Annotated in this window: 229 protein-coding genes, 4 tRNA genes and 2 pseudogenes (2 of these 235 only partly in view); 108 read left to right on the top strand and 127 right to left on the bottom strand. The window is 51.0% G+C overall.

All coding sequences use genetic code 11. The features are described from left to right. From D5398_RS02240 to rutA, 15 genes are all read right to left on the bottom strand, one after another. Positions 1-246 carry the start of an ABC transporter permease gene (locus tag D5398_RS02240; protein ID WP_415838527.1) on the bottom strand. Its footprint begins 753 nt before the window's first position, so 246 of the gene's 999 nt are visible here — the first part of the coding sequence; the start codon lies at positions 244-246; its stop codon lies beyond the left edge, outside the window. Between the two features lie 8 nt (positions 247-254). Further along, a complete protein-coding gene (locus tag D5398_RS02235; protein ID WP_120506151.1) occupies positions 255-1,736 on the bottom strand; it encodes a sugar ABC transporter ATP-binding protein in 1,482 nt (493 codons plus the stop codon). Positions 1,737-2,055: 319 nt separating this feature from the next. Further along, positions 2,056-2,916: a VOC family protein gene (locus tag D5398_RS02230; protein ID WP_120506150.1), complete on the bottom strand. Its 861-nt coding sequence runs from the start codon at positions 2,914-2,916 to the stop codon at positions 2,056-2,058. Further along, a complete protein-coding gene (locus tag D5398_RS02225; RefSeq protein ID WP_120506149.1) occupies positions 2,909-4,018 on the bottom strand; it encodes an alkylhydroperoxidase domain protein in 1,110 nt (369 codons plus the stop codon). Before D5398_RS02225 ends, D5398_RS02230 begins: the two co-directional genes overlap by 8 nt. Continuing rightward, a complete protein-coding gene (locus tag D5398_RS02220; protein ID WP_120506148.1) occupies positions 4,015-5,076 on the bottom strand; it encodes a putative FMN-dependent luciferase-like monooxygenase in 1,062 nt (353 codons plus the stop codon). The genes D5398_RS02225 and D5398_RS02220 overlap by 4 nt, the downstream gene beginning before the upstream one ends. 32 nt (positions 5,077-5,108) lie before the next feature. Then, positions 5,109-6,728: a dipeptide ABC transporter ATP-binding protein gene (locus D5398_RS02215; RefSeq protein WP_120506147.1), complete on the bottom strand. Its 1,620-nt coding sequence runs from the start codon at positions 6,726-6,728 to the stop codon at positions 5,109-5,111. Next, positions 6,725-7,588 (bottom strand): ABC transporter permease, encoded by an 864-nt coding sequence (locus tag D5398_RS02210; protein WP_120506146.1) that lies wholly within the window; start codon positions 7,586-7,588, stop codon positions 6,725-6,727. The genes D5398_RS02215 and D5398_RS02210 overlap by 4 nt, the downstream gene beginning before the upstream one ends. Beyond that, positions 7,585-8,544 (bottom strand): ABC transporter permease, encoded by a 960-nt coding sequence (locus tag D5398_RS02205; RefSeq protein WP_120506145.1) that lies wholly within the window; start codon positions 8,542-8,544, stop codon positions 7,585-7,587. Before D5398_RS02205 ends, D5398_RS02210 begins: the two co-directional genes overlap by 4 nt. An 18-nt stretch (positions 8,545-8,562) precedes the next feature. After that, positions 8,563-10,203: a TIGR04028 family ABC transporter substrate-binding protein gene (locus tag D5398_RS02200; RefSeq protein WP_120506144.1), complete on the bottom strand. Its 1,641-nt coding sequence runs from the start codon at positions 10,201-10,203 to the stop codon at positions 8,563-8,565. A 255-nt stretch (positions 10,204-10,458) separates the two neighbouring features. After that, positions 10,459-11,808, bottom strand: coding sequence for a pyrimidine utilization transport protein G (gene rutG, locus D5398_RS02195; RefSeq protein WP_120133623.1), 1,350 nt, complete (start codon positions 11,806-11,808; stop codon positions 10,459-10,461). A 25-nt stretch (positions 11,809-11,833) separates the two neighbouring features. Next, on the bottom strand, positions 11,834-12,388 hold the full coding sequence (rutF, locus tag D5398_RS02190; RefSeq protein WP_120506143.1) for an NADH-dependent FMN reductase RutF: 555 nt from the start codon (positions 12,386-12,388) through the stop codon (positions 11,834-11,836). A 22-nt stretch (positions 12,389-12,410) separates the two neighbouring features. Next, entirely contained in the window at positions 12,411-13,223 is an 813-nt protein-coding gene (rutD, locus tag D5398_RS02185) for a pyrimidine utilization protein D (protein WP_120506142.1), read from the bottom strand. A gap of 38 nt (positions 13,224-13,261) precedes the next feature. Next, the gene (gene rutC, locus D5398_RS02180) at positions 13,262-13,648 is read right to left on the bottom strand and encodes a pyrimidine utilization protein C (RefSeq protein WP_120506141.1); all 387 of its coding nucleotides are present in this window, start codon (positions 13,646-13,648) and stop codon (positions 13,262-13,264) included. A 26-nt stretch (positions 13,649-13,674) separates the two neighbouring features. Then, on the bottom strand, positions 13,675-14,427 hold the full coding sequence (rutB, locus tag D5398_RS02175) for a pyrimidine utilization protein B (protein WP_208645858.1): 753 nt from the start codon (positions 14,425-14,427) through the stop codon (positions 13,675-13,677). Then, complete coding sequence (gene rutA / locus D5398_RS02170; protein ID WP_120133621.1) at positions 14,424-15,515, bottom strand: pyrimidine utilization protein A; 1,092 nt, start codon at positions 15,513-15,515, stop codon at positions 14,424-14,426. Before rutA ends, rutB begins: the two co-directional genes overlap by 4 nt. Before the next feature lie 335 nt (positions 15,516-15,850). Here rutA and rutR point away from each other — a divergent pair, with 335 nt between their 5' ends. Together rutR and D5398_RS02160 are read left to right on the top strand one after the other, a co-directional pair. Beyond that, on the top strand, positions 15,851-16,540 hold the full coding sequence (gene rutR, locus D5398_RS02165) for an HTH-type transcriptional regulator RutR (RefSeq protein WP_120506140.1): 690 nt from the start codon (positions 15,851-15,853) through the stop codon (positions 16,538-16,540). A gap of 10 nt (positions 16,541-16,550) precedes the next feature. Then, positions 16,551-17,540 carry a metal-dependent hydrolase gene (locus D5398_RS02160; protein ID WP_120506139.1) on the top strand — a complete coding sequence of 330 codons (990 nt, stop codon included), beginning with the start codon at positions 16,551-16,553 and terminating at the stop codon, positions 17,538-17,540. Between the two features lie 59 nt (positions 17,541-17,599). Here D5398_RS02160 and cycA read toward each other — a convergent pair whose 3' ends face one another. Continuing rightward, positions 17,600-19,000: a D-serine/D-alanine/glycine transporter gene (gene cycA / locus D5398_RS02155; protein WP_120133618.1), complete on the bottom strand. Its 1,401-nt coding sequence runs from the start codon at positions 18,998-19,000 to the stop codon at positions 17,600-17,602. Between the two features lie 370 nt (positions 19,001-19,370). Here cycA and D5398_RS02150 point away from each other — a divergent pair. Beyond that, positions 19,371-19,446, top strand: a tRNA-Lys gene (locus D5398_RS02150). A 308-nt stretch (positions 19,447-19,754) separates the two neighbouring features. Then, a complete protein-coding gene (locus tag D5398_RS02145; RefSeq protein ID WP_162940703.1) occupies positions 19,755-20,126 on the top strand; it encodes a hypothetical protein in 372 nt (123 codons plus the stop codon). Between the two features lie 186 nt (positions 20,127-20,312). Here the strand turns inward: D5398_RS02145 and D5398_RS02140 are convergent, their stop codons facing one another. After that, complete coding sequence (locus D5398_RS02140) at positions 20,313-20,561, bottom strand: hypothetical protein (protein ID WP_120506137.1); 249 nt, start codon at positions 20,559-20,561, stop codon at positions 20,313-20,315. A gap of 227 nt (positions 20,562-20,788) precedes the next feature. Between D5398_RS02140 and D5398_RS02135 the strand changes: the two genes are divergently transcribed. After that, positions 20,789-21,208: a hypothetical protein gene (locus D5398_RS02135; RefSeq protein WP_120506136.1), complete on the top strand. Its 420-nt coding sequence runs from the start codon at positions 20,789-20,791 to the stop codon at positions 21,206-21,208. 57 nt (positions 21,209-21,265) lie between these two features. Here D5398_RS02135 and D5398_RS02130 read toward each other — a convergent pair whose 3' ends face one another. Continuing rightward, positions 21,266-23,032: a sensor domain-containing phosphodiesterase gene (locus tag D5398_RS02130; RefSeq protein ID WP_120506135.1), complete on the bottom strand. Its 1,767-nt coding sequence runs from the start codon at positions 23,030-23,032 to the stop codon at positions 21,266-21,268. Between the two features lie 192 nt (positions 23,033-23,224). Between D5398_RS02130 and leuA the strand changes: the two genes are divergently transcribed. Next, complete coding sequence (gene leuA, locus D5398_RS02125; protein WP_120506134.1) at positions 23,225-24,895, top strand: 2-isopropylmalate synthase; 1,671 nt, start codon at positions 23,225-23,227, stop codon at positions 24,893-24,895. 22 nt (positions 24,896-24,917) lie between these two features. Here the strand turns inward: leuA and D5398_RS02120 are convergent, their stop codons facing one another. The 3 genes from D5398_RS02120 to D5398_RS02115 all read right to left on the bottom strand — a co-directional run bounded on the left by D5398_RS02120 (position 24,918) and on the right by D5398_RS02115 (position 26,209). After that, positions 24,918-25,679 (bottom strand): AraC family transcriptional regulator, encoded by a 762-nt coding sequence (locus D5398_RS02120; protein ID WP_120506133.1) that lies wholly within the window; start codon positions 25,677-25,679, stop codon positions 24,918-24,920. Between the two features lie 3 nt (positions 25,680-25,682). Continuing rightward, on the bottom strand, positions 25,683-25,856 hold the full coding sequence (locus D5398_RS25400; RefSeq protein ID WP_162940702.1) for a hypothetical protein: 174 nt from the start codon (positions 25,854-25,856) through the stop codon (positions 25,683-25,685). A gap of 128 nt (positions 25,857-25,984) precedes the next feature. Next, on the bottom strand, positions 25,985-26,209 hold the full coding sequence (locus D5398_RS02115; protein ID WP_120134606.1) for a DUF2594 family protein: 225 nt from the start codon (positions 26,207-26,209) through the stop codon (positions 25,985-25,987). 778 nt (positions 26,210-26,987) lie between these two features. Here D5398_RS02115 and uvrY point away from each other — a divergent pair. From uvrY to D5398_RS02080, 6 genes are all read left to right on the top strand, one after another. Then, positions 26,988-27,644, top strand: a complete 657-nt coding sequence (gene uvrY / locus D5398_RS02105) for a UvrY/SirA/GacA family response regulator transcription factor (RefSeq protein WP_013576296.1) — start codon at positions 26,988-26,990, stop codon at positions 27,642-27,644. After that, positions 27,637-29,472: an excinuclease ABC subunit UvrC gene (uvrC, locus tag D5398_RS02100; RefSeq protein WP_162940701.1), complete on the top strand. Its 1,836-nt coding sequence runs from the start codon at positions 27,637-27,639 to the stop codon at positions 29,470-29,472. Before uvrY ends, uvrC begins: the two co-directional genes overlap by 8 nt. A 56-nt stretch (positions 29,473-29,528) precedes the next feature. Continuing rightward, positions 29,529-30,077, top strand: coding sequence for a CDP-diacylglycerol--glycerol-3-phosphate 3-phosphatidyltransferase (gene pgsA / locus D5398_RS02095; RefSeq protein ID WP_120134608.1), 549 nt, complete (start codon positions 29,529-29,531; stop codon positions 30,075-30,077). A 148-nt stretch (positions 30,078-30,225) separates the two neighbouring features. Further along, positions 30,226-30,301 (top strand) — tRNA-Gly (locus tag D5398_RS02090). Positions 30,302-30,359: 58 nt separating this feature from the next. Then, positions 30,360-30,433, top strand: a tRNA-Cys gene (locus D5398_RS02085). An 11-nt stretch (positions 30,434-30,444) separates the two neighbouring features. Next, positions 30,445-30,530, top strand: a tRNA-Leu gene (locus D5398_RS02080). A gap of 310 nt (positions 30,531-30,840) precedes the next feature. On the opposite strand, the gene D5398_RS02075 is transcribed toward D5398_RS02080, so the two are convergent. Beyond that, positions 30,841-31,107 (bottom strand): hypothetical protein, encoded by a 267-nt coding sequence (locus tag D5398_RS02075; RefSeq protein WP_120134609.1) that lies wholly within the window; start codon positions 31,105-31,107, stop codon positions 30,841-30,843. Positions 31,108-31,353: 246 nt separating this feature from the next. Between D5398_RS02075 and D5398_RS02070 the strand changes: the two genes are divergently transcribed. Both D5398_RS02070 and deoR read left to right on the top strand, forming a co-directional pair. Continuing rightward, a complete protein-coding gene (locus D5398_RS02070; protein ID WP_120506130.1) occupies positions 31,354-32,013 on the top strand; it encodes a metallophosphoesterase in 660 nt (219 codons plus the stop codon). Between the two features lie 85 nt (positions 32,014-32,098). Continuing rightward, entirely contained in the window at positions 32,099-32,863 is a 765-nt protein-coding gene (gene deoR, locus D5398_RS02065) for a DNA-binding transcriptional repressor DeoR (RefSeq protein ID WP_120506129.1), read from the top strand. A 4-nt stretch (positions 32,864-32,867) separates the two neighbouring features. Here deoR and D5398_RS02060 read toward each other — a convergent pair whose 3' ends face one another. Further along, positions 32,868-33,344 carry a GyrI-like domain-containing protein gene (locus tag D5398_RS02060; protein WP_120506128.1) on the bottom strand — a complete coding sequence of 159 codons (477 nt, stop codon included), beginning with the start codon at positions 33,342-33,344 and terminating at the stop codon, positions 32,868-32,870. A 177-nt stretch (positions 33,345-33,521) separates the two neighbouring features. Here D5398_RS02060 and D5398_RS02055 point away from each other — a divergent pair, with 177 nt between their 5' ends. From D5398_RS02055 to D5398_RS02045, 3 genes are all read left to right on the top strand, one after another. After that, a complete protein-coding gene (locus D5398_RS02055) occupies positions 33,522-34,031 on the top strand; it encodes a YlaC family protein (RefSeq protein WP_120506127.1) in 510 nt (169 codons plus the stop codon). 128 nt (positions 34,032-34,159) lie between these two features. Further along, positions 34,160-34,435 (top strand): hypothetical protein, encoded by a 276-nt coding sequence (locus D5398_RS02050; RefSeq protein WP_120506126.1) that lies wholly within the window; start codon positions 34,160-34,162, stop codon positions 34,433-34,435. 51 nt (positions 34,436-34,486) lie between these two features. Further along, positions 34,487-34,747, top strand: coding sequence for a hypothetical protein (locus tag D5398_RS02045; RefSeq protein ID WP_120506125.1), 261 nt, complete (start codon positions 34,487-34,489; stop codon positions 34,745-34,747). A gap of 88 nt (positions 34,748-34,835) precedes the next feature. Here the strand turns inward: D5398_RS02045 and D5398_RS02040 are convergent, their stop codons facing one another. Further along, entirely contained in the window at positions 34,836-35,048 is a 213-nt protein-coding gene (locus D5398_RS02040) for a YccJ family protein (RefSeq protein WP_095921306.1), read from the bottom strand. A gap of 210 nt (positions 35,049-35,258) precedes the next feature. Between D5398_RS02040 and D5398_RS25755 the strand changes: the two genes are divergently transcribed. From D5398_RS25755 to D5398_RS02030, 3 genes are all read left to right on the top strand, one after another. Beyond that, positions 35,259-35,390: a hypothetical protein gene (locus tag D5398_RS25755; protein WP_279634995.1), complete on the top strand. Its 132-nt coding sequence runs from the start codon at positions 35,259-35,261 to the stop codon at positions 35,388-35,390. Positions 35,391-35,641: 251 nt separating this feature from the next. Further along, positions 35,642-36,004 (top strand): DUF2502 domain-containing protein, encoded by a 363-nt coding sequence (locus D5398_RS02035; protein ID WP_120506124.1) that lies wholly within the window; start codon positions 35,642-35,644, stop codon positions 36,002-36,004. A 366-nt stretch (positions 36,005-36,370) separates the two neighbouring features. Further along, positions 36,371-36,655, top strand: a complete 285-nt coding sequence (locus D5398_RS02030; protein ID WP_244216700.1) for a hypothetical protein — start codon at positions 36,371-36,373, stop codon at positions 36,653-36,655. Positions 36,656-36,699: 44 nt separating this feature from the next. Here D5398_RS02030 and D5398_RS02025 read toward each other — a convergent pair. Further along, positions 36,700-37,332, bottom strand: a pseudogene (locus D5398_RS02025) (IS3 family transposase); the annotation flags it as partial. Positions 37,333-37,352: 20 nt separating this feature from the next. Between D5398_RS02025 and D5398_RS25575 the strand changes: the two are divergent. Beyond that, positions 37,353-37,472: pseudogene (locus D5398_RS25575) on the top strand (HlyD family secretion protein); the annotation flags it as partial. Between the two features lie 88 nt (positions 37,473-37,560). Here the strand turns inward: D5398_RS25575 and mdoC are convergent. Then, positions 37,561-38,745: a glucans biosynthesis protein MdoC gene (gene mdoC, locus D5398_RS02015; RefSeq protein WP_120506123.1), complete on the bottom strand. Its 1,185-nt coding sequence runs from the start codon at positions 38,743-38,745 to the stop codon at positions 37,561-37,563. Between the two features lie 332 nt (positions 38,746-39,077). Between mdoC and D5398_RS02010 the strand changes: the two genes are divergently transcribed. The 3 genes from D5398_RS02010 (at position 39,078) to D5398_RS02000 (ending at position 43,637) form a co-directional block, all read left to right on the top strand. Continuing rightward, entirely contained in the window at positions 39,078-40,613 is a 1,536-nt protein-coding gene (locus D5398_RS02010) for a glucan biosynthesis protein G (protein ID WP_120134653.1), read from the top strand. Continuing rightward, the gene (mdoH, locus tag D5398_RS02005) at positions 40,606-43,188 is read left to right on the top strand and encodes a glucans biosynthesis glucosyltransferase MdoH (protein WP_120506122.1); all 2,583 of its coding nucleotides are present in this window, start codon (positions 40,606-40,608) and stop codon (positions 43,186-43,188) included. The genes D5398_RS02010 and mdoH overlap by 8 nt, the downstream gene beginning before the upstream one ends. A gap of 203 nt (positions 43,189-43,391) precedes the next feature. Then, a complete protein-coding gene (locus tag D5398_RS02000) occupies positions 43,392-43,637 on the top strand; it encodes a YceK/YidQ family lipoprotein (protein WP_120134622.1) in 246 nt (81 codons plus the stop codon). A gap of 9 nt (positions 43,638-43,646) precedes the next feature. On the opposite strand, the gene D5398_RS01995 is transcribed toward D5398_RS02000, so the two are convergent. After that, positions 43,647-44,054, bottom strand: a complete 408-nt coding sequence (locus tag D5398_RS01995) for a MysB family protein (RefSeq protein ID WP_120506121.1) — start codon at positions 44,052-44,054, stop codon at positions 43,647-43,649. A gap of 213 nt (positions 44,055-44,267) precedes the next feature. Between D5398_RS01995 and D5398_RS01990 the strand changes: the two genes are divergently transcribed. Continuing rightward, positions 44,268-44,666 (top strand): VOC family protein, encoded by a 399-nt coding sequence (locus D5398_RS01990; protein ID WP_120506120.1) that lies wholly within the window; start codon positions 44,268-44,270, stop codon positions 44,664-44,666. A gap of 42 nt (positions 44,667-44,708) precedes the next feature. Here D5398_RS01990 and mdtG read toward each other — a convergent pair whose 3' ends face one another. The 4 genes from mdtG to D5398_RS01970 all read right to left on the bottom strand — a co-directional run bounded on the left by mdtG (position 44,709) and on the right by D5398_RS01970 (position 49,254). Next, the gene (gene mdtG, locus D5398_RS01985; RefSeq protein ID WP_120506119.1) at positions 44,709-45,947 is read right to left on the bottom strand and encodes a multidrug efflux MFS transporter MdtG; all 1,239 of its coding nucleotides are present in this window, start codon (positions 45,945-45,947) and stop codon (positions 44,709-44,711) included. Between the two features lie 284 nt (positions 45,948-46,231). Then, entirely contained in the window at positions 46,232-46,666 is a 435-nt protein-coding gene (locus D5398_RS01980; RefSeq protein WP_120506118.1) for a DoxX family protein, read from the bottom strand. A 210-nt stretch (positions 46,667-46,876) separates the two neighbouring features. Beyond that, positions 46,877-47,812, bottom strand: coding sequence for a Kdo(2)-lipid IV(A) acyltransferase (locus D5398_RS01975; protein WP_120506117.1), 936 nt, complete (start codon positions 47,810-47,812; stop codon positions 46,877-46,879). Between the two features lie 344 nt (positions 47,813-48,156). Next, a complete protein-coding gene (locus tag D5398_RS01970) occupies positions 48,157-49,254 on the bottom strand; it encodes an NADH:flavin oxidoreductase/NADH oxidase (RefSeq protein ID WP_120506116.1) in 1,098 nt (365 codons plus the stop codon). Between the two features lie 230 nt (positions 49,255-49,484). Between D5398_RS01970 and trhO the strand changes: the two genes are divergently transcribed. Next, a complete protein-coding gene (trhO, locus tag D5398_RS01965) occupies positions 49,485-50,540 on the top strand; it encodes an oxygen-dependent tRNA uridine(34) hydroxylase TrhO (RefSeq protein ID WP_120506115.1) in 1,056 nt (351 codons plus the stop codon). 70 nt (positions 50,541-50,610) lie between these two features. On the opposite strand, the gene D5398_RS01960 is transcribed toward trhO, so the two are convergent. Together D5398_RS01960 and D5398_RS01955 are read right to left on the bottom strand one after the other, a co-directional pair. After that, entirely contained in the window at positions 50,611-51,186 is a 576-nt protein-coding gene (locus D5398_RS01960; protein WP_120506659.1) for a YceI family protein, read from the bottom strand. A 74-nt stretch (positions 51,187-51,260) separates the two neighbouring features. After that, positions 51,261-51,806 carry a cytochrome b gene (locus tag D5398_RS01955; RefSeq protein WP_120506114.1) on the bottom strand — a complete coding sequence of 182 codons (546 nt, stop codon included), beginning with the start codon at positions 51,804-51,806 and terminating at the stop codon, positions 51,261-51,263. A gap of 557 nt (positions 51,807-52,363) precedes the next feature. Between D5398_RS01955 and D5398_RS01950 the strand changes: the two genes are divergently transcribed. The 3 genes from D5398_RS01950 to D5398_RS01940 are packed head-to-tail and all read left to right on the top strand — an operon-like array spanning position 52,364 to position 57,685. Then, positions 52,364-53,524 (top strand): efflux RND transporter periplasmic adaptor subunit, encoded by a 1,161-nt coding sequence (locus D5398_RS01950; RefSeq protein ID WP_120506113.1) that lies wholly within the window; start codon positions 52,364-52,366, stop codon positions 53,522-53,524. 9 nt (positions 53,525-53,533) lie between these two features. Continuing rightward, positions 53,534-56,629 (top strand): efflux RND transporter permease subunit, encoded by a 3,096-nt coding sequence (locus D5398_RS01945; RefSeq protein ID WP_120506112.1) that lies wholly within the window; start codon positions 53,534-53,536, stop codon positions 56,627-56,629. Positions 56,630-56,647: 18 nt separating this feature from the next. Beyond that, entirely contained in the window at positions 56,648-57,685 is a 1,038-nt protein-coding gene (locus tag D5398_RS01940; RefSeq protein ID WP_120506111.1) for an AI-2E family transporter, read from the top strand. A 1-nt stretch (position 57,686) separates the two neighbouring features. Here D5398_RS01940 and D5398_RS01935 read toward each other — a convergent pair whose 3' ends face one another. From D5398_RS01935 to pyrC, 6 genes are all read right to left on the bottom strand, one after another. After that, on the bottom strand, positions 57,687-58,145 hold the full coding sequence (locus D5398_RS01935; protein ID WP_120506110.1) for a MarR family winged helix-turn-helix transcriptional regulator: 459 nt from the start codon (positions 58,143-58,145) through the stop codon (positions 57,687-57,689). A gap of 176 nt (positions 58,146-58,321) precedes the next feature. Then, a complete protein-coding gene (locus D5398_RS01930) occupies positions 58,322-58,990 on the bottom strand; it encodes a LuxR C-terminal-related transcriptional regulator (protein WP_120506109.1) in 669 nt (222 codons plus the stop codon). Positions 58,991-59,192: 202 nt separating this feature from the next. Next, positions 59,193-60,308, bottom strand: a complete 1,116-nt coding sequence (solA, locus tag D5398_RS01925; RefSeq protein ID WP_120506108.1) for an N-methyl-L-tryptophan oxidase — start codon at positions 60,306-60,308, stop codon at positions 59,193-59,195. A gap of 142 nt (positions 60,309-60,450) precedes the next feature. After that, positions 60,451-60,705, bottom strand: coding sequence for a biofilm formation regulator BssS (gene bssS, locus D5398_RS01920; RefSeq protein ID WP_013576258.1), 255 nt, complete (start codon positions 60,703-60,705; stop codon positions 60,451-60,453). Between the two features lie 346 nt (positions 60,706-61,051). Beyond that, complete coding sequence (gene dinI / locus D5398_RS01915; protein WP_120134634.1) at positions 61,052-61,306, bottom strand: DNA damage-inducible protein I; 255 nt, start codon at positions 61,304-61,306, stop codon at positions 61,052-61,054. An 81-nt stretch (positions 61,307-61,387) separates the two neighbouring features. Continuing rightward, complete coding sequence (gene pyrC / locus D5398_RS01910) at positions 61,388-62,437, bottom strand: dihydroorotase (RefSeq protein ID WP_120506107.1); 1,050 nt, start codon at positions 62,435-62,437, stop codon at positions 61,388-61,390. Positions 62,438-62,660: 223 nt separating this feature from the next. Here pyrC and D5398_RS01905 point away from each other — a divergent pair, with 223 nt between their 5' ends. Further along, the gene (locus D5398_RS01905; protein WP_120506106.1) at positions 62,661-62,948 is read left to right on the top strand and encodes a putative quinol monooxygenase; all 288 of its coding nucleotides are present in this window, start codon (positions 62,661-62,663) and stop codon (positions 62,946-62,948) included. Between the two features lie 83 nt (positions 62,949-63,031). Here D5398_RS01905 and rne read toward each other — a convergent pair whose 3' ends face one another. Further along, positions 63,032-66,316, bottom strand: coding sequence for a ribonuclease E (gene rne / locus D5398_RS01900; RefSeq protein WP_120506105.1), 3,285 nt, complete (start codon positions 66,314-66,316; stop codon positions 63,032-63,034). A gap of 600 nt (positions 66,317-66,916) precedes the next feature. Here rne and rluC point away from each other — a divergent pair. Continuing rightward, the gene (rluC, locus tag D5398_RS01890) at positions 66,917-67,879 is read left to right on the top strand and encodes a 23S rRNA pseudouridine(955/2504/2580) synthase RluC (RefSeq protein ID WP_120506104.1); all 963 of its coding nucleotides are present in this window, start codon (positions 66,917-66,919) and stop codon (positions 67,877-67,879) included. 83 nt (positions 67,880-67,962) lie between these two features. Here the strand turns inward: rluC and D5398_RS01885 are convergent, their stop codons facing one another. After that, complete coding sequence (locus D5398_RS01885; protein WP_120506103.1) at positions 67,963-68,556, bottom strand: Maf family protein; 594 nt, start codon at positions 68,554-68,556, stop codon at positions 67,963-67,965. Between the two features lie 142 nt (positions 68,557-68,698). On the opposite strand from D5398_RS01885, the gene yceD reads away from it, so the two are divergent. The 22 genes from yceD (at position 68,699) to D5398_RS01775 (ending at position 87,763) form a co-directional block, all read left to right on the top strand. Beyond that, entirely contained in the window at positions 68,699-69,223 is a 525-nt protein-coding gene (yceD, locus tag D5398_RS01880) for a 23S rRNA accumulation protein YceD (RefSeq protein WP_120506102.1), read from the top strand. Positions 69,224-69,235: 12 nt separating this feature from the next. Then, on the top strand, positions 69,236-69,403 hold the full coding sequence (rpmF, locus tag D5398_RS01875) for a 50S ribosomal protein L32 (protein ID WP_013576249.1): 168 nt from the start codon (positions 69,236-69,238) through the stop codon (positions 69,401-69,403). Between the two features lie 48 nt (positions 69,404-69,451). Then, positions 69,452-70,486, top strand: coding sequence for a phosphate acyltransferase PlsX (plsX, locus tag D5398_RS01870; RefSeq protein WP_120506101.1), 1,035 nt, complete (start codon positions 69,452-69,454; stop codon positions 70,484-70,486). A 6-nt stretch (positions 70,487-70,492) separates the two neighbouring features. Continuing rightward, complete coding sequence (locus D5398_RS01865) at positions 70,493-71,446, top strand: beta-ketoacyl-ACP synthase III (RefSeq protein WP_120134642.1); 954 nt, start codon at positions 70,493-70,495, stop codon at positions 71,444-71,446. 18 nt (positions 71,447-71,464) lie between these two features. After that, positions 71,465-72,394, top strand: coding sequence for an ACP S-malonyltransferase (fabD, locus tag D5398_RS01860; RefSeq protein WP_120506100.1), 930 nt, complete (start codon positions 71,465-71,467; stop codon positions 72,392-72,394). A 13-nt stretch (positions 72,395-72,407) separates the two neighbouring features. Then, positions 72,408-73,142, top strand: coding sequence for a 3-oxoacyl-ACP reductase FabG (fabG, locus tag D5398_RS01855; RefSeq protein ID WP_112291135.1), 735 nt, complete (start codon positions 72,408-72,410; stop codon positions 73,140-73,142). A 153-nt stretch (positions 73,143-73,295) separates the two neighbouring features. Continuing rightward, positions 73,296-73,532 carry an acyl carrier protein gene (acpP, locus tag D5398_RS01850; RefSeq protein ID WP_015690190.1) on the top strand — a complete coding sequence of 79 codons (237 nt, stop codon included), beginning with the start codon at positions 73,296-73,298 and terminating at the stop codon, positions 73,530-73,532. A gap of 101 nt (positions 73,533-73,633) precedes the next feature. Next, entirely contained in the window at positions 73,634-74,875 is a 1,242-nt protein-coding gene (gene fabF / locus D5398_RS01845; RefSeq protein ID WP_120506099.1) for a beta-ketoacyl-ACP synthase II, read from the top strand. Positions 74,876-75,105: 230 nt separating this feature from the next. Beyond that, positions 75,106-75,903, top strand: coding sequence for an aminodeoxychorismate lyase (pabC, locus tag D5398_RS01840; protein ID WP_120506098.1), 798 nt, complete (start codon positions 75,106-75,108; stop codon positions 75,901-75,903). A 14-nt stretch (positions 75,904-75,917) separates the two neighbouring features. Next, entirely contained in the window at positions 75,918-76,943 is a 1,026-nt protein-coding gene (gene mltG, locus D5398_RS01835; RefSeq protein WP_120506097.1) for an endolytic transglycosylase MltG, read from the top strand. Then, positions 76,933-77,580, top strand: a complete 648-nt coding sequence (gene tmk / locus D5398_RS01830) for a dTMP kinase (RefSeq protein WP_120506096.1) — start codon at positions 76,933-76,935, stop codon at positions 77,578-77,580. The genes mltG and tmk overlap by 11 nt, the downstream gene beginning before the upstream one ends. Further along, positions 77,577-78,596, top strand: coding sequence for a DNA polymerase III subunit delta' (gene holB / locus D5398_RS01825; protein ID WP_120506095.1), 1,020 nt, complete (start codon positions 77,577-77,579; stop codon positions 78,594-78,596). The genes tmk and holB overlap by 4 nt, the downstream gene beginning before the upstream one ends. 28 nt (positions 78,597-78,624) lie before the next feature. Next, positions 78,625-79,419 carry a metal-dependent hydrolase gene (locus D5398_RS01820; RefSeq protein ID WP_120506094.1) on the top strand — a complete coding sequence of 265 codons (795 nt, stop codon included), beginning with the start codon at positions 78,625-78,627 and terminating at the stop codon, positions 79,417-79,419. Between the two features lie 337 nt (positions 79,420-79,756). Beyond that, positions 79,757-81,190: a PTS glucose transporter subunit IIBC gene (ptsG, locus tag D5398_RS01815; RefSeq protein WP_120506093.1), complete on the top strand. Its 1,434-nt coding sequence runs from the start codon at positions 79,757-79,759 to the stop codon at positions 81,188-81,190. A 199-nt stretch (positions 81,191-81,389) separates the two neighbouring features. Further along, positions 81,390-81,743: a purine nucleoside phosphoramidase gene (hinT, locus tag D5398_RS01810; protein ID WP_120135087.1), complete on the top strand. Its 354-nt coding sequence runs from the start codon at positions 81,390-81,392 to the stop codon at positions 81,741-81,743. Positions 81,744-81,751: 8 nt separating this feature from the next. Further along, positions 81,752-82,120 (top strand): YcfL family putative periplasmic lipoprotein, encoded by a 369-nt coding sequence (locus D5398_RS01805; protein WP_120506092.1) that lies wholly within the window; start codon positions 81,752-81,754, stop codon positions 82,118-82,120. Positions 82,121-82,141: 21 nt separating this feature from the next. After that, a complete protein-coding gene (gene lpoB / locus D5398_RS01800; protein WP_120506091.1) occupies positions 82,142-82,744 on the top strand; it encodes a penicillin-binding protein activator LpoB in 603 nt (200 codons plus the stop codon). Further along, complete coding sequence (locus D5398_RS01795) at positions 82,728-83,585, top strand: phosphotransferase (RefSeq protein ID WP_120506658.1); 858 nt, start codon at positions 82,728-82,730, stop codon at positions 83,583-83,585. Before lpoB ends, D5398_RS01795 begins: the two co-directional genes overlap by 17 nt. A gap of 46 nt (positions 83,586-83,631) precedes the next feature. Continuing rightward, on the top strand, positions 83,632-84,660 hold the full coding sequence (nagZ, locus tag D5398_RS01790) for a beta-N-acetylhexosaminidase (RefSeq protein WP_120506090.1): 1,029 nt from the start codon (positions 83,632-83,634) through the stop codon (positions 84,658-84,660). Between the two features lie 52 nt (positions 84,661-84,712). Continuing rightward, positions 84,713-85,255, top strand: coding sequence for an alpha/beta hydrolase YcfP (ycfP, locus tag D5398_RS01785; RefSeq protein WP_120506089.1), 543 nt, complete (start codon positions 84,713-84,715; stop codon positions 85,253-85,255). A gap of 323 nt (positions 85,256-85,578) precedes the next feature. Further along, positions 85,579-86,883, top strand: a complete 1,305-nt coding sequence (locus D5398_RS01780) for an NAD(P)/FAD-dependent oxidoreductase (RefSeq protein WP_120506088.1) — start codon at positions 85,579-85,581, stop codon at positions 86,881-86,883. A gap of 343 nt (positions 86,884-87,226) precedes the next feature. Next, entirely contained in the window at positions 87,227-87,763 is a 537-nt protein-coding gene (locus D5398_RS01775) for a glycine zipper 2TM domain-containing protein (protein ID WP_120506087.1), read from the top strand. A gap of 70 nt (positions 87,764-87,833) precedes the next feature. Here the strand turns inward: D5398_RS01775 and D5398_RS01770 are convergent, their stop codons facing one another. After that, a complete protein-coding gene (locus D5398_RS01770; RefSeq protein ID WP_120506086.1) occupies positions 87,834-88,817 on the bottom strand; it encodes an XdhC family protein in 984 nt (327 codons plus the stop codon). Positions 88,818-88,830: 13 nt separating this feature from the next. After that, positions 88,831-89,418: a nucleotidyltransferase family protein gene (locus D5398_RS01765; protein ID WP_120506085.1), complete on the bottom strand. Its 588-nt coding sequence runs from the start codon at positions 89,416-89,418 to the stop codon at positions 88,831-88,833. 209 nt (positions 89,419-89,627) lie between these two features. On the opposite strand from D5398_RS01765, the gene D5398_RS01760 reads away from it, so the two are divergent. From D5398_RS01760 to D5398_RS01750, 3 genes are read left to right on the top strand one after another with little or no spacing between them, the layout of a single operon-like run. Continuing rightward, positions 89,628-92,417 (top strand): xanthine dehydrogenase family protein molybdopterin-binding subunit, encoded by a 2,790-nt coding sequence (locus D5398_RS01760; protein ID WP_120506084.1) that lies wholly within the window; start codon positions 89,628-89,630, stop codon positions 92,415-92,417. After that, entirely contained in the window at positions 92,414-92,962 is a 549-nt protein-coding gene (locus tag D5398_RS01755) for a (2Fe-2S)-binding protein (RefSeq protein ID WP_120506083.1), read from the top strand. Before D5398_RS01760 ends, D5398_RS01755 begins: the two co-directional genes overlap by 4 nt. Then, the gene (locus D5398_RS01750) at positions 92,962-94,203 is read left to right on the top strand and encodes a cytochrome c (protein ID WP_120506082.1); all 1,242 of its coding nucleotides are present in this window, start codon (positions 92,962-92,964) and stop codon (positions 94,201-94,203) included. The genes D5398_RS01755 and D5398_RS01750 overlap by 1 nt, the downstream gene beginning before the upstream one ends. 72 nt (positions 94,204-94,275) lie before the next feature. On the opposite strand, the gene mfd is transcribed toward D5398_RS01750, so the two are convergent. Further along, entirely contained in the window at positions 94,276-97,719 is a 3,444-nt protein-coding gene (mfd, locus tag D5398_RS01745) for a transcription-repair coupling factor (protein WP_120506657.1), read from the bottom strand. Between the two features lie 238 nt (positions 97,720-97,957). Between mfd and lolC the strand changes: the two genes are divergently transcribed. The 5 genes from lolC (at position 97,958) to pepT (ending at position 103,377) form a co-directional block, all read left to right on the top strand. Next, positions 97,958-99,160 (top strand): lipoprotein-releasing ABC transporter permease subunit LolC, encoded by a 1,203-nt coding sequence (lolC, locus tag D5398_RS01740; RefSeq protein WP_120506081.1) that lies wholly within the window; start codon positions 97,958-97,960, stop codon positions 99,158-99,160. Further along, on the top strand, positions 99,153-99,857 hold the full coding sequence (gene lolD, locus D5398_RS01735; protein ID WP_120506080.1) for a lipoprotein-releasing ABC transporter ATP-binding protein LolD: 705 nt from the start codon (positions 99,153-99,155) through the stop codon (positions 99,855-99,857). The genes lolC and lolD overlap by 8 nt, the downstream gene beginning before the upstream one ends. Continuing rightward, on the top strand, positions 99,857-101,107 hold the full coding sequence (gene lolE / locus D5398_RS01730; RefSeq protein ID WP_112291102.1) for a lipoprotein-releasing ABC transporter permease subunit LolE: 1,251 nt from the start codon (positions 99,857-99,859) through the stop codon (positions 101,105-101,107). The genes lolD and lolE overlap by 1 nt, the downstream gene beginning before the upstream one ends. A gap of 50 nt (positions 101,108-101,157) precedes the next feature. Continuing rightward, the gene (gene cobB, locus D5398_RS01725; RefSeq protein ID WP_120506079.1) at positions 101,158-101,988 is read left to right on the top strand and encodes a Sir2 family NAD+-dependent deacetylase; all 831 of its coding nucleotides are present in this window, start codon (positions 101,158-101,160) and stop codon (positions 101,986-101,988) included. 153 nt (positions 101,989-102,141) lie between these two features. After that, entirely contained in the window at positions 102,142-103,377 is a 1,236-nt protein-coding gene (gene pepT, locus D5398_RS01720) for a peptidase T (RefSeq protein ID WP_120506078.1), read from the top strand. Positions 103,378-103,453: 76 nt separating this feature from the next. On the opposite strand, the gene D5398_RS01715 is transcribed toward pepT, so the two are convergent. The 3 genes from D5398_RS01715 to phoP all read right to left on the bottom strand — a co-directional run bounded on the left by D5398_RS01715 (position 103,454) and on the right by phoP (position 106,896). Continuing rightward, the gene (locus D5398_RS01715; RefSeq protein WP_120506077.1) at positions 103,454-104,575 is read right to left on the bottom strand and encodes a ribosomal protein uL16 3-hydroxylase; all 1,122 of its coding nucleotides are present in this window, start codon (positions 104,573-104,575) and stop codon (positions 103,454-103,456) included. A 160-nt stretch (positions 104,576-104,735) separates the two neighbouring features. After that, positions 104,736-106,190: a two-component system sensor histidine kinase PhoQ gene (phoQ, locus tag D5398_RS01710; protein ID WP_120506076.1), complete on the bottom strand. Its 1,455-nt coding sequence runs from the start codon at positions 106,188-106,190 to the stop codon at positions 104,736-104,738. Positions 106,191-106,221: 31 nt separating this feature from the next. Continuing rightward, entirely contained in the window at positions 106,222-106,896 is a 675-nt protein-coding gene (gene phoP, locus D5398_RS01705) for a two-component system response regulator PhoP (protein WP_120506075.1), read from the bottom strand. 294 nt (positions 106,897-107,190) lie between these two features. On the opposite strand from phoP, the gene D5398_RS01700 reads away from it, so the two are divergent. From D5398_RS01700 to D5398_RS01690, 3 genes are all read left to right on the top strand, one after another. Beyond that, complete coding sequence (locus D5398_RS01700) at positions 107,191-108,444, top strand: nucleoside permease (RefSeq protein ID WP_120506074.1); 1,254 nt, start codon at positions 107,191-107,193, stop codon at positions 108,442-108,444. Positions 108,445-108,506: 62 nt separating this feature from the next. Beyond that, entirely contained in the window at positions 108,507-109,526 is a 1,020-nt protein-coding gene (locus D5398_RS01695; protein ID WP_120506073.1) for an ADP-ribosylglycohydrolase family protein, read from the top strand. Beyond that, positions 109,523-110,494 carry a PfkB family carbohydrate kinase gene (locus D5398_RS01690; protein ID WP_120506072.1) on the top strand — a complete coding sequence of 324 codons (972 nt, stop codon included), beginning with the start codon at positions 109,523-109,525 and terminating at the stop codon, positions 110,492-110,494. The genes D5398_RS01695 and D5398_RS01690 overlap by 4 nt, the downstream gene beginning before the upstream one ends. A 7-nt stretch (positions 110,495-110,501) precedes the next feature. Here the strand turns inward: D5398_RS01690 and D5398_RS01685 are convergent, their stop codons facing one another. The 6 genes from D5398_RS01685 to rluE form a co-directional block, all read right to left on the bottom strand. After that, a complete protein-coding gene (locus D5398_RS01685; RefSeq protein WP_120506071.1) occupies positions 110,502-111,263 on the bottom strand; it encodes a GntR family transcriptional regulator in 762 nt (253 codons plus the stop codon). Between the two features lie 124 nt (positions 111,264-111,387). Then, complete coding sequence (gene purB / locus D5398_RS01680) at positions 111,388-112,758, bottom strand: adenylosuccinate lyase (protein ID WP_120506070.1); 1,371 nt, start codon at positions 112,756-112,758, stop codon at positions 111,388-111,390. Positions 112,759-112,781: 23 nt separating this feature from the next. Then, positions 112,782-113,408, bottom strand: coding sequence for a high frequency lysogenization protein HflD (hflD, locus tag D5398_RS01675; protein ID WP_120506069.1), 627 nt, complete (start codon positions 113,406-113,408; stop codon positions 112,782-112,784). A 190-nt stretch (positions 113,409-113,598) separates the two neighbouring features. Then, positions 113,599-114,708 carry a tRNA 2-thiouridine(34) synthase MnmA gene (gene mnmA / locus D5398_RS01670; protein ID WP_120506656.1) on the bottom strand — a complete coding sequence of 370 codons (1,110 nt, stop codon included), beginning with the start codon at positions 114,706-114,708 and terminating at the stop codon, positions 113,599-113,601. Positions 114,709-114,955: 247 nt separating this feature from the next. Continuing rightward, a complete protein-coding gene (locus D5398_RS01665) occupies positions 114,956-115,402 on the bottom strand; it encodes an NUDIX hydrolase (protein WP_120506068.1) in 447 nt (148 codons plus the stop codon). After that, positions 115,395-116,021: a 23S rRNA pseudouridine(2457) synthase RluE gene (gene rluE / locus D5398_RS01660; protein WP_120506067.1), complete on the bottom strand. Its 627-nt coding sequence runs from the start codon at positions 116,019-116,021 to the stop codon at positions 115,395-115,397. Before rluE ends, D5398_RS01665 begins: the two co-directional genes overlap by 8 nt. A 132-nt stretch (positions 116,022-116,153) precedes the next feature. On the opposite strand from rluE, the gene icd reads away from it, so the two are divergent. Then, the gene (gene icd, locus D5398_RS01655) at positions 116,154-117,407 is read left to right on the top strand and encodes an NADP-dependent isocitrate dehydrogenase (RefSeq protein ID WP_112291085.1); all 1,254 of its coding nucleotides are present in this window, start codon (positions 116,154-116,156) and stop codon (positions 117,405-117,407) included. Positions 117,408-117,465: 58 nt separating this feature from the next. Here the strand turns inward: icd and D5398_RS01650 are convergent, their stop codons facing one another. After that, positions 117,466-117,792 carry a DUF2623 family protein gene (locus D5398_RS01650; protein WP_120506066.1) on the bottom strand — a complete coding sequence of 109 codons (327 nt, stop codon included), beginning with the start codon at positions 117,790-117,792 and terminating at the stop codon, positions 117,466-117,468. Positions 117,793-118,165: 373 nt separating this feature from the next. On the opposite strand from D5398_RS01650, the gene D5398_RS01645 reads away from it, so the two are divergent. Further along, entirely contained in the window at positions 118,166-119,674 is a 1,509-nt protein-coding gene (locus D5398_RS01645) for a sensor domain-containing diguanylate cyclase (protein WP_120506655.1), read from the top strand. 38 nt (positions 119,675-119,712) lie between these two features. Here D5398_RS01645 and D5398_RS01640 read toward each other — a convergent pair whose 3' ends face one another. Beyond that, positions 119,713-119,901, bottom strand: coding sequence for a hypothetical protein (locus D5398_RS01640; RefSeq protein ID WP_120506654.1), 189 nt, complete (start codon positions 119,899-119,901; stop codon positions 119,713-119,715). A 358-nt stretch (positions 119,902-120,259) separates the two neighbouring features. Between D5398_RS01640 and D5398_RS01635 the strand changes: the two genes are divergently transcribed. After that, positions 120,260-120,547: a hypothetical protein gene (locus D5398_RS01635; protein WP_120506065.1), complete on the top strand. Its 288-nt coding sequence runs from the start codon at positions 120,260-120,262 to the stop codon at positions 120,545-120,547. A 94-nt stretch (positions 120,548-120,641) separates the two neighbouring features. Here the strand turns inward: D5398_RS01635 and D5398_RS01630 are convergent, their stop codons facing one another. The 3 genes from D5398_RS01630 to D5398_RS01620 form a co-directional block, all read right to left on the bottom strand. Then, positions 120,642-120,857: a hypothetical protein gene (locus tag D5398_RS01630; protein ID WP_120506064.1), complete on the bottom strand. Its 216-nt coding sequence runs from the start codon at positions 120,855-120,857 to the stop codon at positions 120,642-120,644. 150 nt (positions 120,858-121,007) lie between these two features. Beyond that, on the bottom strand, positions 121,008-122,648 hold the full coding sequence (locus tag D5398_RS01625) for an ABC transporter substrate-binding protein (protein WP_120506063.1): 1,641 nt from the start codon (positions 122,646-122,648) through the stop codon (positions 121,008-121,010). Between the two features lie 127 nt (positions 122,649-122,775). After that, on the bottom strand, positions 122,776-122,967 hold the full coding sequence (locus D5398_RS01620) for a YdfD/YebW family protein (protein WP_095921376.1): 192 nt from the start codon (positions 122,965-122,967) through the stop codon (positions 122,776-122,778). 201 nt (positions 122,968-123,168) lie between these two features. Between D5398_RS01620 and D5398_RS01615 the strand changes: the two genes are divergently transcribed. Next, positions 123,169-123,414, top strand: coding sequence for a DUF2766 family protein (locus tag D5398_RS01615; RefSeq protein WP_015697897.1), 246 nt, complete (start codon positions 123,169-123,171; stop codon positions 123,412-123,414). Positions 123,415-123,465: 51 nt separating this feature from the next. Here D5398_RS01615 and D5398_RS01610 read toward each other — a convergent pair whose 3' ends face one another. Then, positions 123,466-123,702: a YobH family protein gene (locus tag D5398_RS01610; protein ID WP_120506062.1), complete on the bottom strand. Its 237-nt coding sequence runs from the start codon at positions 123,700-123,702 to the stop codon at positions 123,466-123,468. A gap of 160 nt (positions 123,703-123,862) precedes the next feature. Continuing rightward, entirely contained in the window at positions 123,863-126,556 is a 2,694-nt protein-coding gene (locus D5398_RS01605) for an autotransporter outer membrane beta-barrel domain-containing protein (RefSeq protein ID WP_120506061.1), read from the bottom strand. A 767-nt stretch (positions 126,557-127,323) separates the two neighbouring features. Here D5398_RS01605 and mgrB point away from each other — a divergent pair. From mgrB to D5398_RS01585, 4 genes are all read left to right on the top strand, one after another. Then, complete coding sequence (gene mgrB / locus D5398_RS25880) at positions 127,324-127,446, top strand: PhoP/PhoQ regulatory lipoprotein MgrB (protein ID WP_162940700.1); 123 nt, start codon at positions 127,324-127,326, stop codon at positions 127,444-127,446. Positions 127,447-127,590: 144 nt separating this feature from the next. Then, positions 127,591-127,863: a YebO family protein gene (locus D5398_RS01595; RefSeq protein WP_120506059.1), complete on the top strand. Its 273-nt coding sequence runs from the start codon at positions 127,591-127,593 to the stop codon at positions 127,861-127,863. 113 nt (positions 127,864-127,976) lie between these two features. Next, positions 127,977-128,279, top strand: a complete 303-nt coding sequence (locus D5398_RS01590) for a phage protein NinX family protein (RefSeq protein WP_120506058.1) — start codon at positions 127,977-127,979, stop codon at positions 128,277-128,279. A 135-nt stretch (positions 128,280-128,414) separates the two neighbouring features. After that, positions 128,415-128,651: a DUF4060 family protein gene (locus tag D5398_RS01585; protein ID WP_013576199.1), complete on the top strand. Its 237-nt coding sequence runs from the start codon at positions 128,415-128,417 to the stop codon at positions 128,649-128,651. Between the two features lie 58 nt (positions 128,652-128,709). Here D5398_RS01585 and D5398_RS01580 read toward each other — a convergent pair whose 3' ends face one another. Beyond that, positions 128,710-129,000, bottom strand: coding sequence for a hypothetical protein (locus tag D5398_RS01580; RefSeq protein ID WP_120506057.1), 291 nt, complete (start codon positions 128,998-129,000; stop codon positions 128,710-128,712). A 185-nt stretch (positions 129,001-129,185) separates the two neighbouring features. Between D5398_RS01580 and D5398_RS01575 the strand changes: the two genes are divergently transcribed. The 3 genes from D5398_RS01575 (at position 129,186) to cspE (ending at position 131,655) form a co-directional block, all read left to right on the top strand. Then, positions 129,186-130,175, top strand: a complete 990-nt coding sequence (locus D5398_RS01575) for an MBL fold metallo-hydrolase (protein ID WP_120506056.1) — start codon at positions 129,186-129,188, stop codon at positions 130,173-130,175. A gap of 1,112 nt (positions 130,176-131,287) precedes the next feature. Next, positions 131,288-131,404 (top strand): DUF2627 domain-containing protein, encoded by a 117-nt coding sequence (locus D5398_RS01570; protein WP_072010221.1) that lies wholly within the window; start codon positions 131,288-131,290, stop codon positions 131,402-131,404. A gap of 41 nt (positions 131,405-131,445) precedes the next feature. Next, positions 131,446-131,655 carry a transcription antiterminator/RNA stability regulator CspE gene (gene cspE, locus D5398_RS01565; protein ID WP_002221949.1) on the top strand — a complete coding sequence of 70 codons (210 nt, stop codon included), beginning with the start codon at positions 131,446-131,448 and terminating at the stop codon, positions 131,653-131,655. Between the two features lie 79 nt (positions 131,656-131,734). Here cspE and pgeF read toward each other — a convergent pair whose 3' ends face one another. Further along, positions 131,735-132,433 (bottom strand): peptidoglycan editing factor PgeF, encoded by a 699-nt coding sequence (gene pgeF, locus D5398_RS01560; RefSeq protein ID WP_120506055.1) that lies wholly within the window; start codon positions 132,431-132,433, stop codon positions 131,735-131,737. A 148-nt stretch (positions 132,434-132,581) separates the two neighbouring features. Here pgeF and rlmA point away from each other — a divergent pair, with 148 nt between their 5' ends. Continuing rightward, positions 132,582-133,403, top strand: a complete 822-nt coding sequence (rlmA, locus tag D5398_RS01555; RefSeq protein WP_120506054.1) for a 23S rRNA (guanine(745)-N(1))-methyltransferase — start codon at positions 132,582-132,584, stop codon at positions 133,401-133,403. On the opposite strand, the gene mntP is transcribed toward rlmA, so the two are convergent. From mntP to manX, 5 genes are all read right to left on the bottom strand, one after another. Further along, entirely contained in the window at positions 133,404-133,976 is a 573-nt protein-coding gene (mntP, locus tag D5398_RS01550; RefSeq protein WP_120506053.1) for a manganese efflux pump MntP, read from the bottom strand. It abuts the gene before it with no gap. Positions 133,977-134,213: 237 nt separating this feature from the next. Continuing rightward, positions 134,214-134,672, bottom strand: coding sequence for a DUF986 family protein (locus D5398_RS01545; protein WP_120506052.1), 459 nt, complete (start codon positions 134,670-134,672; stop codon positions 134,214-134,216). Between the two features lie 95 nt (positions 134,673-134,767). After that, the gene (locus D5398_RS01540; protein ID WP_120506051.1) at positions 134,768-135,610 is read right to left on the bottom strand and encodes a PTS mannose transporter subunit IID; all 843 of its coding nucleotides are present in this window, start codon (positions 135,608-135,610) and stop codon (positions 134,768-134,770) included. Between the two features lie 11 nt (positions 135,611-135,621). Next, a complete protein-coding gene (locus D5398_RS01535) occupies positions 135,622-136,419 on the bottom strand; it encodes a PTS mannose/fructose/sorbose transporter subunit IIC (RefSeq protein ID WP_112291058.1) in 798 nt (265 codons plus the stop codon). A gap of 91 nt (positions 136,420-136,510) precedes the next feature. Beyond that, a complete protein-coding gene (gene manX / locus D5398_RS01530; RefSeq protein ID WP_120506050.1) occupies positions 136,511-137,485 on the bottom strand; it encodes a PTS mannose transporter subunit IIAB in 975 nt (324 codons plus the stop codon). A 592-nt stretch (positions 137,486-138,077) separates the two neighbouring features. Between manX and D5398_RS01525 the strand changes: the two genes are divergently transcribed. Next, complete coding sequence (locus tag D5398_RS01525; RefSeq protein ID WP_120506049.1) at positions 138,078-139,637, top strand: TerC family protein; 1,560 nt, start codon at positions 138,078-138,080, stop codon at positions 139,635-139,637. Between the two features lie 77 nt (positions 139,638-139,714). On the opposite strand, the gene D5398_RS01520 is transcribed toward D5398_RS01525, so the two are convergent. Continuing rightward, positions 139,715-141,307 carry an EAL domain-containing protein gene (locus D5398_RS01520; protein WP_120506048.1) on the bottom strand — a complete coding sequence of 531 codons (1,593 nt, stop codon included), beginning with the start codon at positions 141,305-141,307 and terminating at the stop codon, positions 139,715-139,717. Between the two features lie 63 nt (positions 141,308-141,370). On the opposite strand from D5398_RS01520, the gene D5398_RS25395 reads away from it, so the two are divergent. Continuing rightward, entirely contained in the window at positions 141,371-141,601 is a 231-nt protein-coding gene (locus tag D5398_RS25395) for a hypothetical protein (RefSeq protein ID WP_162940699.1), read from the top strand. A 161-nt stretch (positions 141,602-141,762) separates the two neighbouring features. Here the strand turns inward: D5398_RS25395 and D5398_RS01515 are convergent, their stop codons facing one another. The 3 genes from D5398_RS01515 to pabB form a co-directional block, all read right to left on the bottom strand. After that, complete coding sequence (locus tag D5398_RS01515) at positions 141,763-143,127, bottom strand: L-serine ammonia-lyase (RefSeq protein WP_120506047.1); 1,365 nt, start codon at positions 143,125-143,127, stop codon at positions 141,763-141,765. Between the two features lie 207 nt (positions 143,128-143,334). Then, positions 143,335-143,937 carry a CoA pyrophosphatase gene (locus D5398_RS01510; RefSeq protein WP_120506046.1) on the bottom strand — a complete coding sequence of 201 codons (603 nt, stop codon included), beginning with the start codon at positions 143,935-143,937 and terminating at the stop codon, positions 143,335-143,337. 2 nt (positions 143,938-143,939) lie between these two features. Continuing rightward, entirely contained in the window at positions 143,940-145,313 is a 1,374-nt protein-coding gene (gene pabB / locus D5398_RS01505; RefSeq protein WP_120506045.1) for an aminodeoxychorismate synthase component 1, read from the bottom strand. Between the two features lie 190 nt (positions 145,314-145,503). Here pabB and D5398_RS01500 point away from each other — a divergent pair, with 190 nt between their 5' ends. Continuing rightward, positions 145,504-145,683, top strand: coding sequence for a YoaH family protein (locus D5398_RS01500; RefSeq protein WP_120506044.1), 180 nt, complete (start codon positions 145,504-145,506; stop codon positions 145,681-145,683). Positions 145,684-145,767: 84 nt separating this feature from the next. Here D5398_RS01500 and purT read toward each other — a convergent pair whose 3' ends face one another. Then, positions 145,768-146,946: a formate-dependent phosphoribosylglycinamide formyltransferase gene (purT, locus tag D5398_RS01495; protein WP_120506043.1), complete on the bottom strand. Its 1,179-nt coding sequence runs from the start codon at positions 146,944-146,946 to the stop codon at positions 145,768-145,770. 260 nt (positions 146,947-147,206) lie between these two features. Here purT and dbpA point away from each other — a divergent pair, with 260 nt between their 5' ends. The 4 genes from dbpA to pip all read left to right on the top strand — a co-directional run bounded on the left by dbpA (position 147,207) and on the right by pip (position 152,748). Beyond that, positions 147,207-148,589, top strand: a complete 1,383-nt coding sequence (gene dbpA / locus D5398_RS01490) for an ATP-dependent RNA helicase DbpA (RefSeq protein WP_120506042.1) — start codon at positions 147,207-147,209, stop codon at positions 148,587-148,589. Between the two features lie 179 nt (positions 148,590-148,768). Next, positions 148,769-149,134, top strand: coding sequence for a protein YebF (gene yebF, locus D5398_RS01485; RefSeq protein WP_120506041.1), 366 nt, complete (start codon positions 148,769-148,771; stop codon positions 149,132-149,134). Positions 149,135-149,255: 121 nt separating this feature from the next. Continuing rightward, positions 149,256-151,292: a S9 family peptidase gene (locus D5398_RS01480; RefSeq protein WP_120506040.1), complete on the top strand. Its 2,037-nt coding sequence runs from the start codon at positions 149,256-149,258 to the stop codon at positions 151,290-151,292. Between the two features lie 499 nt (positions 151,293-151,791). Further along, entirely contained in the window at positions 151,792-152,748 is a 957-nt protein-coding gene (gene pip, locus D5398_RS01475; protein WP_120506039.1) for a prolyl aminopeptidase, read from the top strand. A gap of 20 nt (positions 152,749-152,768) precedes the next feature. Here pip and D5398_RS01470 read toward each other — a convergent pair whose 3' ends face one another. Further along, positions 152,769-152,999, bottom strand: a complete 231-nt coding sequence (locus D5398_RS01470) for a DNA polymerase III subunit theta (RefSeq protein ID WP_120506038.1) — start codon at positions 152,997-152,999, stop codon at positions 152,769-152,771. Positions 153,000-153,405: 406 nt separating this feature from the next. Between D5398_RS01470 and ftnA the strand changes: the two genes are divergently transcribed. The 4 genes from ftnA (at position 153,406) to D5398_RS01450 (ending at position 155,725) form a co-directional block, all read left to right on the top strand. Then, the gene (gene ftnA / locus D5398_RS01465; protein ID WP_120132033.1) at positions 153,406-153,912 is read left to right on the top strand and encodes a non-heme ferritin; all 507 of its coding nucleotides are present in this window, start codon (positions 153,406-153,408) and stop codon (positions 153,910-153,912) included. A 152-nt stretch (positions 153,913-154,064) separates the two neighbouring features. Further along, positions 154,065-154,451, top strand: coding sequence for a copper homeostasis periplasmic binding protein CopC (gene copC, locus D5398_RS01460; protein ID WP_415838539.1), 387 nt, complete (start codon positions 154,065-154,067; stop codon positions 154,449-154,451). A 3-nt stretch (positions 154,452-154,454) separates the two neighbouring features. Further along, the gene (copD, locus tag D5398_RS01455) at positions 154,455-155,339 is read left to right on the top strand and encodes a copper homeostasis membrane protein CopD (protein WP_120506037.1); all 885 of its coding nucleotides are present in this window, start codon (positions 154,455-154,457) and stop codon (positions 155,337-155,339) included. A gap of 50 nt (positions 155,340-155,389) precedes the next feature. Further along, positions 155,390-155,725, top strand: a complete 336-nt coding sequence (locus D5398_RS01450; protein ID WP_120506036.1) for a YebY family protein — start codon at positions 155,390-155,392, stop codon at positions 155,723-155,725. Positions 155,726-156,039: 314 nt separating this feature from the next. Here D5398_RS01450 and D5398_RS01445 read toward each other — a convergent pair whose 3' ends face one another. Both D5398_RS01445 and D5398_RS01440 read right to left on the bottom strand, forming a co-directional pair. Next, positions 156,040-157,095 (bottom strand): phage integrase, encoded by a 1,056-nt coding sequence (locus tag D5398_RS01445; protein WP_120506035.1) that lies wholly within the window; start codon positions 157,093-157,095, stop codon positions 156,040-156,042. Positions 157,096-157,233: 138 nt separating this feature from the next. Further along, positions 157,234-157,455, bottom strand: a complete 222-nt coding sequence (locus D5398_RS01440) for a DNA-binding transcriptional regulator (protein ID WP_112168840.1) — start codon at positions 157,453-157,455, stop codon at positions 157,234-157,236. A gap of 104 nt (positions 157,456-157,559) precedes the next feature. Between D5398_RS01440 and D5398_RS01435 the strand changes: the two genes are divergently transcribed. After that, positions 157,560-157,895, top strand: a complete 336-nt coding sequence (locus D5398_RS01435) for a hypothetical protein (protein WP_120506034.1) — start codon at positions 157,560-157,562, stop codon at positions 157,893-157,895. Between the two features lie 15 nt (positions 157,896-157,910). Here the strand turns inward: D5398_RS01435 and D5398_RS01430 are convergent, their stop codons facing one another. The 14 genes from D5398_RS01430 to D5398_RS01365 form a co-directional block, all read right to left on the bottom strand. Next, positions 157,911-159,074, bottom strand: a complete 1,164-nt coding sequence (locus D5398_RS01430; RefSeq protein ID WP_120506033.1) for a phage late control D family protein — start codon at positions 159,072-159,074, stop codon at positions 157,911-157,913. After that, complete coding sequence (locus D5398_RS01425) at positions 159,071-159,556, bottom strand: phage tail protein (protein ID WP_120506032.1); 486 nt, start codon at positions 159,554-159,556, stop codon at positions 159,071-159,073. Before D5398_RS01425 ends, D5398_RS01430 begins: the two co-directional genes overlap by 4 nt. Before the next feature lie 10 nt (positions 159,557-159,566). Continuing rightward, positions 159,567-162,209, bottom strand: a complete 2,643-nt coding sequence (locus D5398_RS01420) for a phage tail tape measure protein (protein ID WP_120506031.1) — start codon at positions 162,207-162,209, stop codon at positions 159,567-159,569. Next, entirely contained in the window at positions 162,202-162,321 is a 120-nt protein-coding gene (locus D5398_RS01415; RefSeq protein WP_120506653.1) for a GpE family phage tail protein, read from the bottom strand. The genes D5398_RS01420 and D5398_RS01415 overlap by 8 nt, the downstream gene beginning before the upstream one ends. A gap of 32 nt (positions 162,322-162,353) precedes the next feature. After that, positions 162,354-162,653 (bottom strand): phage tail assembly protein, encoded by a 300-nt coding sequence (locus D5398_RS01410; protein ID WP_120506030.1) that lies wholly within the window; start codon positions 162,651-162,653, stop codon positions 162,354-162,356. 58 nt (positions 162,654-162,711) lie between these two features. Continuing rightward, complete coding sequence (locus D5398_RS01405) at positions 162,712-163,221, bottom strand: phage major tail tube protein (protein WP_112168785.1); 510 nt, start codon at positions 163,219-163,221, stop codon at positions 162,712-162,714. Between the two features lie 13 nt (positions 163,222-163,234). Then, a complete protein-coding gene (locus D5398_RS01400) occupies positions 163,235-164,404 on the bottom strand; it encodes a phage tail sheath protein (protein ID WP_120506029.1) in 1,170 nt (389 codons plus the stop codon). A gap of 159 nt (positions 164,405-164,563) precedes the next feature. After that, positions 164,564-164,704, bottom strand: a complete 141-nt coding sequence (locus tag D5398_RS25390) for a hypothetical protein (protein WP_162940698.1) — start codon at positions 164,702-164,704, stop codon at positions 164,564-164,566. A 105-nt stretch (positions 164,705-164,809) separates the two neighbouring features. After that, positions 164,810-165,328: a tail fiber assembly protein gene (locus D5398_RS01395; RefSeq protein WP_120506028.1), complete on the bottom strand. Its 519-nt coding sequence runs from the start codon at positions 165,326-165,328 to the stop codon at positions 164,810-164,812. Between the two features lies 1 nt (position 165,329). Further along, a complete protein-coding gene (locus tag D5398_RS25565; RefSeq protein WP_244216697.1) occupies positions 165,330-168,074 on the bottom strand; it encodes a phage tail protein in 2,745 nt (914 codons plus the stop codon). Between the two features lie 9 nt (positions 168,075-168,083). Further along, positions 168,084-168,611 carry a phage tail protein I gene (locus D5398_RS01380; RefSeq protein ID WP_120506027.1) on the bottom strand — a complete coding sequence of 176 codons (528 nt, stop codon included), beginning with the start codon at positions 168,609-168,611 and terminating at the stop codon, positions 168,084-168,086. Next, positions 168,604-169,512, bottom strand: coding sequence for a baseplate assembly protein (locus D5398_RS01375; protein ID WP_120506026.1), 909 nt, complete (start codon positions 169,510-169,512; stop codon positions 168,604-168,606). Before D5398_RS01375 ends, D5398_RS01380 begins: the two co-directional genes overlap by 8 nt. A gap of 3 nt (positions 169,513-169,515) precedes the next feature. Then, the gene (locus D5398_RS01370) at positions 169,516-169,866 is read right to left on the bottom strand and encodes a GPW/gp25 family protein (RefSeq protein WP_120506025.1); all 351 of its coding nucleotides are present in this window, start codon (positions 169,864-169,866) and stop codon (positions 169,516-169,518) included. Beyond that, entirely contained in the window at positions 169,863-170,504 is a 642-nt protein-coding gene (locus D5398_RS01365; protein ID WP_120506024.1) for a phage baseplate assembly protein V, read from the bottom strand. The genes D5398_RS01370 and D5398_RS01365 overlap by 4 nt, the downstream gene beginning before the upstream one ends. Before the next feature lie 279 nt (positions 170,505-170,783). Here D5398_RS01365 and D5398_RS01360 point away from each other — a divergent pair, with 279 nt between their 5' ends. After that, positions 170,784-171,536, top strand: a complete 753-nt coding sequence (locus D5398_RS01360) for a hypothetical protein (protein ID WP_120506023.1) — start codon at positions 170,784-170,786, stop codon at positions 171,534-171,536. A 22-nt stretch (positions 171,537-171,558) separates the two neighbouring features. Here D5398_RS01360 and D5398_RS01355 read toward each other — a convergent pair whose 3' ends face one another. The 11 genes from D5398_RS01355 to D5398_RS01305 all read right to left on the bottom strand — a co-directional run bounded on the left by D5398_RS01355 (position 171,559) and on the right by D5398_RS01305 (position 177,146). Then, positions 171,559-172,008 (bottom strand): phage virion morphogenesis protein, encoded by a 450-nt coding sequence (locus D5398_RS01355; RefSeq protein WP_120506022.1) that lies wholly within the window; start codon positions 172,006-172,008, stop codon positions 171,559-171,561. After that, entirely contained in the window at positions 172,001-172,468 is a 468-nt protein-coding gene (locus tag D5398_RS01350; RefSeq protein ID WP_120506021.1) for a phage tail protein, read from the bottom strand. Before D5398_RS01350 ends, D5398_RS01355 begins: the two co-directional genes overlap by 8 nt. Next, positions 172,431-172,670 (bottom strand): Rz1-like lysis system protein LysC, encoded by a 240-nt coding sequence (gene lysC, locus D5398_RS25560; RefSeq protein ID WP_244216696.1) that lies wholly within the window; start codon positions 172,668-172,670, stop codon positions 172,431-172,433. Before lysC ends, D5398_RS01350 begins: the two co-directional genes overlap by 38 nt. Continuing rightward, positions 172,564-172,989 carry an Rz-like lysis system protein LysB gene (lysB, locus tag D5398_RS01340; RefSeq protein WP_120506019.1) on the bottom strand — a complete coding sequence of 142 codons (426 nt, stop codon included), beginning with the start codon at positions 172,987-172,989 and terminating at the stop codon, positions 172,564-172,566. Before lysB ends, lysC begins: the two co-directional genes overlap by 107 nt. Continuing rightward, a complete protein-coding gene (locus D5398_RS01335) occupies positions 172,989-173,498 on the bottom strand; it encodes a lysozyme (RefSeq protein WP_120506018.1) in 510 nt (169 codons plus the stop codon). The genes lysB and D5398_RS01335 overlap by 1 nt, the downstream gene beginning before the upstream one ends. Further along, complete coding sequence (locus tag D5398_RS01330; RefSeq protein WP_112287005.1) at positions 173,479-173,688, bottom strand: phage holin; 210 nt, start codon at positions 173,686-173,688, stop codon at positions 173,479-173,481. Before D5398_RS01330 ends, D5398_RS01335 begins: the two co-directional genes overlap by 20 nt. Positions 173,689-173,693: 5 nt before the next feature. Beyond that, entirely contained in the window at positions 173,694-173,897 is a 204-nt protein-coding gene (locus D5398_RS01325) for a tail protein X (protein ID WP_120506017.1), read from the bottom strand. Then, positions 173,897-174,367 carry a head completion/stabilization protein gene (locus D5398_RS01320; RefSeq protein ID WP_112168801.1) on the bottom strand — a complete coding sequence of 157 codons (471 nt, stop codon included), beginning with the start codon at positions 174,365-174,367 and terminating at the stop codon, positions 173,897-173,899. Before D5398_RS01320 ends, D5398_RS01325 begins: the two co-directional genes overlap by 1 nt. Before the next feature lie 95 nt (positions 174,368-174,462). Further along, complete coding sequence (locus D5398_RS01315) at positions 174,463-175,119, bottom strand: phage terminase small subunit (protein WP_120506016.1); 657 nt, start codon at positions 175,117-175,119, stop codon at positions 174,463-174,465. A gap of 3 nt (positions 175,120-175,122) precedes the next feature. Further along, complete coding sequence (locus D5398_RS01310) at positions 175,123-176,262, bottom strand: phage major capsid protein, P2 family (RefSeq protein WP_120506015.1); 1,140 nt, start codon at positions 176,260-176,262, stop codon at positions 175,123-175,125. A 35-nt stretch (positions 176,263-176,297) separates the two neighbouring features. Then, positions 176,298-177,146: a GPO family capsid scaffolding protein gene (locus D5398_RS01305; protein WP_120506014.1), complete on the bottom strand. Its 849-nt coding sequence runs from the start codon at positions 177,144-177,146 to the stop codon at positions 176,298-176,300. A 142-nt stretch (positions 177,147-177,288) separates the two neighbouring features. On the opposite strand from D5398_RS01305, the gene D5398_RS01300 reads away from it, so the two are divergent. Both D5398_RS01300 and D5398_RS01295 read left to right on the top strand, forming a co-directional pair. Then, positions 177,289-179,052: a terminase ATPase subunit family protein gene (locus tag D5398_RS01300; protein WP_120506013.1), complete on the top strand. Its 1,764-nt coding sequence runs from the start codon at positions 177,289-177,291 to the stop codon at positions 179,050-179,052. Further along, the gene (locus D5398_RS01295) at positions 179,053-180,066 is read left to right on the top strand and encodes a phage portal protein (protein WP_120506012.1); all 1,014 of its coding nucleotides are present in this window, start codon (positions 179,053-179,055) and stop codon (positions 180,064-180,066) included. Positions 180,067-180,107: 41 nt separating this feature from the next. On the opposite strand, the gene D5398_RS01290 is transcribed toward D5398_RS01295, so the two are convergent. The 12 genes from D5398_RS01290 to D5398_RS01240 form a co-directional block, all read right to left on the bottom strand. Continuing rightward, on the bottom strand, positions 180,108-180,866 hold the full coding sequence (locus tag D5398_RS01290) for a hypothetical protein (protein WP_120506011.1): 759 nt from the start codon (positions 180,864-180,866) through the stop codon (positions 180,108-180,110). Next, positions 180,859-181,989 carry a protein-PII uridylyltransferase gene (locus D5398_RS01285; RefSeq protein ID WP_120506010.1) on the bottom strand — a complete coding sequence of 377 codons (1,131 nt, stop codon included), beginning with the start codon at positions 181,987-181,989 and terminating at the stop codon, positions 180,859-180,861. Before D5398_RS01285 ends, D5398_RS01290 begins: the two co-directional genes overlap by 8 nt. Beyond that, positions 181,976-184,312, bottom strand: coding sequence for a sensor histidine kinase (locus tag D5398_RS01280; RefSeq protein ID WP_120506009.1), 2,337 nt, complete (start codon positions 184,310-184,312; stop codon positions 181,976-181,978). Before D5398_RS01280 ends, D5398_RS01285 begins: the two co-directional genes overlap by 14 nt. Then, a complete protein-coding gene (locus D5398_RS01275) occupies positions 184,296-185,978 on the bottom strand; it encodes an N-6 DNA methylase (protein WP_120506008.1) in 1,683 nt (560 codons plus the stop codon). Before D5398_RS01275 ends, D5398_RS01280 begins: the two co-directional genes overlap by 17 nt. Before the next feature lie 414 nt (positions 185,979-186,392). Beyond that, a complete protein-coding gene (locus tag D5398_RS25385; RefSeq protein WP_162940697.1) occupies positions 186,393-186,560 on the bottom strand; it encodes a hypothetical protein in 168 nt (55 codons plus the stop codon). A 141-nt stretch (positions 186,561-186,701) separates the two neighbouring features. Continuing rightward, positions 186,702-188,951 (bottom strand): replication endonuclease, encoded by a 2,250-nt coding sequence (locus tag D5398_RS01270; protein ID WP_120506007.1) that lies wholly within the window; start codon positions 188,949-188,951, stop codon positions 186,702-186,704. Between the two features lie 79 nt (positions 188,952-189,030). Continuing rightward, positions 189,031-189,255 carry a TraR/DksA family transcriptional regulator gene (locus D5398_RS01265; RefSeq protein ID WP_120506006.1) on the bottom strand — a complete coding sequence of 75 codons (225 nt, stop codon included), beginning with the start codon at positions 189,253-189,255 and terminating at the stop codon, positions 189,031-189,033. 2 nt (positions 189,256-189,257) lie between these two features. After that, a complete protein-coding gene (locus tag D5398_RS01260) occupies positions 189,258-189,536 on the bottom strand; it encodes a DUF2732 family protein (RefSeq protein WP_244216695.1) in 279 nt (92 codons plus the stop codon). 65 nt (positions 189,537-189,601) lie between these two features. Then, positions 189,602-189,904, bottom strand: a complete 303-nt coding sequence (locus D5398_RS01255) for a hypothetical protein (RefSeq protein WP_120506005.1) — start codon at positions 189,902-189,904, stop codon at positions 189,602-189,604. A gap of 7 nt (positions 189,905-189,911) precedes the next feature. Beyond that, a complete protein-coding gene (locus tag D5398_RS01250) occupies positions 189,912-190,082 on the bottom strand; it encodes a phage filamentation protein Fil family protein (protein WP_120506004.1) in 171 nt (56 codons plus the stop codon). Positions 190,083-190,084: 2 nt separating this feature from the next. Beyond that, positions 190,085-190,591, bottom strand: coding sequence for a phage regulatory CII family protein (locus D5398_RS01245; protein WP_120506003.1), 507 nt, complete (start codon positions 190,589-190,591; stop codon positions 190,085-190,087). A 31-nt stretch (positions 190,592-190,622) separates the two neighbouring features. Beyond that, positions 190,623-191,039, bottom strand: coding sequence for a hypothetical protein (locus tag D5398_RS01240; protein WP_119826349.1), 417 nt, complete (start codon positions 191,037-191,039; stop codon positions 190,623-190,625). A gap of 114 nt (positions 191,040-191,153) precedes the next feature. Here D5398_RS01240 and D5398_RS01235 point away from each other — a divergent pair, with 114 nt between their 5' ends. From D5398_RS01235 to D5398_RS01220, 4 genes are all read left to right on the top strand, one after another. After that, a complete protein-coding gene (locus D5398_RS01235; RefSeq protein ID WP_244216694.1) occupies positions 191,154-192,023 on the top strand; it encodes a helix-turn-helix domain-containing protein in 870 nt (289 codons plus the stop codon). Positions 192,024-192,130: 107 nt separating this feature from the next. Next, positions 192,131-193,570: a DUF2971 domain-containing protein gene (locus D5398_RS01230; protein ID WP_120506002.1), complete on the top strand. Its 1,440-nt coding sequence runs from the start codon at positions 192,131-192,133 to the stop codon at positions 193,568-193,570. Positions 193,571-194,160: 590 nt separating this feature from the next. Beyond that, on the top strand, positions 194,161-194,379 hold the full coding sequence (locus D5398_RS01225) for a DUF7661 family protein (RefSeq protein ID WP_120506001.1): 219 nt from the start codon (positions 194,161-194,163) through the stop codon (positions 194,377-194,379). A 305-nt stretch (positions 194,380-194,684) separates the two neighbouring features. Then, positions 194,685-195,383: an extensin-like domain-containing protein gene (locus tag D5398_RS01220; RefSeq protein WP_120506000.1), complete on the top strand. Its 699-nt coding sequence runs from the start codon at positions 194,685-194,687 to the stop codon at positions 195,381-195,383. Positions 195,384-195,395: 12 nt separating this feature from the next. On the opposite strand, the gene D5398_RS01215 is transcribed toward D5398_RS01220, so the two are convergent. Together D5398_RS01215 and D5398_RS01210 are read right to left on the bottom strand one after the other, a co-directional pair. Next, positions 195,396-196,574, bottom strand: a complete 1,179-nt coding sequence (locus tag D5398_RS01215) for a M20 aminoacylase family protein (RefSeq protein WP_120505999.1) — start codon at positions 196,572-196,574, stop codon at positions 195,396-195,398. 370 nt (positions 196,575-196,944) lie between these two features. Next, on the bottom strand, positions 196,945-197,202 hold the full coding sequence (locus D5398_RS01210; RefSeq protein WP_120505998.1) for a DUF1883 domain-containing protein: 258 nt from the start codon (positions 197,200-197,202) through the stop codon (positions 196,945-196,947). A 517-nt stretch (positions 197,203-197,719) separates the two neighbouring features. Here D5398_RS01210 and D5398_RS01205 point away from each other — a divergent pair. The 4 genes from D5398_RS01205 to D5398_RS01190 all read left to right on the top strand — a co-directional run bounded on the left by D5398_RS01205 (position 197,720) and on the right by D5398_RS01190 (position 204,565). Beyond that, on the top strand, positions 197,720-200,479 hold the full coding sequence (locus D5398_RS01205) for a WG repeat-containing protein (protein ID WP_120505997.1): 2,760 nt from the start codon (positions 197,720-197,722) through the stop codon (positions 200,477-200,479). Beyond that, positions 200,479-203,340, top strand: a complete 2,862-nt coding sequence (locus D5398_RS01200; protein ID WP_120505996.1) for a WG repeat-containing protein — start codon at positions 200,479-200,481, stop codon at positions 203,338-203,340. Before D5398_RS01205 ends, D5398_RS01200 begins: the two co-directional genes overlap by 1 nt. 97 nt (positions 203,341-203,437) lie before the next feature. Continuing rightward, the gene (locus D5398_RS01195; protein WP_120132023.1) at positions 203,438-203,830 is read left to right on the top strand and encodes an ASCH domain-containing protein; all 393 of its coding nucleotides are present in this window, start codon (positions 203,438-203,440) and stop codon (positions 203,828-203,830) included. A 93-nt stretch (positions 203,831-203,923) separates the two neighbouring features. Further along, the gene (locus D5398_RS01190) at positions 203,924-204,565 is read left to right on the top strand and encodes a C39 family peptidase (protein WP_120505995.1); all 642 of its coding nucleotides are present in this window, start codon (positions 203,924-203,926) and stop codon (positions 204,563-204,565) included. A 60-nt stretch (positions 204,566-204,625) separates the two neighbouring features. Here the strand turns inward: D5398_RS01190 and D5398_RS01185 are convergent, their stop codons facing one another. The 5 genes from D5398_RS01185 to yebS form a co-directional block, all read right to left on the bottom strand. After that, complete coding sequence (locus D5398_RS01185; RefSeq protein WP_120505994.1) at positions 204,626-204,868, bottom strand: YebV family protein; 243 nt, start codon at positions 204,866-204,868, stop codon at positions 204,626-204,628. A 217-nt stretch (positions 204,869-205,085) separates the two neighbouring features. Next, the gene (locus tag D5398_RS01180; protein WP_120505993.1) at positions 205,086-206,807 is read right to left on the bottom strand and encodes a sensor domain-containing diguanylate cyclase; all 1,722 of its coding nucleotides are present in this window, start codon (positions 206,805-206,807) and stop codon (positions 205,086-205,088) included. A 370-nt stretch (positions 206,808-207,177) separates the two neighbouring features. Then, positions 207,178-208,572 carry a 16S rRNA (cytosine(1407)-C(5))-methyltransferase RsmF gene (gene rsmF / locus D5398_RS01175; RefSeq protein WP_162940717.1) on the bottom strand — a complete coding sequence of 465 codons (1,395 nt, stop codon included), beginning with the start codon at positions 208,570-208,572 and terminating at the stop codon, positions 207,178-207,180. A 207-nt stretch (positions 208,573-208,779) separates the two neighbouring features. Next, positions 208,780-211,410, bottom strand: a complete 2,631-nt coding sequence (locus D5398_RS01170) for a PqiB family protein (protein ID WP_120505992.1) — start codon at positions 211,408-211,410, stop codon at positions 208,780-208,782. Continuing rightward, on the bottom strand, positions 211,379-212,626 hold the full coding sequence (yebS, locus tag D5398_RS01165) for a membrane integrity lipid transport subunit YebS (RefSeq protein WP_120505991.1): 1,248 nt from the start codon (positions 212,624-212,626) through the stop codon (positions 211,379-211,381). The genes D5398_RS01170 and yebS overlap by 32 nt, the downstream gene beginning before the upstream one ends. 258 nt (positions 212,627-212,884) lie before the next feature. On the opposite strand from yebS, the gene D5398_RS01160 reads away from it, so the two are divergent. The 4 genes from D5398_RS01160 to htpX all read left to right on the top strand — a co-directional run bounded on the left by D5398_RS01160 (position 212,885) and on the right by htpX (position 217,401). Continuing rightward, positions 212,885-213,382, top strand: coding sequence for a GAF domain-containing protein (locus D5398_RS01160; protein WP_120132017.1), 498 nt, complete (start codon positions 212,885-212,887; stop codon positions 213,380-213,382). A 95-nt stretch (positions 213,383-213,477) separates the two neighbouring features. Further along, positions 213,478-214,167 (top strand): RNA chaperone ProQ, encoded by a 690-nt coding sequence (proQ, locus tag D5398_RS01155; protein ID WP_112287990.1) that lies wholly within the window; start codon positions 213,478-213,480, stop codon positions 214,165-214,167. Between the two features lie 19 nt (positions 214,168-214,186). Then, positions 214,187-216,259, top strand: a complete 2,073-nt coding sequence (gene prc / locus D5398_RS01150; protein ID WP_120505990.1) for a carboxy terminal-processing peptidase — start codon at positions 214,187-214,189, stop codon at positions 216,257-216,259. 260 nt (positions 216,260-216,519) lie between these two features. Next, on the top strand, positions 216,520-217,401 hold the full coding sequence (gene htpX / locus D5398_RS01145; RefSeq protein WP_120505989.1) for a protease HtpX: 882 nt from the start codon (positions 216,520-216,522) through the stop codon (positions 217,399-217,401). Positions 217,402-217,479: 78 nt separating this feature from the next. Here the strand turns inward: htpX and D5398_RS01140 are convergent, their stop codons facing one another. Beyond that, positions 217,480-218,877 carry an MFS transporter gene (locus tag D5398_RS01140; RefSeq protein WP_120505988.1) on the bottom strand — a complete coding sequence of 466 codons (1,398 nt, stop codon included), beginning with the start codon at positions 218,875-218,877 and terminating at the stop codon, positions 217,480-217,482. Positions 218,878-219,116: 239 nt separating this feature from the next. Here D5398_RS01140 and kdgR point away from each other — a divergent pair, with 239 nt between their 5' ends. After that, complete coding sequence (gene kdgR / locus D5398_RS01135) at positions 219,117-219,908, top strand: DNA-binding transcriptional regulator KdgR (protein WP_120505987.1); 792 nt, start codon at positions 219,117-219,119, stop codon at positions 219,906-219,908. A 72-nt stretch (positions 219,909-219,980) separates the two neighbouring features. Here the strand turns inward: kdgR and D5398_RS01130 are convergent, their stop codons facing one another. The 5 genes from D5398_RS01130 to hxpB all read right to left on the bottom strand — a co-directional run bounded on the left by D5398_RS01130 (position 219,981) and on the right by hxpB (position 224,920). Further along, positions 219,981-221,372, bottom strand: coding sequence for an L-cystine transporter (locus tag D5398_RS01130; RefSeq protein WP_120505986.1), 1,392 nt, complete (start codon positions 221,370-221,372; stop codon positions 219,981-219,983). 188 nt (positions 221,373-221,560) lie between these two features. After that, positions 221,561-222,118 (bottom strand): metal-dependent hydrolase, encoded by a 558-nt coding sequence (locus D5398_RS01125; protein ID WP_120505985.1) that lies wholly within the window; start codon positions 222,116-222,118, stop codon positions 221,561-221,563. Between the two features lie 152 nt (positions 222,119-222,270). Beyond that, entirely contained in the window at positions 222,271-223,032 is a 762-nt protein-coding gene (gene kduD / locus D5398_RS01120) for a 2-dehydro-3-deoxy-D-gluconate 5-dehydrogenase KduD (protein WP_120505984.1), read from the bottom strand. A 76-nt stretch (positions 223,033-223,108) separates the two neighbouring features. Beyond that, the gene (kduI, locus tag D5398_RS01115) at positions 223,109-223,945 is read right to left on the bottom strand and encodes a 5-dehydro-4-deoxy-D-glucuronate isomerase (RefSeq protein ID WP_120505983.1); all 837 of its coding nucleotides are present in this window, start codon (positions 223,943-223,945) and stop codon (positions 223,109-223,111) included. A gap of 309 nt (positions 223,946-224,254) precedes the next feature. Beyond that, positions 224,255-224,920 carry a hexitol phosphatase HxpB gene (gene hxpB, locus D5398_RS01110; RefSeq protein ID WP_120505982.1) on the bottom strand — a complete coding sequence of 222 codons (666 nt, stop codon included), beginning with the start codon at positions 224,918-224,920 and terminating at the stop codon, positions 224,255-224,257. Between the two features lie 191 nt (positions 224,921-225,111). On the opposite strand from hxpB, the gene D5398_RS01105 reads away from it, so the two are divergent. After that, positions 225,112-225,663 (top strand): YniB family protein, encoded by a 552-nt coding sequence (locus D5398_RS01105; protein WP_120505981.1) that lies wholly within the window; start codon positions 225,112-225,114, stop codon positions 225,661-225,663. Positions 225,664-225,792: 129 nt separating this feature from the next. Here the strand turns inward: D5398_RS01105 and D5398_RS01100 are convergent, their stop codons facing one another. Further along, positions 225,793-226,662 carry a fructosamine kinase family protein gene (locus tag D5398_RS01100; RefSeq protein WP_120505980.1) on the bottom strand — a complete coding sequence of 290 codons (870 nt, stop codon included), beginning with the start codon at positions 226,660-226,662 and terminating at the stop codon, positions 225,793-225,795. Positions 226,663-226,984: 322 nt separating this feature from the next. Between D5398_RS01100 and D5398_RS01095 the strand changes: the two genes are divergently transcribed. Beyond that, positions 226,985-227,620 carry a transglycosylase SLT domain-containing protein gene (locus D5398_RS01095; protein ID WP_120505979.1) on the top strand — a complete coding sequence of 212 codons (636 nt, stop codon included), beginning with the start codon at positions 226,985-226,987 and terminating at the stop codon, positions 227,618-227,620. A 23-nt stretch (positions 227,621-227,643) separates the two neighbouring features. Here the strand turns inward: D5398_RS01095 and D5398_RS01090 are convergent, their stop codons facing one another. Beyond that, positions 227,644-228,324 (bottom strand): MarC family NAAT transporter, encoded by a 681-nt coding sequence (locus D5398_RS01090; RefSeq protein WP_120132005.1) that lies wholly within the window; start codon positions 228,322-228,324, stop codon positions 227,644-227,646. A gap of 290 nt (positions 228,325-228,614) precedes the next feature. Here D5398_RS01090 and thrS point away from each other — a divergent pair, with 290 nt between their 5' ends. After that, complete coding sequence (gene thrS, locus D5398_RS01085) at positions 228,615-230,543, top strand: threonine--tRNA ligase (RefSeq protein WP_120132004.1); 1,929 nt, start codon at positions 228,615-228,617, stop codon at positions 230,541-230,543. Positions 230,544-230,546: 3 nt separating this feature from the next. Further along, on the top strand, positions 230,547-230,686 hold the start of the coding sequence (gene infC, locus D5398_RS01080) for a translation initiation factor IF-3 (RefSeq protein WP_013576136.1). It continues 412 nt past the right edge of the window; 140 of the gene's 552 nt are visible here — the first part of the coding sequence; its start codon is at positions 230,547-230,549; the stop codon falls past the right edge of the window.

The raw sequence follows: 230,686 nt of genomic DNA, 5'->3' as shown, positions 1-230,686 counted from the left end.
GCCGACCGATAGATCAAAGCCGCCGACTGCCAGAGAAATCGAAACGCCGATGGCAATCACCGTCACGATGGCAATCGAACGCAGAATATTGATGATGTTTGACGGTTCGAGGAAGTTATCGGATGCCACGCCAAAACCGGCGATCAGCAATACCACGGTCAGTAACATGCCCCATTTATACAAAAACTCGAACAGCTGATGACGCCACGGCTGACTCGCTGCGGGCACGCTTTCTTTACTCACCACGGCTTTGTTCACGCGGGTGTTCCTCCGGTTGAATAGACTAATAAGGTTTCTTCGTCGACGTTGGCGGCGTCGAGTTCAGCCACAATGCGGCCATCCCACAACACCAGAATGCGGTCGCATAAACCGACCAGTTCGGCGAACTCACCGGAAGCATAAATAATGCCTTTTCCATGTTGCGCCAGGCCGTCGATCAGCCTGAATACGTCCGTTTTGGCCTTGATGTCTACGCCTTTGGTCGGTTCGTCAAAAATCAACACCTGACTCTCACTGCGCAGCCATTTCCCGATAGCGACCTTCTGCTGGTTACCACCGGAAAGCCGTGCCAGCTTCTGCATCGGCCCGGAGGCGCGAATGCCTAAGCGGCTGATAATGTCTTTTGCCCACGACAGCGACTGGCGCGTATTGAAAATACTCCAACGCGAAAAGGTGTCATCTGCGGTCACGCTCAGGTTCATCGGGATATTTTCATCAATGAAAATCCCTTCCTTACGTCGTTCTTCCGGCACCAACGCCAGCCCCTGTTCGACAGAAAGGTGCGGCTCTTTCGGTTTCCACGGTTTACCATTCAGCTCGCCGCTTTCCACCTGACTCGGCGTCGCGCCAAACAGCGCTTTGCACAGTTCGGTTTTTCCGGCACCTGCCAGCCCGGCAATGCCGAGAATTTCACCGCGATGCAGACGTAGCGAGATATCGCGTAGTTTGTCTTTATCGTGCATGCCGTGAATGCTCAGCAGCGTTTCACCGCTGTGTGGCGGGCGGCGCGGCGGATAAATATCATCAAGCTGATGGCCAATCATCTTCTCGATAATGTGCTCGTTGCTCAGGCCGTCCATACTGTCATCGCTGACCAGACGTCCGTCGCGCAGCACCGTCATGCGGTCACAGATATCGCGAAGTTCATGAATACGGTGCGAGATAAACACAATCGCCATTCCGGCGGCTTTCAGCTTGCGTACCAGTGCGAAAAGACGCGCGCTTTCCGCCTGATCGAGCGGGGCGGTCGGTTCATCAAGGATCAGGAACCGACATTTGTGCGATAACGCACGTGCCAGTAAAATCAGCTGCTTCTCGGCCAGCGTGCAGCTTTCGATTCGCGCCCGCAGGTTGATGTTCAGCCCGAGCTGTTCAGTCAGCAGTTGCGCCTGACGGTACAGCTGCGGCCAGTTATGCAGATGGCCCGGCTCCGAAAGGCGGTCGAGCATGATGTTTTCGGCAACGTTGAGCGTCGGCACCAGTGCGACGTCCACCTCCTGCTGCACCAGGTGAATACCGTGCTCGCGGGCATGATGCGGCAGGCGGATATTCACCGCTTCACCGTCGATATGTATCTGGCCGGTGTAATGATCATGCGTGCCCGAAAGCACCGCCATCAGCGTCGATTTCCCCGCACCGTTCGCCCCGACTAACGCGTGAACGGATCCGCCTTGCAGCGTGAAATCCACCTGGCGCAGGGCAGGGAAACCGGCAAATGAAATCGAGATATCGCGCATCTCAAGGAGGGAGGTGGTCACTGGACGTTGGCCTTATTAAATAGACGGATGGGGATTTAGACGTTTAGCCGTCTACGACTTGCGGTAGCAGAGTTTTAACATATCAGGGAATTTAAGCAACAAAATAAAAGTGATAACTAAGAGCGAAAAGATCTAAAGTCTCAAGCGAAAACTCGATCCGCGCCCACCCCTGCGCAGGGGAGGGCTGGGGTGGGCTATTAAAGATAAATCAGTTGGTTAAGTTAACGCGCAGGCATTTGCGTTAATACTTAAAACCCCCTCCCGGCTATCCCTTCGCAGGGGAGGAGAAAACGAGATCTTATTCTTCAATAAACCTTATCGCCACTCCCAGCGCATCGGCCGCCCGAACTAAAACCGGACCGTCAGAGTCATTAAACGTGATCTCCCCCACCCGCAAGCTATTACGCACTGCCTCCAGCGACCGGGTCGCAAATTCCAACCCGATCATGCGGGCGCTGCCGTTTTCACCTTCCGGTACGGTGTCGAATTCCGCTGTTGCCTGCTCAGGCGTCACGAACCGCACTGTGGCGCGGCCTGCGCGCAATGTCACTTCCTGAGGGGATATGGCTAATGCGCTGGCACCGAATAATTCGGCATACACCTGAGCGGCGTCCTGCGGATTTACGGCTGAAATCACAAAACCGGTGATATCGGCGACGGCGTTCGGGTGGCGCTGCCATTCGTTGCGCCACACCAGTTCCGGCGTCAGGTGATGACAGAAGAAACTGCGGCCATTCGGCACGCGGCTGGCGGCCAGCGGTACGGTACGAAAACGGGCATTCGGCGATGTGCCGTCGTTCAGCTCTACCGGTCGGAAGAATTCTGCCGGTGCGGAACCTGCAATATTTTGCTGTTGCAAATGCTCGTAAACCGCCGATGAATTCTGCGTTTTCCACACCAGACCGGTCAGGCCGAGCGGTGCCTGCCAGAGGTCTTTTCGGGTGTGGGCGTTGCCCGGTTCATAGCCAAGCAGCTCCAGATAATTTTCACCAAAAATCGCCAGATGATTACTGGACCCCAGCGAATGATGCCCGCGAGGCGTGAGATGAAAACCCAGGCGGCGGAATTGCTGTTCGGCATGATTCAGCTGTTCGGCGACGTTAATCACCACATGATCAAGCTGCGGAACCGGTTTTTGCGAACTCTGTACATCAGTCATTAAACGGTTCTCCCAGCGTTAACATCAGACGGTTAGCCCAGGCGAAAAAGGCCGCGGACTGCGCCAGATCGACAATCTCAAGCTCGTCTAAACCCTGCTCGCGAAGCGTCGCAATGTGCTGCTGCGTGGCCACCGGCGGGGTGGCAGAAAGCGCGGCGGCGAAATCAATTTCGGCCTGCCAGCGCGGGGACTGTTCTTTGCTCAGAATGCCGCCCGGCGGGGTGTCGATCAGGCGCTGAACATCCTCTGTTTGTTTCGACAGCTGGCTGGCTTTGCGCGAATGCACCGACGCGCAGTAAATACAGCCGTTAATTTTGCTGGCAACGGTCGCGGCCAGTTCGCGCTCTTTGCGCGGCAGACCGCCGGAGGTGTAGAAAATCCCTTTATCGGTTAGCGTACGCTGTTCGAGAACCGGCAGATTACGGCCTAACAGGCGGAAATAATCAGAATCCGTATGGCCGAATTTCGCCAGAATTGCCTGCTGCGCTTCATCAAATTCTTCCAGTTTTTTCGCCGGGATCCAAGGCTCCCAGCCGAGTTCCTCCTGAGTGAACGCCTGCGGCGCATCGCGGCCACTGTGGGTGTTCGGTTCGGTGCGCCAGAAAGCGGCACCCACCGGTTTATTGCTGCCATTCTCCACCGGTTTGCCGCCAATCAGCCGGTAACTGCGCAGCACGCGGCTCTGGAAGCTGACGAATGCGATCAGTTGCGACAGCGTGACAATCGCGTCCGCCGACCAGCCGGCTTTTTTCAGCGCCTGCAAGTGCGCAGGCGTCGCGCTGGCGGGTTTGAAACTCAGACGCTCACCGTGCGTCAGCGCCGCGTCGAGACGGGCTGTTTCGTCGATATCCGGTAAATCCTGCAATCGTTCGGAATAGTGATTGGTCAGCTGCGAATCACCGTGCCAGCGCGCGACGTTTTGCGCCAGCCGCAGGCGTTCAGCCAGAGAAAAATCCACGCCATCCTGTTCGGTAAACAGCGCGTCGTAGCTGCCCTGCGCGTGACGGGTCGCGGCGTCGCGGGTTTCGCGTGCCTGTTTCAGTGCCGAGTCTGGGGCAATGTCAGCCAGTTTTTCCAGCAGGTCGGTCGAGTAGGTAGTCATAGGGCTTCCCTTGAAAATGAGGAATCAGCGGAGGAGGAAGAAACATGGCGTTGCGGCGTGCGGCGAACCCAGCCGAGCGCGGGGGCAACGTGACGGGCGATCAGTTCGATGGAGCGTAAAATATACGGGTGCGGCGGATCGATGGAATGCACCTGAAACGCCAGATCGGTGACGCGGGCTAATGCGGTATCGGCCCGCAAGGTTGCAGTCACCTGCGCTGGCGTACCGAGATGCACGTCGAAGGCGCAGATGTAATCGTCCAGCGTATCGCCTTTCACAATCTGCCCGCTGGCACGGTGGTTTTCAGCCTGACGGCGTAAGCCTTTTTGCGCCAGTTCACGCGCTTCATCGCCGTTTTCGGTCACAAATGCGGTGCGCGACCCCATGATGCGTGGCGCAACGCCTTCCGGCAGGGCATCCAGATAAGCATCAATAATCGGATTTTGCAGTTCATCAAGACGCAAATCAGGCGCATCTGCCGGACGTGGCTGGGTGCGCGAAAGCATCAGGCCGTCGCCGGATTTACCCGCACGCGCGCCGCCGTCTACCGAGAAAGTCGCCTGCCACACACGGTTCGCCAGCTGCGGTGCCGCCGGATATAACCGGTTGTCGGTGCCTGCCAGCGGTTCGCCGCGCCAGGCGGTGAGCAGGGTTTGCAGATTGTTGCCAAAGGCTTTGCCGCGATCCTGACTTTCCAGCCCGAACGGCGGGAATGATGTCGGCGTACCACCAGAACCTAAACCGATTTCAAGACGCCCGCCGGAAAGCAAATCCAGCACGGCGGTATCTTCGGCGACGCGTAATGCATTTTCCATCGGCAGCGTGATAACGCCGGTGCCGAGGCGGATAAAGCGCGTATGCGCCGCCACCTGAGCGAGGAAAACCAGCGGTGCAGGCAGGCCGCCTTCGGCTTCGTGAAAATGGTGCTGCGCGACCCAGGCGGAATCAAAACCTAACTGTTCGGCGTGAATGATTTGCTCGGTCGCCAGCCGGTAACGTTCCTGCGCGCTGGTGTTGTCCAGCAGGCGGGTGAAAAATCCAAGACGTTTACTGCTCATAATGTCCCTCTTTTCTTTTTTCATGTGCTGAGTCAGGCAGCGCGGTGGCGGCCTGGGATCGCATCGATAAGCTGACGGGTGTAATCGCTGGAAGGCAGAGCGAAAACGTCTTCCACATTGCCGGAATCCACCTGCTGTCCACGATTTAACACCGAGACGCTGTGCGATATTTGCCGGACGGTCGCCAGATCGTGCGAGATAAACAAATAAGTCAGGCCTAGCGAATCCTGTAACTGCGCAAGCAGCGTCAGGATTTGCGCCTGCACGGTGACGTCGAGCGCCGACGTCGCTTCATCAAGGATCAGCACTTTCGGCTCTAAAATCAGCGCACGCGCAATCGCCACACGCTGGCGTTGTCCGCCGGACAGTTCGCGCGGTTTGCGGCTGAGTAATTCTTCCGGCAGCGCCACGCGGCGGGCGATATCCAGCACGCGTTCACGGCGCACGTCAGGCGGGATTTTTTCGAAATTAAGCAGCGGTTCTTCAATCACTTTGAACAGCGTTTGCGACGGATCCAGCGAGGCGAAAGGATTCTGATACACCAGCTGGATTTTCTTGCGCAGCTGGCGCAGCGGCTCGCCTTTGAGGCGCGTAATGTCTTCGCCGTCGATCAGCACGCGTCCGCTGTCTGGTTTCTGAAAACCGAGCAGAATGCGCGCCAGCGTGGTTTTACCGGAGCCGGATTCGCCGACCAGAGAATGCGTGGTGCCGCGCAAAATGCTGAAAGAGACATTATCGACCGCCCGGAACGCGGCCTGATTTTTGCCGCCCAGTGTAAAATCATGCGTGATGTTTTCGACCACCAGCACCGGATCCTGTGCCGCACGAAGCTGCGCGCGGTGGCGGCCAGAAAGGGCAGGGACATCGGCGAACAGCTGGCGGGTGTAATCACTTTTCGGCGCACTCAGTACTTCGGCTGTCACGCCTTGCTCCTGCACCTTGCCGTGACGGAACACCAGCAGCCGGTCGGCGCGTTCGGCGGCAATCGCCAGGTCATGCGTGACCAGCAAAACCGCGGTGCCAAACTCCCGGCGCAGTTCGTCGATCAAATCCAGAATGCGTTTTTGCACCGTGACATCCAGCGCACTGGTCGGTTCATCAGCGATGATCAACGCCGGTTGCAGGGCAATCGCAATGGCGATTAATACACGCTGTTTCATGCCGCCGGAAAGCTCGTGCGGATACTGTTTCGCCCGCTGTTCCGGATGCGAAAGCCCGACGCGGGAAAGCAATTCCACCACGCGGGCATCGCGCTGCGCACGCGGCAGACGCTGATGGATATCCAGAATTTCTGCAACCTGCGAACCGATGGTTTTGACCGGATCCAGAGAACTGGTCGGATCCTGCGGTATCAGGCTGATGCGTGCGCCGCGCAGGGCATCGAGACGGCGCTGCGACCACTGGCTGATGTCGGTACCATTCAGGCGAATTTCGCCCTGTTCGATATGGCCGTTCTCCGCCAGTAAACCGATGATCGCCTGCGCGGTGGTGGTTTTCCCCGAGCCGGATTCACCGACAAGCGCCAGCACTTCACCGGAGTTAATCGAAAACGATACGTTATGCACTACCGGCTTACCGTCGTAGGCGATCGACACGTTTTCCAGTTCGAGAACCGGCGGAGCGTCATGCGTAAAAGTGGCCTGTGCGTTCATCGCGTTCTCCTGCGTAATGACTGGCTGATGCGGTTGGCGGAAAGCACCACTAAAACCACGACCACGCCGGGGAAAGTGGTCAGCCACCAGGCGGTCGAAATGTAATTACGGCCTTCGGCGATCAGCAGACCCCATTCCGGCGTCGGCGGCGGTGTGCCGTAACCGAGAAAACTCAGGGTGGAAATGGCGAGAATGGCGCTGCCGAACTGCAATGCCGAGAAGGCGATCACCGACGTCAGCGAGTTGGGCAAAATATGCCGCCACAAAATCGACAGAAAAGATCCGCCGCTGCCGTACGCCGCTTCGACGTAATCGCTGTGACGCACCAGCACCACTTCGGCGCGCGCCAGACGGGCGAAGTTGGCGACGGAAGTGACACCGACGGCAATCGCGGCGTGAACCGTGCCGAAACCGAGTAAAATAATCACGCTCAGCGACAGCAGCAGACCGGGAATTGACAGCAATACGTCGTTGATGCGCATGACGACGGCATCCACCAGACCGCCGCTGGCACCGGCCGCCAGGCCTAACGCAGTGCCAAAGATCAGACCAAGCGCTACGGCGACCAGCGCGCCGGAAAGGGAATGCGACGCGCCGTAGACAATGCGCGCGTACACATCGCGGCCAAGCTGATCCGTACCCAGCCAGTGTCCGGCCTGCGGAGCCAGACGCTGTGCACCGGCAATCCCTTCAGTGCCGCTGTAATCAGTGAATAAACCGGGGGCAATCGCCCACAAAATAACGGTTGTCATCACCAGCCACGCGAGGATCAATCCCGGTTGCAACCGGGCGGGTTTCCAGCGGCGACGCTGTGTGAGCGGTAATGAAAGCGTGCTTTTGCCAAGCGGTAAGCTGCTCATGCGGTGGCTCCCCGTGAGTTTTTAGAAGCAGATGCTTTAAGACGCGGATCGAGCAGCGGATAAAGCAAATCGACCAGTAAGTTGATGGCGACAAACGCGGCGGCGGAAATCACCACAATCGCCTGAAGCACCGCGACATCCTGATTATTTACCGCCTGCTGGGTCAGTTGTCCGAGGCCGTTAAGACCGAACACCGTTTCGGTGATAAGCGCCCCGGCAATCAGTTCGCCAAACAGCAAACCGGCAATGGTCAGCGCCGGAAGCAGGGCGTTACGCGCCACATGACGCCACAATACGCCGCTGCGGCTGGCACCTTTCGCACGGGCGACGGCGACGAACGGCTGGGTTTGCACCTGATCAATGCTGCGGATAAGGATCTGCGCCAGTGGGGCGGAAATCGGTACCGCCAGCGTAATAATCGGCAAAATCAGCCCGACCCATTCACCCGGATTAATCACCGGGATCCAGCGAAGATGGAACGAAAAGAACTGAATCAGTGCGATACCCAGCCAGAATGTCGGAATAGAAATAAACAGCGACGGCACCGCCTGTAAGGTGTTCTTCAGCCAACCGAAATGCAGCAGGCTGGAGAGAAACGCCAGCGCAAAGGCCACCACGGCGGCCAGTGCAAAACCGAACAGCGCCAGACGCAGCGTCGGCGGGAAGTTGCTGCTGAGTAATTCAGTCACCGGTACGCCAGCCTGAATCGAATAGCCCAGATCCCCGCGCAGGAAATTGCCCAGCGTGTGCAGATATTGTTGCCAGACCGGCACATCCGCGCCGTACGCGGCACGCATATCGGCGATTTGCGCCGGGCTTAATCCCATATCCGGGTTCTGGAATTTAATCAGAATCGCGTCGCCGGGCAGCACCTGCAGCAGGATGAAAGAGACGGTAAACGCCGCCCACAACACCAGCACAGCCTGCCCGAATCGACCGCTAACGTATCGGCTCATGATTTACTCCCCCGTCTGTTAATGCTTTTCCAGCCATGCGCCGTAGAAGCTTGGACGCCCGACCGCTTCAAAGCTCACGCCTTTGAAATACGGCGCACCGGCAAATACCTGCGGTTCTTCGAAAATAGGAATGACATACGCCTGATCGAGCAGGTAGTTCTGCACGTCGCCGGTCAGTGCCAGACGTTTTTTCGGATCCACTTCGGCAGAAATCGCGGTCAGCAGGTCGTTAAGTTTGTCGTCACGGAAGCTTTTCACCTTGCTGCTCAGTCCGCCTTTTTGCAGAAGCGCATCGCGGTTGGTCGGGTAGAAGGAGCTTTTGATGACGTCCGGATCGGCGCGTCCGACTTCCACTACGTTTGCCGGGGTTTTCTGCGGATCAAGGTTATCCGCCACACGGCTGCCCGCATCGCCCGCCAGAATATTCAGCTTCGCGCCGACCTGACTCCATTGCTGGGAAACCAGCTGCAACACTTCTTTGTTCTGCGGCTGTGGCAGGGATTCATAGATGGTCAGCGACAGCGTTTTGCCGTCTTTTTGCCGGATGCCGTTCGGACCTGGTTTCCAGCCCGCTTCATCGAGCAGCTTTTTGGAAAGCGTCGGGTCGTAAGTCAATTTGTTGCTCAGGTCGACATAACCGGCGGCAGTTTTGGCAATCACCGACGTGGCCTGCGGATAGTTGGGTGAGAACAGCGTATCCACCACCTGTTTACTGTTGGTGGCGTGCAGCAGCGCCTGACGGACTTTTAAATCTGACACCAGCGCGTTGTCCGGGCGGAACGAAATGCTGTCGTTGACGCCTTTGGTCGGTGCGGCATAAATCGGGAAGTTCTGGTCTTTGGCCTGTTTCTCGTCATAGGCCTGAACCTGACGGATGAAATCTGCCTGACCCGCCAGCAGCGCGCCGATACGCACGCTGTCTTCGCCGGTCACGATCACCTTGATGCCGTCGAGATTGGCGCGACCCTGCTGTTTGAGGTTTTTCGGCCCCCAGTTGTAATCCTTACGCGCGGTCAGGTCGACTTCGCGGCCAAGCGTTTCCTTGCTGACCACAAAGGGGCCGGAACCGATGATGTGCGTGGCGTCGCCCAGCGCATCAAAATTGCGCGCCAGCGTACTCAGCGACACCAGTCCGGAACCAATAGTAGCGGTGCCTTGCAGGAAGCCCGGCGAGGATTTTTTGAAATAAAACTTCACGGTCAGCGGATCAACCACTTCGCTGTGGTCGTAATTGTTGATGACTTCGGATACCGGCAGATGGTGCTCTTTGTTGCCCAGGCCGTAGGTATCAAAGTTTTTGGCCACCGCGTTGGCATCCAGCGGCGTGCCGTCGGAGAAAGTCACGCCCGGTCGCAGTTTGAATGTGTACTCGGTTTTGTCGGCGTTGAACGACCAGGATTGGGCGATCCAGGGTTCGACTTCCAGCGTCTTCGGATTCTGGTAAGTCAGTTTGTCGGTGATCTGATTGAGAATGCCGCCGTTCGGGTAGAAGCCACCCGCAGGCGGATACAGGTTGGTGTGTGCCTGTTGCTCAAGGTATATCAGGGTGCCGCCCTGAACCGGTGTGCCATCGGCGGCGATAGCGCAAAACGTGCTGGTGAGAAGTGCCCCTAAAGCCAGTGCGCGGGTAACCGCGTTAATCCGGCGAATGTTCTTCATCGTTAAACCCTTTTTCTTATCTGGCATGGTTGCAGGTGAATGACTCTGGCGTTCTTAGAACCAAAGTGCTGAGCCCATAACAAACCAATTTAAGGGGGAGGTGAACGAAGGAATTTTGCAATCGTTAGCTGGAAACGGCATTAGGGAAAATGTGCGGGAGACAGAAAGAAAAAAACCAGCGGCTAATCCGGACGGGTGGACCGGATAACCGCTGGCGATCATCAAAAATGATGAGCTAAGGAGAAACTGAGGTCGTCAGTGATCTTTTAATGCAGCTTCTGTGCCAGTTTTTATTTCAGGCTGCGTTTTTGCCTGTTTGCTGCGGCTGAGGAAAGCATTCAGTAAAATTGCGCCGAAGGTCGCCGTGCCGATACCGCCCATGCTGAAGCCGCCCAGACTCAGGGTAAAGTTGCCTGCGCCCAGTACCAGCGTGACTGCCACCATAATGAGATTGCCGTTAAGTCCCAGATCCACCTGATTTTGTACCCAGATGCGGGCACCGGCCACGGCAATGAGGCCGAACACCACAATTGACGCGCCACCGAGTACCGGCCCCGGAATGGTGTGGATCAGTGCACCAAATTTGGGCGAGAAGCCCAACACAATGGCAACAATCGCCGCCGCGACAAAAATCAGTGTGGAGTAAATTTTGGTTACCGCCATCACGCCGATGTTTTCAGCATAAGTGGTGACGCCGGTACCGCCCGCCGAGGCGGAAAGTAAGGTCGCCAGACCGTCACCGACAAATGCACGCCCCATGTAAGGGTCGAGATTTTTGCCGGTCATACCCGCGACCGCTTTAATGTGGCCGAGGTTTTCTGCCACCAGGATCACTGCCACTGGTGCAATCATCAGCATGGCGTGAGAGCTGAATACCGGCGTGGTAATGGTCGGTACGCCAAACCACGGTGCCTGCGCCACAGCGGAGAAATCCACCGGCGCACCCAGCCCGAGGCCGTTGGTGATCACCATATATATCAGATATGCCGCCACCAGCCCGAGCAACAGCAACAGGCGTTGCACCAGACCGCGGGTGAATACCGCCACCGAGCCGATGCACAGCACGGTCATCACCGCCATCCAGCTGTCGAATGAAGACGCCGACACGCTGTTAATCGCAATCGGTGCCAGATTGAGGCCGATTGCCATCACCACCGCACCCGTCACTACCGGCGGCATCAGGCGTTCAATCCAGCGCGTACCGACCGCCATCACCACAAAACCAATCAGCGTATAAATCACGCCACAGGCAATAATCCCGCCCAGCGCCACGCCGATATTCGGATTCGCCCCGTGGCCGCTGTAACCGGTCACCGCGATCACCAGCCCGACAAACGCGGCGCTGGAACCGAGATAACTCGGCACGCGTCCGCCGACCACCAGGAAGAACAGAAGGGTGCCGATGCCTGACATCAGGATTGCCATGTTGGCGTCAAAACCCATCAGCAATGGCATTAAAACGGTGGCACCAAACATTGCCACCGTATGTTGCAGCCCCATGATCACCGTCGAACCTAACGGCAGCCGTTCATCCGGCGCGATCACCGCGCCATCCAGATTGCCTTCTCTTTTACGCCATTGTGGAAACCAGGAGGTATTTGCCATGCTGTAAGTCCCTAATCAGGTTGAATTAACAGGCTGTCTGACGCATCAATGGGTGATAGCGCCGCTCGAAATACACCAGTCCGTGGCGGTCGTCGTTGCGTTGTAACGCGACGGCTTCACAAAACAATATGTCGTGGGTGCCGACGCTGGTGATCTGCGTGATTTTGCAGTCAAACGACACCAGTGCATTAGTGAGGATCGGCGAGCCGGTGGCGAGGCGCGCCCACTCAGCGGCTTCAAAGCGTTGTTCCATCGGCGTTTTTCCGCCGAATAAATTGGACAGCGACTCATGACAATCGGCCAGCGTGTTAACGCACAGTACCTGATTCTGCGTAAAGGCCGCATGCACCGATGCCGAGCGGTTCAGACATACCAGCAGCGTTGGCGGAGTATCGGTGACGCTGCACACCGCCGAGGCAGTGAAACCCGCGCGTCCGCCGGGACCGTCGGTGGTGATGATGTTGACAGCGGAACCGAGGTGCGCCATCGCATCGCGATACTCTTGTTTTTCAACGGCAACCTGTTTTTCAACAACGGGCACGTCGGTCGCGGGCAGTGTGGCATTCAGGGTTGTTTGCATGGTCGGGTCCTCAGCGGTGTTATCAGTACTGACTGGCTGCTGCGGCAGAAGGTTGCGATGAATGCCGCAGCAGCCAGTCCAGTAAAATCGGGTTAAAGGTTTCCGGGTCAGTCACGCTCATGGCATGACCGCCGTACAGCATTTGGGCGTGCTCGCCGTGAGGCAGGCGGGACGCGAGATCGACTGAACGCGGCCACGGCACCAGCAAATCATCCTTACAGCTGAACGCCAGCGTCGGTGCAATGACCTGCACGAGGCTGGCGGTCAGATCAGAATCCATCAGCGCCTGTAAGCGGTGCAGCAGGTTTTCCATCCCCTGAAAATGCGCCACCTGATGCTGGCGCTCTTCCTGCAATAAGGCGTCGTTTTCGGAAAGCCAGTCAGCCGGATACAGAAACAATGGCTGCGCCTGAACGTAGGCATCGACGCCGCTGTTGAGCAGCAGATTTTGCCGCACTTCAAAGCAGCGGCGCGTCTGGCTGTCGAGCTTCGACCAGCCGTTAATGACCACCAGACTTTGCAACAACGCCGGATAACGCAGGGCCAGATGCAGGCCGATAATGCCCCCGAGTGCGTGGCCGACCAGATGACAGCGGCTGATATCCAGTTCGTTGAGCATGCCCGCCAGTTCGTCGGCCATGTCTTCCATCCGGTAACCGGCGGGCACCGTGCCCTGACTGACGCCGGTGCCGTGCTGGTCGTAAACGACTACGCGAAAATGTTCTGCGAGCATCGCCAGTTGCGGCTGCCAGAAGCCGCCGGAACCACCGAGCCCGGATGAGAGCACCACGGTTTGTGCATCAGCATTTTGCTTCCCCAATACTTTGTAATACATGCTGCCCCCTCAGGGCGTTCAGACAGGGTATAAAGGCTTTATTTGCCGATGTGGGCAATGGAGGCGATTTCGATCAGCGCATCCGGTTTCACCAGACCGCACTGAATACAGAATCGCGCGGGTTTTTCGCCCGGAAAGTATTCGGCATAAACCTGATTCACTGCGCTGTAGTTCGCCCAGTCAGTGATGAAAATCGAGTTCATGGTGACGTCATCCATTGTGCCGCCCGCGGTTTCTATCACGTTTTTGATGATCTCCAGCACATGACGGGTTTGTGCGGCGGCATCGCCGACATGCACGACGTTATTGTCTTTATCAAACGGCAGGGTACCGGAAACGTACACCACGCCATCGGCGAGAGTACCCGGAACAAAAGGTGCCAGCGGAACGCCGCTGCCAGCCGGAATAATGGCACTTTTAGGCATAGTTTATTTCCCTTTTCAGAAAGCCGTTACGCGGCGTTTTGCTCAGTGTTATACCCCACGGCGTCACAGAAATTACGCACGCTGGAGACCCAGCCAAAGAAGGTTTCGATGTTATAAATCGCGGCTTTCTGCGCGAATTCCGGCCCGGCCTGATGGGTGGCGTCTTCCAGCACGACACCGAAATATTCCAGGAAGAAACCGTCGCGCAGCGTGGATTCGACACACACGTTAGTGGCGATACCGGTGAACACCAGATGATGAATGCCGTAGCTGCGCAGCAGGCTGTCGAGCTGGGTATTAAAGAAGCCGCTGTAGCGTGGTTTCGGCAATACGATGTCGCCCGGCTGCGGCTGAAGTTCATCGACCAGGTCATAATCCCAGTCGCCTTTCGCCAGCAGTTTGCCCATCAGCTCAGGGCGTTTGCGCATGGTTTTCAGTGCATTAGATTTATGGAAATTAGGCGAACCGGCACCGCCGGCTTCGACGTACTGATTGTCCCAGCCGTTCTGGAAGAAAATCACTTTGATGCCTGCGGCGCGGGCGGCGGCAATCGCCACTTTGATATTGGCAATCACCGGCGCGGTGGCGGAAACGTCAAAACCGGCCAGATCCAGATAACCGCCCTGTGAGGCGTAGGCGTTTTGCATATCCACCACAATCAGCGCCGTTTGCTGCGGCGTAAAAGCGATGGCTTCGGGACGTGCTGTGAGGATCGTTTCCTCGCCGGTATTTTTGGGTTCGCGGCGGACCACAGTTTGATTCTCAACAATGTTCATCATGCGACCTCTTTCTGCTCAGTGCCGATATGCTGGCGGGTTTTCATTAAGGGCTGGATGTAACGGCCAAAGTTTTCGATGCCTTGCACAAAATCGTCGAAGGTCAGCAGTACGCCGCCTGCGCCGGGAACAGTGTCGATTTCGTCGAGCATTCTGGCGACACTGGCGTAAGAACCGACCAGCGTGCCCATGTTGATATTGACGGCTGACGTCGGGTCGGCCATCTGGCGGACATTTGTATCGCTGCCGGATTTGGTGTCTTTACTGCTCTGGTCGGTGAGCCAGGCCAGCGCATCAGCGTCGGCACCGGATTTATACAAATCCCATTTGGCGCGGGCGGCGGCATCGGTTTCGTCGGCAATCACCATGAACAGCACGTAGGAGGAGACGTCGCGGTTTTCCGCTTCTGCCGCCGTTTTCATGCGGGCTGCGGTCGGCGCAAAGGCCGTTGGCGTGTTGACGCCTTTACCGAAACAGAAGTTGAAGTCAGCGTGTTTCGCCGAGAAGGCCATACCGGCATCGCTTTGGCCGGCGCAGATCACTTTCATTTCGCTCTGCGGACGCGGGCTGACGCGGCAGTCGTCCATTTTGAAGAATTCGCCGTCGAGCGTGCAGTGACCGGTGCCCCACAGATCGCGCAGCACGCTGACGTATTCAGTCAGGTAATCGTAGCGGCGGGTAAAATAGTCATCCCCCGGCCACATACCCATTTGCTCGTATTCCGGTTTCTGCCATCCCGTGACAACGTTGACGCCGAAACGGCCATTGGAAATTGAGTCGATGGTGGCGGCCATGCGCGCAACGATTGCCGGAGGCATCACCAGCGTGGCGGCAGTAGCGTAGAGCTGGATGCGCGACGTCACGGCGGCAAGACCGGCCATCAGCGTGAACGACTCCATGTTGTGTTCCCAGAATTCGGTTTTGCCACCGAAGCCGCGCAGTTTGATCATCGAAAGGGCGAAATCGAAATGGTAGTGCTCCGCTTTCTGCACAATGGTTTTATTCAGTTCGAAGGTCGGCTTGTACTGCGGCGCAGTTTCAGAAATTAACCAGCCGTTGTTGCCGATAGGAATAAAGACACCGATTTTCATAGCTCACCTCATGATGCAATGCGAATGAAGGAATTCAGATTTGCTATTGCAAGGCGGATGCCAGTTTTTAAATCACTATAATTATCAGTTGTTTAAAAATAACGTCGCATTACTGATGGAGCAGATGGTCTGTTTCAGACCATCTGGTCAAAAATAACTGCACATTTATCAGGCAGGATTGAGCAGAAATGGTGCATATTTGTTAAATTAATAATCCTTTTTGGTTATGCGGTGTCGCCCCAAGTGTTACTTTCATCATCCATATGCATAGCGATAGTCGCCTGTAACGCCATTTGTTATGATTTCCGCCTTGCTGTTTGTCTCAGGGAGACGTTGTGAAGCCATTGGTTGAACCTCCGCAGCCTGACGCCGGAGAGAAAAAATCCCGCCAGACGGCGGCGAAAGCCCCGACGCGACGTTCGCGCGCCGTCGCTGCTAAACGCGGCAATATCATGGCGGCGGCGCTGGAATTCTTTTCGCTTTACGGTATTCATGGCACCAGCCTGGATCAGGTCGCCGAGCGTGCTGACGTGTCCAAAACCAATCTGCTGTATTACTTCCCCTCGAAAGAAGATTTGTATATCGCGGTGCTGAAAGGGCTGCTGGATATCTGGCTGGCGCCGCTGAAAGCGTTGCAGTCAGATCAGCATCCGCTCGAAGCCATCAGGGAATATATCCGTCTGAAGCTTTGTGTCTCACGCGATAATCCGCAGGCGTCAAGGCTGTTTTGTCTGGAGATGGTACAGGGCGCGCCGCTGCTGAAACAGGAGCTGGGCGGCAGCCTGAAAACGCTGGTGGAAGATAAATCGGATGTGATCCGCGGCTGGATCAAAGACGGGCTGATCGCCCCGGTGGACCCGATGCAGCTGATTTTTATGCTGTGGGCAACCACGCAGCATTACGCAGATTTCAGCGTGCAGGTTGAAGCTATCACCGGAAAAACGCTCAGCGATCCTGAGTTTTTTGAGCAGACGGTGAAAAACGTGCAGCACATTATCACCGAAGGCATTCAGCTTCGGGCTTAAAGAGGTCAGGATGGATTCGGTTTCTCAGTTCGTATTGGGCGCGGCGGTCGGCATCGCGGTGATGGGAAAACGTGCGCCGGTGTGGAAATCCGCACTGGCTGGTGCGGTATGCGGCACGTTGCCCGATCTGGATGTGTTTTATGATCACGGCGATGCCATCAGCAACATGACGATGCACCGCACTGAAAGTCACGCGCTGTTTTATCTGACCCTGATTTCGCCGCTGCTGGCGTGGCTGATGGCAAAATTGCTCAGCGGCGCAAAGCATTTCAAACACTGGTGGGGTGCGGTCTGGCTGGCTCTGATCACCCATCCGCTGCTGGATTTAATGACCGTTTACGGTACGCAGCTCGGTCTGCCGTTCACAAACTACCCTTTTGCCGTGGGCAGTGTTTTCATCATTGATCCGCTCTATACCTTGCCACTGATTATCGGCGTCGGGCTGGCGCTGTACCGTGAGCAACAGCGCGGTATCATGTGGAATAATGTGCTGCTGGGCGTGAGTTGTTTGTATCTGGCTTGTACCGCTTTCGAGCAACATCAGGTGACGCGGCATGTGGGCGAGGAACTGCAACGCCAAAACATCGAAAGCACGCAGGTGCTGGTCACGCCGACCCCGCTGAATTCGCTGGTGTGGCGGGTGGTCGTGATGAATAAAGACAGTTATGGCGAAGGATTTACCTCGCTGTTACATCCTGATTCGCCGATCCGCTTCCGCTTTTATCCGCGCGGTGAAGCACTCTATGAAGCGCACAAAGACAATGCGTTTCTGGCGCGCGTCGCCTGGTTCAGTCACGGTTTCTTCAGCGTTAAAGAACAGGGCGGTCATATTCTGGTCAGCGATTTACGCATGGGACAGGAACCGGATTACACATTTGTGTTTGATCTCGGCGAAATGAAAGCCAGTGAGCCACCTGAACTGCCGGTGAAAGTGGCCTCCGCCCGCCCGTCAGCGAGAAAAATGCTGGATCAGTTCTGGCAGGCGCTGGAAGTGGAGTAGTCCGCAGATTACAGGAATGAAAAAGGAGCCAGCAGGCTCCTTTTGCATCAATGGTCTGTTCAGGCTTTACGGCTTCTTGTCCGCAACCAGTAACCTATCCCCAGTACCACAAACCAAAGCGGCGTGACGAGCAACGCCTGACGGGTGTCATCCTGCAGGGTCAGCAAGACCAGCACGAAGGCGAAGAATGCCATGCACACCCAGCACATCAGTTTGCCGAGGGGCATTTTGTAGATGGATGCTTCGTGCAACTGCGGGCGCTTACGGCGGTAGACCAGATAAGAGCAGAGGATGATGGTCCAGACGAACATAAACAGGATCGCGGAAACGGTGGTGACCAGCGTAAAGACCGTGACCACGTTCGGGATCAGGTAAATTAGCACCACACCGCCAAGCAGGCAGATGCAGGAGAAGGTCAGGCCGTTTGACGGCACGGCGCGGGAAGAGAGCTTACCGAACGCTTTCGGCGCGTTGCCTTCCTGTGCCAGACCGAACAACATGCGGCTGGTAGAGAACACGCCGCTGTTGGCGGAAGAGGCCGCTGAGGTCAGCACCACAAAGTTGATGATGCTCGCCGCCGCCGGAAGACCGGCCAGAACAAACAGTTCAACGAATGGGCTTTTATCCGCCACCACGTGACTCCACGGTGTCACCGACATAATCATGATCAGTGAGAAAACGTAGAACATGATGATGCGCAGCGGGATGGCGTTGATGGCGCGCGGCAGAGATTTTTGTGGATCCTTGGTTTCGGCTGCGGTCGTGCCAACCAGTTCGATACCGACAAACGCAAACACAGCTATCTGGAAACCGGCAAAGAATCCGCTGACGCCTTTCGGAAAGAATCCGCCGTCATTCCACAGATTACTGAAGGAGGCGACGGTGCCGGTTGGCGTCTGGAAGTGCGTCAGCACCATCACCAGCCCGGCGATAATCAGCCCCACGATGGCGACGATTTTAATCATCGCAAACCAGAATTCCATCTCCCCAAACATTTTCACGGTGGCGAGATTTAGACTGAGTAACACCAGTACGCAGAGCAGGGAGGCAACCCATTGCGAGAGTCCGGGGAACCAAAACTGGCCGTAGGCGGTAATTGCCACGACATCTGCGATTCCGGTGACCACCCAGCAGAACCAGTAGGTCCAGCCAGTGAAATATCCCGCCCAGGGGCCCAGCAGATCGGCAGCAAAATCGCTGAAAGATTTGTATTCGAGGTTGGATAATAACAGTTCGCCCATTGCACGCATGACGAAAAACAGCATAAAGCCGATGATCATGTAGACGAAAATGATGGACGGACCGGCGAGGCTGATGGTTTTGCCCGAGCCCATAAACAGGCCGGTACCGATAGCGCCACCGATGGCAATAAGCTGGATATGGCGGTTGGAGAGATTGCGCCGCAGACCTTCCGCGCTCTCTTCCTCCGGCCGGGCGAGGATTTTTGACTCTTCTTGCATGTTGTATAGATTCCTGTTTTTTGCTTTCTGCGTATGAACTCCGCCATATCGCATTCATTTACGTCAGTATTTGAGCGCTGAGGCTCTTTAATCATCTCCGCTGGAACGACAGCGGGAGTGGGTGATTGTAATACTAATGTTAATTCTAAAGATGTTATAACCGACATAAAAAATGCCAGAGGTGAAAAATGTATCGTATTTTTTACATAGTGGATAATTGCGTGTTAATTAATCTGGTGTGAACAGAAGGGTGAGAATACTACCCGTTTTCTATGTGATGGGCTTCACAAATATTTGCCGGAAAGACAGCAAAATAAGTAAGGATAAGGGTTTGACATCATCTGAATAGAGGGGAATAATTCGTGCTGTTGGGTTGTTAGCTCAGTCGGTAGAGCAGTTGACTCTTAATCAATTGGTCGGCGGTTCGAACCCGCCACGACCCACCAACGAAAACAAGATATTAGCTTAGATCCTCACTTTTGAAATATCCTAGTGTGATACTTTTGCGCCATTTTCTTCTCAAAAGCCGTTTATTGGGAAAGTATGCGACATTAAAATGGTTTGAGATAAGAGAATATAATTGAAATAACTTCAGGACATCCTGTTTAGTTATGCTGAATAATGTGTGTTGTAATCATTCGCTTATTCGTAACTATTTATCTAATGGAAAGTATCCATTTGGGATTTCATGCTTATTGTACAGGGCAATAAAGAGGAATCTACTGGGTGAAATCATATTAAAGGAGTAATTTAATTGAAAATGAGGGTCGTTTTTTTATATACGCTGCCACTTTTATTAGTCGCGGGTATAGCTTACGGGAGTTATAGTGGCGGGAATCCCCCTGATTTTGTGAATGAGGCTGTCGCTACTGTAAGCAACAAAATGTCTTACAGCTTTGGTGCAAGTAATTGTAAAGTAATAAAAAATGAAAATACTCAATGGGATATGGCTTGCAGTTCACCTCTGACTTCTGAGCCATTGATTTTTACAGTTCAGGCAGCAGAAAAATCCCCTTATGATGTCTCCACTTCATTTTACCTGACTGCGAAAAACACCGCCGCTAAGAAGGCTTCTGATGAAGGGCTGATGAGATATTTGATGATTAATAAGAATTCGGTAATCTAAATAATAAAATTCGCCGACCCTTTTCTAACGCTGTTACGCTTTGAAAACAGGCAACGTGAATTTTTATTTTCGGAAGGTGGCCCTGGTTTCTTTTTTTTAGAAGAAAAGGCCAGTTTTGGAAAGGAATCCGTCAGGAAAAGTCTGGCCTCTTACTGAGGCCTGAACATCAATTATTTCGTGAGGACTTTAATACATAATCGTCGTATTGGGCGTCTTACCATTCTTGAGCTGTTTTTGCACACGCATACATAAGCTGAAAATCAGCAAATGAACGTGAGTAATAAACGTACGCTCTTCAGCAAACTGACTGCTGCGTAATACGACCGTTTCTGAACGGTTCTGTTTGGCAACCAGCAGCTCTATCCCTTTTTCACGAAATTCGTCTTCGTAGGCTTTAACGATCCCTGCGGGAGCGATGAGTGTGTAACTGTACATAATCATTCCTGATACTGAGTTGAACATCTGATCGGATAAATCCTATTAATAATATCAAATACGACCTGCTCAAAATTAGCAATTCGGGTGGTTGTTTTTTAAACGGATATCACAGAATAGGATGACTTTTCAGAGGCGCGGTCACTCCTGCGTTGGCTGGCATCGGTTTTTAGTTGCCCGTAGCGCGCACGCTGCTATCATTCGTTCATAAACTCAGGGAGATAACGATGAAAAAAACACTGGTGGCCTTGGCTGCTTTATTTTTAGCCGGGTGTGCGAGTAATCCTTATGAACCGACGCCTCAGGTTAAGTCAGCCTACGCAAATGCCAGCGCCGTTGCGCCAGAAGGGCAGACACACATCCGTTTGCACCGCTTAGAACAATCTACAATCGTGCCGTTTGAGAAGACCTGCCCGTTGCTGGTTATTCTGGACGGAAAGACCATTGCAACCCTGCATTTCAACCAGTATGTGGATTTGAATGTGCCGAACGGTATGCGCAAGATTGAAGTACGTATCGCCTGCGCGCTGACGAAAACCACCGGTGAGATCACGGTCGATGCCAACGGCAAAAACATCAGTCTGGAAACCGACCGTAGCTTCTTCGGAACCTACAACATCCGGCCAGAAGGCAGCAATAGTAAGTGATGAAATGAAAAAACCCGCGAAGGCGGGTTTTTTATTGTCAGCCAGTCATCGATTTATTCAGATGTAAGGTTTGGACCATTCGAGGATTTGATCGTGTTGCAGCGGGCGTGAGAAATAAAAACCCTGCACCGAATCGCACTGAAGTTCCTCCAGACACAGCAGGGTGTCGTTGTCTTCCACCCCTTCAGCCACTACCTGATAACTGAGCGCATGTGCCATTTCAATCATCGATTTCACAATGACTTTGCTTTTGCTGTCATTGCTGATGCCCTGAATGAGGGATTGATCCAGTTTCAGCGTATCCGCCGGGATCTTTTGCAGGTAATTAAGATTGCTGTAACCCGATCCGAAATCATCCAGCGCGATGCTGATCCCCATATTACGCAATGCATCCAGTGAGGCCACGGCATGAGGATTATTTGCCAGCGTCTGAGTTTCCAGGCATTCGATTTCCAGCATGGATGGAGATACCTGATGCAGGATAAGCGCGGTATGAATGCGCTGAACCAGATCCTGTTCTACCAGATTATTGGCCGTCAGATTTATCGATACCTGAATTTGCGCGCCACGTTTTTGCCATTCGGCGATTTGCATCACCGCCTGGGTGATGACCCAGTTGGTCAGCGGTGTAATTAAAGGCGTTTTTTCAGCCAGAGGAATAAATTCTGAAGGTGAAATCACTCCGAGAGTCGGATGCTGCCAGCGGATCAGCGCTTCAACACCCTGAAATTTTTTGTCAGCCAGGCGAATCTTAGGCTGATACACCAGATGGAAGTCTTTGCAGGAAGCTACCGTTGCCATCAGGTCATTCAGCAGGTTAAACGCGCGACGCTGAATAACGTCCGATTCCTGATGATACGGCATCACCAGCTGGTTATTACTGATCGCTTCATGCAATGAAGACATGCCCTGACGCATGATGTTTTCAGCGCAATCAGAGGTGGGTGAAAATACCGTATAACCGGCATGCAGGCGCACATTGATCGGAATGTCGCTGGTAATACTTTGCTGGATTCTTGTCGCCGCATTTTCGAGCTGAGTGAAGATTTCTTCCTGCTCATCAAGGCGCTTGATGAGGGCAAAACGGCCCAGCATCAGGCTGTAAACTTTATCGTTTTCGTTGAGTTCACTGCGCAGGAATGAGCCGACATCCTTGAGGATATTTTCGACTTTCGGAATGCCAATTGCACGGCCAATATCATAGGCATAGAGCGTATCCAGGGTATCGATCAGGATCAGCAGGTACGCGGTGTTGTCTGGCGCCTTAATCAGTTGCGCGATGTCTTCCATCAGACGCTGACGGTTAGGTAAGCGCGTGACGATATCGACAAAACTCATGCTGCTGCGGGATTCAATAATATCGATGACAATGGCCGCCAGATCCGACAGCATTTCTATTTCCTGAACGGAAAAGTCGCGCGGATTTTTATCTGCAAGACATAAACTGCCAACGGCAAAACCATCGCGGGTAATCAGCGGCGCACCGGCATAAAAACGCATCCCTTCTTCAGCCGTCACCAGCGGGTTATCGTTAAAACGGGGATCAAGAGTGGCGTCATTTACCACCATCACTGACGAAGAGCGAATGGTGTGATCGCAAAAGGCAATATCCCGGGCGGTGTAACGAAGCGCGGTGTTGGTTTTAGATTTAAACCACTGACGATGCTGGTCTACCAGAGTAATGATGCAAATAGGAATATCAAAAATCTGCTGAGTAAGACGGGTAATCAGGTCGAGGACTTCATCCGGGTTGCCGTCCGCAATCTTCAATTTTTGCAGCGCCGCAAGCCGTTTCTTTTCGTTTGGATTCAGAACCCTTTTCATTCTGTACGACCTCTGATCGCCGAGCTGGACGCGTTTAGTTATGCACTATAGCGTGACTTTGATTCGTTTATCATTTTCTTTTGTCCGTTTTGCGAGGGTTGCTGTCAGTTAGTCAGGCGCAGGAAGTTATCGTTTGCGTACTATGGGTTTAACGGCGCATTGCAGCTGCCTCTAAACCCCAAGGAGAATCGTATGTTAAACGACCCGTCGCAAAAATATCGCCCCTTCCCGCAGGTCAATTTGCCTGATCGTCAGTGGCCGGGAAATGTGCTCAGCGCCGCGCCGCAGTGGTGCTCAAGTGATTTGCGCGACGGTAATCAGGCGCTGGCTGAACCCATGGACAATGCGCGGAAACGTCAGTTTTTCGATTTGTTGATTAAGTGTGGTTTTAAGCAGATTGAGGTCGCATTCCCGTCGGCATCGCAAACCGATTTTGATTTCGTCCGCGGGCTGATTGAAGACAAGCTGATCCCTGATGATGTGGTGATCCAGGTTCTGACGCCATCGCGCCCTGATCTGATTGCGCGCACCTTCGAAGCCCTGAAAGACGTACCGCGCGCCATCGTGCATTTATACAATGCCACCGCGCCTGTTTTCCGTGAAGTGGTCTTCAATCAGGATCAGGCGGCAACCCGCGAACTGGCCGTGCGTGGCGCGCAACAGATCCGTCAACTTTGTGAACAATATTCGCAAACCGACTGGACGTTCGAATATTCGCCGGAAACGTTTTGCTTTACCGAACTGGAGTTTGCGCTGGAAGTGTGTGAAGCCGTAGCGGATGTCTGGGAACCGGGCGCGCAAAGACCGATGATCATTAATTTACCGGCGACTGTGGAAGTCAGCACACCGAATATTTATGCCGATCAGATTGAATGGTTCTGCCGTCATTTCAGCCGTCGCCAGCAGGTTTCAATCAGCGTGCATCCGCATAATGATCGTGGAACGGGCGTGGCGTGTGCAGAGCTGGCCATGCTGGCGGGTGCCGATCGCGTGGAAGGGTGTTTGTTCGGCAACGGTGAACGCACCGGTAACGTGGATATCGTGACGCTGGCCCTGAACCTCTATACCCAAGGTGTCGCGCCGGGACTTGATTTCAGTAATTTACAGGCCATCGTGGAAGCGGTAGAAGAGTGCAATCAGTTGCCAGTGCATCCGCGCCATCCGTATGCGGGGGAACTGGTCTTTACGGCATTTTCCGGCTCGCATCAGGACGCTATCAAGAAAGGTTTTGCGGCGCAAAAAACCTCTGAGAGCCCGTACTGGCGCGTGCCTTACCTGCCGCTGGACCCGGCGGATGTCGGATGTAGCTATGAAGCGGTGATCCGCGTCAACAGTCAGTCCGGTAAAAGCGGAGCGGCGTGGCTGCTTGAGCAAAATCATGGCCTGAAATTGCCGCGTGGCTTGCAGATTGATTTCAGCAAGGCCGTGCAGCGCGAGACAGATGCGCATGGCAAGGAAATGAGCACCAGTGATATCTGGCGTCTTTTCCGTCAGCGATACGGTTTAACCGAGCAGCCGGTGATCAAACTGCTGGGGTATGACATCCGCAGTGACGAACAAAATGTGTGTCATTTCAGCGCGCGGATCCGTTATCGCAATGAAGAGCAGCACATTTCTGGCAGTGGCAATGGTTTGCTTTCCGGCGCGGCGGATGCCCTGCGCCGCAGTTTCGATGTACAGCTGGAGATCGGCGATTATCATGAGCACACGCTGGGACATCAAAGCCACAGCCGTGCAGTGGCGTATCTGAGTTGTCAGGGGCGTCCGGGAGAAACCTGTTACGGCGTGGGGATCGACAGCGATGTTTCCAGCGCGTCTTTGCAGGCGCTGTTTAATGCTGCCAGTGCCATTATGGCTGACTGATGTGGCTGACTGATTAGTCTGTTCAGGATGTCTGATTAAAGTATTCGCTGGGGGATACGCCCAGTAATCGGCGAAACATCGCACTAAAGGCGCTCGGACTGTCGTAACCGAGCGCCAGCGCCACATCAATCACCGACACACCTGCCGCCAGCTGGTTCAGAGCTTCCAGTAATTTCGCCTGACGTACCCAGTCACTAAACCGCAGACCCGTTTCACGCTGAAAACGACGCGAGAGGGTACGGCTGCTGATTTCCATACGCTGCGCGACGTCTTCCAGTTCCCACGATGAGCACAAATCTGCCCGTATTTGCTGAGTCAGTAGCAAAAGTTCCGGCTCTTTCGGTTCCGGCAGATGCAGCGGCAAGCTGGGTAAAAGGCGTAGTTCGTCGAGCAACAGCTCCATGATACGTTCATCGCGACCACCGGGCAGATAATCCACCGGAATGGTCAGCGAGGTCAGGATCAGTTCGCGCAGAAGAGGAGAAATTTGCACGACCTGACATTGTGCGGGCAAATCGGCACGGGCGAGGGGCTCAACAAACAGGGTGCGGGCTTTGACGCCACCGATAAAACGCAGGCTGTGCACAACGTGAGCGGGTAACCACACGCCACGTCCGGGGGGCACCATCCAGGTGCCCAGTGCGGTATGAACTTCTACCACGCCCGATAAAGTATGAATCAGTTGCGAACAGCTGTGGCTGTGCGCGGGCTCACTGTCGCCGTGCTGGTAATCGATAGCCAGAGGCGCAATCGCCTGATGCGGGGCAAGGAAATTGTGTTGCATGAATCAATGATGTTTTTGGTTCTTGGCATCTTCAACGGCTTGTTTTGCTTCTTCTGCCGCTTTCCGGAGTTCTTCTTCAGTCAGTTGTTCTGAAGCCTCAAGCAGTTCTCCTAACCCGTCGCTGACGTGGACGTCATCGGCTTTGCTTTTGTTTTCTTTATTCTTTTCGTCGCTCATGCTCTGGTCCCCGTGAAATGAATTCAGGGCCTGATTATAGCAGAAAATTGCAGCTGAAAGTCTGAGCAGAAAGTGCAGGCGAAAACAGGGAAGGGCAGAGCCTGTCGGTCGACAGACTCCTGAATACTTTACTGGCGGTATGCGAACTTGATTTGTTGCAGGGCGTTTTTGAAGACTTCAGCCTGTTGCTCGTCTTCCATCTGCGCAACAAAACGCTCCATGTTCAGCATCACTTTACCCGCATCAGCCTGACCGATGGCTTTGAGGATCAGGGTCAGTGTCGCTTTAAGGCAGGCAACTTCGGTCGCCAGTGTTTCAACGTTCGCTTCAGTCGTAAAATCGCAATTACTCATTATTTATATCTCCTCAGGCTCACTGCCAGGCAGCACGCCGAATTCTAAACGGTTGAAAAATGGGGCTAAAAATGAACTCACCCGTTCGCGCCGGGTGGAAAGTGGCGGCATTTTAGCATAGTTAGTCGGTTTTAGTGCATCGCCCGTTGGGGTGACGCAAATGTGTTAATCCGATATAAGCATCGAGCGTTTTTGCCAACAAAGTACAGAATACTAAACATTATTGCCGGTTGAGAAAAATTCATCTCCACGTGCAGATTTATTCATATAAACCATCAGCAATTCGTGCGATCGTAAATAATCATCGGTCATATCATATATATATCTTTGACGATTACTGTCGGTTAAATAGTCAGGCCAGTTAACCATGGATTTTAAGCAACAAAAAACGGTTGGCATTATTTTTTTGCGGAAAATAAGACAGGCCAAGGGCTGGCGCTTGACCATTGATTAAAAAAGCCTTTTTTTAAATTATTAATACAGGTGATGGCACTTCTCATTTACATTCAGCAAAGTAGTTTTTTGCAGACACTCCTTGGTCAGGAAGAGATGTTAGAGTAAAATACGCGGGCTATAATAAATAACTGTGTCTTCCTGATTTAAAAACACTGCCATTGACCGGCAGTGGAAAGAGTTAGTTGATGCTGGTCTCTAATTGCCACCTTCTCTTCATTTATAAGCTGTCTTAGAACAATATTAATGTTCGCCACGTTTGAATACGTAAGACTGGCCTGAAGATCCTGACGGTGTGTTGCCCTTATTTTTTGGAGAATTCTCTTTGATTAGCGTTCTTCTTGTTGATGACCACGAACTGGTGCGCGCAGGGATCCGACGCATTCTTGAAGATATCAAAGGCATCAAAGTCGTTGGTGAGGCGCAATGCGGTGAAGATGCCGTCAAATGGTGTCGTACCAATGATGTTGATATTGTCCTGATGGATATGAACATGCCAGGCATTGGCGGGCTTGAAGCGACGAAAAAAATCGTTCGTTTCTCCCCGGATATCAAGATCATCATGTTAACGATTTATACTGAAAACCCGTTGCCGGCGAAAGTGATGCAGGCGGGGGCGTCAGGTTACCTGAGCAAAGGTGCGGCTCCACAGGAAGTGGTGAATGCAATTCGTCTGGTCGACTCCGGCCAGCGATATATTGCGTCAGATATTGCACAACAAATGGCGCTTAGCCAGATTGAACCTCAGTCTGAGACACCGTTTGATTCCTTGTCTGAGCGTGAATTACAAATCATGCTGATGATTACCAAGGGACAAAAAGTGAATGAAATTTCAGAACAACTGAACTTGAGTCCGAAGACAGTTAACAGTTATCGTTATAGGATGTTTAGTAAATTAAATATCAGCGGCGATGTTGAGTTAACCCATTTGGCGATTCGACACGGTTTGTTCAATACGGAGACTTTATCCGGCAGTGAGTGATGAGCGCTTCGACCCCAAGGCCTTTCTGAAAACGGTCACCAGCCAGCCCGGCGTCTACAGGATGTATGACGCCAGCGGCACCGTAATCTACGTAGGTAAAGCCAAAGACCTTAAAAAACGTCTTTCGAGCTATTTTCGTGTCCAGGTTTCCAGCCGCAAGACCGAAACTCTGGTTAAAAACATCGCACAAATTGATGTCACTGTTACGCACACCGAAACGGAAGCGCTGCTCCTCGAACATAACTACATCAAACTGTATCAGCCGCGTTATAACGTGTTATTGCGTGATGATAAGTCGTATCCGCTGATCTTCCTCAGTGCGGATAATCATCCGAGAATTACTGTCCATCGTGGCGCCAAACATGCCAAAGGCGAATATTTTGGGCCTTTCCCGAACTCTTATGCCGTGCGTGAAACACTGGCGTTGCTGCAAAAACTTTTCCCTATCCGCCAGTGCGAAAACAGCGTTTACAGCAACCGTTCACGCCCTTGTTTGCAATATCAGATTGGCCGCTGTCTTGGCCCCTGCGTGAAGGGACTGGTCAGCGACGAAGATTATAATGATCAGGTGGAATACGTCCGGTTGTTCTTATCAGGTAAAGATCAGCAGGTGGTTACCCAACTGGTAAACCGCATGGAAGAAGCCAGCAAGACGCTGCGATTCGAAGATGCCGGGCGGATAAGAGATCAGATCCAGGCCGTGCGTCGCGTAACGGAACGTCAGTTTGTTTCCGGAAACAGCGAGGATCTGGATGTCATCGGCGTGGCCTTTGAATCCGGTATGGCCTGTCTGCACGTGTTGTTTATCCGCCAGGGTAAAGTGCTCGGCAGCCGCAGCTATTATCCGAAAGTGCCAGGCGGTACTGATCTTGGCGAAGTCGTGCAGACCTTTGTCGGGCAATTTTATCTGCAAGGCAGTCAGCAGCGGACACTTCCGGGCGAAATTTTGCTGGACTTTAGTCTGGCAGAAAAAGACCTGCTCGCGGAATCGCTGAGTGAGCTGGCCGGACGCAAAGTGCAAATCCAGAGCAAACCGCGCGGCGACCGTGCCCGTTATCTGAAACTGGCGCGTACCAATGCTTCAACAGCCCTGACGACCAAACTGGCGCAACAGTCGACTATCCATCAGCGGCTGGCAGAGCTTGCAAAAACCCTGCATCTTGCTGAAATTAACCGCATGGAATGCTTCGACATCAGCCATACTATGGGCGAGCAAACTGTCGCTTCTTGTGTGGTATTCGACGGCAACGGTCCGCTACGGTCGGAATACCGGCGTTATAACATTACCGGTATTACGCCAGGTGATGACTATGCGGCAATGGCACAGGTATTGCAGCGCCGTTATGGCAAAGCGCTCGATGATAATAAAATCCCTGATGTCATCTTTATCGATGGTGGTAAAGGGCAACTGGGTATGGCGCTGGATGTGTTTCAGTCACTGAATGTGGAGTGGGATAAATCCAAACCGCTGCTGATTGGTATCGCCAAGGGTGCGGATCGTAAAGCCGGGCTGGAAACGTTGTTTTTTGTACCGGAAGGTGAGGGGATTGCGTTACCGGCAGATTCTCCGGCCCTGCACGTTATCCAGCATATTCGGGATGATTCACATAATCACGCTATTACCGGTCACCGGCAGAGACGCGCTAAGGTCCGCACCACCAGTGCGCTGGAAGAAATCGAGGGCGTCGGGCCTAAACGGCGTCAGGTTTTACTGAAATACATGGGAGGCATTCAGCCATTACTGAATGCCAGCGTAGAGGAAATTGCACAGGTACCGGGTATTTCAATCGCATTGGCAGAAAAGATTCATAATGCGTTGAAACACTGAGGGCGTTGTAGCAACATACTCATAATATCCACACCGGACATACAGTTACCTTCGCTATGCAATTTAATATACCTACGTGCCTTACCCTGTTTCGCGTTGTACTGATACCGTTCTTCGTACTGGCCTTCTACCTGCCTTATCCGTGGGCACCGCTGGCTTGTGCGCTGATCTTCGTTTTCGCCGCCGCGACTGACTGGTTTGATGGCTATCTTGCCCGTCGTCTGAAGCAGACGACCCGCTTTGGTGCGTTTCTCGACCCTGTCGCTGACAAAGTGATGGTGGCTATTGCGCTGGTGCTGGTGGCTGAGTATTTCCACTCCTGGTGGATTACATTGCCTGCTGCAACCATGATTGCCCGTGAAATCATCATTTCAGCGTTGCGTGAATGGATGGCTGAAATTGGTAAACGCAGCAGCGTGGCGGTGTCGTGGATTGGCAAAGTGAAAACCACGGCGCAAATGCTGTCACTGGTCGCGTTGTTGTGGCGTCCGGATTCGATTGTAGTAGGGGTGGGTGTCGTCGCGTTGTACATTGCTGCGGTGCTGACTTTCTGGTCAATGTTCCAATATCTGAACGCTGCGCGCCACGATTTGCTGGAACCCTGATCAAACTGACGTAAAAAACGTCAAACGATCGCATGAAGCTGATAATTTTATTGACTCAATCCGTCAGGTCAGTAGAATGCAACGCATCGGAAGGCAGACAGTGTTAGGCCAGAAGATTAGTTAAAAAAATCAGTACGTTCTGATTAAAGCGGGAATAGCTCAGTTGGTAGAGCACGACCTTGCCAAGGTCGGGGTCGCGAGTTCGAGTCTCGTTTCCCGCTCCAAATTTTCTTAAACTGGTTATTGAATTGGTTTAAGTGCAAGACAAGTAGTGAGATTTAAGGCGCGTTAACAAAGCGGTTATGTAGCGGATTGCAAATCCGCCTAGTCCGGTTCGACTCCGGAACGCGCCTCCAATTTTCCCGGAGCCCGGGTGGTGGAATCGGTAGACACAAGGGATTTAAAATCCCTCGGCCTTAGGCTGTACGAGTTCAAGTCTCGTCCCGGGTACCATGGGAAAATGCAAAGAATAATCAAAAGCAATATAGTAGTAATGTCGTTATAGCCACCTTCGGGTGGTTTTTTTATGCCTGAAATTCAGGCCATTTCTGCTGCTATAACTCTGATGGAATGCACGCTGTCCCTAAACATGATGAAATAAAAAAGGCCACCTTCAAGAGGGGGCCTTAAGTGTTTCTTCACAAACATCCTTCGCGCATGTTGCCGCAGTCAGAATTTTATTTTCTGAACAGAATGTCGGTTTATGGATATAAAGAATGAAGAAAATCAGAAATTAAAACAGCCCCGAGGGGCGTTTTTAGGGTCAGAATTCACCCGGTGCTTCAGTGTTGCTCAGTGCCCTGATAGATAAAGGCAGGTGGTAGTTAGGCTGGCTGGTGAAAAACGCCTGCAGGGCAACGCGTTTCTTACGGTCAATTGAGATCTCTTCCATTGTTTTACGGAAGATACTGTACCGGCCACAGGATGTGCAGGTCACAGTAACAATTTTTGCCGACATATTGACCGACGTCTTATTCGTGCTTTGGCACAACGGACACTCGTCTTGAGCGCTTACAACTGTGGAACTCATAAAACCTCCGGTTTTACTTAGAGCGGGCAGTAGTCTAGCACAAAAAGGCGTCAGTTACTTAACGATAATTTAATTATCAGTGGATTTCAGCGCCAACTCAGTGTAGAGAGGCCACAAACCGCTGATGCCTCGGGAAAAGTGTCCCCTTCGTTTTCATCATCGTATTCCCTTCACTTCTGCTCTTTCCACTTCACTTCCATGCGTTACACTTAAAAGATCCACTCCTTAAAGGGATCCTTATTTCGTATGACTTCAGCTTTATACCAGCGTATTGAAGGTTCAGTTTACCGACATATTTATATCGTCGGTGATTTGCACGGCTGTCTGAGCTTGCTTGAAGAGCAGCTGGCGAAAGTGGCTTTCGACCCGCATCGCGATTTGTTGCTTTCGGTCGGTGATCTCGCCGACCGCGGAACCGACAGCGTGGGGTGCCTGAGATTGATGAATGAAACCTGGTTTTCCTGCGTCAGGGGCAATCATGAGCAGATGGCCATTGATGCGGTAAATGAAGAAAATGTTCCCCGCTGGCTGCGCAATGGTGGCGACTGGTTTTACGCACTCGAGAGCGACAAGCGGGAAGAAGCCAAATCACTGATTCTCCAGGCTGATAATTTGCCACATGTGCTGGAACTGACTACCCGTGAGGGGAAACATATTGTGGTCGCTCACGCTGATTATATTTCTGATGATTATGTCTTCGGCAAACCGCTGGACGGGTATGAAATTATCTGGAACCGGGATCGCGTTAACTTTGCGCTGGCCGGGCGTTACAACACCATTTCCGGTGCTGACGAATTCTATTTCGGCCACACTCCGGTGGAACCTGCGATGCAGTTTGCTAATCAGTTCTATATTGATACCGGTGCGGTTTTTGGTGGCTATCTGACGTTGCGTCAGTTGCAATAAATTCAGGCGTTGCACGGGTTTGCGGTGAGTGACCTGCAACGGTATAGTGAGCGGCTGCGAAACGGTAAGGGCGTGAGATAACATCATGGAAAGTAAGCGTGAAGACAGGATCCAGCGTCTGTTACTGGCTTTAAAAAAAACCGACAAAATTCACCTGAAAGAAGCCTCTTTGCTGCTCGAAGTTTCCGAGATGACGATCCGCCGTGATCTGAATTCCGCGCCCGCCCCGGTGATTCTTTTGGGCGGATACATTGTTATGGATCCCAAAAATAGCCCGGCGACGCATTATTTTGTCAGTGAGCAGAAAATGCGTCAGATAGAGGAAAAGCGGCGACTGGCGTCCCGTGCTGCCAGCCTCATTCAGAATAACGATACCGTATTTTTCGATTGCGGCACGACCATGCCTTATGTGATTGAAAAGATTGCAGAGGATTGTGTATTTACGGCGATTTGCTATTCGCTGAATACGTTTCTGGCCCTCCAGGAAAAACCGAATTGTGAGGTTATTTTGTGCGGAGGTGCGTTCAAATCCAGCAACAGCATTTTCACGCCCATCGGGCGCAGCAGTGAACTCGATTTTATCCGTCCGTCGAAAGCGTTCATCTCCGCGGCCGGTGTGAGTATTGAACATGGAGTGACATGTTTCAATTTTGATGAGTTGCTCATGAAACATCAGGCCATTGAACGTTCTGCACAAAGCATTCTGGTTGCTGACAGCAGTAAGTTCGATCAGGTGCGACCGGCTGCGATCGCACCTCTTGCCCGTTTTAATGTGGTGGTCAGCGACGCTGAGCCACCACAGGCTTTTATCGATTTTTGCGACCAGTCTGACATCCCGCTGCTGGTTTAAGTTTCTAGCGGATCGGCGGAATTTTCTCCACCGACTGATACAGCACTACTTCCCAGATGCCATTTTTCGAACCATCACTGAGATAGTGCTCAAAACAGGCTTTACCGTCAGGCCGGTAATGACTGCTGGCGAGCAGCTGGCCGTAAAAATCACGCCAGGCTTTCTCAAAATTCTCATCTGTTATCGTGGTGTGATACGCCGCATAAGTGCCTCCGGGAAGCGTTTGCAGCGTCAGCCCTTCGGCATCATCAAGGATAAAGTTATCCGCGACGCACACCGAAGGATCGGCCCGCAAAGCCTCAGCAGGTGTGGTGTCCGGGTTATCGTGAAACCACGTCAGCCATTCATTTTGCGGCTGATGATGCCGCGCGACCCATTTTGTCAGGTGCTGAAAGCCGTTATGGATTGACTCTTTATAAGGGCCAACAACCCGGTAGCTCACCAGCTTTTTCGCCGGTCTTTCTACGATTAATAATGCCACGATGATCTCCTTTTATCTGACATGCAGTGAGTGGGTTCCTTATTGGGATGACGCAAATGCCAAACTATAACAGTTCGCCGTTTAACTCCCGGTAACTGCTCTACGCGCTATAACAGTTGTCATGATAAAATTTACCTATCAGATTGCATTATAGTCGTGACGCAATGAGGAAATGAGATGGACGTAATCAAAAATGTATTAAACAGTGAAATTGATCGTATCAACCATCAGGAAGGGCGCGACGGGAAACCACGGATCAACGCAGAATTCTTTGTGAATCACCCTTGGTTGTGTCTGGCGATGCTGGTGGGGTATATCGCTGTGGGCATCGTGATGTATGTTTCGCCTTATATGGGTATCGGCTGGTTTATCGGATTTACTGCGTTTCTGGTGTTTATGTCGGCGATGTTGCTGCTGGAAATCAAACCAGTGTATCGCTATGAAGATATCGGCGTGCTGGATTTACGTGTCTGCTACAACGGTGAATGGTATTTCAGCCGCGAATTATCTGCGGATGCCGTGCAACAAATCCTCAGCGCTGGCAGCGTAAGCGCCCGTATAAAAAATCGTATTGAGTCGATTGTCATTCATAAAGGTTTTGTCGATTTTTACGATGTGTACGATCTGGCGCGTCTTGAACAACAACATTTGCCAGATCCCACCGGTACCGCACAGTTAGCTCATTAATTCCGCATGTAAACATGGCCACAGGCCATGACGTTACCCTGCCTGCTCTGATAAAATAGCGGCTGGATATCATTTTCGTGAATCAATATCACAAGCGAAAGTGATGTTGAGCCGTGACAGGAGCGACCGTGGAACGAATCAAACTCACTATTCATCATCTGCACAAAATCATTTCGGGTGAAAAACAAGATGCTCAGGCCACCGCACGCATTTATGCTGGCGATGAATTGTTGCTGACTGAAACAATGACCGGGCAGGCGACGCATTTTGATCGCTTCATTAACGCTGAACGCGATAACGGTAAACCTTTGAGAGTGGAATGGGACAGCGACGGCAGCGCTGAGATGTCCGTTTCCCGCGCCGAAGTGTGCCCCTGCTGTGGCGGTGACGCCTTACACGGTTGATTTATTCTGGCACTGACCGCATGTAGAGTAAAAGCCGAACAGAGGTGAATGATGAAATTTATCAACAATGAATTTGAATACCGTAAATGGATTATGGATGAGATATTCCAGGCGAGTGCGGTAGGCGAAACCTCTGAGTTTGCCGATCAGGAAGTGGATGACTTTATCTTTGATGCCCGCCCGGTGGCTTATCCGTGTGTGGCTGTCATGATCCAGACACCGGGAGAGCCGGGCGTGTGTGAACCGCGCTTTTTCTACAAAGAACAGGTCTTTGAGTGGGCGCATAAAATGGGATTCGGATTCGACAGCTGAACGCTGTGGGATGAACATGCGAAAACCCTGAGCGGCACTCAGGGCTTCTTGTTACCGGTTAATATCTTACCGGTTTAGAACGGCGTAATCAGACGTTTTTCCGGTCGATTTTCTCTTCGCCCCAGAACAGATAGTCGTCTTTGGTTTTTGCGAAGGCGATGGGCAGAACCTCATCGTTTCCTTCTTCCCAAATTTTCTGCGCCAGTTTCTCATCGTTTTTAGCCAGTTCGAAAATAGCCTCAGCGATTTCGTGAGAAGTTTCACGGGTATTTGCCCAGGCTTTGATATTTGACGTCGTCATCCGGTTCTCCTCGTATTTTCAGCAAAAAGTGTCTCCGTGACACCGTGATATTCACTATAACTATGGTTTCCGAAAGTACTTTATGCAAATCCTGCGGGTTTTTGCGACGTTTCCGTGTCCGTCAAAGCCACTTCAGGGCACAAAAAAACCGGCATCTCCTGAGGCGGATCGTTATACTTAGGCTGATTTCGAATAATTAAGGTGAAGAGAATGAGCGACGATATTTTTGATTTTGACATTGATGCTGCACTGGAAACCGCTGAAGTTAAAGCGGCTGAAAAAGCAGCGGAAGTGCCTGAAGCCGTTCAGGACGAAAATGACTGTGAAGGCTGCAAAATCTGATTTTGTACAACTTTGCAGCAAACAAAGAACCGCTTCGGCGGTTTTTTTGTATCTGTCATTTATTTCTCTTTCGCGATTTTTCGCTGAATTTCCTTTGCTGACATAGCGTTGCAGCAGGTTGTCCGCAAGGGGGCTCTGACGCAAATGTAAGGGTAGCGTTAAGGCATTTTTTTTGGGATAAATTCCTATAGAACAGGAAGATAGCTGGCGGTACTTTGTCACCACCTGATACGCAGGTCGTGAGGTTCACAATGAAAAAATTGATTTTAGTTCTCGCCGTTTTGCTAACTTTGCCAGCTATCGCACAGGCAAACGTCGAGCTCGGAGTTAATATGCCTGGCCTGTCATTGCATATCGGCGATCGTGACAACCGCGGGTACTACTGGGATGGTGGTGACTGGCGTCCGCCAGGTTGGTGGGATAATCACTATCGTGATGAAGGCCGTGGTCACTGGGTGTATTACGAGCCAGCGCCGCCGCCGCCGCGTTACTGGCATCACGAGCACTGGCGCGAAGGTCCGCCTCCAGGTTACTGGCATGATGGCCCTCCGGGGCACTGGCGTGACGGGCCTCCGGGACACTGGCGTGAAGGTCCTCCGCCAGGTCGCTGGTAGCAGAGAGCAGGTTAAAAGCAGTAAAACAGATTTTGGGAACAGGGTTGGCGGTGGCGATGCGAAGGCATCCCCAATGTCAGTTCTGTTCCTCTCAATTCTTCTTTTTTTTTGAAATACCTTTCCCTGAATTAATCACGTTACAAATAACAAAAGCGAAATGTATCTGCTTAAATTATATTTAATTCAAACACCCCCCCTGCCAATGACTGAACGTACATAAGATGAAATTTTCAGAGTAATTGCTGCTTGCTAAAGATCATTGGTATGTTAATTTCTTGTTATATGAAATCAGCAATGGATGGCTCGAACGCGACGCGTACCTGATGTCATAGCTGTACTTAGGGAGAAATTTTTCAGGTACGTAACATGTCTTTTACCGAGATTATCCCTATGCACTTGATTAAAAACGATTATGAGTACCGGGTCTGGATGCTGAACGCCTATTTTTTTCAGGATAATATCGAGGGCGATCAACTGCTGACCGATGAGGAAATGGATGATTTTCTCTTTGAATACCGACCACAGGAATATCCATGTTTAGGCACAGTAACGCCGTCGAAAGAAAGCTCTCTGGAACTGGATATCACATTCTTTTATCGGAATCATATCAGTGAGTGGGCACAGTCGATGGGTGTGATAAATACGAAGTAATGTTTTCTCTGACTAGTCCTGATATAGGTTGACTCTTTTCAGCCTTAAAACGCCTGATGAACTTCATTGGGCGTTTTATATTTTAATGATAGATGGGGTCGCTGGGTGTTGTAGATTTCCACCGACTCCCTGACCATCTTTCTTGCCTGCTTGATATTTTCTGGCCTGGTGAGCAGATACTCCATTTTCAATATCCCGTTTACCCGCTCCGCCAGCGCATTCTGATAGCAGTCATATCCGTCCGTCATCGAGCAGATAACGCCGTGTCGTTCATGCAGCGCCTGATATTCAGTTGAGCAGTACTGTATGCCCCGGTCTGAGTGATGTATCAGGACAGATGCTGTGCGTCTGCTCATCAGAGCCATTTTGAGCGCGGCGGCCACATTCCGGGTATGCAGTCTTTCATGCACATGATATCCCACTATTTTTCTCGGCCAGGCGTCAGTGACCAGACTCACATACACCGTTCCCTGACGCAGCGGAAGATAAGTGATATCCGTGACCCATACCTGTTCCGGATGGCAGGCAATAATCTGATTTACTCCTGACTTCAATAAATTAGGGTGACGGTAAAAGCGATGATGGCTGTTTGTCGTTTTATGATAGGCACGTTTAGGCATTACCAGTAACCGTGAGCAACGCAGTATCTCGAACAGGCGATCCCGGCCAACATGCAACGCCTGTTCTGGTGACGTGAAATTACACCAAAGTTGTACAGCGCCTGGCAGTGAAAATTGTGCTGGATGCCCATCAGCCGGATGCAAATCGTCTGAAAGTCGGGATATCAGTGATCCCGTCGATTCAGACATCTCGCTGATATAGGTCTGCTTCAGAGACTAAAAAGGCGACCTTGCATCAGCAGGGCCGCCTTTTCTATCTGTCCTCACATCAGTCCGCTAAAGGGATCAGGATGCCTGATTTTGAGGTGGAGTCGGCTCAGAAGAGCTTTTTTTTGCCGGATGCTGCGGTTTACCCGAGAACAGGAAACGCAGGATGGGAATGCGTTTGTGGATCTCATAGAGGAAGAACGCGATACCGAAAACAAACACCAGTCCCAGGAAGAAGCCCAGCCAGTCACTTTGAATTTTAGGTGTAATGAAAGCACCGTAAATCAGCGTTAACGGGTGGTGGATCAGATAGATAAACAGTGATGAATTCACCAGATAGGTTATCCACGGCGCCTGGAAATTCAGCAGGTAGTGGCTGAACGAGAACACCACGTTAACCATCAGAATGCCCAGCAGGGTCGTGATGATGGCATCGATTTCCATCGAATACAGTTGCGGGGTATTAACATGCTGATTGAACATGTAAGCCACGAACAGGAAGATGCTGACCACCCCGGCCGTTGCTGATGGTTTCAGGAACAACTCTTTCAACCAGGAGAATTTATAAGCAAACGCGCCGATGATGAAAAATGGCAGATAAAACAACGTCTGCATAACGATGAAATTAAAAGCACCGTTGGAAAGTAAATCAGGCGCAAAAAGATACAGGCTTCTATTAAATGCCGCGTAAATTAATCCGATGAATAAAAATATAATTGAGAGTTTTCCTAAGCTGTTTGTCCGTCTTTTAATAATTTGAATGCGACTAGTCTTAATTTCTTTAATAAATTTGAAGAGGTAGAAACAAATACTGGTAAGAATAACCAACGTTAAAAGGAACCATAAATGGGAGACCAGTTCCCAGACGGTGGTATTAATCTTTTGATAAAAGCCCATGCTGTCCCAGCCGGAGAATTTATCGGTAAATTTCATCAGGAAATACAACTGCGGAATGGTGATGAGCGGGAAGGCCGCGGCCAGTGGGATGGCGACGCGCTCCAGGCGCACCTTCAGCCATTGCTGAGGATTGTAGCGCTCATACAGCATATAAGAAAAATATCCGGAGATGACAAAGAACACCTGCATCCGGAATGCGTGAATGACATCATTGAATATTGTCAGGCCGTGAGAGGGTATTGCACTGTTTACCGCCCAGATATGACTGGAGTAAATCAATGATATATGGAAAGGAATACCCAGCAGCATCAAATATGCGCGGATGGAGTCTAAGAAGAACTCACGTTGTGGTTTCTGTTCTTTCATTACGTATCCGTTGTAGAGAGCTCATCCTAATTTTAGAGCGTAATTTGTGTTTGGGTTAATTCTTCGGGTAACCAAAAATGACGGTTGTTGACACAAGTTTAGTTTCTGACCTTAAAACATGCCTTGTTATAAGACAAGTTTCCATAGCCGGAGTTTCAACGAATTGATATCCTTGTACCCTGTTGCGCTTAAACGGTTCATCAATGGCTGAACCATCGACTGCTCAAGTTGTCGGAAACCTGACACTTCCCTTAAAATAGTTACAGTAAACGAGTTAAGCGCGCGTAAAAGGAGACAAGGTGTCGGATAAAAATTTTTCCATAGGGTCACGTATGATCAAAGTCCGTTTGCTAAGTGCCGCAGTGTTGATGACCATGTTCACCTCATCTGCCTGGGCTTTTTCTATAGATGATGTTGCAAAACAAGCGAAGGCTTTAGCCGATAAAGGTTACGAAGCGCCGAAAAGCAATCTTCCGTCTCAGTTCCGCGATCTCAAATTCGCAGATTACCAACAAATTCAATTCAATCATGATAAAGCGTACTGGAAAAACCTGAATACGCCTTTCAAGCTTGAGTTTTATCATCAGGGTATGTACTTCGATACGCCGGTCAAAATCAATGAAGTGACGGCGAACTCGGTCAAAGAAATCAAATACAGCCCGGACTATTTCAACTTTGGCAACGTCAAACATGACGCTGACTCAGTGAAAAACCTCGGCTTTGCTGGTTTCAAAGTGCTTTATCCAATCAATAAAGCTGACAAAGATGACGAGATTATGAGTGTGCTGGGTGCCAGCTACTTCCGCGTCATCGGTAAAGGTCAGGTTTATGGCTTGTCTGCACGTGGTCTGGCGATCGACACAGCACTGGCTTCAGGCGAAGAATTCCCGCGTTTTCGCGAATTCTGGATCGAGCGTCCAAATCCTGATGAAAAACACTTAGTCATTTACGCATTGCTGGATTCTCCACGTGCAACCGGTGCTTATCGTCTGGACGTTTATCCGGGCAAAGAAGCCACGGTGGATGTGCAGTCTCAGGTTTATCTGCGCGACAAAGTGGGCAAACTGGGTGTGGCACCATTAACCAGCATGTTCCTGTTTGGCGCGAATCAGCCTTCACCGGTCCTGAACTATCGTCCGGCGCTGCATGATTCCAATGGTCTGTCGATTCACGCCGGTAACGGTGAATGGATCTGGCGTCCGCTGAATAATCCGAAACACCTTGCGGTTAGCCAGTTCTCAATGGAAAACCCGAAAGGCTTCGGTCTGCTGCAACGTGGTCGCAGCTTCTCCAACTTTGAAGATTTGGACGATCGTTACGACTTGCGTCCGAGCGGTTGGGTTGAGACCAAAGGCGACTGGGGTAAAGGGAAAGTTGAGCTGGTAGAAATTCCGACTGCTGACGAAACCAACGACAACATTGTTGCTTTCTGGACGCCGGATCAGTTGCCGGATGCGGGCAAACCGCTGAGTCTGAACTATCGTTTACACTTCACCCGTGAAGAAGAGAAGTTACATTCTCCTGATCTGGCATGGGTTGAACGGACTATGCGTTCTACCGGTGATGTGAAACAGTCGAACCTGATCCGTGAGCCGGACGGCAGCGTTGCCTTCCTGGTTGACTTCGTGGGTCCGAACCTGAAAGCACTGAAGAGCGACACTCCGGTGGCGTCTCAGGTCAGCGTTGGCGACAACGGTGATCTGGTTGAAAACTCCGTCCGCTATAATCCTGTGACTAAAGGCTGGCGTCTGACGCTGCGTCTGAAAGTGAAGGATCCGAAGAAAGCGATCGAAATGCGCGCTTCTCTGGCCAATGGCGACAAAACTCTGAGTGAAACCTGGAGCTATCAGCTGCCTGCAAATGAATAAGTCAACGCACTCTACTCAAGATTATGTAGAAGCTTTGCCGCTTACTGAAGAACAGAAAGCGGCGCTCACTCAGCAGCTTCCCGTTGCTGAAGAGCAGGCTTTTGCAACCGTCCATCACCGCTTAGGCGGTGATGTGTCGGCCACCGCTGATGCTGCCGATCCTGATGCCCCTCTGGTATCAGTGAAAGCCCGCGTCAGCGCAAGCTGGCCGGATGCCCAAGAGAAGGGCACTCTGGACGAAGTCGATAATGAAGGCCGTACTATCGCCAGTGCCATGCCGCCGGTTAAACGTTCCAGCATGTTCCCTGATGTCTGGCGCACTAACCCGGTCGGACGTTTTTGGGACAATCTGATGGGGCGCAGTGCGGCTTCCCGCCACCGCGCCTCAGAAATGCCTGAGTCCGAGAAGCGCTGGCGTCATGCCGGTTCTGTTCGTCGTTACATCCTGCTTATTCTGATGCTGGTGCAAACGGCGATCGCCACCTGGTACATGAAAACCATCCTGCCTTATCAGGGCTGGGCGCTCATCGACCCAAGCGATATGATCAACCAGGACTGGCAACAGTCGGTTCTTCAGTTACTGCCTTACGTCTTACAGACCGGTATTCTGGTGCTGTTCGCCATCTTGTTCTGCTGGGTTTCGGCCGGTTTCTGGACCGCTTTGATGGGCTTTTTACAATTGCTCATCGGCCGTGACAAATACAGCATAACGGCGTCGACCAAAGGCAATGAGCCGCTGAATCCGAATAACCGTACTGCGTTGATCATGCCGATTTGTAACGAAGACGTGGAGCGCGTTTTCGCGGGTCTTCGTGCAACGTATGAATCTGTTAAAGCCACCGGCGATCTGGATCAGTTTGATATCTATGTCCTGAGCGACAGTTATGATCCGGATATCTGCGTTGCGGAACAAAAAGCCTGGATGGAAGTCTGCCGCGACGTCGAAGGTCATGGCCGTATCTTCTATCGTCGTCGCCGCCGTCGTGTGAAGCGTAAAAGCGGAAACATCGATGACTGGTGCCGTCGCTGGGGCGGGGAATATGCCTATATGGTTATTCTCGATGCCGACAGCGTGATGAGTGGTGAATGTCTGACCGGTCTTGCGCGTCTGATGGATGCCAACCCGAACGCCGGTATTATTCAGTCCGCGCCAAAAGCGTCAGGCATGGATACGCTGTATGCGCGTTGCCAGCAGTTTGCGACCCGTGTTTACGGTCCGCTGTTTACCGCTGGTCTGCACTTCTGGCAGCTGGGTGAATCTCACTACTGGGGCCACAACGCGATTATCCGCGTGAAGCCGTTCATCGAACACTGTGCGCTGGCACCATTGCCAGGTGAAGGTTCATTCGCTGGTTCCATCATGTCTCACGACTTTGTGGAAGCTGCGCTGATGCGTCGTGCAGGCTGGGGTGTGTGGATTGCTTATGATCTGCCGGGCAGTTATGAAGAGTTGCCACCGAACCTGCTGGACGAGCTGAAACGCGACCGCCGGTGGTGTCACGGTAACCTGATGAACTTCCGCCTGTTCCTGGTAAAAGGTATGCACCCGGTTCACCGTGCGGTGTTCCTGACGGGCGTAATGTCTTATCTTTCGGCTCCGCTGTGGTTTACGTTCCTCGCACTGTCTACGGCATTGCAGGTCGTTCATACGCTGATGGAACCGCAGTACTTCCTGCAACCGCGACAGTTGTTCCCGGTGTGGCCACAGTGGCGTCCTGAGCTGGCAATAGCCCTGTTCTCGACCACCATGGTCTTGCTGTTCCTGCCCAAGCTGCTGAGTATCGTGCTGATTTGGGCGAAAGGCGCGAAAGAGTTTGGCGGTGCATTCCGTCTGCTGGTTTCGATGTTCCTTGAGATGCTGTTCTCCGTCTTACTGGCACCGGTACGCATGCTGTTCCACACCGTTTTTGTGGTCAGCGCATTCCTGGGCTGGGAAGTGGTCTGGAACTCACCGCAACGTGATGATGATGACACGCCGTGGGGCGAAGCCTTCAAACGTCACGGATCTCAGCTGTTGCTGGGGGCGGTCTGGGCTGCCGGTATGGCATGGCTGGACTTGCGTTTCCTGTGGTGGCTGGCGCCAATCGTCTTCTCCCTGATCCTGTCGCCAATTGTTTCGGTGCTGTCGAGCCGGGCAACGCTCGGGATTAAGAGTAAGCGGGCCAAGCTGTTCCTGATACCGGAAGAGTACAATCCTCCGCGTGAACTGGTGGCGACGGAAGAATACCTGACGCTTAACCGCGAACGTAAGCTGCAAAATGGTTTCATGCACGCGGTATTTGATCCGGGCTTCAACGCACTGGCAACGGCGATGGCAACGTCCCGTCACCTGTTGCGCGATGCCGTTGAAAACGGTCGTCGTGCGCATCTTGAACATGCGCTGAAAACCGGTCCGAAGGATCTGGGCAAAGCAGATCGTCTGATTCTGCTCAGTGATCCGGTCCTGATGGCACGTTTGCACTCTGCGGTGTGGACGCAACCGGATCAGCAGGCATGGGGTGCTTACTACAACCAGCTGCCGCGTAATGTGCAGGCATTCCCTGCCACTCAGACGCTGGAAGTAAAACCTGCCTGACTGACAGTGCAAGGCTAAAAACGGGCAGTATGTGCAAACATACTGCCCGTTTTCTTTAGACGAGAAGACAGGTGCTCTTTAATCATTAACGTAGTAAATTTTACCTTCCCCTGACATGGGGACGACCGCGTGCGTGCTAAGCTGACAGCGCAATTCAGCGCTGAAGAGCGGGCTTCTTTTATTTGATTCGACAGGTAGTGTGAGTGATTAATCGGGTTGTTTTTCGTGGATGTGTGCTGGCAGTACTGACTTTTCTGCTGGCCGGATGCGGGAGTATCATCAGCCGTACCGTGCCGGGGCAGGGACATGGTAACCAGTATTATCCCGGCGTGCAGTGGGATTTACGTGATAGCCCGTGGCGTTATGTCACCGTCATTGACGTGCCTTTATCAATGATTGTCGACACTTTCATGCTGCCGATCGATGCGCGTCACGGGCCTTACGAATAATCTGCGGCCTTAGTCGATATCCCGTCCCGGATAGTCGTCTTCATCATCCCATTCTTCGGCTGCGGCTTCACCTTCTTCGGTATCAAGCTGCGGCTCGTGCTGGAATTCGCCTTCATCCCATTCGTATAACGTGGCTTCGTCATCCCACTCTTCTTCGAGTTCTATCTGATCATAGTCTTGGTCAAAGATGGCCTGCGCGGCTGCACCGCTGCGGAAAGTCAGCGCGTCGATAGCTTCGCCTTCACCGGTAAGAAACTCTGCCTGCCACATGATATCGCCATCCTGCATGATGTATTTTTGCAGGTTGAACTGATCCGGAACGGGCTCTTCGTCGCCCTGGATCCTGTCTTGCGCGGCTTCGAGAAATTCTTCGCGGGCGGCATCAATAGCTTCTTCAAGCGTTGCGTACATGCTCATTGTTGTCTCCTGAGGTGAAAGGGAAATAGGGGTTAAGCAAATAGCGTTATTAATGAATAAGTAACGACCATCTGACAGTGAAAAACCTGATTAAATGATTGTTGTCGATAACTGACAGGATGCAAGTTTTCAGACTAAATCAGTCGTATTTTTTTCTGCTATTCTCATTTTCTTGCTGGTGACTTTCATCGGATAAAAGGAGCAGGGGATAAAATGGTTTCACGACATGCTGTTATGCGGGTGGCGCGCCCGACGGATAATCTTGAGCTGTTAGCGCGGATGTATTGTGAAGGGTTGGGCTTCGAAGAGATCGGCAGTTTTAGCGATCATCAGGGTTTTGATGGCGTGCTGGTGGGACATCCACATCATCATTACCATCTGGAATTTACCCATCACCACGGCACTTTTGTCGGGCGGGCACCGACGCAGGACAATCTTCTGGTGTTCTATATCCCGGATGACGGGGAATGGCAGAGTCAGTGCAGGCGGATGTCAGAAGCGGGCTTTATCGCCGTGGCTTCGTTTAATCCTTACTGGGATGAATGCGGTAAAACCTTTGAGGATATTGATGGTTATCGCGTGGTACTGGCGCTGCGCGACTGGACCGCCTAGGAGCAACCGTCAGTACAAGTCCTGCGACGCCTTGTCAGGGGGCTAGTCGGCCATAGCCTGCTTAGGCCGGCGTTGCAGACACCAGTACGAATATCCTGCGTTGAACAGCACCACCATCGCGGTGACGAAAAATACCGTTCGGAAGCCGTAACTGGCCGAAACTGCGGCACCCAGCAGTGGGCCGGTGACATTGCCCACATCGCGGAAAGACTGGTTATAGCTGAACACGCGTCCGGCAACCTGATTAGTGCAGTTATAAATCAGCAGGGTCTGTACGGCGGGAAGCAATGCGCCATCGCAGGCACCCAGCATGAAGCGCAAAATACCTAATTGTAATGGTGTCTGGACAAAAGCCATGGGGATCAGCAGCAGTACTGACAGCGCCAGCATCGCCACCAGAATTCGCTCCGGCCCGATCCGGTCGCCGAGTTTACCCAGACGGGGAGCACTCATCAGCGCGGCCACGCCCGGCACAGAAGCAATCATCCCGCTTATGAAGGCCAGATTTTGTGTATTGCCGGCGAGTTCACGGACATACAACGTCAGGATCGGCGCAATTGAGCCCGTCGCAATCTGAATAATCAGGGTAGTGACAAACAGACATAACACCAGTTTGGGATTTTTCAGCGAAGCGAAAACTTGTTTACGGTTGAGCATGTCTTTCTTATTCACCGGCACGAACTGTTCGCGGATGAAATACAGCGTCATCAGAAAACACAGGAATAATACGCAGGCGGTGATGAAGAACACCGGACGCAAACCGTAACTGTCGGCGAGCAACCCTCCGACCAGCGGACCAATCAGTGCGCCACTGACCGCGCCGGTAGACAGCGTGCCCAGTGCCCAGCCGCTTTTATTACGCGGAATTTGTGTGGCGATCAGCGCGTTGGCATTTGGGACGAATCCACCAAGCAGCCCGAGTAATGCGCGCAATATCAGAAACTGCCAGATGTTTTGCGCAAAGCCCATCAGCGCCATGACAATAGCCATGCCCAGCGCGGAACGCAGCAGCATGATTTTACGGCCTTTTCGGTCGGCGAGTCCGCCCCAGAAAGGCGAAGCGATAGCGGAAAACAGGAAGGTAATACTGAAAACCAGCCCCGACCACATGTTCAGGGATTCATGGCCGGTAACGCCGAGGGTTTCTATGTACAGGGGCAGGAAAGGCATGATCAGACTGAATGCGGCACCGGTCAGGAAGCAACCAATCCAGGCGACATACAGATTACGTTTCCAGTTTATAGGGTCTGGTGCGATTTCAGGTTCAGAGGCCGGAGTCATAAAATACCGAAAAAAGAAGTCAGGTTAGCTCTGGAATGACAGACGGAAACAAGGCAGAGCACAAGTAACAATCAATTGGCATGATAATTATGCGCCTAATTATCATTCACTTCAATGATGTTAATGAACTGTAACAGGAATAACTAAAATACAGGTTTAAAAAAATCAGTGGGTGAAGAAGGTCAAACGAAGTGAAAAAAAACTTAAAAAAACGGTCAGCAGCGAAGCTGACCGCGACAGACACAGATTTAATTACCGACCAATATGATGCAAAAAGGCAACGATTAACGCAGGGCGTCGTTTTTCATGACAGAGTAACGACCACTGCCCAGGAACATGATCACCAGACCGCCGAAGAAATACATTGCTTCACCTTCCAGACCCCAGGCACCGACTTCTGTAGTGGTGAAGAACTTACCGGCAACGACCAGGAAGACAGCGACTAAAATATTGAAAGCCATCACCAGCGCAGCAGGACGGGTGAAGATACCCAAAATAATCAGAACCGGTGCAATCACTTCCCCTATGTACGCGCCGTAGGCGATGAAAGCAGGCAGGCCGTCTGCCTGTAGCATTTGGGCAATCCAGCCAACGCCGTTTTCCATTTTCGCGACGCCGTGGAATAAGATCAGAATACCAAAAGTCAGACGTAACAGCAGTTTACCGAAATCCTGATGATCTACGGCGCGGGTGAAAGAAGCGTTCAGTTTAGCCAACATAACGTGTTCCTTTTGAAGGTAACATGCCCAGGTGCAGGCAGCAGGTCACGCGGCTCCAAAATCAGGGGAGTTATCACGTGGAGAAATTATGTTGAGAGTATTGGCCTAAACGGCGCAGGATAAAATCTGATAACTTTGAAGAAGTTTTTCAAAAAAATTGTCGAAGCAAATCAAAAAACCGGTTGAGCCTGAGCCTGACCGGTTTTTAGGTTACTCACTAAGCGCTTTATAGAGCGAGGGTTCCCCTTGCGGGCGCGTTTTGAAACGACGGTGCAGCCACATGTATTGCTCCGGCGCCTGGCGGATTTCATTCTCAACCACTTTATTCATATACGTCGCGGCGACAACTTCATCATCCAGCGGGAAGTCAGCCACCTGAGGATGAATGATCATCTCATAACCCTTTCCACCCGCCATACGGCGTGGAGTGAACGGGATAATGGCCGGTTTGCCCATCCGTGCCAGCAGATAGGTGCCGGTGGTGGTGGCGGCTTTATCTACGGCGAAGAACGGCACGAACACGCTGGCACGCGGGCCGTAGTCATGATCCGGTGCATACCAGATGATGTCGCCCTGCTTGAGACTGCGGATCATCCCTTTGAGGTCTTTGCGATCGAGCATACCTTTGTTCGAACGCATACGGCCCTTAGTCTGGATCCAGTCCATCAGTTTATTATCGTGCGGACGGTAAACGCCGACGCCGGGGTTATGAATGCCGAAAATACGGGCGCCCAGTTCCAGGGTCAGGAAATGCACGCCAATCAGCAGCACACCCTGTTTGTTGTCACGCGCGCGTTGAATATGCTCCAGGCCGCTGACTTTGAACCAGCGCTCGATACGCCAATCAGGCCAGAACCACGCCATGCCGGTTTCAAATAAACCCATTCCCACGGATTCAAAGTTTTTCACTACCATATCTTCGCGCTGTTCCGGATGCATATCCGGGAAACATAATTCGATATTGCGTTGCGCGATTTTATAGCGACGTTTGAGAAAACGCATAGAGAAACGGCCCAGTCCGGTGCCAATACGATAAATGACCGGATAAGGTAATAATACCAGCGCATACAGCAACCCCAGACCAAGCCAGGTGATCCAGTAGCGTGGGTGCAGCAACGAACGGTTAAAGGTGGGTACCTGAGTCATAGATTCTCTGCGTCAATCGATCGAAGTAGAAAGTTTATAAGCTCTGTCTAGTGCAGCAGCCTGCCAGAGAAATTCGTCCATATTTCAACAGGAAATAAAGGTTATCCGTAATTTTTCGCAGCAAAGTGAAACATTGTGGCATTTTTTTTGTATGAGGTGAAAGCTCATGGCATTAATACCTCATTTTACTTATGGATTGGATGAATGAAAAACAATGTGACTCTTTTATGTAGTCATCCTTTTTGCCACCGTATCCATCGCTTCAAATATCAGTACAGAAACGTTTTTTGTCAATGAAACAGGCAGCCCCGAAGGCTGCCTGATGCGCTTTTGTGACTGGGAGATTATTCCGGCAGGAACAGGCCTTTCAGCCCGTGAGGTTCACTGCGCCAGTATTGCTTCGGTGCCGAGACTTTAGCGCCCAGTTTTGCTGCGGCATGCCACGGCCAGCGCGGGTTATATAAAATGCCCCGTGCCAGAGCAATCATATCCGCCTGACCGGTTCCGATAATGGCTTCTGCCTGCTCCGGTTCGGTGATAAGCCCCACGGCGATCACCGGCATTCTCACATAACGTTTGATGCCGTCAGCGAAAGGTACCTGATAGTTCGGGCCAACGGCGATTTTCTGATGCGGACTCAGGCCGCCGCTGGAAACGTGAATATAGCTGCAACCCAGCTCATCCAGCGCTTTTGCCAGTTCGATAGACTGTTCCAGGTCCCAGCCTCCTTCCACCCAGTCAGTGGCGGAAATACGGACACCAATCGGTTTTGCGGCCGGGAATTCGGTACGAATTTCCTGGAAGATTTCCAGCAGCAGTCGCATACGGTTTTCCAGTGAGCCACCGTACTGATCCGTGCGCTGGTTTGAAAGCGGTGACAGGAACTGATGCAGCAAATAACCATGAGCACCGTGCAGTTCCAGCAGGTCAAAGCCCAGACGGTCCGCACGGCGGACAGTGTCCACATAGGCTTTTTTCAGTTCATCAATACGCGCCAGAGACATCGCTTCAGGTGCTTCAGTACCTTGTGCAAAAGCCACGGCGGAAGGGGCGATGGTCTGCCAGCCTCCGGCAGACTGCGCGATTTGCGCGCCACCCTTCCACGGCGCAGCACAGGAAGCCTTGCGACCGGCATGTCCGAGTTGCAGTCCCAGCGGCATATTGCTGTTTTCACGCAGCCCTGTAATCAGGTCTTTCATGGCCGCTTCAGTGGCATCGTCCCATAACCCTAAATCCTCAGCAGAAATACGTCCTGCGGCTTCAACGGCAGTCGCTTCGAGGATAAGCAAACCCGCGCCGGAGAAGGACAACTGGCCCAGATGGGCGTGATGCCAGGCGGTGGCTTTCCCCTCATCAGAGGAATACTGGCACATCGGGGCGATCACAATGCGGTTTTCCAGTGTCAGATTGCCCAAAGTAATCGGTTCAAAAAGCTTACTCATATTTCATGCCCCTTAAAATTCAGCGTGGTGAAGAGTTCACAAGGATGGGTAACATCTAAGGATAGGTTATCGCATTTAAAAGAAGGGCAATGAACAGCAGGTGTTTTTCCTGGAACGAATTTGCAACGGAAGATGTCCTCATTGTTGCTTTAATGTATAATCTTGCCGCTTCAAAAGTAGCTAATCGGTATCCGATAGTTAAATTCCCCTGAAAGACAGGAACGTACACCATGCCAGTGTTACATAACCGTATTTCTAACGAGGAACTCAGGGCGCGCATGCTGGCTGAAACCGAGCCACGCACCACAGTTTCTTTTTATAAGTATTTCCAGCTCGAAGACCCGAAAACCTTCCGTGATGCTTTATACGTCAGCCTGACACGCCTTAACGTGTTTGGTCGCATTTACGTCGCAAAAGAAGGGATTAACGCGCAAATCAGTGTTCCGCAGAGCAAGTTTGAAGCGTTTAAAACCGAGCTGTTTTCCAGCCATCCGGCGCTGGATCAAATTCGTCTGAACGTCGCGCTGGAAGACGACGGAAAATCCTTCTGGGTGCTGCGTCTCAAAGTGCGTGACCGCATCGTGGCGGACGGGATTGATGATGATTCTTTCGATCCGTCAAACGTGGGCGAGTACCTGAAAGCTGAACAGGTCAACGCCATGATTGACGATCCGGACACGCTGTTTGTTGATATGCGTAACCACTACGAATATGAAGTTGGGCATTTCGACAAAGCGATAGAAGTGCCATCGGATACTTTCCGCGATCAGCTGCCAATGGCCGTTGATATGCTTAAAGAAGACAAAGACAAAAAAATCGTGATGTATTGCACCGGTGGGATCCGCTGTGAAAAAGCCAGCGCCTATATGCTGCATAACGGTTTTAAAAATGTGTATCACGTCGAAGGCGGCATTATAGAATATGCACGCCGTGCGAAAGAGCAGGGCTTACCGGTCAAATTCAAAGGCAAAAACTTTGTCTTTGATGAGCGCATGGGCGAGCGCATCTCTGACGATGTGATCGCGCATTGCCACCAGTGTGGCGAAGCATGCGATAACCACACTAACTGCAAAAATGACGGCTGCCATCTGCTGTTTATTCAGTGCCCGACATGTGCGGCGAAGTTTGACGGGTGTTGCAGCGAAATCTGCATGACTGAACTGAAACTGCCTGTGGAAGAACAGCGTGCGCTGCGCGCTGGCCGTGAAAATGGCATTAAGATTTTCAATAAGTCTAAGGGCTTGTTGCAAACTACGATGCATATTCCGGCACCAGAAAACGACTGACCGGCGTCTGAAGTATAAAAAAGCCCTGAACGGTCACCGCTGTTCAGGGCTTTTTTTTGTGCGCAGATAATTACTTCTCCTGCACACCTTCGACAGAAATGATCAGCTCAACGTTCTGTGATGCCGGGCCTAGATCGGTAGTGATCCCGTAATCTTTCAGCGCGATCGTCCCGGCTGCTTCAAAGCCTGCACGGTAGCCACCCCACGGATCTTTACCCTGGCCAAGTAATTTGGCCTGAAGTGTCAGCGGCTTAGTGACGCCGTTCAGTGTGAAATCGCCGGTCACTGCCAGATTATCACCTTCTTTTTTCACTGACGTTGATTTGAATGTGGCTTGCGGGTGTTTGCCGACATTCAGGAATTCAGCACTGCGCAGATGTTTGTCGCGTTCGGCATGATTGGTAAACACGCTGGTGGTGTTGATGGTCACATTCACGTTGTCCGCAGCGGGATCTTTCTCATCAAAAGTGAATCCGCCGTCGAAATCGTTAAAGCTGCCGTAAAGCCAGCTGTAACCTAAGTGCTTGATACGAAATTCGATAAAGGCATGTTGGCCATCTTTATCAATTTTGTAATTTGCTGCGGTGGCGGAACCGGCAGCCAGTAACAGAGATGCCAGCGTCAGGCCCAGAGTGGTTTTTTTCAACATACTTATTCTCCATGTATTTTTAAGTTAACAGCAAAACAAATTACGAAAGTGAACGACAGAAAGTGAGCAGTTCAGCGACCTAACATGCGCGTCAGGGTGTTGTCCCGGTCAATGAAATGATGTTTAAGCGCCGCAAGCGCGTGGAACGTTGAGACAATTACGATGCCCCATGCCATCCACAGATGCAGCGTGCCTGCGATGTCTGCCTGCTGATCCAATCCGAACAGCGTCGCGGGAATATCAAACCAGCCGAAAACGCTGACGGCCTGACCTTCAGCAGTCGAGATGAGATAGCCGCTGATCAGAATGCCGAAAAGCCCGATGAACAGCACAACGTGAGCAAGCCATGCGCCCATCCTGGTCTTCGCGCTATAGCTACCGAGAGGTGCAGGTGGCGGGGAAATAAATCGCCACGCCAGACGAAATATCATGGCAATAAACACCAGCACGCCAATACTTTTATGTATTTCCGGCGCACGGTGATACCAGCTGTCGTAATAACCCAGACCGACCATCCATAATCCCAGTGCAAATAAGCCATAAACAGCCAGTGCAATAATCCAGTGCAGGATCACCGAAATATTACCGAACCTGAAGGTCGTATTTTTCCACAACATAAGTTGGTGTTCTCAATAATGACGTGTTCTGAAAAGTAAACATTTGGAAACATCTTGGCAAACTATTATTTTCAAAATTGTCGATTAATTTAACTTGTTCATTATTTTTGATTATTTAAAGCCAATCTTGTTCAGCTCTTTCGTATCAGGTATTGGGGGGATCGGATTATTCCCATGAAACCACGGCTGGCATGGGTTTGTAAGTTTTTGTCATCGAAAGTAAAGATTGCTTTCGGACTAAATATTTGAGTAAAAATAATGATTTCATCAGTGATTAATAATATCCGATGCATTCAAAGATATTTTTTAAACATATATGACAGGAGGTATCCCCGCAGTTATGCGGGGATGCTCAATATAACTTAAATGAAACGTAAAGACTTTTAGGGTTTTGTTCATAACTGATCGAGATCAGCTTCCGTAATAGGATGATATTTATAATCCATTCAAATTTCGATTAGGAATATTTTTATTATCTTATATTTGATGTTTCTGGTGAGGGTTCTTTCCCTGAATTCAAAGAGAGCGGCATCCGGCATCACATGGAGAGTGACACTATGTTTACTGCAACAAAACGGTTTACTGCAACAAAACGTTTTGCCGCCATTGCGGTACTGCTGACATTATTCATCGCCCCGCGGGTCGTTCAGGCTGCGCAGCCTCTGCCTGTGGTGACCGCCGCCACGATTAAAACTCAGTCTGACAGCGCCGGGCGTACTTATCTCGGGCGCCTTGAGGCCGTCCAGGCTGTAAATATCACCAGCCGGACGGAAGGCTTTATTGCCCGTCGCGCTTTTGAGGAAGGGCAGTTTGTGAATGCCGGGGATCTGTTGTACGAAATTGAACCGGCCTTGCATAAGGCCGCCGTTGCTCAGGCAAAGGCCCAGCTCGACAGTGCTAATGCGACGGCGCGCCACGCTCAGACCCATCTCAACCGTATACAGCGGCTGGGAGATGCCAGAACGGTGAGTCAGTCTGATGTCGATACGGCGCTCGCCGCACGTGATACCGCCCGCGCAACCGTTGCACAGGCACAGGCCGCGCTGAAAACGCAGGAGCTTCAGCTGAGTTATACCCGCATCACGGCACCCATTTCAGGCCGTATTGGCGTGAGCCATTTTCATACCGGCAGTCTGGTCAGCCCGGCCAGCGGTGTAATGACAGAAATTGTGCAGCTTGATCCCGTACGTGTGGTGATTTCGGTCAACGAGCGCGATGTTCTGAGTGCTACACATACCAGCGGCAACCTCGGGCAGGCATTTTCTGACGCCCATATGGCACTGTCCCTGCGTTTATCAGACGGCTCGCCTTATATGAAAACACCGGTCTTCGAGTCGCTGGGTAACCGCATCGAAGCGCAGACAGGGACATTGCCCGTCAGGTTGATGGTTGCAAATCCAGAGCACCGTTTATTGCCCGGCGGGACGGTGAATGTCACGGCGCAACCACGTGCAGGGGATCCGTTACCGGTATTGCCTGCGCAGGCCCTGCTGCAAAACGCGACAGGATATTTTGTTCTGCTGGTAAATGCTGAACAGCGCATCGAAGCGCGGCCTGTCCGGCTGGGCGCGCAAACGCCTCAAGGTTATTTCGTGGCTGAAGGATTGAAGGGCGGTGAAAATGTCGTGACGGAAGGTCTGCAATGGGCTCAGCCAGGCATGAAGGTCAATGTACGGGGCGCATCGGATGCCTCCTCCGCTCCCGCTAAGAAAGGTTAAGGAACAACAATGCTTCAGCAATTTATCAAAAGACCCCGTTTTGCGGTGGTCATCGCACTGGTGACCGCGCTGATTGGAGCCGTTGCCCTGAAGGTGATTCCGGTAGAGCAATATCCTGACATTACGCCGCCGGTAGTTTCTGTCAGCGCCACCTATCCCGGTGCCAGCGCGCGTGATGTGGCAGAATCCGTCGCCGCACCGATTGAAGCGCAGGTCAACGGCGTCAGCAATATGCTGTATATGTCGTCGAACAGCGGCAATAACGGCAGCTATACGCTCACGATTACTTTTGCCAGCGGTACCGATCCGGACACCGCGGCCGTGGAAGTACAAAACCGTATTTCTCAGGTCAGCTCGCGACTTCCGCCTGAAGTACTGAGTACCGGCGTATCTGTGCGCAAACAGGCGTCCAATATTCTGATGGGGATCAGCCTGCTTTCTCCGGAGAATACGCACGACAAATTATTTATCAGTAACTTTGCCAGCATTCAGCTGCGCGATGCGCTGGCGCGTGTTGATGGCGTGGGTGATGTTCGGGTTTTTGGTTCGCGTGATTACAGTATGCGTATCTGGCTGGATCCGCGCAAAATGGAAGCGCTGGATGTCAGCAGTATCGAAATCAGCGCTGCCATTCGCGAGCAGAACGTTCAGGCTGCTGCCGGACAGATTGGCGCATCGCCAAGTCCTTCGATACAGCAGCAAACCCTGACCATCAGCGGCGCCGGGCGGCTGAGTTCACCAGAAGAGTTCGGCAATATTATTGTGCGCAAAAATGCCAACGGCGGGGCGGTTCGACTGCGCGATGTCGCGCGAATTGAGCTGGGTGCGCAGGATTATCAGGTCAATGCCACGCTGAACCAGACGCCATCGGCATTCCTTTCAGTGTATCCCGCACCGGGAGCCAATGCGCTGAATGTGGCGAATGCAGTACGCGAAGAGATGTCGCGTCAGGCGCGTAATTTTCCTGATGACCTGACCTATGAAATCAAGTTCGACTCGACCCGTTTTGTCAGCGCGACACTGGATGAAATCGCCGTTTCACTGGTGCTTACGTTTATCGTCGTTCTGACGATTGTCTATTTGTTCCTGCAAAGTGCCCGCGCGACATTTATCGTCGCCCTGACTATTCCGGTTTCGTTACTGGGCACATTTGCCGTGCTGTATGCCCTTGGTTATTCGGCCAATACGCTGAGTCTTTTCGCCATTATTCTGGCACTGACCGTAGTGGTCGATGATGCCATTGTAGTGGTAGAAAACGTCCAACGTCTGATGACGGAAGACCCATCACTCGGGCGCGTTGCTGCCACACGAAAAGCCCTCAGGCAAATTGCAGGGCCGGTGATTGCCACGACCGTGGTTTTGCTGGCGGTGTTTGTGCCGATTGCGGTTTTGCCCGGCATTACCGGCGCTCTGTATCGCCAGTTTGCCGTAACACTTTCGGCCGCTGTCGTGCTTTCCAGTATCAATGCGCTGACGCTCACACCAGCGCTGTGCGCGACGCTGCTCAAACCTCGCCCTGAGAAAGCTGCCCGCCTCTTCCACCTCTTTAATCAGGGGCTGGACAGCGTGCGTGATGCTTATGTCAAAGCTGCTGCCGCTCTGAGTAAGCATGCACTGACCAGCGTGGTGACAGTGCTGGTGATCGCCGGTGCGTGCGTGTGGGGCTACAACAGCCTGCCCAAATCTTTTCTGCCGGATGAAGATCAGGGCTACTTCTTCGTGAATGTACAACTGCCGGATGGTGCGTCGCTCAACCGCACAGACGCAGTCCTGAGCAAGATGCAGACCCTTCTGGAGAAAGACCCTGCGGTTGAGGACGTGATCGCTATCAGTGGCTTTAGTCTGATGAGCGGCGGCAGTGCGCCTAATACCGCGTTCGGTATTGTACTGCTCAAGCCCTGGGGCGAGCGCAGCGCGGTGGATGAGGTGATAGGACGCCTGCAACCGGCAATGGCGGGGATTTCTTCCGCGATGATCATGGCGATAAATCCTCCGGCTATTTCCGGACTGGGAACCGCTTCGGGGCTGGATTTACGCCTCCAGGCATTGCAGGGACAGTCGCCGCAGGAACTGGCAGAAATTGGCCGCTCAATCATTCTGACTGCCAATCAAAATCCGCAACTGAGCCGGGTCTTCACCACATTCAGTGCCTCAGTGCCGGAAATCGCTTTGAGTGTGGATCGTGATCGCGCCGCAATGTTGCAGGTGCCGGTTGGCCGGATTTTTTCGACATTGCAGACGTCTTTGGGCGGCGTGAATGTCAGTGACTTCATCATGAATAACCGCCTGTTCAACGTGCAGATGCAAAATGAAATGGAGGATCGTCAGCGCGCCGATCAGATTTCTACACTGACCGTGCGCAGTGATAACGGTTCACTGGTCAGCCTGGGGAAAATGGTGGAACTGACACCCTCACTGGGCGCGCCATTTATCACGCAGTACAACCAGTTTCCGTCGCTGGCGGTGAGTGGTTCGGCGGCGCCGGGCGTCAGTTCGGGCGAGGCGATGGCGCAGATGGAAAATATCCTCAGCGAAAAGTTACCGGCAGGGTATGGCTATGAGTGGAGCGGCATGTCATTGCAGGAAATTCAGGCCGGAGGGCAGGCAATTCTTATCTATGCTGCCGCACTTCTTTTTGCCTATCTGTTCCTGGTGGCGCAATACGAAAGCTGGAGCATCCCGCTGGTGGTCATGATTTCGGTTATTTTTGCGGTCTTTGGCGCTATCGGCGGTCTGCATTTAGCGGGATTAAGTAACGATGTCTATGCTCAAATTGGCATGGTGTTGCTCATCGGACTGGCCGCGAAAAATGCCATTCTGATCGTTGAGTTCTCGAAAGCGCGCAGGGAAGAGGGGGCATCGGTCCGCGAAGCCGCGCAGGAAGGGGCGAAACAGCGTTTTCGTGCCGTTATGATGACGGCCATCTCCTTCATTCTTGGCGTATTACCTCTGGTGATGGCGTCCGGAGCGGGGGCCATGAGCCGCCATATTATCGGCGTCACAGTGTTTAGCGGCATGTTGCTGTCCACCACGATGGGGATCCTGTTTATCCCTGCGCTGTATGTTCATATTCAGCGTTTACGTGAATGGACGAAATCCCGTTAAGGCATGAGGGAGAAAAATTTGCGAAAGACAATGGTGACAACTCAGGGACTGAGGATCGTCGTGATGATGGCGATGCTGGTGGTCATATTTGCGGGCATTAAATCAGCAGCAGATATCATTGTGCCATTCATTCTGGCGCTGTTTCTGGCTTTTGTACTCAATCCGCTGATTGTCTTATTGGGAAAATGGCGGGTGCCACGGGCACTCGCTGTTTTACTGGTGGCGACTCTTGCGGTATGCCTGATGGTTTTCCTGACCACCAAACTACTGATGACCCTGAATGAGTTTGCCCGCACATTGCCGCAATACCGGGGACTGATTGCCGCCAAACTGGTCGAAGTTGATACCTGGTTTCACTGGTCAGAATTTTCATTAACGCCCGAACAGCTGGCCGGATATATCGACCCTGCCGTGATGCTTAATCTGGTAAGCAAGCTTATTAGCTATTTGTCGAACGCGATGGCGGGGTTATTTTTACTGCTGATGACTGTGGCGTTTATGCTGCTGGAAGTACCGCAACTGCCGTATAAAGTGCAGCAGATGTCCGAAGATCCAGGCAAGGGCATGGCGAATGTTCAGCGTGCACTCGACAGCGTAACGCGTTATCTGGTGATCAAAACGCTGATAAGCGTGGTGACCGGGCTGGCGGTGTGGGCGCTGCTGGCTGTCATGGGGATCCGGTTTGCCTTTCTCTGGGGAATGCTGGCATTTGCACTTAATTATATTCCCAACATTGGGTCTTTTATCGCGGCAATTCCCCCCATCATTCAGGCATTTTTGTTCAATGGCATCAGTGATGGTCTGATTTTGACCGGAGGATATATTCTGATCAATCTGCTGTTTGGCAGCATTATTGATCCGAAAATTCTTGGTCGCGGACTTGGGCTCTCAACGCTGGTCGTGTTTGTATCGTTGATTTTCTGGGGATGGCTGATGGGCCCGGTGGGGATGTTGTTGTCCGTGCCGCTGACGATTGTGCTGAAAATCGCACTGGAGCCGACCGCCGCTGGCCACAAAATTGCTGTACTGCTGGGCGACGGACCGCTGAAGCGCTAAGTCAGTTCTGTTCTTCTATTCGTTGGGCCAGAGTTTCGATACTTTGCAGCGATATCAATAATTGCTGACGGGCGGCGAGATCAAGCCCGTCAAACAATCTGCCGATGGCTTCCTGCTTAGGTTTTTTTACCTGCGCCAGCGCCTGATTTCCGGCTTCTGTCAGCTCAAGCAGCTGTGAACGGCGGTCGGTGGGATGGCGACGACGTACCAGTAAACCATCTCTGTCCATCGCATCTATCGCGTCTGTAATTGTCCGGGGAGATTGCTGGAGCACAATTGCCAGCTCCGCGGGACGGCAGGTGCCTTCCTGCGCGATTGCAGTCAGTAGTTTTTCGCGTGCCAGGGAGAGTCCCTGAGCTGACATTGCGGCGTCGACCTGTTTGCGCATAAGCCGGATAACCGACAGCAATGTTTCAGTGATCACCGCCGGCGTTGCTTCGTCAAATGTTGGTTTAAGCATATCGTGAGGTCACTCAAAATTAGTCTGCTAATGTTGAGGTAATTGTATCCCTCTGCGGGCAGAGTGCAACTGACCTATGGATTGGACTGAACACGAAGGTTAATTAAAGCAGGAAATAGTGTGGATATAAACACCCAATATCCTGACAGAACAGGGAAATGGGTGTTTAGGTTGGTTCAGCTGTAGATTTTGTAAATCTGCTGAAGATCGTCTTTAATCTGACGACTGACGGGTGTTGCGGAAATATCATCAATTGGCCAGAACAAATATTTGATGAGGTTATACACGAAACAGAACTCCAGACGGTTGCGAACTTTTATTTTCTGCGCCAGATGACGCTTATGGACATACACCGTGCGGCTGCTGATATTCAATTTTCTGGCGATGCGGTAGTTTGGCATTTCCGACATCCAGTAACTCATGACCAGAATCTCCTGATCACTGAACAAGGTTCTGGGTATCTTGAAATTATTATCCGGTGTAAATGATTGCGGATCTAAAGCTATGCCTTGTAATAATGACGTGAGTGACTGTTTGTTGAGAATAAAAACTTCGCGGGTAACAGGGATCGGGACATCACAGTCAGGATAATTCGCATCGATATAACAGTATATACGAGCGCTGTGTCGCAGGTCGAAAAAGCATTTTAATTCTTCAGATAATTCAGCATTGTGACAATATTTTGTCATGTTGACTAAGATAATGTCTGGCTGGAATTCAGGGATTGTATCTAATGCTTGTGAAACATTCACGCTATCAATAATGTTAAGATTATTATTCTCAACCAGATAAGAGAAAATTCCTAATCGGGTAAAGCCGCAGGGTTCAATAATTGAGATTTTCATTTTACGTCCTTGTCATGCGTGTGATTACGCAATGGAAACCACTCCTGTGATTTCTGCGGCTAGCATAGTTTTTTTTCTATAATGCTGTCAATTCGGAAATACCAGACTATTGATCTGGTTCAAAGCGAAATTAGAAATAATCCTTACAGAAATATAATGACAACCATCGTTAATTATTAACGATGGTTGAAACATTTTTACATTAGCTGAATCTTGAGAGAGAAAAAGGTTTCAGATCAAAAGGAATAGGATGATTGTTAGCGAAGTGAGTAACTATTTCACCCAATACGCTGGCAAATTTAAACCCATGACCGCTCAACCCTGAAATAACCAACGTATTTTCCCGGTCAGGCAGCGTATCAATAATGAAGTCTTCATCGTCAGTCATATCGTAAGTGCATGATGCACCACGCAGGCTGACGCCAACTCCCGGCAGGAAGTGGCGGAAGAAATTGAAAGACTCGGTGCCATCCTGACTGATCTTGCCAAAGGGTTTACGTTCCTCCGGTTCGGTGATCCACTGACCGCCGTTGTGCTTTCCGAGCTTCAGGGCGTCTTTGACTGACGGAAATCCGTAGTACTGGTCACCTTGCTGTGTCTCAAGCGTGAACGCAGGGAAATGATTTTCCTCACTGTAGCGGCCATCAGCATGGAACCAGGCAAACACTTTACGCAGTGGTTTTACCGGCAATTCAGGCAGAATTTTGGTCACCCAGGTACCCGCCGAAACCAGCAATTTCGCTGCGCTGTAGATACCGTCCGCGGTAGCGACCTCGACGCCGTCATCAAGCCATTGAATACTTTCAACAGGGCAGTTAAACAACTGCGCGCACCCGGCCTCGCGTGCCAGGCGGATATAAGCTGTGATGGCCATTTCACTTTGCAGATAGCCGGAATCAGGCTCAAACACGCCGGAATAACCGTCAGGGAGGGTGAACAGTGGCCATTTCTCGCGAATTTCAGCGGCGCTCATGTCCTGTGTATTCAGATGATAAGTTTGAGCGCTGTGTTTCACATTGCCGATGAATTTAGAATTTTCTGGGCCAATGTTAAGCACGCCGCTGCGATGAAAAACTTTTTCGCCGCTCAGTTCTGCCAGTTCATTCCAGAGCGTCTGTGCCCTGAGCAGCATAGGCACATAGCGTGCACCTTCGCCGTAAGCGTGGCGAATCAGGCGGGTTTCACCGTGATGGCTGCCTGCCTGATGGGGCGGCATTGAACTGTCTATCATCAGCACCTTCAACCCGGCCTGGGTGGCGTAGTAGCCAGCCGCTGAACCGACTGAACCGCTGCCGACGATGATGAGATCGTAATCCATATTTAAAAATTCCTGAGGTGAGTTTTTAACAAATAGGCTACAGGCATGATAGAGAGTTTACGGCAGTGATGGCAAGCAGGGCAGGGGCAAAGAAAAAGGCACCAGGATGAAATCGCTGGTGCCTCAGGCTGGCAGATAAAAATCAATGTTTTCGGTGATCACTGTATTCGTACTCGTTAGATTCTATCTTTTCAATGCCGGCTTCGAGAATGTTAATCAGTTGCCGGGCAACGTCGGTAGTTAACCACAAGGTTCTGTCTACCTGAGCATCCTCGGGTGTCTGGTCTTTTGAAGACAGGTAATGAAGACGTATCATCATGGCGTCATAAGAGTCGACGGTACTGATATCCCAACCAACAAGCGGGTGTGTCTGAATAACTTCATCATTTCTGTCCATATAGACCCCTTATATTGTAGTGACTAACGTGAGTGACTATCTGAGGATCAATGCGGCTCATTATCAGGTGAGCTATTTCAGTATAAACAGCTAAATCGATTTAGGGTGAGATTTGAGAGTATTTAATTGTAAATAATTTGTATCGATTAATTGTTCAGCAGAATAGTCCGAAGATTAACGCAAATTATTTTTAGGCTGAATTGTGATTTATGCATCTCAATGGAATAAAAAACCGGACTGCGACGCCCGGTGAAATACAGAAATAGCCTTGCGGCGTGGTTTTAATAAACCTGATTATTATAGATAGAGTAAAGAAAGTGAATAGGTTTGCTGAAATTTCATAGCGTTACTCATCGTTCTGATTTGAAAACCAGTCATCAGCACTTTCCCAGGTTTCCTGCAAAATTTCTTCAATGAGGTCACGGTCAGTTTTGGCTCCGCCCAATACGGATAGGCTATTTGCTCCGGCATAACGGACCTGAATTTTATTTTCGCGGTCGGAAAACTGTTTGTTAATTCTTTTACTCAATTCACCGGATAACGCGTCCAGCGCGCCAACAGGCAGAGGCTTGGTTTTATCGATTGTGACTTCAACACGCATAGGACCTCCTGAATAGATTTGACTGTATATTTATACAGTCAAATCATAATCAGCGCAAGTCACTGTATTGAGAAATCGTAATCAGAACGAGGTCACTTTCCAGTTCAGGGTTTGTCCTGCGAGGAATGGGACAACCGATTCATTACCCAAAGCCATCTCTTCTGGCTGAGTCACCGGGGTGCGCGTCAGCTCGATGAAATCTTCATTAAGTGGCAAACCATAAAAACGCGGGCCATTAAGGGAGCAGAACGCTTCAAAATGCTGGAGGGCATTCATTTCTTCGAAGACTGTCGCATAAGCTGGCAGGGCAAGTGGCGCATTAAAGCAACCCGCACAGCCACAGCTTGATTCTTTGCGGCCTTTGGTGTGTGGTGCGGAATCCGTGCCGAGGAAGAAACGCTCAGCGCCACTGGCGATAACTTCGCGCAATGCTTCCTGATGAACGTTACGTTTGAGGATTGGCAGACAGAACAGGTGAGGGCGAACGCCGCCCACCAGCATGTGGTTGCGGTTAAACATCAGATGCTGTGGCGTTATTGTGGCGCCCAGATACTGATTACCGGAAAGAACATACTGAGCCGCTTCTTTGGTGGTGATGTGCTCAAAGACGATTTTCAACTCAGGGAACTGACGACGCACCGGGTCCATCACTTCATCAATGAAGCGGGCTTCGCGATCGAAAATATCAACATGGCTGTGCGTAACTTCGCCGTGGATAAGCAAAGGCATGCCGATTTTCTGCATGCGTTCGAGCACAGGGAAAATCGTTTTGACATCTGATACCCCGTGCTGAGAATTGGTAGTCGCGTTGGCCGGATACAGTTTTGCAGCAGTGAACACGCCTTGCTCGAAACCGCGGGCAATTTCTTCAGGATCCAGAGAGTCCGTCAGATAGCAGGTCATAAGAGGCGTGAATGTATGCCCGTCGGGCAGAGCAGCCATAATACGTTCACGATATGCGATTGCTGCGGCAACCGTCGTCACAGGAGGCGTCAGATTTGGCATGACAATCGCACGGCCAAAGACTTCGCTGGTGAAAGGTAACACCGTACTGAGCATTTCATCATCACGAAGGTGAATATGCCAGTCATCTGGGCGGCGGATTTTCAAAACTTGCGGTGTTGCGGTCATCAGGCAAAACTCCGGCATTGAGAGACAAGACGTTGGGATCAGGTGCGGTAATGGGAGCATTAACGGCGGGGAACAAGGATAAGCGTAAAACCGATGTGTTGCATCTGTTAAATAAAGTTCGTATTGAAATCAATGTATCGAAAGGGTCATAGTAGTCAAAGATTTTAGTCACCGTGCTTCATGGTGTGAGCCTGAAGCAGGACAAAATAACGGGAGAACCATTATGGAAATCAGAGTTGTTGCCACAATCGTCGCGAAAAGAGAATTCAGAGCGAAAGTGACAGAAGCATTGCTTGACGTAATTGAACCAAGCCGCCAGGAACTAGGGTGCCTGCAGTATGAGCTCCACCAGGATCTGGATACCGACGGCACTTTTGTTTTCTACGAGCGTTGGGCATCAGAAGATGCGTTAAACCAACATAATAAAACCGAGCATTTCCAGCATTTCGCTAAAAGCCTGGAAGGGAAGCTTGAGGAACTGACGATCCGCCGTCTGAAAAGTCTGGCCTGATTTTCGTCAGTCAGGTCAGTTACTTATAAAAAAACCCGCCGAGGCGGGTTTTTTATTATTGAGACAGTCTCAGCACAGCAGAATTACTCTGTTGGCATCTCCGGCTTAGTGGCAGGTGCCGTTGCAGTAGTTACTGCAGCATGCCCACCGGCAGAACCTTTACCATCAAAGTTGAACTCAGGGCGAACCCAGTCACTGTTTCGCGTTGGCTCAGGCACATAGCTTGGTGCTGGTGCTTTCGTCATAGGTGCTGTCGCGAAATGCTTAAAGCGAGGTGCAACAACCGCGGCTTCAGTCACTGCCGGAGCTTGAACAACAGGCGCCGTTTCCATAGCAGGTTTCACCTGTGCAACCGGTTCTGGTTTCTCTTCAACTTTCACTTCAGATTCTGCGACTGGCGCAGGTGCCTGGAGTTCAGGTTCAGCCAGCACAGCTGTTGGCTCAACAACCGCTGGCTCATGGGCTTCTGGCGCCACTTCGACAACAGGTGTTTCTTCAACAGGTTCAGCGGTTGCAGGTTCAACCAGTACAGGTTCGTCAGCAACAGGCTGAGCTGCATCTGCAGGCGCTTCTTGCTGTGCGGCTTCAGCGACAGGCTGAGGTGCAACTTCTGCAGTTTCAGAAATGACCGGCGTATTTGCCTGTGCAATCTCAATCTGCTGGGTCAGCACTTCAGGTGCTTCTGCTTCAGCGCTCTGGTTTTCAGATGACTGATATTCAGACGGCTGATACTCAGAAGACTGGGCCACCGGATAGGTGATCCAAACTTTACCTGACGCCATTTCCGGAGAAACGAACGCACCTGCCATTGGCATTGGTGACTGAGTCGGGTATCGCTCATCGCGGTAACGACGACGACGCTGACCGCTGACACGCAGATGACGCGGCGAACGACGTGAACGACGTGGCATACCGTTTTCACGGGCGTTGTCATTCTGATTGTCTTCGCTGTCCACAGCGTTTGCTGGTTCGGCATCAGAAGATTCCTGCGCAACGACTGCTGGCGCTGCCGGGCGAGTGCCGGTGATCAGCATCTGGGCCGCAGCTTCTTCTTCATGATCCACTTCTTCAGATTCGAAGCGAATTTTCTGATTCAGCTGGCGACGCTGACGGCGCTGTGCTGGCTGACGATCTTCCTGCTCAGTTTCTTCAGTAACAACCGGAGCTGCAACTTGCTCAACAGCAACTGCATCCTGAATTTTCTCTTCAGTTTGCGGTTTACGTTTGTCTTCAGAGCGGCGACGGGAACGTTCGCGACGAGGTTGTTGCTGCTGTTCTTCACGAGCGGCAGTTTCAACTTCTTCATTACGCGTTTCAGTAACAACCGGTTCCTGATTACGACGGCCACGACGCTGATCGTCACGTTGCTCGCGATTATTTTCGCGGTTATCACGGCCTTCACCACGATTATCACGATTGTTGTCACGGCCTTCGCCACGTTCACCACGATTACCGCGGTCATTGCGCTCACCACGTTCACCATTGCGGTCACGGCGTCCGCCCTGACGACGTTGATTGCGGCGTTCGTTGTTGCGACGATTTTCAGTTTCAGTCGCTTCCTGAGTCTCTTTTGGCGCTTCAACAGGTTTAACTTCCTGTTGTGGCTCCGGAGCAAACATGTTTTTCAGTCCGCTCAGCAGACGGCTTACGAAACCTGGTTTCTCAGCAACAGGAGCTGGCGGAACATTCACTGTGGCAGTTCGTGTTTTGACAGGTTCTTCAGTTGCAGGGGTCTGCTCAAAGCTGGAAGGCGGCGCTTCGCTTTGCAGCGCAAAAGCAGCCAGAGCCGGTTGCTCAGGACGACGACGTTCAGCCGGCAACTCTTCGGAAGGTTGCAGCATTTCGGCTTCGTGGATCTGTGGCAACAGGTAGCTCAGTGCAGAGATTTCTTCACCTTTACGAACGCGCAGAACGTGGTAATGCGGAGTTTGCATTTGATCGTTAGGCACGATCACAGCACGCACGCCACCCTGACGTTTTTCGATAGCATTCACCGATTCACGTTTTTCGTTCAGCAGGTAAGAAGCGATTGGCACCGGAACGATAGCATGCACTTCTTTGGTGTTTTCTTTCAGCGCTTCTTCTTCAATCAGACGCAGAATCGACAGTGACAGAGATTCGTTGTCACGGACGGTACCGGTACCTGCGCAACGTGGGCAGATATGGTGCGTTGATTCACCCAGTGACGGGCTCAGGCGCTGACGCGACATTTCCAGTAAACCGAAACGGGAAATGCGACCAATTTGGATACGGGCGCGGTCCTGACGAACGGCATCACGCAGACGGTTTTCCACTTCACGCTGGTGGCGAACTGGCGTCATATCGATAAAGTCGATAACGATCAGACCACCCAGGTCACGCAGGCGTAACTGGCGGGCAATTTCGTCTGCCGCTTCAAGGTTGGTATTAAAGGCTGTCTCTTCGATATCGCCGCCGCGTGTTGCACGTGCGGAGTTGATATCGATAGCGGTCAGCGCTTCGGTGCTGTCGATAACAATCGAGCCACCGGAAGGCAGACGCACTTCACGCTGGAAAGCGGATTCGATTTGCGATTCGATCTGGTAGTGACTGAACAGCGGAATTTCACCGACGTACGGTTTAATTTTGCTGCTGAAGTCAGGACGTCCCAGAGCGGCGATATGCTCTTTTGCCAGATCGAGGATTTTCGGGTTATCGATAAGGATTTCGCCGATATCCGGACGCAGGTAGTCACGGAACGCACGAACGATAACATTACTTTCCTGATGGATCAGGAACGGAGCAGGACGGCCTTCAGCCGCTTTCTTGATAGCATCCCAATGTTTGAGACGGAAAGTCAGGTCCCATTGCAGGGCTTCTGCGGATTTGCCAACACCGGCAGTACGCACAATCAGACCCATGCCATCAGGTAATTGCAGAGAAGACAGCGCTTCTTTCAGCTCAGTACGGTCATCGCCTTCAATCCGGCGGGAAATACCCCCGGCGCGTGGATTGTTCGGCATCAGAACCAGATAACTACCGGCCAGACTGATAAACGTCGTCAGTGCTGCGCCTTTATTTCCACGTTCTTCTTTATCAACCTGAACGATAACTTCCTGACCTTCGCGCAAAACATCTTTGATGTTTGGGCGGCCGTGGGAAGAATAGTTGCTAGGGAAATATTCACGGGAAATTTCTTTCAGAGGGAGGAAACCATGTCGTTCTGCGCCGTAATCTACGAATGCCGCTTCCAGACTAGGTTCAATGCGGGTGATTTTACCTTTGTAAATGTTCGCTTTTTTCTGCTCATGGCCCGGACTTTCAATATCCAAATCATACAGCCGCTGTCCATCTACAAGGGCAACGCGCAACTCTTCTTGCTGAGTCGCGTTAATCAACATTCTTTTCATCTTAACTTACTCATTATTATTCCATTATTGACAGAGCTGCGGGCAAAATGACCTCATGACCGGATAAACCGTTGGCCCCGAGTCTTCTCGCAAATCGTCAACCTCACGGCTGTCGCTTGCATAGGGGCGCATTATTTCGGTAAGTCTGCTTTTGCTGTATTAAAGGCACCAGCGTTATGAAAGCAGCACTTTTATTAGGGGAATAGCTTCTGAATTTAGGTTAACAGATCTCATTCCGTATGCCGGCCAAGCTGCAACCCGCAGCCCGCTAATTGCTTGATTTCACATTACGTCTTACGCCATTGCTGCGTTTTTGTGCGATCAGGCAAATCTATAATTCCTGCGTTTTCCCTAACTTAAGAGAAACAACGCCGAAAGTAGTTTCATTATTCCATTGCAGGCACTGTGATAGCAAGGTGACTTTTCCCATGCGGGTAAGATATTTACCTCAATGAGAGATGCGCCGCATTGTCTGAACTTTCGCTTTCTGTAAAAACAGGGGGTGTAGAAGGGTTTTCCTCGGCAGTTACTGGTAAAGTAAGAGTTAAGCACATAAAAATCAGTGGCGCGAACCGTGCCGGATATTTAGAATCGCGAGCCATGAAAACTGAGAATCCAACTGTACAATTAATCCCCATCTCCGAAGATGAAGCCGGTCAGCGCATCGACAACTTCTTACTTAAAATCCTGAAGGGCGTGCCGAAGAGCATGATCTACCGCATCGTGCGTAAGGGAGAGGTGCGGGTTAACAAGAAAAGAATTAAGCCTGAATACAAATTAATTGCAGGTGATGAAGTGCGGGTACCGCCTGTCCGTGTGGCTGAGCGGGATGAAGCACCGGTTTCCGCGAAACTGGATAAAGTTGCCGCTTTAGCCGATTGCATCTTATATGAAGACGATCATCTGCTGATCCTGAACAAACCGTCCGGTACTGCCGTGCATGGTGGCAGCGGGCTGAGCTTTGGGGTGATTGAAGGCATGCGAGCTTTGCGCCCGGAGGCACGCTTCCTGGAGCTTGTTCACCGTCTTGACCGCGATACTTCCGGCGTTTTGCTGATCGCTAAGAAGCGTTCCGCCCTGCGATCCCTGCATGAGCAACTGCGTATTAAAAGTATGCAGAAGGATTATCTTGCTTTGGTGCGCGGCGAATGGCCTTCACATTGCAAAGTGGTGCAGGCTCCGTTGCTGAAAAATATTCTGCAAAGCGGTGAGCGTGTTGTCAGGGTGAATGCGGAAGGTAAACCTTCTGAAACGCGCTTCAAAATTGAAGAGCGTTACGAATTTGCGACCCTGGTTAAAGCCAGTCCGGTGACGGGCAGAACGCACCAAATCCGTGTGCATGCACTGCACGCCGGTCATCCGATTGCCTTTGATGATCGTTATGGTGAACGTGATTTCGATGCAAAACTGTCAGGAACAGGCCTGAACCGTCTTTTCCTGCATGCGGCTGCGCTGCGTTTTGAACATCCGGCTACCGGTGAAACTATGCGTATTGAGGCTCCTATGGATGCCAAACTGCGTAACTGCCTGAAAATCTTGCGCGGTAAAGCTACAGCCCGTTAAGAAATCAGAGTATGAGTCACTCAAGAGGCGCAGAGATTGCGCCTTTTTTTATGCCTGTTTTTAATGTTGATATGCGAGCAGATCTAAATCAGCGGATTGATGCCGTGTTCGCGCAGCAAGGCGAGCAGGGCAATGAGAGGCAGGCCGATAAGCGTATTCGGATCGCGCCCTGTCAGACTGTCGAAAAGCGTGATCCCCAGTCCTTCGCATTTAAAACTGCCCGCGCAATCATAGGGCTCTTCACGATGCAAATATCCGGTAATTTCTTCAGCGGTTAATGGCCGGAAAGTGACGTCAAACGTTTCGCATAACGTCTGCGCTGTTTGCGTCTCACTATTATATAAGCTCAGGCCGGTATAAAACGTGACCGTTTTGCCACTGGCTGCCTGGAGTTGTCTGAACCCATTATCGAAAGTGTGTGGCTTTCCGGTGATCTTTTCATCAATCACACAAACCTGATCAGAGCCAATAATCAGATGCCGGGGATAGGATGTGGCGAGTGCGCGGGCTTTCGAAAATGCCAGGCGCTGTACAAGGTCTGCCGGGCTTTCACCGGGGGCAGGTGTCTCGTCGATATTGGGTGCCGCGCAGGTAAAAGTCAGGCCGGTTTTCTCCAGCAACGCTTTTCGGTACACCGAGGTTGAAGCTAAAAGTAAATCTGGTGAAGGCATAATCATAATTTTTTTTCACAAAGCGTAGCGTTATTGAATCGCACATTTTAAACTGTTGGCCGCTGCGGAAGCGAATATTGGTGAAAGGTGCGGTTTTGAGGCCTTTTTCTTTGACTCTCTGTCGTTACAAAGTTAATATGCGCGCCCTATGCAAAAAGTAAAATTACCCATGACCCTTGATGCGGTCCGCACTGCCCAGAAGCGTTTAGACTATACAGGTGTCTATACTGCAGATCAGGTTACGCGTGTTGCCCAATCAGTGGTCAGTGTGGATTCTGATATACAAACCTCATTGTCGTTTGATATCGACAATCAGCGCCTGGCTGTGATTACCGGCCACTCCGATGTTGCTGTAACTCTGGAATGCCAGAGATGCGGTAAGACGTTTGAACATCAGGTTCACACAACATATTGTTTTAGCCCTGTCCAAAATGATGAACAGGCTGAGGCATTACCGGAAGCGTACGAACCGATCGAAGTCGATGATTTTGGCGAAGTCGATTTGGTGGCAATGATTGAAGACGAAATTATTCTTTCACTGCCTGTCGTTCCGGTACATGAATCTGAACACTGTGAAGTGTCCGAAGCGGACATGGTATTTGGCAAACTGCCTGAAGAGGCGGAGAAACCTAATCCATTTGCCGTATTAGCGAGTTTAAAGAAAAGTACTTAAGGAGTAAGGTCCATGGCCGTACAACAGAATAAACCAACCCGTTCTAAACGTGGCATGCGTCGTTCACATGACGCTCTGACCACTTCCACTCTGTCTGTGGACAAGACTTCTGGTGAAACTCACCTGCGTCACCACATCACTGCCGACGGTTTCTACCGCGGTCGCAAGGTAATCGGCTGATAATTGCCTGCAACTTATTCACGTGATAAGTGCTGGCAAGGCGATACCTTGACTCGTCTAACCATCGCGTTAGATGTAATGGGCGGAGATTTCGGTCCTTCCGTCACAGTGCCTGCTTCATTGCAGGCACTGATCTCTAATTCTGAATTAGACCTTCTTCTGGTCGGCGATCCCGACGCAATCACACCTTTCTTAGCCAAAGCCGATCCTTCTTTAACAGAACGAATTCGGATAATTCCTGCTGAATCAGTTATAGCCAGCGACATGCGCGCGTCGCAAGCTATACGTGCCAGTAAAGGAAGCTCAATGCGTGTGGCGTTGGAACTGATCAAAACTGGGGATGCACAGGCGTGCGTCAGTGCCGGAAACACCGGCGCTCTGATGGGATTAGCCAAAATGGTTGTAAAGCCTCTGGATGGCATTGAGCGCCCGGCGCTGATGAGCGTATTGCCCAATCAGCAACGCAGTAAAACCGTGGTACTCGATCTGGGGGCGAACGTTGAGTGTGACAGCACAATGCTGGTCCAGTTTGCCGTGATGGGCGCAGTCATGGCGGAGCAGGTGGTGGGGATTACTCACCCTCGCGTCGCCTTACTGAACATCGGTGAAGAAGAAAGCAAAGGGCTCGATAACATCCGCGAAGCCGCAGCTGTTTTAAAAAAAACCACGGCTATCAACTATATCGGCTATCTTGAAGGCAATGACCTTCTGACCGGTAAGACAGATGTGATGGTGTGTGACGGCTTCGTTGGCAATGTTACGCTCAAGACCATGGAAGGCGTTATAAGGATGTTTTTGTCACTGTTAAAGTCCTCCGGCGAGGGTGGCAAGAAAGCCTGGTGGCTGAAATGGTTAGGCCGGATAGTACAGAAGAAATTGCTAAAGCGTTTTAGCCATCTCAACCCCGACCAGTATAATGGCGCATGTTTGTTAGGATTACGGGGCATCGTTATTAAAAGCCACGGCGGAGCAAACCAGCGTGCGTTTGCTGTTGCTATCGAACAGGCTGTGCAGGCGGTGCAGCGGCAGGTCCCTCAGCGGATTGCCGCGCGCCTTGAAGCTGTATTACCCAAGAGTGACTGATCGTACATGTATACAAAGATTCTCGGTACGGGGAGCTATTTGCCCGTGCAAGTTCGGACTAATGCCGACTTAGAAAAAATGGTGGATACCTCCGACGAGTGGATTGTCACCCGCACAGGTATTCGTGAACGTCGTATCGCTGCACCGGATGAGACTGTGGCCACAATGGGCCTGCACGCAGCAGAAAAAGCACTCGAAATGGCCGGCGTCAGCGCAAGCGACGTGGGTTTGATCATTGTTGCAACAACCTCATCTTCACATGCATTCCCGAGTTCAGCCTGCCAGGTGCAGAATATGCTGGGCATCAAGGATTCCGCAGCGTTCGATCTGGCCGCGGCTTGTGCCGGGTTTACCTATGCACTGAGCGTTGCCGATCAGTACATCAAAAACGGCGCAGTGAAATATGCGCTGGTGATCGGCTCTGATGTGTTGTCACGCAAACTTGATCCTGAAGATCGTGGCACCGTTATTCTCTTTGGTGATGGCGCGGGCGCAGTCTTGCTGGGCGCATCCGAAGAGCAGGGCATCATTTCTACGCATATGCATGCCGATGGTCATTACGGTAACCTGCTGACGCTGGCATACCCAAGCCAGTCAGAGCCGGAAAAACCTGTTTATGTCACCATGGCCGGGAATGAAGTCTTCAAAGTTGCTGTGACTGAACTGGCGCACATTGTTGATGAAACCCTGACCGCGAATAATCTTGACCGTTCTGCACTCGACTGGCTGGTTCCGCATCAGGCGAATCTGCGCATTATCAGTGCGACAGCGAAAAAGTTAGGGATGGGTATGGATAAAGTCGTGGTTACGCTCGATCGTCATGGCAATACCTCTGCGGCTTCTGTGCCTGCAGCGTTTGACGAAGCAGTGCGTGATGGCAGAATTCAGCGCGGGCAATTAGTGTTGCTCGAAGCATTTGGCGGTGGCTTTACCTGGGGCTCGGCGCTGGTACGTTTCTGATTTAACAGGAAGATAAAAATGACAAAAATTGCAGTTGTTTTCCCTGGTCAGGGTTCTCAGACGCTCGGTATGCTGGCTGATTTAGCCGCTGCGCATCCGGTGGTTGAAGAAACATTTGCCGAAGCTTCTTCGGCGCTGGGGTATGATTTGTGGCAGCTGGTGCAACAGGGACCTGCTGAAGAACTGAATAAAACCTGGCAGACACAACCTGCATTGCTGGCCGCTTCGGTCGCTATCTGGCGTGTTTGGCAGCAACAGAATGGCACTCAGCCAGCTCTGATGGCAGGTCACAGCCTGGGCGAATACTCTGCTCTGGTTTGTGCTGGCGTGCTGGATTTCAAACAGGCGATTTCCCTGGTTGAATTGCGCGGCAAACTGATGCAGGAAGCTGTTCCGGCGGGTACTGGCGCGATGTACGCTATTATCGGTCTGGATAACGACGCGATTGCTAAAGCCTGTGAAGAGTCTGCTCAGGGACAGGTTGTTTCTCCGGTTAACTTTAACTCGCCAGGTCAGGTTGTGATCGCGGGTAACAAAGAAGCCGTAGAACGTGCCGGTGCGGCCTGTAAAGAAGCGGGAGCAAAACGTGCTCTGCCTTTGCCAGTCAGCGTGCCATCGCATTGTGCGCTGATGAAGCCTGCTGCGGATAAACTGGCTGTTGCACTGGAAAACGTCACATTCAGCGCACCTCAGTATTCTGTAGTGAACAATGTTGATGTGAAAATCGAAACGTCCCCTGAAGCCATCCGCAGTGCGCTGGTACGCCAGCTGTACAGCCCGGTGCGCTGGACTGAGTCTGTCGAATTTATCGCAGCACAGGGCGTTGAGCAGCTTTTAGAAGTGGGGCCGGGTAAAGTTCTGACCGGTCTGACTAAACGTATTGTTGATACCCTGACGGCGGCCGCAGTGAATGACACGGCAAGCCTGACAGCGGCGTTAGAGCAGTAATAAGAGGATGAGTATGACCTTTGAAGGCAAAATTGCACTTGTTACTGGTGCCAGTCGTGGTATTGGCCGCGCTATTGCAGAAAAACTGGTAGCAGGCGGCGCGAAAGTGATCGGTACAGCGACCAGCGAGAAAGGTGCTGAAGCGATCAGCGAATATTTAGGCGAAAATGGCAAAGGTATTATGCTCAATGTGGTTGATTCTGCATCTATTGAGCAAGTATTGGCGACTATTCGAGCTGAATTTGGCGAAATTGATATTTTAGTTAATAATGCCGGCATTACCCGTGATAACCTTCTCATGCGTATGAAGGATGATGAGTGGCAGGACATCCTGGATACTAATCTGACTTCAGTGTTTCGGCTGTCAAAAGCTGTCATGCGGGCTATGATGAAGAAACGGTGTGGACGGATTATTACAATTGGTTCCGTTGTTGGCACCATGGGTAACGCAGGGCAGGCGAACTACGCGGCGGCTAAAGCTGGCTTGATCGGTTTTAGTAAGTCTTTGGCACGTGAAGTCGCTTCACGTGGCATTACTGTCAACGTCGTCGCTCCCGGCTTTATTGAGACGGATATGACAAGGGCGTTGACAGATGATCAACGCGCAGGCATTTTGTCATCAGTTCCAGCCAACCGGTTGGGCGATGCAAAAGAAATTGCCAGCGCCGTTGCTTTTTTAGCCTCTGACGAGGCCGGCTACATCACGGGTGAAACATTACATGTCAATGGCGGCATGTACATGATTTAAAAATTACGAAATTATTTGCGTTTTTTGCGGTAAAAACCGCAAAATAGAGCAAATTCGTGGTTTGACCAGCCTGGATTTAGTTGCATCTTTTTCAACATTTTATACACTACGAAAACCATCGCGAAAGCGAGTTTTGATAGGAAATTTAAGAGTATGAGCACTATCGAAGAACGCGTTAAGAAAATCATCGTTGAACAGCTGGGTGTTAAACAGGAAGAAGTAGTGAATGCTGCATCTTTCGTAGACGACCTTGGCGCTGATTCTCTCGACACCGTTGAGCTGGTTATGGCTCTGGAAGAAGAGTTTGATACCGAGATCCCTGACGAAGAAGCTGAAAAAATCACTACTGTTCAGGCAGCAATTGATTTTATCAACGCTAGCCAACAGTAAGCGTACATGCTTTAAGTTTAGATAGTTAGGCGGTCATTTGACCGCCTAAGTTTTTTATATCCCACGGTATTACTACTTTTTTCCCTCCCTGGAGGACACACGTGTCTAAGCGTCGAGTTGTAGTGACTGGACTGGGCATGCTGTCTCCTGTCGGCAATACTGTAGAGTCCACTTGGAACGCTCTCCTTGCCGGTCAGAGTGGCATCAGCCTAATCGACCATTTTGATACTAGTGCCTACGCAACGCGTTTTGCTGGCTTAGTAAAAGATTTTAACTGTGAAGACTTCATCCCGCGCAAAGATTCCCGCAAGATGGATGCCTTTATTCAGTATGGTATTACTGCCGGTATTCAGGCGATGCAAGACTCCGGGCTTGAAGTGACTGCTGAGAACGCGACACGCATTGGTGCGGCGATCGGTTCTGGCATCGGCGGACTTGGTCTGATTGAAGAAAACCATACCTCATTGGTTAACGGCGGACCTCGCAAAATTAGTCCTTTCTTCGTTCCATCAACTATCGTCAACATGATTGCAGGTCATCTGAGTATCATGTTCGGGTTGCGTGGTCCGAGTATTTCTATTGCCACTGCCTGTACTTCTGGTGTGCATAATATTGGTCACGCAGCACGTATTATTGCCTATAACGATGCTGACGTGATGTTAGCTGGCGGCGCAGAAAAAGCCAGCACTCCGCTGGGTGTCGGTGGTTTCGGTGCAGCACGCGCGTTATCCACGCGCAATGACAATCCGCAGGCGGCAAGCCGTCCGTGGGATAAAGATCGTGATGGTTTCGTACTGGGTGACGGTGCCGGGATTATGGTTCTGGAAGAGTACGAACATGCCCGTAAACGCGGTGCAAAAATTTACGCAGAAATTGTCGGCTTTGGGATGAGCAGCGATGCCTTCCATATGACATCTCCACCTGAAGATGGTGCAGGTGCCGCGCTGGCGATGGAAAATGCGCTGCGTGACGCAGGCATTTCTGCCTCGCAAATCGGTTACATCAATGCACACGGTACTTCGACAGCCGCCGGTGATAAAGCCGAAGCGCAAGCCGTTAAATCGGTATTTGGTGCTGATGCGCATAAAGTGCTGGTCAGTTCAACCAAATCAATGACCGGACATCTGCTCGGCGCGGCGGGTGCGGTAGAGTCTATCTTCACTTTACTGGCACTGCGTGATCAGGCCGTTCCTCCGACTCTGAATCTGGACAATCCGGATGACGGTTGTGATCTGGACTTTGTGCCACATGAAGCGCGTCAGGTTAAAGACATGCAATATTCGCTGTGCAACTCTTTCGGATTTGGTGGAACCAACGGTTCCCTGGTTTTCCGTAAGATGTAATTGCCCCAGTGTGGTATTAAGAAAGGCCCGTTAATCGGGCCTTTTTGCTGTCTGAATAAAACCGGCCTGCGGGATGAATGGAATCAAACGGCAGCTCAACGGAAAGAGTCTTCCCGTCATTTCAGCCCGCCGGTACGATAAAGTAAGAATGCTCTACTTGCCGCCAGAAACCTGCTCACGCAGTCTCTGCTGTCGGAGAACCATAACCCTGAAGTCAGGAGGAAGTAACCATGTGGATTAACGGTGTGGCGGCGACAACTTTGCCTGCGGCAGACCGGTCTGTGCAATTTGGTGACGGTTGCTTCACTACGGCCAGGGTACTACGCGGTGAAATCCAATTGCTTTCAGAACACATTGCGCGGATGCAGCGTGCGGTATCTGTGTTGCACATTGATAGCGTGGATTGGGCGGCTTTAGAGCGTGAAATGGTACTGGCCGCCGGACAACAGGAAGAGGCTGTCGTTAAAGCGGTTATTACGCGCGGGCAGGGTGGGCGTGGCTACAGTTCAGCTGGTTGCACCAAACCGACCCGGATTGTTTCTGTGTCTGCATATCCCGTGCAATATCACGCGTGGCGACAACACGGTGTGAAAATCGTCCTGAGCCCGGTGACGTTGAGTAAGAACCCGCTGCTGGCGGGGATAAAACATCTTAACCGTCTTGAACAGGTCATGATCCGCCTGCATCTTGACCAGACGGACGCCCATGAGGCGCTGGTGGTTGACACTTCAGGCTGCCTGGTGGAATGCTGTGCGGCTAATTTATTCTGGCGCAAGGGGAATCAGGTATTTACACCAGATCTATCGCAGTCGGGTGTGGATGGTGTTATGCGCCAGCACATTATCCGGCTCATTGAAAATGCGTCCCCATGGACATTGCATAGAGTCAGTGAACCCGCGCAAGCATTGTCGGATGCTGATGAAGTGCTGATTTGTAATGCACTTATGCCCGTTTTACCCGTAGCACAAGTCTGTGGATGGCACTATTCATCCCGATATTTGTACGATTTTCTGCTCCAGAGCTGTTAAAAAGTGAATAAATAATGACAAACAAAAAGACCAAAATCTTCGCCCTGATTGTCCTGATCGTTGCAGGGCTGGCGACGTTTGCCTACCAGAAAGTGAAACACTTTGCGGATCGCCCGATCAATGTCAGCAGTGAAACGATCTTTACCCTGCCTGCCGGTACCGGTCGTGTGGTGCTGGAAACGCTGCTCATCGACAAGAAACTGATGAAGCCTAATCCGTGGTTTCCGTGGTTATTACGTTTGGAACCTGAACTGAGTGAATTCAAAGCCGGAACCTATCGTCTGGAAAAAGGCATGACAGTTAGGCAGATGCTGGAACTGCTCAAAAGCGGCAAAGAAGCCCAGTTTAGTATTCGTTTTGTCGAGGGTTTTAAACTCAGCGACTGGATGAAGGTGTCAGATAAATCAGAATATCTCAAACATGAACTCAGCGGTAAGAGCGGTGAGGAGATTGCCACCGCGTTAGGCATGACCGATACCAAAAATGCCGAAGGCTGGCTGTATCCCGATACTTACCACTACACTGCGGGCATGACGGATTTATCTCTGCTCAAACGCGCTCACGTGCGGATGGAAAAAACCGTCGCAGATATCTGGAAAGGCCGTGCGGATTCTCTGCCGTACAAAACGCCTGCGGAGATGGTCACCATGGCGTCGATTATAGAAAAAGAAACTGCCGTGAAAGATGAGCGTCCGGAAGTCGCGTCGGTATTCGTTAACCGCCTGCGGATCGGTATGCGCCTGCAAACTGACCCGACCGTCATTTATGGTATGGGCGAAAATTACACAGGTAATATCACGAAGAAAGATTTGGAAACGCCAACCCCCTACAATACTTACGTGATTACCGGCCTGCCGCCGTCGCCTATTGCGATGCCGAGCGAAGCCTCAATTCAGGCTGCGGCACATCCCGCAAAAACGCCGTATCTTTATTTTGTCGCGGACGGCAAAGGCGGGCATACTTTCAGCACTAACCTTGAGAACCACAACAAGGCGGTTCGTGTGTATATAGAGGCTCTTAAGAATAAGAATGAAAAGTAACTTCATTGTCATTGAAGGCCTCGAAGGGGCGGGGAAAACCACCGCTCATAACGTGGTGGTAGATGCGTTGCGCCAGCACGGTGTGGAAGAAATTGTGTTTACCCGTGAGCCGGGAGGTACGCCGCTGGCGGAGAAATTGCGCGATTTATTTAAGCGCGGCGTGGATGGCGAAAAACCGACGGTCAAAGCCGAAGTGCTGATGCTTTACGCAGCACGTGTCCAGCTGGTTGAGACGGTGATTTTACCCGCTCTGGCCCGCGGTGCATGGGTGGTTGGCGACCGGCATGATCTCTCCTCGCAAGCTTATCAGGGTGGCGGGCGCGGGATTGATGCCAAACTGATGACCTCTTTGCGTGATACCGTGCTCGGTGATTTCCGACCGGATCTGACGCTGTATCTGGATTTGCCTCCGGCCATCGGTTTGCAACGCGCCCGTGCGCGCGGTGAACTGGATCGCATTGAGCAGGAAGCGCTGCCTTTCTTTGAACGCACGCGTGCCCGTTATCTGGAACTTGCTGCCGCTGACAGCCGCATCAAAACCATCGATGCCTCTCGGACCATTGAACAGGTTAAGGCATCGATCGAACAGACACTGAAAAACTGGTTTGACGAGCAGGCAACCCAGGAGCATTCATGAACTGGTATCCGTGGCTCAGCGGCCCCTACCGCCAGCTGACAGGGCAATATCTGACAGGTCGCGGTCATCATGCGGTGCTGATGCATGCCGCTGCTGGTATCGGGGACGAAGCGCTGGTGTATGGTCTGAGCCGCTGGCTGTTGTGTCAGCACAAGGACGGCGAAAAGAGCTGTGGTAACTGCCACAGTTGCCAGCTGATGATTGCCGGAAACCATCCTGACTGGCACATCCTGCAACCTGAAAAGGGAAAAAACTCGCTGGGTATTGATCCCGTGCGCCAGCTTATCGAAACGCTCTACAATTATTCCCAACAGGGCGGTTCCAAAGTTGTCTGGATCCCGCAAACGGAATTGCTGACGGAAGCCGCAGCAAATGCCTTGCTGAAAACGCTGGAAGAACCTCCCGCAGGCACCTATTTCCTGCTGGGATGCCGTGAACCTTCGGCGTTACTGGCGACGATCCGCAGCCGTTGTTTTTACTGGCATCTGCCGGTACCGGAAGAAGCGCTGGCAGTACAGTGGATTAACCGTCAGCTCAGCGCAGATCCTGTATCGATTAAAACTGCCTTGCGTCTGACTAACGGCGCTCCGTTGTCCGCGATTGCGTTGTTGCAGCCGGACCGCTGGAAGCAACGTGTGACACTTTGCCAGCAGCTGTATGTGCAATGTCAGCAACAGGATATGCTTTCCCTGTTGACGCAGCTTAATCATGATGATGCGCCTGAACGTCTCTACTGGCTGGCGACCCTACTGCTCGATGCCATCAAATGGCAGCAACAGGCCGGACAGTTCATCATCAACCACGATCAGCAGCCGTTAATTGCGCTGCTTGCCGGTGCGCAGTCCAGTGTGTCTTTACAACAATCGGTGAGTGCCTGGATGCATTGCCGCCAGCAACTGCTTTCTATCGTCGGTGTTAACCGTGAGTTACTGCTGACCGAACAACTTCTTGAGTGGGAACAGATGCTTCAGGGCACCGTTTCTGCGTCGATTTTTAGTTCCGCGCTTTCCCGCTGAACCCTTTATTTGTCATGAGTTAATTACTATGTTTTTAGTCGATTCCCACTGTCATCTCGACAGCCTTGATTATGATGAGCTGCACACCGGCGTTGATAACGTGCTGGAGAAAGCCCGCGAACGTGACGTGAAATTTATGCTGGCAGTGGCGACCACCTTGCCTGGTTATCGCGCGATGACGCAGCTGATTGGCGACCGTCCGGACGTGGCCTTTTCCTGTGGTGTACACCCGCTCAATATCGATGATGGCTATGATTTCACAGAACTTCGTGAACTTGCCGCCAGCCCGAAAGTGGTGGCGATGGGGGAAACCGGACTGGATTATTTTTATCAGAAAGAAGCCCATCAACTGAAGCTGCAACAGGATTCATTCCGCGAGCACATCCGCATTGGGCGCGAGCTGAACAAACCGGTGATCGTCCATACACGTGATGCCCGTCAGGATACTTTGGATATTCTTAAAGAAGAGAATGCGGGGGAGTGCGGCGGAGTTCTGCATTGTTTCACTGAAGATCTGCCGACGGCAAAATTCCTGCTGGATCTGGGATTTTATATCTCTTTCTCCGGCATTGTGACTTTCCGCAACGCTGAAGCACTGCGCGAAGTTGCCCGCTACATTCCACTGGATCGTCTGTTGGTAGAAACTGACTCGCCCTATCTTGCGCCAGTTCCGCATCGTGGAAAAGAGAATCAGCCAGCCTATGTGCGTGACGTTGCCGATTACATGGCCGTGCTCAAAGGTGTGAGCGTAGAAGAGCTGGCCGAAGCGACGACCGCTAACTTTTCACAATTATTTCACGTCGACACTTCCTCCCTAATCTAGCCTTAAGGTTAGTCATATACTCTGGATTTATTTTTCACCTCGTAATTAATCACCAGAATGAGGTATTGTGGCCCCGTTTTTTACGGGGCTACGGGCGTTTATTTCGGATTTAATGTTGCAAATCGTGGGTTTTTTAAACGCTCTCACTGCATTTTTCAGAAAAACGTGACTGCCATCAAACATTAACAAAGGGAATTATTTTACCCTTCGTAAAAATTAAAAGGGGTGCTCAGACACCCGACAGCAAAGGGCTGTACGACCCTTTGCAAAGCGGTTAGTTATCAGGCTAAACCGCATGAAGTATCAAAAGCATCATTACTCAGGAGCACACTCAATTATGTTTAAGAACGCGTTTGCAAACCTTCAAAAGGTCGGTAAATCGCTAATGCTGCCAGTATCCGTACTGCCAATCGCAGGTATCCTGCTTGGTGTCGGTTCTGCAAACTTTAGCTGGCTGCCACTGATCGTTTCCCATGTTATGGCCGAAGCCGGTGGTTCCGTCTTCGCTAACATGCCTCTGATCTTTGCTATCGGTGTGGCGTTAGGCTTCACCAACAATGACGGTGTTTCTGCACTGGCGTCCGTTGTGGCATACGGCATCATGGTCAAAACCATGGCAGTTGTTGCACCACTAGTTCTGCATTTGCCGGCTGAAGAAATTGCAGCCAAGCATCTGGCGGACACCGGCGTACTGGGCGGTATTATCTCCGGTGCGATTGCGGCATACATGTTCAACCGTTTCTACCGCATCAAGTTGCCTGAATACCTGGGCTTCTTCGCGGGTAAACGTTTCGTGCCAATCATCTCTGGTCTGGCGGCGATTATTCTGGGCGTGGTTCTGTCCTTCATCTGGCCACCAATCGGTACAGGTATCCAGACCTTCTCACAATGGGCTGCTTACCAGAACCCGGTAGTGGCATTCGGTATCTACGGCGTTGTAGAACGTGCGCTGGTTCCGTTTGGTCTGCACCATATCTGGAACGTTCCATTCCAGATGCAAATCGGTGAATACGTGAACTCCGCAGGTCAGGTATTCCACGGCGATATCCCACGTTACATGGCGGGTGACCCGACTGCGGGTAAATTGTCCGGCGGCTTCCTGTTCAAAATGTACGGTCTGCCAGCTGCTGCAATCGCTATCTGGCACTCAGCGAAACCTGAGAACCGTGCAAAAGTCGGCGGCATCATGATTTCCGCTGCACTGACTGCGTTCCTGACCGGTATCACTGAACCTATTGAATTCTCCTTCATGTTTGTTGCGCCGATCCTGTATGTGATCCACGCGCTTCTGGCAGGTCTGGCATTCCCAATCTGTATCCTGTTGGGTATGCGTGACGGTACGAGCTTCTCGCACGGTCTGATTGACTTCATCGTACTGAGCGGTAACAGCAGCAAAATCTGGCTGTTCCCAATCGTAGGTGCGGTATATGCGGTGGCTTACTACAGCATCTTCCGTTTCCTGATTGCGAAGCTGGATCTGAAAACGCCTGGCCGTGAAGAAACAACCAGCGAAACTACAACGCAGGGCGGTTCAGAAATGTCTGCGTCTCTGGTTCAGGCTTTCGGCGGCAAAGACAACATCACTAACCTTGATGCCTGTATTACCCGTCTGCGCGTCAGCGTAGCGGACGTATCGAAAGTTGATCAGGCTGGCCTGAAAAAACTGGGTGCGGCAGGTGTAGTGGTTGCAGGTTCTGGTGTTCAGGCTATTTTCGGTACCAAGTCTGATAACCTGAAAACTGATATGGACGAGTACATGCGTAACCATTAATGGTGAGCAATGTTAAGTTCTGAGAATGGAGGCTTCGGCCTCCTTTTTTATGCCTGCAATTTACCCCAACGGCTGCCGTTGCCTGTCGCTGGCGCTTTCTGCGTCAATTAAGCATCAAAAAGCGTAATCAGGTTGAAAGGAATGGAAATTCTAACCCATACTGCGTACAACGCTTTTTACTTTGTTAAGGACAGTTAAGATGGCCGAAGAGACAATTTTCAGCAAAATTATTCGCCGTGAAATCCCTGCCGATGTGGTTTATCAGGACGAACTGGTGACTGCATTCCGCGACATTTCTCCTCAGGCGCCAAGCCACATTCTGATCATCCCGAATATCCTGATCCCGACGATGAATGACGTTGATGCCACGCACGAAGCCGCGCTGGGCCGGATGATGACGGTTGCCGCTAAAATTGCCGAACAGGAAGGGATTGCCGAAAGTGGCTATCGTCTGATCGTCAACTGCAACCGTGACGGCGGGCAGGAAGTTTATCATATCCATATGCATCTGGTCGGTGGCCGTGCATTGGGTCCATTGCTGTCACGTCAGTAAGGGCAAACATGCGTTTCCTGATGGCATTATTGCCGGTAATTTTGTTGATAGGCTGTAGCAGCAAGCCTGGTATTGCGCTCAACAATCAGCAAAGGGTGGTGATGGAATCCCCCGTTCTGACGGCGGGGATTATCCCGAGCTCGCCATCAGTGTCTGACTCCGGTGGGCAGAAAAAGGCCACCAGTACGCTGGATAATAACCAGCCACATCCTGTCACCTTGCATTACCGTTTCTATTGGTATGATAAGCAGGGACTGGATTTATTACCGGTTGCGGAACCCCGGACTGTCACCGTGCCTGCCAACAGCAGCATTGACATCAGTTCACTCAATGGCAATCTCGATGCGTACAGTGTGCGCATGTACCTTTATCTCTAAATTCCCGTACGGAGAAGGTTGATGAAAAAGTATTTTCTCATTGTGGCAATGGCCGCATTGATCCTTGGCGGTTGTACTCTGCCAAACCAGCAACAGACGCAGCCTCAGCAGCCAGAACAACCTCAACAACCGCAACAGCCACTGCCGCCGGTCAATCCGCCAGTGCCTGAGCAGCCACAGGTTCAGCCGGTTCCGCAGCCACCGAAATTCGCAAATATTGACTGGACGGCGACCGTTGAGCCGATGCTGGCGAAAATGCTCAAATCCGGTGGTGTGCAGTCCGGCAGCGTTCTGCTGGTAGACGGCGTGAAAAACAGCACCAACGGTTCGCTGCAAATGGCCAAAGCGACGGATGCCCTGCGCAGTACGCTGGCGAACAATACGACTTTCCAGGTGGTGCCGGCAGAACAGGTGTCTTCAGCCAAGCAGTCACTGGGATTATCGCCGGATGATAGCCTCGCTTCGGTCAGCAAAGCTATCGGTCTGGCAAACATCGTAAAAGCCCAATATGTACTTTACAGCACCGTCAGTGGCGATGTGAAAGCACCCACGATGTCGATGCGTTTGATTACCGCACCAAGTGGTGAAATCGTCTGGTCTGGTCGCGGTGCTGTTCAGAATTAACGCTGAGCTTCTGCAATCCGAATTACAGCAACTGATCGAAAAACATTATCCGGCGGTGAATACCGCCGGTTTTCGTTTATCACCGGTCGCAGGGCTGACGGGTGAAAGCTGGAAAATAACTTCGCCCGCCGGTAATTTGCTGGCGCGGCATCAGTCTTATGAGAAGCGAATTGCAGGGGCTGACCGGCAACGTGAATCTGCGATTTTGCGGCATGTCGCGCGGCAAAAGTCAGGGCCGTGTGTCAGACTTTATTCGCCGCCGTGGCTGATTGTTGACTGGATAGACGGCACGCCGCTGACTGAACAGGACTTCGCAACGCCTGCCACACAGCAGGCGCTGAGCCAGACGCTGGTCAGGTTGCATCAGCTGGCGCCGTCAGGCTACCGGCTGGATTTACCGCAGCAATTTGCGCGTTACTGGCAACATATCGACCGGCGCAGGCTGACGCCGCGCTGGCTGCGTTTACATCACCAGATGATGTCGCAGACGCCGCCCGTGTCGCTGAAACTGGCGCTGGTGCACATGGATATTCACGCAGGCAATGTGCTGAATACGCCGGAAGGCCTGCGGCTGATTGACTGGGAATATGCCGCGAATGCAGATATTGCGCTGGAACTGGCCGCCATTGTTCGCGGTAATGACTGGAATGCGCAGCAACAAAATACATTCCTGAATGAGTACGTTAATGCGGGCGGCTATCAGGAAATAACTCTTTTACAGCAGCAGGTTAACCGCTGGATCCCCTGGGTAGATTACCTGATGCTGATGTGGTTTGAAGTGCGCTGGCAGCAGACCGGCGAAAATCAGTACAGAGAATGGGCGCACCCGTTGCGCCCTTAAAAATCATCTGAAAAGAAAAGGAGCGTCCATTTTGTTGGGACCTGTAATGCTGGATGTCGTTGGCTATGAGCTGGATGCCGAAGAACGTGAAATTTTGCAGCACCCGCTGGTGGGCGGTCTGATTTTATTCACCCGAAATTATCATGACGTCAGTCAGTTACATGAACTGATCCGCCAGATACGCGCCGCGTCCCATGACCGTCTGGTGCTGGCGGTGGATCAAGAAGGCGGGCGCGTGCAGCGTTTTCGCGAAGGCTTTACCCGTCTGCCCGCTGCGCAATCTTTTGCGGCGATCAATACGCCACACGAAGCGGCGCGTCTGGCACAGGAGGGCGGCTGGCTGATGGCGTCAGAAATGATTGCCATGGATATCGACATCAGCTTTGCGCCGGTGCTGGATATCGGCCATATCAGTGCGGCCATTGGCGAGCGCTCATTCCACGCCGACCCGAACAAAGCACTGGATATGGCAGAACAGTTTATTCTCGGCATGCACGCAGCAGGCATGAAAACGACCGGTAAGCATTTCCCCGGACATGGCGCAGTCAGTGCGGATTCCCACAAAGAAACGCCACGTGACGATCGCCCGCTGGAGGTTATCCGCCAGCACGACATGGCAATCTTCCGTCAGCTTAATGAGCGTAAATTGCTGGATGCCGTCATGCCTGCACATGTGATTTATACGCAGGCCGACCCGCGTCCGGCCAGCGGTTCGCCTTACTGGTTGCAGGATATTTTACGTAAAGAACTGAATTTCAACGGCGTGATTTTTTCCGATGATATTTCAATGGAAGGTGCCGCGATTATGGGCAGCTATCCGGAACGTGCCCAGGCATCTCTGGATGCTGGTTGCGATATGATCCTGGCCTGCAATAATCGTCAGGGCGCAGTGAGCGTGCTGGATAACCTGTCTCCGGTCAAAGCTGAACGTGTTGCGCAGTTGTATCATCGCGGACTGTACAGTGGAAAACAGGCCCGTCAGGACCTGCAAAATTCGAGTCGCTGGAAAGAGGCAAACCGTGAACTGACCGCCCTCGACGCCCGCTGGCAGGAACATAAAGAAACTGCCCGGTAACGTTTTTCAGACCGCGTGAGGGTTTCAACGCACATTCAGGATGAGGTAAACGATGATTATCTATTTGCATGGCTTCGATTCAACCAGTCCCGGTAACCATGAGAAAGTGTTGCAGCTGCAGTTTATTGATCCCGACGTACGTTTCATCAGCTACAGCACGCTGCACCCGCGCCACGACATGCAACATTTGCTGAAAGAAGTCGACAAAGTGCTGCATGAAACCACCGATAAAAATGCGCTGATTTGCGGAGTCGGGCTTGGCGGATTCTGGGCTGAACGTATCGGTTTTCTGTGCGGGATCCGTCAGGTGATGTTCAACCCGAACTTATCACCGCAGGACAATATGACCGGGAAAATCGACCGCCCCGAAGAGTACGAAGACATTGCTACGAAATGCATCAGTAATTTTCGCGAGAAAAACCGCGACCGTTGTCTGGTGATTTTATCCCGCGAAGACGGCGTGCTCGACAGTAAGAAAACGGCTGAGAAGCTTCATCATTACTACCCGGTTGAATGGGACGAACATCAGAGCCATAAGTTCAGGGATATCTCGACCCATCTTCAGCGGATCAAAGCCTTCAAAAACATCGACTGATTTAACATTTCGTTCCTGAAATTCTTTAAAACCACTGCCTGCAAGGAGTGGTTTTTTATTTGCCTCATTCTGCCCCCTGAAATCATTTTTCCGCTCGTTTACGGTCTAACCTGCTGATTTAAAGCTGGCAAAATACATGCCATTTCCCTAAGTCAAATTAGCCAAATGAATTTAAATTGACCTATATCAATTTTGGTATGACCAAATCACCACGCGTGATATCCTCCGTCTCAGATACCGATTTAACTTAAGCAACCCTATGTAATATAAGGATTATATTTTTACTCTTATATAACAATTGGTTCACATTTGAGGGGGTCATTTTGACATCACCAATGAAGAAAATTGTGATAATCGGCGGTGGCGCCGGCGGTCTGGAACTGGCGACAAGCCTGGGCCATAAACTTGGCCGCAAGAAAAAAGCGGAGATCATTCTGGTCGACCGTAACCACAGCCATTTATGGAAACCCCTGTTACACGAAGTGGCGACCGGCAGCTTGGACGACGGTGTGGATGCCTTGAGCTATCTGGCTCATGCCCGCAACCATGGTTTTACTTTCCAGATTGGCTCACTGACCGATATCGATCGCGAAAACCAGACCATCAAACTGGCCGAAATCTGCGATGAGAACGGTGAGATGCTGGTGCCGGTACGTGATATTGCGTACGACCAGCTGGTGATGGCACTGGGCAGTACCTCTAACGACTTCGGCACGCCGGGCGTGAAAGACAACTGCATCTTCCTGGATAACCCGCATCAGGCACACCGTTTCCATAACGAAATGCTGAACCTGTTCCTCAAATTCTCTGCCAGCTCCGACAAGCAGAAGAAAGTGAACATCGCGATTGTTGGCGGCGGTGCGACCGGCGTTGAGCTGTCTGCCGAGCTGCACAATGCGGTGAAACAGCTGCACAGCTACGGTTTTGAAGGGCTCGACAGCGAAGCGCTGAACGTCACTCTGGTGGAGGCCGGCGAGCGTATTCTGCCGGCACTGCCGCCGCGTATTTCTGCGGCGGCGCACAACGAGCTGACCAAACTGGGCGTGCGCGTTCTGACGCAAACCATGGTTACCAGCGCAGATAAAAACGGCCTGAACACTAAGTCTGGTGAATTCATTGATGCCGATCTGATGGTCTGGGCGGCGGGGATTAAAGCGCCTGATTTCATGAAAGACATCGCGGGTCTGGAAACCAACCGCATTAATCAGCTGGTGGTGGAGCCGACGTTGCAGACCACGCGTGATCCGAATATCTACGCGATCGGTGACTGCGCTTCCTGTCCGCAACCGTCCGGCGGCTTCGTGCCGCCTCGCGCTCAGTCCGCGCACCAGATGGCTTCCCGCTGTTTTGCCAATATCATGGCGCAGCGTAAAGGGCAGAGCCTGAAACCCTACGTCTATAAAGATCACGGTTCACTGGTTTCCCTTTCACGCTTCAGTACTGTCGGCAGCCTGATGGGTAACCTGATGCGTGGGTCGATGATGGTCGAAGGGCGTCTGGCGCGACTGGTTTACGTCTCCCTTTATCGTATGCATCAGATTGCGCTGCACGGTTATATCAAAACCGGTCTGATGATGCTGGTCGGCGGAATTAACCGTGTGATCCGCCCGCGTTTGAAACTGCACTGATTTCGTTCACCGGGTTTTTTTTATACATCAGCTGAATCGTTTCATACCTAAAAGCCTGTTTAATACAGGCTTTTTTATTTTTAGTACAATAAACACCCAAATAGCAGAAAATCACGCCAATATTACTTTGTCAGCTAAGAATCCTCCTAAACACCCCCTCAGACAGGTCATTTCCCTCACTTACAGAGTTCGTCTTATTGTTTGCTCAGGCTATGAAGGGCAGACTTAACCAATAAGTTTACAGCTGGCGATTCACGCACGCCGAACCTCAGATGTGTTGTTGTCCACTGAGGCGCGTCTCTTACGGGGCGAATTGCGTGGTAACATTTTCGGAGGAAGTCCTGTGAACAAGTCAATGTTAGCTGGGGTCGGTATTGGTGTGGCTGCGGCATTGGGCATTGCTGGCGTTGCGAGCATGAACGTCTTTTCGTCTGGCCCGCAATATGCGCAGGTTGTCAGTGCTACGCCAATCAAAGAGACCACAAAAACCCCGCGTCAGGAATGTCGTAATGTGACTGTTACTCACCGCCGTCCTGTGCAGGATGAGCATCAGATCACCGGTTCCGTACTGGGTGCGGTTGCGGGTGGCGTTTTGGGTCACCAGTTTGGTGGGGGGCGCGGACGTGATGTCGCCACTGTCGCCGGAGCACTGGGTGGTGGTTATGCAGGTAACCGCGTGCAAAGCAGCATGCAGGATAACGACACCTACACGACTCAACAGCAGCGCTGTAAAACCGTGTATGACAAAGCAGATAAAACGCTCGGTTATGATGTGACCTATAAAATAGGCGATCAGCAGGGTAAAGTTCGTATGGACCACGATCCGGGCACTCAAATTCCGCTGGATAAAAGTGGTCAGTTGCAGCTTACCCGCACCTAATTAACCGGTAAGTCTGTACAAAAGCCTGAGGCGAAAACCTCAGGTTTTTTTTATGGAATGAATACTGAAGTCAGACAGCTGTAACGAGCTGATTCACCCCATTTTTATGCTTAACAATATCCGCCATCACTGCCAGCGCGATTTCGGCCGGGGTTTTGCTGCCGATCGATAATCCTACCGGTGCATGCAGACGGGAAAAATCCTCTGGTGTGAAATCCGCGATAGTTTGCAGACGCTCACGGCGGCGTGCGCTGTTACGCTGTGAACCCATCGCACCGATATAAAATGCCGGAGTGTTCACCGCTTCCATCAGGGTAAGGTCATCCATTCTCGGGTCATGGGTCAGCGCGACAATCGCCGTATTCGCATGACAGCTTTGTTCCTCGAGATATTTAGCCGGGAATTGTTTTTCCAGGCGAATACCGGCTTTCAGTGAAGACTGAAAGTTTTCCAGTACATCCTCACGGCATTCACACACCACCACTTCAAATCCCAGCGCACAGGCAAAATCAGCGCAATAAAGCGCTACGCTCGACAATCCGGCAATCAGCAGGCGTGGCGGGGCAGCCAGATGCAGGGTGATGCAATCTTCGTTTCGCATCACCTGGGTCGCATTATGATAATTCGTCAGTTCCAGATGATCGCAGGCAGCGGGCAGGGTAAGTGACTTAGTCAAAGCGTAATGCCCCGCCAGCGCCATCCCCATTCTTTGCAGATATTCGAGATTGCCGGGCATCGCCGTTAAATACTCAATCAGCACATCCAGCGAACCGCCGCACGGCAGGGCAATATTCGGCGTCAGCCCGCCTTCGCCGTAGCGCACAATCTGGCTGGCTTGCTGATATTCACCCGCCGCTATGCGTTGCAGGAAATCTTCTTCGACGCACCCACCGGAAAGCGAACCGCAAAAATGACCATCGGCATTGGCCACCATCAGTGCGCCGGGCGCACGCGGCGATGAACCATAAGTGGTCAGCACCGTACAAAGCCAGACCGGCCGGGAGGTCAGCCATTCCATTGCCTGTGAAATAACCTGATTATCAAGATGCTGCATGCATATATCCGTTCTAAATAAGCGGGGAATCGCGGAGTTGTTCCGGCAGGTCGATATCTGCGATCACCGCCGGATTATTTAAGTCTAGTCGTAATATTTCATAGCTGCGGATCAGTTCCCGCGCGCCATGGTCTCCACGTAACTGTAAAAGCCCCTCTCTCATTGGCCGGGCAAAACCCACCGGATGGCCGGGCTGATTTTGCCAGAAAGGGCGTACCACCAGTGCCTGTTGCAGGTTGCTGGCCACCGCAGTGAAAACCTCTGCGGGAACAAAGGGCATATCCGCAAGATGAATCAGCCAGCCGTCCCATTCCGGCGTATCGCGTACACCGGCGGCAATAGATTCGCCCGTTCCGGCACTGTCAGTGAGTGTAAAAGGCACCTCTTTACGCGCGCAACTGGCCTGAACCTGCAAATTCTCCGAACGGGTTACCACATGAACCGGCATACCGCTGGCGATTAACTGATTCAGCGTGGTTTCAAAAACAGTGACAGGATTTTCTGCTGTTTTGCTCAGGGCTGCATTGAGCTTGTTTCCCTCCCCACCGGCGGCAATAAATCGTGTTCCTGAGCCTGCGGCGAGAAGAATAATACCGGTCATTTCGCGCGTACCCCTTCTGGTTATTGTTTGCGCAACAGAAATAAATTATCTCACTTTTTTGCGCACAATTGTGAATGAGATATTAAAAATGTGTTTTCCATCATAGCTTATAAGGCTTTGCGTACATATAATCGCCCACGATAATCGGTATTTTTAGAATATTAGAAAATACTGAACAATAAGAAGACCTATAAGAATCAAGGGAATTTATGAGCAATTTCAACCCGTCCAGACGGCGCTTCGTGAAAGGCGCGGTGATCGCTGGCGTCTCCGTTTATCTGGCCCCGTTGCACAGTCGGGCTTATGCCGCACTGTTCGAAGAAAAAATTCTGCAATCCCCCCAGTGGGATGCGCAAAACAAACGCGTCCGTTTCCGTATCGATGGCAAAGCGAAGGTCATGGGGCAGAAAGTATTTGCCCGCGATATCCGTGCCAAAGACATGCCGCACTGGCCACAGAAACAGGCGCACGCCTTTATCATTCGGGTGACCGAGGCCGACAAGATTTATACCGGTCTGGATCTCTCACTGCTTGGCGATGATCTTCAGCCCGATCAGCTGGTCACTGCTGACGTGCTGGCGCGCGACGGACTGGCTTTCCCGGCATTTTATGGCGAAGACATGCTGCTGCCGGAAGGCAAAACGCCTGCCTATCTGGGACAAGCAGTGGCGATTCTGGTGTATCAGGATTTTGCCAAATTCCGTTTTGCCAAAAATGCATTGAAATTCAAAGAGGGTGTGGTGCGCTACGGTGAGAAAACCGGCCCGCTGGAACGTGATCCGTGGGGAACGTTCCGCTTCGTGCGCGTGGGTGGCGAAACCGCCTATGAAGACGACAAATTCTCCAGTCTGAAAGATATGCCTGTTTTCCCGGTCGGTATGCGCAAACACCTGCCGGTCTGGCCGGAAGGGCGCGAAGGCGGCAAGCTGGACGAGCAGGGTATGTTCTTCGCGGGCGAAATGGCGGATGAACTGAAATCGCCGCCGCAGGACTGGCTGGTGATGTCGCGTAAATTCACTACGCAATCCGTGGATACATCTGCGCTTGAGCCGGATAACGCCAACGGCTGGTACGACGCCGCGACGCAAACGCTGCATATGGTGGTGCCAACGCAGTCACCGCAGGAAGTGGCCGATGAAATGCCGCGCATGATGGCGAAATCACATCGTACGGTGAAAACGCTGATCATGCACCCGTGCTACACCGTCGGTTACGGCTCGAAAGATCACTACAACTTCCCGTATTACGGCGCGGTTGCGGCGATGTATGGCGACGGCGCTCCGGTGCGTCTGGCTAACGATCGTTTCGAACAGTTCCAGTCAGCACTCAAACGGCATGCGTTTGATATGAATTACGACATTGCCGTGAATCGCGAAACCGGCATGTTGCAGTCATTCCACGCAGCAATGACCGCAGACGGCGGCGGGCGCAGCAACTTCACACCGTCGGTGGTGATGGTTGGCGCAACCGCAGCACAGTCGATTTACTACTTCCCGAAAAGTGATTTATCCGCCGTTGGTCTGGCTTCGCGCGCGCTCGATGCCGGTTCCGCACGTGGCTACGGTACGCTGCAAAGTATGGCCGCCACCGAAATGATGATGGATGAGCTGGCTGCCGAGCTGAAGCTGGATCCAATTGCATTGCGTATGCGCAACGTCCTGAAATCCGGTATGAAAAACACCCAGGGTGCGATCCCCGCCGGGGCCATCCGCGCCGATGAAGTGCTGGAAAAAGCAGCCGTGCATCCGTTGTGGACAGAACGCCAGAAACGCAAAGCCCAATACGAAAGCCAGAATCCGGGTAAACGCTATGGCGTCGGTTTTGGCTGCGTGCAGAAAGACTTCGGCACCGGTGCAGAAACCTCTTTCGCCCGCGTGGAACTCAGCGATAAAGGCGAAATCAGCCTGTGGCACAGCGGTGCAGAAATGGGTACGGGCATGTCTACGTCTCAGTCCGTTCTGTGCGCCGAATGGCTTGGCAAACCGGCAGAACAGGCGCATTTCTCGGTGACTGACTGGTCAGTACTGCCGGTGGAAACCAGCGGTGATCCGTACATTATGTCGCAGGAAGAGCAGGACAAGCTGCAAACCAACCCGCGCTGGTCGCCGTCTTACTGCTCGCCATCCAGCGCCAGTAACTCGGCCTACTACTTCTCCCACAGCACCCGCGAAGCGGCGCGCCTGATTTTCGACAACGGCATCTGGCCCGCGGCGATGGCTATCTGGCAAACCGGCATTGGCGGCGGACAGGCTGCTCCATATGTCGTGCGCAAAGAAGATGCCCGCTGGGTGGATGGCGGACTGACCGCAAACGGTATGCAAATTCTCAGCCTCGAAATGCTGGCGAAAAAAGTGTACGAAATGAAAGGCCTGACCGGCGCAGCGGTTCACGTGTTCAATCGCTGGCAATGGGCGGAAGCCGATTTCACTCTCAACAATGTGCGTCAGCGTATTCCGGTAGATGGCATGGCAATACGTAATGGCGCCGATGAATTCCGCACGCTGGCACGTGACGCGGTGTATTACCCGCCAACACAGCGTAATAACGCTTCTGTCACCTATTACAGCGCGGTCGGTACCCTTGCCGAAATCGCAGTGGAAATTGCCACCGGCAAAGTCGAACTCCTGACGCACCATTCCATCATGGAATGCGGCAATCTGATTGTGCCTGAACTGGTATCCGGCCAGCTACAGGGCGGATTGGCGATGGGTATCGGTCATGCATTACACGAGTATTTACCGTTGTACGAAGACGGGCCGGGTAACGGAACGTGGAACTTCAACCGTTACCATTTACCGCGCGCCAGCGATGTGGCGGTCTGGAAACAGACCAGCGAAATCCTGCCTGCGCTGTCGGAAACCGATCCACCGAAAGGGATGGCCGAAGTGGTGATGATCCCGGTGGTCGCCGCGCTGGTGAACGCCATCGCCCATGCCACCGGCCACCGTTTCCGTGATTTGCCTGTTCGTGCTGAAAATATTCGTGAGGTTTTACAATGAGCATCAAAACCCAGCCTATGTCGCTGACCATCAACAATCAACAATACGGCCCGCTGGACGTTCCTGAAGGCCTGATGATGATTGATTTCCTGCACGAATATGTGGCACTGACCGGCTCCCGTCTTGGCTGCGGTCAGGGGATTTGTCACGCTTGTGTGGCGATCGTCGATCATGAAAGCGGCACCAGTGAAGAAGTGCGGACCTGCATTACCGGCGCCCATTTCTTCAACGGTAAAAAAGTCCGTACCGTCGAAGGCCACGCGAAAACCGATGATAAAGGCGAAGTTCAGCTTTCTCCGGTTCAGCAGGCATTTTTGGAACATTACAGCTTCCAGTGCGGTTACTGCACTCCGGGCTTTGTGAATGCCGCCACGCTGCTGCTTGAGCGTCTGGAAAAACACCCGATCCCGCTGGCAGATCTTGAAGCGGCGATTAACGGTGCGCTGGAAAATCACATTTGTCGCTGTACCGGCTACGTACGCTATTACGAAGCCGTGCGTGATGTGGTCATGAAAACCCCAGGCCTGATCCGGGAGCATGCGTGATGAAAAAACGTCTTTTCTTCGCGCTGCTGGTGGTGGTGATCATCGTGATCGCTGTGCTCTGGTGGCGCGAAAACCGCACGCTGGACGCGCCGGTGCAGAAAGTGACTGCGGATACGGCGCAGATTGAACGCGGTCGCTATCTGGTTCAGGCTTCTGACTGTGCGGCGTGTCATACCGCATCCGGTGGTGCACCGCTGGCGGGAGGGTATCCGCTGGAAACGCCGTTTGGCAAAATCTTTGGCAGCAATCTGACGCCTTCTGCGGACGACGGCATTGGCCGCTGGACGTCAGACGATTTCTATCTGGCGCTGACTAAAGGTGTGGCACCGGGCGGACGTCATTTGTATCCGGCGATGCCTTACACCTCGTACAAGGGCGTGAAGCGTCAGGATTCTGACGATATGTATGCGTTTCTGATGACGCGTCCTGCGGTGGACCAGCCGGTACCGGAAAACGAAATGCCATTCCCGTTCAACCAGCGCATGGCGATGATTGGCTGGAACCTGTTGTTCCGTACCAGTGATCCGATGCCTGCCAGTTCGCAGGGCAATTCTGCCGACTGGCAGCGCGGTCAGTACCTGACCGATGTGCTGGGTCACTGCGGCGAATGTCATACACCACGTGGCAAACTGGGGCAGATGGATACCGACAGCAACCTGAAAGGCGGCACGCTCGGTCGCATCACCGCACCGGCGATCACGCCGGATGCGCTGGCACAACGCGGCTGGAATCCGGCGGATTTAAGTCGTTTCCTGTCGACCGGTATCGCGCCACAGGGATCTGCTTTTGACGAGATGCATAAGGTTATTGATCTGAGCACCCGTCATCTGACCGACGCCGATCACCGTGCGATCGTCACGTATCTGCTGGGCGATAAACCGCCGGCAGCTGTGACGGTCAGCATCGGGCAGGGCGGTAATGACGCCGGACGTATCACTTATCTGGATCAGTGTTCGGGTTGTCATATGGCCGATGGTTCCGGTAAACCGCACGTCGCGGTAGCGATGCAAAATAATGCCACTTTGCGCCAACCGGATGGTCGCAACCTGATTATCTCGGTACTTGATGGTTTACCGGCGCAGGAATTCCCGAACGGCGAAAGCATGCAGCCAATGCCGGGATTTGCAGATCGTCTGAACGATGCGCAAATTGCTGAGATGGTGAATTATCTGCGCGTGACCTTCGGCGGGCTGCCGGGGGATATCACGGCGGAACAGGTGAAAGCGTTGCGCAAACCGTAACGGTTATACGGAAGGGATAAAAAAGCCCGGTGAACGATAAGTTCACCGGGCTTTTCTTTTATCGCGTCAGTCTCAGATCAGATGATCAGCAAACTCACTTAGCATATCTCCGACAAATTTCAGGCGCTTCGGCCTGTCAGTCAGATCCAGCATAAACTTCAGTTTGGTCGGGCCGTCGAGACGGTAAACCTGTGGCTGTTTTTGTAGCAGGCCGATCAGGAAGCCCGGATCGACGCGGTTCTTATCACCGAATTCGATAAAGCCACCGCGTTCGTTGCCTTCGATACGGCGGATGCCCAGCTCTTTGGCTTTCAGCCGCAGCACCGCAATGTGCAACAGATTGCGCGCGGCATCCGGCAGCGTGCCGAAGCGGTCGATAAGTTCCACGCGCAGTTCATCCAGCTCACCTTCGGTCTTCGCACTGGCAATGCGTTTATACAATGACAGACGGGTATTGACGTCAGGAATGAAATCTTCCGGCAACAATGCAGGCATACGCATTTCGACTTCGGTCTGGCTGGTGGTTAAATCTTCCAGCGACGGCTCGCGGCCTTCTTTCAGCGCTTCGACGGCGTTTTCCAGCAGTTCCATATACAGCGAGAAACCGATGCTGGTCATCTGGCCGCTCTGGCCTTCGCCGAGCAGTTCGCCTGCGCCGCGAATTTCCAGGTCATGCGTTGCCAGGGCGAAACCGGCACCCAGATCTTCCAGAGAGGCGATGGCTTCCAGACGCTTATGTGCATCAACAGACATGGCTTTTGGCGGCGGTGTCAGCAGATAGGCATACGCCTGATGGTGTGAGCGTCCGACGCGGCCACGCAGCTGATGCAGCTGCGCCAGCCCGAAGTGGTCGGCACGTTCAATAATGATGGTATTGGCTGTCGGAATATCAATACCGGTTTCAATGATGGTGGTACACACCAGCACGTTAAAACGCTGATGGTGGAAATCATTCATCACGCGTTCCAGATCGCGCTCACGCATCTGCCCGTGACCGATGGCAATGCGCGCTTCCGGCACCAGTTCGGCCAGCCGCTGTGAGGCTTTCTCAATGTTTTCGACGTCGTTATAAAGATAATAAACCTGCCCGCCACGCAGAATTTCACGCAGGATGGCCTCGCGAATGACCAGGCTGTCGTACTCGCGTACAAAGGTTTTGACCGCCATACGACGCGCTGGTGGTGTGGCAATAATCGACAGGTCGCGCATACCGCTCATCGCCATGTTCAGCGTACGCGGGATAGGCGTTGCGGTCAGGGTCAGAATATCGACATCCGCGCGCATCGCCTTGATGCGTTCTTTGTGACGCACGCCGAAACGGTGTTCTTCATCGACAATCAGCAGGCCGAGATCTTTCCAGCGCAGATCGCTTTGCAGCAGTTTGTGCGTGCCGATAATAATATCGACTTTGCCTTCTACCGCATCTTCGAGCACCACGTTTTGCTCTTTGGCGCTGCGGAATCGCGACATCATTTCGATGCGCACCGGCCAGCTGGCGAAACGGTCACGGAAGTTATCGAAATGCTGTTGCGCCAGCAATGTGGTTGGTACCAGTACCGCCACCTGTTTATTGTTGGATACCGCCAGGAACGCTGCGCGCATCGCCACTTCGGTTTTACCGAAACCGACGTCGCCACAGACCAGACGATCCATCGCCAGCGGCTGGGTCATATCGGTCAGAACGGCGTTAATCGCCTGAGCCTGATCCGGCGTGGTTTCAAACGGGAAGGCCTGACAGAACAGCTGATACTGCTCTTTATCATGCTTAAAGGCGAAACCGCTTTTGGCTTCGCGCTGGGCGTAGATATCCAGCAGTTCAGCGGCCACATCCCGCACTTTCTCAGCGGCTTTCTGCCGTGCTTTCGACCAGGCTTCACCGCCGAGTTTATGCAGCGGCGCGCTTTCGTCTGCGCCACCGGCGTAGCGGCTGATGAGATGCAGCGACGATACCGGCACATAAAGTTTGTCTTCCCCGGCGTACGTCAGGATCAGGTATTCGGCGGTAATACCGCCTGTTTCCAGCGTGGTCAACCCGAGATAACGACCCACACCGTGCTCAACGTGCACCACCGGCTGACCGGGGCGCAGTTCGGCAAGGTTGCGGATCAGCGTATCGGTATTAATTGACCGGCGGCTGTCCTGACGGCGTCGCGCCACGCGCTCACCGAGCAGATCACTTTCGCAGATCAGCGCCAGCTGTTTATCTGCGTCCAGAAAACCGCGTTCGCATGCGCCAATCATAATGTAGCGACCGGCGGTGTTGGCTTCTTCGATGCGGGTAATCAGCGTCGGCATCAGCTTGATGCGCGCCAGTAAATCCTGAAGCGTTTCACGGCGGCCTTCACTTTCTACCGAGAAGACCAGGCTTCCCGCGAAGGATTCATTGAATCGGCGCAGGTTATCCATCGGCGCTTTATTCTGTGGCTGAACGGATAAATCAGGCAGCTTTTCGTAGCTCAGATTGGTATTGGCAGCTTTCTTCGGCAACGAATCGGTGCGAAGTTGCACGCGTGGCCACTCTTTAAGTTCCGCAAATAATGAATCAACGCGCAGCCACAGATTTTCCGGCTCAAGCAGCGGACGCATCGGATCGATGCGGCGGCTTTCATAACGCTGGCAGGCATCCTGCCAGAAACGGTCGGCGGCAGCTTCGAGGTCGCCGGTGTTTAGCAGCAGCGTGTTTTCAGGCAGATAGCTGAACAGCGTGGTCAGCGGTTGACTGAAAAACAGCGGCTGCCAGTATTCGATACCGGCCGGGAAGGTGCCTTTGCTGACCTGCTGATACACATGCTCGGCATCGCGGCGCACTTCGAACTTTTCGCGCCACTGGCTGCGGAACAGTTCGATGGCATTTTTATCGGTCGGGAATTCATGCGCGGGCAGCAGATTGATGTGATCCACTTCAGTCAGTGTACGCTGGGTGTCCACGTCAAAAATACGCAGGCTGTCGATTTCATCATCAAAGAAATCAATGCGGTAAGGTTCTTCGCTGCCCATCGGATACAAATCGAGCAGGGCGCCACGGGTGGCAAACTCACCGTGTTCCATCACCTGATCGACGCTGCGATAACCGGCCTGTTCCAGCTGCGCACGCAGTTTGTCGCGGGAAAGCTGCTGGCCTTTTTTCATCACCAGCGCGTGACCGTGCAGGAACTCGTGCGGGCAGACGCGCTGCATCAGCGTATTAACCGGCAGAATGATAATGCCGCGTTCCATCGTAGGAAGCTGATATAAACTGGAAAGACGCGAAGAAATGATTTCCTGGTGCGGAGAAAAACTGTCGTAGGGCAGGGTTTCCCAGTCCGAAATGCTCAGGACTTTGTTTTCAGTAAATTGCTGGATTTCATCGCGCAGGCGCAGGGCATTTTGCATATCAGGTGCGATCAGCAACACGGGGCCGCTGTGGCGTTCACTGATTTGGGCGCATTCCAGCGCGCAGGCGGAGCCCGTAAGCTGGCCTAACAGGCGGGTGTCGCCCGGACGTTCAGGCAACGAATAACGATAATCTTGAGACATAGGCTGTTTTGAGTTCTCGTTTTGGCGGCTGTAGGAGGCCAATTTGCAGACCGTATCTTGCTTCGCTGGTGTCATCGGGGTCAACCCGTTGACTGTATAAAAGGGTCAACAGAGTCACAAAGTTAAACCGATTACTTTGGGTTAGTGGTTCCATAAAGCGGTGCTAGCCTTTATTATCCTTGATCACTTTAGTCTGCGCCACGCACTTATTTGCGGCCAAGCACTTAAAACGGATGTTATGTATCAACCTGTCGCGTTATTTATAGGTCTGCGCTACATGCGCGGGCGTGCTTCGGACCGCTTCGGGCGGTTTGTCTCCTGGTTATCCACCATTGGTATCACCCTTGGGGTGATGGCGCTGGTGACCGTATTGTCTGTGATGAACGGGTTTGAGAAAGATCTGGAAGGTAACATTCTGGGTCTGATGCCTCAGGCGTTAATCACCACACCGGGCGGATCCCTTGATCCACAAAAAATCACCCATGATCAGGTTTCATCGCTGAAAAGCGTTAACCGCGCGGTGCCGCTCACCACCGGTGATGTGGTGCTGCAAAGCCCCGGCAGCGTTGCTGTAGGTGTGATGCTGGGTGTGGATCCTGCCCAGCATGATCCGCTGGCGAAATACCTGATTGGTGTCGCCCAGCAGGAGCTGCAACCGGGTCAGTACAACATCATTCTTGGCGATCAGCTGGCGCAGCAACTCAAAGTCCGTCGCGGCGATCAGCTGCGTCTGATGGTGACCAGCGTCAGCCAGTTCACGCCGGTGGGTCGCGTACCGAGCCAGCGTCTGTTTAACGTGATCGGCACATTCTCCGCCAACAGCGAAGTGGATGGTTATCAGATGCTGGTGAACATTCAGGATGCTTCGCGCCTCATGCTGTATCCGAAAGGCAACGTGACCGGCTGGCGTTTGTTCCTTGATAAACCGCTGGACGTCGACAGCCTGAGTACGCAAAAACTGCCAGACGGTGCGAGCTGGAAAGACTGGCGCGAACGTCGCGGTGAGCTGTTCCAGGCGGTGCGCATGGAAAAAAATATGATGGGACTGCTGCTGAGCCTGATCGTCGCCGTCGCCGCGTTTAACATTATTACGTCACTGGGATTACTGGTGATGGAGAAACAGGCCGAAGTCGCAATTTTGCAAACACAGGGCCTGAGCCGCCGTCAGATTATGGCACTGTTTATGGTGCAGGGCGCCAGTGCCGGTGTGATTGGCGCATTGCTTGGTGCCGTGCTCGGCGTGGTGCTTGCCACTCAGCTGAATACCATTATGCCAGCCATCGGGCTGATGCTCGACGGCGCGTCGCTGCCGGTCGATATCGAACCGGTGCAGGTTGTTGTCATTGCGCTGGTCGCGATGGCCATCGCTTTATTATCTACGCTTTATCCTTCCTGGCGCGCTGCTGCCACCCATCCCGCAGAGGCTTTACGTTATGAGTAATTCTTTATTATTGCAGTGTGAAAACCTCTGTAAGACTTATCAGGAAGGCAAAATGCACACCGACGTGCTGCGTGACGTGAGCTTTGCCATGAAGCCGGGTGAGATGATGGCGATTGTCGGGACATCCGGTTCGGGTAAAAGTACTTTGCTGCATTTGTTGGGCGGACTCGATTCCCCGACGTCCGGCGAAGTGATTTTCAAAGGCCAGTCACTGAACAGCATGTCTTCTTCAGCGAAATCTGAGTTACGTAACCGCGAACTGGGGTTTATTTATCAGTTCCACCATTTGCTGCCGGATTTCACCGCGCTGGAAAACGTCGCGATGCCGCTGCTGATCGGCAAAAAGAAATCTGGAGAAGTGCAGGAACGCGCCATGGCAATGCTTGAAGCGGTGGGTTTGCAGCATCGCAGCCATCACCGTCCTTCTGAGCTTTCCGGCGGCGAACGTCAGCGTGTGGCGATTGCCCGTGCGCTGGTCAATAATCCTTCGCTGGTGCTGGCCGACGAACCGACCGGTAATCTCGATCAGCGCAATGCCGACAGCATTTTTGAACTGCTCGGCGAACTGAATGTGCGTCAGGGCACGGCGTTTCTGGTGGTGACACATGCGCTGGAACTGGCTAACCGCCTGACGCGTCAGCTGGAAATGCGCGACGGCAAGCTGCAGCAGGACTCGATGTTGCTGGGAGCGAAGTAATGTCAGGCATTCCGTTTTCATTATTGATTGGTCTGCGGTTCAGCCGTGGCCGCCGTCGCAGCGGCATGGTGTCGCTGATTTCAGTCATTTCAACGCTGGGCATCGCGCTGGGCGTGGCGGTGCTGATCGTCGGTCTGAGTGCCATGAACGGGTTCGAGCGCGAGCTGAAAGAGCGCGTGCTGGCAGTCGTTCCTCATGGCGAAATCCGGCCGGTGAACCAGCCGTTTAACAACTGGCAGGGCGTTTTGGATCGGGTCGAAAAAGTGCCGGGTATTGTGGCGGCAGCGCCGTATATCCAGTTCAATGGCCTGATCGAACACGGCGCCAAACTGCGCGCTATCCAGCTTAAAGGTGTGGATCCGCAGAGTGAACCGCGTGTCAGTGCCGCGCCCAAATTTGTACAAAACAACGCATGGCAGAATTTCAAAGCCGGTCAGCAACAGCTGATCCTCGGTAAAGGCGTCGCCGATGCCGTGGGCGTGAAGCAGGGTGACTGGGTGACAGTGATGATCCCCAACAGTGACCCTGAAATGAAACTGTTGCAGCCAAAACGTATCCGTTTGCAGGTCGCCGGGATTTTGCAGCTCAGCGGACAGCTTGATCACAGCCTGGGTATGGTGCCGCTGGCCGATGCGCAGCAATATCAGGATATGGGTTCCAGCGTGACCGGTATTGATATCAAGGTGAATGATGTCTTTGCGGCGCAAAAATTAGTCCATGATGCGGGTGAAGTGACTCAGGCTTACGTCTACATTAGTAGTTGGATCGGCACCTACGGCTATATGTACCGCGATATCCAGATGGTCCGTGCCATCATGTATATGGCGATGGTGCTGGTGATCGGCGTGGCCTGTTTTAACATTGTTTCGACGCTGGTCATGGCGGTGAAAGATAAAAGCAGCGATATTGCGATTTTGCGCACACTGGGCGCGAAAGACGGGCTTATCCGCGCGGTCTTCATCTGGTACGGTTTACTGGCCGGCCTGGTAGGCAGCGTGGCGGGCGTGGTGATTGGCGTGATAGCAGCTTTCCAGCTGACCAATATCGTCAACTTTTTGCAAAAGCTCACCGGACATCAGTTCCTGTCTGGCGATATTTATTTCATCGACTTCCTGCCGTCTGAAGTTCACTGGCTGGATGTCGCGGGCGTGCTGGTCACTGCCCTGATCCTGAGCCTGCTGGCGAGCTGGTATCCGGCTCGTCGTGCAAGCCGTATTGATCCGGCCCGTGTACTCAGCGGCGGTCAGTAATTTCTTTTTATATGCAGTTTTAATCAGACACAGAGAGTAAGGAGCACTTCATGCGCACACGTCATCGTCTGTGTCGGTTTCGCAAAAACAAGCGCATTCGCCATCAGCGTTTCCGGTCGAATATTTTTCACCGTGACTCAATGGCTGCGGCCTCACTGAAACAGCCGTTTGTGGTGGTGCTGACCGGTGCGGGGATTTCCGCTGAATCGGGTATCCGTACGTTCCGCGCCGCAGACGGTTTGTGGGAAGAGCATCGTGTCGAGGATGTGGCGACGCCGGAAGGTTATCGCCGGGATCCGCAACTGGTGCAGCGTTTTTATAACGAACGCCGCCGCCAGTTACAGGCCGAAGACCTCAAACCGAACGCTGCGCATTATGCGCTGGCTACGCTGGAAGAAGCGCTCGGCGACAACTTCCTGCTGGTGACGCAGAACATCGACAATCTGCATGAGCGCGCCGGGAGTTCCCGCGTAATTCATATGCACGGTGAATTGTTGAAAGTGCGTTGTACGCAGTCGGGTCAGGTGCTGGACTGGCCGGGCGACCTGAGCGTGGATGACCGCTGTCATTGCTGCCAGTTTCCGGCACCGCTGCGCCCGCACATTGTCTGGTTCGGTGAAATGCCATTTGGTATGGACGAGATTTACGACGCGCTGGCGAAAGCCGATTTCTTCGTGGCGATTGGCACGTCCGGGCATGTTTATCCGGCTGCCGGATTTGTTCACGAAGCGCGTATCGGCGGTGCCTGTGCGGTGGAGCTGAATCTTGAGCCGAGTCAGGTAGAAAGTGAATTTGATATGAAGCATTACGGTCTGGCGAGTCAGGTCGTACCGGAATTTGTCCATAAGTTCCTGACGAAGAAAAACGAAGCCTGGTCGTAGACCGGGCTTTTTTTTCGCCAATCTGGCCGTGAAGCGAAAAATTGCGCCTGTCCCATAGACATATCTCGTTAAACTTGGCGAAAACTGACCTGACGCAATATTCACGGTTTTCATGCTGCGCATAATAAAACCCAGCCGCCAGAGGATACCCAAATGAATAAGTTGCTTGATCGTTTTCTTCATTATGTTTCTTTCGATACCCAATCTAAACCCAATGTCAGACACACGCCCAGCACAGAAGGCCAGACCCGACTGGCGCAGGCGTTGCGTAATGAGCTGACCGAACTGGGATTCTCAGACGTCACCCTCAGCGATAAAGGCTGCGTGATGGCGACCCTGCCGGGGAATGTGGCCTGGAAAGTGCCGGTGATTGGTTTTATTTCCCATCTGGATACTGCGCCTGACTTCACGGCCAAACACGTTAATCCGCAAATTGTGGAAAATTATCGCGGTGGTGATATTGCGCTGGGTAATGGCGACGAAATTTTATCGCCGGTGATGTTCCCGGTTTTGCATCAGTTACTCGGCCACACAATTATTACCACCGACGGCAAAACCCTGCTCGGGTCAGATGATAAATCCGGTATTGCCGAAATCATTACCGCGATGGTACGGCTGAAAAACAGCAATATTCCGCACGGTCCGGTGCGCATTGCTTTCACGCCGGATGAAGAGATCGGCAAAGGTGCGCAGAGTTTTGATATTCCTGCTTTTGGCGCGCAGTGGGCTTACACCGTGGACGGTGGCGGGGTGGGTGAGCTGGAGTTTGAGAACTTCAATGCGGCGTCAGCCACTATCAAAATTGTCGGTAATAATGTCCATCCGGGCAGCGCCAAAGGCGTAATGGTGAATGCGCTGTCACTGGCGACGCGTTTTCACAGCCAATTGCCTGCGGATGAAACGCCGGAGCATACTGAGGGTTACGAAGGTTTCTACCATCTGACGACCATTAAGGGCAACGTTGAACGCGCAGAAATGCACTACATCATTCGTGATTTCGACAAAACGAAATTCGAAGCCCGTAAGAAAAATATTATTGATATCGCGCACGTGGTTGGCAAAGGCTTGCATCGCGACTGTTATATCGAAGTGACGCTGGATGACCACTATTACAATATGCGCGACAAAGTGGCGCAGCATCCGCACATTATTGCGCTGGCGCAGCAGGCGATGAAAGACTGTGATATCGAACCCGTCATGAAACCTATTCGCGGCGGTACTGATGGCGCACAGCTTTCGTTCCGTGGTTTGCCTTGTCCGAATATTTTTACCGGCGGTTATAACTTCCACGGCAAACATGAGTTTGTCACTCTGGAAGGGATGGAAAAAGCGGTCTCTGTCATTATGCGTATTGCGGAACTGACGGCGAAAGAGGCCGTGAAACACTAACGGATTTTCCGGCGGCGATAAAAAAGGGGCGATGTCTGAAAACATCGCCCCTTTTGTTTGGTCAGCACTGTACGGATCAGTCGTTAAAGTACCAGTAACCGCTGTTGACCAGCGCAGAAAGCAAAGCAAGGAATGAAGGATCGTCCAGCGCATCGCCGAGCATTTCTTTGGTCACGGTTTTGTGGCGCGCAATGGCGTCGACTGCACCGATATGTTCTGTGGTCATCGCTTCACCGTTCACGTAACAGGTATCGCCCACGCGCAGTACGCGCAGACCGCCCAGACGTTCCAGCGTTTCACCGGATTCCAGCAGCTCATAAATTTCCCCGGCCTGATAAGGCGGTTCCGGTGGTGCCAGATCCAGTTCATGGCGCGACTGGGAAATAAACTCACCAAACCAGCTGTTGAAATGGGCGGGATTACCAATCAGATCCAGCATCATGCCGCGCAGTTTATCCAGCTCAGCCGGTTGTACTTCGGCCGGATGTTCACGTTCAACCAGTTCCGGATCGCTGTAACGGTGGCTGCCCAGCTCGCGTGAAAGCACGTAATCAGCGAAACCACTGACCATTTCGCGGGCGTTCGGCGCACGGAAACCGACAGAATAGTTGAGGGAATTTTCCAGCGAATAGCCGTCATGCGGGAAGCCCGGTGGAATATAAACGATATCACCGGGCTCCAGCTCTTCATCAATAATCGCGTCGAACGGTTCGACCTGAAGCAAATCAGGATGCGGACAATGCTGTTTCATGGCGACTTTTTCGCCCACACGCCAGCGGCGACGGCCGGTGCCCTGAATAATAAAGACGTCGTACTGATCCAGATGCGGACCCACACCGCCACCCGGAACCGAGAAGGAAATCATCAGATCGTCCATGCGCCAGTCCGGGATATGGCGGAACGGCGTCATCAGATGCGAAGAAGGTTCGTGCCAGTGGTCGACCGCCTGAACCAGCACAGACCAGCCGTTTTCGCCCAAATGATCGTAACTTTCAAACGGCCCATGGCTGACATTCCATTTACCGTCGTGATTGCTCACCAGACGGCTGTCCACCTCATTTTCCATCGCCAGTCCTGCCAGTTCGTCAGGCGAGATAGGATCGACGAAATTTTTAAAGCCGCGTTTGAGCACGACAGGACGTTTTTGCCAGTAACGCTGCAGGAAATCATTCCAGTCTAGGTCGAGTTGGTAATCCATAGTATTTCCCTTGCATTAAAAGGAGGGTGGATAAAGAAGAGGACTGTCTGTAAATGATTATAACGGAAGGTGTTGCGGCTGAGTTGGGCAATTGCCAGCAAATTTCGCACTCTGCTTAAGATTGCGCCGAAATTTGCTGGCAAAATGGCCGGGTAAAACGTTACTCCAGTTCGATGCCTTGTTGCAGGCCAAAACAAACCCGCATACTGGCGCCGCCGAGCGGGCTGTCGCCGATGATAATCTTGCCGTCGTACTGCTCGATAATGTCGTTGGCCAGTGAAAGTCCCAGACCTTGTCCGGGCCGCAACGTATCCGCGCGCTGACCGCGCTGGAAAATCACCTCGCGCTTGCTTTCTGGAATACCAGGACCATCATCTTCAATCAAAATCACCAGCTCATGTTCGGTGTGTATGGCGCTGATTTCCACGAACTCCAGACAGTATTTGCAGGCGTTATCTATGACGTTGCCCATGACTTCCATGAAGTCATTTTTTTCGCCGACAAAGGTGATTTCCGGCGAAATATCGACGGTGATCACCACGCCTTTGCGCTGATAAACCTTGTTCAGCGCCGAGCATAATCCGTCGAGGATCGCCGGTACCGAATGTACTTCGCGGATCAGCAGGTTCTGTTCCGAACGTAAGGTGGCGCGATGCAGGTAGTAACCAATCTGCTGCGAAATGCGGCTTATCTGCTCAAGCATCACCGGCTCGGCTTCTTCGATGGTCATTTGCTTGCCATTACGCAGCGCGCGCAGGGTGGATTGCAAAACTGCCAGCGGGGTTTTCAGGCTGTGCGTCAGGTCTGCCAGCGTGGTGCGGTAGCGGTCATAGCGGCCACGTTCACCGTGCAGCAAAATATTCAGATTACGTACCAGCCCGCGCAATTCTCGGGGCGGATTTTCATCCAGCAATTCCCGCTCGTGGGATTCCAGCTGTGCAACCTGATGGATGACCTCTTTAATTGGTCGCAGACTCCAGTAAGCCGCCAGCCATAACAGCGGCACGACTAACAGTAAATTCGCCAGCAGCACATAACTGAACCATTCCCAGACCAGATCCGAACGCTGTAATTCCTGCGGAATGGTATCCACCACCACAATGTTCAGTGCCGGCAGGCGCGCCGTCGCGTTATACGTGTTAACCGCTATGGAGTGGGTCATCGCATTGGCGTCGGTATCGTCGTAGCTTTTGAGTTTATCCTGCGCTTTCGGGTTATTGCCCAGTACTTCGCTGCTGATTTGCGTGTCGGTATCCAGCTCGTAGAAACCCGGTTTGTTCATCCACGCTTTATCGATATGCGCTTCCAGTTCAGGAATGCGGCGTTCAGCCCACAGCAGTTTTCCGTCGGCGTCATAAATGAACACCAGCGTTGGCGTATTCAGGTCGAGATCAGGGGGAACGTTGATGGTCAGCTTGTTATCGCGCCACTGCGCCAGGCTGAAGAACAGATTGCTTTCGCCGCGCAGCAAACGGTAGGCGGTTTTATCAAAACTGACCATATAGCCGACGACCGCCACCAGCCCGTAAGCCAGCGACAGGGCGAGAACGACCGCCGCGGTCGCCATCATAAAACGGACGCGAAGGGAGAAGGGTTTTTTGGTACGTCCTTTCATGGCGCGTCCTTTCGTGCTGAGCAACAAACCCTTACGGGCGGATGTCGAAACGGTAACCCTGGCCGCGAACGGTCGTGATCACATCAACCGGATGTTCCGCCTGTAATTTCTTACGCAACCGTCCCATCAGTACGTCCACGGTATGGCTTTCGCGCAGTTCGGCGTCAGGATAAAGCTGAAGCATCAGCGAATCTTTGCTCACCACTTTTCCGGCGTTGCGGATAAGCGTTTCAATAATCGTATATTCGAAAGCGGTCAGTTTAATCGGCTGTTCGTTAACCGTCAGCTCGCGGCGGGACAAATCAATCTGAAAAGGCTGAAGGGTAATGACCTGCGAGGCGAGGCCGCTGTTACGGCGCATCAGGGCCTGCATACGCGCCAGCACTTCTTCCAGATGGAAAGGTTTGGTGACGTAATCATCCGCACCGGCTTCCAGCACCGCGACTTTATCCTGCCAGCTTTCGCGGGCGGTCAGCACCAGGATCGGCAAATTGGTCTGATGACTGCGCCAGCGGCGGATCAGGCTTAGCCCGTCTTCGCCCGGTAAACCCAGATCAACAATCGCAATATCCGGCGCATGCTCCTGCAAAAAGTAGTCGGCTTCTTTGGCGTCTTCCGCCGCATCCACCTGATGGCCCATTTCCCGCAACTGTACTGAAAGGTGATGACGTAGCAGTGCGTTATCTTCAATGACTAAAATGCGCATAATAATTCCTTATTCTCAGTACGCGGGACAGGACATAATTTTCTGCGGTTAAGTCTATAGGATCCTGAAAAATTTTAATCAACCCCGGTTCAACATAGGGCTGACAAACATCAACAGAACCTAAACAAATTATAAACGGCTTTTGCGGGCAGAAGCATAAATTGTGATTTTGATCTCTGATAAAAAACAAAGGTACTATTAAGGTATTACAAAGGTATCTTGAATGCCTGATTTCATCCGCTGCTTTTGGTGCCAGGGCACCGCGCGGGTTTCCCATTCAGCAAGGATATAATAATGAAACGTACCCATCTGAAGCTGTCCGTTATGATGTTTATTGAGTGGTTTATCTGGGGAGCATGGTTTGTGCCTCTCTGGCAATATCTCAATAAGCTGGGTTTTAGTCCGTCGGAGATCGCCTGGTCTTACAGCAGTACGGCGATTGCCGCTATTCTCTCGCCGGTGCTGGTCGGGGTCATCGCTGACCGCTACTTTGCTGCGCAAAAAGTTCTGGCCTGGCTGCTGCTGGCTGGCGGTGTACTGATGTGCTTTATCGCCCTGCAAACCGAATTTTCTTCTTTCTTCCCGCTGCTGGTGGTTTACGCCATCACCTATATGCCGACGGTCGCGCTGACCAACAGCATCGCCTTCGCCAATATCGGTGACACCGAAAAAGATTTTCCGCGCATTCGTGTGCTCGGCACGCTGGGCTGGATAGCCTCCGGTCTGGTGATTGGTTTTGTCCTGCCGCCGCTGCTCGGTATGGGCAATATTTCCGACAGTAATCTGCCGCTGTGGATCACCGCAATTGCGTCATTCGCGCTGGGGGTTTACAGCTTCTGGCTGCCGGATACCCCGGCGAAAGGCAAAGGGCCGGTGGATATTAAAGCGCTGTTCGGCCTGAATGCGCTGGGATTACTGAAAGACCGCTCGTTCGCTATTTTCGCGCTTTGCTCGTTTTTGTTCTGCATGCCGCTGGCGTTCTATTACCAGTTCGCCAACGGTTATCTGACGCAGGTTGGCCTGCCGAATGCGACCGGCTGGATGACGCTCGGTCAGGTGTCTGAAATCTTCGCCATGCTGGCGTTGCCGTTCCTGCTCAAACGCTTTGGCATTAAAAAAGTGCTGATGCTGGGCTTTGTCACCGCCGCTATCCGTTACGTGTTCTTCATCTACGGCGGCACGGCGGATGTCTGGGCATACAGCATGTTATTCCTCGGCATCCTGCTGCACGGCGTCAGCTACGATTTCTATTTCGTTACCGGTTACATCTACGTTGATAAGAAAGCGCCGCCGCACATGCGAACCGCTGCGCAGGGTCTGATCACGCTGATTTGTCAGGGGCTCGGCAGTTTCATCGGCAACTGGCTGGGCGGGCGTGCGATGACCACCTTTGCGCTTAGTACGCCGAAAAACGGCATGACCTTTGACTGGTTCGCAGTCTGGGGCGTGGGCGCGGTAATGGTGGTGGGCGTCATGCTGCTGTTCCTGTTGTTCTTCCGTGAACGCAGTAAAACCATCGCGCCGGTCAGTTTGTCCGCTTCATCTTAACTAATTTATACACTTAAGGCGGGCAGGCTGCCCGCCATCATATTGATATCGGGAGATTTACCATGACACAGCTAAGCCCTGAAAGCCGTATGCTCGGCGCGTTGTACGGACAAATGCTGGGCGATGCGCTGGGAATGCCATCGGAACTCTGGCCCCGTGAGCGCGTTAAAAAGCATTTTGGCTGGATTGACCGTTTTATGGATGGCCCGGCAGAAAATAACGCTGCCTGTTATTTCAGGGCTGCGCAGTTTACCGATGATACCTCGATGGCGCTGGCGCTGGCCGATGCACTGCTGGAAGCCGAGGGTAAAGTGGTGCCTGAGCTGATTGCCCGTAACGTGATCCGCTGGGTGGATAGCTTCGATGCGTTCAATAAAAACATCCTTGGCCCGAGTTCCAAACTGGCGCTGGCGGAGCAGAAGAAAGGCGTGGCAATCGGAGATCTGGAAAACAACGGTGTGACCAACGGCGCAGCGATGCGAGTTTCTCCGCTGGGCTGCGTGCTGCCTTCGGCTCCTCTGGAGAATTTCTGCGAACAGGTCTGGATTGCCTCCAGCCCGACACACAAATCTGATATCGCGGTGGCCGGTGCGGTGGTCATTGCCTGGGCAGTATCGCGCGCCATTGAAGGTGCGAGCTGGCAGGAAATCAAACTCGCGCTGCCTGATGTGGCGAAATATGCTCAGACCCGCAAGTCCACCACCTTCAGCGCATCGCTTGCCGCACGTATCGAACTGGCCTTCGCCACGGTCGCGAAATCGCAGGGCACTGAGCAGGCATCCGAAGCGGTGTATCAGCTGGTTGGCGCGGGGGTCAGTACTATCGAATCGGTGCCGGCGGCGCTGGCGATGGTTGAACTGGCCGGAACCTGTCCGAATCAGTGCGCGGTGTTGTGTGCCAATCTGGGCGGTGATACCGACACCATCGGCGCGATGGCGACCGCGATTTGTGGTGCATTGAACGGCATAGAGGTATTTAAAAAAGAGTGGCTGGACGAGCTGAAACGCGTGAATCCTCAGGATATGACGCGTTACAGCGACGCTTTCCAGCGCTTTCGCCAGCAGGCGCAGGAGGCGAAATGAGCCATGAGCATCGTGAATTATTGCAAACCCTGACGCAGGGGGACTGGCATCAGCAGACGCCGGTGATGGTAATTGGTGCGGCGGTGATGGATATGGTCGCCAAAGCCGATGCTCTGCCGGAGCGCGGCGGGGATATCGCCGCGGATGTGACCGGATTTCATCTCGGCGGCTGCGCGCTGAATATTGCACTCGGGCTGAAACAGCTGGGTATTCATAGCCGCAATCTGTTGCCGGTGGGCGAAGGAATGTGGAGCGATCGTCTGCGTCGTGAAATGGCAGCGCGGGAAATTGTTTCCGATTTGCAGGTGAGAGGGGCGGATAACGGCTGGTGCCTGGCGCTGGTGGAGCCGGATGGCGAGCGGACGTTTATCTCGGTCGACGGTATCGAGAATCAGTGGCAGCCGGACTGGTTGTCGCAGGCGACGCCGGAAAACGGACTGGTGTATGTTTCCGGTTATCAGCTGGGCGCGAAAAAGGGAACAGTGCTGATCGACTGGCTCGATACCTTACCTGAAGCGGTACGCCTGGTGGTGGATTTCGGCCCGCGTCTGGATGTGATGGCGCAGGAACGCATTGACCGGCTGATCCGCCCAGGTGTCATTCTGACTTTGAATCAGCGCGAAGCCGCCATGCTCGGTTTTACCGGCGATGCTGAGGTGTTCTGCCGTAAACTGTACAGTAAAACCCGTGAACTGGTGGTATTACGTTGCGGTGAGCAGGGAAGCTATTACTACGCATCGGCGGAAGATTGTGGCTGGATTGCGGCACGTAAAATTACCGTGGCAGACAGTATTGGTGCAGGCGACAGCCATTGCGCCGGTTTGCTGGCGGGGCTTTCCCTCGGGCTGACGCACTGGCAAAGCATGATGCTGGCAAACTGCGTGGCGGCGTATGTGGTATCCAGAACCGGTGGTGACTGTGCCCCGACGTTGGCGCAACTGGCAGATTCACTGGCAAGCGTGGATTAAACGTAAGTCAGTCTTCGCTGAAAAACTCGTACATGTCGCTGCGGCAAAAACTTTCGCTGTATTCAATCGGGCGGTTTTGCCCGTCAAACAATGTTTGTTTGATAATAAGCAGCGGCATCGGCTCGTTCAGCTGTAAAGCCTGCAAGGTGTCGGCATCGCTCATCGCTGCGCTGACCCGGCTTTGCAGCGCGCCCAGTTCAATATTATTACGGCTGAAATAGTCATACAGTGAGACACCGATATCCTGAACGTCTGCGATGGCATCCATCACTACGTAGGAAATCGCCACCGACATCGGGCGGCTATCAATGTAGTGAATGCGCTTTAGCTTGTAGACGCCAGCGCCTTCGGTGAGCGACAGTTTGCTGGCAATCAGCACGGAAGCGGCAATCTGATCACGGCTGATCCACAACGTATCCGGTTTGCGGCCCTGCAACATCACTTCCCGCGAGAACCCTTTCACACCGGCCAGTGAATACTCCAGCTTGGCTTCTGCGGTTTTCCTGATGAAAGTACCATAACCCCGTGAACGACCAATGTGACCGTCTTCTTCCAGCTTCGCCAGCGCCTTACGCACGGTGATCCGCGAAATTCCCAGCACTTCGGTAAACTGGCGCTCGCTGGGCAGAAAGTCACCGTCCTGCAAAATTCCGGTTTCCAGCGCCTGACGTACCGATTCGTTAAAGCACAGATACAACGGCTGGGTGCCAGCCTGAGCCAGGTCGGTTTTCAGTTTTTCCAGCACCTGCTGGTTGGTGTCCATGCTCATTGGCGTTTTCCGGATTGCGGTAATGGCCTCTATTTTAGAGGGAAGCAGATTTTTTGCAGTGACATTTTACGCAGAAAAAACAAAGGCGACCCGGAGGTCGCCTTTTTACGTGCAGAGTTAAAACTTACTTCAGTTCGTCAACCATAGTGGTCGCGCGACCGATGTAGTTGCCCGGTGTCATGGCTTTCAGGCGCACTTTCTCTTCTTCCGGTAATTCCAGAGAATCGATAAAGGCCTGCATGCCAGCGGCGTCCACTCGTTTGCCACGGGTCAGCTCTTTCAGCTTCTCATATGGCTTTTCGATGCCGTAACGACGCATCACGGTCTGGATTGGCTCAGCCAGCACTTCCCAGTTGTGATCCAGTTCGTTGGCCAGATTCGCTTCGTTAACTTCCAGCTTGCTGACGCCTTTCATGGTGGCCTGATAAGCGATCAATGCGTAGCCCAGACCCACGCCGAGGTTACGCAGAACGGTGGAATCCGTCAGGTCACGCTGCCAGCGGGAAACCGGCAGTTTGCTGGCCAGATGCTGCAATACCGCGTTGGACAGACCCAGGTTGCCTTCGGAGTTTTCGAAGTCGATCGGATTGACTTTGTGCGGCATGGTGGAAGAGCCAATTTCGCCAGCGATGGTGCGCTGTTTGAAATGGTTCAGGGCGATGTAACCCCAGATGTCGCGGTCGAAGTCGATCAGGATGGTGTTGAAACGCGCCACGCAGTCAAACAGTTCGGCGATGTAGTCATGCGGCTCGATCTGTGTGGTGTACGGGTTCCAGGTCACGCCCAGAGAGGTCACGAATTCTTCGCTGAACTGGTGCCAGTTCACTTCCGGGTATGCCACGATGTGGGCATTGTAGTTGCCCACCGCGCCGTTGATTTTGCCGAGGATTTCGACGTTTTGCAGCTGCTTAAACTGGCGATCCATCCGGTAAGCGACGTTAGCCAATTCTTTACCGATAGTGGAGGGCGTCGCTGGCTGGCCGTGGGTACGGGACAGCAGCGGGATATCACGGTACTTGTGCGCCAGACCTTTCACGGCATCAATAATCTGCTTCCAGTAAGGCAGCACAACGTCCTGACGTGCGGTTTGCAGCATCAGCGCGTGGGACAAGTTATTAATGTCTTCAGAAGTACAGGCGAAGTGAATGAATTCAGACACCGCGTGCAGGGCAGGGATGGCGGCTACTTTTTCTTTCAGGAAATACTCAACTGCTTTGACGTCGTGGTTGGTAGTTTTTTCGATATCTTTAATGCGCTGAGCGTCATTAACATCAAAATCCGCCACGATCTGGTCGAGGAAAGCGTTTGCGTCGGCATCAAAAGCAGGAACTTCCTTGATTTCTGCACAGGCTGCCAGTTTTTGCAGCCAACGTACTTCAACCTGCACACGGAATTTCAGCAGGCCAAATTCGCTGAAAATAGTACGCAGCGCGCTGACTTTATCACCGTAGCGTCCATCAACGGGGGAAACGGTGGTCAGTGAGGATAATTCCATCGGTAGCAACTCCTGGGATCTTATTAACAATGAGCGAGGATATTCTTCGCCTGTTCAAACAAGCGATTACGGGAAAACATCAATTGCAGGCGGCCACCGCCAACCTGATGCCACAGCACCGCAGAGCGGATACCGGCGAGTAAAATGGCGCGAACTTTGGCCTGAACCTGCGCGTTTTGTAAAATGGCCGGTGAACCTGTGACCTGAATGCGCGGACCTGCCGGGCTGACCACATCGACATAAATCGAGGCCAGGGAGCTAATCATCGTTTCAGATTCCAGCTCGAAATGCGCCAGCTGACGGTCAAGCTGATCGATACGTTCACCCAGCTGATTCATGGCGGCTTTATTGGCGTAGAGCTTACGTTCCAACACCATCAGGCTCAGCGCATAACGCGTTAACTCAGCGCCCGGCCCCTGACGGTTGGCGTTGAGCACACCCAGCAGCGTCTCCAGTCCCATCTTCAAATTAGCTTCATTATTACCGTAAACTGCCAGCGTTGACGCCGGATTCATCTCCAGCAGGCTGCGCAGCGACACTGACATTTCTTCCTGCGAGCAATGGCCTTCGTGCGCCAGTTGCTGAACCAGGCGTGCTGCCTGACAGATCCCCGCCAAAGCCAGCGTAATGTCGTAATAATTTTTAGCCACGTTTACTCCTGTAAGCGTTTTGAAACGATGAGACGCAGTGACAATGAAATAGCCCAAATTCATGGCGACAGATCATGCCATAAAACTGCTTCTAAACACAGTTCGGAATCAATGCAGAGCATCACAGTCGGGCAGAAATAACGCGGGACGCCCGAAAGCGTCCCGTATTCAACGATATATTTACCGAGTATCAGGCCTGAAGCGGCAGGCGCTGTTCGATGATACCGCCTCCCAGACAGATCTCACCCTGATAAAACACCGCAGACTGGCCCGGTGTCACGGCGGCAACCGGTGCATCAAAATGCACCTCGATGCGGTCATCACCCAGCGGTGTCACCACGCACGAAATATCTTCCTGACGGTAACGGGTTTTCACCGTACAAGTCAGCGGCGCGGTCAGCGTTTTGCGGTCGACCCAGTGCAACTGTTGGGCAATCAGACCGACATTCATCAGGCGCGGATGTTCGTGACCTTGTGCGACATAAAGAATGTTATTTTCCACATCCTTTTCCACCGTGTACCACGGCTCTTCGCTGCCGTCTTTCTGCCCGCCGATGCCCAGACCTTTACGCTGGCCGAGCGTGTGGTACATCAGACCCTGGTGTTGTCCCATCACCTGACCGTCAACGCTTTTAATCACGCCCGGTTGCGCAGGCAGATAGCGGCCAAGGAAGTCACGGAATTTGCGCTCGCCGATAAAGCAGATGCCGGTTGAGTCTTTCTTCTTTGCGGTGATCAAATCCAGTTCTTCCGCGATGCGGCGAACTTCCGGTTTTTCCAGCTCACCGACCGGGAACAGGCTTTGTGCGACCTGTTCGTGACCGAGCGTGTAGAGGAAATAGCTCTGATCTTTGTTGCCATCAACGCCGCGCAGCAAATGACTGACACCATCGATATCCTGGCGGCGAACGTAGTGGCCGGTCGCGATGTAATCCGCGCCCAGATCTTCCGCCGCAAATTCCAGGAAGGCTTTGAATTTGATTTCTTTGTTGCACAGAATATCCGGGTTTGGCGTGCGTCCGGCTTTGTATTCCTCAAGGAATAATTCGAACACGTTGTCCCAATATTCCGCTGCGAAATTCACGGTGTGCAGTTCAATGCCCAGCTTGTCGCATACGGCCTGCGCATCGGCGAGGTCGGTTGCAGCTGTGCAATATTCTTCGTCGTCGTCCTCTTCCCAATTTTTCATGAAGAGGCCCTCGACCTGGTAACCCTGCTGTTGCAGAAGGTACGCAGAGACAGAGGAATCGACACCGCCGGACATCCCGACGATCACTTTTTTCTGGCTGTTGTCAGACATAATAGTCCCGAAACACATGAATTAATTGCCCGGTACTGACGGTGCTTTTTCTGATGCTTGTCCCACGAGGATGAAGGCCGCGCGCAACTCAGACATTACAGAAAACCCAACACCACAGAAACCCGAACAGAGAGGTACTGCTTTACTAGAATTTCACGCGAGGTAAATCGTGAAGCGCAAAATTTTATCACGTCAGGCCGGTTGCTGCATCGCTGATTCACAGCGTGGCGACAACCGGAAGGGGGATTTATTCAGGCAGATTGAAATTGTGCAGAATTTCCAGGGGATAACGCGGCGACTGCTGGTAACAACGAATGCTTTCCGCCACCAGCGGCGAGCGAAGTTGCGCAGAGCCAATAATTTCTTCGGCAGTCACCCAGCGGCAACGGTCAATATCATCATCCTGTGGTGCGGTTTCCAACATTTCAGGCAGGTCGATCACAAAGGCGAAACGCAGGAACGGCGTGGCGTCCGGCGCTTGCCACTGATGCAAACCGAGAAAAAATTGCGGCTCGGCGCGGATACCTGTTTCTTCATACAGCTCACGTTTTGCAGCGCTGACTAAGGTTTCATCGGCTTCGAGATGGCCGGCAGGCTGATTCCAGGTAACTTTGCCGTGAATGGTTTCTTCGACAACCAGAAACTTTCCCTGTGCCTGAACGATACAGGCGACGGTAACGTGCGGTTTAAACATGTGGAATCTCCTTCCATTGGCCGGGTTGTAAGTCGCCGAGGGTGTATTCGCCCATACTGAAGCGAATCAGGCGCAGCGTCGGGAATCCGACATGAGCGGTCATGCGGCGCACCTGACGGTTTCTTCCCTCGTATAACGTGATTTTCAACCACGCAGTCGGAATAGCTTTGCGCTCGCGGATTGGCGGATTACGTGCCCATAACCATTCAGGCTCATCGACAATTTCCGCGCCTGCAGGCAATGTCGGACCGTCTTTTAACGTGATGCCTTCGCGCAGAGCTTTCACTGCGGCGTCATCCGGTTCACCCTCGACCTGAACATAATAGATCTTTCCGGTGCGTTTGCCCGGCTGGGTCAGCGCAGCCTGCAGTTTGCCATCGTTGGTGAGTACCAGCAAACCTTCGCTGTCGCGATCCAGACGGCCTGCTGCATAAACATCTGTTAACGAAATGTAATCTTTAAGTGTCGCCCGACCTGCCTCGTCAGTGAATTGGGGCAGGACATCAAACGGTTTATTGAAAAGAATCACCTTTCTCGGCCCCTTTGGGGCAGATTGTTCTTTGGCAGGCCTTTTGCTGAAACGTTTAACGTTGTGATTTTTAAAAGATAGCGGGTTCATAGGCATTGAAGTTAGAGAGAATTAGCGCATTATACTTGAAAAATGTTTCGGATTGGCTAGCGAGAAATATTCGAGTAATATCGTCCGGCATCTTACAAATTTTTAACAAAAATGCGCTCGAAGGAGAGGTTAATGGAAAGCAAAGTAGTTGTTCCGGCTGAAGGTAAAAAGATTACAGTAGACGCTCAGGGTAAACTGGTCATTCCTAATAATCCTGTTATCCCATTTATCGAAGGTGATGGCATCGGTGTTGACGTAACGCCAGCTATGATCAAAGTCGTTGATGCGGCTGTTCAGAAAGCCTATAAAGGCGAGCGTAAAATCTCCTGGATGGAAATCTACACCGGCGAGAAATCCGTAGAACTGTACGGCAAGGACGTATGGCTGCCAGAAGAAACTCTGGACCTGATCCGTGATTACCGTGTTGCTATCAAAGGTCCACTGACAACTCCGGTTGGCGGCGGCATTCGTTCCCTGAACGTGGCACTTCGCCAGCAACTCGACTTGTATATCTGCCTGCGTCCGGTTCGTTATTACACCGGCACACCAAGCCCGGTTAAACGTCCTGAAGACACAGACATGGTTATCTTCCGTGAAAACTCCGAAGATATCTATGCAGGTATCGAGTGGAAAGCCGGTTCTGCTGAAGCAGATAAAGTGATCAAATTCCTGCAAGACGAAATGGGCGTGAAGAAAATCCGTTTCCCACAAGATTGCGGTATCGGTATCAAGCCTTGCTCCGAAGAAGGTACCAAGCGTCTGGTTCGCGCTGCGATTGAATACACCATCACCAACGATCGTGATTCACTGACTCTGGTTCACAAAGGCAACATCATGAAGTTCACCGAAGGTGCCTTCAAGGATTGGGGCTACCAGCTGGCGCGCGAAGAGTTCGGCGGTGAGTTGATCGACGGCGGCCCGTGGGTGAAAATCAAGAACCCGAACAACGGCAAAGACATCATCATTAAAGACGTAATTGCGGATGCGTTCCTGCAACAAATCCTGCTGCGTCCTGCTGAATACGACGTCATCGCTTGTATGAACCTGAACGGTGACTACATCTCCGACGCCCTGGCGGCGCAGGTTGGCGGCATCGGCATCGCACCGGGCGCAAACATCGGTTCTGATTGTGCACTGTTCGAAGCAACTCACGGTACTGCACCGAAATATGCCGGTCAGGACAAAGTTAACCCAGGTTCAATCATCCTGTCCGCAGAAATGATGCTGCGTCACATGGAATGGTTCGAAGCCGCAGACCTGATCGTCAAAGGCATGGAAGGCGCTATTGCCAATAAAACTGTGACTTACGATTTCGAACGTCTGATGGAAGGCGCTAAGCTGCGCAAATGTAGCGAGTTTGCCGACGACATGATCGCAAATATGTAATTGCGATATTGTTGAAGAATCAACGGAGGCTTAATGCCTCCGTTTTTTATGTTCGGGATTAACTGACGGTTTTTTGCGTCAAAGTATCCCCGTCGTTGCGGGCAATGCCCTCGTAGCCGACCAGAAAAAATGCCCTCGACGGGTGGCTGGCGCTGGCGGAAAAAAACTCAGCCACCAGATCTTTATCCAGGCTGTAGTTTCGGGATATTACCCCGGCTTCAAAAGCAGCAGTATTATCATCTCCGGTAATCTGAGCCTGATTATGGGCATAGCCTAATACAAAGCCGCGCAAATATTCCTCGCAATAGCCTGAAACCTTTGATGCTGGCCATGCACTTTTGGCTGAAAGTCCCGCCTTTAGCCCTTTCCCAAAGTGGTTTTGCATTTCACAATCCTCTCCAAATAAGCGCTATGTAATAAATCATATAGCGATTATTCAGGCAATGACTTACCGCAAGTTAATAGTGTGTTCAGGGGCCGGTATGACGGGAAAAGTGGAAGGGAGAGAGGCTGAAAAATTTGCGTTAAAAAAATATCAATATCAACAATTTGATTTAAGTCGCCTGACACTAGGTACATTTTTTTGCTGCGGATTCAGACGGATAATAGTTTATTTTTTCGGCCTTATTGTGCATCGGGGGCTGTGGTGTTACATATGAGCCACTTTTTACCACAGGAATGACTTTTTGTTGCGCTCACTCCTTTCAAGCTCTCTGTTCCGTATTGATCTGCGCCGCCTGATCCTGATTTTAGCCGTGATGAGCGCCTTTGTGACACTCGCCAACAGCTTTTATGCCAGCTATCGTGTTCAGCGCCAGTTACTTATCGACAATACGCTCGAAGAGAACCGCGTTTACGCGACGAAACTGGCAGCCAGCACCGAACAGTTTCTAAAAAGTATGCAGAAACAGCTTGCCTACAGCAGTGTGATCGCGGCGAGACATTTTGACGATCCTGCTGTTCTGCAATCTGAAACTGCACGACTCAAATACCAGACTGACAGCTTTAACTCCGTGGTGCTAACCAATGTACAAGGGCGGATCCTGGCGACGTCACCTGACAGCCTGCAACTGGTGGGCCATATCCTGAATACCCCCGGCGCTATTCAGGCGCTGAATGAACGGCGTCCGCTCATCAGTCAGCCCTATATCTCAGCGGCTCAGAATCTGGTGATTGTAATTTCGACGCCGGTTATCACGGCTGAGGGCAAATACCTGGGGTATATCGCAGGCACCATTTACCTGCGGCAGAAGAGCATTTTAAATGAGCTGCTGGGCGAGCATTATTATCGTGACGGTTCTTATATTGCCGTGCTTGATAAAGAGCGACGTATTCTCTATCACCCGGATGCCTATCGCATCGGAGAAGTGGTGAAGCCCCGTCCGCTGACCGAAGCCGCCAGAAAAGAATCCAACGGTAGCCTGATGGTCACTAATCTGGCGGGGCAGAACATGCTCGCCGGTTACGCCGTTGTTCCTTCATCGGGCTGGGAAATTATTACTCAGCGGCCAACTGATTCCACTCTCAAACCGCTCGAGGGGCTGATGGTCAAAGTGCTCAAGCACCTGACGCCGCTGGCGCTGTTGACCCTGATGTGTGTCTGGCTGTTCTCCCGAATGATCGCACGTCCGCTTTGGTTACTGGCGCGCAGTGCGAACGAAATGGATAAACCGGATATTTCTACCAACATCCGCGAAATTCCGTCCTGGTATTTCGAGTCGAACCAGCTCAAACGAGCGTTGCTGATCGGCATTAATTTATTGCAGAAGAAAATCGGCAAACTGAAATTCGAGACGCAGACCGATCCGATGACAGGGCTTTTTAACCGGCGCGGGCTGGCGATGGCGATGGAATCTGTGGTGCAGATGCGTCAGCAGTTTTCTGCCATTGCGTTGGATATCGATCACTTTAAGACGATCAATGATTCCTACGGCCATGATACCGGTGATGAAGTGATCAAATCACTGGCTGAACAAATCCGTCATAACGCCCGTGAAAGTGACATTTTGTGCCGCGTGGGCGGGGAAGAGTTTCTGGTGTTGCTGCCGGATACCACCCTGGCAGAGGCACAAATGATTGCAGAACGCCTGCGTCAGAACGTGGAAACACTGGTACTGCCGGGGATCCGCCCGATCACAATTTCATTAGGTGTTTCATACTGGAATCAGCAGCAGGGCGAACCGGAGACGTCACTCAAACGAGCCGATGAGGCATTATATAAAGCCAAGCAGGAAGGGCGTAACCGCGTGGTTGTCGGGCCGGAATAACGTTTTAGTCCGTCAGGGCATTGTCTGCCCTGACAGGATTATTTACCGGTTGCCGCCTGTTGTTTCTTTGCCTGTGCGGCCAGATGATGCCCGATGGCACATCCTGCTACGGCCCCGATGACGGCGTGATGTTTCAGATGACCTGCAACGCCACCGACTACCGCACCTTTCAAACAGCCTTCTGCCTGCGCCAGTGAACTCATCAAAAGCATGCCCGCCATTGCCATCGATATCCCCAGAACCAGAACCGCTTTTTTCACCTGATCTCTCCCGAAATGAACAAATAATGCTGTGGCAGAAAATGTCATATCAGATAGCTGGCTGTCCTTTTGCTATCTGTAAGCAGGTACTGCCAGTGTTACGCATCGCGCCATGAGAAGCCCGACGCAGGCGGTCGTTTGAGTTAAGCAACGGTTACATCTGCACTGGGGATTAACGGCTCATTGAACAACGGTTTACATTGCTGGTCATCCGCGTTCAACATCTCCCTTTTTTAACTCTGCTAAACTTAATGTCAGTAACCGGCGGAGATTTTCTTACTTCGCTGTCTCCGGTTATTTTCCACCCGTGAAGAAGGATGCCGCTATGACGCATCAAGAACAATTGCAGGCCCTGATGGTTCGCATTGACGCGCTGGAACAACGTGAAAGACAACTGACTTATGCCTCAAATGCCTATCAGGCCATTCTGACGACATTACTGGGGATCCTGGATAAGCCCACGCGCGACAAGGTGATCAGCATGGTTGATCAGGCGCATGATGTGGCTTATGCCAAAGCCAGTCTGGAGCAAAAGGGAAATATTCTCGGCGCAGATGACATTACGCAGCGCATATTCTTATTTGCGCAGGGACGTGCGGCGCAATCCAAATAAGAGCAGGCTGATGATCGATAAACGACTCGTTGCTCGAAAAGGTCGCGAGGCTTTTGTATGTCTGGAATATCCGTCTGTAAATGCGGGTTTTAAGTCAGGAACGACGATCCGTTTTGAGCATATTTATCGCCGCGCCGAGCAGAATGCGCCGCTGGACGCCGGTTGCCGTGACCAGTTGTTCATCGAGATACCCAATCAGCGCATCGGCACTTAACGGCTCACCTCTGTGGCGCATCTGAATCACGCCATCACCGATAATGCGCGCGACTTCATCCCAAAGCGGTTGGATCTCACTTTCCGAGAATTTCATAACAGCTCCCGTTTGTGTGATTTACGTACAATCTACCATCTGAGTGGCGTGTGGCAAGTCTGATGAGGGAGGCGGGGAGGCAACCGGCAGAGCTGCGGGGGATTATTCCTCCTTCCGTTAAGTGTGACCGGAAGGAGAAATATTCTGCTTTTAATGCTTAATTACGTACAAATCTTTGGTGTAAATGTAATTAAGCGGGCTGTCGTAGAAACCACCCACATACGGTTTTACCAGACGCGCGCTGACATAGTGATACAGCGGAATCACCGGCGATTGTTCAATCAGTATCTGCTCTGCCTGCTGATAGGCTTTGCCGACGTCGGCTTTATCCGTGGCTTTCAGCGCATCATTCAGTGCCTGGTCATAAGACGCATTACTGAATTTTGGCGTATTTTCGCTGTTGCCGGTACGCAACGTATTCAGGAAAGTGGAAGGCTCGTTATAGTCCGCAATCCAGGCGTAACGCACGACTTCATACGCTCCCTGATGCATGGTATCGAGCATGGTTTTCCATTCCTGATTTTGTAAAACAGCGTCCACACCCAGATTCTTTTTCCACATTGACGCCGCGGCAATCGCAATGCGCTGATGTGATTCAGAGGTGTTGTAGAGCAGATTAAATTTCAGCGGATGATCCGGGCCGAAACCGGCCTCGGTAAGCAACTTTTTAGCTTCTGCATTACGCTGGTTTTGCGTCAGGCTGGCTTCTTTTGGTTTGGCGAAAGTAAAGCCTCCGGTGTTATCCGGCGATAAATGCCACGCGGGAATCTGCCCCTGGGCTAACACTTTATCGGCAATGATCGACTTATCAATTGCCAGATTCAGCGCTTTACGCACGCGCACATCGTTGAACGGCGGCTTTTGCGTGTTCATGGCATAGTAATAGACGGCGAGATAAGGGCTGACGTGAACTTGTGAGCCCAGCTCTTTTTTCAGCGAGGCAAAGAGCGGCGAAGGCACAGTATACGTGATGTCGATTTCACCGGCTTTATAGCGGTTTACATCGGCAGTACCTGAAGCTATCGGCAAATACGTCACTTTATTAATGACCGTATGCGCGTTATCCCAGTAGTTCGCGTTGCGTACAGCGGTGATGCGTTCGTTGACTGTCCACGTATCAAGCTTGAAAGGACCACTGCTGACCAGATTTCCCGGCTGTGTCCACTTATCACCGTACTTCTCCAGTTCTGCCTGACTGATCGGCGAAAGGGAAGGGTGCGCCAGCATACCGAGGAAGTAAGAGAGTGGCTGATCGAGTGTGATTTCCAGCGTTTGTTTATCCAGCGCTTTGATCCCTAACTGATCGGCGGGCTTTTTGCCGTCAATGATATCTGCGGCATTCAGCACATGCATGCTGCCGAGATAGCTTTCATACGGGGAAGCGGTTTTAGGATCAATCAGGCGTTGCCAGCTGAAGACCACATCCTGCGCAGTAATAGGCGAGCCATCCGACCAGACAATGCCTGGGCGTAAATGGAAAACCCAGGTTTTGTTATCTTTGGTTTCCCAACTGACGGCAAGGGATGGCTGAGCATCGCCCTTGCTGTCGATAGTCACCAGGCCGGCAAACAAATCGCTGAGGATGTTGAATTCCACATCACTTTCCACTTTATGCGGATCAAGAGATGCCGGTTCACTGCCATTGTTGCGGGTGATTTCCTGTTTGGCCGCCAGCTCTACACCCGCGGGAACGGTCGCAGCGTAAGTGGTAAATGAAGCCATAAAGGTGGAAGAGAGAAGAAGCGTGAGAGGAATTTTTTTAAAGCTTCCATAAGTTTTACGTATCGTCATTGCCATTTCCTGCCCTGTCAATATGGTTAAATATCAATGATTAACAGGGTATTCATACCTTTGTTCGGGCACTTTAGCAATCTTTATGAGACTTTTGTTATTACTCTGTGAAAGACCACACAGTGGGTCAGAAATCGGCATTTTCGTGCGCCGGGATCCAATAGCCATCAATAAAATCTTCTATCGGATAGCAGCCAGCCTGCCGCAAGCCCTGTTGGTGCATTGCAACGGTGCATTGTTTCTGAGTGTTAAAGGCATCCACCACCAGGTCTTCACATCCTCCTCCCAGATAACAAATGGTCAAAACTAGAGCGAACATAGCGCGCCTCCTTTTTTGTCATCGTATTAAGCATAGAACTAATGTGCCCGTAACAAAATGTAAGAGCGTGCGTTTGCTGGATATTTGTCCGGTTGAAAAGTAGGGGAGAGAGCAGAAATGGCGGAAAAGAGAATTTCCATAAAGGGCATGATATCCTCGCGACCATAATTTTTATGAATGACCTAATGGGAGGAACAGCTCATGTCTGAATCTTTAAACAGAGAACAGGAAATCGAATCTGATCTGGTGGCATGCCAACTGGTGATTAAGCAAATTCTGGATGTGATTGAAATTATTGCGCCAGCAGAAGTGCGCGAAAAGATGTCACATCAACTGAAAAGCATTGATTTCAGCAAGCATCCGGCAGGTGCGGATCCGGTGACTAAACGTGCAATTGAAAAAGCGATTTCATTAATAGAATTGAAATTCACTAAGCACGACAGCTGATCAATCATTGTCATGCCCGTGCTGACGGGCATGACAAGCTAAAACTATGTGTTATTGATTATCGACCACTTCGCCGACTTTTTTGAAAACCGGACAGTTCGCTACACCAATGACTCCGCTGTCTGAATGAATATACTGAGAGCTGACAATCCCTCTGGCTGTTAAATACTGGCATTTAAGGCCTAGTCCCGCCGCATTCTCGCTACTGCCGACGGTTACGCCGTACCCTGAAAAAAGAAAAATGGCATAAATCACGGCCAGCACAACAATCGTCTTGACGATACCCATTCTGAAACTCCCTAAATATCTGTTCCTGAATTATTCAGGATATTGATATGCATAGTAGAAGTTATTTTTATCAGAATGTCATTGTTGATGTATCTGAATCCGAAAAAGACCCCTGAAAAGGGGCCTTTGTGTTAGCTAAACTTTTGCTCAAACCTGCAAATTACCAGCGGTATTTCATACCCGCGTTTGCAGCCCAAGGCTGGTCAACATCGCTGCCGCCAAGGTAGTTAGCGCCTGCATAAATGGTGAAGTTTTTGCTCATGTCGAACTGACCACCTAAGCCAACGCGTACCGCTGAACCATCAATGCCGTTATCGATACGGTCGCCGTTGATGTCGGCATCGTTATTAGCATCTTCATAAACATATGCCAGTGTTGCGTAAGGGCTGATTGCCTGATTGGCACCCAGATCAAAGGTATAACCGATGTTGGTACCTACCTCATATCGCATGCTGTCATAAGCCTGATCGCTGACTTTCATGTTGTTGCTCATGCTGTAGTCATCATCGCCAATGAATACACCGGTGATGCTGGCATACGGCGTCAGGTATGCTTGTGGTGCGAATTTCCAGTCGTAACCGGCTTTCAGACCAAAGCCCCATGCATCAGTGGAGTTATCACCGGAAACCTGCTGACCATTGCTCATGGTGCTGTCAGTCGAGTTGCTGAAGTGGCTGTAGCTCAGAGAGGTATCAACGAATGCGCCGTTTTTGAAGTCCAGGCTGGAGTAAACGCGTGCTGACTGGCTGTCAGTATCCGCATCCGCATTATCCATAGACAAACTGGATTTCGCGAAGCTTGCCGCCATACCGACCAGCCATTGACGATCGCCACCACCTTCAGTGACTTTATCCAGGCCGACCATAATGCCATTGATATCCTGATCGTAATCTACAACGCCATTGTCACCATTTTGCTGGCCGCCGAAGTAGTTGACCCAGACGCCGCCTTTGTCATCACCCTGGGTGTGACGTGAGCTGTCCATACGGTTGCTCAGAGTATCCTGTTCCATATGCCAGGTTGCAGCATTAGAAGAAGGCAGGCTCAGAGCCGCATTTGCCGTAGAGGTGATGCCTTGCTTAGCCAGAACGACGGTATCGCCCTGTTGCTGAGCCTGGTATTTGTAGGCACCCAGATCACCGGTGTTTGCATGAGTGAAGGTCGCGTTGCCGCCATAAGTGCGGATAAGCTCTTTATTCTGGTAATCAGCAACGCGGCCTTCGCCGGTGGCGTTATTGATACGAACCTGATAGTTACCGTTAGTCACGCCATTCACTGCCAGGTGACCGTCAGAATTCATGCCGATAGTCCCGCGATCATAAACGTAATCCGCAGCAGTTTTATCGCGTGCATTGTTCATATCGGAATTCAGTACGAACTCACGGCTGCCCACATTGAAGGTACCGTCATCGGTCAGCACCATATTGTGTGTATCAACCTGTCCTGCGCCTAAGTTCAGCTCAGAACCGTTGCCTACAGTGATGGTGTTTGCATATAAAGATGCAGTTTCTTCAGTCAGGGTTGCTTTACTGCCTGAGTTCAGATTAAGGGCATCAGTGTAAACTTCACCGTGTGCTGCGATTTTCAGGCTTGATGTATTGGTCAGGGAAATATTGTCAGCCAATAATCCGGAATCAGCAACGTTGACCTGAGACTGATTGTTTACTGTCAGGTTGTCGATATTAGAAGACTTGGTGGTATCCCATTCGGAACCGTCGTTCAGAGCAACATTGAACAACCCGCTCTGATAAACCTGATCACCACTCAGATATCCCGTTGTAGTACTGAATACCGAGCCAGGCCAGATGCTGTTAGTGCTACGGTCATACAAACCCGCGTCTGCCTGAACATCAGAAATCGCTGCGCCGACCCATTTGCTGCCATTATCCAGGGTCAGGTTAAGTTCGTCGGTATCATCCCAACCGTTGGTATCAAGTACACCATCACCGTTGTTGTCGTGGCCGCCAACATAGTAGTTATGGTCAAAGCTGCTTTCGAAATAGACATCACCGGAAATTGTTGAATTATTGAAAACAGCGGTCGTTTTCATTGAATTATCAGCGGCAGAATTAGCAATTACGGAAAGCGCGATATCGTCGGCTCCGGTGCCTGAAGCACTGATATTACCGTAATCACTTGGTTTGTCTGACTGGCCGTAGAACCCAGTAGTTTCTAATTCAGTGTATGAGCCTGAGGTCAATACAGAATCATTGACTGTCAGGGTATTATCAAAAGTATTGCCATTATTAACGTCAGTATCTACCCACTGGTAGCCTTGTGACAGCGCAATACCAGCAACGTGTGAGTTGTTCTGAATAAGAATATTACTTTCCTGATCCAGAGTAACCGCAACGCCGAGATCGTAGGTGCCAATGTTGTCATGGTCACGGACTTTATTTGCATCCGTTACGTCATAATCAAAATGTTCGTAAGTGTCATTGATAGTGGAATTATCAATAGTCAGCTGCAAAGGTGACTGGTCATAATCATTACGAGCGTCGCCACAGTCAGTTGTCATGCATTCGGAAGTGATCATTCCGTTAACGGTAGTATTCGTAATGTTCAGCGTATTATTAGTGCCGTTATCAAAGCCCAGATAGTAAGTAGAAAGAACGCCATTAACGACAGAATTATTGATAGAAGAGTAGATGTCTCCGCCGGTGTAACTGTTGTTTGCCCCGTCATTGTCTACATAACCACGGTATCCGATATGATTCGCCAGCGTGGAGTCATGATAGAAGGTATCGTAGACGGTACCGGAGATATCAGCAGACATCGCCGCAGGTGCAGTTACTGCAACAGCGCAGGCCAGCGCTATTTTAGAAACGAAGAACTTTTTATTCCATGCATGCATTTATTAATCCCTCAACAAAAAATAGTCAGCATGAATCAGCTGGTATTTATTTCAGCCACTATGCTTTCATTTATATAACAGAAGAGACAGAAGAACTGTTCGACGGCGGGATGATATTTTAATGCATGGTGTAATTCAACAAGGAAGTTCCAGAGATGATTAATTAAATGAGGGGGTTTTAGTTTGTATTTATTGCGGTTTTTATTTTTTTTGTTTCTTATTAAACTCTAATAATTTCTTTATACTTTCCCAATAAACCCCATTTATTGATCAGCTGGTCATTGCTCATCAAAGTGTGACTCATGCTGACAAAGACACCTGTCAGATATTTTCTCCTGAATGGTCTGCCTTCCCTGAGATTCTGTTTTATGAATAATTTATTTTATCTGTTTCTCTTTTTTCTATATGTAGTGTTTTATTGTATGAGTTTCAAAGTTCATTTTTAAGAAAACCTGAAGGTGAAATTTTTTTTTAGAAGGATAATGATTAAGTCGTTTTATTTGATGCAGGTCAACTCTTGGCGGACAGGGATGTATAGATAAAATGTATGCATTTTTATATATGATTTACGTATGTGATTATTGCAGGATGTTTAGCCTGCAAAGCCGACTCTTTGTTATATCGTTGTTTAAGATTTTCGTCGTACTATGTCAGTCTGTTCATTCATACGTTGGACGTCGCCTTTGAGCCCTGATAGACGCTGTTTAAACCAAAAGAGACCTGCCATCAAATTGAAAAAACCTGTTTTCAATGTCAGGAGGGTCGTGATGTTCGTCCTTTTCCTGCTCATTTGCATCGGTCTTTACCTGCTTGCGCTCAATAGCTATTGCGATCAGGGTGGAAACTTTGATCTGGGTGTGTGCGCGATCACATCCTTTATCCCTTTTTAAGCGATCGCTCACCGAAATTCTTATCCACCGGCAGTCCGGCAGTAAGAAAAGCCTGTTTTTTTGTTAATGGATTTGTGAATGACTTCCCTGATCTGCCGGTGATGGTAAGATGAGACCTCTGAACATTCAGTGGTAGGGTAGTCAATGTTTGATTTCGCAATGGGCCAAAACAGCCTGGCTTCATTGGTGCTGTGCGCACTTTCAGCTTTACTGTTTCTGCTGGTGTGGTTTTTTATAAGCCGTGCCAGTGTCAGGGCAAATGAACAAATAGCTTTGTTGCAGGAGATAGCTGAGCAGCAACGCCAGCAAACCGAGTTGCTCAAGGTTCTTGCTGCACAGGCACGAGGCAAAGTGCCTCCTGTTGAAGCAGAAGATGATTCTGCTCTCAGCCTGCGTGGTTTTATTCCTGAAAGATAATCTGGTTCCGTAAACCCGCCTTCTGGCGGGTTTACCCTCCCGCTAAACCTTCATAAATCTGTCTTATTCTTCCGGTAGTCTCCACGCATGTGCCTTGCAGAATGGAAGAACTGATGATCAAATGGTCGGAAGAAAACGATAACGAAGTGAATCACAACATTGCTTTACTGACGGGAGAGGAACCTGAGAAGTGGTATCCCTACGGTGGTATGAAGGGCAAAGATTATTGCAACAACCCCTCCGACGCGTGGCCGATTATTTGCGCCAACAAAATCAGCATTAATTTTAAAGAGTTGCAGAGCGATCCTCTTTGGCTGGCTGAGATAAACAGTCCGTATGGCCAGTGGCAGGCGCAAAGCAAACGGCCTCTCCGCGCAGCAATGGTATGTTTCCTGCTTAGTAAGACTTGCGCATAAGTTAAAGCGCAGAGATACTCAGATTGTGACAAAGTTTTGCAAAGAAGTGATTCGAATAAGCGTCGCATAAAGCGATGCGTATCAAGTGATTAATGTTTCCTCATTTTGACAGTTGTGTCTAAGGCGGAGTCCATTATGAAGCGCATCATTAAAGGTGATAAAACTCTTTCCCATCTGGTGGTTGCTCATGCAGCTATCGACAGTCATGAAAAAGCCTATGGCAAACGCCGGCAGGGCTGGCCTTCAACCTATCTTATTAAGTATAAAGATGCGCGTGTTGCGGTCGAAGTCGTGACCCGCAGACAATCCTATGTTGCAACCCTCATGATCGGCGCCAGAAATCTGACCAAACTTTGCGGTATGCCTGCCTGAAAACAGCAATACATCCCCGTAATCTCAAACCGTGTCGTTAAACTGACACGGTTTTGTTTTATACCGGCTTTCTCATCAGCTGGCGTCGGTAAATATTTCCCCGACGGAAAGGACGCTTTAGTAAGCCCGAAATCAGGCTGATCAGGTCAAGCATTAGCAGCATAGTGCCGGTGAACGCCAGAACCATCAGCGTCAAAATAGCGAAACCGGTGACTTTCAGCGAAACGGGCACATTCACCCGGCGAAAACGCGAGCTGAGCCACAGCCGCCCGTATTGAGTCTGGATCTGCATAATATGCGTGAGTCGCGCAGCAAATGGGCGGCGATGTTGAGTCGTGTTCCTGGTCATAAATTTCCTCCTTTTTGAACGTCCTCAGTAAAACACACAGTTATTAAGATTTTCTTAACCTCATTCAGTTGCTGAATTGGCACATAATTTTTCACTTTCTGCCTGTAGTGTGATTAACAAATATGCTACTTAAAATGAGGTGATCGCACTTTCGTTTAAACCGTAACGTTTTCCTGTGGAGTCCTATGCCTGGTAAAAATCCGTATTACGACCCTTCAAAATCTCATCATACGCCCGACGGTTTCACCAATGCCGAACCGCAGAGCCAGCAGGAGGGGGATTTCAGACGCTGGAGAAAAGAACGTAAGGCTCTTCGTCTGCCCGCGCCACCAGAGAAGGGCTATGAACATTTCATCACCCAGTGGTGGCAGAGTGCTGATTTTAGCGGAACGGATGACCGCTTATGGTTTTTAGGCCATGCATGTTTATTGTTACGGGTGGCCGGACGTTACGTTCTTATGGATCCCGCTCTGTCGGAACGCGCGTCGCCGCTGAGCTTCTACGGGCCTAAACGTAAAACGCCCGTCGCTGCAACGGTTGAAATGTTGCCTCCGATCGACGTGGTGTTATTTTCACATAATCACTATGACCATCTGGATCGCGCGACCGTGCGCAAGCTGTTACGACGTTTTCCTGACGTGCAGTTTATGGTGCCTTTGGGCATGAAACCTTGGCTCGAACGGCGCGGCGCACGGTATATCGAAGAACTGGACTGGTGGCAGGAACATCAGTTTGGTGATCTGACTTTTTCAGCCGCGCCTGCACGCCACTGGAGCATGAGAACATTTTGGGATCGTAATCAATCCCTGTGGTGTGGTTGGGTCGTCAGAAACGCTGATTTCAGTTTCTATTTTTCCGGAGACAGTGGCTACAGCGATCAGTTTGAACTCATCGGCCAGCGTCTCGGGCCTTTCGATTTAGCCGCAATTCCTGTCGGTGCCTATGCACCAAGATGGTTCATGAGCGCGCAGCATATGGATCCGCAGCAAGCCGTGACCGTCTTTTCACAATTGCGCTGTCAGAAAGCCGTTCCGATCCACTGGGGTGTTTTTGAATTAGCAGATGATTCGCTGGATCAACCATTAAACGAATTAGCGGATGCCATATCTCAAAGTGATTCGCCCGAAATGGAATTTAAACCCTTAAAAATTGGCGCAAGCATTTCTAAAGATTGAATATCATTTGCCCGTTCTTAGCGGAGAGTAAAGTGCAATTACGGGCTTATTAAATGAGAAGTATTATCACTTATAGGTTTGTCAGCGTGATGACTTACAAAAGCAAGGGGTTACTGAGTTGTTAATTAATGTTCCCGGAAAGATTATATCCCTGTGACGGATATTTTCCTGATGAGATAATTATGGGTATCTGGACGTGGTTAAACCTGCTGAGCAGTGGTAATCCCAAGGTTTGCTTAAGATACAGTGCATTATGCTGATAGTGTTGCGGGACTGCCTTTGCCAGTCGCAGCGTTTGGTGCCGTAGAATCGCTCGAACGTTGCCCGCTTTCCGGCGAATCAGAATGATAATATGAGATTTCGATCACGGTAATTAATATTAAATTTTCATATTGATATTTTATATATGAATAAGCTTGTTTTGAATGTTTGCGCAAGTGTTATACCGATTTAACCAACTCGCAAACTTTAATTCATTATAATGTCAAAAATGGCACTTTAAGAAATATGTATTAGGAGTCTGGGGCGATTTAAAATTTAAATCCGAAGAGGCTGAGATCTTTTTTTGTATTATAGTATGCAAACTGAAGTCGCACAATTAAGGTGCATTTATTGAGGGCTTCCTTGGGTTTTGCACCATTTTATCCCTCTATGGCGTAATTGATTATTGCATAACCAATCATAATGCCTGGCCATACGTTCTCGCGGTTGCCCGTTCTGTTGCACAAGTGTCCATCTTGCCCGACAGACGCGCCCTCACCCGAACGTGACCTTACAGCGGGTAGTGCTTTATCACGTGAAATCAAGCTGTAGGGAGACGCTTTTGCTCAGTATTGACAATAAAAATTCAAATAAAGATGCGTTTTACGCTTACGGTTCTGCATTAAATGATCAATAATCAAAACAGGTCGTTATTGTTTTGTTTGATATGCAGGTAAAACTGCAAAGCAGAAAAAAGCATGTCTATCAACATATTTCAGCATAACTGAACACGAAGTGCCTTTAACCGGCTCAAATATGTGCGACATGTCCATCACTGATTAAAAATGGCTTGCCATCGAATTCAGAGTATGTGATAACGCATCTGGGTAAAACGAGGTACAGTTCTGTATATGTGTGGCATTTTCAGTATAGAAGTTCTGAGTAAAGACGTTCACGTTGAATACCGCTTCTCTGCCGATTTTAATCTTAGTGCCTCAAGCAGTAACGACTCTAGTTTGTCTATGTAACGCCTACGGGCGGTTTAAACAATCCAAAGGAAATACTCAAGATGGCAAAGATCAAAGGTCAAGTTAAGTGGTTCAACGAGTCTAAAGGTTTCGGTTTCATTACTCCTGCTGACGGCAGCAAAGACGTGTTCGTACACTTCTCTGCAATCCAGGGTAACGGCTTCAAAACTCTGGCTGAAGGCCAGAACGTAGAGTTCGAAATCCAGGACGGCCAGAAAGGCCCGTCAGCAGTTAACGTAACTGCAATCTAAGCAGCGTCAGCTGTAAAAAAACCCGCTAAGGCGGGTTTTTTTGTTTCTGATATTTATAAACTTCAGAGACATAGCGGTATTATCGCAAGATCATAATGCCGGATTGCTGATTGCGCCCGCTAATGCCCGGATGTGAAGGGTCTTTTGCCCGCTGGTGGCTGTTACGTCGGAAGCTGGTGTATTTGAAACCTTCACCCGCTGTTGTACAAATCGTGCAACTGCCTGCATGGTCAATGCCGGCGAATCCCAAAGCCTGTAGTTTTGCCTCTGCAATCGCAGCCAGATCAAGATGACGATGACGGGGCGAAATCAGGGCAGGGGGTAAATCGAGTTGTTGCATAAATGTATCAATCAACTCCTGACTGACTTCGTAACAGCAGGCCTGTGCCGCAGGGCCAATGGCGACAATCCAGTCGTGGGTATCACCCGACTGATTAATCCTCAGCGCCATTTTTTCCAGAATTCCGTCGATAAGTCCCCGCCAGCCTGCGTGAACAGCAGCCACTTCTTTGCCATCTTTGCGACAAAAAATCACCGGCAGGCAATCTGCGGTAAATACGGCCAGAAGAATACCGGGCACGGAGGTAATAAACCCGTCAGCTTCGCCGCAATCCTGTCCGGGTTGGGTTACATCAACAATCCGGGTGCCATGAACCTGCTTCTTTTCCGGGCGTGTGGCTTCAAAGGTTTGCAGATGAGCAGGAAGTAAGGATTGTTTGTCACCGAAGCCATGCAAAACGCCGGGGGTGTGGCTGAGTAAAACTGAGCTGTCACTCATCTCGTGTCTCGGTCAGGAAAAAGATAGGGCTTCAGTGTAGCTGCCTTTTATACGCACTTTCCAGCAGTTGCAACCACAAGGCGCCTTCTTTAGACTTACCTCTATTGCGAACTTTCGCCTCTTCAGACTTTCCTTGCAGGTTTTCTCCATGACGTATCAGTGCCCGCTTTGTTTCCAGCCGCTTATGCTGACAGGTCAGCAATGGCGTTGCTCGGCCAATCATCAGTTTGATAACGCCAAAGAGGGTTACGTGAATCTGATGCCCGTACAGCACAAACGCTCGAAGCAACCGGGTGACAGCCCGGAAATGATGATTTCGCGTCGCGCCTTTCTTGACGCAGGGCATTATCAGCCTTTGCGGGACCGCCTGTCGGATATTCTTGATAAAGTCATTCCTGAAGATGCGCAGGCGTTACTCGATATCGGTTGCGGGGAAGGGTATTACACCGCGGCTTTTGCTGAACGGTTAATGCAGCATCGCACGCTGAAAGTTTATGGCCTGGATGTGGCTAAAGTGGCTATCCGTTATGCCGCCAAACGCTATCACGATGTGTCTTTTTGCGTGGCGTCCAGCCACCGGCTGCCCTTTGCAGACAGCTCTCTGGATGCGGTTATTCGCATTTATGCGCCCTGTAAGGCTCAGGAACTTTACCGGGCAGTTAAAGCCGGGGGTTTAGTGGTGACTGTCGCGCCGGGCCCGCGTCATTTATACCAGCTGAAAGGTCTGATCTATCAGGACGTACAATTGCACGCCGATCTTGATGAACAACTGGAAGGTTTTGAGCGGGTAAGCACTGAAGCGCTTTCCTATGACATGAGTCTTACAGGCGAGAAGGCATTTGATTTATTACAGATGACACCTTTTGCATGGCGGGCAACAGAAGAGGTAATGGCCGATTTAAAAGCTCAGACAGCCTTTGAGTGTGAAACAGATTTCCTCATTCGGATACATCGGCGCGCTTCGGTATAATCAGTGCAAATAGCCGGGATGATCGAGCAGGATATTCAATCCTATTGCAATCATAATCACGCCCCCTAACACTTCGGCCCATTTACCTAACAGCGGGCCGATAAAACGACCTACCATAATCCCTAAAGTGGACATCAGCAGAGTTGCCATTCCGATGAAGAGCGCGGTCTGGATGATGTTCACTTCCAGTAACGCTAATCCTACACCGATTGCCAGCGCATCCAGACTTGTGCCGATCGCCGTGGCGGCCAGGATCCAGAAACTATACCGCGTGGTAGTCGCGAGGTAGTTATCCGGTTTGTCTTTCAGCCCCCCGACAATCATTCGTGTGCCAAGAATAAACAGCAGGACAAACGCGACCCAGTGGCTCCATTGCATGATGTACTGGCTGGCGAATAAGCCCAGTCCCCAGCCAATCAGTGGGGTGATCGCTTCAATGATTCCGAAAATCAGGCCAGTGCGCAGGGCTTCACGCAGGCAGGGACGGTGAAGAGTCGCGCCTTTACCGATGGACGCGGCAAAGGCGTCCATAGACATGCCAAAAGCCAGAAAAAGTGTTGCGGATAAGTTCACGAGTATATCCCCCAAATAACGGCGCAACCTTATCATGATATTTTTAGTCAGGACAACAACAAATAAAATAAGGGATTATATATCATGGTCAGAATTATTATCGGCAGATAAAAGAAGGTATTAATGTAGGGTTAAATAACAGTTTAGTTAGTGAGGGGATATTATCAATAAGCTTAAGAAGAAAAGCCATAAATATACCTATGGCTATAACTGATAGATAGGTGGATATTATTCAACTTACTGATTTTCAACCATTAACTTGTAAATTTTTTCCAGATCGTCAAGTTCATTAACGCGAATCAATAACTTTTTCTGTTCTAATTCAAAGACCAATACACCGTCCTCTGAAAGGTTCATGCTGCGGATCCTGTCATAGGTAATGAAGGTGTTCGCGAAATAAAAACCTTGTGGTTTGAACAGCATTTTTGGCCAGCGGATGAACGAAAGATAGAAAGCAATCAGGCCCAGTCCAATTAACAGGTAATTCGTAACAGCAGTACCATTAGCATGGATATTGTTATATAGCAGGATCGCCAGCAGACCGATGAAGATAATGGAATCCAGTTTATTACGGCGTCTGAGATTCACGCGCAGCCGCGTTTCACCATTTCTGGTACCCATGATGAACTCATCATAAATGGCGTAGGCCAGTAACAGGAGGATGAAGAACGCGAGGACAATATCGGTAACAGACATGAAAACTCCAGCTTACGGCCACAAAAGGCAAATCAAAAAACAACAAAATCAGGTCATAAAAAAACCGGGGGAAAGATCCCCCGGTTTAGCAGTTATCAGAGACCTAACAGGCCAATCCAGTAACCAAAGATACCGATGGCGAAGAAGCCAACGATGATCCACAAGGCGTTAACTTTCTTACGCAGCAGCCACATACAGCCGAAGGTCAGCAGTAACGGCACCAGGCCTGGCATCAGCTGATCCAAAATCGTCTGGACAGTGGTGACCGTGGTATGGCCTGTCTGGTCAGTGATTTTCGACACCACCAGCGGAATGTTAACGTGCGTCCATTTATTAACCAGGGCCCCCATGACAAAGAGGCCGAGAATTGACGCCCCCTCAGTCAGTTTCTGCAGGAAGCCGCCGCCCATATCGTTAACGATATCGACGCCTTTTTTGTAGCCGTAAGACACGCCGTAGTAACGGGTCAGCAGACGTACAAGGTTAAACAGAACGAAGAACAGCAAAGGACCCAGCAGGCTGCCGGTCATCGCGATACCTGCGCCCAGTGCAGCAAACACCGGACGAACAGTACCCCAGAAGATCGGGTCACCCACACCGGCCAGAGGCCCCATCAGACCGACTTTCAGACCGTTGATGGCCGCGTCGTCGATAGGTGCGCCGTTGGCACGCTGTTCTTCCATCGCCAGCGTTACACCCAGAACAGGGGCGGCAACGTATGGATGGGTGTTAAAGAATTCCAGGTGGCGTTTGATAGCCGCTTTGCGATCGTCATTGTTTTCAGGGTAGAGACGACGAATTGCAGGCACCATACAGAAGCAGAAGCCCAGAGCCTGCATACGTTCGAAGTTCCATGACCCCTGGAAAAGGTTGGAGCGCATAAACACACCGCGAATATCGCTGGCCGTGAGTTTTTTAACTGCAGTTTGATCAACCATGTCCTTCACCCTTAATCCAATTCGTTGTCGAGATCGTTAACACCCGGTGCAGCCGCCGCTTGCGCAGACTTGTTGTATTTCGGGCTCAACTGGATGTAAAGAACAGCCATCACCACACCAATCACACCCAGTGCAACCAGGTTGAAGTTGGTGAATGCGGCAGTAACGAAACCAAGGTAGAAGAATGGCATCAGGTAGCCGGCACGCATCATGTTGATAACCATGGCGTAACCAACCACGACGATCATACCACCAGCAATGTTCAGACCGTTGGTAACCACTTCAGGGATAGAAGCCAGTAAGTCATGAACGATGGCAGTACCCACAGACACAGCAACAATCACCGCAGGGATAGCGATACGCATTGCCTGCAGAATCAGCGCGGAAACGTGGATCCAGGTGATGGCGTTCAGGTTACCTTTTTCAGCCGCTTTATCAGCTGCGTGCTGGAAGGCAACAGTGATAGTACGAACGATAATGGTTAATACCTGACCCGCAGCAGCCAGCGGGATAGCCAGTGCGATACCGGCGCCGACAGACTGTCCACCTGCGATAACCAGAATGGTAGAAATGATAGAGGCGAGGGCGGCATCCGGCGCAACAGCAGCACCGATGTTCATCCAGCCAAGTGCAATCATTTCCAATGTACCGCCGATGATGATCCCGGTTTTAACATCACCAAGAACAAAACCGATCAAAGTACAGGCAACTAACGGGCGGTGAAACTGAAATTCATCCAGGATCGAACCCATCCCGGCAATACATGCAACAATAAATATCAGCACAATTTGTAGTGTGGTGATCTCCATTGCACTTCTCCTATGACCAAAGGACGCTGAGTATAAACAGGCACATCAGGCAGATAACGTTGAGGCAATCTGCACATTAGCGATGTGCTTATTAATTCATCTTATTAATGAGATCCATCATCTTGAGACGAGAGTCTGTAGAGACTTTACGCACTTCAAGTTCGATACCTTTTTCATTCAATTTCTTGAATGCTTCGATATCTTTTTCGTCGACAGATACTGCGTTATTCACCTGAGTTTTACCCTGGCGGAAAGCCATACCACCGATGTTTACGGTAGTGATTTTCACGCCACCCTCAACTAAACGCAGAACGTCAGTCGGGTTAGTGAATAACAACATTACGCGGTCGCCAGCGTATTTTGGGTTATCCCAGACACGAATGGCTTTTGCGACGTCGACAACGTGTGCAGTAACACCAGGAGGAGCAACCTGAGTCAGCAACGTTTTACGCACGGTATCGGCAGCCACTTCGTCGCTGACAACAATAATGCGGGTCACGTTGGTTTCTTTGGTCCAGCGGGTCGCAACCTGGCCATGAATCAAACGGTCATCGATACGGGCTAAGCCGATTTTCATATGGTCGTTCGGACCGGCAGGTTTAGCCGGGGCAGCTGCTTTTGGCGCAGGGGCGGCAGCAGGAGCAGGAGCAGGGGCATGGGCAGCAGGTTCAGGAGTTTTCAGTGCTTTCACACCGATACGGCCTGTTTCTACCGCAATGGCAACCAGTTCTGCGAAAGAAGGGTTGTCATCGCGAGCCATGAAAGTCTCTGCCAGCATCGGGATGTTCACACCGGTCACAACTTCGTAATTTTCTTTATCGACAACAATACGGCTGGCAGCATTGAACGGGCTGCCACCCCAGGTGTCGACCAGGAAAAGGACGCCGCTGCTGGTGTCTAAACCACCCAACTTTGCCGTGTACTTTTCGATCAGGGTTTCGGCGTTCTCGCCGGGAACGAAATCGATGTAGGCGACATTATCTTGTTCACCTAAAATCATTTCCGCTGTTTTCAGCAACTGTTCAGCTGCTGACCCGTGCGTGCCGATGATAATAGCAATACTCACTCGCTACCTCCTCTGTTAACTCTTGAAAAGAGTTATGCACATAAGTAATGGTGCTGATGATATCCGCCCGTTTTTATTCCTGAGGCGGACAGGGCATTCCCTGCGTACTAACGTTCCTTAATTTCTGATAAGACTGCGAAACTGTAAAATTGCCGAACCTCAACAGGTTGTGCGACGTGATTTATTTTAGTGTGCGAAAAAATAATTTTTGTGACGGTTGTCCGTTATTCAACGACGTATTGTGAATACGCTTTCACATCGCGCAATAAAACAGCATAGATGTTTCAGGATGATACTGATCGTAAAAAAACACACTTTATTCAAATATTCATTCCTGATAGAGTGATTTTCCGAATCATTGAACAGGAGTACCGGGCCTCAGCCCTCCCTATGGACTGTCACCGACGTCACTATTCTTCGCATTATCACCTCATTCTTACCGGCAAATCCGCCCCAATTGGCCTGATTACTGCCGCACTGAAACCGCTTTCATCTGACAATTTTGTCGTGACTCCGTCTGGTAAGTCTTCTGACCGCCTGACGTCACGCGTTTCTTTGCGTCATTTTTCTTTAACTCATTGCGGAGTCTGACATGGAATTTTTGATGGACCCTTCAATCTGGGTCGGTTTGCTGACGCTTGTCGTACTGGAAATTGTTCTGGGTATCGACAACCTTGTTTTTATTGCCATTCTTGCGGACAAACTGCCACCAAAGCAGCGTGATAAGGCCCGTATTATCGGTCTTTCCCTGGCGCTGATTATGCGTTTAGGTCTGCTGTCGCTGATTTCGTGGATGGTCAAGCTGACCACTCCGCTGTTTAGCATTGCCCAGTTCAGTTTCTCGGGGCGGGATCTGATCCTGCTGGTCGGCGGTTTGTTCCTGTTGTTTAAAGCCACAACCGAGCTGCATGAGCGGCTGGAAGGACATGACGAACAGGGAACCCCGAACCGAGGCTATGCCAGTTTCTGGTCCGTGGTAGCGCAGATTGTGGTGCTCGACGCTGTCTTCTCGCTGGATGCCGTCATTACCGCAGTGGGTATGGTGAATAATCTGGCTGTGATGATGACAGCCGTCGTGATTGCCATGGGTGTGATGTTGCTGGCGTCCAAATCGCTGACGCGTTTTGTGAACAATCATCCGACAGTCGTGGTGCTGTGTCTCAGCTTCCTGCTGATGATTGGTCTGAGCCTGATAGCGGAAGGTTTTGGTTTCCATATTCCTAAGGGTTACCTGTACGCGGCGATCGGATTCTCCATCCTGATTGAGTTGTTCAACCAGATTGCACGCCGTAACTTCCTCAAAAGCCAGTCTAACCGTCCGATGCGTGAGCGCACCGCCGAGGCGATTCAGCGTCTGATGGGCGGAAAACGCCAGCATCAGCATGAAGATGAGCCGGCCGGAGATGTGTTGCCTGCTTCAGAAGCATTTGCAGAAGAAGAGCGTCATATGATCACCGGTGTTCTGACACTGGCATCGCGTTCTCTGCGCAGCATTATGACGCCGCGCACCGAGATTTCGTGGGTGGACTGTGAAAAGTCGCCAGCTGAAATCCGCAATCAGTTGCTGGATACACCGCACAGTTTATTTCCGATTTGCCGCCATTCCCTGGATGACGTGATCGGCGTGGTGCGGGCGAAAGACCTGCTGGTGGCGCTGGAAAACGGTGAGAGTATTGTGGCTTTCGCTGAAAAAACGCCGCCGATTGTGGTGCCGGAAACCATGGATGTGATTAATCTGCTGGCGGTATTGCGTAAAGCCAAAGGTCGTCTGGTGGTGGTGAGTAATGAATTTGGTGTGATTCAGGGGCTGGTGACGCCGCTGGATGTGCTCGAAGCGATTGCCGGGGAATTCCCGGATGAAGACGAAACGCCAGACGTGATTGCTGACGGAGAATCCTGGATAGCGAAAGGCGGCACGGACTTGCACCTTCTTCAGCAAATTCTCGACGTCAAAAATCTGGTGAATGCGGATGATGATTTTGCTTCTCTGGCCGGATTGCTGCTGTCGAAATCAGGCCAGATGCCTGTTGCGGGCGAAGTGATCGAAATGGCGTCGCTCCACTTTGAGATCCTCGAGGTGACAGACTATCGCATCGAGCGTGTCCGTATCACCCGGATTAAGTCAGAAGACGAGTGGGACGAAAACCACTAAATCTGACGCAATATATGAATGCAAAACGGCGACTAAGGTCGCCGTTTTTATGCCTGAATTAGCAGAAGCATGTGGGATCAGACAGCGCCCTGAATGTCCTTAGGATCCATATTTTGAGTCGATTTCTGATAGCGCTCCAGCCAGACAGGGAAAACCTCTATCGGCATCGGGCGTGCAAAGTAATAGCCCTGCAACGAATCCACTTTGCGCTTGCGCAGATAATCAACCTGCTCTCGGGTTTCAACTCCTTCAGCAATCAGCTTTAAATTCAGACGTTGCGCCAGCGTAATAATAGTATCCGTGACGGTCGCGTTAATCGCATCCGTGCCTATCGAAGCGGTAAAAGCCTGGTCAATCTTCAGCACATCCGGATTCAGCGTTTTGAGATAACTCAGTGAACTGTGGCCGGTACCAAAATCATCGATAGCCAGCAGGATCCCCATCTCTTTTAGTTGCGAAATTTCCGCAGCACGCAGTTCCTGAAGGCGCGTGCGCTCAGTCAGTTCAAGCATCAGGGAAACCGAAGGCTGCGCCGGAAGCCACAGTTTGCGGATATCATCCACGATTTCCATATTATTGAAGTGCTGGGCCGCCACGTTAATGCTGACATAAAAACCCGGAGTCGCCGGGAAGACTGCCAGATTATCGGCAACGGTTTTAATCAGATAGCGGGTTAGCGAGATAATTAATCCGTGCTGTTCTGCCAGCGGGATAAACACATCAGGTGATACCCATTCCTGCCGGCGGTTTTTCCAGCGCATCAGCGTTTCCACGCCGATACAGCGTCCATCATCGCTGTTGATAATCGGCTGGCAATAGACCTTAAATTCGCGGTGAGAAATGCCATGACTGATCGGATAGGCCAGGCTTATCCGGCTGCCGGAAAGCAGATAAACCGCGGTTGCCGTCAGCAGGCTGATTAACACCGAAAGGGGCAAGTGTGAGGGGAGCTCATTCCAGGCCAGTTCGCTGGCTTTTTCTCCAAAGATAGAGACAGAGAAATCATATTTTTGCGATTTTTCGCTCAGCAGCGGAGGTTGAGGAAGGTTGTTACTGCTGATGATCTCATTTTTGCCATATTCGAGATTTTGCTTCCCGACATTTAACACAATATGGCTGGCGTAAGGAGGTTGCGGTTCGAGCAGGAAATTCGACAATATGCCGATGTTATAAACAAACAGTTCGCCGTTTCGGTTATCCGGCGTTGAAGGATGCCAGAGAATAAGCGTCGGCGTATCTACGCGACTCCATTTGGACGCGCGAAGCTCAAGCTGCGTCGTCCCCTGAGAAAAAGACGGTAACGTGTCGCTGAGGCTCAAATCCAGCGGGCCGACCAGACTTGAACAGATGAGTTTGCCGTTACTGACCAGGCTGATTGAGCGCAGCGTCTGCATACGGGCGACATTTTGCTGCAAGATGGGTTGCAGGACGTTACAGCCGAGTGTCAGATCCAGAGGAACAGCTTTTCCCGCAGGTGACGCCGGTTCAAGAAGTTTTTCCAGCTTTTGGACGGTGTGAAGCGCGACATGTTGTTGGTCTTCGGCAATGACCTGAGCTTGTTCGTAAATACGAATGCCAAGAGTCAGAAGCAAAGTACATATCCCCATCGCGCACGCGAGCGCAATGCGATAGTAGCGATACTTCGCAAGTCCGGTCTGGGAGAACAGCATCGTTCTAATCCTTTTATCCCGTGTTAATTGCAGGCTCAAAATAATTATTTTAAAGGTTTACCGATGCATCACAGCCAGTGCGTTTTAATTGATAGTAGCTGTAAATTGCCGGATGCTCTGCCTGAGTTGAGGGAAAAACACGCATTTTCTGAGTTAAAACAAAAGAAAATCAACATGGGTGACGTTGTCACTTATATTTTTCCTGTGTATCCCGGCATGTATTTTTCTGTATTGAGAGGCTCACTGATCGGGAAAATCAGGCGGAAAACAGCATGCCGTACCTGCAGGGCATAATGCAAGTGACACTTCCAATATATATTGATAATACAACAGGTTGTCGTTAATGAAGGTTTTATTGCTGCCTGCTCTCATCTGGATGGTATTTCCTGCGGCAAAGCGGCTGAAAATGCTTCAGCAGAAGAACCGCAGAAAAGACCCGTTCAACGACATCAGAGTCAGTCGCACTGAACCTTAATAGCCAAACCACCACGGGAAGTTTCTCGGTATTTGGAATTCATATCTTTACCGGTCTCGTACATGGTTTCGATCACTTTATCCAGAGAAACTCTTGGCTCGCTGGTGCGGCGTAAAGCCATTCGGGCTGAGTTAATCGCTTTCACGGAAGCGATAGCATTACGCTCAATGCACGGCACCTGGACCTGTCCGGCCACCGGGTCACACGTCAGACCGAGATTGTGTTCCATGCCAATTTCCGCCGCGACACATACTTGCTCCGGGCTGCCACCCAGTAATTCTGTCAGGCCAGCGGCTGCCATCGAACACGCCACGCCCACCTCGCCCTGACAACCGACTTCTGCACCTGAAATCGACGCGTTCATTTTATACAAAATGCCGATAGCGCCGGACGTCAGGAAATAGCGCAGGTAAATGTCCGGGCTGACTGACTGAATAAACTGGTCATAATAGGCCAGCACTGCGGGCACAATGCCGCATGCGCCATTGGTCGGTGCCGTAACAACACGTCCGCCCGCGGCATTTTCTTCGTTAACCGCCAGCGCAAACATGTTCACCCAGTCGATCACATTCATTGGGTCACTGGAGAGTTTGTCGTTGGAAACCAGCATACGGCGCAGGGCAGAAGCTCGACGCGGAACCCGCAACGGCCCAGGCAGCACGCCTTCGGTGTTCAGACCGCGATCGATACAGGCCTGCATGGTGTGCCAGATTTTCTCGAAATACTGGTCGATTTCCTGCTTGCTGTGCTGTGCCAGTTCGTTCTGCATCACCAGTCCGGATAATGACAGCCCGGTCTCTTTGCACTTCGCCAGCATTTCACTGGCCGAATTAAAGCTGTACGGCACCGCGACTTCATCGAGAACCGGCTGACCGAAATGTTCGTCATCGACAATAAAACCGCCGCCGACAGAATAATACGTTTTGCTGTAAATCATTTTATCGCCAGCAAAAGCATGAATTTGCATGGCGTTTTCATGGCGCGGCAAATTCTCCCCGCGGAATACCATGCCGGTATCACGCGGGAAATCCACTTCATGCTGGGTTGTGCCCAGTGGCAGACGCTCACGTTGCTCAACGTCGCGGATAAAATGCGGAATGCCGTCAATGTCGACGGTGTCTGGCTGATTACCGGCCAGGCCTAAAATAATGGCGATATCTGTGTGGTGGCCTTTACCTGTCAGAGACAAAGAACCAAATACGTCCACGGCGACACGCGTAACGGCAGGCATCATGCCCTTTTCCAGCAGGTCATCAGCGAACTGTTTACCGGCTTTCATCGGGCCCAAAGTATGGGAACTGGAAGGGCCAATCCCGACCTTGAACATGTCGAAAACGCTAATCACGTCGAATACTCCTGTATCAGATTGCGGCAGGGAACGGGATCCCTGGCTTCCATAAATGAACGACAGCAGGAACTCGTCTTTATGGACGGCTCTCTTGTTCTTATGGATAGACTTATAGTTTAAAAGGGCTGAGGGGCAAAAGTTTCATTTTTCGCATGAAATAAACTTATTTGATGCAAAAGTGTGATCGCTATGTAATCAGGGAGCTCAGACTTCAACCTGTCCGGCGAGCTGGCGGATGATGGCAGCGGTGAGACCCCACACAAATTGCTGCTGATACCATGACAAATACACGCGGTGATGCATGCCCCGGCGATGAATATCCAGAGGGTGATAACGCGCCAGATCAAAGGCTTCGCGCAGCGGCATTTCAAACAGCTCAGCGACTTCATCTTCAGCCGGATGCAGCGGCACGTCGACGGGCAACAGCCCGACTACCGGTGTGACACGAAAACCGCTGCTGCTGTCCTGCGGCGAAAGTGTACCTAATACATAAACCTGTTCTGGCGGAATGGCGACTTCCTCCTGTGCTTCACGCAGGGCGGTGGCGATGATCGACGCGTCTGACGCATCCGCCGCACCACCGGGAAAGGCGACTTGACCCGCGTGTTTACGCAGCTGGTCAGAGCGTCGTGTCAGTAACAGCGTAGGCTCCGCACGGCAAATGATCGGGATCAGCACGGCGGCATGACGGGTACCGCGCAGCGCCGGAGCGGGCTGGCGTGGTTGCTGCAACTGAAAGCGCAAAATGAAATCTTCCACCGCAGGGGAAATTGTCTGAATTGGCGCGTGTTGTTCCAGCAATGTCACGATTATGCTTCTCCTAACTGAGGCAGAATGCGGGCAATCTTATCAAAAGTTTCCTGATATTCAGCCTGTTCCTGACTGTCCGCCACAATCCCGCCGCCCGCCCAGCAATGAATTTTTCCCTGCGCCGTGAGCAATGTGCGGATAGTAATGTTGCTGTCCATGGTGCCGCAACAGCTGATATACGCGATGCTGCCGCAATAACCGTTACGCCGATGCGGCTCGAGTTCTTCAATGATTTCCATCGCCCGCACTTTCGGCGCGCCGGTAATGGAACCGCCGGGGAAGCAGGCGCGTAACAAGGCGGCGGGATGGCAATCTTGCGGTAACTGCGCGGTGATGGTGCTGACCAGATGATGAACCGCCGGGAAAGGCTCAACCACAAACAGTTCCGGCACGCGCACGCTGCCGGGTACCGCAACGCGGCCGATGTCATTACGCAGCAAATCGACGATCATCAGGTTCTCGGCGCGATCTTTCTCCGATCCCGCCAGCCGTTCTGCCTGTCGTGCATCTTCAGCTGGATTTTCGCAGCGTGGCAGGGTGCCTTTAATCGGACGTGTCTGGATCTGATTTTCTTTCAGCCAGATAAAACGTTCCGGCGAGAGGCTGATCACGGCGTTTGCCGGCAGACGCAAAAACGCTGAGAACGGCGCGCGGTTGGCCTCATTCAGGCGCAGAAAAGCCTGCCACTCATCACCGCTGTAGTGCGTTGAAAATCGTTGCGCCAGATTGATCTGATAACAGTCGCCGCTGCGGATATATTCCTGAATATGCCTGAACTTTTGTCCGTATTCCGCGCGGCTCATATTTGCCTGCCAGGGCGCATCTAGCCGGAAAGACGCTGGCACAGAGCGGTTTTGCTGATGCTCATCAAGCCAGCGCAAGCGGGCAGAAATATCCCCATGGCAGACCAGCGTCAGGCGCTGCAAATGATGATCGGCAATCAGCGCCCAGTCATAAATACCGACAGCCATATCGGGCAGCTCAATGTCGCGTGCCGCGATTTGAGGCAACTCTTCAATGCGGCGCCCTAAATCATAGCCGAACAATCCGAGTGCACCGCCAAGAAACGGAAAATCAGGCGAGCTTTCCGCGTGCAATCCGCATACCGCCAGTTGTTCTTCGAGCAGGGAGAAGGGGTCATCATTGCGGCATTGTTCAACGCCATGTTGTTCAATCTGCGTCAGCCCGCCGCGGGTGGTCAGTGTTATCAGCGGGTCTGCCACCAGAATATCGAAACGATTGTGCTGATGTTGCGCTGAGCCTGAGTGTAAAAGCATCGCCCATGGCAGGGCGGAAAGCGGTGTGAAGCGTCCGGTCAGGGCATCTGGCTGATAGGGTAATGAATGAAAAACAACAGACTGGGTGGCTTGCATGGCAGGTTTGAGCTTCTCTGGCGCGGTGACGTATTTTAGGCCGATCCTAACACAGATCTGATGACCTGAAAGCAGCACAGGCGATTTGTCTTAATAAGGGGTATACTGTTCAACCCCGCATTGCGCGGGCTTTTGTTATCTTCTTTGCACTAATAAATGTGCACCATTTAATGCACAACAGGAAACTCCCATGCTGACAGGTATGCCTTCACTTTCACATCAGGAACAAGAACAGGCCGCCGATCGTATCCGCCAGTTAATGGAAACCGGTATGAGCAGTGGCGAAGCCATCGCTACCGTTGCGGCAGAAATCCGCGCGAAGCATCAGGGCGATCGCGTGACCGTCATTTTTGATGACGAAGACGAATAATACTGACAGACAGTTTGTGTCATGAAAAAAAAACCGGACCCTTTTCAGGCGTCCGGTTTTTTTCGTCACGGCGTTGCGAATTGCTTAGCCTTTCACAACCACCGCAGCCGCAGCTTGTTTTGCCTGTTCAACGGCATCTTCAACATTATCTGCAATCGCCAGTGCTACGCCCAGACGGCGTTTTCCGCTGATTTCCGGCTTCCCGAACAGGCGAACCTGGTTGAAACCGGTGAGTGCATTTTCCAGACCGCTGAAGGTCACGTTGTTGCTGGTAAGCTCAGGCAGAATGACGGCAGAAGCTGAAGGACCGAACTGGCGGATCTGACCCACCGGCAGGCCAAGGAACGCGCGGACGTGCAGCGCAAACTCGGACAGATCCTGAGAAATCAGCGTCACCATGCCGGTGTCGTGCGGGCGAGGGGACACTTCACTGAAGATCACGTCATCACCGCAAACAAACAATTCAACGCCAAACAAACCTTTACCGCCCAGCGCTTTCACGACTTTCTCAGCGATGTCTTTTGCACGCTGCAACGCAAGCTCAGTCATTTGCTGTGGCTGCCAGGATTCACGGTAATCGCCGTCTTCCTGACGGTGTCCGATTGGCGCACAGAAGTGAATGCCGTCGATAGCACTGATGGTCAGCAACGTAATTTCAAAATCAAATTTCACCAGCCCTTCAACAATCACGCGCCCGCCGCCTGCACGACCGCCTTGCTGCGCGTAATCCCATGCGGTCTGTAACTGATCGGCACCGCGGATCAGGCTCTGACCTTTACCGGAAGAACTCATGACCGGTTTGATAATGCACGGAAAACCGATGGCATCAACCGCCTGACGGAAAGACGCTTCGTCGTCAGCAAACTGATAAGTCGATGTCGGTAATTTCAGTGTTTCGGCGGCCAGACGACGGATACCTTCGCGGTTCATGGTCAGGCGGGTTGCTTCGGCACAAGGCACCACGTTGTGACCCTGTTTTTCCAGCTCTACCAGCATACTGGTGGCGATGGCTTCGATTTCAGGCACGATAAAATCAGGGCGTTCGTTTTCGATAACCGCTTTCAGCGCATCGCTGTCAAGCATGTTAATCACATGGCTGCGATGGGCGACCTGCATCGCCGGAGCATCGGCGTAGCGATCGACGGCAATCACTTCCAGGCCAAGACGCTGACATTCGATGGCCACTTCTTTACCCAGCTCGCCAGAGCCTAATAACATGACGCGTGTGGCGCCGGTGCGCAGTGCAGTACCAATGGTTAACATAGCTTCGTACCCAGATCTGAGATGAGTGTAAACAGGAATTTCGGCGCGCAGTATATCTGAAATAATTGGCGACGAAAACGATTGCGCAGAGCATCAGATAAAATTCTCCGCAGAAGAAAAAGGTGTTTTTCAGGATTTTTTTTGCCTGTTTTCTGCCGTTTAAGGCACCCGGCGAGCGTCTCTGTTATCATTTACCCAAACCATGGCGTCAGAATTCCTGCCGCTGCCCCGATTTTTGCCTCACATAAAGAGTTATCGCCTTGAGCACGCATTCTTTTTCTGCCCTGACATTGCCCGCTGAGCAACTTTCCAACCTGAATGAACTGGGTTACACCGAAATGACCCCGATTCAGGAAGCCTCTTTGCCTGCCATTCTGCAAGGTCAGGACGTTCGCGCTAAAGCCAAAACCGGCAGCGGTAAAACGGCCGCCTTTGGTATCGGTTTGCTGAACAGCATCACCGTTTCACAATTTGTTGCTCAGGCGCTGGTACTGTGTCCGACCCGTGAACTGGCCGATCAGGTCAGTAAAGAATTACGCCGTCTGGCGCGTTTTACCCAAAACATCAAAATACTGACCCTTTGTGGTGGTCAGGCGATTGGGCCACAGCTCGAATCGCTGGTTCATCCGCCACACATCGTGGTGGGTACGCCGGGTCGTATTCAGGAACATCTGCGCAAAGGCACGCTGAAACTGAATGAGCTGAAAGTGCTGGTGCTGGATGAAGCAGACCGCATGCTGGACATGGGTTTCAGCGAAGATATTGAGGATGTGGTCAGCTATACACCGCAGGATCGCCAGACGCTGCTTTTCTCCGCGACCTATCCGGACGGCATTGAGCGCATCAGTTCCAAATTCCAGCGTCAGCCGCTGAAAGTGGAAATCGAAGGTGAAGATGACATCGCTGATATTCAGCAGGTCTTTATCGAAGCCGACAAGCATCAGCGCCTGTCGCTGTTAGCCGCTGTGTTGTATCAGTATCAGCCGACCTCCTGTGTGGTGTTCTGCAACACCAAGCGTGATTGTCAGGAAGTATGCGACGCTCTGACCGCCAAAGGCATCAGCGCGCTGGCGCTGAATGGCGACCTTGAGCAGCGTGACCGTGATCGCGTGCTGGTGCGTTTCTCCAACGGCAGTTGCCGTGTGCTGGTGGCGACAGACGTGGCCGCGCGCGGGCTGGATATTAAACAGCTGGGTCTGGTGATCAACTACGAGCTGTCTTTCGACCCGGAAGTTCACGTGCACCGCGTGGGTCGTACCGGTCGTGCAGGAACGAGCGGTATAGCCGTCAGTCTGGTGACGCCGCAGGAAATGCCGCGTGTGACTGCGCTGGAAGATTACACCCGTCAGCGTTTCATCTGGCAGCCTGCCGCTCAGGCACTGGCCGCCGCGCCGGTGGCACTGGATCCTGAAATGGCAACCTTGTGCATCGATGGTGGCCGTAAAGCCAAAATCCGTCCGGGCGATATTCTCGGCGCGCTGACTGGTGATGCGGGGCTGACTGCCGCTGAAGTGGGCAAAATTGACATGTTCCCGGTGCATGCCTATGTCGCCATCCGCCAGAAAAGCGCGAAGAAAGCATTGCAGCGCCTTCAGGAAGGGAAAATCAAAGGCAAAAACTGTAAGGCCATTATTTTACGCTAGGGGTTTGTCTTAACACTTTGCATCGAACGTCTTGTTGTTAATGTTGTGTTATTGCCTTGTTGAGGATTATATTATCTAACGCAAGCGATGGCCTTGTCTTCTGTAGGGATATTCTTCTGCAAGGTCAACTGCTTTTGCAGGGTCAACTAAATGAATGACAAAGACTGGGAAGGCGAACGATGAAAAAGATAATCTTGGGCGTTGTGATGGCAGTTGCAGGAATCAGCAGCCTTAGCCAGGTCGCACAGGCTGATGAACCCGAAGTGAGAACGGCAACGGTGACACCGTGTTCCACGGCCACTAAGGATGATGTAGCTGCGCTGGTAAAACGTGATTTTCTGCAAAACCGCATCACGCGTTGGGATGCAGATAAAAAAGTGCTGGGCACTTCCACGCCGGTCGCGTGGGTAGTGACAGACAGCATCAGCGGCACTAACGCGAAATGGGATATCCCGCTGAAAGTACGAGGCGATCACACCGATAAAACTTATCAGGTGACCCTCAACTGCCAGATTGGCGAAATCAGCTACAGCTCGCCGTTATAAGTTTCGACTGCGTCCGTTATTCCTTAGCGGACGCATTATTTCCCCGCATTGACGTCCCTTGGTTTCCCTGCCTAAACCTGTCACTCTTGTTACACCGCAAAGAGGACAAAGAGATCCCGAGATGATGACACCTCCAAAGGCTGAAAAACGCCCGCAAACTCTGAGTATTCACGGTGATGACCGTGTCGATAACTATTACTGGCTGCGTGACGATGACCGCACCGATCCTCTGGTTCTGGCCTATCTGACGGCTGAAAACGAATTTACTGAACAGGCGATGCAGCCACAGCAGGCACTGCGCGAAACGCTGTACGGCGAAATGGTGGCGCGCATTGCGCAGCAGGATCATTCCGTTCCCTACGTGAAACACGGCTACCGCTATCAGACCCGCTATGAGCCGGGCAACGAGTACGCCATTTACCTTCGCCAGCCAGCCGCTGAACACGAAAACTGGACCACGCTGATTGATGGCAATGAACGCGCCAAAGACAGCGAGTTTTACACGCTGGGCGGTCTGGATATCAGCGCTGACAATCAGCTGATGGCCGTGGCGGAAGACTTTCTTTCGCGCCGTCAGTACGACATCCGTATCAAAAAACTTGATGATGGAACCTGGACTGATGATCTGCTGAAAAACACCTCCGGCAGCAGCGAATGGGCGAACGATTCTCAGACGCTGTATTACGTCCGCAAACACAAGAAAACGTTGCTGCCGTATCAGGTTTATCGCCACGTGGTCGGTACTGATCCTAAAACCGACAAACTGGTGTACGAAGAGAAAGACGATACCTTTTACGTCGGGCTGGATAAAACCACGTCTGAAAAATACATCCTTATCCACCTCGACAGCACCACGACGTCAGAGATCTTACTGCTGGATGCCGATGACCCGCAGGCCAAACCGCAGGTCTTCCTCTCACGACGTAAAGATCACGAATACGCGCTCGATCATTACCTCGGGCACTTCTACATTCGCTCCAATAAAGACGGTAAAAACTTCGGTCTGTACAAAAGTGAAGACGGGGTCGAGGTTAACTGGCAGACGCTGATTGCGCCGCGCATTGAAGTAATGCTTGAAGGTTTTAGTCTGTTCCGTGACTGGCTGGTGGTAGAAGAGCGACATCAGGGGCTGACCCAACTGCGCCAGATCCACTGGAAAACCGGTGAAGAAAAATCGCTGGCGTTTGATGACCCGACCTATACCACCTGGCTGGCATATAATCCGGAACCGGAGACATCTTTGCTACGCTATGGCTATTCTTCGATGACCATGCCGAGCTCATTGTTCGAATTGGATCTCGATACGCATGACCGTACCCTGCTGAAACAGCAGGAAGTAAAAGATTTTGACGCGGCAAATTACCGCAGTGAACGCGTCTGGGTCACGGCGCGCGATGGCGTGAAAGTGCCTGTATCGCTGGTGTATCGCCGCGAGTTATTTAAGCCGAATGAAAATCCTTTGCTGGTTTACGGCTATGGTTCTTATGGCAGCAGTATGGATCCGGCATTCAGCGGCAGCCGCCTGAGTTTGCTGGATCGCGGTTTTGTTTTTGCACTGGCGCACATTCGCGGCGGGGCGGAACTCGGCCAGCAATGGTACGACGACGGCAAGCTGTTCAATAAACTCAACACCTTCCATGATTTCATTGATGTGACTAAAGAACTGGTGGCTGAAGGTTATGGCGATGCCGGACAGGTTTACGCAATGGGGGGAAGTGCGGGCGGCTTACTGATGGGCGCAATCATCAATCAGGCGCCGGAGCTGTATCATGGCATCGTGGCGCAGGTTCCGTTTGTCGACGTCGTCACCACTATGCTCGATGAGTCTATTCCGCTGACAACCGGTGAATACGATGAATGGGGCAACCCGAATGACAAAGCCTATTACGACTATATGCTGCAATACAGCCCATACGATCAGGTGCGTGCCCAGGCCTATCCGCATATGCTGGTGACCACTGGTCTGCATGATTCGCAGGTGCAGTACTGGGAGCCGGCGAAGTGGATCGCAAAATTACGTGACCTCAAAACCGATGACAATCAGCTGCTGATGCACACTGATATGGATTCCGGGCATGGCGGCAAATCTGGCCGCTTCAAAGCCTATGAAGATATCGCGCTGGAATACGCTTTTGTGCTGGCGCTGGCAGGTAAGTAATACCAGTCATTCCCCTGAGTATTTCGGATTGCAGCCAGCGCAGCTGTGGTGCGAAGTATGAAGGGGGGAATAAAAAAACCCGCTCTCGGCGGGTTTGATCTACGAAGTACAGAAGTACATTGTTAAGCAGAAGTTTTCTTGGCTTTTTTCTCAGCCTTTTTCTCAGCTGGGGTTTTCAATGGCTTTTTCTTCGCATTCTTTTTGCTATCCATTCCTTTACTCATACTTGCCTCTCTTAAAGCGGGTGGATTGGGTTGCTCACCTATTTACTGCCAAATTTCGACCAGTTGCAAGCTCCTTTGTGTAATCCACAATACTTTACAGAGGGGGCAACGGACGCCGGTCTGTGCCAGTGTATTAAAATTGCGCGATTAGTATGCGAACAGCATACAAAACAATGGTTTTTGAACATAACCACTTGTTGTAAATGGGCGGATGCGCTGTTATTAACATGTAAGTACTTCAATCAATACTCTGGCCAAATAGAACAGGAAATGTCATGCCAAAATTAAAGGGTTTGTATCCGCCACGGGAAGCCTATGCCAGTGGCATGCTTGATACAGGGGATGGTCACCAGGTTTACTGGGAGCGCAGCGGAAACCCGGAAGGCAAACCGGCGGTATTTATTCACGGAGGGCCGGGCGGGGGATGTTCATCGGTTCATCGTCAGCTGTTTGATCCCAATGATTATGACGTCATGCTGTTCGATCAACGTGGTTGCGGACGCTCTAAACCTCACGCCAGCCTCGACAACAACACCACCTGGCATCTGGTCGAAGATATTGAGCGTTTGCGTAAACTAGCCGGTGTCGATAAATGGCTGGTGTTCGGGGGTTCCTGGGGCTCGACGCTGGCGCTGGCATACGCCGAAACGCACCCTGATCACGTCAGTGAGATGGTTCTTCGGGGCATTTTCACTCTGCGTAAGCAGGAGCTGACCTGGTACTACCAGGAGGGTGCCTCACGTTTCTTCCCTGAAAAATGGCAGCGTATTTTATCGATTCTCTCGGAAGAAGAGCGCAAGGATGTGATTGCTTCCTATCGCGTCCGCCTGACATCGGATGATCGCGCGGTTCAGCTTGAAGCGGCTAAAATCTGGAGCTTGTGGGAAGGGGAGACAGTGACGCTGTTGCCTGCGGAAGGTTCGTCCTCATTTGGCGAAGATAATTTCGCGCTGGCTTTCGCCCGCATCGAAAACCACTATTTCACGCATATGGGCTTTTTAGAAACGGATGACCAGTTGTTGAAAAATGTAGAACGGATCCGTCATATTCCGGCGGTGATTGTTCACGGCCGCTACGATATGGCCTGTCAGGTGCAAAACGCCTGGGACCTGGCGCAGGCCTGGCCGGAAGCCGAGCTGCATATTATCGAAGGTGCAGGGCACTCTTTTGATGAACCCGGCATTCTTGACCAGTTAATCCGCACCAACCAGCGTTTCGCCGCCCGGCGCTAACCATTTCCCGCTGCTCCCGCTTACTTTTGTTTGGGTTCATAAGGTAAGCGGGAGAACTTGTGTGATTCCCCGCGATAAAACATGACCCGTTCACGAAAATAGGTGCGCAGATGCGCGGGCTGTTCGCGCTCGGTCATTTCCGCGACAACTGGCATGTTGTAGCGTTCTTTAAAAGCCACCGCTGAGGCGGCCAGATCGATGTTGATACGATCCATTTCTTCTTTACTGATTTCAGCCAGATTGATGCTCATTGCTGCTTCCTGATAACCGGTTTTGCCACATTGTACCCGAGGCCGACGCCATCGTGAATGTTGCGATTTTATTTTCATGATTTTCCAGTTGAACACGACAGGCTGGTTAATATTAAGAGTAAATAAGAACTATTCACAAAAGGGAAATGATAACTGACTTCAACAACAACTCGCTAATTAATATTGTGAATAAGAATGATTCTTTTTAATGGCGTTGTATATGTTAATGATTATCATTGTGGTATATTTTTATTCAAATAAAATCATTTAAAATCATGATGTTAAATTTATATGTTATTACGGTTAATATTAATGTGAATCTGTTGTTTTTATTTTGTGTTGATGCGGGCATAATGCGAATAAATAAATCAGCCCACCTGCCATAATTTAATTCTGGAGCCGTGCCATGCTTAAAAAAGAAATGATTGATCAGCTTAATGAACAGCTGAACCTCGAGTTTTATTCTGCCAATTTATATTTGCAGATGAGTGCATGGTGCAGCGATAAAGGCTACGAAGGTGCTGCGGCGTTTCTGAAACAGCATTCCATGGAAGAAATGGATCACATGCACCGCCTGTTCAAATACGTCAGCGATACCGGTGCTCTGCCATTGCTGGGCGCGATTGCTGCTCCGCCGGTTTCTTTCGAATCCCTGACCGATTTGTTCAAACAGACTTACGAACACGAACAGCTGATCACCCAGAAAATCAATGAGCTGGCCGATCTGTCCATGACGCTGAAAGATTACTCATCCTTCAACTTCCTGCAGTGGTACGTTTCAGAGCAGCATGAAGAAGAGACGTTGTTCAAATCCGTTCTCGATAAACTGGCTCTGGTCAGCAATACCGGTAACGGTCTGTTCTTTGTTGATAAAGATCTGAAGAACATGGTTGGACAGGCTCCGGCAGTTTAATTTAACAGCTGAGCAGGTCCACAAAAACGCAGAGTGCTCAAGCTTCTGCGTTTTTTTATGGTTTTTTTTATGGTTTTTTGGCAATCGTTTTGTGGCGGATTGCGCTAAAGTGACGGCGTTATAAATTCATCATCAAGCAAGCCAAGGAAATTATCGTGTTCAATAAAACCACTTCTCTTTGCCGTGCCCTGGCAGTCTCAGCCGTATTGCTGAGCGGATTTATCTCACAGCAGGCTTCTGCTCATGCTCACCTCAAAACGGAAACTCCTGCGGCAGATGCGGTTCTGTCAGCCAGTCCGACCGAATTATCTCTGGGTTTCAGTGAAGGCATCGAGCCAAACTTCAGTAAAGTCACTCTGACAGATGCCAGCCAAAAAACCGTGAAAACCGGCAAAATGGCACTGGCTGCGAATGACAATACGCAGGCTGTGCTGCCGCTGACCGATGCGCTTGCCGCCGGGAAATATGTCGTGACATGGAATGTGGTTTCCGTTGATGGTCATAAAACTCATGGTCAGTACAGCTTCACCGTCAAATAAGCTATGAGTCTCACTGCATTGTTCGTCCTGTGCCGGTTCCTGCATTTTGCGTCATTGATGCAAATTTTCGGACTGAGCGTGTTTTGCTCTTTGCTGGCGCCTGAGGGATTTTCAGCCATTTTACAGCGTAAAAATCAGACGCTGATGATCTGGTCCGGACTTCTCGCCGCGGTGACCTCCGTCGGTATGCTGGCCTTACAGGCTGCTCTGATGGGCAACGGCTGGGACGATATTCTTAACATGAATGTCTGGATACTGGTATTAACCACCGCATTTGGCGAAGTGTGGAGCTGGCACTTATTGCTGACGGCCGTGCTATTGCTGGTTCTGTTAATGGAATGGCTGCCCCGACGTCATGTTCTGCTGTTTCTTTGCTCGCTGGGTTTACTGGTCACTCAGGCACTGATTGGCCATGCTGCGATGCATCAGGGCATTTTGGGGCTGGTTCAGCGAAGCAATCACGTAGTGCATCTGCTCAGCGCAGCTTATTGGTTCGGGTCTTTACTGCCTTTGCTGACCTGTATGATGTATACCCGCCAGCCATCAGCAAAGCCTTATGCGATTGTTACGCTGATCCGTTTTTCCGTTTGGGGGCATTTTGCTGTCGGTCTGGTGATCATCACCGGTATCATTAATACCGCCGTTATCTTGCAGCGGTGGCCAACCGATATGACGTCACGGTATCAGAGCCTGCTGGTGGCCAAAGTGATACTGGTCGGGATGATGGCGGCAGTGGCTGTCTATAACCGTTACCGGCTGGTGCCGCTGATGGGCAAAGACCCCGAGCGCGCGCAGAGGCGTTTTATCGCCATGACCTGGCTTGAGTGGGGGCTGGCGCTCAGCGTTTTACTGTTGGTGAGCTGGTTCGCTACGCTTGCCCCGCGTTGAGAATGGTCATCTGAAGATTACAAAGAATTTAATATCATCGAGGAAAAATCATGAGGAAAACACTGCTTGTCTGTGTGCTGCTGAGCTTGTCTGCCAGCAGCTTTGCCGCACCGCAACTGGAGACCATCAGCCGTCTGCAATACGGTAAGGCCTGGGCATTCACCCGGGAAGAGGTCATGCTGCAATGCCGTCCGGGCAAAGCGCTGTACGTGATTAATGACAGCACACTGGCGCAATATCCTCTGAATGACGTGGCCAGAGAGCAGGTCAAAAACCATCAGGTTCAGGCTGTCCCGCTGGAGAAAATCTGGTTGGATGATCCGCAGAATCCCGGACAAAAAATGAGTCTGGTTCCATTTATCGCTAAAGCTGAATCGCTCTGCTGAAGCGCCGTGCCGCCAGTAAGCGACTGATGTTAATCCCATGTTTTGCGTATGTTGTCACACAATGAAAATAATACTTCATTGTTATTATCACTATGTTTCAAACTGGGTGGAAATTAGTCATCTGTCGTCTACTCTTTAAGTTGTACGGCTTAATCGCCTGCATTAATGCCAACTTTTAGCGCACGGCTCTCTCCCAAGAGCCATTTCCCTAGACCGAATATAGGAATCGTATTCGGTCTTTTTTTTGCCTGTTTTTGAAATCAACCACTTATAATAAAAACAATCACTTAGACTCTTTTCACTTACCCTCAATGTTACTCATTTGGATTCTCCATCGCCATTTTATCGCCACTGATTTGAGCCAGCGGATTCATGTAAATAGCGTCTTCTAAGTGATCGGGGGCGAAGTGTGCATAGCGCATCGTGACGCGTATATCTGAGTGCCCGAGGATGCGCTGCAACACGATGATATTGCCGCCGGCCATCATGAAGTGGCTGGCAAACGTGTGCCTTAGAACGTGCGTCATCTGACCTTCTGGCAGTTCGATGCCCGCCAGCCTGATCACCCGATAGAACTGCTTATAGCAGGGCGAGAAGGGCACACCTTCGCGGGCGATCAATTCGTCATACAGCGGGCGGGCGAGGGGAACGGTGCGGTTCTTTTTACCTTTGGTATTGATGAAGGTGAGTTTGTAAGGGGAGATCTGCGAACTTTTGATTTTGGCGGCCTCGTTCCAGCGTGCGCCGGTCGAAAGGCAGAGTTTAACGATCAGTGTTAATTCATCATTCCCATGCTCTTCACAGGCCGCCATGAGCCGCAGAATTTGTTCCTGGTTCAGCCATGCCATCTCGCGTTCCGGCTGATCAAACTCGCGGATATTCTCGAGAGGGTTTGGCAGCGACCATTCTCCCAGGCGTTTCAGCTCATTGAACACCGCCCGCAGAAAAGCGTGCTCACAGTTCACAGTGCCGGTCGAAACCTTACGGGTCGCCAGACTGGTACTGTAGCCGTTATCAATCTCACCGCGCAGCCGCTGATCGCGATAATGCGCCCAGTCTTTCGGCGTTATGGTACTGGCTATCGGGTCACCCATGCCCGCGCTGATAATCTTCAGTTTGCCCAACCGTCCCTTTTTATCATTCAGAGAGCAGCCGTGCAGGCTGTACCAGAGATCGACCAGTTCGCTCAGCTTCCGCCGATCTTCCTTCTCACCCAGCCACGGTTTGTTCTTAGCCTGATCCATGGTGTAAGTTTCAAAGGCAACGGCTTCACCTTTGGTATCAAACTGCCTGCGGCATCGCTTACCTCCACTCCCGTTCGGGTAGCATTCACATAACCATTTACCGGTAGACAGCTTTCTTACACTCATCACATCCTCCTTTTTGAGAATGTGAATTTTACTGTATATAAAAACAGTGTAAATGTTTGATTTAGTCAGTCGTATACATGTAAGGGGATTAATTCACTGAATCTATGAAAGTAAAAACCCGCTTTCGCGGGCTTCGTCTCAGTGCATTTGCAACGACTGCTGACTATGTTTATCCGGATGCAGCAGCACGGCATGGACGGTTCCTGGCTCGACAATAATATCGGCGATCGTTTCATGAGTTTTGAACGTGCAGCTGCAATTGATATTCTGACACTGGTGATAACGCTCTTTGGTATTAGTGCTGAGGTAACGGCTTGAACGGGCGTGAGCTGCGTGCTGGCATTTGGGGCAATGCATCATAATAATCACCATGTAATCATTTAAATCAGATTCAATCATTGTATGTTATTTCGAAAATCATACACTCGCTATTACAGTGTTTTACATTAAACAAAGAGGTTGCAGTGGGCGTCGAATTTCATATCACACGTGCTGAGTTCTGGGCTGATAATGAAGATAGTCAGATTTCCAGCGAAGAATGGTTGAATGTTGTTAATACCGATCCTGAGTTTTCCATTTATGAGCCAAGTGGTGAGTTCTTTGCATTATGGTCTGGTGAAAGCGCTTATCCAGAATCATGGCTTGAGTGGTGTAATGGCAATATCTCAACGAAATGGCCTGATACAGCCTTGTATTTGAAAATGCTTGAAGTCGCTAAAGTTCTAAATGCGAAAGTTATGGATGATGATGGTACCGAATACTCTTCACCGGGTGAGTGGGTGTTTACACCAAAATCTTGACAAAAGAACGAGGCGCTAATACGCCTCGCCACTTTCCGAGGCCTCATAACTCACATCTGACAACAGCACCTCCAGTTCCAGCCCCGTCGCATATCCGCCATTGTTCAGGCTGTGCGTGACCTTGCTGATTATCCACGGCTGCGCGTCGATCACTGCTTTAAAGCCTGATACCGCCAGCGGGGTCTCGGGAAACAGGTCGGCACGTCCGCGAGCCAGTGAGATAGAGAACTGTGCGACGCCGCGCTGTAGCTTGTCCCATTTGGCCTGTGCTGCTCGCATCGCGGCCTTTTGCGTGGCGTAGACCGTCGTCAGCGCAAACACGTTTTCATCATTGCCCGCCAGATATTCGCCTTCTTTCGCTTCCGTCGCTTTTTGTACTTTGGCCGTGGTCTTTTTGGCCGCCGGATGTTGCAGGGCGCGCAGGTGCTTTTCTTTCTTCTTTCGCTGTACCCTCACCTTTTTTGGCTTTGGTTCTTTGGTATGCAGCCAGGTAGCTGATACGCCGGTGTAAGCATCACGGTCAGCAATATTGAACGTATGCCCGTCGCCGTCGCTGCGGGACAGCGTTATTTGCGGGATCGGCTTGCCACTGGCGGTGAGGGCTGAGCCTGGCTTAATAAAAATCAGTTTACCGGCCTTGATGGCGACAACCCCGCCGTTCAGCTCGGCCAGACGGGTGATAAAAGCCGCGTCGGTTTCCTGCGTCTGGTCAATGTGCGAAACCTTCACACCTTTGAGCGACTCGGCGACGGCGGGCTGGAGACTGTTTCGCGCCGCGATGGCGGAGACAATCGCCTCCAGCGTTGTGTCGTGATAGGAGTTATCGCGGCGGGAATTCAGGCTGCCGCGATAGTCGGCGCTGCGGGCGCGCAGCGTCAGCGTATCCGGCGCGCCCCGATGCTCCACTTCGTCCACCGTAAACTCCCCCTTATGGAACAGCGCCTGACCTTTCCAGCCCAGAAAGACGCTCAGCACCGCGCCGCGCGGAGGCATCTGCATCAGCCCGTCCGCGTCGTCCAACTCGATGTCGAGCTGGTCAGCCTCAAAGCCGCGGTTGTCGGTCAGCGACAGCGAAATAAGTCGCCTGCTGATATCCGTGGTGATGTCTGAACCGGCGAGTTTAACCATATAGTCCGGCGCAATCTGTGCGCCGTTATCCATTGCGATTGTAGGCATCATGACAGCAGCCCGCCTGCATACTTCTGCACGTTGCTGGCAATGCCGCCCGCCTGATCCAAAAGGCCATCCGCCTGCGTTTTGATGTCGCCGAACATGGCGGTCAGGCTTTCGTCCACCCGCTTGAGGCTCAGCGTAAACTCAATTTTGCGGGCGGCACCGTTAGCGAAAAACTCTGAATGTTCATCACTGAGGCTTTCCACCACGAACATCCCGTAAATCGCACCGTTGCCGCCAATCAGCGACCAGGCGCGGCCTTGATCCGCCATCAGGCGCAGTGCGTCCAGGCTCAGCCTGCCGCCGGTGATTTCCGGCAGCAGCGTGCCGGTCAGGGTGATTTTTTCATCCCCTTGCCCGAGAAACTGCGGCGCGGCGCGCAGGCCGATCCGGTCATTGGTCGGCCAGCGGTATTCCGCCGAGCGTTGCAAACTCTGATAGGGCAGGGTTTGCAGCATAAACACGAACATCCCCAAAGCCAGCATCATAGAAACCCCCTTAGCCGTAATTCATTGAGCTGCGCGCCGCAGAACGCTGGCGGCGCATGTAATCTTCAAATAAACGCATTGCCTCGGCGGCGACGTCCTTCGCACTTTGTCCGGGCGCGGCGTAGACGTTGAAGGTAGGAGCGGCAGCAGGAGCCTGATTACGCATCAGCGCCGACGTATCCCGACGCCCCGTGACGCTCACCGGACCACGTACCAGCTCCGCGCCGTTCTCTCCCACAATGCCGACCTCACCGGCGGCAATGTCGCCGCCTTTGTCGAACATGCCCGCGTAGTTGTATGCCGCACCGCCGGTGCCGTAAGGTTGTGCGGTGTTCAGACCGCCCGCAGGTTTCGGCAGTATCGGCGCAGGCAGCGCAGACGTAGAAAGCCCCTCCGCCGGTTTCGGCAGGCTATTGCTGACGCTCACCGAAATGGTTTTATCGCCGTCCGATTTCATCCAGTCCGGCAGGAAATCGGTCATGCTGGAAAGCTTGTCTTTCAGCGTCTGCCACTTCGCGGCAATTCCGTCCATCAGCGCGGTGATCATATTGCTGCCCGCCTCTTTAAATTTGCCTGGGAGGCTTTTCACCACGTCGAAAATCTTCTGCCCAAAAGACTTGAGGAAATCGATATAGGCCGCAAACCCCGCTTTTGCCCCGTCTTTAATGCCTGTCCAGACCGCTGCGAACTTATCCGATAATCCCTGCACACCGGCAACGATGCTGTTCCAGGTGCCGGTCAGCCAGTCGGTGATGGTTGCCCAGGCTTCGGTCGTCCAGGCGGCAATCGCGTCCCACATCTTTTTAAACTTCGGCTCCAGCGTGCTCCAGTTCGCCCAGATATAAATCGCCGCCATCGCGATCAGTGCGACCACGGCCAGCAGCGGGTTTGCCATCGCGGCGCGTCCCATCCACAGCAGCGCGGTGCCCACGCCTTTCAGTGCCATGCCGATATAACCCAGACCTTTCACGACCGGACCGACCACCACGCCCAGCACGCCGAGGCCGACAACCAGGCTCGTCACCGCCAGCGCTGACTTAACGATAGTGCCGGTCAGCTTCGGGTTGGCCTTCACCCATTTGCCCACGTTGCCGAGCCAGTCAGTCGCGGATTGCGTCAGCTTTCGCAGGCTGGAGTCCTGTTTATCAAAGGTCTCGATCTGCAAATCCTCAAACGCGGACTGCATGTTTTTCAGGTCGCCGTCGAGGTTATCGGTCTGCACCTTCGCGACCGACGCCGCCGACCCCCGCGAGTTTTCCAGCGCGGTTTTCTTTTCGGTCAGCCTGCCGTTGCCTGCGGCCTCCACCAGCTTCACCGCGCCTTTCATCGCCTCTTCACCGAAGATCACTTTCAGGTATTCGGCCTGCTGCGCCGTCCCGAGCTTGTTCCTTTTGAATGAGGCGTTGATGTCGGTGAGGATTTTCTGAATAGGCAGCATGTTGCCTTTCTTATCCCGCGTGCTGATCCCCAGCTCCTTCAGCGCCGCCGGTGACTGCCCCGTCGGTGCCTGCAACCGGCTAAACATCGCGCTGGCACCGGTGCCCGCCATACTGCCTTTGATGCCGTTATCCGCCAGCACGCCGAGCATCGCGGTAGTGTCTTCGATACTGGCACCCGCCGCCTGGGCGATAGGTGCCACGTATTTCATCGCCTCGCCCAGCTCAATCAGGTTGGTGTTCGAGCTGGTAAACCCTTTGGTCATCACGTCAGAGACGCGCTTAATCTGATCCATCGGGATGTTGAACGCCGACTGCATGTTAGTGACGATGTCGGCGGCGTCGGCAATATCAATCCCCGAAGCCAGCGACAGGTTCACCGTGGATTCGGTTGAGCTGAGAATGGAGTCGGCGTTATAGCCGGAGCGGGCAAGTACGCCCTGCGTGCGCGCAACGTCCATCGGAGAAAATGCCGTACTTCCGCCGATATCGCGCGCCTGCTGCCGGATAGCTGCCAGCTTTTTGTCGGTTTTATCCAGCCCGAGGATCGCCTGTGTGCCGGACATCTCTTTATCAAAAGTGATGCCTGGGGCGATAAATTTCCCCTCTGCATACAGCGCCGCCGAGCCCACGCCCATCGCTACCGCGCCGTTATTTCGGATAGTGTCGCCTGCGCGCTGGGTTGCCTGAAAACGCCTGCGGCTGTTTTCCCGCCGCTGCTGCTGCCGGTTCAGCCGTGCCAGCTCCTCCCGCTGACGGGCAAGCGTGGCGTTCGCCTCCTGCGAGCTGGCTCGTAACCGGCGCTGCTCGGCGGCGAGGTTACGCGTGGAAATCCCCGCCGACTCCAGCGCGCCGCGCTGCCGCTGCACGGAGTTGCGCAGGCTGTTTTCTTTGGCCTGCAACTCGCTGGCGGCGCGCTTCGCTGCCTCCATCAGCCGCGTCTGCTTAGCCGTCGGGTTCGCGGTATTGGCAAACGCCTGCGACAGCCGGCTGGCTTCCTCTTTGGCTTTTTTCAGGCTGGCACGGGTGACGGCCAGCTGCGCGCTCGCCTTGCGAAAGCCGTCGATTTGCGACGCCTGCGCGTTGAGATTTCGCAGGGTGTCCTGCGTGTTGCGGATGTTTCCGCTGAGTGCTTTACTGGCTTTTTCCACCGAGCGGAAAGGGCGCGACGCCCGATCCACGGCGTTCAGTAGCACCTGCAATCGTAAATTACTCACTTTCGGCTCCGCTACGCAGTAATGCGCGACGCCGCCAGCCGATAATCTCGGTCAGCGACATCGCAAACAGTTCCGAGGGCTGCCAGTGAAACACCGCCGCAATGTCAGCCATCAGGTCGTCAACTATCAAAGAGGCGGGCAGTTTTACTGTTCCGATTTCGGCGATAAAAAACCGACCACCTTGCTCGCCAGCGCGATCAGGTCGGGCAGGCAAAGCGCGTTGCACTCCTGTTTGGTGAGGATCGGCAGCGTGATGCGCGGCAGCACCGTCACCAGCGCGTCAACGTCCGCATTCGACAAGGAGGCAAGGCCGATGCCGCGCAGATGACCGGCGTTTGGCTTGATGATTTCAACCTGGCTAATCACCATCTCGCCACGGGCGATCGGTTCTTCCAGGGTAATGACGTTTTCGTTTTCGATAGCGGCTTCATTAATCTGTTTCATGACATTCTCTTAAATCGTAAGGGGTATAGCAGCGCCGCGAACCGGCGCCGCTCAGGGGTTACAGGCCGATGTTTTTGCGGTGCTCCGCCAGGCGGTCGGTGCCGTTGACGATTTCCACCATGTTCACGGTGTCCACCTCGATCACGTCCTGCCCGTTGATGCTCAGTTTGAAATAGGTGCACTGGGTGGACACTTTGGTTTCGGTGTCTTCGCCCTGTTTGTACTCGCCAAAATCAATCTCTTTGTGACGCCCGCGCATCACGACCTCCACCGCGAGCGTCTCGCCGGTGTCGTCCTGTTGGAAGGAACCGGCAAAGCGCAGCGGCGTAGCGTCAACCGCCCCCCACTGCTGGAGCACCAGCGTATCCAGCCCGCCCATCGTCCATTCCAGCGTCAGCGCGTCGTCGTCCAGCCCGAAGTCAATCGGCGCGGCACCGTTCATGCCGCCGCCGCGATAGTTCTCCAGCTTGCGTGTCAGCTTTGGCAACGTCAGCGCGCTGACCACGCCGACGTAGTTGTGACCATCGTTAAACAGGTTCAGGTATTTCAGTTTCTTTGGCAGTGCCATGGTTTAGCGCCTCTTAGCTGTTGATGGCCGTGGCGAACGTCGCCAGGTACTGATCGGTGATGCGCTGACGCAGGGTTAAATCTTCCAGCGGCGGCACCGGCGTATAGTCGTAATCAATGAACAGCTTGCCCGCTTTCAGGGTTTCGACGGTGTTAGCCTCCGCGTCGTACCAGCAGGTGCCGTCGATGATCAGACCGGCGGTTTTCATTTCGCGCAGTTTGGCGTTGATGCCCGCAATCATGTCTTTGATAAGCGTCGGGGTCATTGGCCTGTCCATTGCCCATAGGTGCGCTTCGGCCATGGTGTCCGCCAGCACCTGCGCGGTGCGGGTGTAGTTCTCAAACAGGAACAGGGGATCGTCAGAGCAGGTGCGCTGCCCCCAGAACTTAAAGCCGCCTTTGCGGATAAGTGTGGTGACGCACGCCTGGTTCAGCAGGTCGGCGTCGGTGCCGGTGGTTTGTAAATCCCAATAGACGCTGGCAGACAGGCCGGTCACGCCGTTGATGCCGACGTTGGACAGGGTTTTATGCCAGCCGGTTTCGGCGTCGATTTTGGCACGCAGGCCGAGGGCATAGGCGGTGGCGGGCGCGATGTCGCTGGCGTTCGTTGTGGTGTTCCAGGCGACGAAATCCGGCCAGACAACCATCAGCGCACGCTGGCTGAAATTCTCCCGGTACTTGATGGCATCGGACACGGTTTTGCAGCCGTATGCGCTGACGTAGCCGAAGGCGCGCAGTTGCTGACAGACGGTACCGAGCGCCGTGGCGACGTCCAGATTATCCAGCCCCGGCACGCCGAGAATGCGCGGCTTCACGCCGAGTTCGGTTTGGGCAGACAGCAGGGCTTTCATGCCGGTATACATGCCGGTGGCGTCGGTGCCGCCGATGATGTTCGAGGTGGTTTCCGCCTCGGTGTCACCTTCTGCCACGCGCACGACAACGACAACGGGTTTAGCCTGGTTGGCGATTGCCATCAATGAGGCGCGGAGTGTGCCGGTTTTACCGGCCTTGCCTGCGGCGGTCAGTACGTTGGTGATAAGCACCGGCGTATCGAGCGGGAACGCGTCGGCGTCCGCGTCTTCTGCAGTGCAAACCATCCCGATGATGGCGGTGGAAACGGTGGAGATAACGCGGGTGCCGTCGTTGATTTCAACAACGCGCACACCGTGATGATAATCAGCCATGGTGTTTTTTCCTGTGATTGGGGTGAGGTCAATCATCGCGTGTTGTGTACGCGCAGGCACGGCGGGCGGGGAGTGTGGGGAATGGCACAACGTGGTGAAGGCCAGATACAAAAAAGCCCCTCGTGGGGGCAATGGTCAATAAATTTGAAAAGCGGGGGGTTAATTCTCCAACCCTAATTTTTCAGCCAGCCGGTGCAAAGCGCAAACAGACATCACGCCCTCAGCGGCTTCTGAAAATGCCGCCCAGTTTGCCGCGATAAATCCCGCCACCATCTCGGCCTCTTCCTGGTTTAATTCCATTTCTTCCTCCTAAAAAGTCTGGGGATATCCTTGGACATATGCGGGACATGTTCAAATAGTTACTACTGATCAATTATCCGTAATTGATCGTTTTCAGCGATCAATTTATTCAGGTACAGCAGGCCAGTCGATATCCGGCGCAGCGGCTAAATCCAGGCGATTCAGGGCAACGCGGTATTTCTTCCAGACTTTCAGGCTTGCCAGTTCTTCGTCGGTGGCTTCATCGATATCAACCGCATCCTGTAGCGGAGCAATGGCGGCGGCGGCCTGGCTGAGCAACGTATTTTTTTGCTGCGCGGCGACTTCAATCGCAGGCTGTACAAATTTCACGAACTCGCCGTTTGCATAGCTATAATGGTGATCGCTGACATCTTCCGGCAGCGCTTCGCGGCTGATTTCGTAAATGCTCACGCCTTCAGATAGGGTGAGAAAGTTCGGGTTATCCGACCAGGTAGAAATAAATCCGTCAGCACCAACGGCAATGAAACAGTTTTCGCCCTGCCATTTTTCATCTCGCAGTTTGTACCAGTCCTGACCCGTTTCATCTTCGAAATACATCACGGGCAGGGGAATGCCTTCCTCTAACACCTGCTTAGAAATTTTGATATTTTTAAATGTGATCATCTTAGTTACCCACCTGACGCCAGCTTCCACTGGCCGTTCTAATCATTAATGCGCGGTAGTATTTCCCCATCATTCGGCAGTCGCCCATATCAGGACGTATGTTTAACCCCGTCATGAAACAACCGGTCGGCGCTTCCCAGTTCTGCTGAGCAGTCCAGCCCGCATTCTCCAGCGCCTGACTGCCGCGCTGTACGTCGTAAACAAAACGACCATCCGACCAATTGCGAGTTCCTGAAATTTCGTTTTGTAACTGCTCCCTGGTGGGGAGGACAACAACGCCATTGGTGGTTGAGTGACGCATATAGGGATCATTTGCATTGCCCGAAACAAAACCAACTGTGGTGGCAGTATCACGGTAGATATAACGGCCATCGGATTCCGTTTTAGTATATGAATCTCTTTGTGGTGGCGGGAAATTAGTGGTGTAAACCTCCCCCATATCAGAAGCATCTACCTGAATTTTGACCTTAGAACCCGTCCAGCCGATATAGACTTTATTGCTCTGCATACCGGCACCGCCGCCTTGCTGAACAGCGGCAAAATTCCCGACATTCCCCAGCCCGACATTCGAGTTGGTGAGGTTGATGTCTTTGGTGCCGTCAAAGGCTACACCGGCAATTTTTCGCGCGGTGGCGAGTTTAGTCGCCGCTACAGCAGTGCCTTTTTCGGGCAATGCACCGAGATTTTTTAATGCATCGGTTGCGGTTTTTGCACCGGTGCCACCGCTGGAAACAGGCAGGGCGGTTGATAATGTCAGGCCATACGAACCGGTGACCTCAAGACCGCCATCCATTACCCAATTATCCGCAGTGCCGTCCGTCAGGTTTGACGCTCTTTTACGCAGTACCCACTTACCGTTAGTGGCATCCCAAAAGCCAAAGTTTCCGGCATTGGAGTAGCTCACATTCATGAACGGATGTACCGCATTCGCTGAGCTAAATTGGCAGGCTGCATCATGCCGGTTGAATTTCACCAGTCCGTTAAAATTGACTTCACCCGTCACTGTCACGGCACCGGCAAAAGTGGCATCTTTGGCCGCGTTTAAGGTCTCATTGACTGTTAAAGGCGAGTCTATGGAAACCGCAGACGTGAAGATATTGGCGGAGGCTCGGTTATATCCCAGGTATAAAGTTCCGCCGATGCCTGAATTAGCCACATTCACACTGGCGGATAACGTCACATTTCCGTTGTTATGGTCTCGCAGAATGACGGCGTCATTACGCCCGCGGATCACTGAATTCGCATTCGTTGAGGAAAGGGTAATACCTGATTCAGGCCGTAAAACGCCGTTTGCGATTTGTACGCTATCAGTTTGTCCGTCGCAGACGATACGGGCTTTAATGGTGCCGGATTCATCCCTGGCATCCATCCGCATTACACCTTCACCAGCCGGATAAATCGCAGAAGAAAGGCCACCCAAGGCACGCCCTGCATGGGGATCCGTATCGGTCAGCGTGTTTGGCAAACGAAAATATACGTTCCCCATTGAAGTTAAAACGGATGGTAATTTATCTGCCGACACCGTGCCTAAGCGGCTGGTGAATGACATATAGGCTTCATAGTCACCTGACCGCTTGACGCCAATTCGATAATTCGACTGGATCGAACTGGCGACCTCAAGCGTGCGTTCCATTTTGAGATCTGACGCTATGCTGGTCAGTTTGCTCAGGCTTGTGATATCAGTATTTTCACCGGACGCAGCAACGCCCAGGCGCGTCAGATCGGCAAGCGTCATACTGCCGCTGTCCAGTACCTTTCTCCAGCCGAACGGATAAGCATTGTCACTGAGGAACCATTTCCAACCGGCTGCCGCAGTGTAAGAACCTACGCGCTCAAAAATCTGCCCATCGTTATTAATCAGCCGCTGATAGGCTCCCGCACCCGCCGCCCAGTAGCGCCTCCAGTTGTGCAACTGACCGGCAACAACATAGGTCGCCCCCAGAGGGTGGTCTTCAAACGTGGCAGAAATACTGATGGGATTCGTGACGTCAATAATGGACGGGTCGTCCAGACGCTTAACCTTCGTCGTGTCCGTTGCCAGCATCAGATTGCTCATTGCCCCCACGTCAGCCGCTGCCAGAGTAATATCGGCGCTCAGGGCTTTATTATTTACCTTTCGGGTGGACGGTACACGTGTATTCGCGTTGTCGTTGGCGGCCTTCACCGCTTTTGGCGTGGCGGCCAGCGTTTCGCTGGTACTGCTGACCGAACTGCTCAACTGGACAAAACCCTTTGCCGTCGTGGTGCCGTCGGGGTGGTTGCGTGATTTCTCATGCGCGGCCAGCAGGTCGTTCACATACTGCTCGGTTGCCATAATCACCGAGTCGTCGATCATCAGGCTGATCGCTTCGGTGTTGCTGACCGCAATCACCATGCGCAACGTCTGCGTGCGGCCTGAACCTTCCTCCAGTGTCGGTTTATAGGTGTCCGCCATGTTGCAGACGGCAATCAGCGCGCCGTCGCTGCTGAAAAGCCCCATTTCACGCATCCAGAAGCCGCCGACGCTGGCGGAAATCACCGCCTCAGCAATCACCCAGTTACCATGAGTCGGATCGAGCTTTAAGGAATTGAGCGGCGTGCGGTAGACCTCTTTCACCAGTTTGGTCTGTGAGGCAACCGGCGTGGTTGCCTTGCCGTTGCCGTCGCCGACGGCCAGCTGCGTAATGTTGATGTCAGTCCCCGCCGCAATGGCCGCCGCGATGCGCGCCTGGCCGAGCGTGGTGACAACAGATTTAAATGTGCTCATATCGTCCTCTTATGCGGGGTAAACGGTCAGCAGCTCGCCGACGTACTGCGCTGCGCCAATGTAAACGTCGCCTTTAATATCCTGGGTAATGGTCAGCCCGATCAGATGACGGCTTGCGGGTTTGGCATCGGCTATCAGCCGCTCCATCTCTAAATACATTTCTTCAGTGATGCCGGTTTCCAGCACGCCGATGTCCAGGCGAAACGTGCCTGGTTCGTCGTTGGTTTCCCACCACTCGGTCACGTTAATCAGGTAGCCGAGCGGCTCCACCACGCGCCGGATGGCACCGATGGTTCCCTTATGGCAGTGAATGAACCAGGCCGACTGAATCACGCGCCGCTTAGTAGCAACCGGCCAGTGCTCATCCCAACGGTCAACCGACAGCGCCCACGCCAGGTAAGGTAAAAACTTTGCAGGACAGGTCAGCGGATCCCAGAGCTGCCGCAGCGGCACCGGCACGTTTTCAAGCGCGGCGCAGGCGTTGGCGGCGGCCACCTCGAGCGCGGATGAACCTACGGGCAGCAGGCGATCACTCATCGTAGCCGCCCACTTTCAGGGTGTACGCGGTGCAGAATGACGCCTGGGTTTTGTCCAGCTCGATGTCGGCCTTCGGGCTTTTCAGCTCTACCCGCTGGACGCCCTCAACGTGCAGCGCGGCGTAAATGGCCGACAGCCGGATGTCGCGGCCTAAACGGTGCTGCGCGGTGGTGTAGGCGATAAGCTTCGCCTCGGCGGCTGCGCGGATGGGTTCGGTTTCGGGACCAGGGAACAGATACAGCACGGCATCAATGGTGTAATTCACGACGGTTGCTGACTGAACGGTCACGCGGTCGGCCACGGGGCGCACGTTTTCATCGTTGAGCGCGGCCTGCACTTTCGCCAGCAGGTCGGCGGGCGCGGTGCCGTTGCCGGTCTGTGCCAGCACGGAAATCGTCACGCAGGCGGGCGACGGACTGATCACCGAAATGTCCGCCACGCGCCCGTCGGCAGAGCGCCCGTGATACTCATACGCGCCGACCGGACCCGCCACGCTCAGCCCTTCAAACGCCTGCTGCGCACGGATACGTAAATCCGCATCGCTTTCCATCACCGCCGCCACGGCGGGCACGCTGACGGTATCCGCAGGCGTGATCGTCAGGCGTTGCACGCTGAACGTCGCCGCGATGTTGTCGAGGTCTGCGCCGGTGGCATAGGCCAGCATCACGGCCTGCGCCGCCTCGTTAACCCGCTGACGCAGGATCACTTCGCGGTAGGCGTTCTCCTCCAGCAGTTTCACAATCGGCTCAGACTCCAGCGTCAGCGTGCGGGCGATGGCGGCCTGCTGGTCTTCGGGGTACAGCGACACCAGCGTGGCTTTGCGCTCCGCCAGCAGAATTTCATAATCCAGCACCTCCACCACGTCGGGGGCGGGTAACTGGCTCAGGTCGATAGTTGCCATAATTCAGCTCACTGGAAGGGTTAAGGAGATGGCGGCGGACGTGTCTTTGCGGATGCCGGTGAGTTCAACCACCGCTTTCCCGTCAAACGTCGTTTCTAAGGTGATGCCGGTGAGGCTGACGCGCGGCTCCCACTTGAGGATCGCGCTGTAACAGGCCGCCATGATTTGCAGCCGCAGCGCGGCATTCTGCGGGCGGTCAGTCAGTTCAGACAGCAGTGAACCATAGTCACGGCGCATGACGCGGGAACCGACGGGCGTACGCAGAATGTCGCTGACCGACTGCTGGATGTGCGCAAGGTCTTCGACGCTGCGCCCCGTATCGCGAGCCAGCCCGATGTATTTTGCGTTACTCATGACGGCACCTGCGTTTGACCGCCGCCCGTCTGGACGCCGCCGTGTTTATGGGTATGCACAACCACGCCGTTTGACGTGATGCTGCCGCCTGAATGGGTGAGGTTGCCGGTCATGGTGCCGCCCTTTTTAATCTCGATGGTGGCGGTGGTGAGTTTGTTAGTGCAGACCACTTCCGGCGTGTCGAGAGTGATGCGGGTTTTCGCCGTGCAGGTAATCAGTGGGGCGGTGACAGCCACCTTATCGGCAGCGTTCACCGTTGCAGACTTAATGCCGGTTGCCAGTAGCGCGCCGGTTTTGGGTTCGTACTCGATCACCGCGCCGTCAGGGAAAGTAACGTGTAGGGCGTCGGCTGACGCCGACGGCGCAGGGAATTCATCAGAGAAAACGCCGGGCATCACAAAGGCGGTATCCAGCTCGCCGCCCAGGCAGAACAGCAGAACCTGTTCACCGGCGGACGGTGCCCACCATGAACGGGAACGCCCCGCGCGGGAAGTTAACCAGTGCAACCAGTCGGTGACGTTGCCGCCGGTGTTCACGCGACAGCTGCCCGCATCTAAATCCACCTCGGCAACGGTGCCAATGCGGATCAGATTGCGCAGCAGGCGCGGAATGTCGTTGTTTGGGATGGATGTATTCATGGATAAAAGAATGCCGCCCTGTCAGGCGGCATACAATTTGAGGCGGATTGATGTTCGATAGCACAACATATGTACTATGAATCATCTTGATTCATTATTCTTATTTACCGAAGTAACTTTAGACGCCAGGCTTCTTCACTAAATCAGTTTACTCTTTGACGCCCCGCTAATTTTGGAGTGCTTAGTTTCAGAACGTTGGCATTGTGGCTTGAAATTTAATAATAAAAACAACATAGTGTTTAATATTGGTTTTATACAACTACGCGCGCAGAGGGATTTATGAGTGAAGAAAATAAAGAGTTCGTAACATTATACCTAGCAAGTATTGATAGGGATTATCTGTTGTCAGGATATGATTTTTATGTAGCGCAGGCTAAGAACCTTATTTTTCCACAATTCTCTAATCTTGAGGATGTAGCTAAGAAGTATGCCGACGAATGGTATAATAAAGCTGGTCTGTCTTTCAATTCCGAAAATGATGATCCTGCCGATCTTGCAGAGCAAGCATATCATGAAGGCATTGATTACTATTTAAATCTGGAGGAAATGAAGAGTAGTGTTTACCTTGCCATTTTATCTAGCATATATCATAAATGGGAAAAAGATTTAAGAGAATGGTTGGTGAAAGAGATAAGGCAGTGGGCTAAAAATAAAGTTATTTATGAAAAAATATGGGCGTTAACTTTGCCAGATATTATTAAGTTAATTGAGAGCTTAGGGGTGCCTATGTCTAACATGCCAAAGCATTCTAAATTGTTGACCATGAGTAAAGTAGTTAATGTATTTAAACATGGCGATGGCAAATCCTTTGAAACTCTCAAGAAATCAAACCCAGAATATTTTAGGCGCGATGGGGTGACTGAGGAGGCTTGGGGGAATAGTTATATAAGGTACGAGGATTTAACTATTAGCGAGGTTCAATTTGATGAGTTTATTGATTCAATAATTGGTTTTTGGGAAAGTATCCCCCAATATACTTACTCACACCAAGCTGCTGAAGATTTGCCAGCTTGGTTTGCAAAACTTCTTTAATAATTTCCTGACATGTGATCCATCAGTGGCATATTATTTTCACTAGTTCGTCCTCCACAATCTTCATATCCTCAGCGTCCAGACCCAACAATGGGCGCTGTGGATACTGCACTTCTTTTGCCCTGACCGATGGGCGATCCCGCAGGCCGTACTGATGCACTTTCGCCATCCGTTGCACCTGGCCGGTGAATTCCACCACCGCGTCCTTATCCGTACCTTTGGCCTTCAAGTATTTGGCCGTGCGCAGTTTGGCGAACATCTCCCGTTTGATGCGGCCTTTCTTCGCCCGCAGAGGCTGCGCCCGTCGCGGGGTGAACGGCTGCCCCTCCGGCGTAACCTGCCGCTTGATGCGCTGCTGTTGGTGTTTGCGCAAACGCTTTGCAATCTCTGTCGCCAGAGCTTTTCGGCGCTGTGGTGAAAGCGCTGCAATCAGTGCATCGATACGGTTATCAAACGCGGTCAGCTCACTCATTCCACTGACTCACTAACTCGCCGTGCAGGTACAGTTTACGCGGCCTTTCCACCGGCTCGGGCAGCTGCGGTTCAGGAACATGCTCAACGTGCAGACCGGCGTCAATCTGTTTAACGATCACGCGCTCGGTGAGCTGCAAATGAATAGCGATGTCATAGCTCCCATCATTTAGCATATCAGCCTTAAACGTGTATCCATTCTGCTGTTTTTCCGGCGTCGCCATGATGTCCGGCTGATGCTCGCGCAGCCAGGCCAGAATGGGCACCACGATCAGATCGCTGTCCTGAGTAAAGTCGGTGATCAACAGTTCGACCTGATACTGATATTCAAATGACAGCGAGCTGGCTAACGTGGAAACGATACGCCCGTTATCCACAAACATTCGTAGCTGGTCGGGGCTGGTTTGCAGCACCGGCACGGCTTCAGTGATGGCTTTTCGTAGCTGTGCGGGTTTTAACACGGTGTTCCTCCTGGCATTGTTTGACCGCTTCCACCTGAAGGCCGCAGGCGGTTAGCGCGGCCTCCAGGTTTCTGACGTCACTGCTTAAATCGCCGTTAGTGGCCGGTGCGCTTGCCGGTATCGGGCAGCTCGTCACCGCCGGGCAGCCAACGTAAATAATCTGCGGCGCTGGCAAAGGCGGGACGCGCGTGCATCCGGCCAATACCGTCAGGCAGACGAGCGCCATACCAGTCGCGCATTTCCTGATTTTCATTAAGTAACCTTTGAAGGTGAATTTCACGGACGCGTGCCAACTGACCCGCCCGTGCGAGCTGGGTGCGCAGGCTTTGCTCCTGGCGTTCCCGCATCACTGCCTCATCGTTCAGACGGTGAATGACGTTATCGCGGCTTTCGATACCGGCGGACAGCGTGCCGATGATCAGCTGCGCCTGGTCTGCCTGATCATGCAGGGCGCCGATACGCCAGGTTTGCAGCCCCGCCAGCGCGCAAGCGGCCAGCATTAACAAAATTAAAATGCGCATCAGACACCCCGCAGGCAGTAGGCCAGTTCATTCTCGCGGCGGCGTTCCAGCCCGGTTACGCGCACGCCGTTCACAAACACCCAGCGCGGCAGCTGTTCGCAGGCTTTTCGCCATTCCCCTTTGTTGATGAAAAACGCCAGGGTGGATTTACACGCCGCCGTCACACCGACGTTGAACGCAAAAGACGCCACTGCGTCATACACCGGCTGCGGCATGGCCACCGGCATACATCTCGCAATGCCTTTCTCCACCCGCATCACGTCTTCCACCAGATTCACGGCGGCCTGCCGTTCGCTGATGTGCGTTTGCGGTTTCACGCCTGCGGTGTGCCCGATGCCGTTTGTCCAGACGCCCGCGCTGCACTGATAGGCGGACAGGCGGCAGCCTTCAAAATCTGCGATAAGTGCCAGACCGGCGGCGGATGTTTTCAACGTTGGCGTTTGTGGGAGCATTGCGGCAATCGCCAGGACGGCGGCGACGGCGCAGCGTCTAACGATTGATGGCTGCATTAATGTCTCCTCTGATGCCCATAGCTTTCAGCAGTCGGTAAGTTTTGCGCCGGTAGTACCAGTTCACCAGGAAGGTCGCGACGCCGACGGCGGCACCGACTAAAAAGGCAATATCCTGCGGCGACATTGCGCCGAGCCAGGCAAGAAAGGCCGCGACGCAGTAACAGATAAACGAGGTGATGCGCTCCATGGTCATCAGTCCCAAAGTGAGACGGTTTCGCTGACTGCGGCCTGAGTAATATCCGGCAGCTCCACCGCGTAGCCATGGGGCAGAATTGCCCCCTGTGCGGCTAAGCCAACGTTAGCCGCGTAAACCTGTTCCATCACCGACTCGGTGCGGCCGTAGTAACGCCAGCAGAGCGAATCCACGGTGTCGCCCTGTTCGGCATAGACTTTCATCAGAGCAGCCCGATCACACAGTGCGACACACCGGCGACATCGCTGATCGCATTGCGGCCATCACGCCACAGTTCATCAACCGTACTTTCGACAATCTCCGCCTTTTTACTGCCAGCATCGGTGGTGTCACTGTTCGGGTATCGTTCCGCAAGAATGGCTGCCGTAATGGATGAAACCGCCCGCAGGTAGGCACAGACTTTGATACTTTCGTCATCAATCTGGTCAGCCGGGACATCAGCGAGAGTTTTGTATCCCTGAGCCAGTTGTGCGACGCGGTAGCTGTAAAGCTCGGCATTCACTTCGGTCAGAGCGTACTTAATGACGGCGCGCAGACGTTTGGCGGTCACCGTTCCTTCCAGGCGCAGAGTGTCGCGTAACTCCACCGGATTGATATCCGGCCAGAAGTGCGTGTTTTTAATCGCGGGTTCCGTCGCGGCATCCGGCTTTGGTGCAGGTACAACAAGAGACATAGTGACCTCTGAATAGGGGACGGTGGACGCCAGCGTTGAACGAGGTCACAGACCTGTCGCGGCTGGCGTGCCGTCCGGCGCGGGGCGCGTTCTGTTTAGCTGTTGGCAGCCTTTTTGATGGCTGATTCCAACCGCTCAATATCCTTTTTGACGCCGCAGTTGCTGTTCAGCTGGAAGGCGCGTTTCAGGTGTTGCAGGGCGAGCGGCAGTTTCTCCGCGTCGCGATACAGGTAACCAGTAATTTTGTGCAGCTTGGCGCGTACCTGATCCGGCATGTCCTGGCTTTCCGTCAGCTCCATCGTGGTCATGAGTACATCGAGACTGACCGGCTCACCGGTAGCATGAGCGCGGGTGCTCATGTCGGCGATTTCCTCCGCCAGCGCATAACCAGCAGGACGTTTGCCGAACGGCATCGCCAGCTTGTAATGCAGCGCATAGCGGGCGATTTCCAGTGCACCGGCGTAGTCACCGGCATCAATACGCCAGATCATGATGGTCATCAGGATGGCGTCCTGAGCGCCTTTACCCTCAGCGAGAACGCCCGCCACCCATGGCGCATATTCGGGCAGCATCTTGCGTTTGAGTTCTGCCTTTTTCTCAGCGGAATAGGCTTTTTTCAGGGCTTTCTGATCAGCATTAAGCTTTTGCAGCAGCAGTTCATAGCCGGTGGCATGACGCAGCAGGCTGGTATCCTGCTGCGCGGCTTCGATCGCTGACTGCCGCAACAAATGACGTCGGGCAGGGCTGGTCATGGCTTACTCCTGAGCTGCCGGTGCGGTGGTACCGGATGCAGTTTTGATGGCATCAACGATCGCCGAGGTGAATTTGCTGAGTTCGGCCTTATCAGAGGCGTCATCTTCTCCGGCTGTCACTTCGATGTTCTCGATCAGACAGCCGCAGCCGTAATCTTCCACTACGTAATCCTCGTTAATGGATTCGTAGTTTTCGATGCGGTCACGCTTAGGCACTTCCTCAACGTGGCGGCGATGCGTGCCGTCCTGCCAGTAAATGGACAGGTTATCCAGACGAGTGATCAACATGGCGTTAGCAGGGAAGCCGGGCACACGAACGGCGGGTAGATTGCCGATGCGTTTCTGGCTGACAATCAGGTCGGCGGCCATCGCCTCAGTGTTTGGCTGCTGTTTGTTGATCAGCGGGAAATACTTATCTGCGAGCAGCTTGCGGCCACAGATCACCACCAGCTCGGTGTCGTCCTGATAGATTGGGTCGATCAGTTCATTCACCGCATCAAAGACCAGCGCGTCGAGGTTTTTGTACTCACCTTCGCCACCGACTTTCACTGCCTCATTGGTCACGGTACCGTCTTCGGCGACAATCATGCCCATTACTTTTGTCGGGGCATTCAGGCGGTATTTTTGCAGCCAGCCCACACCGACATCCTGCAACAGAGGATTCTGAACGCGGTTAGATGTTGGTGCGCGGGAAACACCGTTAAAGCCGACCAGGATGCGATCCAGTGCCTGACGCTTAATAATGGCGTCACGCAAACGGGTCTGAAAATCGTTGTAGCGCGCCCACAAATCCAGCTTGCTGTACATCCAGTGGAAGTCGTAGTTGGTTTTGGTGCAGTGGTAGCCTTCCTGATCCAGCTTGGTGAAATCAGCCGTTTCGCGCTCGTCACCCGCATCAGTGTTGGTGGTACTGGCAATCGTGCCGGTCACGCCGACGCCCACTTTCGCCCCCATCATTTCGTCCACCGGAATGATGTTGATGCGGGTCAGGAACTCTGAGGACTCCTGCAATCGGGTCATCAGCGTCTGCGTGACGGACGGCTCGACGTTAAATTTTTTATCCAGCGTGCTGACGTCAACGTTGTTGAGCTTGGCGAGCTGGGAGAGGAACGCATTAAATTTAAAGCGCGTTTCTTTTTTCATGACTTATTTCCTGAGGGTGAATTAAAGATGTCGGATCAGCAGTCGGTCACTGTCTCGTCAGCGCCTGTACCGCCGGTTGCGTGTGGGCGCTGGTTAAAGTTCTGCGCCGGTGTCAGCGCAAGCTTGCCTTTCAATTCAGTGAGGGCGTCATGTTCGGCAGCGGTGGATTTTTCCAGGGTATCGACGCGGCTCAGCAGATCGTTCAGGCTGGTTTCATGCTTATCAATTTCGGTCTGAGCGTATTGAGCTACCTCGCTGACAGCTTCGTGAACATCGGCCAGGCGGGCATCGTCGGACGCCTGTTTACGTGAAAGCTTTTGTTTCACCAGCGCGAAAAGAGAAGGGGCTGTTTCCGGTGCATCTTCAAACTCAATCAGTGCTTCGGTGGCAACCGTGAAGAGGCTGTCCGGATCGGTTTTACGACCGGCGAGCGGGTTCTGTTTGGCTTTGCGGCTAAACTCCAGCATTTCAGTGCCGAGGCTTGCGGGGTCATCGGTGACGGCCAGACCGACCAGGTAGGATTTATTGGAATTGGCAAAGTTACGTTTGATCTCCATCGAGGTGTAAACCTTCTGCCCGTCGCCGACCATCTGCGTTAAATCCGCAGTCGGGCTTATCATTGCGTACAGAGCCCATTTGTCATGCAGCAGCGGTTCAGCCGCGTCATCAATCTGTTCAGCTTTAAGCTGGATCACGTCGCCATAACGGCGGAAATCACTGGTCGGTAAAACGCCTTTGATGTGCTCCAGATTGACGCGGGCACCGTAGGCTTTCGCGCTGTACGTCTCCGCCATTTGTTTGATGTCATTAGCATCAATTTCGCGGCCGTCGCAGGTGTCGCCTTCGACCCCGATGCGAAACCATTTAGATACTTTCTTTGTCATGTGACTGACTCCGGTAATGAGTGTTGAGAACGGGAGTTAGTTTCCAGACAGTCACCGCAGGCCGCCAGCCGATGCGGGTTGTTGCCCGATGGCACAACGTGGGCAGCGCGAAAAACTGCTGTTCGGCCGGTAACTTGGCGGCATGAATATTTCAAACTCCACCATCATCAGCGACCCGCGCCGACAGGCGGCACTGCTTTACTGGCAGGGTTTTTCTGTGCGGCAAATCGGGGAGATGCTGAGCCAAAAAACGCCGACCGTGCAGAGCTGGAAAACTCGCGACCAGTGGGAGGCCATTGCCCCCATTTCCCGCGTGGAAACCAGCATGGAAGCGCGGCTTATTCAGCTCGTCATGAAAGATGTGAAGGAGGGGAAGGACTACAAAGAGATCGACCTGTTAGGCCGACAGATTGAACGTCTGGCACGGGTAAACCGTTACAACCACACCGGCAGCGAGGCTGATTTAAATCCGAACGTTGCTAACCGTAATAAGGGCGAACGAAAGGCACCCGATAAGAATGTTTTCAGTGATGAGGCCATTGAGAAACTCGGCGATATCTTCATTGAAACCTCGTTTGAGTATCAGCGCGGATGGCATCAGGCAGGGCTTCAGCACCGTATTCGCAACATCCTCAAGTCCCGTCAGATTGGCGCAACCTTCTACTTTGCTAGGGAAGCGCTGATTGATGCACTGACCACCGGCCGTAATCAGATTTTCCTGTCGGCCAGTAAGGCGCAGGCGCACGTCTTTAAGAACTACATCATCGACTTTGCAAGACAGGTGGACGTTGATTTGAAAGGCGACCCGATAGTATTGCCTAACGGCGCACGGCTGATTTTCCTCGGCACCAACGTCCGCACCGCGCAAAGCTATACCGGCAATCTTTATCTGGACGAATACTTCTGGATCCCCAAGTTTCAGGAGCTGCGCAAAGTCGCCTCCGGCATGTCGCTGCATAAGAAATGGCGAAGCACCTACTTTTCCACGCCGTCCAGCCTGGCACACAGCGCCTATCCATTCTGGTCGGGCGAACTGTTCAACAAAGGCCGTCGCAACAAAGCCGACAGGATTGACCTGGATCTCACGCACGCCCACTTGTCGAAAGGCGTGCTGTGCGATGACGGCCAGTGGCGGCAGATAGTGACGGTGGAAGATGCGCTGTCAGGCGGTTGTAACCTGTTCGACCTGGAACAGCTACAACTGGAATACAGTCCCGCCGAATATGAAAACCTGCTGATGTGTGAGTTCGTGGACGATCAGGCATCTGTGTTTCCGTTCGCCGAGTTGCAGGGATGCATGGTGGACAGCATGGACGAGTGGGAAGACTTCGACCCGTACCTGAAGCGACCGTTTGCCTATCGTCCCGTGTGGATTGGTTACGACCCGTCGCACACCGGCGACAGCGCAGGCTGTGCGGTGATCGCTCCGCCGGTGGTTTCCGGCGGCAAGTTCCGCGTGCTCGAGCGTCACCAGTGGAAGGGTATGGACTTTGCCGCACAGGCCAGAAGTATCGAGGAACTCACAAATCGTTATGCCGTGGAGTACATCGGCATCGATGCGACAGGCATCGGGCAGGGTGTGTTCCAGCTTGTTCAGCAGTTCTTTCCGGCGGCGCGTGAGATCCGTTACAGCCCCGAAGTCAAAACCGCGCTGGTACTCAAAGCAAAAGACACTATCAGCTCTGGCCGCCTGGAATATGACACTGGCCATACCGACATCACCGCGTCGTTTATGGCGATCCGCAAAACGATGACCGCCAGCGGCAACCGTTCCACCTACGAAGCCAGCCGCAGTGAAGAGGCCAGCCACGCCGACGTCGCGTGGGCAATCATGCACGCCCTCTTAAACGAACCGCTGACCGCCGCCAACGGCGGACAAAGCCCGAACATTCTGGAGTTCTACTAAATGAGCAAGCGCAAATACCGTAAAACCACACAGACCACGACCACTGAAAGCCAGCAGGGCGCGGAGGTATTCAGCTTCGGTGATCCGACGCCGGTTTTAGACCGCCGCGAGATTCTGGATTACATCGAGTGCACCGGCAACGGCCGCTGGTATGAGCCGCCGGTCAGTTTCGACGGACTTGCCCGCAGTCTTCGCGCCGCCGTTCATCACAGCTCTCCGATTTACGTGAAACGCAATATCCTCGCCTCGACTTTTATCCCGCATCCGCTGCTGAGCCAGCAGGAGTTCAGCAAATTCGCCTTGGATTATTTGGTGTTCGGGAATGCATATCTGGAACTTATCCGCAACCAGCTCGGCGAACCGCTGCGATTTGAGGCAGTGCCGGCTAAGTATGTTCGTCGCGGAGTGGAAGAGGGGACATATTGGTTTGTGCAGGGCTGGAAGGAACCGCACCAGTTCGCAGCAGGCAGCATCTTTCATCTGATCGAACCGGATATTAACCAGGAGATTTATGGTCTTCCGGAATACCTGAGTGCGCTGAACTCTGCCTGGTTAAACGAAGCAGCGACATTGTTCCGCCGCAAGTATTACCAAAACGGCGCGCACGCTGGCTACATCCTCTATATGACCGACGCCGCCCAGAGCAGCAGTGATATCGATTCAATGCGTAAGGCAATGAGGGACACCAAAGGCTTGGGCAACTTCCGCAACCTGTTCATGTACGCGCCGAACGGCAAGAAAGACGGCATTCAGATCCTGCCGCTGAGTGAAGTTGCCACCAAGGATGATTTCTTCAACATCAAGAAATCCAGCCGCGATGACCTGCTAAGCGCGCACCGTGTTCCGCCGCAGATGATGGGGATCATACCTGATAATGCGGGAGGGTTTGGGGATGTGGAGAAGGCGGCGCAGGTATTCGTAAGGAACGAGCTGACGCCGCTGCAGGAGAGGATGAAGGAGGTTAATACACTAAGTAATAAAAAAATATTAAATTTTATTAACTATGTGCTTTAACAAAAATAATTGCCGCAGAACTTTTTGCGGCAATTATTTTACTAAATTAGTGATGGTAATATATTACGTGCAGACAGCGACGATGCGGCACTGGTAGGCAATACTGGTACAGTATGCCCCCAAAATGCTGCAATATCGAGGTAGTATTGTCGCCACCATCGATCTTGAGCGTTCTTTATTAACGAAGTATAAGCAGAATCCTGCATTAGCAAATTCCACTTATCACCAAGGAAATTAGCAATAACAAAGTCTATTGATAACACTATATCCAATGGAGGATGAGCAACTCGCGGTGCATCCATAATCATAATGTTTCCGTAGTCTTGGTGGTTATACATCTTCCTTCCACCATGATGGAAATGATACATTGGGTGTATAAATGTTGTCGGCTGCCCACTAGGTAAATGATAATCAAGATGCCATGAGCCATGAGATTTTTTTATTATAATCTTTTGAGTTTCTTCATCAGGAATCCAAGATGCTTCATATTCAATATCAATATTCATTGATTGGATATCAGAAAACTCATAGCTCGTGTTAACTTTCACATCTGCACCTAACCTAATCTCAATTGGTTCACTCGCAGATGGTGTTATTTGTATTGGCCGCACGTGACCATATTTTTTATCGTTGACAAAAGTTAGATCAACCAACTGGTATTGGCATGTATTATTTTGTAAGTTGCGCCTAAATTGAGCTAAAACATCTTCAATTGGTGTGGGATCTTTGATAATAAGAGAATTTATCAAAATATCTCGAAGTGATGTGATCTCGTTGATTAATGTTGAATTATCAGACATTTGGTAATAACCTCTGTTTCAAAACCTCTCTTTTATATCTATCATCTGGATGAATCTTAAAACCTGCATCTAGGGCTCTGGTTTCGAGAACGCTAATAATATCAAGGTACTTTGGTTGCTCCCAAGGTTTTAAATCGTGGGATTCAGCACGTAATGCGTCATAAGGGTCTAAAGGTTTTTTCGATACAACGCAATTCACCCAAAATTTACTACTTTGATTTGGATATGATGGCTCTAATGGACATAGTTCTTGGATGCTTAGTTTTTCTCTAAGCAGATCAACACGTTGATAACTAGTTAATGCTTTCAATGTGGTTTTGTCTATTTCTGTTTCCCACCAATTTTCTATAAATGTAAACCACCAACGTTCTCGAATTTCAGAAAACACACCTTGATATTTAAAACTAATGAGCAATTCTTTAATATCATCCCATGATTTAGATTTCTCTATATCAATTCCAAGTTTGGTCGCTAGCATTTCTTCAGTTACTAATATACCAGCACTTTTAATAAGAGTGCTTGTTATAGCAAAGGTAGTAGCATAAGGGTCACCATTTTTGCTTTCGAGGTATGAGATAAAACGAGGATCTAAAAGAGATAACGTTTGTTTGTCACAGTTAAGTAGATTTTCTAATTTGTATTCAGTGCTAAGTATTTTATAAGACTGACTCAGGGAAAGCATATATTTAGCGAAATATTCTCCGCATTTCGCATCCCTCAACTGGATTTTATTGATGACTAAGTCAAATAAGTTATGAGATGATTCATCGGGATTATAGTAATCAATGAGGTTTTTTTCATTTGACATTAGAACAATTGGAAGTTGTTGCATATGGTCTGTTTTCGCAGCCATATGAGTTCTGAAATTTTGTGCCAGTGCCGCACCAAAGTAATCAGCTCTATAAGGCGTACCTTGGGCATTATTGGGCAGGTCTAATTTTTGGTCTATAATTATGCCGTCATAATCATTAGCATGCAATATACCAAGATATTGATTCATTGGCATAGGATTATGTAGCTCAATAACCAGCCGTCCGCTGGAGTTATCAACTATTTGTTCAATTTGTCTATGCAAATCCTCGATGCTGTCATCATCGATATACATAAATTTAGTAGATGTCATCAGGGATTTCCTCTGCGCTGGCTCTCGGCAATTTAATTTCGAAACAGGTATTATAACCTTCGGAAGGTTCTGTTACATAGATACTACCATCTAAACCGTCAATGATATCTTTAACGATAGACAATCCTAAACCCATCCCCCTTAAACTCTCTTCTTCTTGACTATAGGCGGCATTTGGTAGGGCGGTCGTATAAAGTGCATTAAATACCTTTTCACGTTTGTCTAAACTTATGCCATCGCCATTATCTTCAAAACGAATAAGTATTTCATCATCGTTAGTAGAGACGAAAACCCCTAGCTTTCCGGGATGCGCACCCGCTCTATAAATTGCTTTGGATGAGTTAGTGAAAAGATTAATTAATACTGATGACATTTCTGATTCATGTATGGGCTTTGTCCAAATACCATAAGAATCATAATCTATTTCAACAATGAACTGTTTTCTCTCGATTGATGGTTGCATCGATTTGAAGAATGAATTGATAATTTGTCTAATTTCTAAAATATTTTTGTGTCGTTGTGAGTTCTTTCTCATGGTGCTATCAAAAAAATCTGTATATGCTCTTAGCATCTCAAGATTATTATTCACAGTTTCAACTTTATTTTTAAGTTCAACATTGCCTTTAAATTCTTTAAGTAGATCGGAAGTATTTAAATCAAGGTTTGTTAAGAAAAGTTGGATTTCGTGAGTAAATTCACCTATAGCGAGTCCCATTGCAGAAAGAACTTTGAAAAGGGATTTTTCATCCACAACTATAGCTGTTAGTTCTTCAATTGTTTTAATATCATCTTCGAGAGAAATAGCATTGTTAGATATTTGTCCTAACTCAAAAATATCTAAAGATTGTGATCCCGCATCTGAAACTTTAAGCGTAACATCGATGACATCTTTTACTTTTTCCTGTAAATCTCTAATTTTAATTTTTAACTCCTCTTCAGGAGCTCGGGAACTTTTCAGAGCAGGTATGTGATTTTTTTGATTCGCTTTTACTTTTACTTTTCTTTCTGAGCTATATCTAATAACTGCCATGGTCAATGCACGATAGGTGAAATCTCTTAGAGCTTCGAATTCGTCATTTTCAATTAAACCTTCGCGCGATGATGTCTCTTCAAAAATAGAACCTTCGTAGTCAAATAATTCAACGTGGCCAACAAAATTTCCATTAGCATGTGGAGGTAAAATAGCTCTTCTTCGAGAGGAGTCATCCAAACTTAACCAGTCATTAAATTTTTCTCCATACGGAGCCAATCGAAAACCATTTCGGTAAAGCTTTATACCTGAGTTACGAGATAAATATTGCTGCGGAGCTCTTGAAAGTTTATCTCCTTTACTTTGTGGGAAGTAATGAACTTGTAACTTGTATTTTGCTTCGAATAACGATTTGTGAATTGAGTCAATTTCTGAGTTTGGAATAATAATTACTTCATTTTCAATGCCATATTTTTTACTACTGACTGAGACGTTACCATTTCCATTAGCATCAATCCAGGCTTCAAAAAAAGCATCAGCTTCGCTTAAAGCTTCAGAATCTTGGTTAGCTATTATTTCATAATTATTGAGAAGCTCTGAATATAGAGACATAACAACATCAAATCCAGGATCGAAATGAGAACGCTCTTCTTCATAAAATGAATTTTTTTGAACAATCGATAAGATATAGGCGTATGTTGTGCTTATGTTTTCAAGTTGCCAAGGTTCTTTAGTATTCTCAATAATAAAAATAGTACCATGTTCAATGCCTGCATCTTTTATTTTATATAACTTATTAGATACAGTTGTAATATTTTTGTTTTTTTGAAATTTGCTCCAATCTATTTCAATTACAAGAGCATAATCTAATTCTTTTCTTTTAGTGATTATTTTAAGTTTATCACCAAGTTTTTGAGCAGAAAAACGGCCAATGCCTTTTTTACCTGCTCTTTGACGTTTGAATTTTGGAGATATTGGCTCATCTTCTTTATCAGAAGTACTTATTTTCATGAAGCCATTTATTAATTGTTGGCGTGTCATGCCATTCCCATTATCAGATATTGTAATCATTCCACCAATATCATGGGTGTCCTTAAACTTTACAGAGACGGACGTAGCATCTGCATCATATGCATTCTTAATAAGTTCACTCACAGCTGTAGTTTTCTTTGCAACTAATTGTTCGCCGAGTCTCTTAACTAAGTTTGCATCGACTGTAAATCTAATATTATCATCATCATATTCTGATAGTTTGGATGCTTTTTCTAATAACTCACCATAATCAGTCTCTTCATCACCAAGCAATGCTAGCATCTGTTTTTTCAGACTCGCTTTCTCATTGTTCATCGACATTTGCTTTCACCCCTTTATAACGATCATTTCTTAGGAAACGCAATCCCTTTTTTAGATTATTACATTCATCAATAGTGAATATTCCATTCTTGATAAATATATCATCTACAGTTTGGCAAGCTTTTTTGAAGTTATTTTCATTTAGAAATTTTTCAATACTCTTCTCTGCATTAAACAGGTCTTCCATACAGGAGTCATTCAAGATGATTTTAATATTTCTTGCCGCAGTTGGTTCTATTTTTAATACGCCAGAACCGTATGAACGCCCCTCAATTTCTGCTGAAAGTTGCGAGTAGCATGAGAGCAAAGATAAACAAACAGCTATTTTATATTTTGTACTATTCTTCTTCTTGAAATAAACTCGGTGGATTGAATTAGTGCAATTAATTTTTGCTTGATTGATTACCATACGCGGCCCTTCATGCAACATGTAACTTAAGAAGGCGTGAGGATACAAACCATCATCAGGTTGATACCAATGATGTCTTTTTTTAAATGTTCTGTTTTTAGCTCTTTTTTCAGAGCTAACCTTAGCAAGGTATTTTCTTAAAAATGTGAATTTTTCAGACATCTGCTCTTCAGATGCGTGTAATAATAGAGCTCGCTTATTATTTCCTATTAGTTTATTTTGCCTAAAGACGTTATGCCTTACACCAACTAAGTCAGAAAATCGAGATACTACTGGACGCAGGTAGGAGTCCGATAGATTATATTCGTTTTTTCTTTCGTTAGAAATTACGAAAACTTCATTGGCACCTGTTACCATGCCTATTTTTATACTAATTATCTCATTCAATAAAAGGCAATTAGACTGCGTTGAAATATTTTCATATGTGAGTAATATTTCAGAAGGTAATAAGTTAAGCTTGAAGTTATCGTGTTTGCTACTTATTCTGACGCTTCGGTCGTTTAGTATGATATTAAGTGAATTAACATTTTCTGCACTATAAACATTATATAAACCGTCAGTAACTTCTTTAGATGAAAAACCTTCACAGACAAAGATTACGGATGCTTCATCAGCGCCTGCATCTTTAAAAAATCGTTCATTTATTTTTATGACCTTTATTTTTGAAAAGTGTTTTTTATGTATGTTTATTAAAGCACTTGCATAATAGGCATGTAAAAGGCTACTAGGTAATACCCATGCAACACGCCCATTTTCATTGAGAAATGATAAACTATGAAGGAGGAAGAATGCCCACAAACTAGAGTTTCTTCCTAATGTTCTTTCGTTATAAATCGATTTATCTAGAACATCTTGACAACTTATTCTCTGCTTGCTTGTCATGTTATGCATCGAAATGTATGGAGGGTTACCAATAACAATATCGAAGTTTTTTTGAGTAAAGTCATCGGGCTTTACATTTATAAAATCGTCAAAAATAAATTTATTACTAATGTCTGATATTTGAAATTTCTGTGCCAAAATTTCAAACGCGGTTTCGTCAATATCAACACCATAAAGGTTTTGTTCGGGACAATCATTCCCCAATTGTCGTAGTCGTGTAACACAACTCTCTAGAAATCCACAGCCTCCAAAGCTTGGTTCTAGCAAAGAGTCTTCCACAGAACGTATAGCCCAGTTAGCCAAAGCTTGGCTAAGCTCAGGTGGGGTATAATATGCCCCGAGCTCTCTCCTTTTAGCGAGAGTATAAGAGTTCATTGGTGACCTACGAAAATGTTAACCATATTAATCTTTTCTGCACTGTTTATAGTAGATTTATCTAAAAGCATCTTAACTCAATGTGATCCGAAACCAAACCAAATCATAGTTTAAGATGTGTAATTACAGGGTGCTAACCCATTTAAAACAATATCTTATTTTTTCTTGGGTGTGAATGATAGCTGTATGTAGATGAGTGTTTTTGAAACATCACAGAATGTTTTACGAACTGCGCGCAATGCTATCCCCGCCACGCCTGCCCGCTTTATAGGTCGCTTTTGATGCAGTTGCGTGATCCACTGTGATCCACGCCAGCACTGGTGTCGCGGGGAGAAAAGAGCAGGGCGATCACAATGCAAAATCATGCACTCACTGCATGCAGAGCTATCAAAGTGAGATCGCCCGCGTTCCTGGCTATTCTTCATCGTCGTAAACAGAGAATGGCACTGACGGCGTGTCTTCTTCATCCAGAACGCTATCGGCCATGTCAGAGATCATTTCCATCACCAGCGCATATTCGTCATTTCTGCACTGGGCTGACTGTGTGATGTCAGCCATAAGCCGGATTTTTATCAAAGCCATCTTTAGCTCATGAGAGGATTCCATTACTCACTCCAATGCACTGTTTATTTATACAGTATAATATTATCATTTCTTAACAAATTCCAATAAAAACTGAATGTTACTTTTTAACCAATAGCTTAGATGAATGTTTCAACAGTTTTAGTCGTCATAAAATTCCTGCCAGTCCATAAGAGGGGGATGATGGATCACAACATCACCAAAACTGATTTTGGCTCCCCGGGTTAATGCTTCCAGCTCCCATCTTTGAGCTTTGATATCGTGTTTAAGCAATTCCTGTTCAATCTGAGGCAATCGCGCCCGTTCTTCAGGCGTCAATCTTGCCGATGGGGCAACATCACGGCCTTTAGTCGGGTCAAAACTTCGCTGTGATTTACTCACCTTCGGCGTTTCTTCACGTATACGCGCCACAATCGCCCTCACAGCGGCAGTGTCTGTCCAGTCAATAACTCGCAGTTTGTCAGAATTAGACGTTGTAAGGTCGCTCCCAGCCTTGCTATCGCGCCTATTTGCAGCCTGTTTCTTTCCACCTAACCCACAGTTATTGACAGGACTCCGAGGCGCGCCGGAGGCGCTTTTTAAGGTCAAAACCTCAACGTCAACGGCGGAAGAAACGATGCGCCATTGTGTTGTACGGGTTTCATAAACGCGGGAGTCGCCGAGGTGAGGCGCGAAAATGCCCACAACCTTTTTCACTTCCTCATCGTATGCGTTCAGCTCATCAGCAACGCGGCGGGCTACACGCACAGTTTGATCATCGCGTGGAACATTTGCGCCGCCCTGGGCTGACATGTACGCCATGAAATCACCGGCATCAGCAGCAGCGCGGACGGCTTCCACTTCTTCGTCAAAGGTTTCAGTCAGACTGATGGAACGGATGCGGCGGCACTCACGGTATGAACCCATGGTAGGCAGGCCGATAGGATGGAACTGAGGTATACGCCAGGTAGCAGCCCAGGCAGTAACAGCAGCAGCGGAGTCTGTCAGCAACTCGCCTGTTTCGTGGTCGCGCTCGCCTTCCAGTGCGTAACCGTCGATGTTCTTTGCAATGTATTTGGCGATGTAGCCAGCCGCGCCGCCACGGTTCAGGTGCTTACAGTCAAAGCGGTTTTTAGCTGCGCCGCGTTCGTCACCGTCTTCTTTCATGGCGTATTTGCGCATGATATCGATCACCCGCTGACGCATGGCGGGCTTTGTGAATAACATCATGTGCCAGTGCGGAGTCGCGTCGTGGTGAGGCTCAACAACGCGCATCCCATAAACAGACAGACCGCTATCCTTGAACGCGGTGCGCATTTTACTCCAGATCCCGCACAGATAACGCTGCGCATCTTTCGGGGTATAGGCTTCTTTGTCCCAGGCGTGATTTCGCTGAACACGCTTTTTATCGCCCTTACCCACCATGCGGGTCGGGTGATATTTGGAAGGCGTGGTGATGGTCAGGAACATCCCGACGTCGCCATTTGCAGCGGCATATTTTTCGGTGCCGGCGATCGTGCTCATTAACTCCATGCGGCGGATTTCAGGGTTTGAAATACTCGCCATCACTTTGTCGATCAGACTGAAACGCTCGCCGGTTTCGATGTTCTCCAGATCGCAGCTTTTCAGGTAGTCGAGATTAGACAGGCGGCGCGCACGTACTTCACGGATAGCCTGCTTACTGGCATAGGGAGAGGCGTCGCGGTTTACTTTGCCGATGGCGATCAGCAAAGATTCACGCCAGCGGGTGCGCTGGCCTTTCAACTGGCGTAACCACCAGTCCGGATTAACCTGGCGCGACATGGAGGCGATAGCGGAAACGGTATCCAGCTTCCCTTTGCAATACCTTGTCCAGTACATCGGCGTGACATTGAAAGCCTGTGCCATACCTGCGATTTCGCTGTACAGCTCGCACTGGGTATCAGCCTCAAAAAGAATCGAATTATCCCCGTTGTATTGAGCAAGCAGCTGATCACAACGGTCTTCATAGATTTCTTTCAGTTGTCCGGCGATGTCCTTGGCGAACCGGCGCAAGGGTTTATCGCTCATGCTCGGCAGCCGGTGATAGGTGTCTGCCTCAGACATGAATTTCATGGAGGCTTTGACATTCATTGCGTGACCCGCATTAACCGCCTCGACGCGGGGAAGGATGCTGCGAGCAAGGGTATAAACCAGGTATTTATTGGCGGCGTGAATGCCCTGAGTTTTCAGCAGATACGCATGGCGACCTGTGAAAATTTCCCGCAGGTCGGTAGAGAGGGCTTTTACTCTGATTAAAACGGCTTGCCCCTGATTGTATTCATCACGGGTAAGCGGTCTTTCGAGGCCAGAAATGGCCTGGCGTGGTTTATTCCAGGGAAACGCCCAGACTTCGGGCGTTTTAATCAGAGGGGTAAAACGGCTGGTCTGCATTACATACCGTCTTTGATATCAATGACCAGATAGCCAGCGTTAATACCGGCCAAGATGAGTAATGCCACTGAGAAAACGATCACTTGTTTCCTCTGTAATGTCTGGCGTTCAACTCGGCGAGTTCTTTGCAGTAGACACAAAGCTCAACACCTGGCAGAGCTGCACGGCGTTCCTCTGGTATCGGACGATTACACTCGATGCAGAACATTGCGGAAACGCCTGCAACAGTTGCGCGTGCGGCTTGGATTTGGGCGGAAAGGACGAGATCAGCGCGCTCCTGGGCGGTGTCAATTACATCAGCCATAGTTACGCCTCCGCTTCACTTTGGATTCGGTTAGCTTCAATGCGTAGTGCTTCTGCAGCTTCAATCCCTGTCATTTCACGTTTGAGGATAAAACTGGCAATCGCTTCCAGGCGGCCGGCAAATACCACCGCTCGATTGGCGCGTTCTTCATTACGAGCAGTGTCCAGCATCAACGATAAATCAGGAACAGAGGTGTAATCGCGTTCTGGCGAAGCTAAATCAATGCCCATAACTGGCAAACCAACAATATTCCGAGGGGTGTTATCAATCATATTTTTCATATAAGAACTCCTGTTTTGGGCAAAAGAATGCCCGGCGGGTTGACGCCAGTTAATTTGGATTCGGATTAGTGTTTAATGTTTATCTTGCAGTCATCTTCACTGATAAATTTCGGCAGTGATTCAGTTAAACCAAGCAAAGAATTTAGCGCCGCAATTACATGATGCCTTTCCGTCGGTGTTAATTCAGAAAACTTCATCTCAAGATGGCGACGAGATAAGCCAGCATGAAAACAGATTGTTCTACGCATATGCAGCGGCTGAGTATCAAATGTTTCCTGTGCTACATTCTTTCTGAAATCAAACATCTCTTTAATTCTGGAAAGATGTTTTTTGCCTATTTGAATATGTTCTTCATTCACTAAAGACATAATCACCTCAACTAAACAGACGCTTTAAAAGCGGTTTTGAATTTCTCACGGCCTGCGGGGCAGTGGTTTGTGACATTGAAGGGTTCCAACGCTTTCCACCTGGCAATTCGATGCAACCATGGCCGAAATGGCGAGAAGGACTTTGCTGTTTTAAAAATGGAGCAATAGAAACAGCCATATTCACATCAGCCCATTTGTCGTGACGCTTGCAATAGCACCAACTGCAGATGCCAGGGCAGGGGATGCCTGTACTCGGCCTTGAACAACTAAACCGATCAATGACAGATGGCGAATACCGGCATTAACACCTTCGAGTAAGGACATACGACGCTGAGAACTGACCGTACCACCTTTCACTGCATCAGCTGCAATAGAACCTACGGCGGCAGTTGCCTGTAGTGCGTAGGTTGAAAGATTAGAAGTAGCAATCTCATTGACCGGAACAGACGGCAGGCAATTTATCTGTGCCAGCATGCCATCGAGAAGGGTAGCGTCCTCAGTCAGGTCAGTGATTAAAAGAACTTCCTCACAGGTAAGTTTATGAGGTTGTTCAGGGTTGAACTTATTGCGCAGGATTTGGGGTTTAGTTCCCATTAGCGCGGCAAGTTCAGTAAGGTTATGACGATTCACAAATGCCTTACATGCATCGTCAAAGTGAGCGTGTTTGGAAACGCGATAATCAAACATTGTTAGTCCCTGCTAGTTTGAATAATCTGACTCAACGATTTATGTAGCGGCACTTGATGGCTTGCTGACGGTTTTTCTCACGCCAGGCCTCAAGATTGATCAGGGCATTTCCATGACGTTCCATAACTACAGTTTGCATTTGACCTGTTTTGCGGTTTTTGCGCTGCTGGGTGATTGTGGTTGAAGGAGTTGGTGCAAGGAGGACTACGCCATTCGCGATCCATTTTTCCAGGACTGCGGAGCTGATGCCGTTAATTGCAGCAAAATCTTTTTTAGAGATTGTCGGGGAGTTAGCGAGTGTGGTCAGTTGCAAACTTATTGAGTTCACAATTGTTGCCGAGAGGGCTGACTCCAAGGCCGGTAGCAGCTGGGATACAACAGAGTTTAACAGTTCCTTAGAAACGGTCGTCTTATCAGAGGGTACTTGAATTGCATTCTGAGGTGACATAACGCAAAATCTCCTTTCTGTCGTTTGAGTTCTACTGTGTAACATGTGGTGTGTTGTCACTTTAGATCGTAAAAACGATTTGGTAAATGTTTTTTTATCACTTCGGTGCTTTTTATGATTGGCGAAAAAATGGATAGTCAGGAAATCCTGAACAGATTGATGTCGGCTTATGGAGTTAGTTCTCAAAAAAGTTTAGCCGAGGCGCTTGCCATACCTGCTAATAACATAAGTGGCTGGCTTCAGCGTGGCAGTGTTCCTGGTAACCCAATCATCAAATGTGCTTTAGATACTGGTTCAGATCTTCGCTGGTTAGTTACGGGGGAATTTGCAAATGCAAATATTGAGCGTATGGCTTTTAAAAGTTTTCGCTCACGATCTGAGCAAGGTAAAGCCCTTATTGATAAGATGCTTTCAACTGGTGGGAAAGCAGTCCTTCAAAGAGTCATGAGCGCATACGGGTTTGCTACTCAAAAGGAATTAAGTGAATATCTCGGTATATCAACGGGAACTATAAGCACATGGGTTCGCCGAGAATATTTCCCTGGTGATGTAGTTATTGCCTGCGCATTAGACACGGGAGTTTCACTTGGATGGTTAGCTACAGGTGAGATTAGTACTGAATCGCAGGAAGAACATGTAACCTCAGCAATACCTACGATCGCTAAAAAAATACTTCTGGCAGGCAAGCTTGATGATGACGGTTTTTGCTACATCGATGAGTCATTTGTCCCCGAGGGGGTCAATTTCAAAAACCTGAATTATGTTCGTAGTGGAAAATCAGCATGGCTGATAGAAATGGATGTTAACGAAATATCAAATGGATCATGGCTGCTAAATATTGATGGGGTGTTGGATGTATATACAGTATCCCGTAGGCCAGGGAATAAATTGCGCATCACTGGACATGATGGTGAATTTGAATGTTCCGCTAATGATGTTATCGCTAAGGGATTAGTGGTCGTTATATTGAAAAATTCCATCTAAAAATGTGGGGAATTCACTTTGTGTATTTTTATTTAGATGAATTTGTTACGGTTTTTTTATGATAAGCATTATTTAATATAATATTCATGGCTTAAAAGGAAAATTAAATGAGTGAAATTTATTATCGATTTAGAAAGATTGATAGCCTCCTAGGTGTCCATAAAGAGTTGGAATCTCAAACCATCTACTTCTCACCACCCGAGGCTTTAAATGATCCAATGGAGGGCTACAGGAATTTATTTTGGGATGGAGATGTGATTATTTGGACTAATTTATTCAGACATTACATCTCGTGTCTTGAAAGCGTTTTTCAGGAGTTTATTGTAAGTGGAGAATCGAGAGAAATAAAAAATATTGATATACCTGTTTTTAGATGCTCTAAAGATTTGCCAACAGATAAATATAAAGATTTAATAAGTGCAATAACTACGGAGTTTGTCACTAATGCATTTGTAGTTAAGCTAATATCCCAGATTGCCACACGGACTACTCATATTAAAAGGGATGAGTTAAATATTTATCTTTCATCAATTCATCACCTAGCATTAGACATAGTATGCAAGCATTATGATGAGTTGGCGAATGCCCCTATAGGCTTAAGAGTTGACGATCCAGAAAAAGAAGTTCGAGGCATAATTGAAAGGGGATTTATTGAGAAAGTCGAAAGTAATTTGAAAAGTGAAAATGGTGATAGAAAAATACAAACTCTTTTCTCTGCCACTAAAAGTGTGTTGATACAATTATCGCTTTCTGGTTTTCACAATAATATTATGGATGCCAAGAAAAAAAATAGATATATGGTTGTTTTCAGTTTCCCTGACAGATATATCACTTCTTTAGAGCAATTAATGTACCCTGATTGGTATACTGCTTGTTTTATGACGTCTTCCACAAACTCTTCTGTCTGGGGGAATTATGGAGATAATCATCAAGGTGTCTGCATGATTTTTCATGCAGATGAGAATTCTTGTCTGACATTGCATACAAAAACTGGATTTACAGCCTCTCAGAATTCCTATAAAGAAACAAGTGGGGATGTCCCGCATAAATTCCATGAAATTAAATATGAGCCCGGTTTTAGTGAGGTCGATTTTTTTAGAAGTATTGGCCGCTTGCCTATCCCCGATTTAAATTACTCTTGGTATATCGACCCGATAAGCAGAGCTGCCAGTATTTGCTCAGAGGCTCTCATTAATGATATTGATGGGTGGCAAGATGATTATTGGAAAAGATTTTATCGTGATATCACTAAAAAATCTGAGGACTGGAAGTATGAGAAGGAATTCAGAATTATTTTGAGGAATGGTGAGACTGTAAACTATAATAATCCAAGTGATAGAGCAAGAAAGTATGATTTCTCATCGCTGAAAGGTATCATTTTTGGAATAAAAACGAAGCTTGATGATAAATTAAAAATCATAGAGATAATCAAAGAAAAGTGCCAAGAAAATGGAGTTAATGAATTTAGGTTTTACCAAGCATTTTATTGCGAAGAAAATAAAATAATATCTAACTTTCCTCTGTCTATGCTGGACATAAAAAGTTAATCATCCTCTGTCTTATTGAATGTACTCGGTCGCAAAGATATGGGAATCATCATTATTGAAAATAAGCTGCTAGTTTGTTTTCGTTATCTGTCATATTTATTTGCGATCTTATCATAATAGACGGGTTTTTTTTATCAGGCCTTATTCATAGTTGCATATCAAGTGTCAATTTAGACTTAATATATATAGTTACATATATCCATTGGTTGCGACTACATTGTGTCAACATTGTCCGTTTCTTATCTTATGGCTGTCAGGCGCGTTGACAGTGAGATGCTATGACCGCGCAGTGAGCCTGGTAACCATTAAGTAAATCAACAACATTTAATTTTGATTAAAATCGAAGTGCGCCTGTCAGTTGTAACTTATCGCCATTTTGTCGCCAATTACAATCTTAACACACTGATTTAAAGTGCAATAATTAGTATTCGGTCTTTTTTTTGCCTGTTTTTTAAATCTTGAATCTTTGCAAAAATCACCCTATTACACCGTTCTCTCTTATCCTCACCGCAACCCATTTAGACTTCCGGCCACCGCTTTGGCTATGATGTTTAAATATGGCACATGCCTGATTAGGCAGAGGGAGTTCTATGCTGATTTATAGTGTTTTTGGTCGCCACCTCGCAGTTAAAAAAACTTCCGATGGTTGGCAGGTCTTCCGTGCTGATATGGCAGAAAGAAAATTTTCCAGGCTTTATGACATCATCATCCCTGATGATATGACTGAGGATGAAATACCCGGATGGCTTGGGGATATATTTCATGAGGCCGCCAGTGAACGCCATCCGGATGTTAAGCGGGTCGAATAACTGGGAGAGGATTGTCTCTTTGCACTGACAAATGGCAGACAAAAAAAAGCCCACTCGGGGCGGGCTGAAAGGGGTATTGCGAGGGTCTTACACACTATGAAGGACAGTTCACAGTGGACACAGGAGAAAAAACTTCGTCTTCGGTAATAAAAGTAACAAACTCAGTGTCGATTTATGTCAAATCTTCGTAAGTTTATTGCCCGACTTGTAACCCCGTCAGACTCTTATTTACTCAGGCACTATACTCAGGATATTACTCCCGAAAAATCAAGGGACTGCTGCGCCACAACCGTGTAAGGAGCATTATGCGATACTGGGTAAGTTTGATTTTAATTGTAGTGGCTGTTTATTTCGGCGGTCCGTGGATAAGTCGTCATGTACCCTCTGAATATAATCCTTTCACACCGCTGGCTATTACTGACCCGCCGAACTTGATAACCCGCTACAAATTAAGGCAGCTGGATAATAATCCTCATGAATGCCTGGCGGCGCTCGAACGTGCTCAAAAAGATGGCGCTATCCAGTTCAGCAGTGCAGGCGATATGGGAGGTAAGTGTCCGCTGATTAATCCTGTGCGAGTCCGCGGGTTTGGTGAAGTTACGCTGAGTTCGAGTTATCTGGCGAGTTGTCGGCTTGCCCTCAGCAGCGCGATGTTTGTCGGGCAGGTAGCGAAGCCTTTAGCTTCGCAGGAATTAGGGTCACGGCTGCTGAAAATTGACCATCTCGGCAGTTATGCCTGTCGGAACGTTTATAATAAACCCGATGCCCGGCTTAGCGAACATGCGACTGCTGAAGCACTTGATATTGCCGGTTTTGAGCTGGCAGATGGCCGCCATTTAACTGTACTAAAACAATGGCCACAGTCAGGGACTGAGGCGCAGTATATCCATACTTTGTTTGCAGAAAGTTGCCCGTTTTTCGGAAACTCTATAGGGCCAGATTATAATGCAGCGCATGCTAACCACTTTCACTTAGGCATGCGCTGGTTTGGTTTTTGCCGCTAAGCAGTTACAGCTTTAATCTGCCAGATAGCGTTCAACCAGACGCGTCCAGTAAGCAGCGCCGAATCTCAGGCTTTCATCATTAAAGTTGTAGGCCGGATTATGCAAAACGGTGCTGTCACCGTTGCCCAGGCGCAGAAAACAGCCCGGTTTGTTCTGCAGGAAATAAGCAAAATCTTCACTGCCTGAAATTGGCGGCAGATTATCGATTACATTCTCTTCACCCAGCAGCTCTTTTGCGACTTCGGCTGCAAACGCTGTTTCCTTATCATGATTCACAAGTACCGGATATCCGGGCACATATTCGATTTCGGCCCGCGCGCCATATCCGGTTGCATGATTTTCCACCAGCTGACAAATTCTCAGCTCGAGGATTTTGCGCACTTGCGGATCGAACGAACGGACACTCATTTCCAGACGCGCAGTTTCCGGGATGACATTCGCCGCATGGCCGGAGTGCAATGAACCTATAGTGACTACCGCGGTTTCATTCGGGTCAATATTGCGTGAAATCACCGACTGCAATGCAACTACAAGGCTGCCAGCAACCAGAATAGGGTCGACAGTCATATGAGGGCGAGCCGCATGACCGCCTTTGCCATGAATAGTGATATTAACGGTGTCGCAGGCCGCCATAAACGGCCCTGAACGGAACATCATTTTCCCGACCGGATATCCCGGATGATTATGTAAGCCGTAGACGGCATCGCACGGGAATCGCTCAAAAAGTTGCTCTGCCAGCATGCGCTCTGCGCCGCTGTTAAAACCGATTTCTTCTGCTGGCTGGAAAATCAGATGCACGGTGCCAGAGAAGTTTTTGCTACGCGCCAGCTGTTCGGCTGCGCCCAACAGCATGGTGGTGTGGCCGTCATGCCCGCAAGCATGCATTTTTCCTGGATTCTGGCTGGCGTAGTTCACACCCGTTTGCTCCGTTATCGGCAATGCATCCATATCCGCGCGGATACCAATGCTTCGTGAACCATTGCCCAGCGTCATTGTACCGATCACGCCGTAGCCGCCAACGCCAGTCGTCACCAGATAGCCCAGCGATTCTAATCTTTCAGCGACGAGGGCAGCGGTTGCCGATTCTTCATTGGAGAGTTCCGGGTGTTGGTGCAGGTGTTGGCGAACTTTACGCAGCTCAGGAACAAGGTCAGCTACGTCAGCGATGGTGCAAAGTGATTTATTATTCATTATGAGATATCTGTTTTTGCCTGAAATAAATCCGGTGAACTGACCGGCGCCACGTCGTTACATCAACAGAATGCAATGCGAAATCACTGCTGGCAATCAATTAATCAGGCCAAAAAGGGGGGTTCTTAAATTTATGGAATGTTCAATTCAATAACGCTATGTAACTGATGTAATACGCTAAAGTTTCTTACGCGATGTTACGCAAGAATTCACTTTGCCCGTAGACAGTATTCCCGGTTGCCTATACTTTCAGGGGTAGCAATTTGTCGGGTTGCGAGGTATGAAGATCAGGCAAATGGTTTCCCATTCGCCTGAGCAAAAATACTAAAATGGTGAAGGCTGTTTTTATATAAGAAGGATAAGAGGGTGATCAGGCAGGGAGATAGCTGATGGAGTGCTCCAGAGAGTCACATTTGGAATCAATGAGGACATCCCAGACGCCTTTATAAGGGATCCCGACATAAGCCGTATTCTGATCGTTAACCGTCAAAATATCACCGAAACCTGAGTGACGTCCTTTTCGCTCAACCTCATTTTCACACATCAGATGTATGTGACATTTTTCTGAACAACGTATGACGACGGTGTCGCCACCAAACAGACTCAATCTGGCTCGAACAATAGGCATGACTCTTCCCCAATTAGATAAAGCACCTGAAATACGCTGTAACCGAACACTGCCAGGTTTTAAGCTGCCCAGACCGGGAGTGATATTGGTCACACAACGCTCATTAATCTATAAAACCAGACTAAAGCTGGGGGAATAATGACTTTAATCAAATGTTATAAGAATCTTTTAGAGATTAATTATTCACCATTTTTATGCGTGTTAGAAAAAACGATCCTATTTTTAGGAAAGAAGTCAAAATGTAATGACGAGGTTAATGAAAAGTGCTGTAGATAATCGAATGTTATCATCTGTAGCTTACCTTCGGGTGCGGTGATGAAGTGTATTCATTCGTTACAGTGTAATAAATTAGCTGCTTTTTCTTTCACAAGCTGACACCCTATAGGCGTATAACATGTGCGCGCGCTTGAAATTGATTATTATCGGATTTATTACCGTCTCACACGCCCATTTTGCGGGTGATAAAGAAAAAGCGTGCGCTACACTTTCCCATTTTATCCAGTTATAAGGGCATCGGATGAATTGCTCCGAAAAATTCAAATACATCAGAAATTTCAGCGCGTTAACCCTGGTTCTGAATGCTTTTTTTAATATGCCGGTACATGCGGATGACGCGCAATTACGGGCATGTGGCAATGCAAAAACCGCCAAAGACTGTCAGTTACCTTTCCAGCAGGGACTTTCCCCTGTTCAGGTCGGCCTGTCCCGCGAATCTCAGTGGGGATACGTCGATGCTTCCGGACACATGGTTATCAAACCCGATTTCAGCGAAGCGCGGGGCTTTGTGAATGACCTGGCCGCTGTTAAAAAGGGCGAACAGTTCGGCTATATCGATAAAAAAGGCCATTGGGTCATTGAGCCACGCTTTACGCGCGCTACTGATTTCAATGCGCAGGGTACAGCATTGGTGGTGACAGATAATCGTCTGGCACTGATAGACAAAAAAGGGGCCGTGATTAAAACGCTGCCGTTTGCCGTTGCACTCGATAGCCGTGGTTTTACCGGCGGTCAGGCACTGGCAAATGTTCAAACTCAGGTATCACCTGCGTTGTGGAATGCATCGACAGATCGTTCTTTGTCTTTACCTGATGATGTTATGGCGCTGGATTTGCCACAATCCGGGCTGATCCCGGCAAAAAAACGTGATTCAGCAGAAGAAGGTTACTGGGGGTATCTCGATGAGAACGGTGACTGGGCGATAAACCCGATGGTACTCAAAACGCGGGATGAACCACAACTTAACGGCGACGTCGTTGCGGTAAAAACCAAGAACCTCTGGTCGTTTGTCGACCGTCAGGGTGTTGCATTAAATAAAGAACAATACAAATCTGTGCGACCGCTCGCTTCCGGCAGCTGGCTGGTGACGGGCAACGATAATAATAAACAGCTACTCAGCAGCAAACTGGAAAAAGTGCAGGATATTCCTGCTGATCAGACTGAAAATATTTTGGTTTGGGGAAAGGCAACGCTGGGAACGGGTAGCAAGGGCATCGTTATCATCGGTGCTGATAACCAAATTGTTTCGCTGAAAGTTAATAAGCCGCAGGTGCTGCAACAGGGCAACCATCTCTGGGTAATGCAAACAGAAGGTAAGGCACCACAAGTTGCTCAGATTTATGACAACAATGGTGTGGCGCTGCTTAATGATACCACGCTTACTGCACTGAAAGACTATCAGCTGCGGCCGCTGGACACAGTGGCGATGTCAGATGATGTGACTACATTGCCGGAATCAACCAGTGATGCGGCGAACAATCTTCCCTGGGCAATTCTGACGCCTGCGGATGCAACGAAACCGCCTGCCATTCTCACCTCGCAGGGGAATGTCTTGTCTGATCCACAATGGGCATCTGTAGAAACCAACGGGTCTCAGGCCCCGCTCATCATCGATACTCAAAACAAAAAAGTGGGTGCTGTCGATGCTTCAGGCAAGTGGGTTATTCAGCCGACTTATACCCAGATCACGCCTTTTGAAGGTGATTACACCTGGGCCTTTGATAACGTCAACAATGTCGATGTTAAGCATCTGATTGACCGAAATGGCAATGTCGTCGAGATCCCCGCTGATATTCAGAAAAATGCTCAGCGTTTGTCATCAGGATTGATTTATTACACCGAGGGTGAAAAAGAAGCGCAGCGCTGGGGCTTATGGGATATCGCGAGCAAAAGCATTAAGGCAGCACCAGAGTTCACTGAAATCGATGCTTTCAACGAAGGTTATGCCCTGGCTAAAGCGGATGACGGATGGGGTGTTCTCAATACGAATGGCACCTGGGCGATAGCGCCAGATGCGGATCGCAGCGGTAAATTCCAATATATCGGTCAGGGCGCTTTCACCCTTTCTGATAATGATCAGCCGGGAGAGCGCGGAGCGCTTTCCAGTCATTACAGTCTCTACAGCGCCCAAAGCGGACAAGTACTCGCGACGGATTTACTCGCCAGACCGCAAGCTGTCGGGCAGGACCATTGGCTGGTTCAACCTTCCGAAGGCGGCGTGGCATTACTTGATAACGCAGGGCGTTTCCCGGTCAGTAAAGCCATTAACTCTTCTTCGAGTTCTGTGGAGGGTGACTGGATAAAATTGAGTTTCTCACCTCATTACGGTGCAATTAACAGTCAGGGTGACTGGCAGATTCAACCAGTTTACACCGCGGAATTTAATTTCATCTCACCTCTGAATCTTAGCCGTGCAGTCAGTGACGGACGAACTACGCTGATTAATGACCATGGCGCTTCGGTAGAGGGCTTTGATCAGGCACAACCGTTGAATTCAATGGCTCGTCTGGTCATGAACGATGACGTAACCGGTGAAACCGTTCTGTATGACAACGATGGAAATGAAATCCAGCGTTTCGCCGGGCCTGACAGCCTGCTGGCTGACAAAGCCAACTCAGGTGTTATTCCTATGCGTGATCAGAAAGGCCAGTATGGATTTGTCGATCAGCAAGGTATAAAGCTGATTGGTTCATACTTCGATCAGGTCGGGGCGATGAGCAACAATTTTGCGACCGCCGTGAAAAAATCAACGTACGGCAACCTGCTGGGATATATCAATACCACGGGGCGCTTTGCGATTTTGCCTAAATTTGATTGGGCCACTGATTTCAGTGAGAAGCGTGCCTGGGCTGGCGGTAAGGGTGTCGTGAATTTGCTTAATGCCGACGGTAATGTTCAGGCAAAAATTCAGGTGCGTTGTAATCAACGCGTCATTGTGGATGCGAAAGGTGCTTATCTTTGGCCTGCCAAAGCACCCGCTTGTGGTTCCGGGGGTAATTAATGATTGTCAGCAAACCTTCAAGGCTACGCCAGGCACTTCTCTGCGCGCTGAGCACCGGCAGGACATTGGCCTTATTGACGCTGACCGGCTCTGCTATTGCGGCTGAACCCGTAAAGGCTGAATCTGCACCGACATGTTCGGCACCATTGCCCGATTCCCAGGCTGATACCCAACTGCGTGCGGCGTTGCCATTAACACAAAATTTATGTATCCGCGACGTTCGTGAAGGTCGCTCAGCTGTGCTTTTACCCTCAGCTGATGCAACGGATGAGCGTTGGGGTTTTTTGGATAATCAGGGACAGCTTGTTATCAAACCTGTTTTTGAGCAGGTCGGTGATTATCACTTCGGTGCCGCCGCTGCCATGCAACAGGGGAAGTGGGGCTATATCGATCTGACCGGAAACTGGATGATTCAGCCGTCCTTTGACCGCGCACAACCCTTTACTGAAGCCGGTCTGGCCGTTGTTAAGGTGAGCGGAAAGTCTCAGATTATTGACCGCAAAGGTGTTCAGGTCGGTAAAGCTCTGGATGATTTGGTGGATGACGCCGTTCTGAGTAATGGTGTTCCCGCCCGGCTCAGCCTGACGTTTAACAGTGTACTGCTTTCGCCAGACGGTGTTCGCCATGTGGCGACGGACAAAATGGAAGTGGTAGAGCCGTTCGGCTCCGATGATCTGTTCATTGCTGTCGATGCCAGCAAAGGTTACGGAATTGTGGATGGAAATCTGGCCTGGCGCGTTCAACCTCAGTACACGTCCATCACTCTGGATCCTCATAATCCTTCTGTCGCACTGGCAAAAAAAGCAGACGGCATTACGTTAATCCGTACTGACGGAGTTCAGGACGAGCAGAAATATCTTTCTGTCAGCGAGGAAACTGGAGCCTTCTGGCTGGCGAAAACGGCCGATGGCATCAAACTGCTGGATAATTCAGCCACTGTGATTGCCAGTTTCAGTGAAACTGACGCAAAAGCCCTGCACGTTTCCGGCGACTATGTTTTATATCCTGCCAGTAAAGACTCCCTTACTTTGTATGTTCCGGGGCGTAAACAAGCCCTCTCGCTGCCTGCTGGCAGTGAGCCCTGGGAGCAAAATACCGGTGAGTTCCTGATAACGACCAAGGGGGAGCAGAAAAAGGTGAATGCTATTATTGCTCCTTCTGGCGGAGTCATTGGTGGCACCCAGAATGTTGGCTGGCTGGGTCAAATTTCCAGTGCAGAAGTTATCGATCATCGTTTATGGTTGCGCAGCGAGCAAGGTGATGTGGTGAATGTGGTTGATGCCACAGGCAAGGCCTTGCTGAATCAAAAGAGTATCAGCACTCTGAACGGCAGCAGGATCGAACCTCTGACCGCTCCCACCAATTCCCCTTCAGCTTCATCGCCACTGGCACTGGTTCGCCCTGCTGATGCGGGCAGCAAAAACGGCGCGGGTTTCCTGCGCCCGGACGGCACTCTTCAGCTTGATCCCAAATGGCAGGATATTGAACCTGCTGACAGCAGTAATAGCATCGGTCAGTTCATTGTGAGATCAACCGATGGCACCGGCGTGGTGGACGCGCAGGGCAAAGTTATTATTTCTCTGACTGAAGATAATATTTCTCCTTTTGTACAGGGCTACGCTCTGGATTATCTGAATGGAAAACTGACAGCACTTGATCACGCCGGTAAGCATTATGATTTGCCGAATGTGTTTGAGATTGAATCTCTCGGCAATGGTTGGTTCCGCTATCGTGAAACGGCAGCTGAGGGGGCGTTGTGGGGCATTTACGACGTCACCAGTCAGAAAACTGTGCTGCAACCGGCTTATCAGGATATGGGCGAATACTCAGATGGTCTGGCCGCATTCAAAACGCCTGAAGGACTGTGGGGGATACTCGATAGCCAGGGTAAAGTCGTGGTTGCGCCGAAGTATGCCGATGCCCGTCGCATTAACTCCGCTCTTTGGTTACTGACACAACCTGCAACCGAAGAGCAACCGGTATCAGCTGTTCTTGCAGAAATCATCGGCAATGACGCTCAGCCAAGAATTGCACCTACAGCCGGACTTACCGTAAATCAGTTTAGCGACGGACGCATTCTGGCCAGGTCTGCGGCCGGTCAGTCGTGGCTTCTGGACGCCAAAGGTAATATTCAGCTTCATGAGCAGCAGACACGTATCAGTGCGCTGGGGGACTGGGTGAAATTATCACGCCAGCCGCAGCAAGGCTATTTATCTGCCCAAGGTGAATGGCAAATTCAGCCTGTCGGTGAAAGTCGGGGCTCTGCTTTTGTGCAAGGGCGCGCTTTGCGCTCCACGCCAGCGGGCTATGAACTGATTGATGACAAAGGTGTACGTGTGGCAGCGATGCCAGAAGGTCAGTGGAATATGCCGCCAGCGAGCGCCTGGTCTGTCTCCTATGACCCCCTGGATAATGAGCCTGCGACGCGTTACGTCGACAATACCGGTAAACTGGTTCTCACTGTTCAGGGACAGGCCAGTCAGATGGTGGGTGATCACGCCGTGTTGATGAAGGCGGATGGAGCCAAAACCTGGATTAACGGGCAGGGGAAACCAACTGATGGCGTCTCTTACCTTGATTTAGGTTTGCCTGTCGACGGGCTGGCATTCGCCAAAGCTGACGGTAATTATGGTTATGTCGATGCGCTTGGCAACTTCGTGATAGCGCCAGTGTTTAGCGCCGCATCACCGTTTGACAGCGGAGTGGCCGTCGTTTCCACACCGGCCATGTCGATGATGATCGATAAAACGGGCAAGCCTCTGGCACGTGTAGATAAGGAATGTGGTATTAGCGTCTTATACGGTGCCGGAAGCGCACGTCAGTGGCCGGCGAAAATGCCGGATAACTGCAGCAAACCTTAAGACACTTTTCCGGCTTGCAAAACCCGCTGCGGCGGGTTTTTTTGTGCTAATGTTTAACTGTAATGGCAGTGAACTATCTCAATTGAAAGGATAAATTATGATTCCGCAGATCCCACTCAAATACCGGGACGCAGAGCGCTGGTCGTTTGGTGATACTGAATCGTCAGCTGACGAACTGGCTAAGCGTGTTATTGCTGGCACAAAAACCGCCACCTGCTCAAATCTTGATGATGATCCTGAACCTGAGCCGGGCGAAATCTTTGTGGTAGTTGATGGCCGCAGTAATCCGGTGTGTGCCGTGCAACTGACCGAAGTGAAACAAGTGCCTTTTGACCAGGTAACGGAACAGCATGCCTGGGAGGAAGGGGAAGGCGACCGGACGTTGGCTTACTGGCGCAAAGAGCACCAGCGTTTCTTCGAAGAGTATGAAATGTTTGAGCCGACGATGCCGCTGTTACTGATGAAGTTTCGGATGGTCGAAAAGTTCTAAATCTTCCAGAGGCCTGATACTGACATCAGGCCTTTTCATTCGTCAGTTGTATGATCAACCAGATGTTGCCACTCTGCCGTTCAGGACTATGTCATGCCCGTTAATCAGCGTTCATTTTCTACTTCTTCCGGCGTCCCTTATTTTAGTCAGTGGGAAGATCCTGACTGTGCAGCCGGGATTATTGCCGGAGATATTCAGCTCAGTGATGTCAGCGTGTGGCCCAATTCGGGTGCGGCTGAACAACGGGAGTTTATCGAGTGGGCGAATCATGTTTGCGGAATGTGCTGCCTGAAGATGGTGCTGGCAGCCGTTTCGGGCAAAGTAGTACCTGTGTTGAAACTGACTTACCGAAGCCTTTATTACGGAGCGTATGTTCGCGAGGGCGACAATATTAAGGGGCTTATCTACGCGCCTTTTGTGGAATATGTCCGGCAGGAACTGGGTCTTTCGGCGCAGGTCAAAGTGGATATCTCGGCTCAAGATATTGCCGGTCAGCTGGCAGAACACCGATTTTTTATTGCTTCAGTACATCCTTTTGTGCGTATTCCGGAGTCCACGCCACCGCACAAAGGCGGTCATCTGGTGCTGGTGACCCGGGCTGATGATCAATCAGTGACCTTCCATAATCCGTCCGGTCACGATATTTCTACTCAGCAGGATGTCACGTTACCTGTGGAAACTTTCGCGCGTTTTTTCGCCGGTCGGGGCATTTCGCTGGTGACAAAGGCTCAATAGCACTCAAAATCGACCGACCGCAAGCGGCATGGCGAACAAAATTCCGTTCGCCATGCATTGTTACTCCAGTCGCATAATCCACTCATCTTTCTGCTCGTCATACTTTTCTTTATACAACACAGAATGACGGCCATCGAGGACTGCCGGGACGCTGGTGTGATCATCCCAGGCATCAAGTTGCATGCACAAATCAGGGTCCGACTTGCAAGGAATATGCACCTTATCGCCGCCTTTTGCTTCAGGCGTAGAAAGATGTGCATCGTCAATTTCGTAACTGCCAATCCGGATACTCGATTTTCCCATCAGATACTCCTCGCCAGAGTGTTGTAAGCAATTTCAATGACATCAGGTATGACCAGTTGGTCTGCCTTATTTCAGAATAGTCGACAGCACAAAAAGTGCCACCCGAATTTTACGGAAGCACTCTTCTGTGTATGAACTCACGGACGAGGGTTTCAGACAGGACGTTGCGAAAAGGGACGCAGGGAGCCGCACAAACACAGCGCCCCCTGTGAAGAGGCTACAGCTGGTTAAATCTTACCGAGACAGGCATTGCGTTGATTTGGTTACGACCATTATTTTTCGACAGGTACAGGGCTTCATCTGCGGCACTGACAATATCTGACTGATCTTCAATACCAGGATCCTGTTCCGGCATATACGTCGCAATCCCCTGACTGATGGTGACGCGGTTAAACTCGCTGAAACTGTGCTTGATGCCCAGCGACTCAATCGATTCCATGATGTGCTGTGCGACAATCCAGGCGCCTTTCAGGTCGGTATCCGGCAGAATGGCCGCGAACTCCTCGCCGCCAAAACGCGTGACGACGTCGGTGCTGCGTTTAAGTGATTTGCGCAAAGTGCGCGCCACTAAACGCAGGCAGGCATCACCGGAAAGATGGCCGTAATGGTCGTTGAAATGTTTGAAGTAATCGATATCGATCATCACCACGGTCAGTGGTGTACGGTTACGCTTGGCACGCATATATTCGTGGCTGAGCACTTTTTTAAACTCACGGCGGTTAGGCAGTTTAGTCAGTGAATCCGTGCGCGCCTGGATCTCCAGACGACGGTTGGCTTTAACCAGTTTCAGTTCCAGTAACTTGCGTTCATGAACGTCTTCTGCGGTACCGTACCAGCGCTGAATTGAACCGTCGGTGGCGTAACTGGCGGCAGCGCGTATACGCATCCAGTTCCATCCACGGTCTACGTGACAAAAACGAACTTCTATATCCAGTGGCGCACCTGTTTTAAGGCACTGCTCCCAGGTCTGAACGGCGGCGCGACGGTCTTCCACGTGCATACTCTGTATCCACTTGTCGGCCAGAATATCCTGACGGGTCATGCCGGTGATCCGCTGAAAACGCGAGCTGACATCATTGAGCATCCCGCGCGGATCGGCTGTCCACGGAATTTGCGGGTTCAGCTCAACCATATTGCGGTAATGTTCCTGACTTTCGCGCAGGGCTCTTTCCATACGTTTGAGGCTGGTGATGTCCGTCATCGCGACAGACAGGCCGTTCAGCTGATTCTGGGCATCATAAGCGGCTTTAATACGTACGAAGAAAACCTGATTCTTTCCGGGAACGGAAAACTCACGATCGGGTGTCGTTTCGTTACGCAGGGCAAGTTCCAGCGCATTACTCAGCAATGGTGAAAGTCCGGGCAGGAAAACCCCTATTTTGCGTCCTATCGCTTCATAGGGTTGGAGGCCGATAATATTCGCCATTGCGTCATTAACCGTGACATATCGCATCTGTAAATCAATGAAACACAGTCCCACCGGTGCATTGGAATAGATCGTTTCAAGCTGGAAAAGACGCTGGCCCGGTGCCTGATCCAGGCTGGTGAGATTGCGGTCGATCCCGCGATAGCCGCGAAAATTTCCGTCATTATCAAAAAGCGGGACACCGCTGGTTTCGAGAATAACTTCAGTGCCATCCGGGCGTATATTACGGTTCAGCAAGCCACCGAAAGGGGCGCGGCGTTCAACGATAGCGGCAAACTGCTCGCCCACGCGCCGTGCTTCATCAGGAGGCATGAAATCGAAAGGGGTTTTACCTAATACTTTTTCAGGCGGAACACCAAGGAATTCGATGCATTTATTGGAGGAGAAAACATAACGCCCCTGCGCATCGACTTCCCAGATCCAGTCAGAATTGTTATCGATAATATCTCGCAGACTGGCCATTTGCTGCAAAAGCAGCCCATCTGCTGATTCGAGTTTCATTTCATCCGACATGATACTTCTCCGACTGGCAGGTCTTTACTCAACATCAGGCATTAAGATTTATATCTGAAAATGATATATCACTGACAATGTTATCTTGATGGCAATAATACATGGCGCAGTAGGATTATTCCTACTTATAATTCAGTGAACCTTTCTTGATAATATAAGTCACTATCCGATATATGCAGCACAAAATGCTTTACAGCTATTTGTTATATACACTTTGTCACCGTGATTTCACCTAAAAGTTCAATTGCACAGAATTCAAAGAAACACATATATCAGGTATTTTTGTCGGCATTAAGGCCCATTGAGTAGAATATTCTGCGCCGTCGGAATGTTCCTCTGGCACAGAAATTTGCGGGAAAGTTAAATCTAATTAATCGTTCGACAATGTTTGCGGACGAATCGCGCCATCTCTCACCAGTTCTCGTGGCAGACTGTTTTTAATCCGGCTGCCGATCCGTTTTGCCAGTCCTAATGGCTGGCCAAGCCAGGTCACCAGACATTCGTCTGACGGCGGTGCGTCGTCCGGATAGATATCGACGCCACGGAACCAGCTCTGCGCCAGTTCATCATTTATCTCAAAACGATTTTTGGAATCCGCGACACTGAATGCCACCACGGCTTCATGCTGCCAGCGGAAACCTTTCGGAAAACGCTCTGCCAGTCTCACACCGATGCGGGAAAAACGGACTTTGCCAAAGACGGGCTCCAGCACGGCAGGGAAGAGCCAGATTTCTTTATCACGTTGCCATAATGTGTATTGTCTCTCAGGCCAGACAAGGCCAGAAAGACCCGCTGCTTTGACGATTTCGGCACTGTCCTGACGGGAAAGTGGCGAGAAAGGAAAGCGGCCGACCTTATATCCGGGGACCGGCAGGCGCGGCACAGAATCCGTTTTACGAAAGCGTGCGACAAAGAAACCTTCGCTGTCATAGACCTGAGGAAAGACGTGCAAATAGCCTTCCGGCGTGACGGCCTTACCCGCGCCCGGGAATAACTCTGCCAGCGATTCCACTTCTACAGCATCTGCATAGGTATCGAGTAACCACTGGCAAACCTGCTGATTTTCCTGAGCGTTAAGGGTGCAGGTTGAATAGACCAGTACGCCGCCGGGTTTAAGCGCATGAAACGCGCTGTCAATCAGTTCACGTTGTGTAGCGGCAATTTCAGTCACGCTGTTTTCAGACCAGTTACTCATGGCATCAGGGTCTTTACGGATAACGCCTTCGCCGGAGCAGGGCGCGTCCAGCAGGATAGCGTCAAAGATTTCAGGCAGGGCAGCACCAAAAACGCGTCCGTCAAAGTGAGTCAATGCCGTGTTACTGACGCCACAACGGCTGATATTGGCGTGCAGGACTTTGACCCGGCTGGCTGAATATTCATTGGCAATAATGCCTCCCTGATTTTTCATCAGCGCTGCGATTTGCGTGGTTTTCGAACCGGGCGCGGCCGCGACGTCCATCACCAGAACCGGTTGTGTATCGTTAGCGAACAACGCGGTGACCGGCAGCATGGAACTGGCTTCCTGAATATAGAAAAGACCGGCCAGATGCGATAAGGCATTGCCCAGACGCGTATCGTCCAGCACGTTGCGGTTTATCCAGAAACCTTCCGCGCACCACGGCACGGGTTCTAAATCCCACTGATAACGTCCGGCGAGCTCAAGGAAATCCGTCACGCTGATTTTCAGGGTATTCACCCGCAGACTCGGACGGAGAGGGCGCTGACAGGCGGCAATAAATTCGTCCATGCTCAGGTCAGCAGGCATGATTGCGCGTGTAGCCTCCAGGAAAGCAACGGGTAATTTACCAGTAAAAGTGGTGGCGGTGGTGAGCTTTGACAAAGGTGTGGTTCCAGAGCTGAAGAAGTTTTTCTGCCGCGGAGTTTACCATATTTACCTGTGATGAGAGGGCTGCGCGCGTTGCCTGATAAAGAAAAGGCCACCCGAAGGTGGCCCTGTTCAACATCATACCGGTTAATTTCTCGGGATTGCCGTTCCCCATTTCTGCCAGTCTTTTGGTGCTTCCGGAGTGAGCAGGAAATGATTGCCGTTAGCCGCTTTCGGCGCCAACGGCGTGGTTGGCGGTGTCGCAAAGGCGATACCTCCGCGAATAAATTGCTGGAATGTCCCGCTCTTGAACACGCCACCGGTCAGACCGAATTGAAGGTCATAACCCGAAGCCAGCCAGAACACGGAGTTTTCCCGCACCAGATATTGATATTTTTTACTGATCCTAAGCGTCACATTCACCCGATCCGCCATGGCGCCCAGATAGAAGCCAGATACTGTACCGACCTCAATCCCGCGGAACAGCACCGGCGTGCCGATTTGCAATGAGCCGACTTCAGCCGCATCGACCACGATACCCAGACCATCCGTGTAACGCGAGTCGGTGATGGTGGAGTCCTGCAAATCAAAGTTGCGCGCTGGCGCGCCTTTCCCTGCCTCGACATTGATGTAGGGCTGGAGAAGCGTATCGAGATTGCTTACGCCACCGGCGGAAATTTCCGGTGAAACAATGGAGAATCGTGTCCCGCGGCGGGCAAAGTTATCAACATATTCAGGATACAACACGGCTTTGGCGGAAACCTGGTTCAACTGCGAGTCGAGTTTCAGCGATTCCACCTGACCGATGGTGATGCCCAGATAGCGAATAGGCATACCGGCGGAAAGCTTGCTGGCATCATAAGTATTTAGTGTTATCTGGCTGCCGACCGCGCGGGCTGAGGTTTCTGAATCATACAGAACACGCTTCGCCCCTTTACTGGCAGTGACGCCGTCAAGGTTGTCAAAGCTGATGGCACCTTTAAGCGCGCGATCCAGCGGTGAGGCCTGAACGGTCAGCCCGCTGCCATTGAGTTGCACTTTTGCGCCCCCTTCGGCCCAGAAAATAGTTTTCTCAGTCAGCAGGTTGCGGTATTGAGGCTGAATATAAACATCAACTTCAAATTCATTGGCTTTAGGGCGAACGTTGACTATCTGGCCTACCTGGAACTTACGGTAAAGCACAACGGAGCCGGTCTGAACATCTGGCAGGCTTTTCGCAGTCAGCGTCAGGGTAGCGCCCGGTTGTTCGCCCTGAATGCCTTCGGCAGCCTTTTCCGCATTACTGTAAAGAGGGTATTTCTGTGCTGGTGCCCCTTTGGTGCCCGGAATAATGCGCACACCGCCGTCGACCCATTCCTGAGCGCTGGCACCAAGAACTTCCATTCCATCGACGCCAAGCTTCACATCAACGCGGCTGTTGACCACAAACTTACTGTCTTTATGCAGTAAATTTTTATATTCCGGTTTAATAGCGGCATTAAACAGGATGCCTTCATCGGTCAGCGTGCGGTCGATAATCGAGCCGACGGTGATGCCGTAGAGTTTGATTGGCTGGCCCGCATCAATGCCGTAACTCTGCGGCGCAATCAGCTGCACTTTGACAATGCCCGGGTTCTGTAACAGTCGCTGGTTGCTGTCGAGCACCACAAAATGTTTTTGCGGCTCGCCATCACCGGGGATCAGTTCCAGCGTGTTACCGGTCAGCAATTGACTGATATTGGCATTATTGAGGCTGATTTTTGGGCTGTTCATCTCAATGCGCGTACCGGTACGCATCATGTCGAGCACCGAAGGATCAACGGTCAGTTTACCGGTGACTTTATTATCCGGCTGTAAAGTAATTTTGGTCAGCGTACCGACCTGCAAGCCCTGATACATCAGCGGCGTCTGGTCTTCGGATAATCCGTTGCCGTCCGGTAAATCCAGATTGATTTCCACACCACGCTGGCTCTGCGCCAGATCCGGATACAGGACGAATGACTGATCGGCTTTTGCCTGTTTCCCGTCATTCGGGGAATCCATAGCGATCGCGCCATTCACCAGCGCCGCCAGGCTTTCCATCTGAACTTTCACTCCGCTCAGGTTTAAATCTGCTTTAAAGCCGGAAACATTCCAGAAACGCGTATTGTCTTTGACCAGATTGGCAAAACGTTTGTCGATGAGTACATCGATCGTCACGCCTTCATTACCGCTTTCAATGTCGTAGTCGTAAACCTTACCGACCGGAATCTTACGGTAATAAACCAGCGAACCGGTACTCAGAGAACCGAGATCTTTGGCGTGCAGATGGACCATCAGTTCGCCGGTATTGAGGCGGAATTTTGGCTGCGTATCGAGCGCCACAAAGTGATCTTTCTCTTTTCCTGGTCCCGGCATCATGCCGATGTAGTTACCGCCTACCAGCGCATCAAGCCCTGATACACCCGCCAGAGACGCTTTAGGTGTGACCAGCCAAAACTGAGTGCCTTCGCGCAGTGCGTTGGACAAGTCACTTTTGATGCTGACTTTAACCTGAATGGTACGCAGGTCTTTGCTCAGGCTGATGGATTCCACTGTCCCGACTTCCACGCCCTGATAACGTACCGGCGTACGGCCAGCTACGATCCCTGCGGCAGACTGGAAATCGATGGTCACGGTCGTACCGCGCTCCTGATAGTTGCTGTAAATCAACCATCCGGCGATCAGTAAAGCAATAAACGGCAGAAGCCAGAAGGGCGAAATCCGGCGCCTGTGTTTTATCCGTGCTTCAGTCGGTGTATTCGGCGTTTCCTGTTGCATGTGCATCCCAAATCAAGCGGCTATCAAGCCATTCAACGGCAAGAATGGTCAGAATTACGGCAGAGCCAAAATAAAAGGCGGCCGGTCCCATCGTAAAAGACAAAAGCTGGTCACGGTTAACCAGCGACATCATTAATGAAATAACAAACAAATCAAGCATTGACCAACGTCCTATCCAGGTCACCAGCCGCAGCAGACGGATACGCGTTTTGAGTCCCTGAATCGCTTTGAAATGAATGCTGATAAGCAGCGTAAGCATCACGATCACTTTGGTAAACGGCACCAGTACGCTGGCAATAAAGACAATGGCGGCGATCGGCACGTTCCCCGATGTCGCGAGTGACACAACGCCAGAAAATATGGTGTCCTTCAACTGTTGTCCGTTGGCATAGATAATGGAAATCGGCAGTAAATTGGCCGGGATTAAAAATACAATGGCGGCAATCAGCGCGGCCCATGTTTTCTGCAAACTGTGTTTATAGCGCAGACGCATCGGAACATGACAGCGCGGACAGCGTCCGCGTTCATCCGGGATGCCGGTGAACTTACAGGCCAGACACAAACGCAGCGAAGAGGGCAACCCTTTCGGCTGGCGTTGGGGGTAGAACTCTTCCCATAACTGCTCGATGTTGAGATTAATCATGGTCAGCGTGACCATCAGCGTCATCATCAGATAGGCGGCCAGCGCGATACCGACGTTGATATCGGCATACTCTTTGACCTTAATGCTAGCGACTGCCATCCCGACCAGATAAATATCGAGCATCACCCAGTCTTTAAGGCGATCGAGCATCAGCAGCACGGGTTTCAGATTCATCCCTAATTTGCTGCCAAAATGCAGATAAAGAATGGAGACAGCAAGTGTCAGCGGAGCTCCGATAGTACAGAAGGCCACCATGCTTGCGGTGACGGGATCACCCTGGCGTGACATCTGCCAGATACCCTCAAGTAAACTGGCGTCAATACGCGTGCCCAGAAGCCGGATGCTGATCAGCGGCTCGGTATAAGCGAAGGGCATCAGCAGTAATATGCTGATAGCAATCGTGATCAGTCGCGGCAGGGAGCAGACCCGGCCTTTTTCAACTTTTGCGTTACAACGCGGACAATGTGCTGTCTGCGTGCGCTGCAGCGCCGGAAGTGTGAATAGCGTGTCACACTCACTGCATCGCTGGTAACGAATTTGCGGAATCTGGGCTGAAATTGTGTGTATTTTCATAGTGCCTGGAATAATAAAGAATACCTGTTGTTACAATTACGCAACCCCCCGTGGGGGTCAGGCGAGGCCATCAGGCCAAGATCAGCCAGGTTTTTTTGACAAAATAACGTATTATGCGGTCGGCAAACAGTTATTGTAGGTGAGTCTTTTTGATGTCACACAGGATTAACCTTGTTCATATGGGCATTTAATGCTTATTTTATAGGGGTTAAGCACAACAGAACGGCTCTCCGCCCTTAGGTTATTATTGGTTACTACATGAATAAAGAAGCATTCTACACGGAATTAAAACGTGATTTGAACGCGTTGATCGCCGGAGAAAACAATTTTATTGCCACTCTGTCGAACGCAAGTGCCTTACTTTTTGAACGCCTTGAAGGCGTGAACTGGGTAGGTTTTTATCTGATGGATGGCACAACGCTGGTGTTGGGTCCTTTCCAGGGTAAAATTGCCTGCGTGCGTATTCCGGTAGGAAAAGGCGTCTGCGGCACCGCAGTAGCGGAAAATACCGTGCAACGTGTGGGTGATGTTCATGCCTTCCCGGGCCATATCGCTTGTGACGCAGCAAGTAATGCCGAAATCGTTCTGCCTGTAACAATAAATGGCAAAGTGATCGGCGTATTAGACATTGATAGCACCGTTTATCAACGCTTCGACGAAGCTGATGAACAGGGGCTGACAGAGTTAGTCAGCGGGCTTTGCCAGCATCTCGAAAACTGCGATGCTGAAAAATATGTCAATCTGATCGTAAGTTGATCGTCGGATAACGTGGCATTTAATAACGGCGTCATTATAATGACGCCTGTTCATGCCTGCGCCGGTTGGCAAACCCGTTGTAATCAGGAAATTTCATGGAAAATCAACCTAAGTTGAACAGTAGTAAAGAAGTCATCGCCTTTTTGGCTGAGCGGTTCCCGCTCTGTTTTACCGCCGAAGGCGAAGCACGCCCATTAAAAATCGGTATCTTCGCGGATCTGGTCGAGCGCGTGCAAGGTGAAGAGAATCTGAGCAAAACTCAGTTACGCTCTGCTCTGCGTCTGTATACCTCAAGCTGGCGCTATCTGTACGGTGTTAAAGTTGGCGCTGAACGCGTTGACCTTGATGGTAATTCATGTGGCGTTCTCGAAGAGCAGCACGTGGAACATGCCCGTAAACAGTTGGAAGAAGCAAAAGCCCGTGTTCAGGCACAACGTGCAGAACAACAGGCAAAACGTCGTGAAGCCGGTGAAACCACTGAGCCGCGTCGTCCACGTCCGGCCGGTAAAAAACCAGCGCCGCGTCGTGAAAATGCGCCCGCTGCTGTGGCTGGTCAGGAAAATCGCAAACCACGTACACCTCGCCCACCGCGTGAGGAGAAACGTGAACCGCGTCAGGTGCCAGTAACAGACATTTCAAAACTGCAAATTGGCCAGGAAATCAAAGTCAGAGCAGGACAGAGTGCAATGGATGCGACCGTTTTGGAAATTGCCAAAGACGGTGTACGCGTTCAACTCTCTTCGGGTCTGGCGATGATCGTGCGCGCAGAACACTTGCAGTTCTGATACGGAGGCCAACTCAGGCATGAACAAATTTGTCAGATTAAGCGTTATTGCGGGTCTGTTAATGGCAGGAGCAGGGCTGGTGAACACCAGCTTTGCAGCGAACGAGAGTGCACCGGTGACTCTCGCTCAACTTCCTAATTTAACTCAGGATCCTCAGGATGCAACGGTGAGCGAGCGTGTTACTGCTCGCTTTACCCGTTCACATTATCGTCAGTTCGACCTTAATGCAGATTTCTCAGCGAAAATCTTCGACCGTTACCTCAACATGCTCGATTATGGCCATAACGTATTAATGGCTTCCGATGTCGCACAGTTTACTGATAAACGTGCAACCTTGGGTGAGGAACTGAAAACCGGTCAGTTAACCACGCCATATGCTCTTTTCAATCTGGCTCAAAAACGCCGCTTTGAACGTTATGATTATGCGTTGAAAGTGCTTGAGCGCCCGATGGATTTCACGGGCAATGACACGATTGAACTCGATCGCAGTAAAGCACCGTGGCCGAAAGACCGCGCTGAGCTGGACAAATTGTGGGATGCGAAAGTCAAATATGACGAGCTAAACCTCAAACTGACCGGCAAAAACGATCAGGAAATCCGTGACGTGCTCTCCAAGCGTTATCATTTTGCGATGAAACGCCTGACACAAAGCAACAGCGAAGATGTTTTCCAGCTGGTGATGAATGCCTTCGCGCATGAAATCGATCCGCACACCAACTATCTCTCTCCCCGCAGCACCGAGCAGTTTAATACCGAAATGAGCCTGTCTCTGGAAGGTATTGGCGCAGTATTGCAGGGCGACGACGATTACACAGTCATCAATTCGATGGTAGCTGGCGGCCCGGCGGCCAAAAGTAAAGCCATCGCAGTCGGTGACCGTATTGTCGGTGTGGGTCAGATTCAGGCAGGAAAACAAACGCCAATTGTTGATGTGATTGGCTGGCGTCTTGATGACGTCGTCGCGCTCATCAAAGGGCCGAAAGGCAGCAAAGTCCGTCTGCAAATCTTGCCTGCAGGTAAGAATGCTAAAAACCACGTAATCACGCTGACTCGCGAGAAGATCCGTCTGGAAGACCGCGCAGTTAAAATGACCATCAAGAATGTTGGCGCTCAAAAAGTCGCTGTGATGGACATTCCTGGTTTCTACGTGGGGCTGACCGATGATGTTAAAGTTCAGCTGCAGAAAATGGCTAAGCAGAACGTGAACAGTCTGGTTATCGATCTCCGTACTAACGGTGGTGGTGCTCTGACTGAAGCGGTTTCGCTGTCAGGTCTGTTTATTCCAAGTGGCCCGGTGGTTCAGGTTCGCGACAACAACGGTCGTATCCGTCAGGACAGCGATACCGATGGCGTCGTTTACTACAAAGGCCCGCTGGTGGTTCTGGTTGATCGCTTCAGTGCTTCAGCTTCCGAAATCTTTGCTGCCGCAATGCAGGATTACGGTCGTGCGCTGATTGTGGGTGAGCCAACCTTCGGTAAAGGTACCGTTCAGCAGTATCGTTCTCTGAACCGTATTTATGACCAGATGCTGCGTCCTGAATGGCCTGCGCTCGGTTCTGTGCAATACACTATCCAGAAGTTTTATCGTATCAACGGTGGCAGTACTCAGCGTAAAGGGGTGACCCCTGACATTCTGATGCCTACCGGTATCGAATCGATTGAAACCGGCGAGAAGTTCGAAGATAACGCACTTCCGTGGGATAGCATTAACGCGGCGACTTACACCAAATTAGGCGACATGAAACCGTTCCTGCCTGAATTGCTGAAAGACCACGAAGCCCGTATTGCGAAAGATCCTGAGTTCCAGTACATCCAGCAAGATATCGCCCATTACAAGGCGCTGAAAGACAAACGTAACATAGCCTCTCTGAATTACGCCCAGCGTGATAAAGAAGATAAAGAGGATGATGCCCTGCGTCTTACACGTCTGAATGAACGCTTCAAGCGTGAAGGTAAGAAGCCACTGAAAGCTCTCGACGATTTGCCGAAAGACTACGTTGCTCCTGATCCTTATCTCGATGAAGCTGACCATATTGCTGTAGATCTCGGCAGTATGGAAAAGGCTCAGGCCGACCAGACCGCCGCGAAATAAGCATGCGGTCAGTCAAAGAAGAAAGCGCACTCCGGTGCGCTTTTTTTATGCATGCATTTTTGAAAAACCTTCTAAATTTCAGGCTTGTCTGTGAAATAAAACACTTCAAAATGTAAAGTATTGTGAATTCAGCCCCTCAGAGCGCATGGGCTCTTGAATCCTGATAAGAAGCCCATAGGATCAGTACAGCCGGGTATGCTATGTACCGGTGGTTAAACTCTGCCAATAACAATGAAGTAACAATGAGGAAGTAAAATTTTATGATGCGAATAGCGTTGTTCCTGATGACTAACCTGGCCGTTATGCTGGTATTCGGGCTGGTGCTTAGCCTGACTGGCATTCAGCACAGCAGCGTGCCGGGATTGATGATCATGGCCGGGCTGTTTGGCTTCGGTGGTGCAATTGTCTCGTTGCTGATGTCTAAATGGATGGCGTTGCGCTCGGTCGGGGGTGAAGTTATTGAGCAACCTCGTAATGAAACTGAACGCTGGCTGATGGAAACCGTTCGCCGTCAGTCTCAGCAGGCGGGCATTGGCATGCCACAGGTCGCGATTTATCACGCGCCTGACATTAATGCGTTCGCGACAGGCGCTCGCCGCGATGCGTCGCTGGTAGCTGTCAGCACCGGATTGCTGCAAAGCATGAGTCAGGATGAAGCCGAAGCGGTAATCGCACACGAAATCAGCCACATTGCGAATGGCGACATGGTGACCATGACTCTGATTCAGGGCGTGGTGAACACCTTCGTAATCTTTATTTCCCGCATTATCGCGCAGGTGGCTTCAGGTTTCCTTTCCGGTAACCGTGATGGCGAAGAGAGCAGTAATGGCAACCCGCTGATTTATTTTGCCGTGGCGACCGTGCTGGAACTGGTATTCGGTATTCTGGCCAGCATCATCACCATGTGGTTCTCGCGCCACCGTGAATTCCACGCCGATGCAGGTTCTGCAAAACTGGTTGGCCGTGAAAAAATGATTGCTGCGTTGCAGCGTCTGAAAACCAGCCATGAACCGCAGGAAGCGGGAAGCATGATGGCGTTTTGTATCAACGGTAAATCGAAGTCATTCAGCGAGTTGTTTATGTCCCACCCACCGCTGGATAAACGAATCGAAGCGCTGCGCAGCGGTGCTTATATTAAATAAGCAGCAAATAATCAGCCACTGGCGATTATTGATAAAAAAAGCCCGGCAGCAATAGCCGGGCTTTTTCTTGTCTCAATTTTACAGTTTAGCGTTTTCTGCTTCACGCTGGCTGCTGGTTTTCTGTGTCATTCGCAGCAAGCTGACGAGAGCGCCGGTGCCTGCGAGAGTTCCTGCGAGGATAAGCGACGCGTGAGTACCGTGTTGCGGGAACAGGTTGAACATCAGTGCGACCATCGCCGCGCCAGTGGTTTGTCCAAGAAGACGAGCCGTGCCCAACAGGCCGCTTGCTCCGCCACTGCGGTTACGCGGTGCGGAACTGATGATCGTATGGTTATTAGGGGACTGGAACAGGCCGAAACCGGCACCACACAGCAACATGCGCCAGATGATATTCAGATGCGAAGGCTCGGGCGGCAGTAATGAGAGTGAAAATAGTCCGAATGAAAAGACCACCAGACCAATTCCGCCCAACATTCCAGGATGGAAACGTTCTACCAGACGGCCTGCAATCGGCGCCATCACCATGGTCGCCAGCGGCCAAGGTGTCAGCAGAAGGCCGGTTTCCACTGAATTCAGGCCTAATGTGTTTTGCAGGAAGAAGGGCAGGGAAACAAACGCCAGCATTTGTGCGCTGAAAGAGCACAGAGAAGTCCCCAGGGACATACTGAAAATCGGAATACGCAGCAAATCAACCGGCAGCAGCGGGAAGGGTTTCGTCAGCTGACGGCGAACAAAGAACCACCCGATAATCAGGAGCGCAATGACTTCGCCGAGGATCAGCATATGATTCAGGCCCTGCGCAAATCCGCTGATGGCGCTTATCAGCAAACCAAAGGTCAGGGCGTTCATCACGCTGCTGGTAATATCGAAACGTTGCCCCTGACTGCGCGTGGAGTTAGCAGGTAAAAACTTCAATCCTAGAATCAGAGCAACAATACCTATCGGCACGTTGATAGCAAACAACCATTGCCAGGATGCAACAGAAAGGATACCCGCGGCGATGGTCGGTCCGGCGGCTGCGGAAACGGCCACGATCAGCGCATTGATCCCCACGCCACGTCCTAAGAATCGCTGCGGATAGATAATCCGGATGAGCGCAGTGTTCACACTCATGATCGCAGCGGCACCAAAGCCTTGTAAAACACGGGCAACCGTCAGTGTCAGCAGGGAATCAGAAAGTGCGCAGAAAAGTGAAGTGATGCTGAACACCAGCAACCCGGTCTGATAGATACGGCGGTAACCGAAAATGTCGCCGAGCGATGCCAGAGAAAGCAGCGAAATAGTAATTGCCAGCTGGTAGGCGTTGACCACCCAGATAGACGTCGCAGGGCTGGCATGGAAATCATTGGCAATAGTCGGCAGCGCGACGTTTGCGATCGCTCCGTCCAGCACCGAAACGGTGATCCCCAGTGCAATTGCCAGGATCGCGCCGTATCGTTGTGGAAGAGGTAAGCCATCAGTGGGTGTCGGAGTCATGAGTTCTGTCAGTACGTAGTCATCAGTGAGGGGAATATTACTACGCTAATCAACTTAAAGTGACAATTGTCACATGATGAAATGAATTATTTATCTCTCTGTCGGGAATGAAACTGGCTTAACAGTTCTTACATTCTCAATCAATGGGTTGATTGCTTCTCTACAATGCTTACCACTATAATAAAAACCACGTTCTATTTTTTTTGAAACAAAACCAACGCGAGCAGGTAACTCACCCTATGGCTATCGCAGATCTTGATAAACAACCCGATTCTGTCTCTTCCGTCCTGAAAGTTTTTGGCATATTACAGGCGCTGGGCGAAGAACGTGAGATTGGTATTACTGAACTTTCTCAACGCGTTATGATGTCTAAAAGCACGGTTTACCGTTTCCTTCAGACGATGAAATCGCTCGGTTATGTCGCGCAGGAAGGCGAGTCCGAAAAATATTCCCTGACGCTGAAATTGTTCGAACTGGGTGCGAAAGCGCTACAAAATGTCGATCTGATCCGCAGCGCGGATATTCAGATGCGCGAATTATCCCGCCTGACCCGTGAAACTATTCACCTTGGCGCGCTGGATGAAGACGGAATTGTCTACATCCATAAAATTGATTCTATGTACAACCTGCGTATGCATTCACGCATTGGGCGCCGCAATCCGCTGCACACGACGGCGATTGGTAAAGTGCTGCTGGCGTGGGGCGATAAAACGGAAGTCAGTGCGCTGTTGCAGGAAATTGAATTCACCCGCAGCACTGAAAATACCATCATGAACGTCGCCGATTTGCAGACTGCGCTGGTGCAGGTGCGGGAGCAAGGTTACGGCGAAGATAACGAAGAACAGGAACAGGGCCTGCGTTGTATCGCGGTTCCTGTCTTTGACCGCTTTGGCGTTGTGATTGCCGGGTTAAGCATTTCCTTCCCGACCATTCGTTTCTCTGAAGAAAGCAAAAGCCACTATGTGGAAATGCTGCACACCGCCGCACGTAATATCTCTGAGCAGATAGGATTTCACGACTATCCGTTCTGAGTCAGCACGGAACGGAAGGCATAAAAAAACCGAAGCTATTGGCTTCGGTTTTTTGTTTCCAGCAATCTGAACTTAGCGGTGTGCGAGTTCTGCTGTTTCTTCTGAATCCATCACTTCTTTATCGGTTTGTTTCAGCAACTGGCTGGTAATCGTACCGGCAGTCATTGAACCGCTGACATTCAGCGCCGTACGACCCATATCGATCAGTGGCTCGACGGAGATAAGCAGCGCCACCAGCGTGACCGGCAGGCCCATAGCAGGCAACACGATCAGCGCCGCAAAGGTCGCACCACCACCGACACCCGCGACACCGGCAGAGCTCAGTGTCACGATACCTACCAGCGTGGCAATCCACACCGGATCAAACGGGTTAATACCCACTGTTGGCGCAACCATGACGGCCAGCATCGTCGGGTATAAACCTGCACAACCGTTCTGGCCGATAGTGGCACCAAAGGAAGCGGCAAAGCTTGCGATAGATTCCGGAATACCCAGACGTCGTGTTTGCGCTTCAACGCTCAGCGGAATGGTCGCCGCACTGGAACGACTGGTGAAGGCGAAAGTCAGCACCGGCCAGACTTTACGGAAGAATTTAGCAGGATTCACGCCAGTGAAAGAAAGCAGCACGGCGTGGACAACAAACATAATCCCCAGACCCAGGTAAGACGCGACAACGAAGCTGCCCAGTTTAATGATGTCCTGAATGTTGGAACCGGCAACCACTTTGGTCATCAGCGCCAGAACACCATACGGGGTCAGTTTCATGACCAGACGTACCAGTTTCATCACCCATGCCTGCAGGGTATCGATAAACACCAGAACGCGCGGGCCTTTTTCAGCATCATCTTTTACCAGTTGCAGGGCGGCAACACCCACGAAAGCAGCAAAGATAACTACGCTGATGATCGACGTAGGGCTTGCGCCTGTCAGATCAGCAAACGGGTTCTTAGGAATAAAGGAAAGGATCAGCTGAGGTACGCTCAGGTCAGCCACTTTACCCACATAGTTGGACTGGAGCGCCGTCAGACGCGCGGTTTCCTGCGTACCCTGAACCAGGCCATCAGCAGTCAGACCAAACAGGCCGGTGACAAAAATACCCACCAGCGAAGCAATCAGCGTGGTGAACAGCAAAGTACCGATGGTCAGGAAACTGATTTTGCCAAGCGAAGATGCGTTATGCAGTTTCGCTACCGCACTCAGAATCGAAACGAAGACCAGCGGCATGACAATCATTTGCAGCAACTGGACGTAGCCGTTGCCGACAATATTGAACCAGGTAATAGACGTCTTCAGTACCGGATCATCGGAACCGTATATCAGCTGTAAAGCCAGGCCAAATACAACACCCATGGCCAGACCGAGTAATACTTTTTTTGCCAGACTCCATTGCTTGTGGCGGGTTTGCGCCAGCAGCAAAAGGAGGACAACGAAAACCACTACGTTAAGAACGAGCGGAAGATTCATACCGAACTCCAGACTTATAGTTTTGATATTTAAAACGGGTGTTCCCGACAGGGTCTGCACCATCCCAAAGCAATGGTGAGCAGAATACCAGTTTGGGCACCTGAACATTTATATCCAAAAAGAATGCGTTATAACTTTTGGGTTTGATTTGTACCAAATATCGCCAAATTGCCTGTCTTTTATACTTGTCAGATAAACAATTTCAGGATGTGGTTAAAAAAGTCCGGATTGATTGCACCAATGATGGGCGTCCAGTCGGGCCAGAACAGCGTTAACCCGACCAGCAGCAGGCACAACGTTCGTTCCAGCTGATTGCCTTTTTGACTGTTGATCAGCGGCAGACGAAAACGCCAGCGACAGGGCCAGAGCAGGGGGACACCTGCAGGCGTCAGCATATCGGCAAGAATATGGCTCAGATAACCTATGATCATGGCGTGGAAAGCATCTACCGGAATGACCCAGTCATGCGGGAAATGCGTGCGTAAAAGAAAGATACCGCCCGCCACGGCCAGCAAACTGTGGGTAAATCCGCGGTGACCAAAAACTCTGGCAATAGGATGGGAAAGCCATTTCAGACGCTGGCCGAGCACGGATTTCGGATGGTCGATATCGGGCAATAAACAGGTGAGCAGGGACCCTGAAATAATATGCCACCAGTCGCCGTGCGCGAGCTCCGGGGAGAGCTGCGCCTTTTTGGCAAATACCGCACAGGCGATTGAGAAAATGAGATGGCCTTCCGCCGTCATGACGCGTCCGAACTGAATAACTGTTATTTTATCCAGTATAAGTGAAACTGTCACAATCTTGGAAGAGACACCCTGTAACTAATTGTCAACGGACTGATTAAAAAGAAAAAGGCGTATAAAAATACGCCATATAAATGTCACGTTTTGCACAGTTATCTGGCCAGCCAGCCGCCATCTACCGCAATTGTGTAGCCGTTGACGTAATCGGAGGCTTTTGAAGCCAGAAATACCACCGGCCCCATGACATCTTCCGGTAACCCCCAGCGTCCGGCAGGGATCCTGTCGAGAATCTCTTTGCTGCGATCGCCATCAGCACGAAGTTGCTCGGTGTTATTGGTGGACATGTAACCCGGCGCTATCGCATTTACGTTTACGCCATGCTTTGCCCATTCATTGGCCATCAGCCGGGTAATACCCATCACTGCGCTTTTCGATGCAGTGTAGGAAGGAACACGGATCCCGCCCTGATAAGAAAGCATTGAGGCGATGTTAATGATTTTGCCTCCGTTGCCTTGTTTGATGAACTGTTTCGCTACTGCCTGAGACATAAAGAACAGCGTCTTGCTGTTCACATTCATCACGTCGTCCCAGTTTTTTTCACTGAACTCGATAGCATCTTCCCGGCGGATAATCCCGGCGTTGTTCACCAGGATGTCGATACGACCGAATTCAGCAACGGCTTTTTCGATTAGCTTCGGAATGTCTTTAATGCTGCTGAGGTCGGCGCGCAAATCGAGAAACCGGCGACCGGTGGCTATGATCTTTTTCTCTGTCTCTTCGGGGGCTGACTGGTTGATACCCACAATATCGCAACCCGCCTGAGCAAGACCCAGCGCCATGCCTTGGCCAAGTCCGGTGTTACAGCCGGTCACGATGGCGACTTTGCCGTTTAATTCAAATGAATCGAGGATCATATTCAGAGTCTCTTTTGCAACGGCACGTTCGCCATAAAAATTAAGTGGCTCTGCCTGCGGCGGCAGAGCCAGAGAGTTAGCGCAGTTCGCTGACCTTGACGTGATCCATGTCGTCGAATACCTGATTTTCCCCGACCATACCCCATATAAAGGTGTAGTTTTTGGTACCCACACCAGAGTGAATCGACCAGCTTGGTGAGATCACCGCCTGCTCGTTATGGACTAATAGATGACGGGTTTCTTGCGGTTTCCCCATCATATGGAATACCGCGGTTTCCGCTTCCATGTTGAAGTAGAAATAGACTTCCATACGGCGCTCGTGGGTGTGGCAAGGCATGGTATTCCACAGGCTGCCTTCCTCGAGTTTGGTCAGCCCCATGGTCAGCTGGCAGGTTTCCAGTACGTCAGGCACGATAAATTTATTGATAGTGCGACGGTTGCTGGTTGCTGCATCGCCGATAGTTTGTGGTGAAGCTTCCGCCAGCGTGATTTTCTTGTTTGGGAAAGTGGTGTGGGCCGGGGCGCTGTTGTAGTAAAACTTGGCAGGCTTCGCTGCATCAACGCTGCTGAACTCGACATTTTTTGCCCCTTTGCCGACATACAACGCTTCTTCATGGCCGATTTCATAGGTTGTACCATCAACCACGATAAGTCCCGGACCACCGATGTTGATTACACCAAGCTCGCGGCGCTCGAGAAAATAGCTCACACCCAGTTGCTTACCGACTTCATCCCCTACGGAAACCGTTTTCTCAGCAGGCATGACGCCGCCGACAATGATGCGGTCAATATGGCTGTAGGTCATGGTGTAGGCATTTTTTTCAAAGATTTTCTCGATGAGAAATTCGCGGCGTAATTCAGCGGTATCAAGTGTTTTTGCGTGGTCGCTGTGAATGCTTTGACGAACTTGCATGTCGGTGCCTCTCGTAGGATAGCGATGAAGGAGGACTTACCGGGCGAGTCTGACCGTTGCGTGGCAGTGACAGCGTACAGAAGCAGGAGAGCTCCCGGCTCGTCCTTGTTGCAGAAAGAATAGGTTCATTGGCATGCGAATTCAATAAAAATGAAATATCGTTTTATTTATTTCATGAGTCAGCTCAAGGTTTGCGAAATTAAATTCAATCTGGGGAACTCTGGTCAGGCTTAAAGGGGGCAGAAAAGCGGGTAATGAAGAACAAAGAAAGTGGAATGCGCAGCAGCAGGGCGCGGCTGCGCAACAGAATTACAGGATATGTGCCGGGATAAGCTCTTCCAGCGAGGAAAGTTTGATATCCGCCAGTGCCCAGCGCGGATCTGCGAAGTATTCCTTATCCGGTACGACCACAGAGCGCATACGCGCAGCTTTCGTCGCAATCATGCCATTAAAGGAGTCTTCCAGAGTGACGCAGTTCAGCGGGTCGACCGCTAACTCACCGGCTGCCAGCAGATATACTTCCGGATGCGGTTTGCTGTAGGGCAGTTTCTCGGCAGAAACACGTACCTGGAAATAGGATTGCAGATTGAACATTTCCAGCACGGTATCGAGCATGAATAATGGTGACGCGGAGGCCAGGCCAATCTTCAGCCCCTGATCACGACACAATTCAAGCGCGTGATTAACGCCGGGTAATAATGGCCGGGTCTGTTCCACCAGCTCAATGGTGCGGGCGATGATCATCGAAGCCACCTCCGCCTGGTCAGGCCCTTGCCATGGCAGCACCTGATACCACATTCTGACGACCTGGTCGATGCGTAGCCCCAGGGTATCCGGCAGCAAATGTCGCTGAGAGATATCGACGCCAAGGCTGCTGAAAACGTCCAGTTCTGCCTGAACCCACAACCGTTCAGAATCAATTAACAGACCATCCATATCGAAAATTGCTGCATTAACAGGGCGGACATAAGCCATGAAAGCGGACTCCCTAACAGTGAATAGGCCTTCACTTTACCATTGGCTTTCGTGCGGATGAAATCTGTTGTGCGGAGAAATGACTTAGCTGCTCGCACTGAAGAGGGCCTAACTGATTAAAACATTGGGCGGGAAAACCTTTCTGTGGGTAAACTTAGCTGTTGCTTAAGGTATCCTAACAAGGGGAATTCATGACGTACCAACAGGCCGGACGTGTGGCAGTGATTAAACGGATTGCAGGATGGATTATTTTTATCCCTGCGCTGCTTTCAACGCTGATCTCATTGCTAACCTTTATCAATGAGCATACTAAAACTGAGCAGGGCATCAATGCCGTTATGCTGGATTTTGTCCACGTGATGGTTGATATGATTAAGTTTAACACTACATTTTTGAACGTTTTTTGGTACAACTCGCCGGTGCCGTCACTTGGGCAAGGTGTGACTACCGCGAATATCATGTTCTTCATCATCTACTGGCTGATTTTTGTGGGGCTGGCACTTCAGGCTTCCGGCGCAAGAATGTCCCGTCAGGTGAAACATGTTCGCGAAGGGATCCAGGACCAGCTGATCCTTGAGCAGGCGAAAGGTGCGGAGGGACGGACCCGTCCGCAGATTGAAGAGCGCATCGTGATACCACGGCACACCATTTTGGTGCAGTATTTCCCGTTGTATATTTTGCCGATCATTATTGCTGTTATCGGATATTTCGTTTTGAAATTATTAGGTTTAATCGCCGGATAATCGTGACAACATATTCATAACATTTCGTTGTTGAGCGATATGTTGTTGAACGAAGGTAGCGATATAAATAAGGCCTGAATATTCGCGTATTCAGGCCTTATTTTTGGGCGCTACAAAAAGAGTAAGGCGTTAATTGATGTCATCGTGTAACAGCCTCTCAACCGCACGTTGAGCAACCACCAGATGCTGACCACCGAATAAATTACTGCGGTTAAGCAGATAATATAACTGGTAGAGAGGTTGTCTGGAAATGAAGTCCTCAGGCAACGGCGTTTTACTCTGATAGCCGTCGTATAACTGAGGCGGAACATTGGGATACAACGGCAACATGGCGAGATCGCATTCCCGGTCGCCCCAGTAACAAGCCGGGTCAAAAATAACCGGGCCGTTATCTGACAACCCGCAGTTATGCGGCCATAAATCGCCGTGCAATAAAGACGGCTGTGGCTGATGATTCTGTAAACGCGCAAAGACCATTGCGGTGATATCTTCTATATTACCGAACGTCATGCCTTTTTCTGCCGCCAGCTGTAGCTGCCAGCCAATCCGCTGCTCTGAGAAAAACGTGGCCCAACGCCGTTGCCAGCTATTGGGTTGAGGAAGCGTAGCCAGCTCATTATCGAAATCAAGACCAAATTGCAGCTGTTCACTCCATTGGTGCAAAGCGGCGAGTTGTTGCCCTAAAATATACGCATTGTGCGTATCCAGCGGTTTTTGCGGGATATATTCGAGCAGAAGAAAGCTGTAATCACGGTCACTTCCCACTCCGTAAACTTCCGGTACCCGGACGGTCTGGCTGCGAGCAAGGAGAGCAAGCTGATCGGCTTCTGCGGCAAAAATAGGCAGCATTTCGCGCGCATTGCATTTCACAAACACATCCCTGTCACCATAGCTCAGCCGCCATGCCGGATGAATTTCACCTCCCGGCAGTTCAACACGTTCGCGGATTTCAGCACTGCCAAGGTGTTCACTCAACAAACGATTGACGGCTTGCCACATGGTATTACCCCTTCTGACTGGCCCGATAATTCATTAAGTTAGCGTTTTCTCTGCTTTAAAAACCCGATCCGGCGCACGGCTGAATCAGATAATGATCTTAATTTCTGCAATTTACGACGTTGGCGAACCGAGAGCGTAATCAATGAATCTGTTATTTTCAGAATATGTGACACGAAAGAGGTTTTATATACAGAATTGTCTTATCGACATGTTCCTAACCCCCTTGTTTAACAAAACAATAATAATAATAGACTAAAAATATATTCAGGTGTGGAAAGAAGATGTATATGCTACATCTCGTCCCAGTCGCGAGAGAGATAACGTGAAACCAAACATTCTTTATTTGATGGCCGCGCTATTGCTGGCGGGTTGCGCTAAAGAAACACCGGTTCAAACAACGCATTTTTTGAATCCGTCGCCGCCACCTCAGCGCGATGCCTCATTAATGCATCCGGGGCCTTATGGTGAGGTTATTCACCAGGCAGCAAATACTTACGGCGTTGACGAAACACTTGTTAAAGCAATCATTCAGGTCGAATCTGGATATAACCCAACCGTTGTCAGCAAATCGAATGCGATTGGGTTAATGCAGCTAAAGGCCTCAACGGCAGGACGCGATGCCTACCGGATGAAAGGACGTTACGGTCAGCCTACGCCACGTGATTTGAAAAATCCGGCGGTGAACATTGATCTGGGAACGGCGTATCTGAGTATCCTGCAACAGCAACTGTCAGGCATCAACAACCCTGAAACCCGTCGTTACGCGACAACATTGGCCTATGTGAACGGGGCAGGGGCATTACTGAGAACCTTTGCGAAAGATAAAACTTACGCGATCGCCAAGATTAATCTGATGACGCCTGCTGAGTTTTCCCAACATGTGCAGAAAAACCATCCTGCACCTCAGGCACCACGTTATTTGTGGAAAGTGAACAACGCTTATCTTGCTATGCGATAAGCGTTAAGATTTCTGCCAGCAGCTCAGGCTGCTGGCGGCAATGTCTTGATGATTTCCAGGATCCCGTTAATCACAAACTGAACTCCCATACACACCAGCAAGAATCCCATCAGACGTGAAATCGCCTCAATCCCGCTCTTGCCGACCAGGCGCATAATTGCCCCTGAGCTGCGCAGCGTGATCCATAATATCAGCCCGACCAAAAAGAAAATAATCACCGGTGCGACAGTAATTATCCAGTGCGGGAAATCAGAATCTCTGACGGTAGCCGCGCTGCTGATGATCATCGCGATGGTACCCGGCCCCGCGGTGCTTGGCATAGCCAGCGGAACGAAGGCGATATTTGGCGATTCCTGTTTCCTCATTTCCTCGGTTTTATTCTCAATCAGCACTCTCTCTTCCACATGTGGCTGTGGAAACAGCATCCTGAAACCGATAAAGGTCACGATCAGCCCTCCCGCAATTCTCAGACCGGGAATGGAAATTCCAAACGTGTTCATGACCAGCTGACCGGCGTAATACGCCACCATCATGATGATGAAGACATACACAGAGGCCATCAGCGATTGCTGGTTTCTTTCCTGTGTGGTCATTTTCCCTGAAAGGCCGAGCAACAGTGCCACTGTTGTCAGGGGGTTTGCCAGCGGAAGGAGTACCACCAAACCTAAACCTATTGCTTCAAATAACAGCCTGACTTCAGACATATGCTTCCCTTATCCAATGTTTCTCTGAATACCTTATCTTGCCGGTGGGGGATTACACGAAAAATATCCCTATTAAGCAACAGAGGTTGCTGGAAATTCGCACTTTACGGGTGTTAAACTCGTTGCCTGTTTTCACGTCGCGTCCCGATACAATTACGTGATGTATTCCTGGGTGCCTATATTCGGCAAAGTAAAGCTGAATAGCGTGAATAACTACATGAAATTACACTCAAATATTTTTCTAGATGTGCTCTGTCGTGTGGGGCACCACTGTAGATTAAGGAATTAACATGCCTGTCATTACTCTTCCTGATGGAAGCCAGCGCGTTTTTGATCGCCCCGTTTCTCCTCTTGATGTTGCGCTTGATATCGGTCCTGGTCTGGCGAAAGCCTGCATCGCGGGTCGCGTTAACGGCGAACTGGTTGATGCAACTGATTTGATTGAAACCGATGCACAACTGGCGATCATCACCGCTAAAGACGAAGCCGGTCTTGAAATTCTGCGTCACTCCTGTGCGCACCTTTTGGGTCATGCCATTAAACAACTGTGGCCAGACACCAAAATGGCCATCGGCCCGGTTATCGATAATGGCTTCTACTACGATGTGGATTTAGATCGCACATTGACTCAGGAAGACATCGAACTGCTTGAAAAGCGCATGCACGAACTGGCTGAAAAGAATTACGACGTTATCAAAAAGAAAGTCAGCTGGCAGGAAGCGCGCGATACCTTTGCAAGCCGTGGAGAAGAATACAAAGTGGCCATTCTGGATGAAAACATCAGTCATGATGATCGTCCGGGCTTGTACCACCATGAAGAATACGTGGATATGTGCCGTGGTCCGCACGTACCCAATATGCGTTTCTGTCATCATTTCAAACTGCAGAAAACTTCCGGTGCTTACTGGCGTGGTAACAGCGACAACAAAATGCTGCAACGCATCTACGGCACCGCATGGGCAGATAAAAAGCAGCTGAATGCCTACATTCAGCGCCTGGAAGAAGCCGGTAAACGTGACCACCGTAAAATTGGTAAGCAACTCGACCTGTACCACATGCAGGAAGAAGCGCCAGGTATGGTGTTCTGGCATAACGACGGCTGGACTATTTTCCGTGAGCTGGAAGCCTTTGTACGCATGAAACTGAAGTCATATGACTATCAGGAAGTAAAAGGTCCGTTCATGATGGACCGCGTGCTGTGGGAAAAAACGGGCCACTGGGAAAACTACAAAGAAGCGATGTTCACGACTTCTTCTGAAAACCGTGAATACTGCATCAAACCGATGAACTGCCCGGGTCACGTTCAGATCTTCAACCAGGGTCTGAAATCCTACCGCGATCTGCCGCTGCGTATGGCCGAATTCGGCAGCTGCCACCGTAATGAGCCGTCAGGTGCATTGCATGGCCTGATGCGCGTTCGTGGCTTCACTCAGGACGATGCCCACATCTTCTGTACAGAAGAGCAGGTACGTGATGAAGTGAACAGCTGTATCCGCATGGTTTACGACATGTACAGCACTTTTGGTTTTGAAAAGATTGTGGTGAAATTGTCCACCCGTCCTGAGAAGCGCATTGGTACTGACGAAATGTGGACTCGTGCTGAGGATGATCTGGCCGCTGCACTGACTGAAAACGACATTCCGTTCGAATATCAGCCAGGTGAAGGCGCGTTCTACGGTCCGAAAATTGAATTTACCTTGCATGATTGTTTGGATCGTGCGTGGCAGTGTGGTACCGTGCAGCTCGACTTTTCATTACCTGGTCGCTTGAATGCCTCTTATATTGGCGAAAGCAACGACCGTCAGGTCCCGGTAATGATTCACCGTGCTATCCTGGGTTCAATGGAGCGTTTCATAGGTATTCTGACTGAAGAATACGCTGGCTTCTTCCCAACATGGATGGCCCCGGTTCAGGTAGTGATTATGAATATCACTGATGCACAAGCTACCTATGTCGAAGAATTAACTAAAAAACTGCAAGATGCAGGCATTCGCGTTAAAGCCGACTTGAGAAATGAGAAGATTGGCTTTAAAATTCGCGAACACACGCTACGCCGTGTTCCTTACATGTTAGTTTGTGGCGATAAAGAGGTCGAAGCAGGCAAAGTTGCTGTTCGTACCCGCCGCGGCAAAGACTTAGGAAGCATGGATGTTAGCGAAGTCGTTGACAAACTGCTGGCGGAAATCCGCAGCAGAAGTCTTCATCAACTGGAGGAATAAAGTATTAAAGGCGGAAAACGAGTTCAACCGGCGCGTCCTAATCGCATTAACAAAGAGATTCGCGCGCAAGAAGTTCGCCTCACCGGCGTCGATGGCGAGCAGATTGGTATTGTCAGTCTGAATGAAGCTCTTGAAAAAGCTGA

Origin of the sequence: Rahnella bruchi, from assembly GCF_003614975.1 — a bacterium.
Lineage (GTDB): Bacteria > Pseudomonadota > Gammaproteobacteria > Enterobacterales > Enterobacteriaceae > Rahnella > Rahnella bruchi.
Note: the sequence above shows the minus strand (reverse complement) of the source record. Positions and strands in the feature narration are given on the sequence as shown.

Bases quoted from the DNA above. Each gene is read 5' to 3' on its own strand.
- D5398_RS02235 (WP_120506151.1), bottom strand. From the start codon at position 1,736: ATGCGCGATATCTCGATTTCATTTGCCGGTTTCCCTGCCCTGCGCCAG.
- D5398_RS02230 (WP_120506150.1), bottom strand. From the start codon at position 2,916: ATGACTGATGTACAGAGTTCGCAAAAACCGGTTCCGCAGCTTGATCAT.
- D5398_RS02225 (WP_120506149.1), bottom strand. From the start codon at position 4,018: ATGACTACCTACTCGACCGACCTGCTGGAAAAACTGGCTGACATTGCC.
- D5398_RS02220 (WP_120506148.1), bottom strand. From the start codon at position 5,076: ATGAGCAGTAAACGTCTTGGATTTTTCACCCGCCTGCTGGACAACACC.
- D5398_RS02215 (WP_120506147.1), bottom strand. From the start codon at position 6,728: ATGAACGCACAGGCCACTTTTACGCATGACGCTCCGCCGGTTCTCGAA.
- D5398_RS02210 (WP_120506146.1), bottom strand. From the start codon at position 7,588: ATGAGCAGCTTACCGCTTGGCAAAAGCACGCTTTCATTACCGCTCACA.
- D5398_RS02205 (WP_120506145.1), bottom strand. From the start codon at position 8,544: ATGAGCCGATACGTTAGCGGTCGATTCGGGCAGGCTGTGCTGGTGTTG.
- D5398_RS02200 (WP_120506144.1), bottom strand. From the start codon at position 10,203: ATGAAGAACATTCGCCGGATTAACGCGGTTACCCGCGCACTGGCTTTA.
- rutG (WP_120133623.1), bottom strand. From the start codon at position 11,808: ATGGCAAATACCTCCTGGTTTCCACAATGGCGTAAAAGAGAAGGCAAT.
- rutF (WP_120506143.1), bottom strand. From the start codon at position 12,388: ATGCAAACAACCCTGAATGCCACACTGCCCGCGACCGACGTGCCCGTT.
- rutD (WP_120506142.1), bottom strand. From the start codon at position 13,223: ATGTATTACAAAGTATTGGGGAAGCAAAATGCTGATGCACAAACCGTG.
- rutC (WP_120506141.1), bottom strand. From the start codon at position 13,648: ATGCCTAAAAGTGCCATTATTCCGGCTGGCAGCGGCGTTCCGCTGGCA.
- rutB (WP_208645858.1), bottom strand. From the start codon at position 14,427: ATGATGAACATTGTTGAGAATCAAACTGTGGTCCGCCGCGAACCCAAA.
- rutA (WP_120133621.1), bottom strand. From the start codon at position 15,515: ATGAAAATCGGTGTCTTTATTCCTATCGGCAACAACGGCTGGTTAATT.
- D5398_RS02160 (WP_120506139.1), top strand. From the start codon at position 16,551: ATGGATTCGGTTTCTCAGTTCGTATTGGGCGCGGCGGTCGGCATCGCG.
- cycA (WP_120133618.1), bottom strand. From the start codon at position 19,000: ATGCAAGAAGAGTCAAAAATCCTCGCCCGGCCGGAGGAAGAGAGCGCG.
- D5398_RS02140 (WP_120506137.1), bottom strand. From the start codon at position 20,561: ATGTACAGTTACACACTCATCGCTCCCGCAGGGATCGTTAAAGCCTAC.
- D5398_RS02135 (WP_120506136.1), top strand. From the start codon at position 20,789: ATGAAAAAAACACTGGTGGCCTTGGCTGCTTTATTTTTAGCCGGGTGT.
- D5398_RS02130 (WP_120506135.1), bottom strand. From the start codon at position 23,032: ATGAAAAGGGTTCTGAATCCAAACGAAAAGAAACGGCTTGCGGCGCTG.
- leuA (WP_120506134.1), top strand. From the start codon at position 23,225: ATGTTAAACGACCCGTCGCAAAAATATCGCCCCTTCCCGCAGGTCAAT.
- D5398_RS02120 (WP_120506133.1), bottom strand. From the start codon at position 25,679: ATGCAACACAATTTCCTTGCCCCGCATCAGGCGATTGCGCCTCTGGCT.
- D5398_RS25400 (WP_162940702.1), bottom strand. From the start codon at position 25,856: ATGAGCGACGAAAAGAATAAAGAAAACAAAAGCAAAGCCGATGACGTC.
- D5398_RS02115 (WP_120134606.1), bottom strand. From the start codon at position 26,209: ATGAGTAATTGCGATTTTACGACTGAAGCGAACGTTGAAACACTGGCG.
- pgsA (WP_120134608.1), top strand. From the start codon at position 29,529: ATGCAATTTAATATACCTACGTGCCTTACCCTGTTTCGCGTTGTACTG.
- D5398_RS02075 (WP_120134609.1), bottom strand. From the start codon at position 31,107: ATGAGTTCCACAGTTGTAAGCGCTCAAGACGAGTGTCCGTTGTGCCAA.
- D5398_RS02070 (WP_120506130.1), top strand. From the start codon at position 31,354: ATGACTTCAGCTTTATACCAGCGTATTGAAGGTTCAGTTTACCGACAT.
- deoR (WP_120506129.1), top strand. From the start codon at position 32,099: ATGGAAAGTAAGCGTGAAGACAGGATCCAGCGTCTGTTACTGGCTTTA.
- D5398_RS02055 (WP_120506127.1), top strand. From the start codon at position 33,522: ATGGACGTAATCAAAAATGTATTAAACAGTGAAATTGATCGTATCAAC.
- D5398_RS02045 (WP_120506125.1), top strand. From the start codon at position 34,487: ATGAAATTTATCAACAATGAATTTGAATACCGTAAATGGATTATGGAT.
- D5398_RS02040 (WP_095921306.1), bottom strand. From the start codon at position 35,048: ATGACGACGTCAAATATCAAAGCCTGGGCAAATACCCGTGAAACTTCT.
- D5398_RS25755 (WP_279634995.1), top strand. From the start codon at position 35,259: ATGAGCGACGATATTTTTGATTTTGACATTGATGCTGCACTGGAAACC.
- D5398_RS02035 (WP_120506124.1), top strand. From the start codon at position 35,642: ATGAAAAAATTGATTTTAGTTCTCGCCGTTTTGCTAACTTTGCCAGCT.
- D5398_RS02030 (WP_244216700.1), top strand. From the start codon at position 36,371: ATGTCTTTTACCGAGATTATCCCTATGCACTTGATTAAAAACGATTAT.
- mdoC (WP_120506123.1), bottom strand. From the start codon at position 38,745: ATGAAAGAACAGAAACCACAACGTGAGTTCTTCTTAGACTCCATCCGC.
- D5398_RS02010 (WP_120134653.1), top strand. From the start codon at position 39,078: ATGATCAAAGTCCGTTTGCTAAGTGCCGCAGTGTTGATGACCATGTTC.
- mdoH (WP_120506122.1), top strand. From the start codon at position 40,606: ATGAATAAGTCAACGCACTCTACTCAAGATTATGTAGAAGCTTTGCCG.
- D5398_RS01995 (WP_120506121.1), bottom strand. From the start codon at position 44,054: ATGAGCATGTACGCAACGCTTGAAGAAGCTATTGATGCCGCCCGCGAA.
- D5398_RS01990 (WP_120506120.1), top strand. From the start codon at position 44,268: ATGGTTTCACGACATGCTGTTATGCGGGTGGCGCGCCCGACGGATAAT.
- mdtG (WP_120506119.1), bottom strand. From the start codon at position 45,947: ATGACTCCGGCCTCTGAACCTGAAATCGCACCAGACCCTATAAACTGG.
- D5398_RS01980 (WP_120506118.1), bottom strand. From the start codon at position 46,666: ATGTTGGCTAAACTGAACGCTTCTTTCACCCGCGCCGTAGATCATCAG.
- D5398_RS01975 (WP_120506117.1), bottom strand. From the start codon at position 47,812: ATGACTCAGGTACCCACCTTTAACCGTTCGTTGCTGCACCCACGCTAC.
- D5398_RS01970 (WP_120506116.1), bottom strand. From the start codon at position 49,254: ATGAGTAAGCTTTTTGAACCGATTACTTTGGGCAATCTGACACTGGAA.
- trhO (WP_120506115.1), top strand. From the start codon at position 49,485: ATGCCAGTGTTACATAACCGTATTTCTAACGAGGAACTCAGGGCGCGC.
- D5398_RS01955 (WP_120506114.1), bottom strand. From the start codon at position 51,806: ATGTTGTGGAAAAATACGACCTTCAGGTTCGGTAATATTTCGGTGATC.
- D5398_RS01950 (WP_120506113.1), top strand. From the start codon at position 52,364: ATGTTTACTGCAACAAAACGGTTTACTGCAACAAAACGTTTTGCCGCC.
- D5398_RS01945 (WP_120506112.1), top strand. From the start codon at position 53,534: ATGCTTCAGCAATTTATCAAAAGACCCCGTTTTGCGGTGGTCATCGCA.
- D5398_RS01935 (WP_120506110.1), bottom strand. From the start codon at position 58,145: ATGCTTAAACCAACATTTGACGAAGCAACGCCGGCGGTGATCACTGAA.
- D5398_RS01930 (WP_120506109.1), bottom strand. From the start codon at position 58,990: ATGAAAATCTCAATTATTGAACCCTGCGGCTTTACCCGATTAGGAATT.
- solA (WP_120506108.1), bottom strand. From the start codon at position 60,308: ATGGATTACGATCTCATCATCGTCGGCAGCGGTTCAGTCGGTTCAGCG.
- bssS (WP_013576258.1), bottom strand. From the start codon at position 60,705: ATGGACAGAAATGATGAAGTTATTCAGACACACCCGCTTGTTGGTTGG.
- dinI (WP_120134634.1), bottom strand. From the start codon at position 61,306: ATGCGTGTTGAAGTCACAATCGATAAAACCAAGCCTCTGCCTGTTGGC.
- pyrC (WP_120506107.1), bottom strand. From the start codon at position 62,437: ATGACCGCAACACCGCAAGTTTTGAAAATCCGCCGCCCAGATGACTGG.
- D5398_RS01905 (WP_120506106.1), top strand. From the start codon at position 62,661: ATGGAAATCAGAGTTGTTGCCACAATCGTCGCGAAAAGAGAATTCAGA.
- rne (WP_120506105.1), bottom strand. From the start codon at position 66,316: ATGAAAAGAATGTTGATTAACGCGACTCAGCAAGAAGAGTTGCGCGTT.
- rluC (WP_120506104.1), top strand. From the start codon at position 66,917: ATGAAAACTGAGAATCCAACTGTACAATTAATCCCCATCTCCGAAGAT.
- D5398_RS01885 (WP_120506103.1), bottom strand. From the start codon at position 68,556: ATGATTATGCCTTCACCAGATTTACTTTTAGCTTCAACCTCGGTGTAC.
- yceD (WP_120506102.1), top strand. From the start codon at position 68,699: ATGCAAAAAGTAAAATTACCCATGACCCTTGATGCGGTCCGCACTGCC.
- rpmF (WP_013576249.1), top strand. From the start codon at position 69,236: ATGGCCGTACAACAGAATAAACCAACCCGTTCTAAACGTGGCATGCGT.
- D5398_RS01865 (WP_120134642.1), top strand. From the start codon at position 70,493: ATGTATACAAAGATTCTCGGTACGGGGAGCTATTTGCCCGTGCAAGTT.
- fabD (WP_120506100.1), top strand. From the start codon at position 71,465: ATGACAAAAATTGCAGTTGTTTTCCCTGGTCAGGGTTCTCAGACGCTC.
- fabG (WP_112291135.1), top strand. From the start codon at position 72,408: ATGACCTTTGAAGGCAAAATTGCACTTGTTACTGGTGCCAGTCGTGGT.
- acpP (WP_015690190.1), top strand. From the start codon at position 73,296: ATGAGCACTATCGAAGAACGCGTTAAGAAAATCATCGTTGAACAGCTG.
- pabC (WP_120506098.1), top strand. From the start codon at position 75,106: ATGTGGATTAACGGTGTGGCGGCGACAACTTTGCCTGCGGCAGACCGG.
- mltG (WP_120506097.1), top strand. From the start codon at position 75,918: ATGACAAACAAAAAGACCAAAATCTTCGCCCTGATTGTCCTGATCGTT.
- tmk (WP_120506096.1), top strand. From the start codon at position 76,933: ATGAAAAGTAACTTCATTGTCATTGAAGGCCTCGAAGGGGCGGGGAAA.
- holB (WP_120506095.1), top strand. From the start codon at position 77,577: ATGAACTGGTATCCGTGGCTCAGCGGCCCCTACCGCCAGCTGACAGGG.
- D5398_RS01820 (WP_120506094.1), top strand. From the start codon at position 78,625: ATGTTTTTAGTCGATTCCCACTGTCATCTCGACAGCCTTGATTATGAT.
- ptsG (WP_120506093.1), top strand. From the start codon at position 79,757: ATGTTTAAGAACGCGTTTGCAAACCTTCAAAAGGTCGGTAAATCGCTA.
- hinT (WP_120135087.1), top strand. From the start codon at position 81,390: ATGGCCGAAGAGACAATTTTCAGCAAAATTATTCGCCGTGAAATCCCT.
- D5398_RS01805 (WP_120506092.1), top strand. From the start codon at position 81,752: ATGCGTTTCCTGATGGCATTATTGCCGGTAATTTTGTTGATAGGCTGT.
- lpoB (WP_120506091.1), top strand. From the start codon at position 82,142: ATGAAAAAGTATTTTCTCATTGTGGCAATGGCCGCATTGATCCTTGGC.
- nagZ (WP_120506090.1), top strand. From the start codon at position 83,632: ATGCTGGATGTCGTTGGCTATGAGCTGGATGCCGAAGAACGTGAAATT.
- ycfP (WP_120506089.1), top strand. From the start codon at position 84,713: ATGATTATCTATTTGCATGGCTTCGATTCAACCAGTCCCGGTAACCAT.
- D5398_RS01770 (WP_120506086.1), bottom strand. From the start codon at position 88,817: ATGCAGCATCTTGATAATCAGGTTATTTCACAGGCAATGGAATGGCTG.
- D5398_RS01765 (WP_120506085.1), bottom strand. From the start codon at position 89,418: ATGACCGGTATTATTCTTCTCGCCGCAGGCTCAGGAACACGATTTATT.
- D5398_RS01760 (WP_120506084.1), top strand. From the start codon at position 89,628: ATGAGCAATTTCAACCCGTCCAGACGGCGCTTCGTGAAAGGCGCGGTG.
- D5398_RS01755 (WP_120506083.1), top strand. From the start codon at position 92,414: ATGAGCATCAAAACCCAGCCTATGTCGCTGACCATCAACAATCAACAA.
- D5398_RS01750 (WP_120506082.1), top strand. From the start codon at position 92,962: ATGAAAAAACGTCTTTTCTTCGCGCTGCTGGTGGTGGTGATCATCGTG.
- mfd (WP_120506657.1), bottom strand. From the start codon at position 97,719: ATGTCTCAAGATTATCGTTATTCGTTGCCTGAACGTCCGGGCGACACC.
- lolC (WP_120506081.1), top strand. From the start codon at position 97,958: ATGTATCAACCTGTCGCGTTATTTATAGGTCTGCGCTACATGCGCGGG.
- lolD (WP_120506080.1), top strand. From the start codon at position 99,153: ATGAGTAATTCTTTATTATTGCAGTGTGAAAACCTCTGTAAGACTTAT.
- lolE (WP_112291102.1), top strand. From the start codon at position 99,857: ATGTCAGGCATTCCGTTTTCATTATTGATTGGTCTGCGGTTCAGCCGT.
- cobB (WP_120506079.1), top strand. From the start codon at position 101,158: ATGCGCACACGTCATCGTCTGTGTCGGTTTCGCAAAAACAAGCGCATT.
- pepT (WP_120506078.1), top strand. From the start codon at position 102,142: ATGAATAAGTTGCTTGATCGTTTTCTTCATTATGTTTCTTTCGATACC.
- D5398_RS01715 (WP_120506077.1), bottom strand. From the start codon at position 104,575: ATGGATTACCAACTCGACCTAGACTGGAATGATTTCCTGCAGCGTTAC.
- phoQ (WP_120506076.1), bottom strand. From the start codon at position 106,190: ATGAAAGGACGTACCAAAAAACCCTTCTCCCTTCGCGTCCGTTTTATG.
- phoP (WP_120506075.1), bottom strand. From the start codon at position 106,896: ATGCGCATTTTAGTCATTGAAGATAACGCACTGCTACGTCATCACCTT.
- D5398_RS01700 (WP_120506074.1), top strand. From the start codon at position 107,191: ATGAAACGTACCCATCTGAAGCTGTCCGTTATGATGTTTATTGAGTGG.
- D5398_RS01695 (WP_120506073.1), top strand. From the start codon at position 108,507: ATGACACAGCTAAGCCCTGAAAGCCGTATGCTCGGCGCGTTGTACGGA.
- D5398_RS01690 (WP_120506072.1), top strand. From the start codon at position 109,523: ATGAGCCATGAGCATCGTGAATTATTGCAAACCCTGACGCAGGGGGAC.
- D5398_RS01685 (WP_120506071.1), bottom strand. From the start codon at position 111,263: ATGAGCATGGACACCAACCAGCAGGTGCTGGAAAAACTGAAAACCGAC.
- purB (WP_120506070.1), bottom strand. From the start codon at position 112,758: ATGGAATTATCCTCACTGACCACCGTTTCCCCCGTTGATGGACGCTAC.
- mnmA (WP_120506656.1), bottom strand. From the start codon at position 114,708: ATGTCTGACAACAGCCAGAAAAAAGTGATCGTCGGGATGTCCGGCGGT.
- D5398_RS01665 (WP_120506068.1), bottom strand. From the start codon at position 115,402: ATGTTTAAACCGCACGTTACCGTCGCCTGTATCGTTCAGGCACAGGGA.
- rluE (WP_120506067.1), bottom strand. From the start codon at position 116,021: ATGAACCCGCTATCTTTTAAAAATCACAACGTTAAACGTTTCAGCAAA.
- icd (WP_112291085.1), top strand. From the start codon at position 116,154: ATGGAAAGCAAAGTAGTTGTTCCGGCTGAAGGTAAAAAGATTACAGTA.
- D5398_RS01650 (WP_120506066.1), bottom strand. From the start codon at position 117,792: ATGCAAAACCACTTTGGGAAAGGGCTAAAGGCGGGACTTTCAGCCAAA.
- D5398_RS01645 (WP_120506655.1), top strand. From the start codon at position 118,166: ATGAGCGCCTTTGTGACACTCGCCAACAGCTTTTATGCCAGCTATCGT.
- D5398_RS01640 (WP_120506654.1), bottom strand. From the start codon at position 119,901: ATGGCAATGGCGGGCATGCTTTTGATGAGTTCACTGGCGCAGGCAGAA.
- D5398_RS01635 (WP_120506065.1), top strand. From the start codon at position 120,260: ATGACGCATCAAGAACAATTGCAGGCCCTGATGGTTCGCATTGACGCG.
- D5398_RS01630 (WP_120506064.1), bottom strand. From the start codon at position 120,857: ATGAAATTCTCGGAAAGTGAGATCCAACCGCTTTGGGATGAAGTCGCG.
- D5398_RS01625 (WP_120506063.1), bottom strand. From the start codon at position 122,648: ATGACGATACGTAAAACTTATGGAAGCTTTAAAAAAATTCCTCTCACG.
- D5398_RS01620 (WP_095921376.1), bottom strand. From the start codon at position 122,967: ATGTTCGCTCTAGTTTTGACCATTTGTTATCTGGGAGGAGGATGTGAA.
- D5398_RS01615 (WP_015697897.1), top strand. From the start codon at position 123,169: ATGTCTGAATCTTTAAACAGAGAACAGGAAATCGAATCTGATCTGGTG.
- D5398_RS01610 (WP_120506062.1), bottom strand. From the start codon at position 123,702: ATGGGTATCGTCAAGACGATTGTTGTGCTGGCCGTGATTTATGCCATT.
- D5398_RS01605 (WP_120506061.1), bottom strand. From the start codon at position 126,556: ATGCATGCATGGAATAAAAAGTTCTTCGTTTCTAAAATAGCGCTGGCC.
- mgrB (WP_162940700.1), top strand. From the start codon at position 127,324: ATGTTCGTCCTTTTCCTGCTCATTTGCATCGGTCTTTACCTGCTTGCG.
- D5398_RS01595 (WP_120506059.1), top strand. From the start codon at position 127,591: ATGTTTGATTTCGCAATGGGCCAAAACAGCCTGGCTTCATTGGTGCTG.
- D5398_RS01590 (WP_120506058.1), top strand. From the start codon at position 127,977: ATGATCAAATGGTCGGAAGAAAACGATAACGAAGTGAATCACAACATT.
- D5398_RS01585 (WP_013576199.1), top strand. From the start codon at position 128,415: ATGAAGCGCATCATTAAAGGTGATAAAACTCTTTCCCATCTGGTGGTT.
- D5398_RS01580 (WP_120506057.1), bottom strand. From the start codon at position 129,000: ATGACCAGGAACACGACTCAACATCGCCGCCCATTTGCTGCGCGACTC.
- D5398_RS01575 (WP_120506056.1), top strand. From the start codon at position 129,186: ATGCCTGGTAAAAATCCGTATTACGACCCTTCAAAATCTCATCATACG.
- D5398_RS01570 (WP_072010221.1), top strand. From the start codon at position 131,288: ATGTGTGGCATTTTCAGTATAGAAGTTCTGAGTAAAGACGTTCACGTT.
- cspE (WP_002221949.1), top strand. From the start codon at position 131,446: ATGGCAAAGATCAAAGGTCAAGTTAAGTGGTTCAACGAGTCTAAAGGT.
- pgeF (WP_120506055.1), bottom strand. From the start codon at position 132,433: ATGAGTGACAGCTCAGTTTTACTCAGCCACACCCCCGGCGTTTTGCAT.
- rlmA (WP_120506054.1), top strand. From the start codon at position 132,582: ATGACGTATCAGTGCCCGCTTTGTTTCCAGCCGCTTATGCTGACAGGT.
- D5398_RS01545 (WP_120506052.1), bottom strand. From the start codon at position 134,672: ATGTCTGTTACCGATATTGTCCTCGCGTTCTTCATCCTCCTGTTACTG.
- D5398_RS01540 (WP_120506051.1), bottom strand. From the start codon at position 135,610: ATGGTTGATCAAACTGCAGTTAAAAAACTCACGGCCAGCGATATTCGC.
- D5398_RS01535 (WP_112291058.1), bottom strand. From the start codon at position 136,419: ATGGAGATCACCACACTACAAATTGTGCTGATATTTATTGTTGCATGT.
- D5398_RS01525 (WP_120506049.1), top strand. From the start codon at position 138,078: ATGGAATTTTTGATGGACCCTTCAATCTGGGTCGGTTTGCTGACGCTT.
- D5398_RS01520 (WP_120506048.1), bottom strand. From the start codon at position 141,307: ATGCTGTTCTCCCAGACCGGACTTGCGAAGTATCGCTACTATCGCATT.
- D5398_RS25395 (WP_162940699.1), top strand. From the start codon at position 141,371: ATGCATCACAGCCAGTGCGTTTTAATTGATAGTAGCTGTAAATTGCCG.
- pabB (WP_120506045.1), bottom strand. From the start codon at position 145,313: ATGCAAGCCACCCAGTCTGTTGTTTTTCATTCATTACCCTATCAGCCA.
- D5398_RS01500 (WP_120506044.1), top strand. From the start codon at position 145,504: ATGCTGACAGGTATGCCTTCACTTTCACATCAGGAACAAGAACAGGCC.
- purT (WP_120506043.1), bottom strand. From the start codon at position 146,946: ATGTTAACCATTGGTACTGCACTGCGCACCGGCGCCACACGCGTCATG.
- yebF (WP_120506041.1), top strand. From the start codon at position 148,769: ATGAAAAAGATAATCTTGGGCGTTGTGATGGCAGTTGCAGGAATCAGC.
- D5398_RS01480 (WP_120506040.1), top strand. From the start codon at position 149,256: ATGATGACACCTCCAAAGGCTGAAAAACGCCCGCAAACTCTGAGTATT.
- pip (WP_120506039.1), top strand. From the start codon at position 151,792: ATGCCAAAATTAAAGGGTTTGTATCCGCCACGGGAAGCCTATGCCAGT.
- D5398_RS01470 (WP_120506038.1), bottom strand. From the start codon at position 152,999: ATGAGCATCAATCTGGCTGAAATCAGTAAAGAAGAAATGGATCGTATC.
- ftnA (WP_120132033.1), top strand. From the start codon at position 153,406: ATGCTTAAAAAAGAAATGATTGATCAGCTTAATGAACAGCTGAACCTC.
- copD (WP_120506037.1), top strand. From the start codon at position 154,455: ATGAGTCTCACTGCATTGTTCGTCCTGTGCCGGTTCCTGCATTTTGCG.
- D5398_RS01450 (WP_120506036.1), top strand. From the start codon at position 155,390: ATGAGGAAAACACTGCTTGTCTGTGTGCTGCTGAGCTTGTCTGCCAGC.
- D5398_RS01445 (WP_120506035.1), bottom strand. From the start codon at position 157,095: ATGAGTGTAAGAAAGCTGTCTACCGGTAAATGGTTATGTGAATGCTAC.
- D5398_RS01440 (WP_112168840.1), bottom strand. From the start codon at position 157,455: ATGATGCATTGCCCCAAATGCCAGCACGCAGCTCACGCCCGTTCAAGC.
- D5398_RS01430 (WP_120506033.1), bottom strand. From the start codon at position 159,074: ATGATGCCTACAATCGCAATGGATAACGGCGCACAGATTGCGCCGGAC.
- D5398_RS01425 (WP_120506032.1), bottom strand. From the start codon at position 159,556: ATGATGCTGGCTTTGGGGATGTTCGTGTTTATGCTGCAAACCCTGCCC.
- D5398_RS01415 (WP_120506653.1), bottom strand. From the start codon at position 162,321: ATGGCTGACATTGCGGCGGTGTTTCACTGGCAGCCCTCGGAACTGTTT.
- D5398_RS01410 (WP_120506030.1), bottom strand. From the start codon at position 162,653: ATGAAACAGATTAATGAAGCCGCTATCGAAAACGAAAACGTCATTACC.
- D5398_RS01405 (WP_112168785.1), bottom strand. From the start codon at position 163,221: ATGGCACTGCCAAAGAAACTGAAATACCTGAACCTGTTTAACGATGGT.
- D5398_RS01400 (WP_120506029.1), bottom strand. From the start codon at position 164,404: ATGGCTGATTATCATCACGGTGTGCGCGTTGTTGAAATCAACGACGGC.
- D5398_RS25390 (WP_162940698.1), bottom strand. From the start codon at position 164,704: ATGGAATTAAACCAGGAAGAGGCCGAGATGGTGGCGGGATTTATCGCG.
- D5398_RS01395 (WP_120506028.1), bottom strand. From the start codon at position 165,328: ATGATCACATTTAAAAATATCAAAATTTCTAAGCAGGTGTTAGAGGAA.
- D5398_RS25565 (WP_244216697.1), bottom strand. From the start codon at position 168,074: ATGAGCACATTTAAATCTGTTGTCACCACGCTCGGCCAGGCGCGCATC.
- D5398_RS01380 (WP_120506027.1), bottom strand. From the start codon at position 168,611: ATGAGTGATCGCCTGCTGCCCGTAGGTTCATCCGCGCTCGAGGTGGCC.
- D5398_RS01375 (WP_120506026.1), bottom strand. From the start codon at position 169,512: ATGGCAACTATCGACCTGAGCCAGTTACCCGCCCCCGACGTGGTGGAG.
- D5398_RS01370 (WP_120506025.1), bottom strand. From the start codon at position 169,866: ATGAGTAACGCAAAATACATCGGGCTGGCTCGCGATACGGGGCGCAGC.
- D5398_RS01365 (WP_120506024.1), bottom strand. From the start codon at position 170,504: ATGAATACATCCATCCCAAACAACGACATTCCGCGCCTGCTGCGCAAT.
- D5398_RS01360 (WP_120506023.1), top strand. From the start codon at position 170,784: ATGAGTGAAGAAAATAAAGAGTTCGTAACATTATACCTAGCAAGTATT.
- D5398_RS01355 (WP_120506022.1), bottom strand. From the start codon at position 172,008: ATGAGTGAGCTGACCGCGTTTGATAACCGTATCGATGCACTGATTGCA.
- lysB (WP_120506019.1), bottom strand. From the start codon at position 172,989: ATGCGCATTTTAATTTTGTTAATGCTGGCCGCTTGCGCGCTGGCGGGG.
- D5398_RS01335 (WP_120506018.1), bottom strand. From the start codon at position 173,498: ATGCAGCCATCAATCGTTAGACGCTGCGCCGTCGCCGCCGTCCTGGCG.
- D5398_RS01330 (WP_112287005.1), bottom strand. From the start codon at position 173,688: ATGGAGCGCATCACCTCGTTTATCTGTTACTGCGTCGCGGCCTTTCTT.
- D5398_RS01325 (WP_120506017.1), bottom strand. From the start codon at position 173,897: ATGAAAGTCTATGCCGAACAGGGCGACACCGTGGATTCGCTCTGCTGG.
- D5398_RS01320 (WP_112168801.1), bottom strand. From the start codon at position 174,367: ATGTCTCTTGTTGTACCTGCACCAAAGCCGGATGCCGCGACGGAACCC.
- D5398_RS01315 (WP_120506016.1), bottom strand. From the start codon at position 175,119: ATGACCAGCCCTGCCCGACGTCATTTGTTGCGGCAGTCAGCGATCGAA.
- D5398_RS01310 (WP_120506015.1), bottom strand. From the start codon at position 176,262: ATGAAAAAAGAAACGCGCTTTAAATTTAATGCGTTCCTCTCCCAGCTC.
- D5398_RS01305 (WP_120506014.1), bottom strand. From the start codon at position 177,146: ATGACAAAGAAAGTATCTAAATGGTTTCGCATCGGGGTCGAAGGCGAC.
- D5398_RS01300 (WP_120506013.1), top strand. From the start codon at position 177,289: ATGAATATTTCAAACTCCACCATCATCAGCGACCCGCGCCGACAGGCG.
- D5398_RS01295 (WP_120506012.1), top strand. From the start codon at position 179,053: ATGAGCAAGCGCAAATACCGTAAAACCACACAGACCACGACCACTGAA.
- D5398_RS01290 (WP_120506011.1), bottom strand. From the start codon at position 180,866: ATGTCTGATAATTCAACATTAATCAACGAGATCACATCACTTCGAGAT.
- D5398_RS01285 (WP_120506010.1), bottom strand. From the start codon at position 181,989: ATGACATCTACTAAATTTATGTATATCGATGATGACAGCATCGAGGAT.
- D5398_RS01280 (WP_120506009.1), bottom strand. From the start codon at position 184,312: ATGTCGATGAACAATGAGAAAGCGAGTCTGAAAAAACAGATGCTAGCA.
- D5398_RS01275 (WP_120506008.1), bottom strand. From the start codon at position 185,978: ATGAACTCTTATACTCTCGCTAAAAGGAGAGAGCTCGGGGCATATTAT.
- D5398_RS25385 (WP_162940697.1), bottom strand. From the start codon at position 186,560: ATGGCTTTGATAAAAATCCGGCTTATGGCTGACATCACACAGTCAGCC.
- D5398_RS01270 (WP_120506007.1), bottom strand. From the start codon at position 188,951: ATGCAGACCAGCCGTTTTACCCCTCTGATTAAAACGCCCGAAGTCTGG.
- D5398_RS01265 (WP_120506006.1), bottom strand. From the start codon at position 189,255: ATGGCTGATGTAATTGACACCGCCCAGGAGCGCGCTGATCTCGTCCTT.
- D5398_RS01260 (WP_244216695.1), bottom strand. From the start codon at position 189,536: ATGAAAAATATGATTGATAACACCCCTCGGAATATTGTTGGTTTGCCA.
- D5398_RS01255 (WP_120506005.1), bottom strand. From the start codon at position 189,904: ATGTCTTTAGTGAATGAAGAACATATTCAAATAGGCAAAAAACATCTT.
- D5398_RS01250 (WP_120506004.1), bottom strand. From the start codon at position 190,082: ATGGCTGTTTCTATTGCTCCATTTTTAAAACAGCAAAGTCCTTCTCGC.
- D5398_RS01245 (WP_120506003.1), bottom strand. From the start codon at position 190,591: ATGTTTGATTATCGCGTTTCCAAACACGCTCACTTTGACGATGCATGT.
- D5398_RS01240 (WP_119826349.1), bottom strand. From the start codon at position 191,039: ATGTCACCTCAGAATGCAATTCAAGTACCCTCTGATAAGACGACCGTT.
- D5398_RS01235 (WP_244216694.1), top strand. From the start codon at position 191,154: ATGATTGGCGAAAAAATGGATAGTCAGGAAATCCTGAACAGATTGATG.
- D5398_RS01230 (WP_120506002.1), top strand. From the start codon at position 192,131: ATGAGTGAAATTTATTATCGATTTAGAAAGATTGATAGCCTCCTAGGT.
- D5398_RS01225 (WP_120506001.1), top strand. From the start codon at position 194,161: ATGCTGATTTATAGTGTTTTTGGTCGCCACCTCGCAGTTAAAAAAACT.
- D5398_RS01220 (WP_120506000.1), top strand. From the start codon at position 194,685: ATGCGATACTGGGTAAGTTTGATTTTAATTGTAGTGGCTGTTTATTTC.
- D5398_RS01215 (WP_120505999.1), bottom strand. From the start codon at position 196,574: ATGAATAATAAATCACTTTGCACCATCGCTGACGTAGCTGACCTTGTT.
- D5398_RS01210 (WP_120505998.1), bottom strand. From the start codon at position 197,202: ATGCCTATTGTTCGAGCCAGATTGAGTCTGTTTGGTGGCGACACCGTC.
- D5398_RS01205 (WP_120505997.1), top strand. From the start codon at position 197,720: ATGAATTGCTCCGAAAAATTCAAATACATCAGAAATTTCAGCGCGTTA.
- D5398_RS01200 (WP_120505996.1), top strand. From the start codon at position 200,479: ATGATTGTCAGCAAACCTTCAAGGCTACGCCAGGCACTTCTCTGCGCG.
- D5398_RS01195 (WP_120132023.1), top strand. From the start codon at position 203,438: ATGATTCCGCAGATCCCACTCAAATACCGGGACGCAGAGCGCTGGTCG.
- D5398_RS01190 (WP_120505995.1), top strand. From the start codon at position 203,924: ATGCCCGTTAATCAGCGTTCATTTTCTACTTCTTCCGGCGTCCCTTAT.
- D5398_RS01185 (WP_120505994.1), bottom strand. From the start codon at position 204,868: ATGGGAAAATCGAGTATCCGGATTGGCAGTTACGAAATTGACGATGCA.
- D5398_RS01180 (WP_120505993.1), bottom strand. From the start codon at position 206,807: ATGTCGGATGAAATGAAACTCGAATCAGCAGATGGGCTGCTTTTGCAG.
- rsmF (WP_162940717.1), bottom strand. From the start codon at position 208,572: ATGCCTGCTGACCTGAGCATGGACGAATTTATTGCCGCCTGTCAGCGC.
- D5398_RS01170 (WP_120505992.1), bottom strand. From the start codon at position 211,410: ATGCAACAGGAAACGCCGAATACACCGACTGAAGCACGGATAAAACAC.
- yebS (WP_120505991.1), bottom strand. From the start codon at position 212,626: ATGAAAATACACACAATTTCAGCCCAGATTCCGCAAATTCGTTACCAG.
- D5398_RS01160 (WP_120132017.1), top strand. From the start codon at position 212,885: ATGAATAAAGAAGCATTCTACACGGAATTAAAACGTGATTTGAACGCG.
- proQ (WP_112287990.1), top strand. From the start codon at position 213,478: ATGGAAAATCAACCTAAGTTGAACAGTAGTAAAGAAGTCATCGCCTTT.
- prc (WP_120505990.1), top strand. From the start codon at position 214,187: ATGAACAAATTTGTCAGATTAAGCGTTATTGCGGGTCTGTTAATGGCA.
- htpX (WP_120505989.1), top strand. From the start codon at position 216,520: ATGATGCGAATAGCGTTGTTCCTGATGACTAACCTGGCCGTTATGCTG.
- D5398_RS01140 (WP_120505988.1), bottom strand. From the start codon at position 218,877: ATGACTCCGACACCCACTGATGGCTTACCTCTTCCACAACGATACGGC.
- kdgR (WP_120505987.1), top strand. From the start codon at position 219,117: ATGGCTATCGCAGATCTTGATAAACAACCCGATTCTGTCTCTTCCGTC.
- D5398_RS01130 (WP_120505986.1), bottom strand. From the start codon at position 221,372: ATGAATCTTCCGCTCGTTCTTAACGTAGTGGTTTTCGTTGTCCTCCTT.
- D5398_RS01125 (WP_120505985.1), bottom strand. From the start codon at position 222,118: ATGACGGCGGAAGGCCATCTCATTTTCTCAATCGCCTGTGCGGTATTT.
- kduD (WP_120505984.1), bottom strand. From the start codon at position 223,032: ATGATCCTCGATTCATTTGAATTAAACGGCAAAGTCGCCATCGTGACC.
- kduI (WP_120505983.1), bottom strand. From the start codon at position 223,945: ATGCAAGTTCGTCAAAGCATTCACAGCGACCACGCAAAAACACTTGAT.
- hxpB (WP_120505982.1), bottom strand. From the start codon at position 224,920: ATGGCTTATGTCCGCCCTGTTAATGCAGCAATTTTCGATATGGATGGT.
- D5398_RS01105 (WP_120505981.1), top strand. From the start codon at position 225,112: ATGACGTACCAACAGGCCGGACGTGTGGCAGTGATTAAACGGATTGCA.
- D5398_RS01100 (WP_120505980.1), bottom strand. From the start codon at position 226,662: ATGTGGCAAGCCGTCAATCGTTTGTTGAGTGAACACCTTGGCAGTGCT.
- D5398_RS01090 (WP_120132005.1), bottom strand. From the start codon at position 228,324: ATGTCTGAAGTCAGGCTGTTATTTGAAGCAATAGGTTTAGGTTTGGTG.
- thrS (WP_120132004.1), top strand. From the start codon at position 228,615: ATGCCTGTCATTACTCTTCCTGATGGAAGCCAGCGCGTTTTTGATCGC.